The sequence below is a fragment of the Mycobacterium sp. IDUB_17 genome, from assembly GCF_055419465.1.
On record NZ_JBVAXS010000002.1, the window covers coordinates 254,712 to 480,846 of the forward strand.

General features: G+C 65.7%; 216 protein-coding genes, 2 tRNA genes and 4 pseudogenes (1 of these 222 running past the window's edge). 117 read left to right on the plus strand and 105 right to left on the minus strand.

What is annotated here, in order from left to right; all coding sequences use genetic code 11:
* The coding region (locus tag ACZYZ7_RS08370) for a hypothetical protein (RefSeq protein WP_463740640.1) at positions 1-447 on the plus strand (447 nt) is incomplete at its 5' end.
* Between the two features lie 176 nt (positions 448-623).
* Here the strand turns inward: ACZYZ7_RS08370 and ACZYZ7_RS08375 are convergent.
* A complete protein-coding gene (locus tag ACZYZ7_RS08375) occupies positions 624-2,921 on the minus strand; it encodes a hypothetical protein (protein ID WP_463740641.1) in 2,298 nt (765 codons plus the stop codon).
* 1,105 nt (positions 2,922-4,026) lie between these two features.
* Here ACZYZ7_RS08375 and ACZYZ7_RS08380 point away from each other — a divergent pair.
* From ACZYZ7_RS08380 to ACZYZ7_RS08395, 4 genes are all read left to right on the plus strand, one after another.
* Positions 4,027-5,511, plus strand: coding sequence for an amino acid permease (locus tag ACZYZ7_RS08380; protein ID WP_450069562.1), 1,485 nt, complete (start codon positions 4,027-4,029; stop codon positions 5,509-5,511).
* Between the two features lie 203 nt (positions 5,512-5,714).
* Positions 5,715-7,136, plus strand: a complete 1,422-nt coding sequence (locus ACZYZ7_RS08385; protein WP_450069561.1) for an APC family permease — start codon at positions 5,715-5,717, stop codon at positions 7,134-7,136.
* Positions 7,133-8,455, plus strand: a complete 1,323-nt coding sequence (locus ACZYZ7_RS08390) for a metal-dependent hydrolase family protein (protein ID WP_450069560.1) — start codon at positions 7,133-7,135, stop codon at positions 8,453-8,455. Before ACZYZ7_RS08385 ends, ACZYZ7_RS08390 begins: the two co-directional genes overlap by 4 nt.
* 86 nt (positions 8,456-8,541) lie before the next feature.
* On the plus strand, positions 8,542-9,909 hold the full coding sequence (locus ACZYZ7_RS08395; RefSeq protein WP_450069559.1) for an AraC family transcriptional regulator: 1,368 nt from the start codon (positions 8,542-8,544) through the stop codon (positions 9,907-9,909).
* Positions 9,910-9,912: 3 nt separating this feature from the next.
* On the opposite strand, the gene ACZYZ7_RS08400 is transcribed toward ACZYZ7_RS08395, so the two are convergent.
* From ACZYZ7_RS08400 to ACZYZ7_RS08410, 3 genes are all read right to left on the minus strand, one after another.
* Complete coding sequence (locus ACZYZ7_RS08400; RefSeq protein WP_450069558.1) at positions 9,913-11,106, minus strand: polyamine ABC transporter substrate-binding protein; 1,194 nt, start codon at positions 11,104-11,106, stop codon at positions 9,913-9,915.
* A 595-nt stretch (positions 11,107-11,701) separates the two neighbouring features.
* Entirely contained in the window at positions 11,702-13,171 is a 1,470-nt protein-coding gene (locus ACZYZ7_RS08405; RefSeq protein WP_135451767.1) for a glyceraldehyde-3-phosphate dehydrogenase, read from the minus strand.
* Between the two features lie 166 nt (positions 13,172-13,337).
* Entirely contained in the window at positions 13,338-14,366 is a 1,029-nt protein-coding gene (locus tag ACZYZ7_RS08410) for a L,D-transpeptidase (protein WP_450069557.1), read from the minus strand.
* Between the two features lie 90 nt (positions 14,367-14,456).
* On the opposite strand from ACZYZ7_RS08410, the gene ACZYZ7_RS08415 reads away from it, so the two are divergent.
* The 4 genes from ACZYZ7_RS08415 to ACZYZ7_RS08430 all read left to right on the plus strand — a co-directional run bounded on the left by ACZYZ7_RS08415 (position 14,457) and on the right by ACZYZ7_RS08430 (position 17,488).
* Positions 14,457-15,200 (plus strand): DsbA family protein, encoded by a 744-nt coding sequence (locus ACZYZ7_RS08415; RefSeq protein WP_450069556.1) that lies wholly within the window; start codon positions 14,457-14,459, stop codon positions 15,198-15,200.
* A complete protein-coding gene (locus ACZYZ7_RS08420; protein WP_450069555.1) occupies positions 15,197-16,093 on the plus strand; it encodes a cytochrome c biogenesis CcdA family protein in 897 nt (298 codons plus the stop codon). Before ACZYZ7_RS08415 ends, ACZYZ7_RS08420 begins: the two co-directional genes overlap by 4 nt.
* An 85-nt stretch (positions 16,094-16,178) precedes the next feature.
* Positions 16,179-16,553 (plus strand): BlaI/MecI/CopY family transcriptional regulator, encoded by a 375-nt coding sequence (locus ACZYZ7_RS08425; RefSeq protein WP_135451770.1) that lies wholly within the window; start codon positions 16,179-16,181, stop codon positions 16,551-16,553.
* Entirely contained in the window at positions 16,550-17,488 is a 939-nt protein-coding gene (locus tag ACZYZ7_RS08430; RefSeq protein ID WP_450069554.1) for a M56 family metallopeptidase, read from the plus strand. Before ACZYZ7_RS08425 ends, ACZYZ7_RS08430 begins: the two co-directional genes overlap by 4 nt.
* A 35-nt stretch (positions 17,489-17,523) precedes the next feature.
* Here ACZYZ7_RS08430 and ACZYZ7_RS08435 read toward each other — a convergent pair whose 3' ends face one another.
* Positions 17,524-17,943, minus strand: coding sequence for a DUF5313 domain-containing protein (locus ACZYZ7_RS08435; RefSeq protein WP_135451772.1), 420 nt, complete (start codon positions 17,941-17,943; stop codon positions 17,524-17,526).
* A 67-nt stretch (positions 17,944-18,010) separates the two neighbouring features.
* Between ACZYZ7_RS08435 and ACZYZ7_RS08440 the strand changes: the two genes are divergently transcribed.
* Positions 18,011-18,388 carry an ArsR/SmtB family transcription factor gene (locus ACZYZ7_RS08440; protein ID WP_135459766.1) on the plus strand — a complete coding sequence of 126 codons (378 nt, stop codon included), beginning with the start codon at positions 18,011-18,013 and terminating at the stop codon, positions 18,386-18,388.
* On the opposite strand, the gene ACZYZ7_RS08445 is transcribed toward ACZYZ7_RS08440, so the two are convergent.
* Both ACZYZ7_RS08445 and ACZYZ7_RS08450 read right to left on the minus strand, forming a co-directional pair.
* A complete protein-coding gene (locus ACZYZ7_RS08445) occupies positions 18,389-19,027 on the minus strand; it encodes a DsbA family protein (RefSeq protein ID WP_450069750.1) in 639 nt (212 codons plus the stop codon).
* Positions 19,028-19,098: 71 nt separating this feature from the next.
* The gene (locus ACZYZ7_RS08450) at positions 19,099-19,698 is read right to left on the minus strand and encodes a TetR/AcrR family transcriptional regulator (protein ID WP_450069553.1); all 600 of its coding nucleotides are present in this window, start codon (positions 19,696-19,698) and stop codon (positions 19,099-19,101) included.
* A 93-nt stretch (positions 19,699-19,791) separates the two neighbouring features.
* Between ACZYZ7_RS08450 and ACZYZ7_RS08455 the strand changes: the two genes are divergently transcribed.
* Together ACZYZ7_RS08455 and ACZYZ7_RS08460 are read left to right on the plus strand one after the other, a co-directional pair.
* Entirely contained in the window at positions 19,792-21,396 is a 1,605-nt protein-coding gene (locus tag ACZYZ7_RS08455) for an FAD-binding protein (protein WP_450069552.1), read from the plus strand.
* Between the two features lie 154 nt (positions 21,397-21,550).
* Positions 21,551-22,207, plus strand: a complete 657-nt coding sequence (locus ACZYZ7_RS08460) for a hypothetical protein (RefSeq protein WP_463740642.1) — start codon at positions 21,551-21,553, stop codon at positions 22,205-22,207.
* A 73-nt stretch (positions 22,208-22,280) separates the two neighbouring features.
* Here the strand turns inward: ACZYZ7_RS08460 and ACZYZ7_RS08465 are convergent, their stop codons facing one another.
* Positions 22,281-22,925, minus strand: coding sequence for a TetR/AcrR family transcriptional regulator (locus ACZYZ7_RS08465; RefSeq protein WP_463740643.1), 645 nt, complete (start codon positions 22,923-22,925; stop codon positions 22,281-22,283).
* Between the two features lie 69 nt (positions 22,926-22,994).
* Here ACZYZ7_RS08465 and ACZYZ7_RS08470 point away from each other — a divergent pair, with 69 nt between their 5' ends.
* From ACZYZ7_RS08470 to ACZYZ7_RS08485, 4 genes are all read left to right on the plus strand, one after another.
* On the plus strand, positions 22,995-24,104 hold the full coding sequence (locus ACZYZ7_RS08470) for a DUF1214 domain-containing protein (protein WP_463740644.1): 1,110 nt from the start codon (positions 22,995-22,997) through the stop codon (positions 24,102-24,104).
* Positions 24,101-25,366, plus strand: a complete 1,266-nt coding sequence (locus ACZYZ7_RS08475) for a sulfotransferase family protein (protein ID WP_463740645.1) — start codon at positions 24,101-24,103, stop codon at positions 25,364-25,366. The genes ACZYZ7_RS08470 and ACZYZ7_RS08475 overlap by 4 nt, the downstream gene beginning before the upstream one ends.
* A gap of 63 nt (positions 25,367-25,429) precedes the next feature.
* Positions 25,430-26,407, plus strand: coding sequence for a glycoside hydrolase family 6 protein (locus tag ACZYZ7_RS08480; protein WP_463740646.1), 978 nt, complete (start codon positions 25,430-25,432; stop codon positions 26,405-26,407).
* Positions 26,408-26,628: 221 nt separating this feature from the next.
* Positions 26,629-27,924, plus strand: coding sequence for a metallopeptidase domain-containing protein (locus ACZYZ7_RS08485; protein ID WP_463740647.1), 1,296 nt, complete (start codon positions 26,629-26,631; stop codon positions 27,922-27,924).
* 52 nt (positions 27,925-27,976) lie between these two features.
* Here the strand turns inward: ACZYZ7_RS08485 and ACZYZ7_RS08490 are convergent, their stop codons facing one another.
* Both ACZYZ7_RS08490 and ACZYZ7_RS08495 read right to left on the minus strand, forming a co-directional pair.
* A complete protein-coding gene (locus ACZYZ7_RS08490; RefSeq protein WP_463740648.1) occupies positions 27,977-28,612 on the minus strand; it encodes a hypothetical protein in 636 nt (211 codons plus the stop codon).
* Between the two features lie 82 nt (positions 28,613-28,694).
* Complete coding sequence (locus ACZYZ7_RS08495) at positions 28,695-29,474, minus strand: SDR family NAD(P)-dependent oxidoreductase (RefSeq protein ID WP_463740649.1); 780 nt, start codon at positions 29,472-29,474, stop codon at positions 28,695-28,697.
* 79 nt (positions 29,475-29,553) lie between these two features.
* Between ACZYZ7_RS08495 and ACZYZ7_RS08500 the strand changes: the two genes are divergently transcribed.
* The gene (locus ACZYZ7_RS08500; protein ID WP_463740650.1) at positions 29,554-30,036 is read left to right on the plus strand and encodes a VOC family protein; all 483 of its coding nucleotides are present in this window, start codon (positions 29,554-29,556) and stop codon (positions 30,034-30,036) included.
* On the opposite strand, the gene ACZYZ7_RS08505 is transcribed toward ACZYZ7_RS08500, so the two are convergent.
* On the minus strand, positions 30,020-30,682 hold the full coding sequence (locus tag ACZYZ7_RS08505) for a nitroreductase (protein WP_463740651.1): 663 nt from the start codon (positions 30,680-30,682) through the stop codon (positions 30,020-30,022). The genes ACZYZ7_RS08500 and ACZYZ7_RS08505 overlap by 17 nt on opposite strands.
* A gap of 35 nt (positions 30,683-30,717) precedes the next feature.
* On the opposite strand from ACZYZ7_RS08505, the gene ACZYZ7_RS08510 reads away from it, so the two are divergent.
* Positions 30,718-31,119, plus strand: coding sequence for a RidA family protein (locus ACZYZ7_RS08510; protein WP_463740652.1), 402 nt, complete (start codon positions 30,718-30,720; stop codon positions 31,117-31,119).
* 122 nt (positions 31,120-31,241) lie between these two features.
* Positions 31,242-31,526 carry a hypothetical protein gene (locus ACZYZ7_RS08515; RefSeq protein ID WP_450069542.1) on the plus strand — a complete coding sequence of 95 codons (285 nt, stop codon included), beginning with the start codon at positions 31,242-31,244 and terminating at the stop codon, positions 31,524-31,526.
* 88 nt (positions 31,527-31,614) lie between these two features.
* Here ACZYZ7_RS08515 and thiD read toward each other — a convergent pair whose 3' ends face one another.
* Positions 31,615-32,427 carry a bifunctional hydroxymethylpyrimidine kinase/phosphomethylpyrimidine kinase gene (gene thiD / locus ACZYZ7_RS08520; RefSeq protein WP_463740653.1) on the minus strand — a complete coding sequence of 271 codons (813 nt, stop codon included), beginning with the start codon at positions 32,425-32,427 and terminating at the stop codon, positions 31,615-31,617.
* Between the two features lie 91 nt (positions 32,428-32,518).
* Here thiD and ACZYZ7_RS08525 point away from each other — a divergent pair, with 91 nt between their 5' ends.
* Together ACZYZ7_RS08525 and ACZYZ7_RS08530 are read left to right on the plus strand one after the other, a co-directional pair.
* The gene (locus ACZYZ7_RS08525; protein WP_463740654.1) at positions 32,519-33,361 is read left to right on the plus strand and encodes a PhzF family phenazine biosynthesis protein; all 843 of its coding nucleotides are present in this window, start codon (positions 32,519-32,521) and stop codon (positions 33,359-33,361) included.
* A 288-nt stretch (positions 33,362-33,649) separates the two neighbouring features.
* Positions 33,650-34,129, plus strand: coding sequence for a hypothetical protein (locus ACZYZ7_RS08530; RefSeq protein ID WP_463741052.1), 480 nt, complete (start codon positions 33,650-33,652; stop codon positions 34,127-34,129).
* Here ACZYZ7_RS08530 and ACZYZ7_RS08535 read toward each other — a convergent pair.
* A complete protein-coding gene (locus ACZYZ7_RS08535; protein WP_463740655.1) occupies positions 34,105-34,725 on the minus strand; it encodes a TetR/AcrR family transcriptional regulator in 621 nt (206 codons plus the stop codon). The genes ACZYZ7_RS08530 and ACZYZ7_RS08535 overlap by 25 nt on opposite strands.
* Positions 34,726-34,794: 69 nt before the next feature.
* On the opposite strand from ACZYZ7_RS08535, the gene ACZYZ7_RS08540 reads away from it, so the two are divergent.
* The 3 genes from ACZYZ7_RS08540 (at position 34,795) to ACZYZ7_RS08550 (ending at position 37,458) form a co-directional block, all read left to right on the plus strand.
* The gene (locus ACZYZ7_RS08540) at positions 34,795-35,958 is read left to right on the plus strand and encodes an aromatic ring-hydroxylating oxygenase subunit alpha (protein WP_463740656.1); all 1,164 of its coding nucleotides are present in this window, start codon (positions 34,795-34,797) and stop codon (positions 35,956-35,958) included.
* A gap of 94 nt (positions 35,959-36,052) precedes the next feature.
* The gene (locus ACZYZ7_RS08545; protein WP_463740657.1) at positions 36,053-36,670 is read left to right on the plus strand and encodes a TetR/AcrR family transcriptional regulator; all 618 of its coding nucleotides are present in this window, start codon (positions 36,053-36,055) and stop codon (positions 36,668-36,670) included.
* A complete protein-coding gene (locus ACZYZ7_RS08550) occupies positions 36,667-37,458 on the plus strand; it encodes a hypothetical protein (RefSeq protein ID WP_463740658.1) in 792 nt (263 codons plus the stop codon). Before ACZYZ7_RS08545 ends, ACZYZ7_RS08550 begins: the two co-directional genes overlap by 4 nt.
* Here ACZYZ7_RS08550 and ACZYZ7_RS08555 read toward each other — a convergent pair.
* A pseudogene (locus tag ACZYZ7_RS08555) lies at positions 37,424-37,972 on the minus strand (VOC family protein). The gene ACZYZ7_RS08550 and the pseudogene ACZYZ7_RS08555 sit on opposite strands and share 35 nt — an antisense overlap.
* A 39-nt stretch (positions 37,973-38,011) precedes the next feature.
* The gene (locus ACZYZ7_RS08560; RefSeq protein WP_450069536.1) at positions 38,012-38,494 is read right to left on the minus strand and encodes a DUF6194 family protein; all 483 of its coding nucleotides are present in this window, start codon (positions 38,492-38,494) and stop codon (positions 38,012-38,014) included.
* A gap of 45 nt (positions 38,495-38,539) precedes the next feature.
* Between ACZYZ7_RS08560 and ACZYZ7_RS08565 the strand changes: the two genes are divergently transcribed.
* A complete protein-coding gene (locus ACZYZ7_RS08565; RefSeq protein WP_450069535.1) occupies positions 38,540-39,244 on the plus strand; it encodes a MerR family transcriptional regulator in 705 nt (234 codons plus the stop codon).
* Here the strand turns inward: ACZYZ7_RS08565 and ACZYZ7_RS08570 are convergent.
* Both ACZYZ7_RS08570 and ACZYZ7_RS08575 read right to left on the minus strand, forming a co-directional pair.
* Entirely contained in the window at positions 39,241-40,404 is a 1,164-nt protein-coding gene (locus ACZYZ7_RS08570) for an LLM class flavin-dependent oxidoreductase (RefSeq protein ID WP_463740659.1), read from the minus strand. The two genes, ACZYZ7_RS08565 and ACZYZ7_RS08570, sit on opposite strands and share 4 nt — an antisense overlap.
* A 97-nt stretch (positions 40,405-40,501) precedes the next feature.
* A complete protein-coding gene (locus ACZYZ7_RS08575; protein WP_463740660.1) occupies positions 40,502-41,167 on the minus strand; it encodes a TetR/AcrR family transcriptional regulator in 666 nt (221 codons plus the stop codon).
* A gap of 291 nt (positions 41,168-41,458) precedes the next feature.
* Between ACZYZ7_RS08575 and ACZYZ7_RS08580 the strand changes: the two genes are divergently transcribed.
* From ACZYZ7_RS08580 to ACZYZ7_RS08595, 4 genes are all read left to right on the plus strand, one after another.
* The gene (locus ACZYZ7_RS08580) at positions 41,459-41,896 is read left to right on the plus strand and encodes an MmpS family transport accessory protein (protein ID WP_463740661.1); all 438 of its coding nucleotides are present in this window, start codon (positions 41,459-41,461) and stop codon (positions 41,894-41,896) included.
* Positions 41,893-44,805: an MMPL/RND family transporter gene (locus tag ACZYZ7_RS08585; protein WP_463740662.1), complete on the plus strand. Its 2,913-nt coding sequence runs from the start codon at positions 41,893-41,895 to the stop codon at positions 44,803-44,805. The genes ACZYZ7_RS08580 and ACZYZ7_RS08585 overlap by 4 nt, the downstream gene beginning before the upstream one ends.
* Positions 44,802-45,656: a thioesterase family protein gene (locus ACZYZ7_RS08590; protein ID WP_463740663.1), complete on the plus strand. Its 855-nt coding sequence runs from the start codon at positions 44,802-44,804 to the stop codon at positions 45,654-45,656. Before ACZYZ7_RS08585 ends, ACZYZ7_RS08590 begins: the two co-directional genes overlap by 4 nt.
* Positions 45,657-45,836: 180 nt before the next feature.
* The gene (locus tag ACZYZ7_RS08595) at positions 45,837-46,004 is read left to right on the plus strand and encodes a hypothetical protein (protein ID WP_450069530.1); all 168 of its coding nucleotides are present in this window, start codon (positions 45,837-45,839) and stop codon (positions 46,002-46,004) included.
* A gap of 73 nt (positions 46,005-46,077) precedes the next feature.
* On the opposite strand, the gene ACZYZ7_RS08600 is transcribed toward ACZYZ7_RS08595, so the two are convergent.
* Complete coding sequence (locus ACZYZ7_RS08600; RefSeq protein ID WP_450069529.1) at positions 46,078-46,746, minus strand: SDR family oxidoreductase; 669 nt, start codon at positions 46,744-46,746, stop codon at positions 46,078-46,080.
* Positions 46,747-46,944: 198 nt separating this feature from the next.
* On the opposite strand from ACZYZ7_RS08600, the pseudogene ACZYZ7_RS08605 reads away from it, so the two are divergent.
* A pseudogene (locus ACZYZ7_RS08605) lies at positions 46,945-47,212 on the plus strand (YdeI/OmpD-associated family protein).
* 11 nt (positions 47,213-47,223) lie between these two features.
* Here ACZYZ7_RS08605 and ACZYZ7_RS08610 read toward each other — a convergent pair.
* A complete protein-coding gene (locus ACZYZ7_RS08610; protein WP_463740664.1) occupies positions 47,224-48,435 on the minus strand; it encodes an acyl-CoA dehydrogenase family protein in 1,212 nt (403 codons plus the stop codon).
* 26 nt (positions 48,436-48,461) lie between these two features.
* Positions 48,462-49,067 (minus strand): TetR/AcrR family transcriptional regulator, encoded by a 606-nt coding sequence (locus ACZYZ7_RS08615; RefSeq protein WP_450069526.1) that lies wholly within the window; start codon positions 49,065-49,067, stop codon positions 48,462-48,464.
* 105 nt (positions 49,068-49,172) lie between these two features.
* Here ACZYZ7_RS08615 and ACZYZ7_RS08620 point away from each other — a divergent pair, with 105 nt between their 5' ends.
* Positions 49,173-49,541 carry a DUF2834 domain-containing protein gene (locus ACZYZ7_RS08620; RefSeq protein WP_463740665.1) on the plus strand — a complete coding sequence of 123 codons (369 nt, stop codon included), beginning with the start codon at positions 49,173-49,175 and terminating at the stop codon, positions 49,539-49,541.
* A gap of 217 nt (positions 49,542-49,758) precedes the next feature.
* On the opposite strand, the gene ACZYZ7_RS08625 is transcribed toward ACZYZ7_RS08620, so the two are convergent.
* Positions 49,759-50,277: a hypothetical protein gene (locus ACZYZ7_RS08625; protein WP_463740666.1), complete on the minus strand. Its 519-nt coding sequence runs from the start codon at positions 50,275-50,277 to the stop codon at positions 49,759-49,761.
* Positions 50,278-50,633: 356 nt separating this feature from the next.
* Complete coding sequence (locus ACZYZ7_RS08630; RefSeq protein ID WP_450069747.1) at positions 50,634-51,152, minus strand: TetR/AcrR family transcriptional regulator; 519 nt, start codon at positions 51,150-51,152, stop codon at positions 50,634-50,636.
* A 165-nt stretch (positions 51,153-51,317) separates the two neighbouring features.
* Here ACZYZ7_RS08630 and ACZYZ7_RS08635 point away from each other — a divergent pair, with 165 nt between their 5' ends.
* The 4 genes from ACZYZ7_RS08635 to ACZYZ7_RS08650 are packed head-to-tail and all read left to right on the plus strand — an operon-like array spanning position 51,318 to position 53,691.
* Entirely contained in the window at positions 51,318-52,025 is a 708-nt protein-coding gene (locus ACZYZ7_RS08635; RefSeq protein ID WP_450069524.1) for a hypothetical protein, read from the plus strand.
* A complete protein-coding gene (locus ACZYZ7_RS08640; RefSeq protein WP_450069523.1) occupies positions 52,022-52,819 on the plus strand; it encodes a hypothetical protein in 798 nt (265 codons plus the stop codon). Before ACZYZ7_RS08635 ends, ACZYZ7_RS08640 begins: the two co-directional genes overlap by 4 nt.
* Complete coding sequence (locus tag ACZYZ7_RS08645; RefSeq protein ID WP_463740667.1) at positions 52,816-53,391, plus strand: cytochrome c oxidase subunit 3; 576 nt, start codon at positions 52,816-52,818, stop codon at positions 53,389-53,391. The genes ACZYZ7_RS08640 and ACZYZ7_RS08645 overlap by 4 nt, the downstream gene beginning before the upstream one ends.
* A gap of 3 nt (positions 53,392-53,394) precedes the next feature.
* Positions 53,395-53,691 (plus strand): cytochrome C oxidase subunit IV family protein, encoded by a 297-nt coding sequence (locus tag ACZYZ7_RS08650; RefSeq protein WP_463740668.1) that lies wholly within the window; start codon positions 53,395-53,397, stop codon positions 53,689-53,691.
* On the opposite strand, the gene ACZYZ7_RS08655 is transcribed toward ACZYZ7_RS08650, so the two are convergent.
* Positions 53,688-55,214: a serine hydrolase domain-containing protein gene (locus ACZYZ7_RS08655; protein WP_463741053.1), complete on the minus strand. Its 1,527-nt coding sequence runs from the start codon at positions 55,212-55,214 to the stop codon at positions 53,688-53,690. The genes ACZYZ7_RS08650 and ACZYZ7_RS08655 overlap by 4 nt on opposite strands.
* On the opposite strand from ACZYZ7_RS08655, the gene ACZYZ7_RS08660 reads away from it, so the two are divergent.
* Entirely contained in the window at positions 55,096-55,767 is a 672-nt protein-coding gene (locus ACZYZ7_RS08660; RefSeq protein ID WP_463740669.1) for a DUF4262 domain-containing protein, read from the plus strand. The genes ACZYZ7_RS08655 and ACZYZ7_RS08660 overlap by 119 nt on opposite strands.
* Before the next feature lie 187 nt (positions 55,768-55,954).
* Here the strand turns inward: ACZYZ7_RS08660 and ACZYZ7_RS08665 are convergent, their stop codons facing one another.
* The 6 genes from ACZYZ7_RS08665 to ACZYZ7_RS08690 form a co-directional block, all read right to left on the minus strand.
* On the minus strand, positions 55,955-57,214 hold the full coding sequence (locus ACZYZ7_RS08665; RefSeq protein WP_463740670.1) for an MFS transporter: 1,260 nt from the start codon (positions 57,212-57,214) through the stop codon (positions 55,955-55,957).
* Positions 57,211-57,858, minus strand: coding sequence for a GntR family transcriptional regulator (locus tag ACZYZ7_RS08670; RefSeq protein WP_463740671.1), 648 nt, complete (start codon positions 57,856-57,858; stop codon positions 57,211-57,213). Before ACZYZ7_RS08670 ends, ACZYZ7_RS08665 begins: the two co-directional genes overlap by 4 nt.
* Positions 57,859-57,920: 62 nt before the next feature.
* Positions 57,921-58,337 carry a DUF5313 domain-containing protein gene (locus tag ACZYZ7_RS08675; RefSeq protein ID WP_135451812.1) on the minus strand — a complete coding sequence of 139 codons (417 nt, stop codon included), beginning with the start codon at positions 58,335-58,337 and terminating at the stop codon, positions 57,921-57,923.
* A 14-nt stretch (positions 58,338-58,351) separates the two neighbouring features.
* Entirely contained in the window at positions 58,352-58,852 is a 501-nt protein-coding gene (locus tag ACZYZ7_RS08680) for a MarR family winged helix-turn-helix transcriptional regulator (protein WP_463740672.1), read from the minus strand.
* A gap of 61 nt (positions 58,853-58,913) precedes the next feature.
* Entirely contained in the window at positions 58,914-59,588 is a 675-nt protein-coding gene (gene crp / locus ACZYZ7_RS08685) for a cAMP-activated global transcriptional regulator CRP (protein WP_135451814.1), read from the minus strand.
* A gap of 175 nt (positions 59,589-59,763) precedes the next feature.
* Positions 59,764-61,263: a bifunctional aminoglycoside phosphotransferase/ATP-binding protein gene (locus tag ACZYZ7_RS08690; RefSeq protein WP_463740673.1), complete on the minus strand. Its 1,500-nt coding sequence runs from the start codon at positions 61,261-61,263 to the stop codon at positions 59,764-59,766.
* 256 nt (positions 61,264-61,519) lie between these two features.
* On the opposite strand from ACZYZ7_RS08690, the gene ctaD reads away from it, so the two are divergent.
* Positions 61,520-63,241, plus strand: coding sequence for an aa3-type cytochrome oxidase subunit I (gene ctaD, locus ACZYZ7_RS08695; protein ID WP_463740674.1), 1,722 nt, complete (start codon positions 61,520-61,522; stop codon positions 63,239-63,241).
* A gap of 122 nt (positions 63,242-63,363) precedes the next feature.
* Positions 63,364-63,612 carry a WhiB family transcriptional regulator gene (locus tag ACZYZ7_RS08700; protein ID WP_353653701.1) on the plus strand — a complete coding sequence of 83 codons (249 nt, stop codon included), beginning with the start codon at positions 63,364-63,366 and terminating at the stop codon, positions 63,610-63,612.
* Between the two features lie 27 nt (positions 63,613-63,639).
* Here the strand turns inward: ACZYZ7_RS08700 and ACZYZ7_RS08705 are convergent, their stop codons facing one another.
* The 3 genes from ACZYZ7_RS08705 to ACZYZ7_RS08715 all read right to left on the minus strand — a co-directional run bounded on the left by ACZYZ7_RS08705 (position 63,640) and on the right by ACZYZ7_RS08715 (position 65,780).
* Positions 63,640-64,302: a response regulator transcription factor gene (locus tag ACZYZ7_RS08705; RefSeq protein WP_135451817.1), complete on the minus strand. Its 663-nt coding sequence runs from the start codon at positions 64,300-64,302 to the stop codon at positions 63,640-63,642.
* A complete protein-coding gene (locus ACZYZ7_RS08710) occupies positions 64,299-65,516 on the minus strand; it encodes a sensor histidine kinase (protein ID WP_135451818.1) in 1,218 nt (405 codons plus the stop codon). Before ACZYZ7_RS08710 ends, ACZYZ7_RS08705 begins: the two co-directional genes overlap by 4 nt.
* Before the next feature lie 75 nt (positions 65,517-65,591).
* Positions 65,592-65,780, minus strand: coding sequence for a hypothetical protein (locus ACZYZ7_RS08715; RefSeq protein ID WP_463740675.1), 189 nt, complete (start codon positions 65,778-65,780; stop codon positions 65,592-65,594).
* 225 nt (positions 65,781-66,005) lie between these two features.
* Between ACZYZ7_RS08715 and ACZYZ7_RS08720 the strand changes: the two genes are divergently transcribed.
* Genes ACZYZ7_RS08720 through ACZYZ7_RS08730 form a run of 3 tightly spaced genes read left to right on the plus strand, consistent with a single transcriptional unit; the run spans position 66,006 to position 68,061 of the window.
* On the plus strand, positions 66,006-66,671 hold the full coding sequence (locus ACZYZ7_RS08720; protein WP_463740676.1) for a TetR/AcrR family transcriptional regulator: 666 nt from the start codon (positions 66,006-66,008) through the stop codon (positions 66,669-66,671).
* Positions 66,672-66,680: 9 nt separating this feature from the next.
* Entirely contained in the window at positions 66,681-67,547 is an 867-nt protein-coding gene (locus ACZYZ7_RS08725; protein ID WP_463740677.1) for a LysR family transcriptional regulator ArgP, read from the plus strand.
* Positions 67,548-67,581: 34 nt separating this feature from the next.
* Entirely contained in the window at positions 67,582-68,061 is a 480-nt protein-coding gene (locus ACZYZ7_RS08730; RefSeq protein ID WP_463740678.1) for an OsmC family protein, read from the plus strand.
* Positions 68,062-68,068: 7 nt separating this feature from the next.
* Here the strand turns inward: ACZYZ7_RS08730 and ACZYZ7_RS08735 are convergent, their stop codons facing one another.
* A complete protein-coding gene (locus ACZYZ7_RS08735; RefSeq protein ID WP_463741054.1) occupies positions 68,069-71,350 on the minus strand; it encodes an NAD-glutamate dehydrogenase domain-containing protein in 3,282 nt (1,093 codons plus the stop codon).
* 295 nt (positions 71,351-71,645) lie between these two features.
* Positions 71,646-72,716: an NAD(P)H-dependent amine dehydrogenase family protein gene (locus tag ACZYZ7_RS08740; RefSeq protein ID WP_463740679.1), complete on the minus strand. Its 1,071-nt coding sequence runs from the start codon at positions 72,714-72,716 to the stop codon at positions 71,646-71,648.
* A 101-nt stretch (positions 72,717-72,817) separates the two neighbouring features.
* Here ACZYZ7_RS08740 and ACZYZ7_RS08745 point away from each other — a divergent pair, with 101 nt between their 5' ends.
* The 5 genes from ACZYZ7_RS08745 to ACZYZ7_RS08765 all read left to right on the plus strand — a co-directional run bounded on the left by ACZYZ7_RS08745 (position 72,818) and on the right by ACZYZ7_RS08765 (position 78,378).
* A complete protein-coding gene (locus ACZYZ7_RS08745; RefSeq protein ID WP_463740680.1) occupies positions 72,818-73,486 on the plus strand; it encodes a TetR/AcrR family transcriptional regulator in 669 nt (222 codons plus the stop codon).
* Between the two features lie 107 nt (positions 73,487-73,593).
* Positions 73,594-74,022, plus strand: a complete 429-nt coding sequence (locus ACZYZ7_RS08750; RefSeq protein ID WP_450069506.1) for an MmpS family transport accessory protein — start codon at positions 73,594-73,596, stop codon at positions 74,020-74,022.
* Positions 74,019-76,910 carry an MMPL/RND family transporter gene (locus tag ACZYZ7_RS08755; protein WP_463740681.1) on the plus strand — a complete coding sequence of 964 codons (2,892 nt, stop codon included), beginning with the start codon at positions 74,019-74,021 and terminating at the stop codon, positions 76,908-76,910. Before ACZYZ7_RS08750 ends, ACZYZ7_RS08755 begins: the two co-directional genes overlap by 4 nt.
* Before the next feature lie 14 nt (positions 76,911-76,924).
* Positions 76,925-77,551 (plus strand): TetR/AcrR family transcriptional regulator, encoded by a 627-nt coding sequence (locus ACZYZ7_RS08760; RefSeq protein WP_450069504.1) that lies wholly within the window; start codon positions 76,925-76,927, stop codon positions 77,549-77,551.
* A 335-nt stretch (positions 77,552-77,886) separates the two neighbouring features.
* Positions 77,887-78,378, plus strand: coding sequence for a DUF5994 family protein (locus ACZYZ7_RS08765; protein ID WP_135451827.1), 492 nt, complete (start codon positions 77,887-77,889; stop codon positions 78,376-78,378).
* Between the two features lie 63 nt (positions 78,379-78,441).
* Here the strand turns inward: ACZYZ7_RS08765 and ACZYZ7_RS08770 are convergent, their stop codons facing one another.
* The 3 genes from ACZYZ7_RS08770 to ACZYZ7_RS08780 form a co-directional block, all read right to left on the minus strand.
* Complete coding sequence (locus ACZYZ7_RS08770) at positions 78,442-78,645, minus strand: cold-shock protein (protein WP_029106149.1); 204 nt, start codon at positions 78,643-78,645, stop codon at positions 78,442-78,444.
* Between the two features lie 315 nt (positions 78,646-78,960).
* On the minus strand, positions 78,961-79,923 hold the full coding sequence (locus tag ACZYZ7_RS08775; RefSeq protein WP_463740682.1) for a DUF808 domain-containing protein: 963 nt from the start codon (positions 79,921-79,923) through the stop codon (positions 78,961-78,963).
* Between the two features lie 68 nt (positions 79,924-79,991).
* Positions 79,992-81,404, minus strand: a complete 1,413-nt coding sequence (locus ACZYZ7_RS08780) for an NCS2 family permease (protein WP_135451829.1) — start codon at positions 81,402-81,404, stop codon at positions 79,992-79,994.
* Positions 81,405-81,453: 49 nt separating this feature from the next.
* Here ACZYZ7_RS08780 and ACZYZ7_RS08785 point away from each other — a divergent pair, with 49 nt between their 5' ends.
* A complete protein-coding gene (locus ACZYZ7_RS08785; protein WP_167857689.1) occupies positions 81,454-81,624 on the plus strand; it encodes a hypothetical protein in 171 nt (56 codons plus the stop codon).
* 162 nt (positions 81,625-81,786) lie between these two features.
* A complete protein-coding gene (locus ACZYZ7_RS08790; RefSeq protein ID WP_463740683.1) occupies positions 81,787-82,401 on the plus strand; it encodes a sigma-70 family RNA polymerase sigma factor in 615 nt (204 codons plus the stop codon).
* Positions 82,402-82,425: 24 nt separating this feature from the next.
* On the opposite strand, the gene ACZYZ7_RS08795 is transcribed toward ACZYZ7_RS08790, so the two are convergent.
* Positions 82,426-83,052 carry a sigma-70 family RNA polymerase sigma factor gene (locus ACZYZ7_RS08795; protein ID WP_463740684.1) on the minus strand — a complete coding sequence of 209 codons (627 nt, stop codon included), beginning with the start codon at positions 83,050-83,052 and terminating at the stop codon, positions 82,426-82,428.
* 322 nt (positions 83,053-83,374) lie between these two features.
* On the opposite strand from ACZYZ7_RS08795, the gene ACZYZ7_RS08800 reads away from it, so the two are divergent.
* Complete coding sequence (locus ACZYZ7_RS08800) at positions 83,375-83,791, plus strand: MmpS family transport accessory protein (RefSeq protein ID WP_463740685.1); 417 nt, start codon at positions 83,375-83,377, stop codon at positions 83,789-83,791.
* Positions 83,788-86,697: an MMPL/RND family transporter gene (locus ACZYZ7_RS08805; protein WP_463740686.1), complete on the plus strand. Its 2,910-nt coding sequence runs from the start codon at positions 83,788-83,790 to the stop codon at positions 86,695-86,697. Before ACZYZ7_RS08800 ends, ACZYZ7_RS08805 begins: the two co-directional genes overlap by 4 nt.
* Here ACZYZ7_RS08805 and ACZYZ7_RS08810 read toward each other — a convergent pair.
* The 4 genes from ACZYZ7_RS08810 to ACZYZ7_RS08825 are packed head-to-tail and all read right to left on the minus strand — an operon-like array spanning position 86,687 to position 88,824.
* Positions 86,687-86,950, minus strand: coding sequence for an Ada metal-binding domain-containing protein (locus ACZYZ7_RS08810; RefSeq protein ID WP_135451831.1), 264 nt, complete (start codon positions 86,948-86,950; stop codon positions 86,687-86,689). The two genes, ACZYZ7_RS08805 and ACZYZ7_RS08810, sit on opposite strands and share 11 nt — an antisense overlap.
* A complete protein-coding gene (locus ACZYZ7_RS08815; protein ID WP_463740687.1) occupies positions 86,947-87,666 on the minus strand; it encodes a 2OG-Fe(II) oxygenase in 720 nt (239 codons plus the stop codon). Before ACZYZ7_RS08815 ends, ACZYZ7_RS08810 begins: the two co-directional genes overlap by 4 nt.
* Positions 87,663-88,277 carry a methylated-DNA--[protein]-cysteine S-methyltransferase gene (locus ACZYZ7_RS08820; RefSeq protein WP_450069498.1) on the minus strand — a complete coding sequence of 205 codons (615 nt, stop codon included), beginning with the start codon at positions 88,275-88,277 and terminating at the stop codon, positions 87,663-87,665. The genes ACZYZ7_RS08815 and ACZYZ7_RS08820 overlap by 4 nt, the downstream gene beginning before the upstream one ends.
* Entirely contained in the window at positions 88,270-88,824 is a 555-nt protein-coding gene (locus tag ACZYZ7_RS08825; RefSeq protein ID WP_135451834.1) for an RNA polymerase sigma factor, read from the minus strand. The genes ACZYZ7_RS08820 and ACZYZ7_RS08825 overlap by 8 nt, the downstream gene beginning before the upstream one ends.
* Positions 88,825-88,902: 78 nt before the next feature.
* On the opposite strand from ACZYZ7_RS08825, the pseudogene ACZYZ7_RS08830 reads away from it, so the two are divergent.
* Both ACZYZ7_RS08830 and ACZYZ7_RS08835 read left to right on the plus strand, forming a co-directional pair.
* A pseudogene (locus tag ACZYZ7_RS08830) lies at positions 88,903-90,059 on the plus strand (acyl-CoA dehydrogenase family protein).
* Positions 90,060-90,193: 134 nt separating this feature from the next.
* Complete coding sequence (locus tag ACZYZ7_RS08835; protein WP_135451836.1) at positions 90,194-91,000, plus strand: acyl-CoA thioesterase; 807 nt, start codon at positions 90,194-90,196, stop codon at positions 90,998-91,000.
* Here ACZYZ7_RS08835 and ACZYZ7_RS08840 read toward each other — a convergent pair.
* Positions 90,990-92,468, minus strand: coding sequence for a PucR family transcriptional regulator (locus ACZYZ7_RS08840; protein ID WP_463740688.1), 1,479 nt, complete (start codon positions 92,466-92,468; stop codon positions 90,990-90,992). The genes ACZYZ7_RS08835 and ACZYZ7_RS08840 overlap by 11 nt on opposite strands.
* A gap of 112 nt (positions 92,469-92,580) precedes the next feature.
* Between ACZYZ7_RS08840 and gabT the strand changes: the two genes are divergently transcribed.
* Together gabT and ACZYZ7_RS08850 are read left to right on the plus strand one after the other, a co-directional pair.
* Entirely contained in the window at positions 92,581-93,927 is a 1,347-nt protein-coding gene (gabT, locus tag ACZYZ7_RS08845; RefSeq protein WP_463740689.1) for a 4-aminobutyrate--2-oxoglutarate transaminase, read from the plus strand.
* 34 nt (positions 93,928-93,961) lie between these two features.
* Positions 93,962-95,416, plus strand: coding sequence for an NAD-dependent succinate-semialdehyde dehydrogenase (locus ACZYZ7_RS08850; RefSeq protein WP_450069493.1), 1,455 nt, complete (start codon positions 93,962-93,964; stop codon positions 95,414-95,416).
* Positions 95,417-95,425: 9 nt separating this feature from the next.
* On the opposite strand, the gene ACZYZ7_RS08855 is transcribed toward ACZYZ7_RS08850, so the two are convergent.
* Both ACZYZ7_RS08855 and ACZYZ7_RS08860 read right to left on the minus strand, forming a co-directional pair.
* Complete coding sequence (locus ACZYZ7_RS08855) at positions 95,426-95,806, minus strand: hypothetical protein (RefSeq protein ID WP_463740690.1); 381 nt, start codon at positions 95,804-95,806, stop codon at positions 95,426-95,428.
* Positions 95,807-95,883: 77 nt separating this feature from the next.
* Positions 95,884-97,773 (minus strand): acyl-CoA dehydrogenase family protein, encoded by a 1,890-nt coding sequence (locus ACZYZ7_RS08860; RefSeq protein ID WP_450069491.1) that lies wholly within the window; start codon positions 97,771-97,773, stop codon positions 95,884-95,886.
* 208 nt (positions 97,774-97,981) lie between these two features.
* Between ACZYZ7_RS08860 and ACZYZ7_RS08865 the strand changes: the two genes are divergently transcribed.
* Positions 97,982-99,196, plus strand: a complete 1,215-nt coding sequence (locus tag ACZYZ7_RS08865) for a CaiB/BaiF CoA transferase family protein (RefSeq protein WP_450069745.1) — start codon at positions 97,982-97,984, stop codon at positions 99,194-99,196.
* A 95-nt stretch (positions 99,197-99,291) separates the two neighbouring features.
* On the opposite strand, the gene ACZYZ7_RS08870 is transcribed toward ACZYZ7_RS08865, so the two are convergent.
* From ACZYZ7_RS08870 to ACZYZ7_RS08880, 3 genes are all read right to left on the minus strand, one after another.
* Complete coding sequence (locus ACZYZ7_RS08870; protein ID WP_135451842.1) at positions 99,292-99,603, minus strand: hypothetical protein; 312 nt, start codon at positions 99,601-99,603, stop codon at positions 99,292-99,294.
* Positions 99,603-99,971: a heme-binding protein gene (locus ACZYZ7_RS08875; protein ID WP_450069744.1), complete on the minus strand. Its 369-nt coding sequence runs from the start codon at positions 99,969-99,971 to the stop codon at positions 99,603-99,605. Before ACZYZ7_RS08875 ends, ACZYZ7_RS08870 begins: the two co-directional genes overlap by 1 nt.
* A gap of 154 nt (positions 99,972-100,125) precedes the next feature.
* The gene (locus tag ACZYZ7_RS08880) at positions 100,126-101,142 is read right to left on the minus strand and encodes an AraC family transcriptional regulator (protein ID WP_463740691.1); all 1,017 of its coding nucleotides are present in this window, start codon (positions 101,140-101,142) and stop codon (positions 100,126-100,128) included.
* A 135-nt stretch (positions 101,143-101,277) separates the two neighbouring features.
* On the opposite strand from ACZYZ7_RS08880, the gene ACZYZ7_RS08885 reads away from it, so the two are divergent.
* Entirely contained in the window at positions 101,278-103,635 is a 2,358-nt protein-coding gene (locus tag ACZYZ7_RS08885; protein WP_463740692.1) for an arylsulfatase, read from the plus strand.
* 90 nt (positions 103,636-103,725) lie between these two features.
* The gene (locus tag ACZYZ7_RS08890) at positions 103,726-105,114 is read left to right on the plus strand and encodes a DUF1254 domain-containing protein (RefSeq protein WP_463741055.1); all 1,389 of its coding nucleotides are present in this window, start codon (positions 103,726-103,728) and stop codon (positions 105,112-105,114) included.
* 162 nt (positions 105,115-105,276) lie between these two features.
* Here ACZYZ7_RS08890 and ACZYZ7_RS08895 read toward each other — a convergent pair whose 3' ends face one another.
* The 5 genes from ACZYZ7_RS08895 to ligD all read right to left on the minus strand — a co-directional run bounded on the left by ACZYZ7_RS08895 (position 105,277) and on the right by ligD (position 109,939).
* Positions 105,277-105,726: an STAS domain-containing protein gene (locus tag ACZYZ7_RS08895; RefSeq protein ID WP_135451844.1), complete on the minus strand. Its 450-nt coding sequence runs from the start codon at positions 105,724-105,726 to the stop codon at positions 105,277-105,279.
* A 147-nt stretch (positions 105,727-105,873) separates the two neighbouring features.
* Positions 105,874-106,494, minus strand: coding sequence for a LutC/YkgG family protein (locus ACZYZ7_RS08900; RefSeq protein ID WP_463740693.1), 621 nt, complete (start codon positions 106,492-106,494; stop codon positions 105,874-105,876).
* Complete coding sequence (locus ACZYZ7_RS08905) at positions 106,491-107,957, minus strand: LutB/LldF family L-lactate oxidation iron-sulfur protein (RefSeq protein WP_463740694.1); 1,467 nt, start codon at positions 107,955-107,957, stop codon at positions 106,491-106,493. Before ACZYZ7_RS08905 ends, ACZYZ7_RS08900 begins: the two co-directional genes overlap by 4 nt.
* Complete coding sequence (locus tag ACZYZ7_RS08910; RefSeq protein ID WP_463740695.1) at positions 107,954-108,688, minus strand: (Fe-S)-binding protein; 735 nt, start codon at positions 108,686-108,688, stop codon at positions 107,954-107,956. Before ACZYZ7_RS08910 ends, ACZYZ7_RS08905 begins: the two co-directional genes overlap by 4 nt.
* 15 nt (positions 108,689-108,703) lie before the next feature.
* A complete protein-coding gene (gene ligD, locus ACZYZ7_RS08915; protein ID WP_463740696.1) occupies positions 108,704-109,939 on the minus strand; it encodes a non-homologous end-joining DNA ligase in 1,236 nt (411 codons plus the stop codon).
* Positions 109,940-109,993: 54 nt separating this feature from the next.
* Here ligD and fadD2 point away from each other — a divergent pair, with 54 nt between their 5' ends.
* The 3 genes from fadD2 to ACZYZ7_RS08930 are packed head-to-tail and all read left to right on the plus strand — an operon-like array spanning position 109,994 to position 113,384.
* The gene (gene fadD2 / locus ACZYZ7_RS08920) at positions 109,994-111,667 is read left to right on the plus strand and encodes a long-chain-fatty-acid--CoA ligase FadD2 (RefSeq protein ID WP_463740697.1); all 1,674 of its coding nucleotides are present in this window, start codon (positions 109,994-109,996) and stop codon (positions 111,665-111,667) included.
* Between the two features lie 29 nt (positions 111,668-111,696).
* Positions 111,697-112,479: an SDR family NAD(P)-dependent oxidoreductase gene (locus tag ACZYZ7_RS08925; protein ID WP_450069481.1), complete on the plus strand. Its 783-nt coding sequence runs from the start codon at positions 111,697-111,699 to the stop codon at positions 112,477-112,479.
* A 47-nt stretch (positions 112,480-112,526) separates the two neighbouring features.
* The gene (locus ACZYZ7_RS08930; protein WP_463740698.1) at positions 112,527-113,384 is read left to right on the plus strand and encodes an SDR family NAD(P)-dependent oxidoreductase; all 858 of its coding nucleotides are present in this window, start codon (positions 112,527-112,529) and stop codon (positions 113,382-113,384) included.
* On the opposite strand, the gene ACZYZ7_RS08935 is transcribed toward ACZYZ7_RS08930, so the two are convergent.
* A complete protein-coding gene (locus ACZYZ7_RS08935; RefSeq protein ID WP_463740699.1) occupies positions 113,381-113,692 on the minus strand; it encodes a hypothetical protein in 312 nt (103 codons plus the stop codon). The two genes, ACZYZ7_RS08930 and ACZYZ7_RS08935, sit on opposite strands and share 4 nt — an antisense overlap.
* A 17-nt stretch (positions 113,693-113,709) precedes the next feature.
* Positions 113,710-113,997, minus strand: coding sequence for a hypothetical protein (locus tag ACZYZ7_RS08940; RefSeq protein ID WP_463740700.1), 288 nt, complete (start codon positions 113,995-113,997; stop codon positions 113,710-113,712).
* Positions 113,998-114,291: 294 nt separating this feature from the next.
* Between ACZYZ7_RS08940 and ACZYZ7_RS08945 the strand changes: the two genes are divergently transcribed.
* The 15 genes from ACZYZ7_RS08945 to ACZYZ7_RS09015 all read left to right on the plus strand — a co-directional run bounded on the left by ACZYZ7_RS08945 (position 114,292) and on the right by ACZYZ7_RS09015 (position 131,224).
* Positions 114,292-115,863, plus strand: coding sequence for an ABC transporter substrate-binding protein (locus tag ACZYZ7_RS08945; protein ID WP_463740701.1), 1,572 nt, complete (start codon positions 114,292-114,294; stop codon positions 115,861-115,863).
* A 13-nt stretch (positions 115,864-115,876) separates the two neighbouring features.
* A complete protein-coding gene (locus ACZYZ7_RS08950; RefSeq protein ID WP_450069476.1) occupies positions 115,877-116,962 on the plus strand; it encodes an ABC transporter permease in 1,086 nt (361 codons plus the stop codon).
* Positions 116,959-117,870, plus strand: coding sequence for an ABC transporter permease (locus tag ACZYZ7_RS08955; RefSeq protein ID WP_463740702.1), 912 nt, complete (start codon positions 116,959-116,961; stop codon positions 117,868-117,870). Before ACZYZ7_RS08950 ends, ACZYZ7_RS08955 begins: the two co-directional genes overlap by 4 nt.
* Positions 117,867-118,862 (plus strand): ABC transporter ATP-binding protein, encoded by a 996-nt coding sequence (locus ACZYZ7_RS08960; RefSeq protein ID WP_463740703.1) that lies wholly within the window; start codon positions 117,867-117,869, stop codon positions 118,860-118,862. The genes ACZYZ7_RS08955 and ACZYZ7_RS08960 overlap by 4 nt, the downstream gene beginning before the upstream one ends.
* Positions 118,859-119,818 (plus strand): ABC transporter ATP-binding protein, encoded by a 960-nt coding sequence (locus ACZYZ7_RS08965; RefSeq protein ID WP_463740704.1) that lies wholly within the window; start codon positions 118,859-118,861, stop codon positions 119,816-119,818. Before ACZYZ7_RS08960 ends, ACZYZ7_RS08965 begins: the two co-directional genes overlap by 4 nt.
* A gap of 103 nt (positions 119,819-119,921) precedes the next feature.
* Positions 119,922-121,286: an aromatic ring-hydroxylating oxygenase subunit alpha gene (locus tag ACZYZ7_RS08970; RefSeq protein ID WP_463740705.1), complete on the plus strand. Its 1,365-nt coding sequence runs from the start codon at positions 119,922-119,924 to the stop codon at positions 121,284-121,286.
* Positions 121,283-121,825, plus strand: coding sequence for a 3-phenylpropionate/cinnamic acid dioxygenase subunit beta (locus tag ACZYZ7_RS08975; RefSeq protein WP_463740706.1), 543 nt, complete (start codon positions 121,283-121,285; stop codon positions 121,823-121,825). The genes ACZYZ7_RS08970 and ACZYZ7_RS08975 overlap by 4 nt, the downstream gene beginning before the upstream one ends.
* On the plus strand, positions 121,822-122,154 hold the full coding sequence (locus ACZYZ7_RS08980) for a 2Fe-2S iron-sulfur cluster-binding protein (protein ID WP_463740707.1): 333 nt from the start codon (positions 121,822-121,824) through the stop codon (positions 122,152-122,154). Before ACZYZ7_RS08975 ends, ACZYZ7_RS08980 begins: the two co-directional genes overlap by 4 nt.
* 30 nt (positions 122,155-122,184) lie before the next feature.
* The gene (locus ACZYZ7_RS08985; protein WP_463740708.1) at positions 122,185-123,135 is read left to right on the plus strand and encodes a 2-hydroxyacid dehydrogenase; all 951 of its coding nucleotides are present in this window, start codon (positions 122,185-122,187) and stop codon (positions 123,133-123,135) included.
* A gap of 35 nt (positions 123,136-123,170) precedes the next feature.
* A complete protein-coding gene (locus tag ACZYZ7_RS08990) occupies positions 123,171-124,742 on the plus strand; it encodes a PucR family transcriptional regulator (RefSeq protein WP_463740709.1) in 1,572 nt (523 codons plus the stop codon).
* Positions 124,743-124,875: 133 nt separating this feature from the next.
* A complete protein-coding gene (locus tag ACZYZ7_RS08995; protein WP_450069467.1) occupies positions 124,876-126,345 on the plus strand; it encodes an NAD-dependent succinate-semialdehyde dehydrogenase in 1,470 nt (489 codons plus the stop codon).
* A gap of 53 nt (positions 126,346-126,398) precedes the next feature.
* The gene (locus ACZYZ7_RS09000) at positions 126,399-127,559 is read left to right on the plus strand and encodes an NAD(P)/FAD-dependent oxidoreductase (protein WP_463740710.1); all 1,161 of its coding nucleotides are present in this window, start codon (positions 126,399-126,401) and stop codon (positions 127,557-127,559) included.
* A 9-nt stretch (positions 127,560-127,568) separates the two neighbouring features.
* The gene (locus ACZYZ7_RS09005; protein WP_463740711.1) at positions 127,569-129,269 is read left to right on the plus strand and encodes a dihydroxy-acid dehydratase; all 1,701 of its coding nucleotides are present in this window, start codon (positions 127,569-127,571) and stop codon (positions 129,267-129,269) included.
* A gap of 1 nt (position 129,270) precedes the next feature.
* Positions 129,271-129,861 (plus strand): UbiX family flavin prenyltransferase, encoded by a 591-nt coding sequence (locus ACZYZ7_RS09010; protein WP_463740712.1) that lies wholly within the window; start codon positions 129,271-129,273, stop codon positions 129,859-129,861.
* Positions 129,854-131,224: a UbiD family decarboxylase gene (locus tag ACZYZ7_RS09015; protein ID WP_463740713.1), complete on the plus strand. Its 1,371-nt coding sequence runs from the start codon at positions 129,854-129,856 to the stop codon at positions 131,222-131,224. The genes ACZYZ7_RS09010 and ACZYZ7_RS09015 overlap by 8 nt, the downstream gene beginning before the upstream one ends.
* Before the next feature lie 87 nt (positions 131,225-131,311).
* Here the strand turns inward: ACZYZ7_RS09015 and ACZYZ7_RS09020 are convergent, their stop codons facing one another.
* The 4 genes from ACZYZ7_RS09020 to ACZYZ7_RS09035 form a co-directional block, all read right to left on the minus strand.
* Positions 131,312-133,507 (minus strand): acyl-CoA dehydrogenase, encoded by a 2,196-nt coding sequence (locus ACZYZ7_RS09020; RefSeq protein ID WP_463740714.1) that lies wholly within the window; start codon positions 133,505-133,507, stop codon positions 131,312-131,314.
* Positions 133,508-133,591: 84 nt separating this feature from the next.
* Positions 133,592-134,581, minus strand: coding sequence for a 2-hydroxyacid dehydrogenase (locus ACZYZ7_RS09025; RefSeq protein ID WP_463740715.1), 990 nt, complete (start codon positions 134,579-134,581; stop codon positions 133,592-133,594).
* Positions 134,557-135,684 carry an alpha/beta hydrolase family protein gene (locus ACZYZ7_RS09030; RefSeq protein WP_463740716.1) on the minus strand — a complete coding sequence of 376 codons (1,128 nt, stop codon included), beginning with the start codon at positions 135,682-135,684 and terminating at the stop codon, positions 134,557-134,559. Before ACZYZ7_RS09030 ends, ACZYZ7_RS09025 begins: the two co-directional genes overlap by 25 nt.
* Complete coding sequence (locus ACZYZ7_RS09035; protein WP_450069457.1) at positions 135,681-136,310, minus strand: TetR/AcrR family transcriptional regulator; 630 nt, start codon at positions 136,308-136,310, stop codon at positions 135,681-135,683. The genes ACZYZ7_RS09030 and ACZYZ7_RS09035 overlap by 4 nt, the downstream gene beginning before the upstream one ends.
* A gap of 121 nt (positions 136,311-136,431) precedes the next feature.
* Between ACZYZ7_RS09035 and ACZYZ7_RS09040 the strand changes: the two genes are divergently transcribed.
* Positions 136,432-137,010: a VOC family protein gene (locus ACZYZ7_RS09040; protein ID WP_463740717.1), complete on the plus strand. Its 579-nt coding sequence runs from the start codon at positions 136,432-136,434 to the stop codon at positions 137,008-137,010.
* 10 nt (positions 137,011-137,020) lie between these two features.
* On the opposite strand, the gene ACZYZ7_RS09045 is transcribed toward ACZYZ7_RS09040, so the two are convergent.
* The 4 genes from ACZYZ7_RS09045 to ACZYZ7_RS09060 are packed head-to-tail and all read right to left on the minus strand — an operon-like array spanning position 137,021 to position 140,013.
* The gene (locus ACZYZ7_RS09045; RefSeq protein WP_463740718.1) at positions 137,021-137,854 is read right to left on the minus strand and encodes an SAM-dependent methyltransferase; all 834 of its coding nucleotides are present in this window, start codon (positions 137,852-137,854) and stop codon (positions 137,021-137,023) included.
* Positions 137,855-137,861: 7 nt separating this feature from the next.
* Complete coding sequence (locus ACZYZ7_RS09050; protein WP_463740719.1) at positions 137,862-138,704, minus strand: helix-turn-helix domain-containing protein; 843 nt, start codon at positions 138,702-138,704, stop codon at positions 137,862-137,864.
* Between the two features lies 1 nt (position 138,705).
* Positions 138,706-139,320 carry a TetR/AcrR family transcriptional regulator gene (locus ACZYZ7_RS09055; RefSeq protein ID WP_463740720.1) on the minus strand — a complete coding sequence of 205 codons (615 nt, stop codon included), beginning with the start codon at positions 139,318-139,320 and terminating at the stop codon, positions 138,706-138,708.
* Between the two features lie 42 nt (positions 139,321-139,362).
* A complete protein-coding gene (locus tag ACZYZ7_RS09060) occupies positions 139,363-140,013 on the minus strand; it encodes a TetR/AcrR family transcriptional regulator (protein WP_463740721.1) in 651 nt (216 codons plus the stop codon).
* 205 nt (positions 140,014-140,218) lie between these two features.
* Between ACZYZ7_RS09060 and ACZYZ7_RS09065 the strand changes: the two genes are divergently transcribed.
* The 15 genes from ACZYZ7_RS09065 (at position 140,219) to eccE (ending at position 159,858) form a co-directional block, all read left to right on the plus strand.
* Entirely contained in the window at positions 140,219-141,841 is a 1,623-nt protein-coding gene (locus ACZYZ7_RS09065; RefSeq protein WP_463740722.1) for an amidohydrolase, read from the plus strand.
* A gap of 7 nt (positions 141,842-141,848) precedes the next feature.
* On the plus strand, positions 141,849-143,216 hold the full coding sequence (locus ACZYZ7_RS09070; RefSeq protein WP_463741056.1) for an APC family permease: 1,368 nt from the start codon (positions 141,849-141,851) through the stop codon (positions 143,214-143,216).
* A 136-nt stretch (positions 143,217-143,352) separates the two neighbouring features.
* The gene (locus ACZYZ7_RS09075) at positions 143,353-144,255 is read left to right on the plus strand and encodes an oxygenase MpaB family protein (protein WP_463740723.1); all 903 of its coding nucleotides are present in this window, start codon (positions 143,353-143,355) and stop codon (positions 144,253-144,255) included.
* A 30-nt stretch (positions 144,256-144,285) separates the two neighbouring features.
* Positions 144,286-145,179 carry a class I SAM-dependent methyltransferase gene (locus ACZYZ7_RS09080; protein ID WP_463740724.1) on the plus strand — a complete coding sequence of 298 codons (894 nt, stop codon included), beginning with the start codon at positions 144,286-144,288 and terminating at the stop codon, positions 145,177-145,179.
* A gap of 183 nt (positions 145,180-145,362) precedes the next feature.
* A complete protein-coding gene (gene eccA, locus ACZYZ7_RS09085) occupies positions 145,363-147,132 on the plus strand; it encodes a type VII secretion AAA-ATPase EccA (RefSeq protein WP_463740725.1) in 1,770 nt (589 codons plus the stop codon).
* Positions 147,129-148,685 (plus strand): type VII secretion protein EccB, encoded by a 1,557-nt coding sequence (eccB, locus tag ACZYZ7_RS09090; protein WP_463740726.1) that lies wholly within the window; start codon positions 147,129-147,131, stop codon positions 148,683-148,685. Before eccA ends, eccB begins: the two co-directional genes overlap by 4 nt.
* Positions 148,682-152,662, plus strand: coding sequence for a type VII secretion protein EccCa (gene eccCa, locus ACZYZ7_RS09095; RefSeq protein ID WP_463740727.1), 3,981 nt, complete (start codon positions 148,682-148,684; stop codon positions 152,660-152,662). The genes eccB and eccCa overlap by 4 nt, the downstream gene beginning before the upstream one ends.
* Positions 152,662-152,973, plus strand: coding sequence for a PE family protein (locus ACZYZ7_RS09100; RefSeq protein WP_463740728.1), 312 nt, complete (start codon positions 152,662-152,664; stop codon positions 152,971-152,973). The genes eccCa and ACZYZ7_RS09100 overlap by 1 nt, the downstream gene beginning before the upstream one ends.
* 1 nt (position 152,974) lies before the next feature.
* Positions 152,975-154,552, plus strand: coding sequence for a PPE domain-containing protein (locus ACZYZ7_RS09105; protein WP_463740729.1), 1,578 nt, complete (start codon positions 152,975-152,977; stop codon positions 154,550-154,552).
* A gap of 61 nt (positions 154,553-154,613) precedes the next feature.
* Positions 154,614-154,907, plus strand: a complete 294-nt coding sequence (gene esxG, locus ACZYZ7_RS09110) for a type VII secretion system protein EsxG (protein WP_067765159.1) — start codon at positions 154,614-154,616, stop codon at positions 154,905-154,907.
* Between the two features lie 29 nt (positions 154,908-154,936).
* Positions 154,937-155,224 (plus strand): WXG100 family type VII secretion target, encoded by a 288-nt coding sequence (locus ACZYZ7_RS09115; RefSeq protein WP_135451874.1) that lies wholly within the window; start codon positions 154,937-154,939, stop codon positions 155,222-155,224.
* A gap of 12 nt (positions 155,225-155,236) precedes the next feature.
* Complete coding sequence (locus ACZYZ7_RS09120; protein WP_463740730.1) at positions 155,237-156,130, plus strand: ESX secretion-associated protein EspG; 894 nt, start codon at positions 155,237-155,239, stop codon at positions 156,128-156,130.
* A 2-nt stretch (positions 156,131-156,132) separates the two neighbouring features.
* Positions 156,133-157,560: a type VII secretion integral membrane protein EccD gene (eccD, locus tag ACZYZ7_RS09125; protein WP_463740731.1), complete on the plus strand. Its 1,428-nt coding sequence runs from the start codon at positions 156,133-156,135 to the stop codon at positions 157,558-157,560.
* A gap of 7 nt (positions 157,561-157,567) precedes the next feature.
* Complete coding sequence (gene mycP, locus ACZYZ7_RS09130) at positions 157,568-158,947, plus strand: type VII secretion-associated serine protease mycosin (RefSeq protein WP_463740732.1); 1,380 nt, start codon at positions 157,568-157,570, stop codon at positions 158,945-158,947.
* Positions 158,944-159,858: a type VII secretion protein EccE gene (gene eccE / locus ACZYZ7_RS09135; protein ID WP_463740733.1), complete on the plus strand. Its 915-nt coding sequence runs from the start codon at positions 158,944-158,946 to the stop codon at positions 159,856-159,858. The genes mycP and eccE overlap by 4 nt, the downstream gene beginning before the upstream one ends.
* Here eccE and ACZYZ7_RS09140 read toward each other — a convergent pair.
* Entirely contained in the window at positions 159,814-161,004 is a 1,191-nt protein-coding gene (locus tag ACZYZ7_RS09140; protein ID WP_463740734.1) for an alpha/beta hydrolase family protein, read from the minus strand. The two genes, eccE and ACZYZ7_RS09140, sit on opposite strands and share 45 nt — an antisense overlap.
* 23 nt (positions 161,005-161,027) lie before the next feature.
* A complete protein-coding gene (locus ACZYZ7_RS09145; RefSeq protein ID WP_463740735.1) occupies positions 161,028-161,906 on the minus strand; it encodes an amidohydrolase family protein in 879 nt (292 codons plus the stop codon).
* 47 nt (positions 161,907-161,953) lie between these two features.
* Here ACZYZ7_RS09145 and ACZYZ7_RS09150 point away from each other — a divergent pair, with 47 nt between their 5' ends.
* Together ACZYZ7_RS09150 and ACZYZ7_RS09155 are read left to right on the plus strand one after the other, a co-directional pair.
* Positions 161,954-162,718 carry a trans-aconitate 2-methyltransferase gene (locus ACZYZ7_RS09150; protein WP_463741057.1) on the plus strand — a complete coding sequence of 255 codons (765 nt, stop codon included), beginning with the start codon at positions 161,954-161,956 and terminating at the stop codon, positions 162,716-162,718.
* A gap of 53 nt (positions 162,719-162,771) precedes the next feature.
* Positions 162,772-163,614 (plus strand): alpha/beta fold hydrolase, encoded by an 843-nt coding sequence (locus ACZYZ7_RS09155; protein ID WP_450069437.1) that lies wholly within the window; start codon positions 162,772-162,774, stop codon positions 163,612-163,614.
* A gap of 59 nt (positions 163,615-163,673) precedes the next feature.
* Here ACZYZ7_RS09155 and cysC read toward each other — a convergent pair whose 3' ends face one another.
* The 4 genes from cysC to ACZYZ7_RS09175 form a co-directional block, all read right to left on the minus strand.
* Positions 163,674-165,533, minus strand: a complete 1,860-nt coding sequence (cysC, locus tag ACZYZ7_RS09160; protein WP_450069436.1) for an adenylyl-sulfate kinase — start codon at positions 165,531-165,533, stop codon at positions 163,674-163,676.
* Positions 165,533-166,447: a sulfate adenylyltransferase subunit CysD gene (gene cysD / locus ACZYZ7_RS09165; RefSeq protein WP_450069435.1), complete on the minus strand. Its 915-nt coding sequence runs from the start codon at positions 166,445-166,447 to the stop codon at positions 165,533-165,535. The genes cysC and cysD overlap by 1 nt, the downstream gene beginning before the upstream one ends.
* Positions 166,444-167,247: a trehalose 2-sulfotransferase gene (gene stf0 / locus ACZYZ7_RS09170; RefSeq protein WP_450069434.1), complete on the minus strand. Its 804-nt coding sequence runs from the start codon at positions 167,245-167,247 to the stop codon at positions 166,444-166,446. Before stf0 ends, cysD begins: the two co-directional genes overlap by 4 nt.
* Positions 167,248-167,325: 78 nt before the next feature.
* Positions 167,326-168,696: a sulfatase family protein gene (locus ACZYZ7_RS09175; RefSeq protein WP_450069433.1), complete on the minus strand. Its 1,371-nt coding sequence runs from the start codon at positions 168,694-168,696 to the stop codon at positions 167,326-167,328.
* A 113-nt stretch (positions 168,697-168,809) separates the two neighbouring features.
* Here ACZYZ7_RS09175 and ACZYZ7_RS09180 point away from each other — a divergent pair, with 113 nt between their 5' ends.
* The gene (locus tag ACZYZ7_RS09180) at positions 168,810-169,529 is read left to right on the plus strand and encodes a TetR/AcrR family transcriptional regulator (RefSeq protein WP_450069432.1); all 720 of its coding nucleotides are present in this window, start codon (positions 168,810-168,812) and stop codon (positions 169,527-169,529) included.
* On the opposite strand, the gene ACZYZ7_RS09185 is transcribed toward ACZYZ7_RS09180, so the two are convergent.
* Positions 169,526-170,008, minus strand: a complete 483-nt coding sequence (locus ACZYZ7_RS09185; protein ID WP_450069431.1) for a hypothetical protein — start codon at positions 170,006-170,008, stop codon at positions 169,526-169,528. The two genes, ACZYZ7_RS09180 and ACZYZ7_RS09185, sit on opposite strands and share 4 nt — an antisense overlap.
* Positions 170,009-170,093: 85 nt before the next feature.
* On the opposite strand from ACZYZ7_RS09185, the gene ACZYZ7_RS09190 reads away from it, so the two are divergent.
* Complete coding sequence (locus ACZYZ7_RS09190; RefSeq protein WP_450069430.1) at positions 170,094-170,741, plus strand: phosphatase PAP2 family protein; 648 nt, start codon at positions 170,094-170,096, stop codon at positions 170,739-170,741.
* Here the strand turns inward: ACZYZ7_RS09190 and ACZYZ7_RS09195 are convergent.
* Positions 170,695-172,158 (minus strand): bifunctional phosphatase PAP2/diacylglycerol kinase family protein, encoded by a 1,464-nt coding sequence (locus tag ACZYZ7_RS09195; RefSeq protein ID WP_450069429.1) that lies wholly within the window; start codon positions 172,156-172,158, stop codon positions 170,695-170,697. The genes ACZYZ7_RS09190 and ACZYZ7_RS09195 overlap by 47 nt on opposite strands.
* Positions 172,159-172,236: 78 nt before the next feature.
* Between ACZYZ7_RS09195 and ACZYZ7_RS09200 the strand changes: the two genes are divergently transcribed.
* On the plus strand, positions 172,237-172,890 hold the full coding sequence (locus ACZYZ7_RS09200; protein WP_450069428.1) for a L,D-transpeptidase family protein: 654 nt from the start codon (positions 172,237-172,239) through the stop codon (positions 172,888-172,890).
* A gap of 4 nt (positions 172,891-172,894) precedes the next feature.
* On the opposite strand, the gene ACZYZ7_RS09205 is transcribed toward ACZYZ7_RS09200, so the two are convergent.
* Positions 172,895-173,353, minus strand: coding sequence for a nuclear transport factor 2 family protein (locus tag ACZYZ7_RS09205; protein WP_210115458.1), 459 nt, complete (start codon positions 173,351-173,353; stop codon positions 172,895-172,897).
* A 302-nt stretch (positions 173,354-173,655) separates the two neighbouring features.
* Here ACZYZ7_RS09205 and ACZYZ7_RS09210 point away from each other — a divergent pair, with 302 nt between their 5' ends.
* The 3 genes from ACZYZ7_RS09210 (at position 173,656) to ACZYZ7_RS09220 (ending at position 176,968) form a co-directional block, all read left to right on the plus strand.
* Positions 173,656-175,509 (plus strand): Hsp70 family protein, encoded by a 1,854-nt coding sequence (locus ACZYZ7_RS09210; RefSeq protein WP_463740736.1) that lies wholly within the window; start codon positions 173,656-173,658, stop codon positions 175,507-175,509.
* Positions 175,510-175,558: 49 nt separating this feature from the next.
* Entirely contained in the window at positions 175,559-176,002 is a 444-nt protein-coding gene (locus ACZYZ7_RS09215) for a cupin domain-containing protein (RefSeq protein WP_463740737.1), read from the plus strand.
* A gap of 87 nt (positions 176,003-176,089) precedes the next feature.
* A complete protein-coding gene (locus ACZYZ7_RS09220; protein WP_463741058.1) occupies positions 176,090-176,968 on the plus strand; it encodes a glycoside hydrolase family 16 protein in 879 nt (292 codons plus the stop codon).
* A gap of 136 nt (positions 176,969-177,104) precedes the next feature.
* Here ACZYZ7_RS09220 and ACZYZ7_RS09225 read toward each other — a convergent pair.
* Both ACZYZ7_RS09225 and gjpA read right to left on the minus strand, forming a co-directional pair.
* Positions 177,105-177,383 (minus strand): annotated as a pseudogene (locus ACZYZ7_RS09225) (dehydrogenase); the annotation flags it as partial.
* Positions 177,384-177,504: 121 nt separating this feature from the next.
* On the minus strand, positions 177,505-178,941 hold the full coding sequence (gene gjpA / locus ACZYZ7_RS09230; protein ID WP_463741059.1) for an outer membrane porin GjpA: 1,437 nt from the start codon (positions 178,939-178,941) through the stop codon (positions 177,505-177,507).
* An 84-nt stretch (positions 178,942-179,025) separates the two neighbouring features.
* Here gjpA and ACZYZ7_RS09235 point away from each other — a divergent pair, with 84 nt between their 5' ends.
* Positions 179,026-179,424 carry a hypothetical protein gene (locus ACZYZ7_RS09235; RefSeq protein ID WP_463740738.1) on the plus strand — a complete coding sequence of 133 codons (399 nt, stop codon included), beginning with the start codon at positions 179,026-179,028 and terminating at the stop codon, positions 179,422-179,424.
* 31 nt (positions 179,425-179,455) lie between these two features.
* Here the strand turns inward: ACZYZ7_RS09235 and ACZYZ7_RS09240 are convergent, their stop codons facing one another.
* The 3 genes from ACZYZ7_RS09240 to ACZYZ7_RS09250 form a co-directional block, all read right to left on the minus strand.
* Positions 179,456-180,316: a helix-turn-helix domain-containing protein gene (locus ACZYZ7_RS09240; RefSeq protein WP_463740739.1), complete on the minus strand. Its 861-nt coding sequence runs from the start codon at positions 180,314-180,316 to the stop codon at positions 179,456-179,458.
* Positions 180,317-180,414: 98 nt separating this feature from the next.
* Positions 180,415-181,512, minus strand: coding sequence for a hypothetical protein (locus tag ACZYZ7_RS09245; protein WP_463740740.1), 1,098 nt, complete (start codon positions 181,510-181,512; stop codon positions 180,415-180,417).
* Between the two features lie 592 nt (positions 181,513-182,104).
* The gene (locus ACZYZ7_RS09250) at positions 182,105-183,616 is read right to left on the minus strand and encodes a hypothetical protein (RefSeq protein WP_463740741.1); all 1,512 of its coding nucleotides are present in this window, start codon (positions 183,614-183,616) and stop codon (positions 182,105-182,107) included.
* Positions 183,617-183,831: 215 nt separating this feature from the next.
* On the opposite strand from ACZYZ7_RS09250, the gene ACZYZ7_RS09255 reads away from it, so the two are divergent.
* Positions 183,832-184,686 (plus strand): helix-turn-helix domain-containing protein, encoded by an 855-nt coding sequence (locus ACZYZ7_RS09255; RefSeq protein WP_463740742.1) that lies wholly within the window; start codon positions 183,832-183,834, stop codon positions 184,684-184,686.
* A 51-nt stretch (positions 184,687-184,737) separates the two neighbouring features.
* On the opposite strand, the gene ACZYZ7_RS09260 is transcribed toward ACZYZ7_RS09255, so the two are convergent.
* The 3 genes from ACZYZ7_RS09260 to ACZYZ7_RS09270 form a co-directional block, all read right to left on the minus strand.
* Positions 184,738-186,000 carry a hypothetical protein gene (locus ACZYZ7_RS09260; protein WP_463740743.1) on the minus strand — a complete coding sequence of 421 codons (1,263 nt, stop codon included), beginning with the start codon at positions 185,998-186,000 and terminating at the stop codon, positions 184,738-184,740.
* Between the two features lie 128 nt (positions 186,001-186,128).
* Complete coding sequence (locus ACZYZ7_RS09265; RefSeq protein ID WP_463740744.1) at positions 186,129-187,091, minus strand: hypothetical protein; 963 nt, start codon at positions 187,089-187,091, stop codon at positions 186,129-186,131.
* 316 nt (positions 187,092-187,407) lie between these two features.
* The gene (locus ACZYZ7_RS09270; protein WP_463740745.1) at positions 187,408-188,262 is read right to left on the minus strand and encodes a helix-turn-helix transcriptional regulator; all 855 of its coding nucleotides are present in this window, start codon (positions 188,260-188,262) and stop codon (positions 187,408-187,410) included.
* A 271-nt stretch (positions 188,263-188,533) separates the two neighbouring features.
* On the opposite strand from ACZYZ7_RS09270, the gene ACZYZ7_RS09275 reads away from it, so the two are divergent.
* The 3 genes from ACZYZ7_RS09275 to ACZYZ7_RS09285 all read left to right on the plus strand — a co-directional run bounded on the left by ACZYZ7_RS09275 (position 188,534) and on the right by ACZYZ7_RS09285 (position 192,044).
* Positions 188,534-189,217, plus strand: coding sequence for a hypothetical protein (locus ACZYZ7_RS09275; RefSeq protein ID WP_463740746.1), 684 nt, complete (start codon positions 188,534-188,536; stop codon positions 189,215-189,217).
* Between the two features lie 63 nt (positions 189,218-189,280).
* The gene (locus ACZYZ7_RS09280) at positions 189,281-190,183 is read left to right on the plus strand and encodes a hypothetical protein (protein ID WP_463741060.1); all 903 of its coding nucleotides are present in this window, start codon (positions 189,281-189,283) and stop codon (positions 190,181-190,183) included.
* Positions 190,184-190,220: 37 nt separating this feature from the next.
* The gene (locus ACZYZ7_RS09285; RefSeq protein WP_463740747.1) at positions 190,221-192,044 is read left to right on the plus strand and encodes an ABC transporter ATP-binding protein; all 1,824 of its coding nucleotides are present in this window, start codon (positions 190,221-190,223) and stop codon (positions 192,042-192,044) included.
* On the opposite strand, the gene ACZYZ7_RS09290 is transcribed toward ACZYZ7_RS09285, so the two are convergent.
* The 4 genes from ACZYZ7_RS09290 to ACZYZ7_RS09305 form a co-directional block, all read right to left on the minus strand.
* Positions 192,041-192,664 carry a maleylpyruvate isomerase family mycothiol-dependent enzyme gene (locus tag ACZYZ7_RS09290; protein WP_463740748.1) on the minus strand — a complete coding sequence of 208 codons (624 nt, stop codon included), beginning with the start codon at positions 192,662-192,664 and terminating at the stop codon, positions 192,041-192,043. The genes ACZYZ7_RS09285 and ACZYZ7_RS09290 overlap by 4 nt on opposite strands.
* 108 nt (positions 192,665-192,772) lie before the next feature.
* Positions 192,773-193,495, minus strand: coding sequence for a helix-turn-helix transcriptional regulator (locus ACZYZ7_RS09295; RefSeq protein ID WP_463740749.1), 723 nt, complete (start codon positions 193,493-193,495; stop codon positions 192,773-192,775).
* A 237-nt stretch (positions 193,496-193,732) separates the two neighbouring features.
* Positions 193,733-196,249, minus strand: coding sequence for an arylsulfatase (locus ACZYZ7_RS09300; RefSeq protein ID WP_463740750.1), 2,517 nt, complete (start codon positions 196,247-196,249; stop codon positions 193,733-193,735).
* A 136-nt stretch (positions 196,250-196,385) separates the two neighbouring features.
* Positions 196,386-196,871, minus strand: coding sequence for a MarR family winged helix-turn-helix transcriptional regulator (locus ACZYZ7_RS09305; protein WP_463740751.1), 486 nt, complete (start codon positions 196,869-196,871; stop codon positions 196,386-196,388).
* 230 nt (positions 196,872-197,101) lie between these two features.
* Between ACZYZ7_RS09305 and ACZYZ7_RS09310 the strand changes: the two genes are divergently transcribed.
* On the plus strand, positions 197,102-197,767 hold the full coding sequence (locus ACZYZ7_RS09310; RefSeq protein ID WP_463741061.1) for a rhomboid-like protein: 666 nt from the start codon (positions 197,102-197,104) through the stop codon (positions 197,765-197,767).
* 52 nt (positions 197,768-197,819) lie between these two features.
* Here the strand turns inward: ACZYZ7_RS09310 and ACZYZ7_RS09315 are convergent, their stop codons facing one another.
* The 3 genes from ACZYZ7_RS09315 to ACZYZ7_RS09325 form a co-directional block, all read right to left on the minus strand.
* On the minus strand, positions 197,820-198,341 hold the full coding sequence (locus ACZYZ7_RS09315) for a TetR/AcrR family transcriptional regulator (protein ID WP_463740752.1): 522 nt from the start codon (positions 198,339-198,341) through the stop codon (positions 197,820-197,822).
* Between the two features lie 173 nt (positions 198,342-198,514).
* On the minus strand, positions 198,515-199,615 hold the full coding sequence (locus ACZYZ7_RS09320) for a TIGR03857 family LLM class F420-dependent oxidoreductase (protein ID WP_463740753.1): 1,101 nt from the start codon (positions 199,613-199,615) through the stop codon (positions 198,515-198,517).
* 258 nt (positions 199,616-199,873) lie between these two features.
* Positions 199,874-200,122, minus strand: a complete 249-nt coding sequence (locus ACZYZ7_RS09325; protein ID WP_463740754.1) for a hypothetical protein — start codon at positions 200,120-200,122, stop codon at positions 199,874-199,876.
* 612 nt (positions 200,123-200,734) lie between these two features.
* Between ACZYZ7_RS09325 and ACZYZ7_RS09330 the strand changes: the two genes are divergently transcribed.
* Complete coding sequence (locus ACZYZ7_RS09330) at positions 200,735-200,956, plus strand: hypothetical protein (RefSeq protein ID WP_463740755.1); 222 nt, start codon at positions 200,735-200,737, stop codon at positions 200,954-200,956.
* On the opposite strand, the gene ACZYZ7_RS09335 is transcribed toward ACZYZ7_RS09330, so the two are convergent.
* The 3 genes from ACZYZ7_RS09335 to ACZYZ7_RS09345 all read right to left on the minus strand — a co-directional run bounded on the left by ACZYZ7_RS09335 (position 200,957) and on the right by ACZYZ7_RS09345 (position 201,827).
* Positions 200,957-201,044 (minus strand) — tRNA-Ile (locus ACZYZ7_RS09335).
* Between the two features lie 143 nt (positions 201,045-201,187).
* A complete protein-coding gene (locus tag ACZYZ7_RS09340; RefSeq protein WP_463740756.1) occupies positions 201,188-201,487 on the minus strand; it encodes a ribbon-helix-helix domain-containing protein in 300 nt (99 codons plus the stop codon).
* 37 nt (positions 201,488-201,524) lie between these two features.
* Positions 201,525-201,827, minus strand: a complete 303-nt coding sequence (locus tag ACZYZ7_RS09345; protein ID WP_463740757.1) for a hypothetical protein — start codon at positions 201,825-201,827, stop codon at positions 201,525-201,527.
* Positions 201,828-201,903: 76 nt separating this feature from the next.
* Here ACZYZ7_RS09345 and ACZYZ7_RS09350 point away from each other — a divergent pair, with 76 nt between their 5' ends.
* A complete protein-coding gene (locus ACZYZ7_RS09350; RefSeq protein ID WP_463740758.1) occupies positions 201,904-202,602 on the plus strand; it encodes a hypothetical protein in 699 nt (232 codons plus the stop codon).
* Positions 202,603-202,782: 180 nt separating this feature from the next.
* Here the strand turns inward: ACZYZ7_RS09350 and ACZYZ7_RS09355 are convergent, their stop codons facing one another.
* The 13 genes from ACZYZ7_RS09355 to ACZYZ7_RS09415 form a co-directional block, all read right to left on the minus strand.
* Positions 202,783-203,034 (minus strand): hypothetical protein, encoded by a 252-nt coding sequence (locus ACZYZ7_RS09355; RefSeq protein ID WP_463740759.1) that lies wholly within the window; start codon positions 203,032-203,034, stop codon positions 202,783-202,785.
* Between the two features lie 183 nt (positions 203,035-203,217).
* Positions 203,218-206,736 (minus strand): phage tail tape measure protein, encoded by a 3,519-nt coding sequence (locus tag ACZYZ7_RS09360; RefSeq protein WP_463740760.1) that lies wholly within the window; start codon positions 206,734-206,736, stop codon positions 203,218-203,220.
* Between the two features lie 5 nt (positions 206,737-206,741).
* Entirely contained in the window at positions 206,742-206,954 is a 213-nt protein-coding gene (locus tag ACZYZ7_RS09365) for a hypothetical protein (RefSeq protein WP_463740761.1), read from the minus strand.
* Positions 206,955-207,031: 77 nt separating this feature from the next.
* Positions 207,032-208,507 carry a phage major capsid protein gene (locus ACZYZ7_RS09370; protein ID WP_463740762.1) on the minus strand — a complete coding sequence of 492 codons (1,476 nt, stop codon included), beginning with the start codon at positions 208,505-208,507 and terminating at the stop codon, positions 207,032-207,034.
* 6 nt (positions 208,508-208,513) lie between these two features.
* On the minus strand, positions 208,514-209,059 hold the full coding sequence (locus ACZYZ7_RS09375) for an HK97 family phage prohead protease (protein ID WP_463740763.1): 546 nt from the start codon (positions 209,057-209,059) through the stop codon (positions 208,514-208,516).
* Positions 209,060-209,198: 139 nt separating this feature from the next.
* Positions 209,199-209,489, minus strand: a complete 291-nt coding sequence (locus ACZYZ7_RS09380; RefSeq protein ID WP_463740764.1) for a hypothetical protein — start codon at positions 209,487-209,489, stop codon at positions 209,199-209,201.
* On the minus strand, positions 209,486-209,773 hold the full coding sequence (locus tag ACZYZ7_RS09385) for a hypothetical protein (protein WP_463740765.1): 288 nt from the start codon (positions 209,771-209,773) through the stop codon (positions 209,486-209,488). The genes ACZYZ7_RS09380 and ACZYZ7_RS09385 overlap by 4 nt, the downstream gene beginning before the upstream one ends.
* A gap of 204 nt (positions 209,774-209,977) precedes the next feature.
* Positions 209,978-210,703, minus strand: coding sequence for a hypothetical protein (locus ACZYZ7_RS09390; protein ID WP_463740766.1), 726 nt, complete (start codon positions 210,701-210,703; stop codon positions 209,978-209,980).
* The gene (locus tag ACZYZ7_RS09395; RefSeq protein ID WP_463740767.1) at positions 210,700-212,343 is read right to left on the minus strand and encodes a hypothetical protein; all 1,644 of its coding nucleotides are present in this window, start codon (positions 212,341-212,343) and stop codon (positions 210,700-210,702) included. The genes ACZYZ7_RS09390 and ACZYZ7_RS09395 overlap by 4 nt, the downstream gene beginning before the upstream one ends.
* A gap of 131 nt (positions 212,344-212,474) precedes the next feature.
* Positions 212,475-212,837: a DUF2742 domain-containing protein gene (locus ACZYZ7_RS09400; RefSeq protein WP_463740768.1), complete on the minus strand. Its 363-nt coding sequence runs from the start codon at positions 212,835-212,837 to the stop codon at positions 212,475-212,477.
* A complete protein-coding gene (locus ACZYZ7_RS09405) occupies positions 212,837-213,529 on the minus strand; it encodes a hypothetical protein (protein WP_463740769.1) in 693 nt (230 codons plus the stop codon). Before ACZYZ7_RS09405 ends, ACZYZ7_RS09400 begins: the two co-directional genes overlap by 1 nt.
* On the minus strand, positions 213,526-213,777 hold the full coding sequence (locus ACZYZ7_RS09410; RefSeq protein WP_463740770.1) for a hypothetical protein: 252 nt from the start codon (positions 213,775-213,777) through the stop codon (positions 213,526-213,528). The genes ACZYZ7_RS09405 and ACZYZ7_RS09410 overlap by 4 nt, the downstream gene beginning before the upstream one ends.
* 139 nt (positions 213,778-213,916) lie before the next feature.
* Positions 213,917-214,084 carry a hypothetical protein gene (locus ACZYZ7_RS09415; RefSeq protein ID WP_463740771.1) on the minus strand — a complete coding sequence of 56 codons (168 nt, stop codon included), beginning with the start codon at positions 214,082-214,084 and terminating at the stop codon, positions 213,917-213,919.
* Between the two features lie 116 nt (positions 214,085-214,200).
* Here ACZYZ7_RS09415 and ACZYZ7_RS09420 point away from each other — a divergent pair, with 116 nt between their 5' ends.
* Entirely contained in the window at positions 214,201-214,749 is a 549-nt protein-coding gene (locus ACZYZ7_RS09420) for a helix-turn-helix domain-containing protein (protein WP_463740772.1), read from the plus strand.
* A 9-nt stretch (positions 214,750-214,758) separates the two neighbouring features.
* Positions 214,759-215,928, plus strand: coding sequence for a tyrosine-type recombinase/integrase (locus ACZYZ7_RS09425; RefSeq protein ID WP_463740773.1), 1,170 nt, complete (start codon positions 214,759-214,761; stop codon positions 215,926-215,928).
* A gap of 82 nt (positions 215,929-216,010) precedes the next feature.
* Here the strand turns inward: ACZYZ7_RS09425 and ACZYZ7_RS09430 are convergent.
* Positions 216,011-216,084, minus strand: a tRNA-Gly gene (locus tag ACZYZ7_RS09430).
* Between the two features lie 357 nt (positions 216,085-216,441).
* Between ACZYZ7_RS09430 and ACZYZ7_RS09435 the strand changes: the two genes are divergently transcribed.
* The 8 genes from ACZYZ7_RS09435 (at position 216,442) to ACZYZ7_RS09470 (ending at position 225,495) form a co-directional block, all read left to right on the plus strand.
* Positions 216,442-217,431, plus strand: coding sequence for a DUF7159 family protein (locus ACZYZ7_RS09435; protein ID WP_450069405.1), 990 nt, complete (start codon positions 216,442-216,444; stop codon positions 217,429-217,431).
* 16 nt (positions 217,432-217,447) lie between these two features.
* Positions 217,448-218,017 (plus strand): dCTP deaminase, encoded by a 570-nt coding sequence (gene dcd, locus ACZYZ7_RS09440; protein WP_039313451.1) that lies wholly within the window; start codon positions 217,448-217,450, stop codon positions 218,015-218,017.
* A 358-nt stretch (positions 218,018-218,375) separates the two neighbouring features.
* Entirely contained in the window at positions 218,376-219,728 is a 1,353-nt protein-coding gene (locus ACZYZ7_RS09445) for an ammonium transporter (protein WP_450069404.1), read from the plus strand.
* 221 nt (positions 219,729-219,949) lie between these two features.
* The gene (locus ACZYZ7_RS09450; RefSeq protein WP_463740774.1) at positions 219,950-221,578 is read left to right on the plus strand and encodes a DUF7159 family protein; all 1,629 of its coding nucleotides are present in this window, start codon (positions 219,950-219,952) and stop codon (positions 221,576-221,578) included.
* Between the two features lie 92 nt (positions 221,579-221,670).
* Positions 221,671-223,002, plus strand: a complete 1,332-nt coding sequence (locus tag ACZYZ7_RS09455; protein ID WP_463740775.1) for a UDP-glucose dehydrogenase family protein — start codon at positions 221,671-221,673, stop codon at positions 223,000-223,002.
* Between the two features lie 38 nt (positions 223,003-223,040).
* A complete protein-coding gene (locus ACZYZ7_RS09460; protein WP_463740776.1) occupies positions 223,041-224,354 on the plus strand; it encodes a cytochrome P450 in 1,314 nt (437 codons plus the stop codon).
* Position 224,355: 1 nt separating this feature from the next.
* Positions 224,356-225,108, plus strand: a complete 753-nt coding sequence (locus tag ACZYZ7_RS09465; RefSeq protein ID WP_463740777.1) for a maleylpyruvate isomerase family mycothiol-dependent enzyme — start codon at positions 224,356-224,358, stop codon at positions 225,106-225,108.
* Between the two features lie 18 nt (positions 225,109-225,126).
* Complete coding sequence (locus tag ACZYZ7_RS09470; RefSeq protein WP_135451932.1) at positions 225,127-225,495, plus strand: nuclear transport factor 2 family protein; 369 nt, start codon at positions 225,127-225,129, stop codon at positions 225,493-225,495.
* Between the two features lie 2 nt (positions 225,496-225,497).
* Here the strand turns inward: ACZYZ7_RS09470 and ACZYZ7_RS09475 are convergent, their stop codons facing one another.
* On the minus strand, positions 225,498-226,135 hold the 3' portion of the coding sequence (locus ACZYZ7_RS09475; protein ID WP_463740778.1) for a YibE/F family protein. The gene runs 583 nt beyond the window's last position; the window shows 638 of its 1,221 coding nt (coding positions 584-1,221); its start codon lies beyond the right edge, outside the window; its stop codon occupies positions 225,498-225,500.

Here is a 226,135-nt window from a genome sequence, read left to right on the forward strand (position 1 = left end):
GCCGAGGACACCAAGAAGGACGACAGCGCCAAGCCCCGTATTGCCAAGTCCGACAGCGCAACCAAGCCGGACGGCGCCGAGGACACCAAGAAGGACGACAGCGCCAAGCCCCGTATTGCCAAGTCCGACAGCGCAACCAAGCCGGACGGCGCCAAGCCCGGCAGCACCGTCAAGGACGACAGAACTGGGGAGAAGGGCCGCCCTGCAACCAGCACCAAGACCGACGGCACAACCAAATCGGACGTCACCGCCAAACCTGCCAAGACCGTCAAGCGCGACCAAACCGGTCAGAAGGACCACAGCGCAACCGGTACTAGCTCGGGAGGCGCCAGCGAGCCTGGCAGCAGCGTCGGACAGGACACATCCACCAAGTCCGACGGTCCTAGCCAAAAGAGCGGCGGCACTAACACCAGCAAGCCGGACAAGACCAGGCACGAAGCGGCCTAGCGGGCAGGCCCGTGTGGCTCGCCGTTGATGTTCACGGTCGGACTACATTCGTTCGTGCCGTACAGATTTCGACCGAAACACGGAATGGCCCCGTTTCCTGTGGCTGCGTTGGGGCGCCACTGGAAACGGGGCCGGTACCGGGTGCGTTAGGGGGAGTTACCCGGTACGTCTATCTCCTATTCGGAGCTACCGCTATTGGAGCCGCCGTTGCCGGAGCCGTTGTGCTGCTGGCGTTGCGTCTTCCTTTCCTGCTTGTCGGCCTGCCGTTGCTGTTTGCGCTCGGCAGCCTGGGTCTTGCGCTCGGTGGTGCGCTCGGCCCGGGTGGATTGCTGGTTGTCCGCCCGGTCGGCCTTCTGCTCCTGGCGGGTCGTCTTGCGGTCCTGGCTCTGCTGGTTGCGGAGTTGCTTGCGCTCAGCCCGCTTCGTGGGTGCAGGCGTGTCGTTGTCGCCGCCCGTAGCGCCCCCGGCCTCGGTGCCGCTATCGGTCGAGCCACTGCCACTGCCACTGCCACTGCCACTGCTGTTGTCGGTGCCTGACCCGGGGGTTTGGCCGCCGCTGCCGTTCTCGGTTTCCTTGACTTCCTTGACGGTGTCATCTTTCACCGTGACCGTTGTGGTCTCGGTGCCCCCATCGGTGACCTTGACGGCCCCTTCGTTCACGACCTTGACGGCGCCATCCACACCCTTGACAGTCACCTCCTTGACAGCTCCGGTGCTCTCCACCGCGACTTCGGTGGCTACCTGCTTGACATCGACGACATCGTCCTTGGCGACCTCAGCCTTCGGCACCGAAACATTCACCAACGTCTTGGCCTGCGGAAGTGATGCCGGCCCAACCGATTCTGGTGCTTTCGGTTGGGGGACCTGGAAGCCGATGGCAGTCAGGAATCCGGCGGTGAGCGCGGTGGCGGCGGTTTGTCCGGTCAGGGCCAGGGAGGCGGCGATGTCCGAGAATGCCACGGCGCCAATGTCGGCGACGTCGGCGAGCCCGGCCAGGCTGGCATTGAACGCCGCCAGACCACCCAGCGTCAGGTTGCCCACCGCGTCGCGGATGCTGCCCGGGCCGACCAAGGCTGCGGCTGTCGCAGTGGCTTGCGACACCGGCGGTTGGAAGCCGATCGCGTTCAGGAACCCGGCAGTCAGTGCGGTGGCGGCGGTCTGTCCGGTCAGGGCCAGGGAGGCGGCGATGTCCGAGAATGCCACGGCGCCAATGTCGGCCACGTCGGCCAGCCCGGCCAGGCCGGCATTGAACGCCGCCAGACCGCCCAGCGTCAGGTTGCCGACGGCGTCGCGGATGCCGCTCGGGCTGACCATCGCTGCGGCCGCCAGTCGGCTGGTCTGCTCTTCGGTCGGGACCTGGAAGCCGATGGCGGCCAGGAACCCGGCAGTCAGCGCGGTGGCGGCGGTCTGTCCGGTCAGGGCCAGGGAGGCGGCGATGTCCGAGAATGCCACGGCGCCAATGTCGGCCACGTCGGCCAGCCCGCCAAGGCCCGCGTTGAAGGCGCCGAGGAAACCCAGCGTCAGGTTGCCGACGGCATCACGGATACCGCCGGGGCTGACCATTGCCGCTGCGGCCGTTGTCGCCGAGTGCGGGAGCTGGAAGCCGATGGCGGCCAGGAACCCATTCGTCAGCGCGGTCGCGGCCGTCTGCCCGGTGACGGCCAGGGACGTCACGGCGTCCGAGAACGCCACGGCGCCAATGTCGGCCACATCGGCCAGCCCGCCCAGGGTGGCGTTGACCGCCGTCAGGAAGCCCATGGTCAGGTTGCCCACGGCGTCGCGGAGATCGTTGGTGCTGACCATGGTTCTCGCCGCCGCTGCGGTGGCCGCACCTCCCTCGGCCGGCATCTCGAAACCGATGGCGGCAAGGAACCCTGCGGTCAGCGCAGTCGCGACGGTCTGTCCGGTCAGCGCCAGGGAGGCGGCGATGTCCGAGAACGCCACCGCGCCGATGTCGGCCACATCGGCCAGCCCACCGAGGCCGGCGTTGACCGCCGTCAGGAAGCCGAGTGTCAGGTTCCCGATGGCGTCGCGGATGTCTGCCGTGCTGACCAGTGTGGTCGCCGCTGCCGAGGCATTCTGACCGGCTGGGATCTCGAAACCGATGGCGGCGAGGAATCCCGCCACCAACGCGGTGTTCATCGTCTGTCCCGTCAACGCCATCGATGACGCAATGTCCGAGAACGCCGTCGCGCCGATGCCGGCGACGTCAGCCGCGCCGGCCAAGCCGATGTTGAATGCCCCGAGCCCACCAAGGGTGAGGTTTCCGATCGCGTCACGGATGGCGGCCGCGCTCGGCAGCCCCAGCAGCGCCGAGCTCAGCGCCGTCGGCGTGTAATCGGAAAACACCGCCGACAGGTCGTCTGCCCGGACTGTGATGTCCGGCGGCGTAGGGGCGATCGGACTAGCAATCAATGCTGTCGCTCCGACCGCCGCGATTCCGGCGGTGAGATATGACCGTGCAGCAACTTCCATGGCTTCCCCTTGGGTGGTGTGGATCTTGGACGAGCAAACCGTACCTGAGAGCCAGATAAGTAGCCGACCAATTCTTTGAATTTGGTTTTCTCGGCTTTCTTCGCCTTTGCTGCGTATTTGCCCACCATCTGTAGCGGCAGATGTGCGATCGTGGCGTATCGCCATCTTTCGGCAAACAATTGTTGGAACTTTGCCGGCGGTTGGCACTGGCTCCGTGGGCCGGTGTCGCGGCCAGGAACTCGGAATAGCTGAATCTGGGGCTTCGTGCGGATGCGCGACGAAATATGTGCCAGGGCGGCAGGCGTGAGAATTTGCATGAATTGCACGTGGCGCCTCTCTGTCGGGCGTTGCCGTCAGCGTGTCGGGTGCGACGTCGACGATTCAGCAATCCGCGTGTGAACATCCGGTTGAAGCGTGGAGGCTTAACTGAATCTGCAGGTAGAGCTGATTTTGTCGGTCGGGTATCGCCGTGTGTTTCGGGGAGGTACCGGAGTGTCGTCGTCGTGTCGGACCGCGTGTTGCTCCGGTCGGCCCGGCTTCGAGGTCGGTTGCGGGACCGGGGATCGCCACCCGGCCGAGTTGCGGGTCTGCTTGTTGCCGCCGTTCTGGGCGGGTGCGGAGTCGGCCGCCGGTTGGTTTCGGGCGGCTGGTTCGCCAGTCGCGGTCGGGCACTGTCGCTGTGCCGACTCCGTTAATGATTATTTGAGGGTGGCCTGGCCACTCATGCGCTGGCTACGGGGTGCCTCTATTGTGTTGCTAAAGGGATCGTTCGCCCTTGCTAAAGGGTTCGATGCGCATCATTCGGCCCCATCATGACTCTCGGATCAGGGATGCACTCCAGTTGTCAGCAAAGGTTGTATAGGTAGTCTTCGCTAATCTGCTCCGTGCGGCTGATCGAGCGCCGAAACCGTTCGTTTCGCAAACTATCTAGGTCGCCTGAATGTGGCCTCCGGCTGCGGCAGCCCTACCAAGGCGTCTGGCCACCATCTCGGCGCGATGTTAGACATTCGCACAAAATTGCGGATTCAGGATGTGCCTCAATGCGGCTTTTGGGGAGTCTTGGCGCTCGTCAAGATTGGGCCACTTCAGCCTCAAGGAGGAAATAGTGGTACTTGGCAGCCCGGAGCGTATTGCCGACAGTGCGGGCACCCCGACCGGCACGAACGGTCACGATGTCCTCAACCGTGGCTTCAGCTTCCGGGCTGCGCTGTCACTGGCGTTCGCCGACATCTCGCCGATCGTGGCCCTGTACGCGATCTTCGCGCTCGGCCTGTTCGCCGCCGGCCCCCGATTCTTCTGGGCCTTCCCGATCGTGCTGTGCGGCCAGTTGCTCGTCGCGCTGGTGTTCGGTGAGTTGGCGTCACGGTTCCCCTACGCGGGCAGTGTCTACCAGTGGGCACGGCACGCCAAAGGTACGACCTGGGGCTGGACGGCAGCGTGGGCCTACATCTGGGGTCTGACCCTGACACTCTCCACAATGGCCTACGCCGCAGCGGGGTTCATTCTCGAGGTGTTCGGTGTCAGCTCGCCCGACCGGTGGGTGCTCAGCGCGGTGGCGATCGGCGTCATCAGCTTCACGACGGCGGCCAACATGATCGGCCGGCAGGTCCTCAAGGTCATGATCGTCGCGAGCATCATCTGCGAGATCGTCGGCTCTGTCGTGCTGGGCACCGTGCTGTTGCTCTTCCACCGCGTCAACCCGGTCTCGGTTCTCTTCGAGGGCCTCCCGGGAGATCACGGCAGCATGCTGAGCACGATGCTCGTCGCGGTCGCCTTCGTGGGATGGGCGTTCCTGGGCTTCGAGTCCGCGGGTTCGATCGCCGAGGAGGTGGAGAATCCGGAGCGCAATGTCCCGAAGGCGATTGTCTTCGCGCTGCTGCTGGTCGGCGTCATCGTGATGTACTCCGCAGTCGCGGTCATCCTCGCGATCCCGGACATGTCGGCGGTACTCACCGAGCAGAGCGGTGACCCGGTGTCGGCGACGCTGACGGCGCAGCTCGGTTCCTCGATCGCCAAGCCGCTGCTGCTGATGTTCGTCATCGGCTTCATGTCCGCCTGTCTGGCGGTCCAGTCGGCGGTCTCCCGTGCCGTCTACGGGATGGCACGCGACCGCGCCCTCCCGGGGGCCGCAGTGCTGTCGAAGCTCGCCGGCCCCGAGCGGATGCCGATCTTTGCGATCGGTCTGACGGCGGTGGTCGCCGGCACCTTCCTGCTGTTCGCCGGCTCGGATCTGTACAACGTCCTGGTCAACTTCTCCGTGATGGGTCCCTACATCGCCTTCGCCGTGCCCGTCTTCGCCGCCGCCCTGACCCGGCTCGCCGGGCGCTGGGTTCCCGGCGTCTTCACCCTGGGACGCTGGGGTGCCCCGGTGACCTACGCGGCGGCCGCATGGCTGGCCTTCGAGGTCGTCAACGTGCTGTGGCCGCGCACGCAGCCCGGGCAGCCGTGGTTCGTCAACTGGAGCATGGTCATCTCACTGGTGAGCCTCGGCATCCTGGGGGCCGCCGTGTATGCGAAGTGCAAGGACCGGATCACCGTGCCGGTCGGTGAACGGGTCGGTGCCGAAGCAGCTGAGAATCGGGAGCCGTAAACCGGACTGGGTAACTGCTTGACGACGCCCTGGCGGGCCCACCGCCAGGGCGTCGTCGGCGTTCCGAAGGCGACGCGCCCGCGACGGACAGCGAGCGCAATCGTCATGTCGATCCAGCGTCGTAGCCATGTCCCGACGGCATGGAAGTCCCATAGATTTCCAGCCTGAACTCGGGGAAACAGGTTCGCCGACGCGGAGGTGACATGGCGATCGAAGACCAGCAGGGGCACGACGTAACGCTCAAGCGAGTGCTCACTCTGCGGTATCTGGTGGTCTTCGGACTGGCCTATCTGGCGCCCACGGTGGTCTTCAACTACTACGGCATCATCACCAGCCTGACCGGCGGAATGATGGCGCTGGCATACGTAATCACCACTGTCGTCATGTGTTTCACCGCCTACAGCTACGCCAACATGGTCAAGGCGTTCCCGGTGGCCGGCTCGGCGTATACCTACGTGCAGAAAGCAGTCAACCCGTGGCTCGGGTTCTTCACCGGCTGGGTGATGCTGGTGGATTATCTGCTGCTGCCGATGATCTGCTACCTGCTCGTCGGCATCTACCTGAACGAGTTCGTGCCCGCCGTGCCGGTCGCGGTCTGGGTTGTCGCAGCCGCCACCCTCGGAGCGTGGACGAACATCGTCGGGGTCAAAGCCACCGGGCGGATCAACACCGTGATCATCGCCGCCCAGGTGCTGTTCTCGGTGGCGCTGATCGGCCTGATCGGTTTCTATGTGGCGCGCGGCGGCGGCAGCGGGACGCTGTTCTCGTCCACCGCGCTGTTCAACCCGCAGACCTTCGACTCGGGCAATGTGCTGCTGGCGGCATCCATTCTCGCGGTGTCGTTCCTCGGATTCGATGCCGTGTCCACCATGGCGGAAGAGACCGTCGAGCCGGCCAAGACGGTGCCTAGAGCCATCATGATCGTCCCGATCGCCGCGGGCATCGGGTTCGCCATCATCTCGTACTTCACCCAGATCGCCTGGCCGAGCGCCAATACAGAGATCTCGAACCCGGACGCCGGGATCTTCGAACTCCTGACCAGGGTCGGCGGAAACGCGTTGTCCACCGTCTTCCTGGTGACCGACAACCTCGCCAGCCTCATCTGCGCCATGGCCGGGTTGGCTGCCGCGTCGCGCATCCTCTACGGGATGGGCCGTGACGGCGCGCTGCCACGGCGTTTCTTCGGTTCGCTCAACCCACGCTTCCGCACGCCCGTCAACAACATCGTGCTGACCTCGCTGATCGCGCTGAGTGCCGTGTTCTACGCAGACAACCTCACTGGCGCAGCATCTTTGATGAGCTTCGGTGCCCTTACCGGATTCGTCCTCGTCAACTACTCGGTGATCAATCACTACTTCGTCCGCAATCGGCGGCGGCATGGTGCGGACCTGCTGCGCTTCCTGATCCTGCCGGGCATCGGTGTCGTCGTGAGCCTGCTGCTCTGGATCAACGTCGACTCCTCGGCCAAATTGCTCGGGTTGAGCTGGTTAGCGCTCGGCGTCGTATATATCGCCTTCACCACCAAGGGGTTTCGGAATCCTCCGGTCACGCTCCGTCTGGAGGACGCCACCGGTGAAGACCCCGAAGACAACCGCACATCACTACCGGAGGCCATTACATCGTGAATGTCGAGAACAACTTTGCTCTGCTGTCCGTGACCGTCGTCGACGGACGCGGCGGAGATCCCGTTCCGGATCAGGCCGTGGTCGTCCGGGACAGACGTATCCACTCGATCGTCCCGATGACGGAGTATCGGCGCTGCGACGAGATCACCGAACTGGACCTCGACGGCCACTACGTCATGCCGGGCTTGATCGATGCCCACGTCCACCTGTCCGGCGGCCGCGCGCAGATCGACGATCAAGAACTCGGGGTGATCGCCGAGCCGAAGTTGATGCGGGCGGTGCGCTCGGTTTACGAGGCGCAGCAGCTGCTCAAGCGCGGGTTCACCACCGTCCGCGACATCTCCTGGAACGGGCTGTACCTCAAGAGGTTGTTCTTCGAGCAGCAGATCCCGGGCCCCAAGGTCATCGCCTGCGGGCCGGGTCTGACCCGCACCGGCGGCCACGCCGACCTGTTCCAGTTCACCCCCGAGTACGTGCGGGAGAACGGTGTGTGGGGCCTGGTCGCCGACGGCCACGACGAGATAGTCAAGGCCGTGCGCTTCCTGCTCCGCGAAGGCGCCGACGCGATCAAGATCTGGGCGAGCGGTGGGGACAACTGGCCGCACGACCGCAACGCCGACGTGCACTACTCCCTGGATGAGATGCGGGCAGCCGTTGAGGAGGCACACCGCCAGAAGGGCACGATCGTGCTGTGCCACGCCGAGAACCGCGAGGCGATCCAGATGGCGGTCGACGCCGGCTGCGACACCATCGAGCACGGCGAGGACATCGATGAACAACTCGCCCGCCAGATGGCCAGGCAGGGCACGATTCTGGTGCCCACGCTGCAGTTGATCGTGAACTGGTACCGCGACTTCATCCCGGTCGGCGAGGCCGCCGAGCCCAAGGTTCGCCCCGACGCGTTTCTCTACCGCGACCATTACCACCACCACGACGAGGAGTTCGGCGAGGAGTACAGCAAGCGCGCGGTCGAGAGTTTCCAGACCGCCAAGGCCGCCGGAGTCAAGATCGCGCTGGGTTCCGACACCGTCTACGAGCCTCTGACCAAGTACGGCGAATACAGCGCGCTCGAATTCCGTGCCCTGGTCCAACACGGGCTGACGACCAGCGAGGCCATCACCGCGGCAACGCAGACCGGGTCGGAGGCCGTTGGAATGTCGCACGTGCTCGGCACCGTCGAGCCGGGCAAGCTCGCGGATCTGCTGGTGCTGCGGCGCGACCCGACTGAGGACCCCATGGTCATCTACGACGCCTCGAACATCTACCTGACCTTCTGTGACGGCAAGCTGACGGTGGAGAACGGTCAGTTCGTTTGGTAGCGGTTTGTCCGGGCGTTACGCTGGGCGCTCCGGTCGTCCTGACCGGAGAAGCCCGGCACCTGGCCGGGGCAATGGAGGCGCCCCGCGTGGGCGGCACGGTGATGTTCGAGTCGGTCGTCAACTTCGCTGCAGGCACAGCGGTGCGCACCGGCGTGCATTCGATCCGGCGTACCAGCCTGCACCGGCACCCCGGTGTGGTCGAAATCGCCTACGCGCTGCAGGGCGGGCTACGCGTCCAGGTCAGCTGCGAGACGTTCGAACTGGAACCCGGCGACTTTGCGGTCATCAATGCAGGCGATCCGCATCTCCTCAGCGGATCCGCCGACAATGTCACCGCACTCGTCCACATCGACCTCGAGCAGTTCCAGTCCGTGGATCCCTTTGTCCAACAGATCATCTTCGCCTGCGAGTCGTTCGACCTCCCGCGCTACCGCCGTCAAGAGGCGTTGATGCGGGGCATGCTGCTCGACCTCATCAGCGGCGGAATGGAATCCGCGGATCTCGGCGCGGGGCGGACAGACGCGGTGTGCGAAGAATTGGTGCGTCTGCTGTGCACCGGTTACTCATTGGAGAATTACTACAACCGTGAGGCTGCTCCCCGGGCGGGGCAGCGTGAAAAGTTCCTCACCATTCTCGGTTTCGTACGTGAGCATCTGGACCGGCGCGATGTCCTGGAACTGACAGCCGCGGCACTGCACTACTCGAAATCCTATGTGTCGCATCTGGTCAAGGACGTCGCGGCGGTCAGCTTCAGTGATCTGCTCGGATTTCTGCGGGTGTCGCGAGCCGAGTTGCTACTGCTCACCACTGACGACACCATGCTGGAGATCGCCGCGGCCTGTGGCTTCTCCGACGTGAAGTACTTCACCCGGACATTTGTGGACTGGTTCCACCAGTCTCCGATGGAATACCGAAGGCGCTGTACGCCAGAGATCCTGCGGGACAGCGATATCGGCGACGTGCCCGCTGCCGCGGCGGCGGCGCTCGTCCACGACCACCGACGGCAGGTCGCCTCGCCGGCGGAACGCCCGCGGTTGAGCGTCACGCCGCTGCTGCTGAAGAACATCGGCTCGCGGATGGATCTGTTCGATGCCGTCCGTTCACACCGCCAAGACCTGATTCCCAGCCGTCCACTGCCCGCTGATCCGCCGACCGGTCGGCCTCACCTGGTGCCGATCAGAGTCGAAATGTCGGATCTGGACGATGGCCGTCTGGTCAACGGTCTTCCCTCCTTCGAACAGATCCATGCCACCGCATGCCTGGTGTTGGGATTCTCGACCAAGGTCGCCACGCTGGCCCTCGTCGACGCATTGGCACAGCGATTACCTGACACAGGACCGGTCCCGATCTGGCTGACCTACAGCGCCATGCATGACCGGGGCAGCGTCGACGAGGTCGTCGCCCATGCGGACGCGGTGCACGGCCTGCAGATCCAGGCGATCTTCATCCCCTGAATCTCAGCCCCCGGTGATCGCCGCGTAAGCGCTCGCGAACTCCTTGGTCTGCTCGTCGCTGAGCGCGGGCCACTGCTTCACGCGGTCGAGCGTCGATTGCGGCGGGTTGATCAGCGGGTTGGCGGCGGCGCTGGGGTCGAGCTTGTTGAGGTCGTCGGTCATGTCCGTGAGAACCGGGATATAGCGGGTGAAGACAACGAGTTTCGCGTAGTTGGGCCTGTCGTACACGTAGTCGATCCACGCCTCGGCCGCCTTCTGGTTCTCCGCGGTATACGGGATCACCATGCTCTGCAGGGTCAGCGTCCCGCCCGAATCCGGGATGACGAACTTCAAGTCCGGGTTGTCCTTCTGCAACTGCACGATATCGCCCGAATAGGCTTGTGCGACAGCGATGTTGCCAGCGGCAAGATCGCTGGCGTAGTCGTTCCCGGTGAACCGCCGGATCTGTCCCTTTTCTGTCTGTTCACGAACGACATCGGCGGCCTTCTGAACGGATTCACTACTGGGATTCTCGGGGGAGTTGCCCTGGGACAGCATGACCATTCCCAATCCGTCCTGGACATCGGACAACATGCTGACCTTGCCCTTGAATGTGGGATCCCACAAGTCGTCGATCTTGGTGATGTCCCGGCCGGTCGCGGCCCGGTTGTAGGCGATCCCGACCATGCCGGACATGTACGGCGCGGTGAACTTACGGCCGGGGTCGATACTCGCGTTGAGCAGACCGGGCTGGAGATTCTTCTTGTTGGACCAGCGCGACTCCCGGATGTCGTTGAGCCATCCGAGTCGGTGCAGGCGCGCGGCGATGGTCTCCGAAGGGATCACCAGATCGCAGCCGATGGACTGGCGCCGCGACAGCGGTTCGCGGAATTTGGAGAACCATTCCTCGTCGTCGTTGTAGTCCTCGCGGTAATCGACGGTCAGGCCGGAGGCCTTCTGGAATCCCGCGACGAAGCCGTCGGCGATGTAGAGCGGCCAATTGGACACCCGCAGAACACCGGTAGCCGGGGTGCCGTCATCTGCGGGAACGGTGGCCGGTGTGGACCCTGGGCCCGCGTCCGACCCGCACGCAGCCAGCAGCGCCGGACCCACTACGGCTGCCGCGGCTGCGGCCGCACCGCCGCCGAGGAAGCGTCGGCGATTGAAACCGCCGGTCGAAACCTGTGCCGAGAGTCCCTGGCTGCCGTCGTTGAACATGGCATTGGACGCTAAGCGAGATCGCATCACCTCCGACATGCCGATGCCGCTGAGCTGACATGACGATTACGCCGAGACTGATGAACCGAAGCGGGCATTGCAGATCCGACCTGTTGGCAGAGTGTCAACGAGTTCACCGGATCCGTTACATTGCGTCACCCAGACCCGACCGGCGAGCGGCCTAAGGTCTGCGTTGTGCGCGATGACCGATCACGGGACCGCACCGCCAGAGTGTCAGTACGTCTGTAGAGGTTGCTTCATGAGTGGTGTTTTAGAGCGGCTGGCAACTGCCATGTACATAGCGATGACGGCAGCGTTCTTAGGGCTGGCATTCTCGGCTCTCATCGCGGTCTATATCGCTGCCGCCCCTCTCAAGCTCTTGAGCTCTTGGCGTTGATCGGCAGGCGAGCCTGATCTGTAACTGGTCGCGTCCCCATTTGTAGAAGACGCTCCAGTTTTCTCGGCACGTTGATGAAATGACCGCGCGGGCGGTAAGTCCGATTCCTATCGAGACCTTTCACGCATCGGGTGGATGCCCACCCGATGCCACTGCCGGACCACCGCTTTCACCGAGATCCCGAGATATCGTCGCCTGTTACGGAGTGCCCACGGCCGTCTGCTCCGCGCCCGCCCGCATCTGCGGATACGTCTGGTATTCGATACCGGACAGGTACTGCACCGTGCGCACGACCTGAGACGAGTAGCCGAATTCGTTGTCGTACCAGACATAGAGGATCACGTTGTCGTCGTCGACGATCGTGGCGTTCGCATCGATGATGCACGCCGCGCGTGAGCCGATGAAGTCGCTGGACACGGCGTCGGTCGCCGCGGTGTAGTCGAGGTTGCGGCTCAACGGACCCGACAGCGACGCCTGGCGCAGGTACTCCAGGGCCTCTTCCTTGGTGGTCGCACGGTGCAGTTGCAAGTTCAGGATCGCCACCGAGACATCCGGCGTGGGAACGCGGATCGAGCTCCCGCTGATCTTGGCCTTCAGGTCCGGCATCGCCTTCGCGACCGCGGAGGCGGCACCGGTTTCGGTGAGCACCAGGTTGAACGGCGCGGACCGGCCGCGACGGTCGGCGTTGTGGTAGTTGTCCAGCAGATTCTGGTCGTTGGTGAACGAGTGCACCGTCTCCACGTGGCAGCGCGCGATGCCGTACTCGTCGTCCATCGCCTTGAGCGGCGGAACGATCGCGTTGGTGGTGCAGGAAGCACACGAGAAGATCTGCTGCTCAAGATCGAGCGTTCGGTGGTTGACCCCGTGCACGATGTTCGGCACGTCGCCCTTGCCGGGGGCGGTCAGCAAGACCTTCGCGATCCCGGGGCGCAGGTGCTTGGACAGGCCGTCGCGGTCACGCCATTTGCCGGTGTTGTCGATCAGGATCGCGTTGTCGATGCCGTACTCGGTGTAATCGACGTTCGACGGGTCATCGCTGTGGATGAACTTGATGACATTGCCGTTGGCGATGAGGCAGTTGTTCTCGGTGTCGACCTTGATCGAGCCGTTGAACTGGCCGTGGACCGAGTCGCGGCGCAGCAATGACGCCCGCTTGGCCAGGTCGCCCTCCCCGTTGCTGCGGATCACGACGGCCCGCAGGTTCAGGCCGTTGCCGGATCCGGCTTTCTCGATGAGCAGGCGTGCGACGAGCCGGCCGATACGGCCGAACCCGTAGAGCACCACGTCCCGCGGCCCTTGCGGTTCGATCTTGTTTTCACCGGTCACGTCGCTGAGCACCTGCGCGGTGAACTCGGGCACGGACAGTCCGGCATCGCTGGCGCGATAGGCCATGACCAGCAGACCGAGGTCGATCTTCGACGGGCCCAGGTCCAGGTCGGCCAGCGCCTGCAGGAAGGGGAAAGTCTCTTCGACCGACAGTTCGTCGCCGCCCACCTGTCGTGCGAAGCGGTGCGTCCGCAGGATGCTGATGACGGATTTGTTCACCAGCGACCGGCTGTGCAGCAGAACCGTCACGCCCTTCGCCCGGTGCAGGGTGCCGATGATCGGGATCATCGCCTCCGCGAGTGCTTCTTGGGCATTCCAGTGGGCGAGTTCTGGCGAGTTCAAATCAATCGTCCTGTGGGTCGTGTGGGCTGGTCCCTCGGATGAGTAGCGCTTCGATGGTAGCGATTGGCCGATCTCACAAAACGCCATGGTCGGGCGGTGAGATCAGCAGTGGCCCAGGTCACAGGCGGAATATCGGGTCCGGAGGGGTCGCGGACCCGACGGGCCGTCACCGTAGAGCGCTGCCGCCGAGCCATTTGTCCCACGGCACGCCCCAGTCGCCGTTCTGCCAAACGGGCAGAGGCTCGCCGCCGGTGTTGCGCACTTCGAACACATCTCCGGGTTGTGAGAATTCGTAGAACCACCGCCCGTTGTCGGCGTTGACATTCAGGCATCCGTGCGACGTGTTGGTCTTGCCCTGCGCCCAGACCGTGCTGTCGAGTTGGTGGACATAGATCCCGTTGTTGGTGAGTCGAACCGCATTGTTGACGGTCACCTTGTAGCCCAGCCGTGAATCGACGGGCAGCCCGTAGGTGGAGGAGTCCATGACGACGGAGTTGGCCTTGTCCATCACGGTATAGACGCCCGGCTGGGTCCAGAACGAAATTGTCTTGCCGGCAACGGTCTCGGATCCGCCCATGCCCATCGAGGTCGGGATCGTGCGGACCAGCTCATCATTGCGGTAGACGCGGATCTGCTTGGTGGCGTCGTCGGCGATGGATACGTGAGATTCTCCGATGCGGAACGAAACTCGACTGCCTCCTTGGCCGGGGGCGCCGTCAATGCCCTGGCCGTTCGCGATCGCGACGACCTCGGTGCCCGGGCTGTAGTAGCTCTGCGGCCGCCAGTGGGCACGCTGGTTGTTCATCCAATACCAGGAACCTTCAACAGGCGGAACGGTCTTGACCGAGAGCTGCTTCTCTGCGGCCCCGCGGTCGGCAACCGGTCCGTCGAAGTTGGCCACGACGACCGTGCCGACACCGTATGTCCCACCGTCGACCAGCGTGGCGCCCGACGTTGTGGTGAAGCTCACCTGAGGCTCGCCGGGCGTCAGTTTTGTGAACATCGGCGTCTGCTGGGACAGCGCCCCGGCGGGGCCGCTGGACGTGGCCATTGTGTAGGCGGGGCCGTAGCCGAATGGGGCATCGGCCCGCCAGAAAGCCACGCCGATGGTCGCGACCAGGATCAGCGCGAATGCCGACAGGATTGGTACTGGCCGCTTTTGGGGTGAACCCACCGACATCCCGGCGTCTCCCATCTGTCCCTGCGTCCCGGCGACGCGGTGTGCTAGAACGGAATACGTAGCTACGGCGTAGCTACGTAGGCGAGGTTAGCATGGAGGTGCGCAGTGACCGGACGGCGAGAAAGCGTCAACAAGGACCTGATCTTCATCGGGGGGCTTGTTGTCATCGCGGCTGCCCTGATCGCCTACCTGCTGATACGTCCCGACAATGACGCGGTCTCCGCCGCGCCCGCCGCAGGGCCGTCGGCGACGTCCCTGGCAACCGGTGCCGAATCGTCCGGCGGCGCCGACGGGGGCCGCCCTCCGGTGGAGCGCCGTCAGGCGGGGGACCCGCTCGCGTTGGGTTCTCCCGACGCGCCCGTGGCATTGGTGGTGTTCTCCGACTATCGATGTCCGTTCTGCGCCAAGTTCAGCCGCAACATCGAGCCGGAACTCGTCAAGCGCTACGTCGATGCGGGCCAGCTCCGCATCGAGTGGCGTGACTTCGCGATCTTCGGCCCGCAGTCGATGTCAGCAGCACGGGCCGGACGCGCAGCGGCTGAGCAAGGCAAGTTCTGGGAGTTCAACAGGGCCGTCTACGCGGCCGCGCCGGAGCGGTCGAAGGCAGACCTGACCGACGAGGTATTGATCGGCTTCGCCAGGCAGGCCGGTGTCCCCGATATCGACAGATTCGCCACCGCGATGCGCGGAGACACGTTCGACGCCGCCATCAATGCCGATCTGGCGCAGGGCACCGGGATCGGCGTCCCCAGCACTCCGGCATTCCTGATCAACGACGTGCCGATGCTCGGTGCGCAGCCCACCGAGGACTTCGTGCGCGCCATCGACGGGGCGTTGGCCGGCCGGTGAGTGGCGTCGGACTGCTCGGAGCCTTCCTGGGCGGGTTGGCCTCCCTGCTCAGTCCCTGCTCGGCTCTGCTCCTACCGTCGTTCTTCGCCTACGCCTTCGATCGGGCGCACCTGTTGATCGGCCGCACCTTCGCGTTCTGGGTGGGGCTCTGCGTGGTGCTGGTGCCATTGGGCGCCGGCGTTGGGGCGCTGGGCAGCGTCGTCACGCGTTATCGCAGTGAAATGACCACGGCCGGTGGGCTGGTGTTGATCGGGTTCGGTCTTATTACGTTGCTGGGCAAGGGGTTCAGCCTGTCCTCCATGCAACGGATGACGGCACGGATCAACATCTCCGGCACCGCCTCGGTGCTCGCGTTGGGCGCTGTCTACGGACTGGCCGGCTTCTGCGCGGGCCCACTGCTGGGCGCGGTCCTGACCATGTCGGCGATGGGGGCCGACCCGGCCTACGGGGCCCTGCTGATGGCGGTCTACGCCCTCGGGATGGCCGCGCCGCTGTTCCTGCTCGCCTGGTTGTGGGACCGCTTCAACCTGTCGAAGCGGACCTGGCTGCGGGGGCGACCGGTACGTCTGGGCCCGCTGGAGACCCACACCACCTCGCTGCTCACCGGGGCGGTATTCATCGTTCTCGGTGGGGTGTTCCTGTTCACCGACGGCACCGCGAATCTCGGCGGCTTGATGTCCGTCGACGCACAGTATGACCTGCAGGTTTGGCTGGGTCGACTGTCATCGGGCGTCAGTGATCCCTGGCTGATCCTGGGCGTGGTGGTGGTCCTCATCCTGTGGCGGTCAATTCGGTTGTGGCGGCGGCGTGCCCGTTCGCGAACCCCTGTCGCAGAATCTTCCGCTATGGACGCCGATTCCCGTGGCGGCGAGATCGGGAGCGTGGCGAAATGAGGCGAGCGGCTACTATCGCGCTACATAGGTTTGGCGTGCGAGGCCGGGAAATGCTGACGGCGCATCTTGGCGGGCGGTAATGGGTATGGGAATAAAGGGATTTGGCGATCTCGAAGCTGTGGTGATGGAAGTGCTCTGGTCGCGTGCGGAGGCCTCCACAGTGCGCAGCGTGCACGATGAGCTCGTCGCCAAGCGTCAGATCGCCTACACCACGGTCATGTCGACGATGGACAACCTGTTTCGAAAGGGATGGCTGCAGCGGGAGAAGGTCGGTCTGGCCTACAGCTATCGGCCGGTGATGAGCCGCGAGGAACACTCCGCGCAGCTCATGCGCACCGTGTTCGAATCCGGCGGTGACAGCGAGCTGATCCTCAACTTCTTCCTCGAGCAGATCGTCGACGACGACTCGACAAAGCTCCGGCAGGCGCTCAAGCGGTTCACCGAGGGGCAGCCACGATGAACGCTGTCACCTTTCTCCTCGGCTACGCCATGGCTTTGAGCTGGCTGGCGCCGGTGCTGTTCACCGGCCCGATCTCGACCAACATTCATCCCCGGCTCTCGGTGGCGGGCTGGCTGGTGGTCGTCGCAACCGCATCATTCGCCTGGGTGGCGGCGTTGGTGATCCTGATCGCGGGTGCCGCCCACAGCCTGATCACTCGCAGCGCACCGACGTTCTGCGTCGAAACACTGGGGATCGCCAGCGCGGTGACGTTACCGCCCACCGTGGCGACGGTATTGGTTGTCGCCCTGCTTGCGGTCACTGCCGCGGTGGCGACCAACACCACGCGTCGGGTGATCGTCGCGTTGTACCGGGTGCGGCGCGCCAATGGCCGACACGCGGAAGCGGTCCGGATCATCGGCTCGCCTACCGACCACGATGGCGTCGTCGCCATCACAGCTGATCAACCAACGGCATACTGCGTATCCGGCGGCCGGCAGCGCGCCATTGTCGTCACCACCGCCGCCCTGGACTTACTGGATCCGCCGGCCTTGGCCGCGGTTCTGGCCCACGAGCGGGCACACCTCCGTGGACGCCATCACCACATCATCGCGACGCTCAACACGCTCGCGGTGGCGCTGCCGCGGCTTCCGCTGATGCGGGCGGCGGCGCGGGCTGTACCGGCATTACTGGAGATGTGCGCCGACGATGCGGCCACCCGCAGGCACGGGCGTGGGCCGCTGGTGGCCGGGCTCGTCACGTTGAGCACCCGGCTCCGCCTCCCCGACGGCGTGCTGGCCGCGGCCGGTACCGCGGTGACCGACCGTCTTGCCCGTCTCATGCAGCCCCGGCGTTCGATGTGGTGGCACCCGCAGTCGCTGACGATGTTGCTCATCGTCATCGGGACCGCCGCGGCGCCGGCCTTCGCCCTCACGTTGTGCACCCTCCAGCCCTGACCGATCAGCGACGTGATGGTTGCAGCGGTGCGCGGTCAGATATCGCCGCTGCTGCTCGGCCCCGTGCGCGGTCCGTAGCGTTCGGCATAGGCCTGATGGATGTGCGCATTCTTCTTGCGTGACAGCTGGTCGATGAGGGCCGGGTTCAGGCCGTGTTTGACGAGCATGTGACGTCGCCACACCTTGTTCAGTGCGTGGGAGAAGTACACGAACGGGATGAAGATGGGCACCGTCATGCTGGCGTGCAGGTAGAGCGACATGGGGATGAACCAGATCGGCGCCAGGACGAGGACAGCGGGGATCGCGACGCGAACCATCATCCGGATCGTGGCTCCGGGGCCTGCCAGGTCGTTGGCCACCCAGTCGCGCATCGAGTCGGGTAGCCGCTTGCCGTAGCAGTACCCGATGTACTGCAGCGGGCCCGGTTTGGTGCGTGGGGCTTGGCCGGTGGGCATTGCTGAAGGGTAACGGTCGCTATGATGGATTGCGAATTTCATCAATCCATCAATCATTGGGGCAGTGGTGGTCGACAGCGTCCTGGATGGCCCCGAGCGGCCGTTGTACGAGATCAAGGCCAACCTGTTCAAGGCGTTGGCGCACCCGGCGCGGATCCGGGTGCTGGAGATCCTGTCCATGAATGAGGAGCCAACCCCGGTCAGCACGATCCTGGCTGCCACCGATATCGAACCGACTCTGCTGTCCCAGCATCTCGCGGTCCTCAAACGCCATCATGTGGTCAGCGGGCATCGCGTCGGCAACGCGGTGTACTACACCCTCGCGCATCCGAAGATCGCCGAACTGCTGCTCATCGCCCGGACGTTCCTCGCCGATACCCTCGCTGCCCAGCACGATCAGCTCGAGGCCGTCGGCTCGCTGCCGCCGATCGGAACCCCTCGATAGTCAGCGCGGCAGGCGGTCGAGCCAATCAGAGTTTCCGTCGACCGATTCGCCGTCGATGACCGCCATCGGCACTCCGGAGTCGGGGAGTTCCCGTAGGAGCGGCAGGTTGTTGGCGGCGATGGCGTGTCCGTCGAAGGGGATGGGAAGGCCCAGCTTGATCATGTCCTGAGCCGACGGCGGCGCGCCGGCGCGGTCGGCCAGGCCGGCGAGCTGATCGTTGCTCAGATCGGTCTGGCCTTTCTCCTTCGGCTGCTGATCGGCGGCGAAGATCTGCTCGATGAACTTCCAGGTGACGTCGCTCGATTGCGAGTGATCGGCGACGATGAAGGCCGCGTAGATCGCCCGGCTGTCGTAAGTGCCGCTGGCCGAGTACTTTTCGAGAAAATTGACGAGCCGCAGATTGATGTGGAGCTTGCCGGCTTCGATGCGCCGGCCGATCTCCGTGCCCTGCTCGCGCACCATCTTCCCGCTGTAGGGGCACAGCGGATCCAGATAGAGGTCGATCTGGCCCGGCGCGGCAGGGTCGCCGATGGACAGCGCGTCCCCGGCCGGTGACGCTTCCGCCGCGTACGCCCGCCCGGCACCCGGACCCCACACCAGAGCCGCTGCCAGCAGACCCAGCACCATCGCGATGGCCATCGATGTGGCTGCCGGCCGGTTTGCAGACTGGGTTCGCGTGTGGCTCATGGGCTCCATCATGTCTGAACCGATCAGCGTGACGGCGCGAGCCCGTTCTCGATGAGGTGCATGACCTCGTCGGCGACTTCGTCCTGCGTCTTCTCGGAGTTGATGACGTTGTGCAGCATCGCGGTCATCATGATGGCGCCGAAGATGCTGATCGCGGTGCCCTGCGGGTCGGCGAGGTTCCGCAGTGAGCCATCGGCGGCCCCGGCCTCGAGCACTCGGGCGATGGGTTCGTAGAAAGCCTCTTGAACGGCCGACGCGAGTTCGGGCAGTCGGATTGCGCGGCCCAGATCACCGACCAGTGCCTGGGCAGTGCCCGGTCGGTGCATGGTGTGCGCAACCTGGACCTGGATCACGGCGGCCAATCGGTCTCGGCCCGGCCCGGGGGCGTCGGCCGCCGAGGCGACGTCGCGGGCGAGTGCATCGAGCGAATCCCGGAAGAGGAAGGCCAGGATGTCGTCCTTGCCTTTGAAGTAGTAGTACAGCGTTGCCTTCGGGACGCCTGATGCTTTGGCGATGTCCTCGATCTTGGTTTTCTCCAGCCCGCGGGCGGCAATGAGGTCCGTCGCGGTGTACAGCTTCTCGGCAACGGCGGGGGGCACTGTCCGCCCGGTCTGTTCAGCCACGAGCGCAGTCTACGAGCGTCCTTGCGCCTAGTTTGTACTGTGAGTACAAACTAGGAGTTTAAGAGCGGTCGTCGATCACTTTCAGGGAGAGCCATGCCAGACGCACGCACAGTCGATGTCCTCGTGGTCGGATACGGAGCGGCTGGGGTCTGTGCCGCCCTGGAAGCACGGTCGAGAGGCGCCGACGTGCTGGCCATCGACCGCTTCAACGGCGGCGGCGCCACTCAGGTGTCCGGCGGGATCATCTACGCCGGTGGTGGTACCTGGGTGCAGCAGCAAGCCGGTGTCGACGACAACGCCGATGCGATGTACGCATACCTGCAGGCCGAGATCGGCGATGCCGTGCGTCCCGAAACACTTCGCCGTTTCGTCGACACCAGCCCGGCGATGATCGACTGGCTCACCGAACATGGCGTGCCGTTCGAAGCGTCGGTGTGCCCGTACAAGACGTCCTACCCGAACAACAAGTACTACCTGTACTACTCGGGCAGCGAGAACTCCGGGCGATTCCGGGCGGTCACGCCGCCCGCGCAACGTGGTCACCGGGCCAAAGGACCGGGAGCCTCGGGCAAGAAGATCTATCAACCGCTGGCCGAATCAGCCGCGGCCCTGGGGGTACGCACGCAGTTCCACACCCGCGCTGTCGCGCTGTTGACCAACTCGGACGGCCGGGTGGTCGGCGTGCGGGCCAGCACGCTCGCCGATGCGCCGGCCTGGGTTCAGCGCCGCTATCGCGCATACGCCGAGCTCGCGATCAAACCGGGCATCTACTACCCGCCACTGCGGGCCGCGATGGAAAAGCTCCTGAACCGTCTGGAGCGCAGGTATGCCCGCACCGTCGATATTCATGTGCGCCAGGCGGTCATCCTCAGCGCGGGCGGTTACATCGCCAATCGCGAATGGATCGCCGAGCATGCACCGGAGTACCGCGACGGCCTTCAGCTCGGCACCAGCGCCGACGACGGCAGCGGAATCACTCTCGCCGCCGATGTCGGTGCCGCCGTCGATCGCCTCGACAATGTATCGGCCTGGCGATTCATCACCCCACCGAGCGCGTTCCTGGGCGCCCTCGTCGTCGATCAAGCCGGACAACGATTCATCGACGAGACCCGCTACGGCGCGGCCGTCGGGCACGCCATGATTCAAGACCACGGCGGCCGCGGCTGGATTCTGGCCGATCGGCGTCTGCTCGACGAGGCGCGAGCGCAACTTCCCAAGCAGGCCATCTGGTTTCAGCGCCTGCAGATGGAAGCCATGCTGCGCACCGACCGGGTCGTCGGGGACACGCTGGAGGAAGTGGCCGCCAAGGCCGGTGTCGATCCGGTGGGCTTGCGGGCTACCGTCGAGGCCCACAATGCCGCGGCCGCAGGCGGGTTGCCGGACCCGATGGGAAAGCCCGCCGAATTCGTGCAACCTGTCGAGCGGGGACCGTTCTCGCTGATCGCGATATCCATCAAGCGCAGCTTGATCAATCCGTGCCCCATGTTCACCCTCGGCGGCCTGATTGTCGACGAGGTCACCGGAGCGGTGAAAACGCCTGAAGGCCAGGCAATTCCGGGTCTCTATGCGGCGGGGCGCACGGCGATCGGAATCTGTGCGAACTCGTACGTCAGTGGATTGTCGATAGCCGACTGCGTGTTCTCGGGACGCCGAGCCGCCGAACACGCCGTCGAACTGGAACCCGTGCCGTCACTGTGAGGACTTGAGGGGTGTGCCCTTGGGCACCACCCCGCGCAACTGGGTGTCCCCGCCAGTGTGGTCTGCTCATCGGGCGTTTGCTCGTCAATGCAGGCCGTGGGGATCACCGCGTGCCGCGACGCTCGCGGCAGCAGGACGGACTCAAAGGAACTCGGTGACGAAGACCAGCACGACAAGAGGGATCCAGGTCGACGGCGGATGGAGTGTTGACTCCAATGCGTTCATCGACGAGCGCTACAACGCACAGGACGTGCCGTTCGATGACACCGTACTGTTCGCCGCGGTGAACGGCATCACCGGCGTGACGGTCTCCATCTCATACGAGAACGCGGCCATCGGCTATTCACTCGAGCAGATTCTGCTGTCGAGAGCGTCAGGCAGATGGACGTACGACGAGACAAGAAGCGTCCACACAACGATCGCAACCGGCCACGACATCGAGGCGATCTTCGGCATGCTTCCCCGGTTCCTCAATCCGCTCGGCAAGGACCTGATCCCTCTCCGGCTCTCCAGTTGGACAGTCGTGGTCAACAATCTGACCGAAGCAGAGGCTGAGCACCGCGACGTGGAACTGATCTTCTCGGCGACGCGAGGGAAGCTCTTCGTTGACGTCACCTACACCCGGGAACAAGCTCTGCCGTACTGCGTCCACATGGGGATGTCGAAGCATCCATACACCGAACTCACCTACAAGCTCGACAAGCCGACGACCACGCAGAAGGTGATCCACCTGAAGGAGATGGACGCTGTTGCTGCGTTGATCGATGATCTGCTGACGGGACTCGAGCCCTTTTACGCCAGCGTCGACTGACATCCGGATGCGCCGAGCCACCCCGTCGTACCGCCGCTTCGGTCGTCGGTGCGGGTTCCGATGTGGCTCAGCTTCATGGTCTCAACCATGTCTGAGCGGCAGTCGGGTGGCTCTGATGGTCGGTCACCAGCGGTGACGACAGCAGCATCGTCGTCACATGATCGACGAATGCCTCCTGGTCGGCACCGAGGTTGCCCTCGGTCCATTCGATGAACAGCGAGATGATGGCGCCGAATACGGTGGCGTACTGCATCTTGACCGGTGCCGATGCGGCGTCGGCCCCGGCAATGGGCGCGGTCAGTGTGCCCAGCGTCATCGTGCCGATGGTGTCGCGGACGAACTGTCGCAGCCTCAGGTCGGCGATGGGCTCCACCAACAGGATCCGGCAGAGGCGGGGATCGTCCTTGACGAGTCGCGCCGCCGCCCCCACCCCCGCGCGAGTGCGCGCGTGCAGATCGGCATCCGGGTCGCCGGCGGACCGAATGACGTGACGTGCTCGCTCGAACGTGCTGCGGTAGACCTCGCGCAGCAGATCGTCGGTGTCGGTGAAGCTTTCGTAGAAGAACCTCTGGCTGAGCTCGGCTTCACGGCACACGGCTCGCATGGTCATCGCCGCTACCCCGTGGGTACCGACCAGATCGACGCCTGCCTGAAGCAGTCGGGCGCGGCGATCGGCCGACCGTGCGTCGGCGGCCTGGCCGCGGTACGGCCTTGACATGTCGCGAGCATAGCGGGCAGCATCCAATTCCGGAAGCATGCGCTTCCGGAATTGGAGGGGGGCTGCATCGTGACCGCGTCCGACGAAGGCGTCGCAGACGAACCCCGGGCCGAAGTTGCGGCCTGGAATGCACTCGTCGACGGATTGCGAACGGCGGGTGAGCAACTCGCGATCGACACCGCGGACCTTCCGGATTCCGAACGTGCGGATGGATTCCGGGCTCTGCTGCGGGCGCTGTCAAACCAGTTGGGACGCTTCGAAGTCGATCGCGACAAGCCCGAGTTCGTCGCGTTCAACGGGTGGCGCCAGAAGTTCCTGATGGACAATCCCGACTTCCGGTACTGGGTCGCCGATATTCGCTCCGACGGCCGATACCGGATCCGCGGGAATCGAGGAGACGCGGCGTACGTATCGATCACTGTTTACGGCGCCGGCGGGAGCGGTGCCCAGGTAACCGCCCGTATCGACAGTGATGCAATCACTTTCGACGCCGACGGGGCCTACGAGGTGACGGTCGGCGGAGATCGACCGACGTCCGGCGACTGGCTGGCCCTGCCCGAGCGTGCCACCGTGGTCTGGGTACGGCACTTTCACGATGACGTGCAGACCGAGCAGCCCGGGTGGTGTGCAATCGAGCCGGTCGAGTCGCCCCCGATCCCGGCACCCACCGACCCGGCTCGGTTCGGAAAGCACCTGTCCAAGGCGTCGGCGGCGATACTGCACCTGCCCCGCATCTGGAACGCCGCTGCGGCAGCCGATCACACGGCACCGAACCAGTTGCGGCACTGGACCGAGATGACCGGTGGCGCGGTGTTCACCGAACCGGCCATCCACTATGTGCGCGGCGGCTGGCAGCTGGACCCCGGTGAAGCGCTGCTCATCGAAGGTGAGCTGGTGCCGTGTCGGTACTGGAACATATTGGCGTACAGCAGATTTCTCAACTCACTGGACTACCGCCATCGGCGCGTGTCTTACACCGGCGCTACGGCGAACCTCGACGGCGGGCGCTACCGATTCGTGGTCTCGGCCACCGATCCCGGCCCGGCGGCCGGCGATTGGATCGACAGTGAGGGCCGTTCGTTCGGGATCGTCGTCATGCGGTTCCTGCAGCCCGAGCAGCAGCCGGTCGTGCCCTCGACACGCGTCGTGCGCCTCGCCGACCTGGCAGGGCGCTCATGACCGGCTGGACCGCACCCACCCGCACGCCGGAAGCGCGCAAGGCGTATGCCGCGGCCGAAGAGGATCGGGCTGTCCGCCCTGACCGGTACCGGCTCGGTACCGACGCCGTCGACATCGTCATCGACCGCGGCACCCGTGGTGCAGGCGCCGGCGTGCTCGGCGATCCCGACCAGTGGCGTCCGGGCCTGCAGCAGTACCTCGAGTCCGCCGAGGGGGACGGCCGGCTCAATGCGCTCGGCGCGCTCACCGCGCAGCGAACCGCGGCCGGCCGGCTGGCCGCCCGGGTCGCGATCACCCGCTATCTGCAGGAGCACCCCGCGATCGGACACCGGCCATTGCTGCCGCCGATCATCATCACCGGGGGCTGGCGCACGGGGACGACGTTCCTGTTCCGGCTGCTCGACCGTGACCCGCGGTTGCGCGCGCCGCTGCCCGCCGAACTCGGCGCTCCCTGGCGGCTACCCGGTGACCTCGACCCGGACGAACGCGACCGTCGCCTCGAGGCGGCCGCCGCCGGCCAGTACCTGTTGCACGTCCTCAACCCGGCAATGGCGGCCGTGCACGACTCGGGGCCGCACCTGCCCGAGGAGTGCGTGCTCGGCATGGGCACCTCCCTGCGCAACTGGGGGTTCACCGCAACCACTCGCCTGGACAGCTACGCGACCTGGCTCGCCGGTCAGGACTTCGGGCCCGAATACGACCAGCACCGCCGGATGCTGCAGATCCTCGACGCCGGCGACGGACGCCGCTGGGTCCTCAAGGCACCGGCACACACCGCGGAGCTCCGCCATGTGATCGCGACGTATCCGGGCGCCTGCGTCGTGCAACTGCACCGCGACATCGTGGAGACTGTCGCGTCCGGCGCGAGCCTGTTCGCGACGTACCGATCCACCTACAGTGACCACGTCGACGGGGCCGACGTGGGCCGGTTTCAAACCGAGCAGACCGAGCTGTGGCTGCGGCGCGCCGTCGCCGTCCGAGCCTCGGCAGAACCGACCGCCACCTGGCTCGATATCAAGTACCGCGACCTGGTGTCCGACCCCGAGGCGACGGTGCGCCGGATCTACGCCGCAGCACAGATGGAGCCGCCGGACATCGCCGGAATGCTCGACGAACATCACCGCGCCCAACCGCGCGACGGGAAAGGCAAACATCGCTACCTGCCCGAGGAGTTCGACATCAACCCCGACGAGTTGCGCGAGCGTATGCGCTTCTATACCCAGGCGCTCGACACATTCGAGGCCGGCCGGGCCCAGGTCTGACACGCCACCTCGGCAGCCAGCGACTGGCGCATATCGCGTCGCGCCATTACTTTCCCTGAGGTGATGTCCTCTGCTGCTGGTGCAGTCGCGCGTTGGATCGCCCCCGTTTTGACAGTTGCCTCCGTGGTCGGCGCAGGTCTTGCTGCAGACCCGGCGCCGACGGTGCGCCTGGTCAGTGATTCCAACCCACTCGAGGGGCAGACTTTCTACGTCAATCCCTCGTCGAAGGCCGCGCGCGCCGCGCAGGGCGACCCGAGCCCCGAGCTGCGGGCGATCGCCAACACGCCCACGGCGTACTGGATGGACAACGTCTCCAGCCCCGCAGTGGACGCGAAGTACATTGCCGCGGCCCAGGCCGCCGGCACCATGCCGATCCTGGCGCTGTACGGCATCCCGCATCGCGACTGCGGAAGCTATGCCGCGGGTGGATTCGGGTCGGCCGCTGCCTACAAGGGCTGGATCGACGGTGTCGCCGCCGCCATCGGCGGCGGGCCGGCCGCGGTCATCCTCGAACCCGATGCGCTCGCCATGGCCGACTGTCTGTCAGGTGATCAGCGCGAGGAGCGCTACAACCTGATGAGCTACGCCGTCGACACGCTGACCCGCAATCCCGGCACCGCGCTGTACGTCGACGCGGGCCACTCCCGGTGGACGGCCGCCGGTGAAATGGCAAACCGGCTGAACCGGGTCGGTGTCGCCAAGGCACGCGGTTTCAGCCTCAACACCGCCAACTTCTTCACCACCGAAGAGGAAGTCGGTTACGGCGACGCCATTTCAGGCCAGACGGGCGGTAAGCCCTACGTCATCGACACGTCACGCAACGGCGCCGGACCGGCCGACGGCGAGATGTACTGGTGCAACCCCAGCGGCCGGGCCCTCGGCGCTGCGCCGACCACGGCAACCGGAAACGGAAACGTCGACGCGTTCCTGTGGGTCAAGCGGCCCGGCGAGTCCGACGGCGCCTGCGGCACGGGAGAGGCCTCCGCGGGCACCTTCGTCAACCAGTACGCCATCGACCTGGTCCGCAAGGCGCACGGGTAGCCGACGGGCTGCGGTTCTCCAACCGGCGCCGGCCATGCTCTCCTGTCCGGCGCACGGGCGCTGCCGTGTGTGAATCATGCCTTCACGGTGGCTCGAAAGTGCCATCGGTGCTGTCTCGCTACGAGCGTTTACAGGTAGTGGGCTACTCGTGATCACCGGCCCAGATGGGCGCAGGCTCCTGCTTGGGACGGTCCCACACATGGACGCCAAGGAGGCTGGCGATGGCTGTATCGACACCGTGGCTGATTCTGAGATGCAAGTGGAAGGGCGCTGACGCCGAACCACTATCGGACACGTACTTCGAGAACATGTTCACTGCGGCCGGTGCAGGCACGCACAACATGGTGGAGTTCTTCGATCGGATGTCGCACGGCACCCTAGATCTCACCGGTTCCAAAGTGTCAGCCTGGATCTCGCTCCCGTACGAGCAGGCCGATTATGTCGGCAACGTTCCCACGGCCCCGCAGGGGAAGATCAACCGTACGGGACTCGTGGAAGCGGCCCGCCAGGCCGCCGACGATGCGGGTTACTCGACGGCCGATTTCACCGGCGCGGTGGTCGTGATGAACACGGCGACAGACCTTTACGGGCAACAGAATGGTTGGGCGGCCGTGTGCGACTCGACCAACGTTCACCCGGCCCTGTTGGGGCAGGAGATGGGACATGTCTACGGTCTCGACCATTCACGCCGAGCCGATCAGCCCGACGCGGACTATCTCGACGACTGGGATGTCATGTCCACGTGGGGTTCTTGCCACATCAACACGGTCGGACCCTATGGCGCGTGGGGGCCCGGCTTGAATGCCGCGAACATGCGGGGCCGCGGGTGGCTGGACCGATCGCGTGTCATGTCGATTGGTACCGACGCCTACACGTCGACGCATGTCGAGCTGCGGCCGCTGCATGCACGAGAACTTCCCGGCTACTTGGCGTTGGAAGTCGACGACTTCATCATCGAGTACCGCGACCGCACCGGATGGGATTCGGCAGAACCCGAACCAGTTGTGCTCGTGCACAGCTTCGTTGACAACCACTCAGTCCTACAGCCATCACATCGCGGGACGTATGGGCTGGTCGCTGGTGACGTTTGGTCACCGTGGCCGGATACTCGGGACCTGCCCTACGTCCAGATCCGCGTCGATGCAATCGACCCTGCGGCACGGAAGGCCACGTTGTCGTTTTCTGGCCATGCCGGACGCGACTTGGAGGGCGAGATCCCGGTGGGTGGAAGCCGGGGTATTCCGTGGGTCGACGGCGGTGGCTTCATTGGTGTTGACGGGCACGTCCTGGTCATCAACCGCGGTGACCCGATTGTCACTTCCCTCAGGCAGTTGATGTCGTTGCAGCTCGCGGAGACTGTGGCCGACAGCGGGTTGCGGGCCGACCTCCAGCGACGCTCGCTCACCGAGCTGAGCCGTTTCGTTGATACCCGCCGGCGCATGCTGTTCCCAGGCGCCGCATCGACTATTCGCACGCCGGCCCCCCGGGCGCCCGAACTTCCAGGCAGCCGCCGATAACGACCGATACAGGCAGAGGACCGGTGGCACTCGATGTGGCTGGAACGGCGCCCTACTGGGGCGGCGGAGGCGGGGGCGCCGTTTCGCACTCGGCGAGCATCGGTGTGGAGAAGTTGACCGATCCGACGCCGCCAAGCGTCATCCCGTTGTCGCGCAGCGTCATCGTCGTCGTGTACCGGCAGGTCTGATTCACCGTCAGGCCGGTGAGAAAGTCGACGTCATAGGTGTAGAGGAATGAACGCACCAGCTGGTTGGCGTCCCATGGCACGTCGAGGGCGAACCCCAACGACGACGCGGACAAGGCGTTGAGCAGCCGCGGGCCGACCTCACCGATCCCCGGTGTCAGATAGAACGGGGCGCCGTCGAGCTTCGTGCCGGACACGCTGACGCTGCTGATGCGATAACCGGTGGTGCCGGACGGGATGAGTGGACCCCGTCTGATGTTCGTGCTGAACAGGATTGAGTAGTTTGTGCCGCCTGCGATAGCCGTCGTGCTGAAACTTGTCGAGGTGAACTCCTGCGGCAGTTGAGCCGCGCAATTGCCGACCTTGCCGGACGGATCACCGCATTCCTGTGGTGCCGCCAAGGCAACTGGCGCAACTACGGCAGCGCCGACGACGGGCATCGTCAAGGCGGCACCGCGGATGAACGTGCGGCGGGAGAACGAGCTCCCTGGATGATTCGTCATTGGTCTTCCTCCTTATTGGCTCGTGCTTTCATCGGCAAATTCGAACCTACAAGGGTGACCGACGGTTTGGCGGCGATTGCCGCTAGCGGAACGAACCAGCCCCGCCGTCGACGAGAAGCGTCTGCCCGGTGAGGTAGGCGGAGTCGTCGCCGATCAGGAAGGCGACGACGGCACCGATGTCGGTGGTGGGATCGCCGATTCGCTTGAGTGAGGTGCTCCTGACGACCGCCTCGTACTGCTTGGGCGCCATGTCGCGCAACACTTTCAGGCCGTCGGTTTCGGCGAGTGGGCAGACCACGTTGACCCTAATCCGGTCGACTCCCCATTCCAGGGCGGCGACCTTGGACATGCCGCGAATCGCTTCCTTGGCGCCGGCGTAGGCGCCGAAAGAGTGCGTGCCGACTGTTCCGGCGGCCGAGCCGAGGTTGACGATGGATCCGCCACCGCCTTTGACCATCACCGGGTGAATCGCCTGCATCAGCCGGAACGTTGCGCGTGGCCCGGTGTCGTGGACCCGCTCGTACTCCTCTGCCGGGATGTCGACGAACGGTATCGGTCCGGCGCTGGCCACGGCGTTGTTGACCAATCCGTCCACCGTTCCGAACGCGTCGAGTGTGGCGTCGACGATTCGCTGGGCGCTGTCGCCGTCTCGGAGGTCGGCCACCACGGATGCGACGTCGAATCCGGCTTCGACGAATTCCGCTGTGGTGTTTGCCAGTACGTCGTCGAGGATGTCGGTCACGAGCACCCGCGCCCCGCGGGAGAGTAGGGCAGTGGCGATGCCTTTGCCGACACCACGGGCGGCCCCGGTGACGATCGTGACGTGGCCGTCCAGCGAGAGCGGATGGCTGTAGGTGGACATGGGGTTGCCTTTCGAAGTCGGCCAGATTTGGCACGCTAACTCATATGATCAAGCGCTGACGAGGAAGTCGAGGAACCCCATGCTGAGTGATCTACGTTTCTGCCATCTGGTTGTCGGCGTGACCGACATGGATCGGGCCCTGGACTTCTACCGTGGCCTGCTGGGCATGGATGTGGTGTTCGACCAGTTGATTTCCGGTGAGCCGTTCGACGCGGTCCTGCACGCGTCCCGCCAGCAGGAGGGACGAGTTGTCGGGGGAGCGGTGGGCGGAGTCATGCTCGAACTTGTCAGCTTCGGGACGTCGACCCCGCCTGGATCGGGGAAGCGGGGCTTCGTGGGCAACCAGAACATCGCGTTGTCGGTCACCGACCTCGACGCGACGTATCGCGCCGTGATCGACGCCGGCTTCCAGCCCGTTCAAGAGCCGTTCCCCATCGACCGGGTCCGGATGTTCTTCGTCAACGACCCCGACGGCACCGCCGTCGAGTTCGTCGAGTTTCCCGGTGGCGCCCGCAGCAGCTATGAAATGCATCGCGGCGCAGAACTCACCGCAGAAAGGTAACCGTCTCCGACAACGGTGCACGCGGTATGGACGGTTGCGGCGGTGTCGGGTCTGGGTATCCAATTGACATACCGCAGTACAAGATTCGTTGTGACGGCGGTGCAATGACCTCGTCAACGGTGCGATGGTATTCCGCCCAGGCGATCTGCGGGCAGCTGTGCAGTCCTTCCGACCGCAGCAAGAGCATCACCGTCTGCAGGTACATGCCGGCATCGCCCCATTGCGGCGGTGGCATGTCGCGGTCCAGGTAGCAGAACAGCGCGGTGGAGGCGCCGAAGCAGTCCCAGTTGCCGGCACGGACCCGGGCTCGCGCCGCGTGGTCGTCGTGGCTGATACCCAGAGCGCCGTAACGCCGTTGTCCGAATTCCTTGAGGCGCTCCTGGTACGGATTGCTCAGCGGTGTCGGATACGTCGCGACCTCCAACGGATCTCCGCGGTCTCCTGCCGCTACCCGTAACGCGATCCGTTCCTTGAGGTGAGCCAGGCGCTCACCGCCGAGCACGTAGATGTGCCATGGCTGAAGATTGCCTCCCGACGGCGCCCGCGAGGCTGCCGTCAGCACCCGTGACAAGACGTCCCAATCCACCGGGCGATCCGCAAAAGCCCGCACTGAGCGCCGTGACGCCACCGCTTCGTACACATCCACCCCGCCCAGCGTATGTCAGCCTGCGACACTTGATCATGGCCATCGAGTTGGTGCACAGTGCCCGGCTATTCGCAGGTGTGCCCTATGCCTACGCCGCGATCGCGCGTGGACCGGGCCTGATCTTCACCGCAGGCGCCTGTCCGCTCGACGATCAGGGCCGGGTCGTCGCTCCGGGCGATATTGCGGCTCAAGCCCGTCAGGCGCTGGATAATCTCCGGATCACGTTGCAGGAGTGCGGTGCCGAGCTGCATGACGTGGTGAAGACGACGATCTATGTCGTCAGCAGCGACCGCGACGATCTCACCGCGGCGTGGAATGAAGTGTCCCGTGGCTTCGAGGATCACCGCGCGCCGAGCACGTTGCTGGGTGTTGCCGTCCTCGGATATCCCGATCAACTCGTCGAGGTCGAGGCGATCGCTGTGGCGCCGACGCCCTGACGGGCTTGGTCCGAAGCGCGACGGCAAGCTCACACCTCGGTCGATGTCAGTGTGAACAGCTCCTTACCGGACGGATACGGCCGGGAAACTGGATCGCCGAGGGACGCTGCCACCGTAAGGCGATGACGGCAGACCCTGTTGATCCACTCTGGCTCCGGCCGGTGGCCGTGCCTGCTCCGGTGGTGAACATGGCTCCGCGGGCCAGCGCCGATGTACGCCAGGCGCAGGCATTCATCGTGCTTCTCGAGGCTGAAATGGCCGACCTTCAATCACAATTAGCCCGGATTGACGACCGTGTCAGGGCCGGCCGACCGGGAGCACAGCATCACCAGATGGCGGTGCGTACGCGACTCAACGAGGTGAGGCGCCTCCTCGACGCGCTCATCTTCCGGTTTCCGTCCGCCTGAGCTTCCGGTCGCCGATCGCGGCCTTTGCTGACGGCAATCTCCGTGACTACCCCCGCTGGGATCGCTGGATGAGGCCGGCTGGTAGCCCTCAGCTGCGCGCGAGGGAGTGTCCGGCTCCCTGCCACACGGTGTCGAACGGTGCGTTTCCACCAATCCGATCGATGATGCCGGCGGTGGTGAAGTCCTTGGCCAGGCGCACCGCCTCCGGGGCGCTCGCCCCCTTGGCCAGTGCGGCGGTGATCGCCGCTGCCAGCGTGCATCCCGCGCCGGCGACGCGGGCCTGTCCGACCTTCGGCGCGCGCAGGACCTCAGCCTCGTTGCCGTCGAAGAGGACGTCGACGGCGTCGTCACCGGGGAACTCGACCCCGCCCTTTACGACAACGTAGGCCGGGCCCAGGTCGGCGATGCGTCGGGCCGCCTCGACGAGGTCATCGATCGAGGAGATGGCGTCCATCCCGGCGAGGGTGCGGGCCTCGAAGAGGTTCGGGGTGACGACGGTCGCCAGCGGCAGGATCTGACGGCGCAGTGCGGTGTCGGTGTCGAGTGCGGCGCCGGGCTCCTGCCCTTTGCAGATCAGGACGGGGTCCACGACGATGTGCCGCCAGGATTGGCGGGCCAGGGCCTCTGCGACGACGTCGATCGTTGCGGGAGTGCCGAGCATGCCGATCTTGACGACGTCGAGGTCGTACGCCGACGTCGCCGCCTCGATCTGATCTGCGATGACTTGCGGGTCGACCGGCACGAACCGGTGGCCCCAGTTCGCCTTGGGGTCGAACGACACGATGCACGTCACGGTGCCCACGCCGTAGGTACCGAACTCCTGAAAAGTGCGCAGGTCAGCTTGCAAACCGGCGCCGCCGGTGGCTTCGGATCCGGCGATGACATACGAGAGGTCGATCACGTGGGTGAGCGTACGCCAGGGCTACGAGCGTCCCACTGCAACTCGGCGGATACTGGCGTAGGTTGCTGCGCTCTTCGGAGGTGGGAGGACTATGCCGCGTCATCGTGCATTTGCCCAGGTCGATGTGTTCTCGCGAACCCCGTACCTCGGTAACCCGGTCGCGGTCGTGCTCGATAGCGAGGGGCTCGACGACGTTGCGATGCAACGGCTTGCACGCTGGACCAATCTGTCGGAGACGACCTTCGTGCTGCCCCCGACGAACCCCGAGGCCGACTACCGTCTGCGCATCTTCACGCCGGGCAGTGAACTGCCGTTCGCCGGGCACCCCACGCTCGGTTCCGCACACGCCTGGCTCGGACACGGCGGACAACCCCGGCGTGCGGGACGTGTCGTGCAGGAATGCGGTGCCGGACTCGTCGAGGTGCGGCAACGTGACGCCGAGCTGTACTTCCAGGCGCCACCGACCCTGCGGTCCGGACTTCTCGACGACGAGTATCTGGATCAGATCATCGACGCCTTCGGGCTGGCACGCACAGACGTCCTCGCGCACCAGTGGGCTGACAACGGTCCAGGCTGGGCCGTCCTCGTGCTGGACAGCGCGCAACGTGTGCTCGAACTGGAACCTGACTTGGCCCGGATTCCCGCGGCCATGGTCGGTGTCATCGGCGCATATCCGGCGGGATCCGCGCACGACTACGAGATGCGGACGTTCGCACCGGGCGTCGGCGTTCCCGAAGATCCGGTGTGCGGCAGCATGAATGCCTCGGTGGGGCAGTGGCTTACGAGTACCGGTGCGGCTCCGGCGGAATACCGGGTCTCTCAGGGGGCGCGGCTCGGCCGGGCCGGCGAGATCAGCGTGCGCTCTGATTCCGACGGGTCGGTCTGGGTCGGCGGTGCCACCACCACCTGCATCGAAGGTGTCGTGACCCTCTGATCTGTCAGTCACCGACGGGCGTTCGGCCACGAATGTTTTTGACAATTCAATAGTTTTTCGAAAGCGTGGCAGGTGACCGCTTGTTATGTTGCGGTGCGGCAGCCCAGATCCTCGTGGGGATCTCATCGATTGCTGGGTATGGCGCTGTCGCGGTGTGGATTCGTCGATGGAGACGCGAATTATGGCGTATTCCTACAGTTTCGAACCCTAGTGCGGAAGTTCTCTGGCAACCGCCAACACTACTTGAAGTTAGCTGATACCGTCGCGCTCATGAAGCTCGTGCAATGCATGGCCGCAGCCGCGGCTGCACTGGCGGTCTTTGGGGCCGCCGCATGCAGCAGTGCGTCCACTGATCAGGATCCGTCGACCACGCCCGTCCCGGGCACCTCGTCGCCCACCAATCCGGCCAGGTCACCAGGAGTCACCCATCCGGCTGCGCCTGGCGCGCCGAGTCAGCCGATGATGCCCAATCCGAACGGCGACGGTTCGATGGTGCCGTGCGAGGGGACCATCTGCACCAACCCGAACCATGGGGCCGGCGATAATCCGGAGGAAAATGGCGGGGCGGTGATGCCGAACCCTAATGGCGACGGCTCGGATGTGCCGTGTGAAGGCACTATCTGCACCAACCCGAACCATGGGGCCGGTGACAATCCGGAGGAAAATGGCGGGGCGGTGATGCCGAACCCTAATGGCGACGGCTCGGATGTGCCGTGTGAAGGCACCATCTGCACCAACCCCAATCACGGGGCCGGCGACGACGGGTAGGTCGTGCGCGCCGACACAGCCGGCGCCACCCAATCGCGCAGATAGGTACGCAGTTCGGAGTCTCGGCGTGACGGTCCGCCGGGGTCGATGATGAACGACTGCAGTGTCCGCAGCATGAACTCGACCAGCTGATCGAGCGCATCGCCGTCGAATCCGACTGCGGACCAATCGATGTCGAAACGCCGCAGGATCGACTTGCCGAATTCGATGGCGAGGTCCGATGTCACGCCCGCCGTGAACGCACTGGCCTTGCCGGGCTGCAGGACCAGGCTGAGGTAGCGGTCGTGCGGGATCTGCTCGGTCGTGTAGGCGATGCCCTCGACGACGGCTTCGCTGGGGTCGGTGATCGAACCCAGTTCGGTGGCCAGTCGATCGAGGAAGCCGTCCACCGAGGACACGGCGGTGGCGACCATGAGGCTCTCCAGCGTGGGGAAGTAGCGGTACACCGTTTGCCGCGTCACCCCTAGGGCCTGGGCCACCTCGGACACGCTCACCGTGCCGCGTGTATCGATCGCCGCCCGTGCCGCGTCGATGATGCGGCGGACGGCTTCGTCGTCGTCGGCGGGAATGTCTCCCGACCAGCCGTGCCTGCGCATCCGTCGATCGTCGCATGATTGACGATCCGATCTTGACAATACAGTCGATAGTCATTGTATGGTCAGGTCATGATCGCCAGCCCAGTGAGCAGCACTGATGAGGAACTGACCCGCCGCGCACTGCGGCATGCCGTTGAGGGAACGACGGACATGGCCGACCGGGTGCTGAAGGTGCCGTTGCACTACTACCGGGACCCGAAGATCACCGAGATCGAGGAATCCCAGATCCTGCGCCGGGTCCCGCTGGCCATCGTGCCGTCGGCCCAGATCGCGGAGCAGAACGACTTCGTCGTCCGCTCGGTGCTCGGGGACTCGCTGCTGGTCACTCGCGACCGCACCGGCGCCAGCCACGTGTTCCTCAACTACTGCCGCCACCGCGGCGCCATGCCGGCCTGCGGGTCCGGCAATGCGTCACGCTTCGTCTGCCCGTATCACGCGTGGACCTACCGCAACACCGGTGAGCTGTTCATGGTCCCGGGCAAGGCCGGCTTCGACACGATGGACCCGGCGGATTATGGCCTGGTGGAACTGCCGTCGGAGGAGCGCCACGGCTTCGTCTGGGCGGTCCTGACCGCGGACGCGACGATTGACCTGGACGGTCACCTCGGAGCGCTCGGACCTGAACTGGCGCAGTGGAATTACGAGTCCTACGGCTACCACACCGACCGCGAGTTCTCCTCGGAGGTGTCGTGGAAGGGCGCGCTCGAGGCATTCGCAGAGGGCTACCACTTCCCGTTTGTCCACGGCGAGAGCCTCATTGGGCAGAACACCCTGCCGAACACCGCGATCTATGACGAATTCGGCAAACATCACCGGATCGGGTTCCCGTTCAACTGGATCAAGAATCTCGCAGAGGATCCGAGCGCCTCATTCGACCCGTCGGCCAACATGGGCGTCATCTACTGGGTCTACCCGAACCTCATTCTCGCGAACAGCCCCGTCGGCGTGGAGATCATCGACATGTTGCCGGAGGGTGAACCGACCCGCTGCACGGTGCGGCACAGCTGGATGGGTCGTATCCCGGCGACGAATGACGACATGCGGGCGGCGTATGACGCCGTCTACGAAGGGGTTCACGCCGCCGTGCGCGACGAGGACTTCGCGATGCTCCCGCAGTGCGGTGCAGGAGTCCGGCACGGTCAGCACGACCATATGATCATCGGCCGCAACGAAATCGCCGTTCAGCACATGATCAAGGTGTTCGCCCAGGAGCTCGGGGTGGCGCTGGCCTAGCCTTGACGGAACCCACCCTAATGCTAGTAGGACTTGCGTTAAGCTGTCGCGGCGACGATACTTAACGCATGTTGAACTAGCGTTAGGGGTGATCATGGCTGACGAAGTTCGACGGCGGCCAGGCGGCCGTTCCGAGCGCGTCCGCCAGGCTGTGGCCGAGGCGACGTTGGAGGTGATGGCCGAGAAGGGCATCGCCGACTTCACGGTCAGCGATGTCGCGGCACGATCCGGGGTTCACGAAACCTCGATCTACCGGCGGTGGGGCAGTCGCGAGAGCCTGATCGCCGAGACTCTGCTGGGCTATAGCGAACGGGTCATCCCGGTGCCCGATACCGGGTCGATCGGCACTGACCTGCATGGATTGCTGAGCGGTATCGCCGCTTACCTCACCAGCCCGGTCGGACGGGCGCTGGCGCAAGCGTTGGCCTTCAGCGGTGAGGAATCGCGTTGGGCCGCAGTGCGGCAGGAGTTCTGGTCTGGGCGACTGGAGTTGGCCCGCACCATCATCGATCGCGCGATCGACCGCGGGGAACTGCCGGCCGGCACTGACCCTCGATTGGTCTTGGAGGCCCTTGTCGCTCCATTGAGCTTTCGGACCCTCGTCACGCGCGAGCCGATCGACGACAGTCTGTGCACACGTCTCGTCGATCTCGTGCTCGCCGGCATTCTGCCGCGCGAACCGATTACCAGCGAAGTGGGTGGAAACCGATGACAGGTGATGTCGTGATTCGGACCTTCATCGACGGGCATGAAGTCAGCCGCTCCGATGTTCAACGCTGGGAAGCGCGGCGCGCCAAGGCGGTTCTGGCCAAGCTGGATTCACGGCTGGGTCGCCGGGCTGTCGCCGAGATTCTTCCTGGCGTCGACCTCGACACGGTAACCGGCGCGGACTTGGATGCGCAGCGGGAAGTGCTGTGCGCGCTGAAGTTCGGACTCGGGCATGCGGGTATCTACGCGATGCTGCGCCACGAGCTGGCGATGTCCGAACGGGTGGCCCGGATCGCGGTGGCCGGCAGTCGTGGCAGAAAGGCCTACAGCACAACCAGACTCGTCGTCGACGGGGTGTCCGCCGCGCAGTTCGGTGCGTGGTTCGACGGCCTCACCGCGACGAACGACGAGGCGGCCATGGTCCGGGCCTGCCCTGACCACTACCTGCTGCGGGCGCTGCCGGACGGGCGGCAGGAAGTCGTCGAGACCACCGGGGGATCGCCGACCCCGACCCGGTTCCTCGTCGACTATGCCGCGGCCGGTTCGGTCTCGGTGCCGGTGAAACCTGAGTACCCGGTGCGGATCGCCGGTCGGGCAGTCCTCGACGACGGGCTGGTCATCGGAGGGGTCCGCCACCAGTTCCGGGACCACGACGGCGCGATGGAGGCGCTCCTGGCGGTCGAGTTTCCCGGGCTGTTTCCCGCCCGCGTGGTCGCCGCGCACCGCTGGCACCTGGCCGTCGAGTTCGGCAACTGGATCATCGCTGCAGGGGCCGCATCGCCTGCCGGGTGATGCCGGGCACCGAGTTCGCCAGGTCCGGGCGCTGCTTGCCGAAGGCCCGCATCGTTCGATAGAACGACCAGATCTGCGGTGGGGTCGGAACTTTCGGTACCCAGGCCAGTTCCCAGTGGATTCCGTTGATCGGGTCATCGAAGAACACCGCGTAGTAGCCGGGCCAGTACTCGGGGTAGTCCTTGGGTGCATCGGTGACCGGGAGATTCCTGGCGAGCAGGAATTCGCGATGAAAGCGGTCTACTTCCTTGCGATTTCGAGCCCACAGTGCGATGTGGTTGATCCCGACGGCCGGGTCGGGGTGGGTGAGTTTCTCCCCGGTGCGGGCCGGTTGGATTCCAATGTAGCTGTGCGGGTTGATGAATCGAGTCATGTAGTAGACCGACTGGTACTCCATGTTCAGCGACGAGAAGCTGTGGTACCCGAGCTAGCCGAGCATCGCGTCGTAGAACGCGATCGATTCGTCGTAGTCCAAGACCGCGAACTCGACATGACTTACTCCGCGCCACCGCATCCTGCCCCCCGGAGGGTTGACTACTACCGAATGTAGTACTCATGGGGCGTGCTGGGAAGTGCTGGACGCGCGGCGGATTGCTCGCCGGCGCGCCGCGTCGTGCGCCCCGCCGAGCAGGTTGACCGCCAACGCTTGAGTGTGTGCCCCCGGGTTGATGATCGAGATCCAGCCTTGGGCGCGATGGACCGGATGAGGGAGGACGGTGTCGACGGCGGTGAAGTCGACGGCGGTCGGGTCGACCCGAGGATCAGCGCCGACGACTTCGATGAAGGCGCTCCGGCCGACGTGGATGTTCAGCCGCCATCGGTCGGGTTGGTCGAGGTCACACGAAGTATCGTCGGGATAGTTCTTCGTGACAATGGTGGCGTAAGGCTGTTCTCGTTGCGGTACTTGACCGTTGGGTGCGAAGTAGAAGAAGTGGTCGCCCCAGGCGATCTGCGGGAACGGGCTGCCCGCTGTCGGTGCCAGTTCAAAGACGCCGTCGAAGCGTCGGATCATCTCCAGTAGCTGGTCCATACTCATGGTTGAAGTGTGCGGTTGAAGTGCTTATGGAGGGTTTGGAGCATCATGCTGACCGTCTCGGCGGTAGCGGCGGCGACCGGGTACTCGGTCCAGCAGATTCGTGACCTGGAGCGTCTCGGCGTCATCTCATCGGCGGTACGAGCGGACAACGGGTACCGGCAGTTCTCGACAACCGAGATTCGTGACCTACGTGCGTATCGCGATCTGGCCAACGCCGTGGGGCCGGCCGAGGCCCGTCGGTCGATGCGCGCAATCCGAACGGTGTCGCCAGGCGAAGCCGTAAACCTGGTGTGCTCGTTGCACATCGGGCTCAACAGGGAGCACGAACAGGCACTGGTTGCGCGTCAAGCGCTGGAGGCGATCCAGGGCGAGGCCGAGACTGAAGCTGCCCCGGTGGAAGCCGACGCGATGACCATCACCGAACTGTCACGGGCGCTCGGCGTTCGTGCCTCCACGCTCCGCTTCTGGGAGAAGGAGGGGCTGGTGAAGCCAGAGCGGATCACGAATCGGAGTGGATCGACCAGGCGCTATCAGCTTGAGGCCATCCGCGAGGCGCGCATCACGGCAGCTCTGCGGGCTGCCGGTTACCGCATCCCCGATGTTCAACGGGCGGTCGCGGCGATCCGGGACCTCGACGATGTGAATCGCTCACTCGAAGCGCTCGACAAGCGGTTGAAGTCGATCACTGAACGCACCCTTTCGCTCTTTCGCGCGGCATCGACTTTGGCTGAGATCATCCAATCCGCTTAGGTATCGGCCTTTTCGGCCTCGTACTTCTGCGCCATGTGGGTGATCGCATCGATCTGTGTCTGGGCCAGCTCGTCGCGCACTTGCCCGGCGCGCGCCGCGGCGTCCAGGGTCGGCTGGGCCTGCCCCTGGAAATGCGGCATGACTTCCTCGGCGAACAGCTCCGCCGAGCGTCGGGTGGCGGCGGGATTGGCCCAGTCCGCGGCCATCTGGAGCATGGATCCGAACCCGCCGGACTGGTCACACAGTCGCTGCACCTGGGCGCGCGCCCGCTCCGGAGTTCCGATCACACCGGCGCCGCGATCGTTGATCATGTCGATCATCTCGTCGATATGGCCGCCCGGCATGGTCATCTGCGGGAATGCCGCAATCTTCTGGAAGTAGTTGAACCACGCCTCGATGCCGTAGCGGACCTCGGCGCGGGCCTGCGCGTCAGTCTCGGCGACGTGGAACGGGCCGACTAGCGACCAATTGCTCCGATCGATCGTGGTGCCGAACGCCGCGGCGCGCTCCTCGGCGATGTTCCAGTGATGGCCCAGCGCATCGAAGCCGGCCTCGCTCAGCGTGGCGCCGACCGACAGCAGGCCGATGCCATGCTTGCCGGCCAACCGGGCACCGGTGGGGGAGGCCACGGCGGCCACCGACAACGGGATCCCACCTTCTGAGTACGGGGCCAGTTGCAGTTTCGCGTCGAACAGTTCGTGGGTGGGCGTCTTGGCGCTGACCGTTTCCCCGGCGAGCAGACGCACCAGGATGTCGAGGTTGGTTTCCAACAATTCGCGGGTATCGGTCGGGTTGAGCCCGATCATGGCCGAGTCGGTGGGCAGGGAACCGGGTCCGACGCCGCCGATGATGCGGCCGTGGGTGAGGTGGTCGAGCAGCATCAGCCGGTCGGCCGCCCACAGCGGGTTGTGATACGACAGCGAGATCACGCCGGTGCCGAACTTGATCCGCTTGGCTCGTGCGGCCGCCGCGGCGATGAACACCTCCGGCGAGCTGATGATCTCGCTGCCGGCGGAGTGATGCTCGCCGATCCAGACCTCGTCGTACCCGAGCGCGTCGAGGTGCTCGATGAACTCCAGGTCCCGGTGCAGGGCCAACGTCGGATTGATGCCCGCGCGATGGAACGGGGCGATGAAGAAGCCGAAGCGGAGTCGGGACACAGGGCCTCCTTGGCGCGAAGTGTGTTCGTCAGAAAGCTAGCTTCGCGCTGACGGTGCCGATGGTGCACGAAAGTGGACAAATTGACCGAAGGCTCGGTCAAGAAGTACGTGAGCCGCGCCTTGAAGTCGATTGACGACGTGGCCCGGGGGAGACGGCGGCCTGGTCGAGTTGCAGGATGGCGGCGTCGATCAGGCTGCGGAGGATCTCGTCGGTGCTGAACGAGCTCAGCCACAGGTGTGGGGTATCGGTGCGGTGCAGCATCGCCACACCATGCACCGCGACCGAGAGGGCCGCGGCGATCCGATCGGATTCGGGCGTCGGGGGCGCCTGCGGGTCGTCGCCGCGGCAGGCGAGCAGGCCCCGGGTGACGATCGCCAATGCCTGCCGGGCGGCCGGCGAGGTGTCGGTGATCTGGCTCATCAGCGCATAGCGCAGCGGGTGGCGCTCGGCGAAGGACACGTAGGTCTGGCAGCCGAGAAACAGCCGCTCGCGCGGGGGCTTGCTGTCGGTGCGGTGTTCCGCGATCTCCTCGGACACCTGCGTCCAACTCGCTTCGGCCACCGCATCGAGCACGCTGTCACGGTCTTCGAAGTGCGCGTAGACCGAAGGGGCCGCGATACCGGCCTCGCGGGCGATGCTGCGCAGCGATACCTCGGCCTCATTCTGGGCGGCATCGATGACGCGGATGGCCGCGGAAAGGATCTCGTCGCGAAGGAGGGCGCCCTGACCACGCATATTGCGTCGACGAGGGGCTGGAACCATGCCCTTATGCTAACACGTGTTAGGTTAACGCCGGGTCGGTTTCTCGTGCGCCCACTATATGTGGACCGGCCTTGCTCCTGTCGCATCTTTGCGCCTCGGGCGTTTTCGGCGACGGTCCTTGTCTGATTGCCGATCAAAACTATTGCTGCTCAGCGGATTACGCGATTCCAACGTCTCGGCGAACGCCTGGCTTACCGGTCGATTGCCTCAACTTTACATGTGTTTGCTTATGGCTGTAAGGTCAGCGTCCATGTTGGGTGCGGTAACGCGGAATGCGTCTGGATACAGGCGATGAAGACAGTGATGACCGCACTGGCGCGGATGTGGATTGTGCTGGTGATCGTCGTGGTGGTCGGCGCCGGCGCGTTCATCATCAACCGGTTCCACGGGGTGTTCGGCACGCAGCGACTGGCTGGCGGTGACGCCCGGGTCGAGAACATCGTCTCGACCGTGCCCAAGTACGTGACCTACGAGGTGTACGGACCGGCCGGCACCTCCGGGATGGTCAGCTACATCGACGAACACGCGCAAGCGCAGGAGACTCAGTTCAGCGCCCTGCCCTGGACGCTGACCCTGACCACCACCGTGCCCAGCGTGTTCGCCAACGTCATCGCGCAGGGCGACAGCGGGGCGCTGGGCTGCCGCATCACCGTCAACGGCGAAGTTCGCGACGAGCGGTCCGCCGACGGACACACCGCCACGACAAGCTGTTTGGTGAAGGCGGCATGAGCGGCCACCGTAACGTCGAGGGCGCCCGGCCGCCCCTGTATCCCCGGCTGATCCGCACCCTGTCGGTGCCGATCATCTTGTTCTGGTTGGCAGCCACCATCGCGGTGAGCGTGCTGGTGCCGACGTTGGAGATCGTCGGCAAGAACAACGCCGTCTCACTGTCCCCGCAGGACGCACCGTCGGTGATCGCGATGAAGCACATCGGCGAGAAGTTCGGCGAGTTCAACTCGGACAGCGCCCTGATGGTGGTGCTGGAAGGCGACGAACCGCTCGGCGACGACGCTCGCCGCTTCTACGGCGAGCTGGTGGCCAACCTGGAACGCGACACCGAGCACGTCCAGCATGTGCAGGATTTCTGGGGTGATCGCATCACCTCGGCCGGCTCGCAGAGCGAGGACGGCAAGGCCGCCTATGTCCAGGTGAACCTGGCGGGCAACCAGGGCTCCACCCAGGGCGTCGAATCCGTCGATGCGGTCCGCGAGATCGTCGAGCAGACCGAAGCGCCGCCGGGCATCCGGGCCCACGTCACCGGGCAGGCCGCCCTGGTCGCCGACACCAACGAGGCCGGCGACGAGAGCATGGTGAAGATGACCGCCGTGACGCTCGCCGTCATCGCGATCATGCTGCTGGTGGTCTACCGCTCGTTCGGTGCCACGCTGATCGCGCTGTCGGTGGTTCTTGCCGAGATGAGCATGGCGCGCGGGCTGATCGCGGTGCTCGGGTCCGTGCATGTCTTCGGCTTGTCGACATTCGTCGTCAGCATTCTCACCGCGCTGGCCATCGCGGCGGGCACCGACTACTGGATCTTCCTGGTCGGCCGCTACCACGAGGCCAGAAACGCCGGCGAAGAGCGTGAAACCGCGTACTACACCACGATTTCCGGCGTCACCCACGTCATCGTCGGATCCGGGCTGACCATCTCGGGCGCGATGCTGTGCCTGCACTTCACCCGGTTGAACTACTTCAACACGCTGGCCATCCCGTGTGCGCTGGGCATGCTGGTGATCCTGGTGATGGCACTGACCTTCGCCCCAGCGGTGCTGGCGGTGTGTGTCAGGTTCGGCTGGTTGGACCCCAAGCGGGCGACCAAGACCCGCGGCTGGCGCCGGCTGGGCACGGCTATCGTGCGCTGGCCGTTGCCGATCCTGGTTGCCGCCACGTCCATCGCGCTCATCGGGGTGCTGGCCCTGCCGGGCTATCGGACCAACTACGACAACCGTCACTACGTTCCGGCCGATGTGCCGTCCAATATCGGGCACGCCGCGGCCGAGAAGCATTTCTCTTCGGCCAGAATGAATCCCGACATGCTCATGGTCGAGGTGGACCACGACATGCGCAACGCGCGCGACATGCTGGTGCTGGACCGTATCGCCAAGAACATCTTCCGGGTGCCGGGCATCGCGCGGGTGCAGAGCATCACCCGTCCGCTCGGACCGCCGATGGAACACGGCTCGGTTCCGTTCCAGGTCAGCGCCCAGGGCGTGGCCATGCGGGAGAACCTGCAGTTCATCAGGGCCCGCCTGGACGACACGTTGAAGATGACCGACCACCTCAGCTCGATGATCGCGATCATGGAGCACCTGCACGATCTGAGCGTGCAACTGTCCGACGCGACCCACAGCGCGGTCGGTGCCACGCACGACATGGAAGCCACCATGGCCGAACTGCGCGATCAGGTCGCCGATTTCGACGACTTCTTCCGGCCGGTGCGCAACTACTTCTACTGGGAACCGCACTGCTTCAACATCCCGGTGTGTCACGCCCTGCGGTCGGTGTTCGATGCGACGGACGGTTTCGACAAGCTGGCCGACAACACCAAGGCCCTGGCCACCGAGATGGACAAGGTCGACGGGCTGACCCCACAGATCGCCGCGCAGATCCCGCCGATGATCGGGATCTCCACCCAGGTGCGGGATTTGATGCTGACGCTGCACAGCACGTTCAGCGGGATGCTCATCCAGATGGAGCAGATGACCGACACCGCGTCGGCCATGGGCCAGACTTTCGACGACGCCAAGAACGACGACATGTTCTATCTGCCGCCCGAGGCGTTCACCAGCCCGGACTTCCTGCGCGGTATGGAGCTGATGCTCTCACCGGACGGGAAGGCGGCGCGGATCCTCATCACCCACGACGTGGATCCGGCCACGCTGGAAGGTATTTCGCATGTGGACGCCGAGCTGCTGGCGGCCAAGGAAGCCGTCAAGGGCACGCCGTTGGCCAACGCCAAGTTCTATCTCGGCGGTACCGCGGCCACCTACAAGGACATCCAGGAAGGCGCGCATTACGACCTGTTCATCGCGGCGCTCGCGGCGATCATCCTGATCTTCGTGGTGATGTTGTTGATCACCCGGGCCCTGGTGGCCTCGCTGGTCATCGTGGGAACGGTGGTGCTCTCGCTGGCCGCTTCGTTCGGCATGTCGGTGCTGATCTGGCAGCACATCCTGGGCATCGAACTGCAATGGCTGGTGATCGCGATGTCGGTGATCATCCTGCTCGCGGTCGGCTCGGACTACAACCTGCTGGTGGTCTCCCGGATGAAGGAGGAACTCGGCGGCGGTATCAAGACCGGGCTGATCCGGGCCATGGGCGCCACCGGCGGGGTGGTCACCGCGGCCGGCATGGTGTTCGCCTTCACCATGATCTCGATGATCGCCAGCGACCTGCGTTCGGTCGGTCAGATCGGCACGACCATCGGCCTGGGGCTGCTGTTCGACACCTTCATCGTCCGCTCACTGATCACTCCTTCGATCGCGGCGCTCCTCGGGCGTTGGTTCTGGTGGCCGCTCAAGGTTCGAAGCCGCCCGGCGCGTCCCACTCCGGCTGCACCGCAACCGGTTCCCGCTCTTGCCGCCGCCGGCCCTTCGAACGACGAGCCGACCGTGGAGATCCCGAAAGGAACCCCATGACCGAGATCCTCACCCGCACCAGCCCATTCGCTGAGCTCACCGCGCTGCGCGAGTTCGGGCCGGACCGCTTCGGTGCGACCGTTGATCCGATGTGGACCATCGGGCCCAAGGTGCACGGCGGCTGCATGATGGCGATCTGCGCGGCCGCCGCGCGCCGGTCCGTCCTCGCCGCCGGCGGCAGCGCCGAGCTGCAGCCGGTCGCGGTGAGTGCCAACTATCTGGCCGCACCGGATCCGGGTGAGGTGCAGGTGAGCACGACCCTGCGCAAGCTGGGCCGACAGGTGTGCGCGGTGGATGTGCAGCTGTCGCAGGGGGATCGGGTCGCGGTGACGGCGGCGGTCACCCTCGGCATGCTCGACGACGGCGACCCGCGGCATCAGGAACCGCTGGCGCTGACCCAGATGCCGGCCGAACCGTCGGCCGATGCCGTGCACGTGACACCGGACCATCCGATGGGACAGATCGTGCACGTCGCGCAGGGTTGCGATCTGCGGGTCGACCCCTCGGCCGCACTGTTCCTGACCGGCCGGCAGGGTGACCCGATCAACCGGATGTGGTTGCGGCCCTTCGCCGCCGACGAGGCAGACACCGACACGGCGCTGCTGTTCGCGCTGATGGCCGGCGACATCAGTGCGCCGGTGACGATGAACCGGGGAATGTTCGGCTGGGCGCCGACGGTCCAGCTCACGACCTATCTGCGCCGGCGACCGTCGCCGGGTTGGCTGCGGGTGATGGCGAATTCGACGGTCATGGGCACGACCTGGTTCGAAGAGGACCACCTGATCCTCGATGCGACCGGGGCGGTCGTTGTGCAGAGCCGTCAGCTGGCGATGATCCCGAAGGGCGCCTGAAGGCAGCGGAGTCGCGTGATTGCTGCCAACGGCCGGTCAATTTCTGCCAGCGGAATTAACCGCCTTGAGCAGCGTGTTGTGGAAGTCAGACCGGGTAGGAATCCCCCGAACCGGTGGACAAGACGTCCGAACCGCGACTCACACGCCACGGCTCGAACGCCCCGAGCGAAGGGCTTCGACATGAAGAAGTTTGGTTTTGCGAGCATGATCGCCACCGGTTTCGCCGCCGCCATCGTCGGCCTGGCCGCCCCGGCGCAAGCTGATATCTCCCATCACCAGTGGGTGCACGACATCCAGCAGCAGGCGAGCACCGGCGTCGTCACATCGACATTCGGCAACGGCCGCTGACACGCGACGCAAGCAAAGCGAGGGGCGCCCATACCGGGCGCCCCTCGCTTTGTCTCGAGCTATTCGCTGTACGTCAGGCCGACATCCGGCTCAGGCGATCAGGCCCGCCGACGTACACGATCCCCGACGGGTACGGTGCGGACGCGGCGCGGGCGATCGTCGTCGCCAACTCCCGGTCCGACATCATCTCGCCGGACACCACGGTGAAATCGATTCCCCGCCGGTCGAACTCGGAACGCATCGCGTATAGCGCGGTCTCGCCGGCCCGCTTGCTCGCGGCGATCGGTCCGTAACCCTTCGGCACGGCCTTGTTCGGGAAGAAGTGCGCCTGATGGCTGGTGACGAACACGATCTGACCGCCCACCGGCATCAGCGGTAAGGCCAGCTTGGCCAGCCGGCGCTGTGCATCGCGGTTCAGCCGCATCGCGTAGCCGGGATCGGTTCCCAGCTCCAGCCCGGTCGAAGCGTTGAGCACCAGGACATCCAGGCGGCCGAACTCACGGCCCACCCGCTCGATCATCGCGGCGGCGGCCGCTTCATCGGAAATGTCGGCGCCGAGCGTGGAGGCGCGTCCGCCCGCGCGGCGGATGGCGTCGACGACCGTGTTGGCGCGTTTGGCCTTCTCGCGGTAGTTGACGACGACGTGGGTCTCCGGACTGGCGAGCTGCTGGGCGACGTCGGCGCCGATACCCCGCGACGCGCCGGTGACAAGTGCGATCCGGGTGGCTGCTGCAGGCTGCATGTCGGGTTCCTTCCGTCCTGCCGAGGCGGCCGGCCCTACGTGTGGCCTGCGGTAACACGGTGATGTGCCCGTGCTCACAACCGCCCTGAGCACCCACCGTACACCAACTCTAAGAAAAATAAGACCCTTCTAAGGTCACGGTAAGGGCAATGTCGAGTCGCAAGTGGGTTGCTGCGGTAGGCGGCTTAACCTGGCTACATGACTGGCCTGCGCGTGCCCGGCGGAGTGGTGCACAAGTTTGCCGGCGGACCTGCACGAAGCCTTGATCGGCAATGTCTCGGCGCTGGCTGCCTGGCGCGACATCACGCCGCTCGCGCGCAACGAGTTCATCTGCTGGGTCGAAGATGCCAAGCAACAGGTGACGCGCGAGCGGCGGATACGCCGCACGCAGGAGGAGTTGGAGGAAGGCCAGCGGCGGCCGTGCTGCTGGCCCGGGTGCAAGCACCGCGAGCGCACCGGCAAGTAGCCGCTCGGCCCCTACCGGATCGACAGGCCGGTGATGGCCCGGGAGATCACCAGTCGCTGGATCTCGCTGGTGCCCTCGAAGATCGTGAAGATCTTGGCGTCACGGTGCATCCGCTCGACCGGGTAGTCGCGGGTGTAGCCGTTGCCGCCGAGAATCTGGATGGCCTCGTCGGTCACGTACACCGCGGTCTCACTGGCCACGAGCTTGGCCATCGAGCCCTCGGCGTTGTCGAACGCCTTGTTGTTGCGCGCCATCCAGCCGGCTCGCCACACCAGCAACCGGGCGGCGTCGATACGGCTCTTCATGTCGGCGAGCTTGAACGCGACGGCCTGGAACTCGCCGATCTTGCGGCCGAATTGCTCACGCTGGCAGGCATAGTCGAGGGCGTACTCGTAGGCTGCGCGGGCCACGCCGACCGCCATCGCCCCGACGGTGGGCCGGGTGCGCTCGAAGGTCTTCATCGCGGCCTGGCCGCCGGCCGATGCGCCGGACTTCACGCGCGCGATGCGGGCCTCGAACTTCTCCCGACCGCCCAGGATCAGATCCTCGGACAGCCGGACGTTGTCGAGCACCACCTCGGCGGTGTGCGAGGCGCGGATACCGTGCTTCTTGAACTTCTGGCCCTGGGTGAAGCCGTGAGTGTTCGGCGGGATGATGAACGTGGCCTGCCCGCGCGAGCCGAGTTCGGGGTAGACCGAGGCGACCACGATGTGGACGTTGGCGATCCCGCCATTGGTGGCCCAGGTCTTGGTGCCGTTGAGCACCCACTCGCGGGTCGCCTCGTCGAAGCGGGCGCGGGTGCGGATGGCGCCGACGTCAGAGCCGGCGTCGGGCTCCGAGGAGCAGAACGCGCCGAGCTTGGGTTCGTCGGCCGTACCGAACATCTCCGGCAGCCAGAGGCCCAACTGTTCGGGAGTTCCGTTGCCCGCCAACGCCGCTGCGGCCAGGCCGGTGCCCAGGATCGACAGCGCGATGCCGGCGTCACCCCAGAACAATTCCTCGAACACGGTCAGCATGCCCAGCCCGGTGGGTTCGGCGGCCTGCTGGGCGAACAACTCGGGGGAGTACAGCCCCACCTTCGCGGCCTCCTGGATGACCGGCCACGGGGTTTCCTCCCGCTCATCCCATTCCGCGGCCGCGGGGCGCACCACCTCGGCGGCGAACTGGTGGACCCAGTCGCGGACCTCGATCACGTCGTCGCTCAGTTGCAGGGAGAACGTCACGGTTTCCTCCTGAAATAGGTTGGGAATCAGTTGGTTTGAGTGCGGTGTTGTTTGATCACGCTGACGGTCTGGGTGACCCAGGCCTCGAAGAAGCGTTCGTGGTCGACGTTGCCCGGCAAGCGCCCGGTCAGCGCCTGCAGGGTCGCGGCGTAGGACAGCCCGGCGATGGCGACCGCCGCGGTGGCCTCGGGATCGGGGATCTGGGTGCGGCCCGAGCGATTGGATGCGGCCAGCTCATCGGCGAACCGCTGATAGGCGTTGTCGGTGATGACCTGCCACGTCTTCTCGTCGAGCTCGCCGAGCTCATCGGGTTCACGCAGCATGACCCGCAGCAGTTCCTCGCTCTGGGTGAGGTTGGTCCAGATCAATTGACCGGCACTGCGAACCGCCTCCTCGACGGATTTCGGATTGCCGGCGTCGTACTGCTCACGGGCGCTCACGATGGCGTCGATGCGGTGCGAGACCGCGGCCTCGAGTAGTTCCCGTTTCGAGCCGAAGTGTTTGTAGAGCGCACCCGACCCCGGTGCCAGGCCGGCCGCCTGCTGGATGTGGGCCACCGACGTCGCGGCATACCCCTTGGCGGCGAACAGCTTGAGTGCCGTGGCCAAGAGCCGGTCCCGTCCGGATGACATGGTGAGAGAGTACTCACTCACCTGATTGGCGCCAAACGGGCCCCTCACGTCTGCCGGATCGATAGGTTGACCTGGACTGTGTCGGTCTGACGGGGAGGCATGACGATGGCAGAGCTGAGTCGAAACGACAAGATCTTGTGCGGCGTCTACGCCGTGATCGCCGTGGTGGCGCTCGTCGGGACCTGGTGGAACAACATCGGCTACATCACCACTGAAAGCACGAGCCTGATCGACTTCTTCAAGAGTGGCTACACCAACTACGCGACGTCCTCACTCACCAACGACCTGCTGCTGTTCGGGTTGGCGGCGTTCGTGTTCATGGTCGTCGAGGCCCGCCGGATCGGTATCCCGAAGGTGTGGATCTACATCGTGCTCAGTGCGGTCATTGCCGTGAGTGTGGCGTTCCCGCTGTTTCTGATCCGACGGCAATTGGTGCTGGCTGAGCAGCGGGTGTCGGGAGGCATCGCAAGTTAGCGAAACGCCTTTCGTTGTTTAACTGGACACATTAGTTTAGTTCGCTAGCCAATCCAGATGGGGTGTCGACCTCCATCGAGGGTCTTTCAGGTCGAGACCGACGGCCGCCGAAGCTGCGTTTCGCTTCGATTTGCGTAGAACGACACCTAGGAGCTACGAGGTGGGTCTGCGCGTTCCAATCGGGCGCTGAGCACGGCCACGCAAATGCGTAGAGACGCTAATGGCCGCTCGGGGCGGAATGCCCTCCGGTCCAGGAAAACTCGGCGGCAGACGGGTCGTCTATCTCATTCCACCTAACGGTGACCAATACGCCGTAGGCGGGGTGGTTATTCACGGTAAAGAAACCGTCGCTTTTTGGTCCGATCTTTCCTAGTTCACGCTCGAAATTCGAGTCACCAACGACTACGTTGTACGCCGTGCGTGAGCCGGTATTGCGGAGCAAGAAGTCGAAAACGCTCGCGGTATTCGCGCTTCGGATTTCCCAGGTCGTGGGCTCGACGAGCGCAACGGGTTCACTCGCGGTCCGCTGGCCCGGGACTCGCCATCCTCGCGTCAGGCCCAGGACGGGAATGACAAGGAGCACGCCGAGACCATAGATGATCGCCATGGGAATTGCGTTCCAATGAAAGTGCTCCGGGGCCGCGAGCGGAATGTAAATCGCCGCGACTACCGCGGCGATGCCGAGGATGATCGCTATTAGAGCAGTCCAAACGTCCTTTGATTCGGGCGCGGCCATGCCCGATACTGTACGTTGTGATCACGGCGCATATTGGCTGTTCAACACGTTTCAGCCATTCGTGATGCTGGCATCGATCCCGTCACGCTGTATTCATTCACCGAGCCACCGGTGGGCCAGGCGAAAATGCAATCCCTCGCCAAGCTCGTCCTGTCACGACTGTAACCCTGGCGTCCGACCAACGGGAACTCTTGCCTTCTGCACGCGCGTGTGCAGAAAAGCGACACGCGACCGAGACCGGCCGATCCACCGGCCGGCGGGTACCACCTCCGGCTAGCCGAGGGTGAGGGTCCTCGTGCGCGCTTTTTACCGAGAGGTTATGCAGATCGTGCGATCTGAGCTGGATTGTTGTCCCGCTAATCAGCGAGCCCGAGCATCCGCCGGGTCATCTGGTTCAGCTGGACCCGGAGGGTCTCGCCGTCGATGTCGGCGAGCAGCGGATGCATGACCGCGACGCTGATCGCACTTGAGAGCATCGCCGCGTGAAGCCGGGCCTCGACGCCGGCTTCGGTGCCCAGGAGTGCGGCATAGAGGCGTTCGATGAACCGCTGAAACGGCTCGTACTCGGCCTGCAGGCGAATGATCACGGGGTCGAACATCGGAATGCTGAAGGCGCCGCGGCGGTCGATGGCCTGCTCGATCATCCGGTCCAGCAGCTCCTCACGGGCCTGCCGGGGAGACCCCTGCGCCTCGACCGCCTCGAGTGCCTCTTCGAGTCGGCTCATCTCCCGTTCGGTGATCGCGATGACGATCTCTTCCTTGGTCTTGAACTGCCGATACACGGCGGCCTTCGTGACACCCATTTCGTCGGCGATCATCTGCAGTGACGTCCCGCTGACCCCGTGATTGGCAATGAGTTTCAGTGCCGCGTCCATTACCCGCGTTTGAGCGGCGGTACGCGTGATCGCACCGAAAGTCCGGGCCTCCTGTGTGGACGTCACAGCGTCAACGGTAACCGACGATTGACCGTCGAGTAGCCGATCGGCTACCGTCCAAGTTGCCGATCGGCAACTAACGTCACGCATGAAGAGAGTCCGACGATGAGACGACCTGACGGCGAGTTGATCCTCCTGGGGACGTTGCCCGTAGTGGCAATCATCTGGATCTCCGCGTTCTTCCTGTTCCCCGGGTTCGTACATCCGATGTCCCCCAACATGTCTGCCGAGCAGGTCGCGAGTTTCTATCAGGACGAAACCGCGCGGATCCGGTACAGCATGATCCTGTTCAACTGGTTCGGCGTCGGCCTCATCCCCATCGTGATCCTGTTGGCGATGCAGGTCCGGCGGATGGCCCACCGCACGCCGATCTTGTCCTACAGCCTGATCGCGGCGGCCGGAGGTCCACCGGCGCTGTTCCTCATCGCCAACATGTTCTGGCTGCTCGGCTCATTCCGGCCGGACCGCGCCCCGGAGTTGACCCAGGTTCTCAACGATCTCGCCTGGCTGACCTTCACACTGCTGGTGCCGTATCTGATCGCGCAGTGCCTGCTGCTGGCGTTGGCGATCTACTGGGATCAGCAGGAACGGCCGGTGTTCAAACCGTGGGTGGCGTACTTCAACCTTGCCGTCGCCGCGGCGCTGGTCCCCGCCACATTCACCGCGTTGTCTTTCGACGGACCTTTTGCGTGGGACGGGATGTTATCCTTCTGGCTCAAGAACATTGCCATCGCTGTCTGGATCCTGGTGATGGGAGTCGTTCTCGCCCAGGCGATCAAACAGCAGCGCGCGATGGACAAGGTGTCCGCATGAGCGGCACACGGTTGAGCAGACTCGTGTGGAACCTGCGCTATCACCCCAAGCGTGAGCTGTGGTTCGCGTGGTATGTGATGGTGTTCTTCTACCAGCTCTACGGTGTGCTGTTCTTCTTCGTCACCCGCGTGCAGCCTCCGCCGAGCCCGGCCTGGGACACCCCGACGGTCGTGCACTGGGTGACCGACCACCGGTTCGGTGTTCTCGCCGGCTTCGGTGTCGTCTTCCTCATCACCGGCATGTGTGCGCCGATGAACGCCCTTCTCGCCTACTCGATGCGACGGATGTCGGTCAGCCCCGTCTTCGCGTACTCGTATCTGATCATGTACTCGCTGAGCGCAATTCCGGGCATGCTCGTCATGGCCATCGCAATGACCACCGCGGCGCTACGGCCCGACCGCGACCCCGAGATCATCCACTGGCTCTATGAATTCGCCTTCTTGTCGTTCAGCGGGACCATGGGTGTGTTCCTGATCGGCTCGCTGGTGTGGATGGCCGCGATCCTGCTGGACAAGAACCGCGTGTTTCCGAAGTGGTTCGGCTATCTCAATCTCTGCAACGCCCTGACCGAAGTGGTCGTCGCCCCGGCCTGGATCTTCCACCGCGGCGCGTTCGCCTGGAACGGCGCGATCGCCTGGTGGGTCAACATGGTCGTGTTCGTCACGTACACCGGTGTTTTCATCGTGCTGCTGCGCAGGATGATAGAACGTGAGGACTTCGGCACCGGTCCGCTCCCGGACCTTCCGGGCAAACAGGCCGGCGAGCTGCAGGTGGCAGCGGAGGCGGTGCGATGACCGAACAAGTCGACGGGGCCCGCACACGGTCGGTGCCCGGGCAGCCCGACATGTGGATGTTCGTGCTGTTCGAATCGCTGCTGTTCACCGCGTACTTCTCGGTGTACCTGGTGTCACGCACCGAGAATCCAGAGCTCTTCCTGCAGTCGCAATCCCATCTGGACCTGCGGATCGGAGTGGTCAATACCATTGCGCTGCTGCTGAGTTCGTGGTCCATCGCCCGGTGCGTCCAGGCCTCCCGCGGGGGCAACTACCGATCCGCGTTGACGAACGTGTTTCTGACGATCACGTTCGGCGTCATCTTCCTGGCAGGCAAGATCGTCGAGTGGGTCACCCAGGTTCGCATGGGGAATACGTTCACCAGCGATGAGTTCTTTCAGCACTACTTCTTCCTGACGTCGATCCACTGCATCCACGTCCTGATCGGCTTCGTGGTGCTCGGTGTCGTCGTCTACCAGTTGTGGAGCCCGCAGCGGCGATCCCAGCAGCTCGTCGAAACCGGCGCCACCTACTGGCACACCGTCGATTTCCTCTGGGTCCTGATTTTCGCGTTGATCTACGTCGTGAGGTGAGTGGTGCGCACCAAGAGCAACACAAGACTGCTGATCGTCTGGGCGATCCTGACGGCGATGACACTCGTCTACGTGTGGCTCGACGAAGCCGTCGACCAGGACGGGACGCTGCGGGCCAGCACCATCGTCACTGTCAGCGCGATCGCCATCGCACTGATCAAGGTGCGCATCATCTTCCGGGAATTCATGGAGGTGCGCCACGCTCCGGCATTGCTCTGCCGCCTCACCGACGGATGGGTTGTCCTCATCGGAATCTGCCTGCTGGGCAGCTACTTTGTCGGGTCAGCGGTCGCCGGCTAGGTGCCGTACAGATGGAGCGCCCGGGCGGTTTCGGTGGCGACGTCGCCACTCAGCTTCGTGATCGGCGGACCGCCGCGTTGATGGATGACGTTCGCCAGGACAGCGACGTAGGTGTCTGATCCGGGATCCATCCAGAGCGTCACGCCGGTGAATCCGGTGTGGCCGAAGCTGCCGACGGGAAAGATCAGCCCGCGCGGTCGGGAGTGGGCGGTATCGACATCCCAGCCGAAGCCGCGGAGGTCTTGCCCGTCGATTGCCGGATAGTGCGGCGCCAGCAGGGGATCGGTTGTGTTGGGGGTGTTTTCGATGGCTTGCCGGGTGGCGGTGTTGGCCGCTTCGACCTGTTCGGCGGTGTGTCCGGGTTGCTGCGGAGTCGTCATCAACTCCACGGTCGATTGCTTCAGCGGAAAGGTGCTCGGGCGGCCGGCGAGACGATCGAGCAGGGCCTGCGCGAATCGGCCGACGTCGTTCACGGTCGAGAACACCCCGGCGCTGCCGGCCACTCCACCCATGCGGCGTGCCGTCGGGTCGTGCACGGTCCCGCGCAACGGGTGGCCGTAGTCGGGGTTGATGCCCGGGGTGTCTTCGTCTAGCGCTGTCGGTGCGATGCGGGGCAGGAGGTCGGTACTCCACGTACCCTCCGGGCAATCGTTCACTTTGGGTGCGCTTGGATCGAAGGCGACTGCGGTGCCCCGGACCTGGTGCGGACCACAGGCTTTGGTGGCCGGAAGGTAGTGAGTTTCTGACAACCCAAGCGGTGCAAAGACATTGTCCTGCACATACGTATCCAAGGGCTGGCCGGTGATCCGCTCGACGATCGTGCCCACCAGAATGAAGTTGATGTCGGAGTAGTGAAAGAGCGCGCCGGGTTCGTACACCACCCACGCGCCGAGCGCACGGTGAGTGCCTTCTGCTTTGTCGGCCTTGTCGAGCCCCCACGGACCGTCCAGGCTCAGATCGCCGGCGATGCCCGACGTGTGGGTGAGCAGCATGCGAACGGTCACCTGCGCGCGGCGTGGGTCGTTGGTGGGGTTGAAGTCCGGCAGGTAGGTCTGTACCTGGTCGTCGAACTTGACCTTGCCCTGTTCGTAGAGCTGCATGAAGGCCGTCGTCGTCGCGATGCTCTTCGACAACGAGGCGAGGTCGAAGATCGTGTCCTCGGTCATCGGCTCGGCGGGGGCAGGTACTCCGTCCAGTCCCGGTTCGCCGTCGAGCTTGCGCGAGCCGTACGCCTGGCGGAAGACGACGTTGCCGCCGTGCCCGACCTGCACCACGGCTCCGGGCAGGCGATGGGCCGTGATGTTGTCGTTGACGAGTTTCGAGACCGGGGTGAAGTCACCTGTAGGAACGACGGCGGCCAAGGTGGGCGTTGGCGCGGTGGTCGTTGGTGCGGTCGTGGTCGACGTGGAACTGGCTGGCGGTGGGGGTGTCGGACGTCCGCACGAAGTGGTTGCGGCGATCGTGAACATGATGGTGCCGACGGCGAAGAGCTGGGTAAGACGCGATCGCGACACCGTCACCAGATCGACGGTAGTCGTGCCCCGCGAGCGTTGTCGGTGGACGGGAGCACAGTGGCTCCTATCGACCACGGAAGGGGCGGCCATGTGCTGGCAGTGCGACAATCCCAACGGCACTACCGATGACTACTTGGACATCCTGCGGGACATCATCAAGGACCACGGGTGGGCAGTCCAGTTTGTTGAGAACGACAAACGCCCATATGCCTACACCGTAGGCCTGCACGACATGGGCTTGCCGGAGCTATTGATCACGGGCATGCCCGCGCAGGCTTCTGCGCGCGTGCTGAACTCACTTGCCCATCAGATCACCGAGGACGGCACGTTCCTGCAACCGGCGATGCACATCGATTATCAGGACGAGTTTCTCTTCGAGGTGGTTGAGGTTGAGCATCCGGATGTCCATCTCAAATTCGCCGTCGAGCTCTGCAGTCCGCGTATTCGTGCGTTCCAACTCGTGTGGACGGACGATCGTGGTCGTTGGCCATGGGACCGTGGATGGAGTCACGGTCGATGTCGGCAACCGGTACTAGGCGTTCGTAAGCTGTTGCCGGAATAGGGTGCGATCTGTCCACACGGCAGCGAGGTGCACCGAGCATGACAGTGCGCCGAAGTGAACAAGGTCCACATGAACTTCGACGCGTTGTACCTAGGATTGCGGTCAATATCGAGCAGTAATCCTAGGTGTAGTGGTCGCGCGCAATGAGTTTCGCCATTCCGCACGGCAAACGTGAAATCCTTCTATGTCAACGATTGACAGCCGGTGTACGCGGCTCTAGATGCTTCGCCCACCCTGACGCGCACACTGCAGTGCAGACAATCGCCAACAACCCCACCGCACTGAGCATCACCGGATAGCTGAACCAGTGCGCCAGCGCGGCCAGCACCGCGGGCAGCAGGAACCCGAGATAGGCCAGTGAGTAGTAGACCCCGGAGATCCCGGCGAGCTCGTCAGGCGGCGCAATGCGTTGGATCTCAAGGAGACCCGACACGATCGCGATTCCGTACGCGCTGCCGAGCAGCATCGCGACCAGCGGAGCGACGAGCGCCGAGCGTGTGACGGCAGTGGCCACGGCGGCGAAGATACCCAACGCCATCAATGCCATCGACACCACCACGGCACGGGAGCTGGACACGTCGTCGAGTCGACGCGCGACCGGCTGGATCGCCACACCGCAGCCCAGCGTCAGCACGGTCAACCCCACGGTATAGAGCAGGGCCCATGATCCGAGTTGGTCGGCGACGAGCGCCGGCACCACCGCGTACGCGATGGCTGCCGAACCAAAGATCCACGGCGCCATGGGAACAACGACATGAAGGAACCGGCGGTGTCCGGCGGCGGGCACCTTCAATCCGTCCAGGAAGGGCCGCGAGGCCATGCGCTCACGGGTCTCGACGGTGCGATTCCACACCGCCCACAGCACCGGCACGCACAGGGCCACATGGACCAGGTACGTCAACACCAGCGGCAGCGGAGCGTAGACGGTGAGCAGCCCGGCGAACAAGGGCCCGACCCCGAAGCCCAATGACAGGCAGATCGAGGCACGTCGCGCACCGGCCCCGGCCGGGGCGTCGTCGAACGGCGGCCCGGACAGCTCAGCGATCCAGGCTGATCCGACCGCCATCGCGATACCGACCGCCACTCCGCTGAACAGTCGGCCGACGAACAGGGCCGGGAAGCCCCAGTAGTCGCCGATGGCCAGCACGAGGCTGCCGAGCGCCGCACTGATGACACCGGCGGCCATCACGTTGCGTCGACCGTGGCGGTCCGACAACGTCGAGGCGATCAGCAGGCCCGGGATCAGGCCGAGCACGTAGGCGCCCAACAGGATGTCCACGTCCACCCGGGTGTAGCCGGAGTGCTGGGCATACGCGATCAGCAGCGGGGTGAATTGGTTTCCGCCCCAACCGATGCAGAAGATCGCGATGGCCACGGCGAGCCAGGGCTGAAGGCGATGCCGGATCTGATCCGGTGCCTCACGGGAGTCGAAAGCGACAGCGGTCATGCCAGCACCACCCGGTAGGTAGCCTCCAGATGCGCCAGCAATGCGCCCTCGAAACCGGCTACATCGCGCCGCCCGATGGCGTCGGCCAAGTCCGCGTGCTCGCCGATCAACTCGGTCAGTCGGGCCGAGTCCGAACGGGCCGCGTCGGCCATCATGCGACGCTGCCGGTCGCTGAGCGACCCGTAGAAGCGGTCGGCGATCGTGTTCCCGGCGACCTCCACGATCCGCCGGTGAAACGCGTCGTCGGCGGCCGCGAACTGATCGGCGTCGCCGATCGCCGCGCCGTGGCGCTGCCGCTCCACCAACTCGGTCAGCTCACCGAACAATGTGTCGATGGACTCCGGTGACCGGCACAACCGACGCACCGCTGCGGTCTCGAGCGCCAGGCGCATCTCCAGCAGATCGGTGGCCTCCTGCGCGGACACCGGTACGACGACGGCGCCGCGCCGCGGCACGAGATCCAGGAAATCCTCGGCGGCCAGGCGCAGAAACGCCTCGTGCACGGGTGTGCGGCTGACGCCGAGCTGCGTCGCCACCTCTACCTCGCTGAGCAGCTGCCCGCCTCGAAACTCACCGGAGAGGATCTGGTCCTTGGTCATCCGGTAGACGCGTTGGCTGTTGCTCGACTTCTCGTCCGGGTCCACGAAAGACCAGGGTACCCCTTGCATGCACCCTTGCATGCAAGGGGTCTATCCAGGGGAAACGCTTAGAAGGGGCTGCTGTTGGCCTGGTACTTGGACGATTCCGGACGCGGTCCGAACCGGCGGATGTACTCCTCGTGCTTCCGCTGGTCCTTCTTGTACTGGATCTCGTCGACCAGGTTGGGGTCGAGGCCATGCTGCGCCAGCCGGTGCCGGCGCCAGATCTTGTTGAGCGCGAGCGCCATCAAGATGGCCCAGATGTAGATCGGCACGGTCATCTCGATGTGCACGTACAGCGAGGCGGGCAGGAGCCACAGCGGCGCCAGTACGAACAGCGGCGGGATCGCCATCCGGATCAGATGCCGGCGCACCGCGCCATGGTCGGCCAGGTCATGGGCCACCCATTCGCGCATGGAATCGGGCAGTCGCTTGCCGTAGCAGTAGGCGATGTACTGAAAGAAGTTGGGACGGTCCTTGGCCATGGGGGCTCCTGGTGTCAATCGGTGAGTGAATTGGCCGCCAGTGCAGCCACGTTGATGCGGGTCAACACCCGATGCAGCTCTTCGAGTTCGGCGATGTCGACGCCCAGGCGCTCCACCACCGCGGGTGGGATGGCCAGGGCCCGCTCACGCAGGGCGATCCCGGCCTCGGTCAGCTCGACGTCGGTCGCGCGCTCATCGCCGGCCCGGCGGCTGCGGGTCAGCAGGCCCAGGGCTTCCAGTCGCTTGAGCATGGGCGAGAGCGTCGCCGAATCGAGTTGCAGCGCGGAGGCGATCTCCTTGACCGAGAGCGGGGGTGTGCCGCCCGAGACGGACCGTTGGTGATCCCACAGCGCCAGCATCACGAGGTACTGCGGGTGGGTCAGACCCAGCGGCTCGAGCAGCGGGCGATACACGGCGAGCACGGCGCGGTTGCTGACGGCCAGCGCGAAACAGACCTGCCGTTCGAGGGCCAACGGATCGGAGCTGAGCTCCGGCGCTTCGGATACTACGGACACAAACTGAAAGTACCCTAATAGTTAGGGCACTAACAATGTCTGGGTGATCACACGCTCACGTTCAGTGCGCGCGTTTGGCCAATCGCTCGGCGTTGTCGATCAGGATGCTCCGGCCCTGCACGCGGATCCAGCCGCGTTGCGCGAAGTCCGACAGCGCCTTGTTGACCGTCTCCCGCGAGGACCCCACGAGCTGGGCGATCTCTTCCTGAGTCAGCTCGTGGTCGACGCGCAGCGCGGTGCCGTCGCGGCTGCCGAACCGTTGCGCCAGGTAGAGCAGCTGCTTGGCCACCCGGCCCGGCACATCGGTGAAGATCAGGTCGGACAGATTGTCGTTGGTGCGGCGCAGCCGGCGGGCCAGCACGCGCAGGAGTTGTTCGGCGATCTCAGGCCGATCGGCAATCCAGCTCCGCAACACACTGCGGCTCATCACGACCGTTTTCACCTCGGTCAGCGCGGTCACCGTCGAGGTTCGCGGACCCGGATCGAAGATGGCGAGCTCGCCGAACATGTCCGACGGGCCCATCAGCGTGATCAGGCTATCGCGCCCGTCCACCGACTTGCGACCGATCTTCACCTTGCCGGCGGTGATGATGTACAGCGTGTCGCCGGGCTCGCCCTCGGCGAAAACCACCTCGCCGCGGCGGAAGGTCACCGGCTCCAGATGCTGGACCAGCGCAGCCACAGCATCGGGTGACACACCCTGGAAGATGCCGGCGCGTGCCAGCACTTCGTTCATGTTTACCCCTCGATAAGTGCCGAAATCGGCTGCTCGCAACGTTTACGCAGGTCACGCTGAAAATGCGACCGCGATTCCACCTTACAAGGAATGTGCGCTACGTCATGTGGGGCCTGTGCGGACTCCGGGTACCGGGATCGGCGTGGGTTCGGCCATCCCGTTGATTCGATCGACATCAGATGGCCGAGCAGCAGATCCGCTGGGCTTCGCTGACAGAGTCGGCCAGGGTCTGGCGCGTGTTGATCACGTGGGCGTCGGGCCATTCGGCGCCGCCGGCGGCCAGCCCGTCCGCGATCTGTGGTGTGGCATCTGAGTTGGTGACCTGCCGTTGCACGATGCGTTCCTTGGCTTCGTCGATGGGCACCGTGCAGGCTAATTCCACTGTGGGGCAGTGCTGTTCGGCCGCTACCTGCCGCGCGCGTCGCCGGAGATCCGGATCGCGCCAGGTGCCGTCGAGGATCACCGATCTGCCCCCGGCCAGAGCCTGCTGGGCCCGCTGAAGTACGGCGTCGTAGACGGCGGCGACGTTGTCGCTGCTGTAGAGGCCCTCGTTCAAGATGCCCGCAGCGCCGCCGAGCAGGCCATCCGCCTGCAATTGGCGGCGCACATCGTCGGTGGAGATGACCTGCGCGGACAGCTGTTGAGCGAGCGCGTGCGCGAGTGTCGTCTTTCCGGTGCCCGGACCGCCGCCGACGAGGATCAGTCGCACCGCCCCCTTACGGAGGTGATCGAGAGCAATGTCGAGATGATGCCGCGCGTCGGTGGCGGCGCTCTCGGTGCCCTGATCGATTCTGATGCAGTCGACCTTGGCGCGGACCCCGGCGCGGTAGGCGATGTAGAAGTCCACCAGCGCGGTCGGCGCGGTGTCCCCGGAGATCCGTCGGTACTCAGCGATGAAGAAGTCGGCCAGGTCTTTGCGACCCAGGAATTCCAGGTCCATCGCCAGGAATGCCACGTCGTCCGTGCAATCGACGTGGCGCAGCCCGTCATCGAACTCAAGGCAGTCAAGGATCGCCGGACCGTCCGGCATGCAGAATATGTCGCCGGTCAGCAGGTCGCCGTGGCCGTCGATGATTCGGCGATCGCTGATCCGGTCGGCGAACAGCGCGTCGCGGCCGTCGATGAACTGCTCAACCAGCCGGCTGACCTCGGCCAGCGATTCCGCGGGCAGTGTGGTTCCTTCGTATCGGCGCAGTTCGGCGAGGTTGTCCCGCCAACGGCGGGTAATCGCGGGAATCTTGGCAGCGGTATCGATGTCTTCTGACCGATCAGCCTTGGCATGGAAGCGCGCTATGACTTCGGCGATCGCCGACAGATGCTGTAGCGCGGGCTCGCCACCGACAACGATCGACGTCAGCCGGCGCGCGTCGGGGTATCTCCGCATCACGATCACCGGCTCAGGTGGGCCGCCCTGTGGGTCGGTGAAGTGGGCAACCCCGAGGTAACTGTCAGGCGCCAATCGCTGGTTCAGAAAAACCTCACGGAGGCACACCTCATCGCGGCGCTCGACCGAGCGGAAATCGAGAAAGTCCGTGACGACGGGCTTTTTGACTTTGTAAGCCCTGTCGCCGACCAAGGCGACGATCCCGGTGTGTGTCTCGTGAATCTCCGCTGCGACGCTGCCGGCCGCGGACTCAGCGGTCTGCGACGAAGTCGGCAAAGCTGATGTGTCCATAACCCATGTTCACTCAACGCGGGCATGTCTCGGTAGTGCCGTTCGACCCTATCCGGCGTCCGGGAACGGTGGCACGGCGCACGCTGTCCAATGCATGCCATGTGAGTCACATTGCAGCACAGCTGATCTTGGGAGATTCCAGACAACTCGGCGCGTCTGAGATTGAGGACTAATGGCCCTTCTCCTGACTGCGTGAACACACCAGTGTTCTCGGAGCGAACATGCTCACGCAGGGGGATAGAAATGGAGAGCTGTGGTGACTGCCGAAGCACCGCCAATCGGAGAACTCGAGGCACGTCGACCATTTCCGGAACGGATGGGCCCCAAGGGCAACCTGATCTACAAGCTCATCACGACGACCGATCACAAGCTGATCGGCATCATGTACTGCGTCACCTGCTTCACGTTCTTCGGCATCGGCGGCCTGATGGCGCTGTTCATGCGTACCGAACTGGCCGAACCCGGCTTGCAGTTCCTGTCCAATGAGCAGTTCAACCAGCTGTTCACCATGCACGGCACGGTGATGCTGCTGTTCTACGCGACCCCGATCGTGTTCGGGTTCGCCAACCTGGTGCTGCCGCTGCAGATCGGTGCGCCCGACGTGGCGTTCCCGCGACTGAACGCGCTCTCGTTCTGGCTGTTCCTGTTCGGCGCGCTGATCGCCCTGGGCGGCTTCATCACCCCGGGCGGTGCCGCCGACTTCGGTTGGACCGCCTACTCGCCGCTGACCGATGCCATCCACTCACCGGGCGCGGGCGCTGACCTGTGGATCCTGGGTCTGGCCGTCGGTGGTCTGGGCACCATCCTCGGTGGCGTCAACATGATCACCACCGTGGTCTGCATGCGTGCGCCGGGCATGACGATGTTCCGGATGCCGATCTTCACCTGGAACATCCTGGTGACCTCGATGTTGGTAGTCATGGTGTTCCCGCTGCTGACCGCCGCGCTGTTGGGCCTGGCGGCCGACCGGCATCTGGGCGCGCACATCTACGACCCGGCCAACGGCGGTGTGCTGCTGTTCCAGCACCTGTTCTGGTTCTTCGGTCACCCCGAGGTCTATGTTCTCGCGCTGCCGTTCTTCGGTGTGGTTTCGGAGATCATTCCCGTTTTCAGCCGCAAGCCGATCTTCGGATACACCACGCTGGTGTACGCGACCATCAGCATCGCGGCCCTGTCGGTCGCGGTGTGGGCGCATCACATGTACGCGACGGGTGCCGTCCTGCTGCCGTTCTTCTCCTTCATGACGTTCCTGATCGCGGTCCCGACCGGCATCAAGTTCTTCAACTGGATCGGCACGATGTGGAAGGGCCAGTTGACGTTCGAGACGCCGATGCTGTTCTCGGTCGGCTTCCTGATCACCTTCCTGCTGGGTGGGTTGTCGGGCGTGCTGCTGGCCAGCCCGCCGATCGACTTCCACGTCACCGACAGCTACTTCGTCGTCGCGCACTTCCACTACACGCTGTTCGGCACCATCGTGTTCGCCACCTATGCGGGCGTCTACTTCTGGTTCCCGAAGATGACCGGACGTCTGCTCGACGAGCGTCTGGGCAAGCTGCACTTCTGGCTGACCTTCATCGGTTTCCATCTCACCTTCCTGGTGCAGCACTGGGCTGGTGACGAGGGCATGCCGCGCCGCTACGCCGACTACCTGCCCAGCGACGGCTTCACCACGCTCAACGTGATCTCCACGATCGGATCGTTCATCCTGGGTGTCTCGCTCCTGCCGTTCGTGTGGAACGTGTTCAAGAGCTGGCGCTACGGCGAGCCGGTGACCGTTGATGACCCCTGGGGTTACGGCAACTCGCTGGAGTGGGCGACCTCTTGCCCGCCGCCGCGGCACAACTTCACCGAGCTGCCCCGGATCCGTTCGGAGCGACCGGCGTTCGAGCTGCATTACCCGCACATGGTCGAGCGGATGCGCGCCGAGGCACATGTCGGTCGCAGCCATGCCAGAGAACTGGAGGACAGCACGCGATGACGAGAGTCTTCCGATGAGTTCACCGAAAAGCCGCGTGCCCCGCCTCCTCCCATCCCCCTGAGGCGGGGCACGCCCCAGACCGTCGGACACCACTGCGAGCGGGGGTACTCGAGTTGTCATCCTTGGAATGGCGAGCACTTGGAAACTGCCGCGACGTCGACCCGTTGGTGTTCTTCGGCCCCGACCGCGAAAGGGCGAAGGCGCGAGAACAGCGTGTATTCAGGGCCAAGGCGATATGCCGTACCTGCCCTGTGAAACGCGCGTGCCGCGAGCAATCCCTGAGATTCCCTGAACAACACGGGATCTGGGGCGGGCTGACAGCCGATGAGCGCAGTGACGCGATGCAGTCACCCGAAAGGACAGAACCGTGAACGACGGCGTCGCAGGCAAACCCCGGATCACTGGGGAGAGACCAGCCCGGTGTCGTATGCGTGGATGATCGCGGCGGCGCGGTCACGCAGGTCGAGCTTGATGAAGATGTGGCCGATGTGGCTCTTGACGGTGAGTCCGGAAATGCTGAGTTCATCGGCGATCTCGGCGTTGGAATGCCCTTTGGCGATCAGCGTCAGCACATCGAGCTCTCGGGCCGTGAGGTCACCGACGGCGACTGCACGACGCGGCGCTGCCGACTTGCGGTAGGTGGTGAGCACCCGTGAGGTCACCGCCGGGTCGAGATAGCTGTCGCCCTGCGCCACCGCGCGCACGGCCCGGATCAGCTCCTCGGCCGAGGAATCCTTGAGCACGAACCCGCTGGCGCCCGCGCGCAGCGCACCCGAGAGCAACTCGTCGTCGTTGAATGTGGTCAGTGCCAGCACCGGAGGCCCGTCCACCGCAGTTACCTGACGGGTGGCCTCGATCCCGTCGACCCGCTTCATTCGGAGGTCCATCACCACCACATCGGGGCGGTACCGGGTGACGGCGTCGGGCACCTCATCGCCGTCGGCGCATTCGGCGACGATCGTGAAGCCGTCCTTGCGTCGCAGAATCCGTCGCAGCCCGGAACGCACCAGATCCTGATCGTCGACCAGGAGGACGGCGACCTCGGCTATGGCGTTGGTCATGACACCACGGGGCACCATCGGGGTGCCCGGTCGGTGTCTTCCAGCGGAATATTCGTGCGGACCGACCATCGGTCGTCGGCCGGGCCGACGCTGATGATCCCGCCGAGCAGTTCGACGCGTTGCCGCATGCCGCTCACGCCGCGGCCCTCGGCGCGCCGGCCGCTCCGGCCCGCCAGCGCGGCGACCGGAAGTCGGTTGTCGATCGTCAATGTCGCCGATGTCCTGGAAATCCTCAGTAACACAGTTGATTCTGCGTCGGGCGCGTGTTTGGCGATGTTCGCCAAGGACTCCTGGGCGATGCGGTACAGCGCCAAACCCACCGCCGCTGAGACGACATCGGTGCGGCCACTGGCATCGAAGTGCACGTTCAGCCCGGCGCGGACGAAATCGTCCACCAGGCAACTGATGTCGTCGACTCCTGGTTCGGGAGCCGTGCTCATCGGGGCGCCGTCGAGTAGTCCGACCGTGCGCCGGATGTCGGCCATGGCCTGACGGCCCAGCCGTTCGGCCTGCTCCAGTGCCTCGACGGCGTCGTCGACGTCGCGGTCCTGCTGCAGTCCGCGGCGCGCCCCGGTCACGTGCAGCAGGGTCACGCTCAGCGAATGCGCGATCACGTCGTGCACCTCGCGGGCGATACGCCGCCGCTCATCGGCTGCGGCGTGGAGTGCCTGCGCGGCCTGTGCCTCCTGTTGCTGACGCATGAGTTGCTGCTGGGTGTGCACGAGATAGCCCACCAGCCAACCCATCCCGAGGATCCCCACATACAACGGCAGGGCGTCGAGCCGGTGTTGCGAGGCGGCGGTCAGCAGCAGTGCGGCCGCGGTCAGCGACGCCAGGAATCCACCCCACACCCCGGCCAGCGAGGCGACCTCGCCGACCATCAGCACCGCGATCAGCGGGGCGAAATCATTGGCGATGGGTGTGGCCGTCGCGAACAGCAACACCGCGGTCGCGGTGGTCCAGGTCGCCCAGACGATCGGAGCCTTGAAATCGACGCCGGACAGGTAGAACAACGCGAAGGGGGCAACGCAGACGACGAGCGCGAGCAGGCCCGCCGGAAGGTCGGCCGTGGGGCGCTGCAACACGGCCACCGCGCCGGCACCGATCACCGTGGCGTCGAACGCCAACACGAAGGCCCAGTTGTAGCCCACCGGGAGGGCGTACCCCCGCCGGCGCACGTGCGCACGGATGCCGCGCGCGATGGTGCCGAGCATGTTCCGATCGTAGAAGGTGAGCATGTCGCCGCGCCTCCTACTGGGGTCGGATTTTCTGGGGCCGGATTTCAGCACTCAGAGTCGCCACATTTCGCGTGACATCGCGGCGTCTTCGACGAAGCCTTCCCGCAGCGGCGGGTAGTACGGCTGCTGCAGGTCGGGTCGGGGCACGGCGGCCAGTGCCGCTCGCACCGCGGCCAGGGCACGCCGCCAGCGGCCGCCTTCCCGGCGATCCGGGCCGACCGGGATCGCTGGGGTTGTCACCGGCGGGGCGAAAACGGCGTCTTTCGCCGTCCATCCACGGGCGACACCTGTCATGGAATTCGCTATCGAGATAGCTGGGGAACGCTGTGCTCGTGTCATGGCTCGACGCTATGAAGAATGCAGGTCAGCCCACATCGCGCTGCCGGCCGATCTTGACCTACGACCGTAGTAGGAGATCTGCACCGACCACAGGACGATCAGGCCGCAAGTGATTACGCTCGTGCTGTGGTCCCGAGTTCGACCCGCAGACGTGGTCCGCGGCGTGACGTCGACACCCGCGCACTGATCATCGACACCGCCGAGCGAATGTTCGCTGAGACGTCGATCGGTGCGGTGGCGTCGCGCGCTGTGGCCCGCGAGGCCGGCGTAGCCAGCCGCGCAGTGGCCTACCATTTCCCCGCCAAGCGGGACCTGGTGCTGGAGGTGGCGCGGCGGCGCGCCCCGATCGTGTTCGATGCTGTCGTCCAGGAACTCGTGCGGGTGGCTCAGTCGGGGAACCAGATTGGTGTCTACGACGTCGTGGAGGCGCTGATCGCGCCCTACGTCCGGCTGCTCGACGAGGATCCGGTCGGCGGATTGCGCTGGCTCAAGGTGATGAATCAGCTGGCCTTGGATGAAGACCAGATCTGGCTCGACCAGTTGGCGGGGGCGCCGAGTCTGCCGGAGTTGTTCTTTGCCGCGGCAGGTCGTGCGGTGCCGGACATTCAGACCAGAGAAGGTCAGCAGCGCAGCACAATTGCCATCTTTTCGATGATCGGTGCGCTCGCCAGTTCTGATCTGGCCCTCTACGGACGCCCCCTCGGGCCCGGCGGCCTCGACCGGGGTTGGGTCGCCCAGCTCGTCCGGTTCACGGGCGGCGGTTTGCGCGGCGACGAGGCCCTGCCCGACTAGGATCGTTGCGTGCAGATCGACGGCCAGCAGCTCGCTGCCTTCGCCGCGGTGGTCGAGCTGGGGAGCTTCGACGCGGCCGCGCAGCGTCTGCATGTGACCCCGTCGGCGATCAGCCAGCGCATCAAGGCGCTGGAGCAACGTGTCGGCCAGGTGCTCGTGGTCCGCGAAAAACCCTGCACAGCAACAGCTGCCGGTGTTCCACTGCTGAGGCTGGCGGCTCAGACGGCACTGTTGGAATCCGAGACGCTTGCGGAGATGGGTGGCGGCTCAGCGCACCGCACCAGGATCGCGCTGGCGGTCAATGCCGATTCGATGGCGACCTGGTTCACCGGCGTATTCGCCCAGGCCGCTGAGTTCTTGTTCGACATCAGGATCGAGGATCAAGACCTCTCGGCGCGGCTGCTGCGTGAAGGCGTGGTGATGGGAGCGGTGACCACCGAGCGGCGCCCGGTCCCGGGTTGCCGAGTGCACCCGTTGGGGGCGATGCGCTACGTGCCGGTGGCCAGCGCGGAGTACGTGCAGAACTACCTGCCCGACGGATTCACCTGCGACGCCGCGGAGGCGGCGCCCTCGCTGTCCTGGAACCGCGATGACGCGCTGCAGGATCAATTGGTGCGCAAGGCGTTCCGCAAGGATGTCCTCAGGCCTATCCATTACATCCCGACCGCCGAGGGATTCGGCGCCGCGGTGCGGGCCGGGTTGGGCTGGGGGATGTACCCCGAGGAACTGGTCGACGACGACTTCGTCCGCATCACCGAGCAACACCTGGACGTGCCGTTGTACTGGCAGTGCTGGAAGCTCGACAGCCGCACCGTCGAGACCATCACGGCTGCGGTTCGCGGTGCGGCGGGGGCCCTGCGCGGACGGGCCGGTTGAGGTTGGCGCGAATTCAACGGAGTGAGAGGTGGCGATGAGTAGGACACACCGATACGAGGTCGAGGTGACGTGGACCGGCAACACCGGTTCGGGCACCAGCGGCTACCGCGACTACGCCCGCGATCACGACGTGTCCGGTGTCGAGACGCCCGGCAAACCGGTGATCCCGGGCAGCGCCGATCCCGCCTTCCGGGGGGACCCGCAGCGCTGGAACCCCGAAGAGCTGCTCGTGGTCAGCTTGTCCCAGTGCCACATGCTCTGGTATCTCGCCCTGTGCGCCAAAGCGGGCATCATCGTCACCGCCTACAGCGATCGGCCGGCGGGCACCATGAGTGAGAACGCCGAGGGCAGCGGCGTTTTCACCGACGTCACGCTACGGCCGCAGGTGACCATCACCGACCCGGAGCGGGCCGGTGATGCCACCGAACTACATCACGAAGCCCACCGGATGTGCTTCATCGCCAACTCGGTCAACTTTCCCGTGACTGCCGATCCCATCGTCAAAGTGAGCTGAGCCCAGTTCATCGATGGAGCCGGCGCAACTGGGCCGAGGCCACCGACAACACCGCCAGATCGGGCGCGTCGGAATCGAGGAACTCGTCCAGCGTGCGCTTGGCCCGGTCCAGCCGCGGCCGGTTGTAGGCCTCGAAGTCGCGGATGCTGCTCGCGACCTGGTCCCCCTCGACCCCGTGCTTGGTGACGTCGATGGTGAGATCACGCAATGAGCGGTACAGGTCCTCCCGAAGGGCAAGCCGCGCCTGTGCATGCCAGCGGCCACCTCGGGGAAGCGACGACACCGCCAGCAACAGCCGGTCCACGCCCAGCCGGTCCGACAGTTCGAAGTAGATCCTGGCCAGTTGAGCCGAGTCCTCACCGTGGACATGGGCGACCTCGATGATGTCCAGAAGGCTGAACGCATAGAGGGATTCGCTGATCCGACGGGCGATGTCGGCCGGGACGTCGCGGGCCACCAGGTCGTCGTGCGCCGCCAGGACGGCATCGCGCTCCTGGCCCCGCAGCATCGATCCGAGTTGCCCGCGCAGCATCGCCACCTGGTTGCTGAATCGGGTGATCTCGGCGTCGACGTCGAGCGGTTGCGGCCGGTTGAGCACAATCCATCGGGCGGCCCGGTCGAGGAGGCGACGGCCTTCGATGATCATGGCATTCGTCAGTGCGGGCGAGAGATCGGCGGCATAGATATCCGACCAGAGTGTGTCGAGGTCGAAAACCTCGGACGCCACGGCGTGAGCCCGCACGATATCGGCTGGGGCAGCGCCGGTTTCCTCGGAGAGCCGGAACGCGAAGGTCAGCCCCGAGGTGGCCAGTACGCGGTTGACGATCGAGGTGGTGATGATCTCCCGGCGCAGCGGATGCTCGGGCAGTGGCTCACCGAGTTGGCGCCGCAACGTCGGCGGGAAGTACCGGTTCAGCAGCGCGACGAAATATGGGTCGTCGAACATCTCGCCACTGAGCAGTTCGGCCTTGAGGTCGAGCTTGACGTGCGCCATCAAGGTGGCCAGTTGCGGAGCGGTGAGGCCCCGACCATCCTTGGCCAGGTCAGCGAATTGCGCTGGGCTGGGCATGTTCTCGCGGGAACGGTGCAACCCGCGCCGCGTCTCGAGATCTGCCGTTATCCGGGCGTGCACGTCGACCATCTGGGCCGCGTTCGAGCGGGCGTCGCTGAGCAGACGATTGTGCGCCTGGTTGTTGGCCAGGACGAGCTGTGCCACTTCGTCGGTCATGTCGACCAGCAGTCGGTTGCGGGCGCTGCCGTTGATCAGGCCGGACCGCGCGGCGGCGTCCAGCAGGATCTTGATGTTGACCTCGTGGTCGGAGCAGTCCACTCCGGCCGCGTTGTCGATGGCATCGGTGTTGACCAAGCCGCCGCGACGGGCGTACTCGATGCGGGCGCGCTGGGAGAGCCCGAGGTTTCCGCCCTCGACGATCACCCGGGCCCGGACGTCCCCGGCGTCCACCCGCACCGAATCATTCACCTTGTCGGCGATGTCGGAGTGCTGTTCGTCGCCGGCCTTGATGTAGGTGCCGATTCCGCCGTTGAACCACAGGTCCACCGGCGCGCGCAGGATATGGCTGATCAATTGGGTGGGAGACAGGCGGGTCTCATCGTCGGCGATGCCGAGTGCCGCACGCATTTCCGGTGTGGTGGCGATGGTCTTGGCGGTCCGCGGCCACACCCCGCCGCCCGGGCTGATCGCGGCGCGGTCGTAGTCGTCCCACGATGATTGGGGCAGTTCGAACAGTCGTTGCCGTTCCTTGCGGGCTCGCGCGGTGTCAGGCTGCGGGTCGACGAAGATGTGCCGGTGGTCGAATGCGGCCACCAGTCGCAGACCCGGGCGCAACAGCATGCCGTTGCCGAAGACGTCACCGCTCATGTCGCCGACGCCGACGGCGGTGAACTCGTCGGCCTCGGAGTCGATGCCGAGTTCGGCGAGGTGGGTGTCGCCACTGACCCAGGCGCCACGGGCGGTGATCCCCATGGCCTTGTGGTCGTAGCCGGCTGAGCCGCCGGAGGCGAAGGCGTCGCCCATCCAGTAACCGCGGTCGAGTGCCACCGCGTTGGCGGAATCCGAGAACGAGGCGGTGCCCTTGTCCGCGGCCACCACCAGGTACGGGTCGGGTCCGTCGTGGCACACCACGCCGCCGAAACGGGGCCGCTGATCGCTGCCCGAGCCGGAGTCGGCGTTCTTGTCGACTACGTCGAGCAATGCGGCGATGAACTGTCGGTAGCTCCGCAGGCCCTGCACACGGGGTGATTCACCCGCGACGGGCCGGGCCTTGACGACGAACACGCCCTTGGCGCCGGCCGGCACGATCATCGCGTTCTTGACCGCCTGTGCCTTTACCAGTCCCAGGACCTCGGTGCGGTAGTCGTCGTGGCGGTCCGACCAGCGCAGGCCGCCACGGGCGACCAGCCCGAAGCGAAGATGCAGACCTTCGAATTCCGGTGAGTAGACGAAGATCTCGGATAGCGGACGCGGCTGTGGCAGCTCGTCGATGGACTGGGCGTCGAGCTTGTGGACCAGATAGGGTGCCCAGACCGTGAGGGCGTCGGGCGCGAACGCGTTGGTGCGCACGGTGGCGCCCATCAGGTTGTGGTACGCGCGCAGGATCCGGTCGGCATCGATGTGCAGCACCTGGTCGATCTCGGCGGCCACGTGCTGCTCGGCCTCGGTGATGCGGGCGGCGCGGTGGGGGCTGTCGGCTGGTTGCTCGGTCTGGCCGAACCGCGCCTCGAACAGCGCCAGCAGGGCGCGGGCAGCGTCCGGGTTGTCCAGGAGCACCCGCTGGATGCGGGCCTGACCGTATGGCAACGGCAGCTGCCTCAGGTAGCGGCTGTAGCTGCGCAGGACACTGACCTGACGCCAGTTCAATGAGGCTCGCAGGATCAGCGCGTTGAATCCGTCCGATTCGACCCGGCCGGCCCACATCGCCTGGAAGGTCTCGCGGATGCGCTCGGTGATGCCGTCCTGTGGCTTGGCCAGCGCGTCGACGGCATCCGGACCGGGGTGCAACACCAGCTGATACACGTGGCAGACCCGGCCGTCCGCGCGGGTCCAGGTGCCGGACTGTTCCTCGAGAACCTCCAGGTCCATGCTCTGCAGCGCGGGCAGCATCCGCCGCAGCGGAACCGGCTCGAGGGCGGCGAGCGCGAAGTTCAGCCGCCCGTCATCGGTGCCGGCCCAGTCGAGGTTCACCGTGACCGCATCGCCCATCAGATCGTTGAGCGCCGTGACCTCCAGTAGCCGGTCGGGTACCACAACCCCGGCCTGCTGATCTTGCATGTCGGGCGCAATGTGATTGGCGCGCAACGAGTCCACGGTTGGCTCTCCTCAATCGTCGTTGATCGATGCCGTCGGTTGCGTTCTCGACGGATGGGCCAATCCTGTGGTGTCTCGGAGTGCAGAGGAGGCTGCAAAGTGTCAGCGATATCGGGGGCGTGCTTACATTGTGTAGGCCGGGTTCACTGCCGGCTTCTGGTTTAGTATTACAAAACGACTCGGGCTGGCCAGCGGTAATCTGCCGGATGCCCGACGGCTACCTTGTAGAGGTCGGCTGCCGGGCATCGGCTCGGGCGCGTCAGCCCTGACTCGCCGGCACCACTCCGCGCGGAAGGATCAACGGGAGATCGTTGTAGGTGACGATGCCGGGTGCGGCGTTGACCACGGCGGGAATCGCGTTGATCGGGGGAGTGGCGGTCATGATGTGCCCCAGCACCATGAACTCCTCCAGCGTGGTCGCCTCGAAGTCCGGCGGCGGTAGGAAGCCGACCTTCATCGTCACAGTCGGGCGACCGGCCACCTCGATCACCCAGCCGTCCTGATCGATCTGCCAATCCGGTTGCAGCGTCTGTCCTTTGCGCCACCGCAGGGTCAGCTCGACGCGCGTGGTGTCGCCGACGATCCCCTTCCAGCTGACGAAGACGCCCGCCACACCCCCTGCCGGAATCGTCCACGAGCCGAGGTCGAGATCCTCTGTGGTCTGGGCATATTCGGCATCGCAGCGGACCTCGTCGAATTCGATACCGAGTGCATCACCGATCATCCGGACCGCCTCGCCGAAGACTCCGGTGCCGTGAGCGGTCATGGCCTGTAGATCGGGATGATCGATGGGCAGGCCGAACCCGACCGGCTTCTCGGTTTCCGGCGAATCGTAGAACGTGGTGTCGGCGGCCTCGTTGACGGTGATCTTGTCCACACGGTCGCAGATGCCGGCAGCCACGATCGCCAGCTGGTTGACGTAGCCCGGGCTGATGCCCGATCCGAACATGGTCGCGCCGCCCTTGCGGCAGGCCTCGGCGATCCGGTCCCGGCCCTGGCCCTGATTGTGCCCGGTGATGAATGAGGCGGTCGCAACGACATTGACCCCGGCGGAAAGGATTTCGACGAGTTCGTCGACGTCGATCCACATCGGGTTGTAGACCACGACATCCGGTTTCAGGGCGAGTAGCGCCTGCACGTCATTCGTGGCGGCCACCCCGAGGGGCTCGATGCCGACGAGCTCTCCGACGTCCTTGCCGGCCTTGTCCGCCGACCATGCGTAGCAGCCGACCAGTTCCAGGGTCTGGTTGCGGGCGATGGCCGCCACCGAACTCTTGCCGACGTTTCCCGTCGTCCACTGGACAACCCGGTATGGAGAAGTTTGTGACATCGCAGCGGCTTCCTTCCTCGGTTTCGGGCAGTTTTCCACTACCGTGAGAAAAAAGGAAGAGTGGTCCGAACACGGGCGGCGAAACAACTAGAATTCGGGGTGTGACCATCGGAAACGCGCCGCGCCGGGGGCGGGGCCGTCCACCCCGTATCGATCAGCAGCAGATCGTGGCCGCGGCGCGCGCCATTACGCCGGGCGCGTTGACGATGCAGGCGGTGGCCGATGCGCTCGGGGTGGACCGCACCACGCTGCACTACTACGTCGGTGACCGTGACGGCCTGCTCGAGTTGGTGGTGGCCGATCTGTTCGAGACCGAGTTGCGCTCGATCAAGTTGCCCGAGGGCGCGAGCTGGCAGGAGGTCCTGCGGGCCTACGGCAATGCCATCCGCCAGGGCGTGCTCAAACTCGGTGTGACGGCGACGAGTTTCCGGCTGCGGGGGCCGAGTGGGGCGGCCAGTCTCGCGCTGGCCGAGCAGGTGCTGCGGGCCCTGGCCGACGGTGGATTCGGTACCGACGACGCCGGGCGCGTGCTCACTCTGGTGTCCGGGCTCGCGATGTCAGCCGCGCACGACGTGCTGGGCTCCGCGGAGTCGCGGCTGCACCACCAGACGCCCGAGGTGGTTCGCGCACTGAAAGATCTGCCGTCCAGTGACTTCCCGCTGCTCAGTGGTGTGGTGGCCGATCGTGGCGTCGACGCGACTGCCGCCGGGGACTTCGACTTCAACCTCGACATCGTGATCGCCGGGCTCGAGCAGTTCCTGGCCAGGTAGGCACCGGTCGTTCACGGGGCCTGGCTCGAGTACAGTACTCAGCATCCTCTTAGGCGGAACTTGAGTTCCGTCTAATCTCGGCAATTGTCACAGCAGGAGGCGCAGCGGTGTACCGGTTGCTCAAGAAGGCGTGGATGCCGTTGCTTTTGGTGGTGGTCGTCGCGCTGGGCACGTACGCGATCCTGCGGATTCGCGATTCCGGCAACCGGGTACCGAGGACGGCCGAGGGTTCCGCCATCACGGAGAACTTCAACCCCAAGCACATCATGTACGAGGTGACCGGGTCGGGTGGGACGGCGAACCTCAACTATCTCGACGAGAACGGCCAACCACATCTCATCGAAAATGCACCGTTGCCTTGGTCTTTCACGATCGTGACGACACTGCCGTCGATGTCGGCCAACATCATGGTCCAGGGTGACCGCGACGTCAGTGATCTTCGATGCCGAGTGACGGTCGACGGAGAAGTGCGCGACGACCGCGCAAGTACCGACACAGTCAAACCGTTCATCTACTGCTTGGTGAAATCCGTATGAGCAACGCGCCCTCGAAGTCGCATCGTCCGTTCCTGGGCCACATGGTCCGGATCTTCTCGCTGCCGATCATCCTGTTCTGGCTGGTCGTTGCGGTCGGACTGGCAGTGGTGACTCCGTCACTCGACGATGTCGCGGCCACCCGGTCGGTGCCGATCAGTCCCACCGGCGCACCGTCGTATCAGGCGATGCTGAACATCGGCAAGGTCTTTCAGCAGTACGACTCGGACTCGTCGGCGATGGTTGTGCTGGAGGGCGACGAGAAGCTCGGCGATGCCGCGCACAAGTATTACGACGAGATCGTCGCCAAGCTGAACGCCGATAAAGAGCACGTGCAGAACGTTCAGGACTTCTGGAGCGATCCGCTGACCGCCGCGGGCTCGCAGAGCGTCGACGGCAAGTCGGCCTATGTGCAGATCTTCCTTGACGGGTCTCAGGGCACCAGTGCCAGCCACGAGTCGGTGGCCGCGGTGCGCGACATTGTTGCCTCGGTGCCCGCGCCGCCCGGTATCAAGGCGCACGTCGCCGGTAATACCGTGCTCAACGCCGATACCAGCGTGGCCGGGCACGAGAGCATGGCCACGATGGCGCTGCTGTCCATCGGCGTCATCATCTTGATGCTGCTGTTCATCTACCGCTCGCTGGTGACGATGTTCATCGCATTGTTCATCGTCATACTCGAACTGTTTGCGGCACAGGGTGTTACGGCCACGGCGGGCTACCTGAACATCATCGGTCTGACGCCGTATGCGGTGAGCATGGTGACGATGCTGTCCATCGCTGCGGGCACCGACTATGTGATCTTCCTGCTGGGGAGGTATCACGAGGAACGCGCCAGGGGTGTGGACCGCGAGGACGCGTTCTATATCGCGTATCACGGTGTCTCGCACGTCATCCTGGGCTCCGGGTTGACCATCGCCGGTGCGTGTATGTGCCTCACGATGACCACGCTGCCCTATTTCCAGACCATGGGCCTGCCCTGCGCCATCGCGATTCTGGTGATCATCGCTACGGCGCTGACCCTGGCGCCTGCGGTCCTGACGGTGGCCTCGAAGTTCGGGTTGCTCGACCCCAAGCGTGACCTCTCGGCCAAGGGATGGCGCAAAGTCGGTACCTCGGTGGTCCGTTGGCCCATCCCGATCATCCTGGTGACCAGCATTGTTGCCGTCATCGGCTTCGTCGCGCTGCTGAGCTACGTGCCGCAGTACAACGATCAGAAGTACACCCCCGCCGATATGCCGGCCAACCTCGCCATGGGCGTCGCGGACCGACACTTCTCCCAGGCACGCATGAACCCCGAGCTGCTGATGCTCGAAGCCGATCATGATCTGCGCAACTCCGCTGACATGCTGGTGATCGACCGGGTCGCCAAGGGCGTGGTTCACATGCGTGGCATCGATCGGGTGCAGACCATCACCCGTCCGTTGGGGTCGCCGATCGAGCACAGTTCCATCCCGTTCCTGCTCGGTGCGCAGAACGCCGGAACTCTGCAGGGCGCAAAGTTCAACAACGACAACTCGGCTCAGATGCTCGAGCAGGCCGACGAGATGGGCCGGACCGTCGCCAGCATGGAGCGCATGTACGCGATCACCTCCGAGCTCACGGCGACCACGCACAGCATGGTCGGCAAGACGCACGAGATGTTGGCAGCGACCCAGGAGATGCGCGACAACCTGGCCAATTTCGACGATTTCTTCCGGCCGATGCGCAACTACCTGTACTGGGAGCCGCACTGCTTCGACATCCCGATCTGTCAGTCGATGCGGTCGATCTTCGACACCTTGGACGGCATCGACAAGCTCACGGATCAAATGCAGGGTCTGACCGCCGATATGGATCGGATGGATCAGCTGATGCCGCAGATGCTTCCGGTGCTGAGGACCACCATCGACTCGATGGCACGGATGCGCGACTTCATGATCGCGACCCACAGCACGATGGCCGGCATGCAGGCCCAGCAACAGGAACTGGCCAAGGGCGCCACGGAGATCGGTCTGTACTTCGATCAGGCCAAGAACGACGACTTCTTCTACCTGCCGCCGGACGTGTTCACCAACCCCGACTTCCAACGTGGCCTGAAGATGTTCGTCTCGCCGGACGGTAAGTCGGTCCGATACATCATCACCCACCAAGGGGATCCCGCCTCTGTCGAGGGCATCGACCATGTCCGTGACCTCAGAGATGTTGTGGCCGACGCGGTTAAAGGCACCCCGCTGGCCAATGCGAAGGTCTCGATTGCCGGTACCGCGTCGCTGTACGCCGATATGCAGGACGGTGTCAAAACCGACCTGGCGATCGCGATCATCGCGTCGATGATCCTGATCTTCGCGATCATGTTGTTGATCACCCGCAGTGTGGTGGCCGCCCTGGTGATCGTCGGTACCGTGGCGGCATCCCTGGGCACCGCGTGTGGTTTGTCGGTGCTGCTTTGGCAGGACATCCTCGGACTGGGTGTGCAGTGGATCGTGATCCCGCTGTCGATGGTGATCCTGCTGGCGGTGGGTTCGGATTACAACCTGCTCCTGGTCTCGCGTCTGAGAGAGGAGATCCACGCCGGACTCAACACGGGCATCATCCGCGCCATGGGAGCGACCGGGCGAGTTGTCACCGCGGCGGGTCTGGTGTTCGCCTTCACTATGATGTCGATGATCGTCAGTGATCTGCGCGTGGTCGGTCAGCTCGGTATGACGATCGGTATCGGCTTGATCGTCGACACCCTGATTGTTCGTTCGTTCATGACACCGTCGATCGCCGCAGCGCTGGGGCGTTGGTTCTGGTGGCCGCTCAACACCTTTGAGATCACCAGGCAGGGCCGCAGCGCCGCCGAACCGAAGCCGGCGGGCGACCCCGACGACGACAAGACCGCTGCGATCCCGGTAACCACGATGTGAGGGAGGTGAGTGTCGTGGGTGACACGGACAGCGCGCCCGATGCGGAGTCGAAACTGCGCCGGCGCACCGATGGTCGGCTCGACCGATCGCGTGATCCCGCGATTCTCAATGCCGCATTGGCCGCCTTGGCCGAGAACGGCTACGTCAACACCAACATGAACGACATCGCCGCGCGAGCCGGTGTCGGCAAGGCGGCGATCTACCGTCGCTGGTCATCGAAGGCCGCATTGATCACCGATGCGCTCGTGTACTGGCGGCCCGACCTGATGAGCAACGATGCGCCCGACACCGGCAGTCTGGAAGGTGATTTCGACGAGATCGTGCGCCGTGCGGTGCGCAACGACGAGGAGCACTTCTCCTACGATCTGGTGCTGCGGGCCGCGGTTGAGGCCAGCCATGATCCGCACCTCGCCTCGGCCCTCGACGATCTGATGCTGCTCAAAGGCCGGCGCGTGGTGACGGCCATCCTGCAGCAGGCCGCTGCCCGCGGTGAGGTGGCACCCGACCGGGACTGGTCTCTGGTTGCCGACGTGATGACCGGCATGTGCCTGATGCGGGTGATCAGCGGTCAGAGCATCGACGCGAAGTTCATCCGGGACGTCATCGACACCCTGATCCTGCCCGCCGTACGCGACCGGTAGCGGTGGCATCCGGGCACTGGGCAGCGAGGACATCACTCCTCGGGTGTAGGTTGTGATTAGGCCGGATACATCAGTTGGTCAGCCGTGGCGAATGACAGTCACGACTTCGATGTTGAACCGTCAGCCGGTGATTAACCATCGCTTGCTATCCAATACCAGTGCGGTCGTCCCGCACCTTTCAAGGACACTCTTATGGAATCGTCCGCACTGTTTTCGCACCCGGAGCAGCAACAACCGATGCCGGATGTCGAGGGCGCGGTTGAACCGCCGCCCGAGTTGGTTTTCTCGGACCAGCCCTCGGATCGGCCCATGCCCCGTGCAGATGCGCAGTCATCGTGAACGGCCTGAACGGGACACGGCGACTGGCCAGTCCCGTCCGGCTTGCCCTCGCCAGGCAATTGGGCGCCGACATTGACGGAGCGTGGTGGCCGCACACCGCCTCCGTTGCCGCTGAATTGCCCGAACTTGTTGGCGCCCTTCATCGATCGATCGGGGAAGTCGTCGACATCCGCATCAACTGGTCAGCCGCTGAGGGGCAGTTGGACCTCAACACGATCGTCACCGGCAATCGGTGGGCGCAAGGGATGACGCTGAGTCGTCCCCGGTTGATGTTGGTGACAGGCCGGAGCGAATGCGTGAAACTCCTTGTCGTCCCGTGCAAGACGTCGGCTGCGCTCGGAGCGCTGGTGATGCGCTGTGCAGCGGCGATGTCTGTGGAGGAAACGGTGAGGCGCACGCCGTTGTTCGAGACCGCGGATTGCGTACTGCGCGCGGCCCAGACCGAATCTGCCAGTTGGTTGGGGCGGATCCAGGACGCACCGGTGTGAAATGCAAAATGAGCTGGTACGGAAATTAATCCGTACCAGCCCATAGTCAGGTCTTAGAGCGGTTTAGACCGCAGTAACTCCCACTGCCTGGGGGCCCTTGGCTCCCTGAGTGATCTCGAACTCAACGCGCTGGTTCTCTTCGAGCGACCGGAAACCACCGCCGGTGATCTCGGAGTAGTGGACGAAGACATCGGGTGCGCCGCCGTCAGGAGCGATGAAGCCGAAGCCCTTTTCGCCGTTGAACCATTTCACAGTTCCCTGTGCCATATTTTTGCTTCTCTCATTGTTCAAACTGGACGTACGTTGCACGTCCGTGTCCAGTATGGCACGTCGAAACGCATTGACCCAAAAAATATTTGTCCGGTGAATCTTCTCCGCGAAGCGGTCACCGGATGGCCGGCGAACCGCAGCCGCCGCCCGGCAACCCAGTGGAACTGCCAAATCGGCTCTGCGGCAGTCATTTTCATGTTCTGCGGTCATGCGATGCGCTGACTTTCGCACCTGCGCGGCGTCCTTCTATACGCCACGGCTGCCGGACTCACTTGGATAGCCGTCCTGCGGTAGAAATCGACGCGTAGAGCATCACGCAGAAGCGTCGTGCTTGTCCTTCTTGCCGAACGGCAGCACGTGCATGATCCCCACGACCACGGAGCCGACCACCAGGCCGATCACGGCCGACGCGGCGGTGTTGGTCAGCCAGGCCAGCAGACCGCCGAAGGTACTGCCGGTCGCATGCCGCACCGCTTCCTCGGCATGGTGGACCAGGCCGTAGATCGTGTGCCAGCCCAGGGTGTCGGTGCCGGCCAGGAGGATGTGTCCACCGACCCAGAGCATCGCGACTGTGCCGATCGTCGACAGGGCCGACAGCAGCTTGGGCATCCCGGCGACCAGGCCGCGCCCGATCTTCTGCGCTATCCGCGACGAGCGTTGAGCCAGGAGCAGGCCGATGTCGTCCATCTTGACGATGCCGGCCACCACGCCATAGACCGCGGCGGTGATCACCAGCGCGACGATCACCAGAATGATCAGTCGAGGCCAGAAGGTCTGATCGGCGACCTCGTTGAGTGCGATCACCATGATCTCGGCGGACAGGATGAAGTCGGTGCGGATCGCGCCGGTGATCATGTACTTCTCGGCGTCGCCACCGACCGCCGTGGCGGGCTGGCCGTCGGCGTCGTGTCCGCCGTGGCCGATGAACCGTCCCCAGACCTTCTCGGCGCCTTCGAAACAGAGGTACGTCGCGCCCAGCATCAGGATCGGCGTCAGCAAAAACGGCGCGAACTGGCTGAGCAGCAGCGCCGCGGGCAGGATGAACAGGATTTTGTTGCGCAGCGAGCCGATCGCGATGCGCTTGATTACCGGCAGCTCACGGTCAGCGGAGATGCCGTGTACGTACTGCGGCGTCACCGCGGTGTCGTCGATCACCACGCCGGCGGCCTTGGCGGTCGCCTTGCCCGTGGCCGCACCGATGTCGTCGATCGAAGCCGCCGCCAGCCGGGCCAGCGCGGCAATGTCGTCGAGCAATCCGAACAAGCCGGCGCTCACTGCTGACTCTCTTCGCGCAAGCGACTGATCGGCGAGGTCATCCCCATGACCGTGAAGGCTACCGGCCCCTACATGCCGATGAGCGACTCGATCCAGCCGCGGGCGAAGTAGAGGATGAAGCCGGCCGCCACGATCCACAGCAGCGGGCTGACCTCGCGGGCCTTGCCCGCGGCTGACCGCAATACCGCCCAGGCCACGAAGCCGACACCGATGCCGTTGGCGATCGAATAACTGAACGCCATGGTGGCCACGGTGAGCACCACTGGCAGGGCCACCGAGAACTCCGACAGATCGATGTGACGCAGCTGCGACACCATCATGGCGCCGACGATCACCAGGGCCGCGGCGGCGACCTCGGTGGGCACGATCGAGGCCAGCGGGGCGACGAACATGGCCGCAAGGAACAGCGCACCGGTGATGAGGTTGGCGAACCCGGTGCGGGAGCCCTCCTCGATGCCCGCGCCGGATTCGATGAAGACGGTGTTCGACGATGCCGATGAGGAGCCGCCGACGACGGCGCCGGCGCCTTCGACGATCAGGGCTGATTTCAGCCGCGGGAAATTGCCCTGGGCGTCGGACAGGCCGGCCTCCCGGGACAGCCCCGTCATGGTTCCCATGGCGTCGAAGAAATTGGCGAACACCAGCGTGAACACGAGCATGATCGCGGCCAGTGCGCCGATCCGACTGAAGGCACCGAGGCTGACGTCGCCGACGAGAGACAAGTCGGGCAGTGCGAACGGTGAGCCGGACAGGCTCGGTACCGACAGACCCCAACCGCCGGTCTTGTCCTGTGCCGAGCCGAGGTGCCAGATCGCCTCGACGATCACGGCCACCACGGTGCCGGTGACGAGGCCGATCAGGATGCCGCCGCGAACTTTCCGGGCCACCAGGATGCCGGTGACCAGCAGGGTGAATACGAACACGACCGTGGGCACGGTGTTGATGGAGCCGACGCCACCGGTGCCGAGCCCGACCGGGGGAGAGGGCAGGCCGGTCGAGCCGACGAATCCGGCGTCGACCAGTCCGATGAACAAGATGAACAGGCCGATGCCCGCGGTGATCGCGAGTTTGAGCTGCATCGGGACGGCGTCGAACACCAGACGGCGGAACCCGCTGGCCGCCAGCGCCACGATGATCAGGCCGTCGATGACCACCAGGCCCATTGCTTCGGGCCAGGTGACCGTGCCCACCACGGTCGTGGCGAGAAATGAGTTGATGCCCAGTCCCGCGGCGAACGCGAACGGCAGCCGCGCGATGATCCCGAACAGGATGGTCATCACGCCCGCCGCCAGGCAGGTGGTGGCCGAGACTTGTGCGAACTGCAGCTTGTTGCCCGCGACGTCGGCGGAGCCGGAGAGGACGACCGGGTTCAGCACGATGATGTAGGCCATCGCGATGAAGGTGACCAGGCCTCCGCGGATCTCGGAAAGGACCGTTGAACCACGGCTTGAGATCTCGAAGAAGCGATCGACTCGATTCATAAGCGATGAGCCTAAAGCGGGAGCCGCCGGGTTTCCCGGCGTATCGCCGATGAACGACGTGGACGCGTGCGTGACGGCCGGTTCGATCCCGCCGGGCAGGAAACCTGCTGAGCACACCGCCGTCGGAACAATCTGCCGTGGAGTCAATATCGGGGCGCTGAAGTGCAACAGCCGCAAAGAGATTGGCGACGAAAAATCGTTTGACCTCAACTTGGGTTGAGGTGTCATGCTGCGTGCATGAGAGTTCGGCACGACCGCTGGGGTGTGGAAAACCGCCCCGAACCTGGGGGTAATCCCCCTGGGGGTCGGCTGCGGCGCCGAATAGTTTCGAGTGGCGAAGTGTTTGAGGCCAGCGATATGAGCAGTGGCAGGAGCGGGGGCCATGCCGATGAGCACGGGCGTGCACATGAGTGTTGACGATTGTCGTGCGGAGCGGTTTGAGCGCGATGCACTGCCGTTGGTGGACCAGCTTTTCGCGGCCGCGCGTCGTTACACGCGCAACGTGCCCGATGCCGAAGACCTGGTTCAGGAGACGATGGTCAAGGCGTACAGCAGTTTTCACACGTACCGGGACGGCACCAACATCCGCGCCTGGCTGTTCCGGATTCTGACGAACACGTGGATCAACTCGTACCGGACTGCGCAGCGGCGACCGCAGGAGGTCTTCGCCGACGAGCTCTCGGATGCGCAACTCGCGGAGGTGGCCTTACGGTCCCCATTGGGCGTGGTCTCGGCCGAACTGGCGGCGCTGGAATCGCTGGGCGATGACGACGTGCGTGAGGCCATGCGGGCGTTGCCGGAATCGCAGGGCATCGTCGTCTACTACGCCGACGTTGCAGGATTCCGGTACAAGGAGATCGCCGAGATCCTGCAGATTCCGGTGGGGACGGTGATGTCGCGATTGCATCGGGGGCGGCGAAATCTCCGTGCCCGGCTCATTGACGCCGGCGTGGCCGGCGGGTTCGACTGCGATCGACTGCCCTGCACCGCAGCCTGATTCGCGTACAGAGCTTGGCCTTGGCTATAGGGTCGATTGCGGCAACGGGCCAGCGCCGTTTGCTGGGAGACGGATGATGCCCCGGTCCTTGGCGACGTCACTGAGTAGCTCGCGCAGTCGGCGGCGGCCACGTGCTAGCCGCGACATCACGGTTCCGATGGGAGTTCCCATCAGAGAGGCGATTTCGCGGTAGGGATAGCCTTCCACATCGGCGAGGTATACCGTCACGCGGTTGACTGCCGGTATGGCGCAAAGCGCATCGGCGACCTCGTCGTCGCGTATGGACTCGAGGGCTTCCACTTCGGCTGACCGCAGGCCTGAAGAGGTGTGGCGGGCCTCGGCGGACATCTGCCAATCGGTGAAATCCTCACAGAGCTGCTCGGCCACGCCCCGTTGACGCGTGCGGTAAGCGTTGACCCAGTTGTTGTACATGATCCGGAAGAGCCAGGCGCGGGCGTTCGACTCCGGCTGAAAGGTGTGAAATCCGCTGTAGGCCTTGAGCATTGTCTCTTGTATCAGGTCCTCGGCGTCAAACGTGTTGTGGGTCAGTCGCCGCGCACGACCCCGGATCTGCTCGATGCAGGGCAGTACCGTGTTGACGAACCGAGTGGCGTCCTGACTGTCGGACCGTGGGTCCGTGTCGTTGTCCAACCTCAGACAACCTCCCAACTAATGCATAGAATATCTATGAATAATAATAGTTGATCTAGGTAGCTGATGCCAAATGGCCGGCGGGCAGGGATGCCGACAAATGTTGGGCCGCATGGCCAAAGCTGGTGCACCAAGCTTTCTTTCAGCAAGTTCACAGGAAATAGGTCACTGCTGCGACGGGTTGTGGACCGGTGTAACGTTTGTCTCCGCTGTACATAGTTATTCGAACTAATTCGCCGATCGCCGGGGCGGGTCATCGCCGTCGGCGGGTTCGGGTAATCGTCGGGAGGTATCGGTGAGTCCTGGTCGGGGAGCTCGTCGTGTGTTGAAACACGCGTGGATTCCGTTGGTTCTGATTGTCGTACTGGCTGTATCGGGCCTCGTGGTCTCACGATTGCACCGGATGTTCGGTTCCGAGGATCTCAACGCGAACGCCGGCGCCGGCATCGAGATCGTTCAGTTCAATCCGAAGGTCCTGGTGTACGACGTGTATGGGCCGCCCGGGTCGACCGCTCAGATCAGCTATTTCGACCCGGACGCCAAGGTGCATTCCGTGACTACGTCGCTGCCGTGGTCGGTGACCTTGTCGACCACGTTGCCCACCGTGAGTGCCAACCTCATGGCCCTGGGCGACGGTAGCGAAATCGGATGCCGCGTCACCGTGAACGGCGCTGTCCGCGAGGAGCAATCAGCCAATGGGATCAAACCCCAGACCTACTGCCTGGTGAAGTCCGCATGACGTCTTCCACAGCTGCCCACGCCAAGAACGATCGGGGTCACCGCCCCTACTTCGCCCACATGCTGCGAATCCTGTCCATTCCGGTGGTGCTGTTCTGGATCGCCTTCGCCGTCGTCGTGAACGTCATCGCGCCGCAGCTCGAGGTGGTCGGCGAACTCCACTCGGCGCCGATGGCGCCCGAGGATGCGCCGTCGATGATCGCCATGAAGCGCATGGGCGCGAACTTCGGTGAGTTCGATTCCAACAGCACGGTCATGATCGTGGTGGAGGGCGACCGGGCGCTGGGCCCCGACGCGCACAAGTACTACGACGAGATCATCCGCAAGCTGCGTGAGGATCCCGAGCACATCCAACACATCCAAGACTTCTGGGGTGACACACTCACCGCGGCCGGGGCGCAGAGCGCCGATGGCAAAGCGTCCTACGTGATGTTGAACCTCGCAGGCGAGCAGGGGCAGACCCTCGCCAACGAAGGCGTGGAGAAGGTCCGCGAGGTCATCAAGGAAACCCCGGCCCCGCCGGGCGTGCAGGCTTACGTCGCGGGTCCGGCGGCGCTGACCGATGATCTGCACGTCATCGGCAACGCGAGCTTGGCCACGATTACCCTCTACACGCTGATCGCTATCGCGGTGATGCTGCTGATCGTCTACCGGTCGATCCGTACCACGTTGGTGCAGTTGCTGTTGACCGGTGTGGGGCTGTTGTCGTCGCGCGGCTTGGTCTCGGTTCTGGCCAGCCATGACGTGTTCGGGCTGACAACCTTCGCCGGCAACATCCTCACGATGCTGGCCATCGCCGCCGCGACCGACTACGGCATCTTCATCTTCGGCCGCTACCGTGAGGACCGTAGCCAGGGGCTGGACCGAGAAGACGCCTACTACGCCACGTTCAAGTCCGTCGCCCCGGTCATCATCGGGTCGGGCCTGACTATCGCCGGGGCCACCTACTGCCTCAGCTTCGCGCGGCTTCCCTACTTCAGCACCATGGGCGCCCCCGTCGCCATCGGCATGATCGTCGTCGTGGCGTCCGCTGTGACGATGGGTCCCGCGGTCCTGTACCTGGGGAGCAAAGTTGGCCTGTACGAGCCGAAAAAGGAGGCCAAGGGCCGGTTCTGGTACAGGGTCGGCACCACGGTGGTCCGTTGGCCCGCACCGGTCCTGGTGGCCAGCGCGTTCGTGGTGCTGATCGGTGTGGTGGCCGTCCCCGGCTACAAACCCGCCTACAACGACCGCTGGTATCTGCCGGCCGATGCGCCGGCGAACGTTGGATTCACTGCTGCCGACCGGCATTTCAGCCAGGCCCGGATGAATCCTGACATCCTGATGGTCGAATCGACGCATGACATGCGGAATCCCGCCGACATGCTGGTGCTGGACCGCGTCGCGAAGAACGTGCTGCGTACCGAGGGCATCGCGATGGTGCAGAGCATCACCCGCCCCCTGGGTATCCCGATCCAGCACAGCTCGATTCCGTTCCAGACCGCCATCCAGGGCCAGACCAGCAATTTGAACCTGCCGTTCCAGCGGGATCAATTGGACAACCAGCTCAAGATGATCGACGCGACGAACGTCTCGATCTCGATTCTGGAGCAGCAGTACCAGCTGTCCCTTCAACAGACCAAGCTCACGCAGGACTCGGCGGCCAAGTCGCAGGAGCTACTCGAGGTCACCAAGAAGATGCGGGACAACATCGCGAATTTCGATGACCAGTTCCGGCCCATGCGTAACTACTTCTACTGGGAACCGCACTGCTTCGACATCCCGATGTGCTCGGCGGCACGGTCGGTCTTCGATGCCCTCGACGGGATCGATGAGCTGACCGACAAGACCTCGTCGGTGCAGCTCAACACCGATCAACTGGCGGACCTCGCTCCGAAACTGACTGCGCTGCTTCCTCAGACGATCGCGTCGATGAAAACCAGCAGGGACCTGTCGCTGGCGTCGTACAACTCGCAGAAAGCGCTGCTGGACCAGATGCAGGCGATGAACGACACCGCGCTGGCGATGGGTGAGAGCTTCGATCAGGCCAAGAACGACGACCTGTTCTATCTGCCGCCGGAGGCGTTCACGAACCCGGACTTCGAGCGTGGCCTGAAGATGTTCCTCTCGCCCGACGGCAAGTCGGCGCGGATGTTCATCACTCACCAGACCGACCCGGCGACGCCGGAGGGTATCGCGCGGGTCAATGCCGAGCGCACCGCTGCGCAGGAGGGCCTGAAGATGTCCTCGCTGTCGGACGCCAAGATCTACCTCGGCGGCGTCGCGGCCACCTACAAGGACATGAGCGACGGAGCCCGCTACGACCTGATGATCGCCGTGGTGTCGGCGTTGACGCTGATCTTCATCATCATGCTCATCCTGACCCGCAGCGCCGTGGCGGCCCTGGTGATCGTGGGAACGGCGGCCAGTTCGATCGCGGCGTCGTTCGGCATCTCAGTGTTGTTGTGGCAGTACCTGTTCGGGATCCATGTCCACTGGCTGGTCATGTTGATGTCGGTGATCATCCTGTTGGCGGTCGGATCGGACTACAACCTGCTGCTCGTCTCCAGGTTCAAGGAGGAGATCCACGCGGGGCTCAAGACCGGCATCATCCGCTCGATGGGCGGCACCGGCGGCGTGGTGACCTCGGCGGGTATGGTGTTCGCGGCGACCATGGCGGCCATGCTGGGCAGTGACCTCGTCGTGCTGGCCCAGATGGGGTCGACGATCGCGATCGGCCTGCTGCTGGACACGTTGATCGTGCGGTCGCTGCTGATGCCGTCGATCGCCACGTTGCTGGGCCGCTGGTTCTGGTGGCCGCAGGTGGTGTATCCCCGCGGGGACAACCACTTCCGCAAGCCGGCGCCGCGACAGGTGCCCCGCGCAGATGATGACGACACGGCGGCGATCCCGGTGCCTACGAGCTAGACCCCGCGGCCTTCCACTGCCGGTAGGCGTCGGGCAGGCACACGGCGCACGGGCGGTACCCCGCCGATACAGCGGCCTGCGCGTCGGCGAAGAACACCCGGTGTCTGACGTAGCCGCCGGCAGCGATGGCGCGCAGGGCCGACGGGCAGTCGAGGCAGCCGTAGATCTTGCTACCGCGGTGTCCCCCAACGGTTCCCGGTGTGTTGCTGCGATGGGGATGACCGTCGGCGCCGATCAGGGTGTACAGACTCATGCCGCGTCATGGAAGACCAGGCCCAGGGTGAACCTGGTCCCGGAACGGACCGTCGAGACGCCGTGCCGGATGGGTGCCGCCGACCAGCCCCGTACCGACTTGGCCGGTCGGTCGCGGGTGGTGAATACCAAGCCGTGCCCATGGGGGATGACAGTGGCGGTGCCGCGCGATTGTGCGCGGGGTCGTTGTTCGTAAAGCAGGAACTCGCCGCCGGTGTAGTCGACGTCCGGGTCGGTCAGATTGACCACGACCTGTAGCGGGAAGATCAACTCGCCGTAGAGGTCGCGGTGCAGCGCATTCCAGTCCCCGGCACCGTATTTCAGCAGGATCGCCGTCGTCTTGGTCTGACCGGCATCATGACACATCCGCAGCCAGTCGTCGAAGTCATCCGGCCATGGTGCCTCGCGGCCGAGCCGAGCCCACCACGTGCGGGCGATCGGCAGCAGGTGGGGATACAGCGCCTTCTTCAGTGCTGTCACGGCCGGCGGATAGGGCTGCCGGAAATAGCGGTACTGGCCCTCGCCGAACCGGTAGCGGACCATGTCGATCGTCGATCGGAACCGGGCCACCTCGGGGTAGAGCGCGACGATGTCGGCGGCATCCGCCGGAGTCAGCAGTGACCCGGTCAGCGCACATCCCGTGTTGTCGAGTTCATCGCCGACACGGCTCCAGTCGATGAGATCTACCCGCTGCTGCCAGGCATTCGTGCCGTTCATGCCGCCGCCTCCAAGTCGAGCAGCAGGCGCTTGGCCTCCGGACCGCCGAGGTAGCCGCCCATCGCGCCGTCGCTGCGGACGACGCGATGGCAGGGGATGACAACGGGCAGTGGGTTTTTCGCGCAGGCCGTCCCGACAGCACGAACCGCTTTGGGGCTGCCGGCCAGGGCCGCGACGGCGGCGTAGCTGGCGGTCTGCCCGTAGTCGATCTCGGGCAGGTGATGCAGCACTGTGCTGCGGAATCCGGCGGCGAGCCGCCAGTCCAGCGGCAGGTCGAAGGTGCGTCGCGTGCGGGCGAAGTACTCGTCGAGTTCGCGGGCCGCCGTGTCGAGGCGGGCGGGTGCTTGCAGGATGCGCGGGCTCACCTCGTCGGCGAGGTGCTGCAGCACGGTGTCGTGGTCTTCGCGGGCATAGGCGACGCGGACCAGGCCCTGCTCGGTGGCCGCCAGCAGCAGCGGCCCGACGGGGGTATCGACTGTGCGGTAGGCGATGTCGAGGAGACCGTCGCGCTGGGCGGCGGCCGCGAGTCGGTGGTGAAACTCGGCCAGCTTGCCGGGGCCGGGTTGGGTGATTCGGGCCAGCTCGCGAACGATGCCGTCGTCGTTACTCATTGGTCTCTCCTTTCCTGGGCGCGTCGACCTCGGTGAGTTCGGTGAGGTAGGTGCGTCGTAGCGTGGCGATCCCGTCGCTGGAGGCGCGGCGTGCGGCCGCAGCGCTGCCGCCGAGGATTTCGGCGATTTCGTCATACGGCAGGCCGGCCAGGTAGTGGTAGGCGACCGCGTGTTTCTGTTTGTGGGGAAGCCTGTCGACCGCGGCGGCCAGGTCGTCGAAGTTCTCGGCCGTGCGGGGGCTCGATGTTTCGGGGACGACGTCGGTCGGGATGGGTTGGCGCGTCCGGGTCCGGGTGATGTCGATGGCTTTGTGGTGCGCGACGGTGACCAGCCAGGCCTCGAAATTGGCATCGGCGGGGAGGTCGGGGTAGGCCTTCAACGCCGCCAGGAACGTTTCCGACCAGGCGTCGTCGGCGTCGTGCGCGCCGACGATGGCGCAGCACACCCGATAGACGGTGGGGCCGTGGTCGCGAACCACGGTCTCGAAAGGCGGTTTGGCTGTCACACCCTGTAGACGCTCCCTGGCCGAGATTTGTGAGGTCTCCATCGTGAATGATTTCTGCCGGCGGCGTCGAAGTGGCGAGACCTCATTTACAAATGAGCCTAGAAGTGTCACGGTGTGCTGGTGGATTTCTCCCATGTCGAGCTGTCCGAGGAGGACCTGGCCTTCCGCGATGAGCTGCGGGCGTTTCTGGCCCGGGTCGTCACCGACGAGGTGATCGAGCGTGACCGCGAGACAGGTGAGAACTTCGACGAGACAGTGCATCTGGCCCTCGGTGCGGCCGGGTACCTGGCCGGTGATTACCAGGCCGAGGCCGACGGCGGGTTCAGCGCGGTCCGGCGCCGGATCTGGGAACTGGAGATCGGCCGGGCCCACACCCCGTGGTTCCACTGGGGAACCACCGCGATGGTCGCCCACACGGTGGAGAAGTTCGCCTCGGCCGAGCTTTTGGACGAGGTGCTGCCGGGTGTCCTCGACGGGAGCTTGCGGCTGTGCCTGGGCTACACCGAACCCGAGGGCGGGTCTGACGTCGCGACCTGCAAGACCCGGGCGGTGCGGGATGGCGAGAGCTGGATTATCAACGGCGGCTGTTCACCTCGAACGCGCACAACGCCCAGTACGTGTTCCTGTTGACCAACACCGACCCGGCCGCGGCGAAGCACAAGAGCCTCACGATGTTCCTGGTGCCGCTGGAATCCGCCGGCGTCGAGATCCAGCCGCTGCGCACCGTCGACGGAGACCGCACCAACATCACCTACTACAGCGACGTCCGGGTCAGCGACCGGTACCGCGTCGGTGAGGTGAACGGCGGCTGGACGGTGCTGCGCGGCGCCCTCGAGCTCGAGCACGGCACGTTCGAACGCGAGACCCGCGGCCTGCAGAAGCTCGCAACCATGACCGAGCACATCAACCTCATGGCCGAGGCGGTCGATCGCGTGGCCGCCGTGGCCCCTGACGACGCGGCGTCGCGCTATCGGCTGGGCCGGGGCATCGCCCGGCTGGAAGCCGCGCTGAGCAGCCCCGACATGTACGGGCGCGTCGCGATCGCCCAGACCATGCGCGAGGTATCCCCGGATCTCATGGACATCGTCGGATCGGCGGGCGCATTGCCCGTGGGGACGCGGGGCGCGGCCGCCGACGGCGCCGCCGAGTACATCTTCCGGCTGGCCGGTCCGACCGGTATCTACGGCGGCACCCTTGAAGTGTTCCGCAACATGATCGCGCAGCAGGCACTCGGGCTGGGGCGGCCGAATTATGCGCCGGCCAAGCGAACTGGCTGACCGTCAGGGTCTTCCTGGCCATACCTGGCCAGGCTGCCGTCAAATTTCTTGACGGTGTTCCTCCGGGTGGTGCGGTCTGCAAGGTGGCATCGGCGGCGCCGAGCAACGCGAGGCGGCCTGGGTACTGTGGCCGGGTGCATCCCTTGGACAAGGCCCTTGAACTCTCGCCGTCCGGTGACGGTCGGTGGCGCGGGCGGACGGTGCCGGAGTGGGCCAACATGGTCGGCCCGTTCGGCGGTATCACGGCTGCGACCCTGGTGCGGGCCGTCGAGTTGCACCCGAAACGGCACGGTCAGCCCATCGCCTTGACGGTGAACTATGCGGCGCCGATCGTCGACGGCGAGTTCGACATCGTGACCAGGGCCGTCAAGACCAACCGATCCAATCAGCACTGGATCGTCGAACTCAGCCAGGACGGCGAGGTCAAGACCACCGCCACCGCGGTGTTCGGATTGCGACGCCAAGGGTGGTCGGACACCGAGATCACCGCGCCGCAGGCCCCGGCGCCCGAGGGCATCGTGCCGTCGGTCCCGCCGTTCGGTGTGGCGTGGTTCGACAACTACGACATGCGGTTCGTCGACGGAGGGATGCCCGACATCGGCGGGGAACCGACCGAGTCGGCAAGTTCCACCACGACCCTGTGGGTGCGCAACAAACCTTCCAGGCCGATGGATTTCGCCGCGTTGACCTCGGTGAGCGACATCTTCTATCCGCGGGTCTTCCTGCGTCACGGCCAGTTCGTGCCGGCCGGCACGGTATCGATCTCCGTGTATTTCCACGCCGACGAGGAGCAGCTCGCGACTCAGGGCGACGACTTCGTGCTGGGAACGGCGCGGGCACACCGGTATTCCGGCGGATACTTCGATCAGAGCGCGCATCTGTTCGGCCGCACCGGCGCACTGCTGGCGACCAGTCACCAGTTCGTCTACTTCAAGGCCTGAGGTCGTCGGGAGCCGACTGCAGGGCGATCCACGCGCTCACCCGGGTCTGCGGATCATCGAGCTTGCCGGGCAGCGCCGCCTCGATGGCAGCGAGACGGTTACGCACGGTGTTGCGGTGCAGGCCGAGTTCCTCGGCGACCTTCAGGCGCGATCCGTGATGGCGCAGGAAGCAACGCAGGATCTCCAACTGCTCGGAATCGAGCCCGTGCAACCAGGATTCGGCGAACGCCGCGGCTTTCTCGGGATCGATCAGACTCAGGGGGCCATTGTCGATTACTTTGTCCCACAGCACCACGCCGGACACCTCGGTGGCCTGGGCGAGTGCCAGTCCGGCCGTGCGATAACCGGTCGCGCCGTCGCCGGGTGCCACCGCATTCCCGACGCCGACGTGGAGTCCACCCTCGGCCAATTGTGAACCGGTTGCTTTTGCCTGTGCGGGTGCGACGACGGCGCACAGCTCGCCGGCATATACCCCGGCGAGGATGCCCCGCCGCTCCAGGGACGCCACGGCGTTCTCGATCGAGGATTCGTCCCCCGTGGCCCGTAGGAAGCGGATGTGTCTCGGCAGTTCGGCCGCCGGCTGGTCCACCTCCAACACCAATTGCGCGGTGCGGTCATCGCTTTCGGCGAGCAGCTCCAGCGCTCGGCTGCGCAGGTGCTGCCGGGTCGTGGCGCGGCTACGGACCTGTTCGTCGATGAGTCCCAGCAGGGCCACCGCGGTCGTCACCGCCTGGCGCTGTCCCTCCGATGCCCTGGCCGGCGCCAATGCCGCCAGGTAGGCCGACGCCCGGCCGCGTAGCCCGATGGGATGGACCGACACGGAGAGCGTCGGATTGGACTGTGCTGCAGCCGAACGCAATCCGTGGGCCTGCAACCGTTTGACGTCGTGGGCGACCTCGTCGAGCGGGAACTCGTTGCGGCGGGCGCCAACCGGGCCTGTCACGACCCGGCCGTCGGGGTTCATCAGACATGTCGCGCCGTCGAGCGCTGCGGCCAGCGCGGTGATGACCGCAACGGCAGGATCCGGTTTGGCCGCAGCCGAGATGAGCTTGCGCTGTGTCTGGAGGGACTCGCGTGTCGCGGTGGACTCCTGTTCCTCCAGCAGATGCGCGACGTGTCGGCTGATCGCGACGAAGGTGGTGCGGCGTGGCACCTCGAACAGATTCACTTGGTGCCGTCGGCAGGCAGTCGCGAGTTCTGCCGGAGTCTCGGCGTGGGTGAGGCCGACGGCGAACCCCACCGCGGCCACACCGGCGTCGGCAAGCCTGCGCACGTAGCCGTCCCACTGGTCGTGCCAGTCACCGGTTTCCAGGCCGGTGGTCAGCAGGATCTCCCCGCCCTCCAGGAACGGCCCCGGATCGGTGAGTTCGCTCGTGGCCACCCAGCGGACCGGTGCGTCGCGGCGGCAGACCTCGACGGCGACCAACCCGAGCGGCCGCACATCCAGGACATCGCCGACCAGAACCATGGGTGCCAGTTTCGCACAATTCAAGCAACATATTTGTGCATTTCTGACCTGCCGACGATGCCCGCGGTTCCCTAGCGTTACGACAAACAACCGCCAGCAGCAGGAGGAACACGTGACCATCGCTGAGATCGCGGGTACGGCCATCGCCCAGGAACGCCGGCTCGTCACCGCCATTCCCGGCCCGATCTCGCAGGAGATTCAGGCACGGAAGACCGCTGCGGTGGCCGGCGGCGTCGGGACCACACTGCCCGTCTACGTGGTCGCGGCAGGCGGCGGAATCCTCGTGGACGCCGACGGCAACCAGCTCATCGACTTCGGCTCCGGCATCGCCGTGACCACCGTGGGCAACAGCGCACCGGCTGTCGTCGAGGCCGTTACCGAGCAGGTCGCCGCGTTCACCCACACGTGCTTCATGGTCACCCCGTACGAGGGCTATGTGCGGGTGGCCGAGGAGCTCAACCGGCTCACTCCCGGTGATCACGAGAAGCGCAGCGTGCTGTTCAACTCCGGCGCGGAAGCCGTCGAGAACGCCGTCAAGATCGCCCGCGCTCACACCCGCAGGCAGGCCGTCGTGGTTTTCGACCACGCCTACCACGGCCGCACCAACCTCACCATGGCCATGACCGCCAAGAACCAGCCGTACAAGAACGGGTTCGGGCCGTTCGCCGGCGAGGTGTACCGGGTGCCGACCTCGTTCCCGTTCCGTGACGGCGAGACCGACGGTGCGGCTTCGGCCGCCCGCGCCCTCGATCTGATCGACAAGCAGGTCGGTGCCGACAACGTCGCCGCCGTGGTGATCGAACCCATTCAGGGCGAGGGCGGGTTCATCGTCCCCGCACCGGGATTCCTGCGCGCGCTGCAGAACTGGTGTACCGACAACGGTGCGGTGTTCGTCGCCGACGAGGTGCAGTCGGGCTTCGCCCGCACCGGAGCGATGTTCGCGATCGAGCACGACGACGTCGTGCCCGATCTCATCGTCACCGCCAAGGGCATCGCGGGTGGCCTGCCGCTGTCGGCGGTCACCGGCCGCGCCGAGATCATGGACGCGCCGCACGCCGGCGGCCTCGGTGGCACATACGGCGGCAACCCGATCGCCTGCGCCGCCGCGCTCGCGGTCATCGACACCATCGAGCGTGAGGGACTGCTGGCCCGCGCCGTGGAGATCGAGAAGACGATGGTCGGCCGCCTGAACGCGATCGCTGCCGAGGATTCCCGGATCGGCGAGGTCCGCGGCCGCGGCGCCATGATCGCCATCGAACTGGTCAAGGCGGGCACCAGCGAGCCCGACGCCGACCTGGCCAAGCAGGTCTCGGCCGCTGCACATGCCCAGGGCCTGGTGGTGCTGACCTGCGGGACCTACGGCAACGTGCTGCGGTTCCTGCCGCCGCTGTCGATGCCTGATCACCTGCTCGAGGAGGGGCTGGACATCCTGGCCGCCATCTTCGCCGAGACCCGCTGACCGCCGAACCGCCTAGATCCCTGGGAGACGTTGAGTGAACACGCAGAATGCGATCGCCGAACTGGACGCCAAGCACGGCATCCTCATCGACGGGCAAGCCCGCGGTGGCGCCTCGACGTTCGAGGTGCACGACCCGGCTACCGGCCTGACCATCGCCGAGGTCGCCGATGGCACGGTGGCTGACGCCCGCTCGGCCGTCGATGCCGCGCACCGGGCCTTCGGTGGCTGGGCCAGGACCAGCCCCCGGCAGCGCAGCGACATCCTGCGCCGGGTGTTCGACCTGATGGTCGCCGACACCGAGCGGCTGGCGGCCCTGATCTGTGCGGAGAACGGCAAGTCGCAGGCCGATGCCCGGGCCGAGGTGGGCTATGCCGCCGAGTTCTTCCGCTGGTTCTCCGAGGAGGCGGTGCGCACCGACGGCGCCTACGGTGTCAGCCCTGCCGGTGGCACCCGGACGGTGGTCACGCACAAGCCGGTCGGGGTCGCTGCACTGGTGACGCCGTGGAACTTCCCGGCCGCGATGGCGACCCGCAAGATTGCGCCGGCGCTGGCCGCGGGCTGCACCGTGGTCCTCAAGCCGGCGGCCGAGACGCCGCTGACCGCCCTGGCGATCGCCGGAATCCTTTCGGCCGCAGGCGTTCCTGATGGTGTGGTCAACATGGTGCCCACCACCGATGCCGCCGCCGTGGTCGAGAACTGGTTGAGCGACGACCGGGTCCGCAAGGTGTCGTTCACGGGCTCCACCGGTGTCGGCCGGGTGCTGCTCAAGCAGGCTGCCGCCCGGATCGTCAACGCCAGCATGGAACTGGGCGGCAACGCTCCGTTCGTCGTCACCGCCGACGCCGATGTCGAGGCGGCCATCGCCGGCGCGATGGTGGCGAAGTTCCGCGGTGGGGGCCAGGCCTGCACCGCGGCCAACCGGTTCTATGTGCACGCTTCGGTCGCCGATCAGTTCGTCGCCGGTTTGGGCGCCGAGGTCGCGGCACTGCGCGTGGGGCCTGCGTCGGATCCGGCGTCCCAGATCGGTCCGCTGGTGAGCGAGCGCGCAGCGCAGCGAGTGGCTGCCGCGGTCGATGCCGCGGTGGCCGACGGTGCCGTGATCGCCGCGCAGGCGCAGGCGCCCGCCGAGGGCTGGTTCGTCGCTCCCACGGTGCTGACGGGTGTCGCCCCGGATGCCGAGATCCTGGCCGACGAGATCTTCGGGCCCGTCGCCCCGGTCGTGGTGTGGGAGGACGAGGACGACCTTCTGCGTTGGGTCAACGACACCGAATATGGTTTGGCGGCTTACGTTTACGCCGGTCGGCTGCAGGATGCGCTACGGCTCGCCGAGTCCTTCGACGCCGGCATGGTCGGCATCAACCGGGGCATCGTCTCCGACCCGTCGACCCCGTTCGGTGGGATGAAGCAGAGCGGGCTCGGTCGCGAAGGTGCCCGGGAAGGTCTGCACGAGTTCCAGGAGACGCAGTACTTCAGCGTGGCGTTCGACTGAGCGGTCCGCTCAGAACGGCGCCGAGTGCTGCATCAGGCTCAACATCAGCACGACCATGCACAACAGCGAGCTGAACATGATCAGCCCCATGACGACGACTACGAACCATGACGCGCAGCGCTGCTTGCTGCGCGCCAGTTTCGCGATCCGCTCGTCGTGCATGAGTTCATCTGCGACGACCGCGAATTCGACACGTTCCAATTCAGCGTCGGCGGCGGGTGCGCCGCAGGATATTTCGCGAAGGCGCGCGGCGGCGATGCCGACGCCGACCCCGGCGAATCGCCGACTCATCTGACGTGCCTGTCTTCGGGAGAGGCGGTGATCGAGCGCATCCAACGAATGCGGCCGCTGTCCCCATCCGCGGCCGTGCGCGTTCGACGGGGTCGTCATAACCTATTGAGTCTACGAGCGTCCCTGGTCGTGAGGAAGCCTGCGCCCGTGGATTGTTCACGTCTGCAAGTACTTGTTCACCGGATGACCCGGTGCACGTCCTCCGTCACGTCGCCGCCCTCCTGGGCGATCCACGGCCCTTCGATCGACGGATCGATGATTCCGTCCTCCAGCCACGTGTAGCTGCCGGCGAGCACCTCGTGCGCCAGCGTGCGGTCAGAGTCGTCGCTGTTGTCCCAGAGTTCGGTGAACAGCCGCTCGGCCCGTGCTCGGGATTGGCGACAGAACGCGTCGGCGAGGTCGACAGCGGAGTCCGGTGCGCCGCTGCGGGCCCGGACGCAGGCCGCCGTCATCGCGAACAGTTCTGCCCCGATGTCGACGATCCGGCCGAGGAAGCGTTGCTTGTGCTCCAACCTGCCCTGCCACCGTGACATCGCGTAGAAGGTGCTGCGGGCGAGCTTGCGGCTGGCCCGTTCGACATACCGCAGGTGCTCGGCCAGCGGCCCGAACTCGGTGAATGATGTTGGCAGCTGGCCTTTTCCGGTGACCAGGGTGGGCAGCCAGCGCGCGTAGAACCTGCCGGCCTGCGCGGCAGCCTTCGCCTTGTGCCTGAGGTCGGCCTCGGGGTCGATGATGTCGCCCGCCACCGAGAGGTGCGCGTCCACCGCCTCGCGGGCCAGCATCAGATGCATGATCTCGGTGGAACCTTCGAAGATCCGGTTGATCCGCATATCGCGCAGGACCTGCTCGACGGGCACGCCGCGTTCCCCGCGGGCGGCCAGCGACTCGGCGGTCTCGAAGCCGCGGCCGCCACGAATCTGCACCAGCTCGTCGGCGATCAGCCATGCCATCTCGGAGCCGTAGAGCTTGGCCAGCGCGGCCTCGATCCGGATGTCGGTGCGCCCGGCGTCGGCCAGTTCGCCGGCGAGCTCGACCATCGACTCGATGCCGTAGGCGGTGGCCGCGATGAACGCCACCTTGCCGGCCACCGCGTCGTGCTCACCGACCGGCCGGCCCCACTGCACGCGTTCCTTCGACCATTCCCTGGCGATCTTCAGACTCCACTTCGCCGATCCGGTACACACCGCCGGCAGCGACAGGCGGCCGACGTTGAGCGTGGTCAGGGCGATCTTGAGGCCTTCTCCCTCGCGGCCGATGCGGTTCGCGGCCGGCACCCGCACGTCGGTCAGCTTGGTCAGACCGTTCTCGATTCCGCGTAACCCCATGAATGCGTTGCGGTTCGTGACAACGATGCCGGGCGTATCCGCCTCGACGACGAATGCGGTGATACCGCCGCGATGCCCGTCACTTGGCGGCACCTGGGCCATCACCACGAGCAGGTCGGCGATGACACCGTTGGTGGTCCACAGTTTGACGCCGTTGAGCAGGTAATCGTCGCCGTCAGGCGTGGCGGTGGCGTGCAGTCGGGCCGGGTCGCTGCCGACATCCGGCTCGGTCAGCAGGAACGCGCTGATCTCCCGCGTGCACCGGGGCAGCCAGGTGCGCTTCTGCTCGGCTGTCCCGAACATCGACACCGGCTGCGGTACCCCGATCGACTGGTGTGCCGACAGCAAGGCCCCGAGCGCGGGGTGCACCGAACCCACCAGGGTGAGCGCCTTGTTGTAGTACACCTGCGACAGGCCGAGCCCGTCGTACTCGGCGGAGATCTTCATGCCGAACGCGCCGAGTTCCTTCAAACCCCGGATCACCTTGTCTGGGATCTGCGCGTCGCGTTCGATGACCGTGGCGTCGATCTGCGTCTCGCAGAACGCCCGCAACTTGGCCAGGAATGCCTCTCCCCGCTCCGTCGCCTCGGCCGAACCCCGTGGGTACGGATGGACCAGATCCAATCGCAATCTGCCGAGGAACAGTTCCTTACCGAAGCTGGGCTGGCGCCACTGCGCTTCCCGCGCCTGCTCGGCGACCTGCCTGGCCTGTCGTTCGTTGACTTCTCCGGTAGCGGTCATCACCGGCCTCCATACGTCGGGCCCTACTCGACGGTAACCCCATTCGGTGGTGGCATACCCCGCAATACTTCGGCGAAACGGTATTCCAGCAGGCCGGCTCTCGAACTTCTTCTGCCGGAATGCGGTTTCGGCGGGGATCGGTGAGCCGGAAACGGTCTCGCTACACTTACCGTAAGTACAACGGTTAGGGGCCGCGTTGATCAAGGTAATGCAGGGTATCCGGGTGCTGGAGGTCGCACAGTTCACGTTCGTGCCCGCGGCCGGCGCCATCCTCGCCGACTGGGGTGCCGACGTCATCAAGGTGGAGCACCCGGTGCGCGGCGATACCCAGCGCGGCTTCATCAACATGGGCGGATTCGAACTCGACCCGAACCGGCATCCGCTCATCGAGCATCCCAACCGCGGAAAGCGCAGCGTCGGCATCGACGTCTCGACCCCTGGTGGCCAGGAGATCCTGTACGAGATCGCCAAGACGGCCGACGTGTTCCTGACCAACTACATGCCCCAGGCCCGGCAGAAGAACAAGTTCGATGTCGAGCACATCCGCGCGGTGAACCCGAACATCATCTACGCCCGCGGTAGCGCCTACGGCGACAAGGGGCCCGAGCGGTTGGTCGGCGGTTTCGACGGCACCGCGTTCTGGACACGCAGCGGGGTCGGACATGCCCTCACCCCCGAGGAGTTGGGCGGGGCACTGTCCCAGGGCATTCCGGCGTTCGGCGATTCGATCGGCGGGATGAACATCGCCGGCGGTATCTCGGCGGCATTGTTCCACCGCGACCGGACCGGCGAAGCGCTCGAGGTCGACGTGTCACTGCTGAGCACCGCGTGGTGGGCGGCCGGAGCCAGTGTCACCCAGGGCATGGAGACCGGGGAGACGATGCGTTCGGTGATGCCCGATTCCATCGGCCCCACGGTGAACCCGTTCCTCGGTAACTACCTCACCTCCGACGGCGGCACCATCAATCTGTGCATCGTCAGCCCGACGGGATACATCCGCGACGCCTTTGAGCACCTCGGCCTACCCGAGCTGGCCGATGACCCGAGGTTCTCCGATGTCCTTCCGCTGATCGAAAATGCCGAAGCGGCAGCCGAACTGATTTCCGAATCGATCCGCAGCAAGCCGTTCGAGTATTGGCGTCAGCACCTCAAGACCATGAAGGGCCAGTGGGCGCCGTTCCAGAGCCTGGTTGAGCTCGCCAGTGACGACCAGGCTGTCGCCAACGACATGATCGTCGAGGTGGAGGCCACCGACGGCGGCAAGCCGTTCAAGGTGGTGCGCGGGCCCGTGCAGTTCAATCACGAACCGCTGGAGACCACGCGCGCACCCCAGGCCTCCGAGCACACCGAGATCGTGCTGATGGAACTCGGCATCGACTGGGACCGGATCAGCGAGCTCAAGGACTCAGGCGCGATCGCCTGAGCTAGTTGCGGGCACCGTTTTCTACGCCAGGGCTTTTGACCGGCCGCGGTCACGGCCCCCGCGTAGAAAAGCGGTGGCGGTGGTGTGTTCCTGAGCTAGTTGCAGCCGCTCGCGTTGACCCACCGGCCGTTCCAGCCGATGCAGCCGTTGATGTTCGATCCGGGCGGCGGCGGTGGCGGATCCTCCGGCAGCGGGGCGTAGTACGTGGGCGGGGGAACGTAAGGGGCGACCGCGTCGGCGATGTTGACGCAACCGCCGACAGAGATCCGGCGTCCGGCACTCGCGCACACGTCGGCGTTGGCCGTCCCGGCCGGGGCGGCCAGGACGATGGCGCCGGGCAGCGCCGTGAATGAGAGCACCACCGTGGCCGCGCGAAGCCAGGATGATCGCGACGTTGTCTTGTGCATCATTGTCCTAACGGCTGGTCGGGCTGCTTGATTCCGCAACGATTGCGGAAATCGGTCAGCGGTTGACGGATCCCGGCGAGGTCAGCGTGGGCCTGGGGATTGCCGTCGAAGTAAGCCCGTGTGGCGTCCGGCACCTCTTCCTCCGGACGGCCCCGCAGGCTCGTATAGAAGTCGTTCACGTCCGGGTGGGTGAACAGGTACGTCGACGTCGACGCGGCGACGCCCGACGCAATGTTGGCGAGGTCGGCAGCCGTGCAGTCGGGCGGGCGCGGCGGCGGCGGATCGGCCGCCGCGGTCACGGGGCTGAACAGACCGACGGCAACCCCGACGGCACCGGCGGCGAAAGCCGGGACCAATCCGTAGCGCATGTTGGACAGTGTGCGGGACACAGCGGGACTCCTTCCCGAGGCGGGCAGGTGCCGATTGCATCGCCCGGCGGGCCGAACTGTAGCAGGTGGGGCGGGGTATGGGCGACGAATCCTTCGCTCGGCAAGGACGTGGCTTGGCTTGGTAGCCCGGCGTTTATGGCCGCGGCGGCGACCCGACCCGTGCGTTGCGGTAGGCCGTGGGAGTCGCGCCGAACCAGCGTTTGCAGGAGCGGGTGAGGACGCTCTGCTCGGCATAGCCGAGTTGGCGGCAGAGTTGGTCGAGGCCGACATCGGTGTCGAGCAGCAGGCGTTGAGCGACGTCGCGGCGTGTCTGGTCGACCAGGTCGGCGAACGTGGCGTTCTCGGCGCGCAGTCGCCGTTGCAGCGCCTTCGGGTGCAGGCCGATGTGACCGGCGATGTCGGACAGGCCGATGGCCCCGGTGGGCAGGAGTTGGCGCACCAGGCTGCGCACCCGTTGGCTGGTCGCTGGGTCGAAGTCGCCCATGAGCTGGGCGAGGTAGTCGACCGCGGTCTGTTGGGCGAGTTGATCGGCGGGCAGTGGCCGTTGCAGATCGGTGGTGCGCAGGGTGAAGCCTGCGACCGGTTCGAAAAAACTGGGCGGGCAGCCGAAATAGCTCTGATAGTCGTCGGTGGGGGTCAACGCGGGGTGGGGTAGGTGCACCGCGATGGGCCGGTAAGCGGCGCCGAGAAACAGCCGCAGTACCCGCAGCGTGACTCCCAGTGACAGTTCGATCGCCTGGGCTTGCGGGGGTGACGGGTCGAGGTGGAATTCGAATTCGAAGCGCGGTACTTCCGGGTCGAGATGTGTGGTGACCCGTGCGGTGATCGAAGGGCTGTAGGCCGCCATGAATTTCTCGAAGATCGCGAAGGCTTCGGCAACGGTGTTGGCATTGCGGCCCGCAAGGCCGACCGGGCCCAGGATGTCGATGCCTTGACGAAGTGCCAAACGCCGTCCGAAATCGGGGGTTCCAAGTGTGGTGGCGGTGTCTTCGAGCATCCGGGCGCCGTTGGGCAGGGAGATGAACCGGTCGTGACGACCGACATCGTCGTAGGGAATGTGGGCGGCCGCGATCAGAGCGCGACTATCTCCGCCGAGTTCGGTGACGAGTTGGTGAAAATTGGTGAGTGCCGTCCCTCGAATCACGGCCATGTCCCAGACTGTCAAAGATTTGTCCTGGAATGTCAAGACATCGGCTCTCGGTTTGCTGCACAGTAGATGACCGGGTCGGGGTGAATCGGCTGCGCGGCTTGCCCCACAGTGGCCCGCTGCACAGACCGAGTTCCTATGGAGGAGAGGGGCGCGGTGTCTGACGTGCAGGGTGACCAGTTGGTGGCGGCGGTTCTACCGGACGGAGGTGTTTTGCCGTTCCCGGCGGTTCCGTCGGGCAGTATCGCGGGCCGCACGTTGCAGGAGTCGACGTACCAACCTCGTCAAGTCCCGAAGCGACTACACGATGACTCGCCGAACATCGTCATCGTGCTCATCGACGACGCGGGGCCCGGCTTGCCCTCGACCTTCGGCGGTGAGATCACCACGTCGACGCTCGACCGCATCTGCGCTGAAGGCGTGTCCTACAACCGCTTTCACACCACCGCCATGTGCTCGCCGACCCGGGCGTCGCTGCTCACCGGCCGCAACCACCACGAGATCGGCAACGGCCAGATCGCTGAGCTCGCCAACGACTGGGACGGATACGCCGGCAAGATCCCGCGGTCGAGCGCCACCGTGGCCGAAGTGCTCAAGCAGTACGGCTACGCGACATCGGCCTTCGGGAAGTGGCACAACACCCCCGCGGAAGAGACCACTGCCGCCGGACCGTTCGAGAACTGGCCCACCGGTTTGGGTTTCGAGTACTTCTACGGATTCCTGGCTGGTGAAGCCTCGCAGTACGAGCCAAACCTGGTGCGCAACACCACCGTCGTCGCCCCGCCGAAGACTCCCGAAGAGGGTTACCACCTGTCCGAGGATCTGGCCGACGACGCCATCTCCTGGCTGCGCCGGCACAAGGCGTTCAACGCCGACAAGCCGTTCATGATGTATTGGGCCAGCGGTTGCCTGCACGGTCCGCACCACATCATGAAGGAGTGGGCCGACAAGTACGCGGGCAAGTTCGACGACGGTTGGGATGCCTACCGGCAGCGGGTGTTCGAGCGCGCCAAGGACAAGGGCTGGATTCCCGAGGACTGTGTCCTGACCGAACGCGATGAAGCGATGGCGGCCTGGGATGAAATCCCCGAGGACGAGAAGCCGTTCCAGCGCCGTCTGATGGAGGTCGCCGCCGGCTACGCCGAGCACGTCGACGTCCAGGTCGGCCGCCTCGCCGATGAGCTCGAATCACTCGGTTACGCCGACAACACCCTGTTCGTCTATATCTGGGGTGACAACGGCTCGTCGGGCGAAGGCCAGAACGGCACGATCGCCGAACTCTTGGCGCAGAACGGGATTCCCACCACGGTGCGCCAGCACATCGACGCCCTCGAGGAGCTCGGCGGCCTCGACGTCCTGGGTTCCCCGCTGGTTGACAACCAGTACCACGCGGCCTGGGCGTGGGCGGGCAGTACGCCCTACAAGGGGATGAAGCTGCTCGCCTCCCACCTGGGCGGCACCCGTAATCCGATGGCGGTGCGCTGGCCTGCCCGGATCAACGCGGATGCCGCTCCCCGCGATGTGTTCCTGCACTGCAACGACATCGTGCCGACCATCTACGACATCGTCGGTATCGCGCCGCCGCAGATGGTCAACGGCGAACCCCAGATGCCGCTGGCGGGAGCGAGTTTCGCCCGCACGCTGGGAGATCGAAATGCACCCGGCGGCAAAAAGACCCAGTACTTCGAGGTCATGGGCAGCCGCGGTATCTACCACGACGGCTGGATGGCCTCGGCGCGTGGGCCCCGGCTGCCGTGGGTGCCGGGCCTGCCGCCGGGTATCGCCACGTGGACCCCCGACAACGACACATGGGAGCTGTACCACCTCGACGAAGACTGGTCGCAGGCCCACGATCTCGCCGCTGAACAGCCCGAGAAGCTTGCCCAGATGCGGGAGATGTTCATGGTCGAAGCCGCCCGCAATGCGGTGTTGCCGATCGGCGGCGGCCTGTGGGTTCCGGTCTATCACCCTGAGTTGCGTATCGCCCCGCCCTACAAGGAGTGGGAGTTCTCGGGTGACACCATCCGGATGCCGGAATTCTGTGCCCCGGCGCTGGGCAACAAGAACAACGTTGTCACCATCGACGTCGACATCCCCGCCAATGCCAACGGGGTGCTGTACGCGCTCGGAGCGGCGGCCGGTGGGCTGACGGTCTACCTCGACGAGGGCCAGCTCTGCTACGAGTACAACCTGTTCATCTTGTCGCGCACCAAGATCCGCAGTGAGGGCAAGGTGCCGCCGGGGCGCGCCACCATCACCGTGACCACCCAGTACGCGGACCCGCGCCCGGGCGGTCCGCTCGACATCACCGTCGCGCGCAACGGCGAGACGATTGCCAGTGGCCAGGTCCCGATCAGCGTGTCGTTGCTGTTCACCGCCAACGACTGCCTCGACATCGGCACCTGCCTCGGCTCACCTGTATCGCTCGACTACCGCGAACGCGCGCCCTTCCCCTTCGACGGCCAGATTCACCGCGTCCACGTCGCCTATACCTAGTCGGCGGAAACCCTCAGAAAGGAACGACTTTTCGTGAAGAAGGATCGGCGCGTGGCCAAGAGGCTCGTCGCGCTCGGCACCGCGATCTTGATGATGGGCACCCTGGCGTGTTCGCCTTCGTCTGACCACAGCCAGCAGTCTGGGCCCGGCCAGTTGACGCCCGATGAGGCCAAAGCCATCGCCCTGGATGCCTACGTCTACGGGTATCCCCTTGTCACCGTTGAGATGACGCGACGTGTGATGACCAATGTCGCCCAGGTTGAGACGCCGCGGGCGCCGATGGGGCAGTTGATGCGGATGCGTGAGTACCCGAACGCCCAGTTCCGCGACGTCACCGCACCCAACGCCGACACGCTGTACACAAACGGATTCATCGACGTCAAGAACGAGCCGTGGGTGCTGACCTTGCCGGACGCCCGCGACCGCTACTACCTGTTCCCCATGCTCGACGGCTACACCAATGTCTTCGAGGTTCCAGGGAAGCGCACGACCGGGACGGGCCCGCAGACCTACGCCATCACCGGTCCGGGCTGGAAGGGCACGCTGCCCGCCGGCGTGAAGGAGTACAAGTCACCCACCTCGACCGTGTGGCTGCTCGGCCGCATCTACTGCGACGGCACGCCAGAGGACTACGCGGCCGTGCACAAGCTGCAGGACGAGATCTCGCTGGTGCCTCTGAGCTCGTACGGTAAGCCGTACACCCCGCCGGCCGGCAAGGTCGATCCGACCATCGACATGAAGACGCCGGTCCGCGACCAGGTCAACAATCTGAGTGCCGAAGCGTACTTCGATCTGTTGGCCTCGTTGATGAAGGACAACCCGCCGACCGAGGCCGACCGCCCGATCGTGGACAAGATGGCTGAACTCGGCATCGTCGCCGGGGAGAAGTTCGACATCAACAAGCTCGGTCCCGACGTGGCCGCAGCTTTGCAGTCGGTCCCCAAGGACGGCGTCGACAAGATCATGGCCCGCTTCAAAGACCTGGACGACGTCAACGGTTGGCGGTTCACCACACAGACTGGTCAGTACGGCACCGACTATCTGCAGCGCGCGTTGATCACCGCCATCGGCCTGGGCGCCAACTTGCCCCAGGACGCGGTCTACCCGACGTCGGAAGCCGATGCCGACGGTCACTCCTACGACGGCGCCAACAAGTACACGCTGCATTTCGACAAGGGCCAGTTCCCGCCCGTCAACGGATTCTGGTCACTGACCATGTACGACGAGGGCTACTTCTTCGTCGACAATCCGCTCAACCGCTACACGCTGAGCCAACGGAACCCCTTCGCCAGCAACCCCGACGGATCGGTCGATCTCTATCTGCAGCACGAGAACCCCGGCCCGGGCAAGGAAGCCAACTGGCTGCCCGCACCCGCCGGCAAGTTCAACCTCATGTTGCGCCTGTACTGGCCGACGGAAACCTCACCGTCGATCATCGACGGCACGTGGAAGCCACCCTCCGTCACGAAGGTTCAGTAAGACGATTTGCCATAAATAAGCGAAATGGCTGCCAGACCGGGTCTGGCAGCCATTTCGACGTTTGTCTGATGTGCGATGAACTACGTGTGCACCGCCCGGTGACGATGGCGAAGCAGGCGGGTCAACCAGCGAACATCGATCAACATTGCGTTGGCCTTTCTCTCAGGCGCTCTTGATAAGCAGGGGCAGCAACCGGCGGCGTGCCGTGTTGCCTTCGGCGAAGTGATGCAGGGCTTCGGGCACCGACGAACTGACCGGTACGTCCACCTCCTGGTGGTGGATCTCGGCGATGACCGGCTGGCTGGCGACCACCGTCCAGTCCACACCGATTGCGCCGCACCGTTCATCGATGTCGTAGAACAGTGAGATCGCTTGCGGTGCAAAGCTGTTCACGCCACTCAAATCGAGTGCCAACGGCTTCTCCGCGAGGATGAACCGATTCACATACGATGCGATCTGGTCGATGTTGTTGGTGTCGACATCTCCCTTGACGGTCACCACTGTTGCCAGCTGGCGGCATTGCGCACGCATCGATGCGCCCTCGCAGATAACCGCCGAGTTCCCGTACCGAAAGTGTCGATCCAATGCCGGGGTGTTGTTCGTGAATGCCATGATCAGCCTCCCGCCGTCTTTCCTGAGCTCTGGGCTGAGCTCCTTCGCGTCAACCTGTCCATGACGTTATGCGGGCAATCTAAGGCGGCTGGGAGCCAGCGTTAATACTTTGCTAAGAACCCTCCGGGTCCTACTCGTCGGTAAGGTTCACACCACCAGCACGTCGAGCGTTCGGGGTCCGTGGACGCCTTCTACACGTTGTAGTTCGATGTCGCTGGTGGCGCTGGGTCCGGAGATGAAGGTCAGGGGCCGCGTCGGCGCCAGCTCGCTGAATGCCTGCGGGACGGTGTCGACGATCTGATCAGCCCGCACCACACAGATGTGATGGTCGGGTACCAGGGTCAGCGCGCGCCGTCCTTGTGTGGGGCCGGCATCCAGCACGATCGTCCCAGTCGCTGCGATCCCCAGCGCGCATCCGGTCAGCACCGCATCGGCTCTGTCGAGTTGCTCGACACCGAGCTCGGGCGCATCGGCGACCGTCGTCAGCCCCGCCACCCATTCGGGCGGCAGGTCGGCCGGGATGACCACGGTGGCGCTCGGTCCGACCAGTTCCAGAACGGTCGACGCGATCGCGTCGACCTCGATGCGATGTACCCGGGCTTGGTACTCGGCGACCGTCTCGGCGAACCCCGCGACATTCCCGGCGCCGGTCAGCGGCTCGCGGTGATAGTCCCGCGGCACCACGACGGCCTGCGGCGGCGCGGACGCCAGAGCGCCGCGAACCCGGCCTAGCACCGCCGCCCTGGCCTCCGGCGTCGGGCCGGTCATCCCCGCCCTCCCTGATGAGTCCGGTTCCACCACTGCCGAAACGTCTCGGCCGGCGGCTCGGGAATGTCCCGGCTGGCCGTCCACTTGGAGGCCGGCCAGGGCAGCGAAGAGATGCGGTGATCGCGCTCCGCGATCAACCGACCGGCGCCCAGAGCCTTCTCGGCCAGCGAGAACCGGCCCGCGCCGGCCATTGCCCAGCCCGCGGCCTTCATCGCCAGATCCTGCCCGGACGGCAGCCCTCCTCTTTCCTGGTCGACCTGCTCGGCGCGCAGGTGGACGAGGATCGACGGGATGTCGATGCGTACCGGACACGCTTCGAAACACGCCCCGCACAGCGACGAGGCATACGGCAGGCTGGCGTTGGGGTCATCGTGACCGGTGGTGCCGGTGAGCAGGGGGCTCAGGATCGCCCCGATTGGTCCCGGGTACACCGAGCCGTACGCGTGGCCGCCGGTGCGTTCGTAGACCGGGCAGACGTTGAGGCATGCGCTGCATCGGATGCAGTGCAGCGCGGCGCGTCCCACCTCGTCGGCCAGCACCCGGGTACGGCCGTTGTCGAGCAGGACCAGGTGGAAGTCCTGTGGACCGTCGCCGGGGTGCACGCCGGTCCACATCGAGGTGTACGGGTTCATTCGTTCGGCCGTCGACGAGCGTGGCAGCAACTGCATGAAGACTTCGAGGTCGGCGAACGTCGGCACGATCTTCTCGATGCCCATCACGGTGATCAGCGTCTGCGGCAGCGTCAGGCACATCCGCCCGTTGCCCTCGGATTCCACCACCGCGAGCGTGCCGGTTTCGGCGATGCCGAAGTTCGCGCCGCTGATCGCGACCTTCGCGGTGAGGAACTTGCGCCGCAGATGGGCCCTGGCCGCCATCGCCAGTACCCGGGGATCGTCGGTGAGCTCACCCGCGTCGGGCATCTCGCGGGTGAAGATCTCACGGATCTCGGCGCGGTTGCGGTGGATCGCCGGCACCAGGATGTGGCTGGGTTTGTCGTGGCCGAGTTGCACGATGAGCTCGGCCAGATCGGTTTCGAACGCGGCGATGCCCTGGGCTTCCAGATATTCGTTGAGCCCGATCTCCTGCGTGGCCATCGACTTGACCTTGACCACCTCGTCGGAGCCCGTGGCGCGGATCAGACCGGCGACGATGCGGTTGGCCTCATCGCCGTCGCGGGCCCAGTGCACCACGCCGCCGCGCTGGGTGACGTTGTCCTCGAGCTGCTCGAGCAACTCGGGAAGCCGGGCCATGACGTCCTGCTTGAGGGCGCTGCCGGCGGCGCGCAGCTGCTCCCAGTCGTCGCACTCGCGTATTGCGTTGAGCCGCTTGGTGCGAATGGTGTGGGTGGCATGGCCGATGTTGCGGCGCAACTGGGAGTCGGCGAGCGCGGTGCGGGCGGCGGCGGGGAACGGCTCGTCGCCGCGCAGGTTGCCGACGCCGGGGGTGCCCAGAAATGTGGTCATGCCTCGGCCGCCAGGATCTCGGCCAGGTGCGCGGTGCGCACTCCGGATCGCAGCCGGCTCAGCCCGCCACCGATGTGCATCAGGCAGGAGGAGTCCCCGGCGCTGCACACCTCGGCGCCGGTCTCCAGGATGTGGGCCATCTTGTCGGTCAGCATGGCCGTGGACGTGTCGGAGTTCTTGATCGCGAACGTTCCGCCGAAGCCGCAACACGATTCGGCCTCCGGCAGCTCCACCAGTGTCAGCCCCCGCACGTTGCGCAGCAGTCGCAGCGGTTTGTCACCCACGCCGAGCATGCGCAGCGAGTGGCAGGTCGGGTGATAGGTGACGCGGTGCGGATAGTAGGCGCCGACATCGTCGACCCCGAGCACGTCGATCAGCAGTTCCGACAACTCGTAGGTCTTGGCCGCCAGGCTCTCGGCGCGGGTGGCCAGGGCTTCGTCACCGGCGCGACGGGCCACCATCGCGTGCTGGTGACGTGCCGAACCCACACACGAGCCCGACGGGGCCACCACCGCGTCGCAGTTCGCGGATTCGAAAGCCTCGACGTGATTGCGCACCAGCGCGGTGGCTTCCTTGAGATAGCCGGTATTGATATGCATTTGGCCGCAACAGGTTTGGCCTTGCGGGAACTCCACCTGATGGCCGAGGCGCTCGAGCAACTGCACCGTGGCGATCGCCGCGGGTGGGAACATCGCATCCGCCAGGCAGGTCGCGAACAGGGCGATTCGCATACGCACTCCTAGTTTTCAGCGCTTCCACTGAGCCCCGCGGTAGTTCTCCCACGGGTTGTAGTCGGCGAGCAGCTCCTCCTGGGGTGGGCGCTCGGCCTCAGGTACGTGCTGGAGGTTGACCCGCACCCGGTACCAGATCGAGCTCGGGCCGCGCATCCCGTCGAGCAGGATGTCGACGGGTTCCAGACGCGCGGCCACCGCGGGATGGCGATCGCGCCACACGTCCAGTGCCGCCATGGCCTCGTCCTTGGTCTTGGTCTTGGCGATCTCGATCAGCGGCATCGAAGAAACGCGCCTGCCGGCACCGCTTCGTCCGGCGCCTTTCGGCGCCTTCTCGGCCGGGCCCAGCTCCTTGGCGAGCGCAAGCAACGCGTCCAACCCGCCGACCGTGATGTCCATGCCCTCCCACGGGTCGCCGATATCGGCGAACCGCTCGGGCACTGTGGCGACCGTGAACGCCTCGGGACGGCACCCGTCGACCTCGTCCCAGCGCAGCGGGGTGGATACCCGGGCATCGGGGGTGGCTCGCACGGAGTAGGCCGAGGCCACCGTGCGGTCCTTGGCGTTCTGGTTGAAGTCGACGAAGACCCGGGCGCCACGTTCCTCCTTCCACCAGCGCGCCGTCGCGAGATCGGGAACGCGCCGCTCGACCTCACGCGCCACTGTCTCGGCGGCCAGTCGCACCTTGGTGAACGGCCACCTCGGGTGGATGCGGGCATAGATGTGGAAGCCGCGCGAGCCCGACGTCTTGGGCCACGCGGTCAGACCATGATCTTCGAGCACCGCGCGGGCGACTTGGGCGACGTCGACGATCTGCGACCAGTCGACCCCGGGCATCGGGTCCAGGTCGACCCGCAGTTCGTCGGGATGGTCGAGGTCCTCGGCCCGCACGGCATGGGGGTTCAAATCGACGCACCCGAGATTCACCGCCCATGCCAGACCCGCGGTGTCGCGCAGCACGGCTTCCTTGGCGGATGTGCCGGACCGGTACTTGAGCTCGGCCACGTCCACATAGTCGGGCCGCTTCTCCGGTGCCCGTTTCTGGAAGATGGCCTCGGCGGCAATGCCCTTGACGAACCGTTTGAGGATCATCGGACGTCCGTACACTCCGCGCAGTGCGCCGTCGGCCACTGATCGGTAGTAGTTGATCAGGTCCAGCTTGGTCACGTGCGCGTCAGGGAAAACCACCTTGTCAGGGTTGGTGACGGCCACCTCGAGGCCGTCGATCTCCAGCGATACTGCACCGGCCATGACCACATGGTAGTTAAGGCCCGAAGTGCGATAGATGTCACTTATTGTGGCGACATGCCAAGTCTGTCTGATCTGCCGGCGAACCTGACTGCGAAGGCCAAGCAGTACGCGGAGCGGGGCGCGGCGGAATTGCACTACGCGCGCAAGATGTTCGAGGCGGGTGCGCTGCGGCTGGAACCGCCACAGAACATCCTGGCCATGCTGGGTGACATCCGCACCTGGGGTGAGATCGGAATGATCCCGGCGCTGAACGCGCGTCGGCATCCCAACCGGGTCGCGGTCATCGACGACGAGGGCGAATTCACGTTCGGTGAGCTCGACTCGGCGGCGCACGCGGTGGCCCACGAACTGCTCACCATGGGCGTCAGGGGCGGTGACGGGGTGGGGATACTGGCCCGCAACCACCGCTGGTTCCTGGTCGCGCTGTACGGTGCGGCCCGGGTGGGAGCCCGGATCATCCTGCTCAACTCCGAGTTCTCGGGGCCGCAGATCAAGGAGGTCTCCGAGCGCGAGGGCGCCAAGGTGATCATCTACGACGACGAATACACCGCCGCGGTGGCCCACGCCGAACCGGAACTGGGCAGACTACGGGCGCTGGGCGTCAACCCGGATTCGGACAAACCCTCCGGCAGCACCGATGAGACGCTGGCCGACGTCATCGCACGGGGCAATGGGCGTCCGGCACCGAAGGCCAGTAAGCATCCCGCGATCATCATCCTGACCAGCGGCACCACCGGGACGCCCAAGGGCGCCAACCGTGCCGCCCCGCCGTCGCTGGCCCCGATAGGGGGAGTGTTGTCGCACGTCCCGTTCCGGGGCGGCGAGGTGACCGCGCTTCCCGCGCCGATGTTCCATGCGCTCGGGTTCCTGCACGCCACCCTCGCGATGATGTTGGGCACGACCCTGGTGCTGCGTCGCCGGTTCAAGCCCGCCACGGTGTTCGAAGATGTTGAGAAACATCAGGTCACCGCCATGGTGGTGGTGCCGGTCATGCTCTCGCGGATGCTCGACTACCTCGAGCAGGTGACGCCCAAGCCCAATCTGTCCTCGCTGCGGATCGTCTTCGTCTCCGGATCCCAGCTGGGTGCCGAGCTGGCCGCCCGCGCCCTCAAGGAGCTCGGGCCGGTCATCTACAACCTCTACGGCTCGACCGAGATCGCCTTCGCGAGCATCGCCCGGCCCAAGGATCTGTCGATCAACCCGGCCACGGTCGGGCCGGTGGTCAAGGGCATCACCGTCAAGATCATCGATGACAACGGCAACGAGCTTCCCCCGGGGCAGGTGGGCCGCATCTTCGTGCGAAACACGTTCCCGTTCAAGGGTTATACGGGTGGCGGGGGCAAGGAGATCATCAACGGCATGCTGTCCTCCGGCGATGTCGGATACTTCGACGAGCACGGTCTCCTCTACGTCAGCGGCCGAGACGACGAGATGATCGTGTCCGGTGGGGAGAACGTGTTCCCAGCCGAGGTGGAGGATCTGATCAGCGGCCATCCCGACGTCATCGAGGCGACGGCACTCGGTGTCGAGGACAAGGAATGGGGTGCCAGGCTCAAGGCCTTCGTGGTGAAGGCCGAGGGCGCCAGCCTCGACGAGGACGCGATCAAGACCTACGTCAAAGAACACCTGGCCCGGTACAAAGTGCCACGTGAGGTGGTCTTCCTCGATGAGCTGCCCCGCAACCCGACCGGCAAGATCCTCAAGCGCGAACTCCGCAACCTGGAATAGTTCGCCCGCATCGGTGGTAGTACAGCCTTGTGAACATCGACCTCACCGGAAAGACCGCACTCGTCACTGGCTCGACCCAGGGCATCGGGTTGGCCATCGCCGAGCAACTGGCGCGCAGCGGTGCCCGTGTCGCCGTCAACGGTCGCACGCCGGCCCGGGTCGATGAAGCCGTCGCGAAGCTGGGCGAGTTCGACGTCCTTGGTGTCGCCGCCGATGTCTCCACCGAGGAGGGAACAGCGGACCTGCTACGTGAGTTGCCCGAGGTCGACATCCTGGTGAACAACCTCGGCATCTTCGGTGCCGTACCGCCGCTGGAGATCACCGATGAGCAGTGGCGCACTTACTTCGACGTGAATGTCCTTGCCGCAGTCCGACTTATCCGCAGCTACCTGCCCGGGATGACCGAGCGGGGCTGGGGCCGGGCCATCCAGATCGCCAGTGACTCCGCCATTGTCACGCCGGCGGAGATGATCCACTACGGCGTCTCCAAGACAGCACTGCTAGCGGTGTCGCGCGGTTTCGCCAAGGAGGCCGCCGGCTCCGGCGTGACCGTGAACTCGGTGATCGCCGGGCCGACCCACACCGCGGGCGTCGAAGACTTCGTCTACCAACTGGTCGACAAATCGCTGCCGTGGGATGAAGCGCAACGCGAATTCATGATCAAGCACCGGCCGCAGTCGTTGATCCAGCGCCTGATCGAGCCTGAGGAGATCGCAAACATGGTGGCCTACTTGGCGTCTCCGTTGGCCTCGGCAACCACAGGTGGAGCGCTGCGGGTCGACGGCGGGTACGTCGACTCGATCCTGCCCTAAATCCACAACCCCCGGCGGGTCCGCGAGTTCGAACGTATTCTGCGGCCATGGGTGCGAGTCCGTCGGGCAAGGTCGCCGTCATCACCGGTGGTGCGTCCGGTATCGGTGCGGCGCTGGCAGCCAGACTGGCAGGCGAAGGCGCCGAAGTCTGGATAGCCGACCGGCAGATCGATGCCGCACAGGACCTTGCCCGCCGCCTCGGTGCGAGCGGCGGCACAGCACACGCGATCGAACTCGACGTGCGTGACCCTGCATCGTTCGAGCGGGTGGCCACCGAGATCGCGGAGCAGTCGGGGCGCATCGACTACCTGTTCAACAATGCGGGTATCGGGGTCGCCGGCGAGGTCGATTCGTACACGCTCGATGACTGGAACGACGTCTTCGATGTGAACCTGCGCGGTGTCGTGCACGGCATCCAGGCGGTGTATCCGATCATGATCCGGCAGCGCAGCGGTCACATCGTGAACACCGCGTCGATGGCGGGGCTCATGACCGGCGCGGGCACGGCGAGCTATTCGGCCGCCAAACACGCCGTCGTGGCCATCTCGCGGACCTTGAGGGTCGAAGCCGAGCGACACAACGTGTTGGTCTCGGCGCTCTGCCCGGGCGTGGTGCGGACCCCGATCCTCACCGGCGGCAAGTACGGGCGACTCAACGTCCTGGGCATCAGTGACGAGGAGTTCGTCAAGAAGTTCTGGGAACCGTTGCGGCCCATGGCCCCTGCGGCATTTGCCGAGCGGGTGGTGCGTGCGGTGATGCGTGGTGACGCGATGATCATCGTTCCGGCGTGGTGGAAGATGCTCTGGTACCTGGAGCGGTTGTCGCCCCGGTTGTCATTGCGCTTGGCGAAGGTGGCGCTCAATCGCAGCCGCGCCGTGAAGGCCGCCGGCATCGCGGGGTCCTAGTCGAGCATCGCTGAGCCCGGCACGGCCAGGCACATCAGCGACAACGCCAGCAGGAACCAGCCTGCGCCCTGCCAGATCGGCCAGGTGCCCTCGGCTTTCCATACCTGGTAGGTACGGACGAATGCGCCGACGCCGCCGACGAAGAGAATCGTCGGGACCAGCGACGCGGAGAGGGTGGAATGGTCAAAGGCGTAGAACGTCAGGGCGACCCCGGCGACAGCGACCACGGCCAGCACGTAACCCACCGCGGATCGGAACATCTCCGGATCGTGCCAACGCTTTTCGACGTCGTCCTCGTTGCTGCCCATGACGCCCACTCAGATCGTCACGGCGGCCCGTTGACGTACCAGGCCAGGCATCCCGGCTTGCCCCGGCACGCGATGATGGCGCCGGCGTCGGGAGCGGACCCGCGCACCCGGGGCGGCCTGGGTTGCAGGTTGCAGTTCACCACGTAGGGATTCCACGGAATGACGCCGTTCACGCATGGGTCGGCCTGGATTTCGGCGGCCCCCGGGGCGACCTGACCCCACACGGCGGTCGGCGCGATGACGACCGACAGCGCAGCTGCGCCCAGCAGTACCGGGCGCAGAATGCGTAGTCGTGACGTGCTCATCGTTGAGAGTCAACCGTTTCTGCTAGCTGCCTATTTCGACGGTACGCCTGAGACCGGCGAGCAGACGTAAATGTCCCCCAAAACCGGTGTTTTGGGGGACATTTACGTCTGCTCGCGCCAGGGGGAGCAGGGCTGTAGCGCGCACTGTGCGCGCCGACGACTTGTGGCGCAATCGCGGTGCGGTCGCACATGGTGACCCAGCTCACGACAGCGTTGGCTGGTCTGCACCACGACGTGAGGGCTCCGGTCTGCCCTCACCGGAGACAGGAAGCGGTGGTTATGGGTATTACTCGGATGAGACGCCGAGCTGGTGCGCTGCTCTCGTTGAGCCTCGTCGGACTGGTGGCGGCCTGTGGAGGATCAAGCCAAAATGCTGCGGCCGCCGACACGCTCGTCATCGACGAGGTGCTCAACATCAGCACGCTCGACCCCGCGCAGGTATTCGACTTCACCGGCGCCAACGCGCTGTTGCACACCTACGACACCCTGGTGACCTTCGACGGCGAATCTGTCGAGAAGGTGGTGCCAAGTCTCGCTGAGAGCTTCGAGGGCTCACCTGACGCCAAGACATTCACGTTCCGGTTGCGGCCGGACGTCGAATTCTCCGACGGCACTCCGATGACGGCCGACGACGTGGTGTTCTCCTTCAACCGACTCAAGAACTACAAGGGCAGCCCGTCGTATCTGATGGACGGTTTGGCGGTGACCGCGCCGAACGCATCGACCATCGTGGTGTCGTCGGAGACGCCGCGTCCGGAACTGCCGGTGATGTTGACCTCCGGCAACTTCAGCGTGATCAACTCGGCCGAGGCCAAGAAGCACGGCGCCACCGATGCGCCCAACGCCGCGGCCGCAGACAGCGCGGGCTCCAAGTTCGACAAGATGTCGATGGGCACCGGGCAGTACGTGTTGGAGAGCTACGAACCGAACTCGAAGCTGGTGCTCAAGGCGAACGACAACTATCGCGGTGACAAACCCACATTCACCCGGTTGGTCTTCCGTAGCACCTCCAGCCCGCAACAGCAGTCGCTGAACGTCCAGAACGGCGATGCCGATGTCGCGCTGAACCTGTCGTCGCCGATGCTGGCCGAGCTGGACGCCGCGAAGGTGTCGGTGCACAGCGGCCTGCCGCCGGAGGTCGTCTATCTGGCGCTCACCAACGCAGCCGACTCACCGACCGCCAACGCCGATTTCCGCAAAGCGGTTGCGCTCGGCGTGGACTACGACGGGCTTGTGCAGTTGGCCGGGCCCGGCGCGGTGCAGGGCACCGGCCTGATCCCACGCAGTGTCAAGGCCGCGCTGCCCGAGCAGTTCGCCACCAAGCGCGACGTCGGCGCGGCGAAGAACTCGCTGGCCGCCAGCGGCAAGGGAGGTGCCGAGATCGTGTTGGAGTACGGCAGTGACTACAAGGTCGGCGGCCTCGACATGGGTACGTTCGCGCAACGTATCGCCTCGAGTCTCGGTGAGGTCGGTGTCAAGGTGAGTTTGAAGCCCGGCCCGACACAGGTCACGCGCACCCGCTACCAGGAGGGCAAGACGCAGGCGGCGATGTACCCCTACCCGCCGGACTATCCCGATCCCAGCCAGTTCCTGATCTACAACCCCGGCGGTGTGCTAGGCGAGCGGATTCACTGGCCATCGGAGCAGGACCCGCAACTGATCGAGTTGGCGGACAAGGCCAGTGTCACGCTGGACGACGCCCAGCGAGTGGCGGCGTTCCAGGAATGGGACCAAACCCTCAAAGCGACAAACCATTTCATTCCGATCGTGACGGTGGCCTCGAACGTCGTCGCGGACAAGAACCTGACCGGGCTGAACTACAACCCAGCGCTCGGAACGAATTTCGGCAAGGTCGGCCGGGGCTGACGAAGGGTATCCGATGGTCATCGACAGCCTCGCGAACCCGGAGGTGCGCGCTGAGCCCAGCGCGCCCGCCCGGCGTCGCCGCCCTCTCGTCCGTTACGCCTTGCGCCGACTGGGCTTGACCGCCATCCTCGCGGTCGGTATCACGGTGGTGAGTTTTCTGCTCACCACCGTGGTGCCGATCAACGCGGCAGCCGCCAACCTCGGTGACCGCGCGGCCAGTGACCCTGAGGTCGTGGCGGCGTACGAGGCCCGGTACGGACTGGACCGGCCCCCCGTCGTCCAATACTTCATCTATCTCAAGAACCTCCTGCAGGGTGACCTGGGAATGTCACAACTGACCCACCGTCCCGTCGTCGAGGATCTGGGGGCCTACGCGCCGGCGACGCTCGAACTCGTGATGGCCGCCGTGCTGTTCGTGGTCGTAGTGGGGGTCGCTCTGGGCACCTGGGCTGCGCTACGGCGCAACAGGTTTCCTGATCAGCTCGCCAGGATCATCGCAATGCTCGGCGTGAGCACTCCGATCTTCTGGCTCGGGTTGGTGGCCTCGTTCGTATTCTTCGCCAAGTTGGGCTGGCTGCCGAGTGGTGGTCGACTTGACTCGACATTCGTTGCCCCGCCGAAGATCACGGGATTCCTCACCATCGACAGTCTGCTGGCCGGGGACCTGCCCGCATTCGCTTCGGCAGCCTCGCATTTGGTTTTGCCGTCGGTGGTGCTGGGTGTCTACACGTTGGGCTTGATCATCCGGTTCACCCGCACCTCGGTTCTGGAGGTACTCGGGCAGGACTACGTGCGCGCGGCAGAAGCCAAGGGGCTCAGCGGAACCGAGACGACGTTCCGGTACATCCTGCGCGCTGCCGCCGGACCCATCATCACCGTGACCGGCGTTGCTTTCGGCACCCTGCTGGCCGGCACCGTACTGATCGAGACGGTGTTCAACTGGCCCGGTCTCGGGCAGTACGCCTACCACGCGGCGACGGCGGGCGATCTGAGCGCGATCATGGGAGTGAGCCTGTTTGTCTCACTCTCCTACATCCTGATCAACCTCGTCGTCGACCTGCTCTATATGGCCCTTGACCCGCGAGTGAGGCTGACATGACGACCACCCTGCCGGCATTCGATGATGTCATCGATCAGGCGCAGCCCCGGCATCGGCGATGGCGCCGAATGAGATTGGGCAAGTATCGCAACACCGCATTTCTGACCGGCGCCGTGATGCTCTCGCTGTGGGCGCTGGTGCTGCTCTTCGCACCGCACATCGCGCCGTACGATCCGTTGGCCCAGGCGTTTCCGCCGCTGTCCGGGCCGTCGGCGCAGCACTGGTTCGGTACCGACGAGCTCGGGCGCGACGTGCTCAGCCGGGTGCTGTACGGCAGCCGGATCTCGGTGGTGTTCGGCCTCGTCCTGGTGGTCTGCGCCGCCGTCATCGGCGGGGTTGTCGGTTTGGTGGCCGGCTTCTTCGGCGGCTGGGTCGACGAGGCACTGATGCGACTGGTCGACCTGGTGTTCGCGTTCCCGGTGATCATCCTGGCGATGGCGATCGCCGCGTCACTCGGTGCGAACCTGCACAACTCGGTGCTCGCCGGCGTGATCGTGTCGTGGCCGATCTATGCCCGCACCGTGCGCGGGCTCGTGGTCAGTCTGCGGGAATCGGACTTCGTGCTGGCCAGTCGGCTGGCCGGCACGTCGTCGCTGCGGTCGATCCGGATGGACGTCATCCCCAGCGTGGCCGGACCCGTCCTGGTACTGGCCACCCAGGAGGTGGGCGGCGCGATTCTGCTGCTCGCCGGGCTGTCGTTCCTCGGTCTCGGCGCCCAGCCGCCCACCCCGGAATGGGGGTCGATGATCGCGGCGGGTGCCAACCAATTCTCGTCGTGGTGGATCGCGGTGTTCCCGGGCTTGGCCATTCTGACCGTCGCGTTGGCGTTCAACCTGATCGGGGACAGCCTGCGCGACATCCTCGACCCCCGCACCAAGCGGCTGGCCGAAGCGGGGAGGGCGTCGTGACGCTACTGCGCATCGACCATCTGAATGTCAGTCTGCCGGTGGCGGGTACGTACCAGCCGGTCCTGGTCGACGTGAATCTGACCTTGGCAGAAGGCCAGATCCTGGGTGTCGCGGGTGAGAGCGGCAGCGGCAAGACCATGACCGGCCTGTCCGTGCTGCAACTGTTGCCCACGGGCGCGCGTCGCACCGGGTCCATCGCGCTGAACGGACGGGAGCTGCTGGAGTTGAGCCCCCGCCGGATGCGGGAGGTGCGTGGCCGTGACGTCGCGATGGTGTTCCAGGATCCGATGAGCAGTCTGCACCCGATGCTGCCCGTGGGTCGCCAGTTGACCGACCATCTGATCAAGCATCGCAAGGTGTCCCGTGCCGTCGCGAAGGCGCGGGCGGTCGAACTGCTCGAGCAGGTGCGGCTGCCCAGCCCCGAGCGCACGCTCAAGGCATATCCGCATCAGCTCAGTGGCGGTATGCGGCAGCGGGTCGCGATCGCGATCGCGCTGGCTTGCGAGCCCAAGGTGCTGATCGCCGACGAGCCGACGACCGCCCTCGATGTCACCGTTCAGGCCGGCATCCTGCAGTTGCTCGACACCCTGAGGAATGAGACCGGAATCGGCATCATGGTCATCACGCACGATCTGGGAGTGCTTTCCAGCGTCGCAGATGATCTCGCGGTGTTCTACGCCGGGCGGATCATCGAGCAGGCGCCGGCTGCCGACGTGTTTCGGCGACCTACGCATCCGTATACGTCTGCGCTGCTGGCTGCACTGCCCCACGTGGAGGACGCGAACGGTGAGTTCGGGCTGCGGCCGCTCCGGGGAGCCCCGCCGGGGATCGGGGAATGGCCGCAGGGCTGCGCCTTTGCCCCCAGATGTGAACGGGCAGTGCAGGAGTGTCAGACGCGCATCCCGGATCTCGATGACGTGACCGACGGCCACAGTGTCGCGTGTTTCGTTGCCGAGCGGGAAAGCGAGATCGCGGAGCAGGTGGTGTCATGAGCGACTCGGTGCTCTCTGTTCGGGACGCGGTGGTGCAGTACCGACGTGCGGATCACACCGTCGTGCGGGCCGTGAACGGCGTGTCCCTGGACCTGGCCGCGGGGGAGATCCTGGGCGTTGTCGGGGAAAGTGGTTGCGGTAAATCGACTTTGGCGCGGGCCCTGGTGGGCCTGGCGCCGTTGACGTCAGGTTCGATCACCTATCGTGGGCGCGATGTGGTACCGCTCGGCCGGCGCACCAGGCCGGCCGAGCAGTGTCACGTGCAGATGATCTTCCAGGACTCTGCCGCATCGCTGAACCCCCGCCGCACAGTGGGAGACCAACTCGCCGAGGTGATCCGGGCTCGGAAGCTCCGCGGCGGCAGCGGTGGTGTCGAGTTGGGGCATCTGCTGGACCGGGTCGGGCTACCTGCGACGGCTGCCCGGAAATACCCGCACGAGTTCTCGGGTGGGCAACGGCAACGGATCGCGCTGGCGCGCGCATTGGCCACCGAACCCGAGGTGATCGTGGCCGACGAGCCGATCTCCGCACTCGACGCGTCCGCTCAGGCATATGCGGCCCAGTTGATCGTGGATGTCTGTTCCGAAGAAGGTATTTCACTCATCTTCATCTCGCATGATCTGGCCGTGGTGCGCGCCATCGCAGACCGTGTGGCGGTGATGTACCTGGGCCGGGTCGCCGAACTCGGGGCAACCGCCGCCGTCTGGCGTGCGCCGCGGCATCCGTACGCCCGCGCGTTGATCGACGCCGTACCCGTTCCGGACGGTCGGCGACGCCAGCTCCGGGTTCTTCCCGGGGATGTGCCCGATCCCGCGCAGGCACCGTCGGGATGCCCGTTCCATCCCCGCTGCCCGGAGGCGGTTGACATCTGCGCCACCGAACTGCCGCCACTCCTGGAGATGGGTGAAGGGCGCACTGCTGCTTGTCATCTGGCCGATGCGGCGGCGTTGTACTGACGCACCAACCGGTCCCGGTAGGCCATGCACGCGCACATACCGGAGCGCCGGGCAGCTCCATAACCTCAATCCTGAACATCAACAGTTAACTGGAGGCGGATCCGTGAAGGAACGCATCGACGAGTTGGTCGTCCGCGAGCGCGGCCTCGTCAGCCGCGAGGTTTTCGTCGACGACGACATCTTCAAACGCGAGCTCAAGCACATCTTCACTCGCGCATGGTTGTTCGTCGCGCACGAGGACCAGATCCGCAACAAGGGCGATTACGTGGTGTCCCGGATGGGCACCGACTCGGTGATCGTGTCCCGGGACATGGAAGACGACGTACACGTACTGCTCAACACCTGCACGCACCGCGGGATGAAGCTGTGCCGCTACGACATGGGCAACACCCGCAACTTCACCTGCCCGTACCACGGCTGGAGCTACTCCATCGACGGCCGGCTGGTGGAGCGCCCGGGAGACCTGGTGGGCGTTCCGGGGTTCAGCACCTACTATCACGGCGAACTGGACAAGAAGGCCTGGGGTTTGGTGCCGGTGCCGCGCGTCGCGGTGTACAAGGGCACGGTGTGGGCCTCGTGGGACCCGCAGGCGCCCGACCTCTTGGATTATCTCGGCGACATGCGCCTGTATCTCGACTACGCGCTCGACGGGCGCGACGGCACCGAGGGCAATAACGAGATGATCGGCGGCATCCTGAAGTGGCGGGTGCCGTGCAACTGGAAGTTCGCCCCGGAGAACTTCATCGGCGACAACTATCACGATGTCAGCCACCGCTCGGTGGACCTCGTCGGCATTGGGCCCAGCGGTGGGCGCGGCCGGCGCGACGACGAACCTGAGAACGTCACCACGCTCGGCTTCCCGGGCCTGGGCCACGGCGTGATCGGTGAGCCGCCGTACTACTCCGAACCCGAGTACACCGGCGGCTGGGACAACGATCCGGAGGTCGCCGAGTACTACCGGCGCTGCCATGACCGGCGCGTCGAGCGGTTCGGTGACAGCCCTCGGGTCAGCATGACCGTCGGCACGATCTTTCCCAACATGTCGTTTCATGGCCGCCAACCCCGCACCATCGCGGTGTTCCATCCGATTTCGCCCACCGAAATGGAGATGTGGCGCATCTTCCTGGTGGACCGGGACGCCCCGCAGAAAGTGAAGGACACGGCCCGTCACTACTACCTGCGGTACTCCGGTCCGGGCGGGCTGACCGAATCCGATGACATGGAGAACTGGACCTACGCCTCGCAGTCCAGTCTCGGGACTGTCTCGCGCACTCTGTACTTCAACTACGAGATGGGACTCGGCCACGCCAAGCCCATCGACGGGCTCGACGGCGCGGTCGACAACGGTGAGTTCACCGAGGAGAACGCGCGGATCTTCTACAACCGCTGGGCCGATTTCATGAAGGCCGACAGCTGGGAAGAACTGGCACCGGTCGCCGAGCTCGATCAGGAGGTGTTGCTTCGATGACCACCGCACCCATCGCGCCGGGTGCCGACCTGCAGTTGGCATTCTCGGTGCAGCAGTTTCTGTTTCACGAGGCCGATCTGCTCGACGACCGCGACTACGACCAGTGGCTCATGCTGCTGCACCCCGATGTGCGCTACGTGGTACCGCTGGCGCGCAACGTACCTCGGACCGCGGCAACGGAATTCACCGTCGAGCAGAACGACCTGTGCTGGATGGACGAGGGTCTGCACACCATCACCCAGCGGATCCGTCAGATCCAGACCAACATCCACTGGGCCGAGGAACCGCCGTCGCGGGTTTCGCACCTGGTGACCAACACCAGGATCAGCGACGTCGCCGAGCGGGAACAAGGCCGCCAGGTGGTGGCCAGATCGCGAATCCTGGTGTACCAGAACCGCGGTGAGGACGAAGTGAATATGTTCGTCGGCAAGCGCAGCGACACCTTGGCGGAGGGGCCCGATGGCTGGCGGCTGTTGCATCGGACGGTGCACCTGGACCAGAACGTACTGCTGGCCAAAGCATTGACGGTGTTCCTGTGAGCGACATCAAGGCGACATTCATTCTGCCGTCCGGCGAGCAGGTAACCCTCGATGTCTACGACGGGTGGTCCCTCATGGAGGCCGCCCGCCAGGAGGGCGTCGAAGGGATCGTTGCCGAATGCGGTGGCGGCGCGATCTGCGGAACCTGTCATGTACGGGTGCGTGCCCCATGGGCCGACAGGCTGGACACACCGGGACCCACTGAGCAGGCCCTGTTGGGTGTCGTCCCGGAATCGTGTGAGACCAGCCGGCTGAGCTGCCAGGTGGTCGCCACAGCCGAACTGGACGGCATCGAGGTCGAAGTGCCCTCGCAGCAACTGGATTTGTGACCGATTACAAGTATCAAAAGGACTGATTTGATGACGACGATCTTCAACTCCACCGACGTGCCCGCGGATCTGCTGCAGGCGCTGAACGCCGACTTCGACGTGGTCGACGTGCCGCCGGGCACGGAGAGCGGGCTGGCGGCCTACGGAGCACCGACGGCGTGGATCCTCGACGGCGACACGAAGATCGACGCGGGGGTGCTGTCCCAGCTCCCATCGCTGCGGCTGGTGTCGAACTACGGCGTGGGCTACGACAACATCATCGTCGACGACGCCACGGCTGCCGGCGTGATCATCACCAACACCCCCGGCGTCCTGGACAACGCGGTGGCCGAGGTGACGCTGGGCCTGATCCTGGGTATCGCGCGCGGGATCGTGTGGTCGGATCGCTGGATCCGCAACGGCAACTGGGGACCCGACTGGGCGCCACTGACCGGCGACGCACACGGCGCCACATTGGGCATCGTCGGCATGGGCCGGATCGGGCGTCGCGTCGCCGAACTCGTCGCGCCGTTGGGCATGCGGGTGCTCTACCACAATCGGAAGCCGAACCCGGAGATCGACAACAGCGGTCTGGCGCATTATGCGGAGTGGGACACAATGCTGGCCGAGTCCGACTTCGTTTCGCTGCACACCCCGTTGACCGAGCGCACCCGCGGCTTTTTCACGGCCGAGGATTTCGCGTTGATGAAGCCGAGCGCCTACCTGATCAACACCGCGCGCGGCGCGGTGGTCGACGAGGCGGCGTTGCTGGACGCGTTGACCAATAACCGCATCGCCGGTGCGGCGCTGGATGTGTTCGTCGATGAGCCGCTGCGCAAGGACAGCCCGCTGCTGCAGCTGGACAACGTGGTGCTGACACCGCACATCGGCAGCGCCACAGTGCATACCCGCCGGGCGATGATCGAGCTCGCGGTCGGCAATGTCAGGGCAGGCGCGCGCGGCGAGGCGCCGCAGACACCTGTCAACAGCATCGTCGGCTGAACAAAATCGGCGGGTGGGCTATCTTGCAGGGCACCATGCAGTTCGGTTCAGGCCCACTCGGTGGCGGCGTCGCCGGCATAGGTCCGGTCAGCCTGCGGACCCTACTCGACGCCGAGCAGTTCGGCATCCGCGCGATCTACCTGCCGGAAGGCGCCGAACAGCGGGAGATCCGTTGGGTCACGGTGACCGAGATGGTCGACCCGGCGCCGTACCTGTTGGGGGACGAGCTGATCCTCACCCTGGGGATCTCCTGGCCGGAACCGACCAGCCCCGAGATCACGACGTTCATGGAACGCGTCGCGTCGGCAGGTGTCAGTGCTGTCGGCACAAGCGTGGCCCCGGCACTCCAGCACACTGAGATTCCGGTGGCCCTCGTGGAGGCCGCCCGCCGGTTCAACCTGCCACTGATCGAGATTCCGTTGCGGACGACGTTCCGGTCGGTCGCGGAGTACGTGGTGGACCGGCAGGTGGCCGACCGGTACGCGGTGGCCCGGCGCACCCTCGAAGTGCATGAGGCGCTGACCGACGCGTTGCTGTCCCGGCAGGGGCTGGACGGCCTGATCGCACGGCTGCGCACGATGCTCGACGCGCCGGTGGCCCTGGTCGACTTCCACGGCAACGTGCTGGCGGCGACGCCGACCAATGAGGCCTGGCCCACCGGGGAGATTCTGGCCGGGCGCAGCCGGCTGCAGTTCGGATCCGTGGTGGCGGGCGTGACGTGCTACCCGGTGAGCGTCGCCAACCACAACGTGGCGTTCGTCTGTACCAAGGGCAGCACGGAGACGCAGGACGTGGTGCGCTTCGCGCTCGGGCTGGTGGCCTTGGAATTCTCCCGGCTGCAAGCCGAGCGCAACGGCAGGCGTGAACTCGTCGGCGAGGTCATCGAAGATCTGGTGCACGGCGACGTCTCCGACACCGCGGGGGCGAACCGGCTCGCGAGATGGGGAGTGGACACCCAGGCTGGCAACCGCGTGGTGCTCGCCCGGGTGGCATGTCCACCGGAACGCCTGCACGACGTGCCCTGGAACGGGGACCGCTTTCTGCCCGGCAGCGTCGGTCAGTATGTGGTGGCCCTGGTCGGCGAGGTGATCGCACTCGTGGTCTCGGAGCGAGTGGACACCGAGCGGCTGACCTGCGGGATGCGCGAACACCTGGGCCGGCTGGGCCCGGTCAGCATCGGGCTGGGCGGCGTGTATCCGGGCGTCACGGGGCTGCGGATGTCGTGGTACGAGGCGCAGGAGGCGCTGAGCCACGGGCCGGGCGTCAACCAGCCCGCACCGGTCAGCATGTCGCGATTGTTGCTGGCCAACCTGAAGGTGCCGCTGGGCTCGCTCGGCGAGGAGATGCTGCGGCCGCTGCTGGAATACGACCGCGAACACGACTCGTGCCTGGTGGAGACCCTGCGAGCCTTCGTGGAACACGACTGCCAGGTATCGCTGGCCTCCGAGGCCATGTACGTCCACCGCAATACGTTTCGCTACCGCATGCAGTTGATCGAGAAGCTGACCGACCGTGAGCTGACGTCGTTCGCCGACCTCGTCAATCTCTACCTGGCAATCCTGGCTCTCGACATCGAGCGCAACCGCCACGGCTCTGCCGTCGATTAGTGCACGGCGACGGTAGTCGGCCGGATCCTCGTACATCTGACTATCGGCTCGACCCTCGCGCCGCTCTTACGATCGGTGGGCACACGGCGGCTGCCTCGGATTCCTCAACCGCCATGGACCGAAAGGGGTTTCGGTGCAGACAGATTCACCGCGTTTGACGGACGTCGACCAGACTTGGCAGGCCTACATCGACGGCCGCTGGGCGGACTCGGCCGATGGTGCCACGTTTCCCGTGGAGAACCCGGCTACCGGTGAGGTGATCGCCCGCGTGCCGGCGATGACCGAAACCGATGCGGCCGACGCGATCGCCGCCGCTCGCCGTGCCTACCCGGGCTGGCGCAGGCGTCCGGCACAAGAACGTTGCCGCATCCTGCGCGCGTGGTACGAAGCGGTTTTGGCGCACCGCGACGAACTCGCCGCGCTGCTGACCCGCGAACAGGGCAAACCGTTGAGCGAGGCCCGCTCCGAGATCGCCCAGGCCGCGTCCTTCCTGGAATGGTTCGCCGAGGAGGGGCGGCGTGCCTACGGCGACGCCATCCCGGCCAACACCGGTGACCGCAGGCTGCTGGTGCTGCGTGAGCCGGTCGGTGTCGTCGGGGTCATCACGCCGTGGAACTTCCCGGCCGCGATGATCACGCGGAAGGTCGCCGCCGCTCTCGCCGCCGGCTGCACCGTGGTGGTCAAACCCGCTGAGGAGACGCCGCTGACGGCGTTGGCGCTCGCCGAGATCGGGGCGCGGGCCGGTGTGCCCGACGGGGTGGTCAACGTCATCACCGGTTCGGGCCCGCGTCTCGGGAAGGTGCTCACCGCGAGCCCGGATGTCCGGAAAATCTCGTTCACCGGGTCGACCCAGGTGGGCAAGATCCTGGCGCGGGATTCGGCTGCCACCCTGAAACGGATGTCGCTGGAACTGGGCGGCAATGCGCCGCTGATCGTGTTCGACGACGCCGATCTGGACCTCGCGGTGCGCGGCGCCGTGGCCAGCAAGTTCCGCAACTGCGGTCAGGCGTGTGTGGCCACCAACCGCATCTACGTCGCGCGTCCGGTAGCCGAAGAGTTCTTGCGCCGGTTCGCCGCGGCGGTTGCCGATCTGCGGGTGGGTCCCGGTGACGACGGCTCGACCGACGTGGGGCCGCTGATCAACCGGGACGCCCTGGACGCGATGGAACTGGCCGTCAAAGAAGCCGAGGCCGACGGCGCCCGCGTGGTGCTGGGCGGCCGCGCGACAGGCGGACTGTTCTTCGAGCCGACCATTCTGGGCGACGTCGCCGATAACGCGGCGATCACCCGCGCGGAGATCTTCGGCCCGATCGCGCCGGTGTCCGTCTTCGACACCGTCGACGAGGTGATCGAACGGGCCAACAACACCGCCTACGGCCTGGCCGCGTACTTCTACACCCGCGATTACGCCCGGGTCATCCACGTCAGCGAGGCGCTCGAGTACGGGATGGTCGGTGTGAACGAGAGCCTGGTGGCGACCGAGGTGGCGCCGTTCGGCGGGGTCAAGGAATCCGGATACGGCCGTGAGGGTTCCCATCTCGGCCTCGACGAGTACCTCTCGGTGAAGTACGTGTGCCTGGGCGGTCTGGGGGACCGATCGTGACGAATTCGGTGTCGGCACACTCTGTCCCGAGTCTGCCGGCGGACGGTAAGGACGTGACCGACGTCCTGGTCCTCGGTGCCGGACAGGCCGGCGCCGAGGTGGTTCACGGGCTGCGGCGCGGCGGCCACGAGGGCAGCATCCGGTTGGTGGGGGACGAGCCGCTGCTGCCCTACGAGCGGCCCCCGCTGTCCAAGGCCGTGCTGGCAGCCGGGGTGGCCGCCGAGCGGTTGTCACTGCGTGCCCCGCACGTGTACGCCGATCTACGGGTCGACGTCGACACCGAACATCGTGCGGTGCAGCTGGATTCGCGTGCGCATCGAGTCACGTTCGATGACGGCACGGTGGTCCGGTACAACACCTGCGTTCTTGCCACCGGAGCGCGGGCCGTGCCGCCGCCCTGGCCGCACCACCACCGGATACACGCGGTGCGCACGCTGCCGGATGCACAGCGACTGCAGGCGGCGGTACGGACCGGCGCGCGTTCCTGCTTGATCGTGGGTGGCGGATTCCTCGGCCTGGAGATCGCGAGCTCGTTGATCGGGCTCGGTCTCGACGTGACGCTGGTGGAGGCCGGGACGAGCATGCTGCCGGGGAAGGTCTCACCGTTCACGGCGAAATGGTTGCGGCGCCGACACGAACAGAGTGGCCTGCGGGTGCACCTCGATTGTCTGGTTACCGAACTGACGGGCCACGAGGACGGCGTCGTGGTGGTACTCCGCGACGGAACCCGGCTCACCGTCGACCTGGTGGTGTACGCGACCGGCGCGGTGCCCAATGTCGAGCTGGCCGCCGCGGACGGCGCGGAGTGCGGTCGCGGTGTCTTCGTCGACCAGGCCGGGCGGACAACGCTGCCAGATGTCTATGCCGCAGGGGACGCCGCGTCGCTGCGCACAGCCGGCGGCCTGGAAGCCCGTATCGAATCGGTGCACAACGCGGTGTCTCAGGCCAAGGCCGTGGTCGCCAGCCTGCTCGGCCAGCCCGAGGTGTCGACGTCGGTTCCGACGTTCTGGTCCGAGCAGACCGGTATCCGGCTGCAGCAGGCCGGTTGGCTGCCGGCCGACTTGGATACGCACGACGTGGTGAGCGCCACCGACGACGAGTTGACCGTGGAGCGTTATCTGGCCGGTGCCCTGGTGGGCGTGGAGACCGTAGGGCGGCCGGTGGACTTTCTGCGTCTGGTGAAGTCGCTGACCGACCTGCGGTTCCGGATGTAGGGAGAAGAAATGGGACTGGGAGACGGCCTTACCGACTACGGCGACAAGGGATTCGCCCGCTTTCTGCGCACCGCGTTCGCGTCTTCGATGGGTTACACCGAAGAGCTTCTCGATCGCCCGATCGTCGGTATCACCTGGACAGCAAGTGATTTCAACAACTGCCACCGGTTGGTGCCCAGCCTTGTGGAGGCTGTCAAGCGCGGCGTGCTGACGTCGGGGGCGTTGCCGATGGTGTTTCCCACGGCTTCGTTGGGCGAGGCGTTCCTGTCGCCGACCTCGATGTACTTCCGCAACCTTGCGGCGATGGAGACCGAGGAACTGGTCCGGGGCCAGCCGATGGACGCCGTGGTGTTGATCGGGGGGTGCGACAAGACATTGCCGGCGCAGCTGATGGCCGCGCTGTCGGTGGACAAGCCGGCCATCATGCTGCCCGTCGGGCCGATGAGCACCGGCTCCTTCGAAGGCGAGGCGCTCGGCGCCTGCACGGACTGCCGCCGCTACTGGGCCAAATACCGGGCCGGTGACGTCGACACCGAGCGGTTGACATCGGTGCGACGCAACCTGGCCGCCACCGCGGGTACCTGTCCGGTGATGGGAACGGCCTCGACGATGGCGGCGCTGATCGAGACGATGGGTCTGAGCCTGCCCGGCGCCGCGACCGTACCTGCCGTTCACGCCGACCGGTTGCGGGTCGCCGAACGCACCGGGGCCGTCGCTGCGCGGCTTGCCGTCGACGGCAAGCCCACGCCGCGCCAGCTGGTCACCGAACAGGCGCTCGACAATGCCGTGCGGATGCTGCTCGCCCTGGGCGGGTCCACCAATGCCGTGGTGCACCTGGCCGCCATCGCCGGGCGGGCCGGGCTGCGGCTCGATATGCAGCGATTCAACGAACTCAGCGACACCACACCGGTTCTCGTGGATCTGAAACCCACCGGATCGCACTACATGTCGGATCTGCACGCGGCCGGGGGCATACCTCAGGTGCTGCGCCAGCTCGACGGCCGGTGCGACCTGTCCGCGCCGACAGTATGGGGCGGCACGTTGCGGGACGGCGTAGAGGCGGCCGGCCAGTGGCATGACAGCGCGGTGATCGCCGCGCCCGACACTCCTGTCGATCCGCACGGCGGGCTGGTGGCGCTTTTCGGCAGCCTGGCCCCGGACGGTGCGTTGCTCAAACGTTCGGCTGCGACCCCGGCGTTGTTCGAAAAGACAGCTCGCGCAGTGGTGTTCACGTCGCTTCAGGACATGGCCGAGCGGATCGACGATCCGGATCTCGATGTGTCCGAGGATGACGCACTGGTGCTGCAGAATGCCGGCCCGTTGGCCGCGGGAATGCCCGAGGCCGGCTACCTGCCGATTCCTCGCAAGCTCGCTAAGCGCGGAGTCACCGACATGCTGCGCATCTCCGACGCGCGGATGAGCGGCACCGCCTACGGCACGATCGTGCTGCACGTGGCGCCCGAAGCCGCCGCCGGCGGTCCACTCGGCCTGGTCCGCACCGATGACCGCATCCGGATTTCGGTGGCCGAGCGCAGCCTGGACCTGCTGGTCTCACCCGAGCAGCTGGCCCAGCGGGCTCGTGATGCGGAGCCCCGACCGAGCACCGACTTCCGGACGGGGCTCAGCGGCTACGGTCGGCTTTACCAAAGCCACGTGACGCAGGCGCCGGACGGCTGCGACTTCGATTTGTGGGCCGGCGAGCGCAGCTGACGTGACCCGACTGATCATCGGCATCACCGGTGCTTCCGGTAGCGCACTGGGCATCCGGGCGCTCGAACTGGCCGCCGGGATCGATGATGTGCACACCGATCTGATCGTCACCCGGGCCGGCCGCGATTCCATCCACCAGGAGACCGACTGGACGGTGCGCGACGTGCTGGCGCTGGCCGACACGGTTCACGACGACCTTGACCTGGCCTCGACGCTGGCCAGTGGGTCATCAACCGCCGATGCCATGCTGATCGCCCCCTGCAGTGTGAAAACCCTTTCCGCGGTGGCGAATTGTTTCGATGCGACACTGCTGGTGCGGGCCGCCGACGTGATGATGAAGGAACGCCGACGGTTGGTGCTGTTGCTGCGTGAAACCCCGCTGCATGCGGGGCATCTCAGGTTGATGACCCAGGTGACCGAATCCGGCGGCATCATCATGCCGCCGGTGCCGGCGTATTACCTCAGACCTGTCGACATCGACGAGATGATCACGCACACCGTGATGAGAGCTTTCGATGTGCTCGGCCTGGCCGCACCGGGTTCGGTTCGCTGGCAGGGGCGTCGTGGGCGGAACGGAATCGCCGATGGCTGAACCGCGGCGGGCCACGGCTGCCCATAATCTGCGCGAAGAGCTGGCGCTGCTGGATCGCGCAGGACTGCTCGCGCGGGTGCGCCGCGAGGCCGATCCGCGATTCCAGATCGCGGCACTGGCCCGCGCCTGCGAGACCGGCCCGGCGCTGGCGTTCGACTCGGTGCTGGGCTCGCGCCACCCCGTGGTGATCAACACCCAAGCTTCACGCGAGATGATCGCGACGTCCTTCCGCGTCGGGACCGATCAGGTTGCGCAGCGCTACGCCAACGCATTACGCAACCCGGTGGCGCCGGTGATTGTGCCCGGCGGACCGGTACAGGAGGAGGTGCTGGTGGGCGAGGAGCTCGACCTCGGCGCCGAACTGCCGGTACTCACCCATCACGAACGTGACAACGGGCCCTACATCACCACCGGGGTGGTGATCGCCGAGGATCGCGAACTGGGCGTACGAAACCTGTCGTATCACCGGATGCAATTGCGCGGCGGAAACGAGACGGGCATCGTGATCGTGCAGCGCCATCTGCACCGGCTGCTGCAACGGGCCGAGTCCGCCGGCCGGGCGCTACCGGTCGCGGTGGTGCTCGGTCTGGACGCCGCCACCCGGCTGGCTGCCGCGACCTCGGGAAGTGCCGCCCCGTTTGGCTTTGACGAGCTGGGAATCGTTGGGGCACTGCAGAATCGCCAGCTTCCGCTGGTGGCATGCCGCACCGTGCTGGTGCATGTCCCGGCCGAGGCCGAGATCGTGCTCGAAGGTGAGATCGTGCAGGGCCGGTGGGAGGACGAAGGACCGTTCGCCGAATTCGACGGCGAATACGAGAGTGAACCCGCGCGGGTGTTCCGGGCCACCGCGCTGACCCGGCGTCGGGATGCGATCTACCAGGGCCTGACATCGGGGTCGCGCGAGCAGCTCAACATCATGGGACTGCCCAACGAGGGGGTGCTGTTCGGTGCGATCCGGGCGGTGCTGCCCGGGTTGCGCGATGTGCGGGTAACCCTTGGCGGGCTGCGCAAGTTCCACGCGATCGTGAGTATCGACAAGCAGCATGACGGCGACGGCATGGACGCGATCGTCGCTGCGTTCGCCGGGCATCGCGACCTCAAACACGTCGTGGTGGTGGATGCCGATGTCTCCCCGCATGACAGTGCGGCGGTCGAGAGGGCCATCGCCACGCGGGTGCAGGGCTCTCGCGATCTGGTGGTCATCCCGGGCGGTCGGGGCAACCCCGTCGACCGCAGCCTGCGGGAAGGCGGGGTGACCGATCGGGTCGGCGTCGACGCGACGAGGCCGTTGGATGGCGCCGGCGGGCGGCCGCGCGCCGTGGTCCCTGGCGCCGACGAGATCCGGCCGGCCGACTGGCTGTGATTCACCATGAGCCTGACCCCGGCGACCAGCCTGGCAAAGAGGGTTTTCCAGCGAAAAGGGGCAGTTTTGCGTCTGCTCGGGCAAGGGTTACGGATCGCGGGGCAGGCCCAGCAGTCGTTCGGCGATGATGTTGAGTTGCACCTCGCTGGTGCCGCCGTAGATCGTCGTGGCGCGGCTGGCCAACAAGTACTCGGCCCAGCGCCCGAATTCCTGCTGGGGATCGCCGACGGCCCCGTCGGTGCCGAAGGAGGCCACCGCGAACTCCGCGTAGCCCTGGCCGGTCTTCATCGACAGCAGCTTGGAGATCGCCGCGGCGGGCATGGGATCGCCGCCGGCCAACGTCAGCAGGGTCGACCGCAGGTTCAGCACCTTGGCGGCGTGGCCCTCGGCGATCAGCCGGCCGGCGTGGTTCTGCTCGATCTGGTCGAACTGCCCGTCGCGAAGGAACGCCACGAACTGTTCCAGGTTGGCCAGGAACGGCGGCTCGCTGCTGCCGATCGACACCCGCTCGTTTGTCAGCGTGTTGCGGCTGACCTCCCAGCCGCGGTTGACCTCACCGAGCACCATGTCGTCGGGCACGAACACGTCGTCGATGAACACGGTGTTGAACATCGCGTTGCCGGTCAGTTCCCGCAGGGGCTTCACCTCGACGCCCGGAGCCGTCATGTCGAGCAGGAAGTACGTGATGCCATTGTGCTTCGGAGCGTGCGAGTCCGTCCGCGCCAGCAGGGCACCCCACGCCGAGTACTGCGCACCCGTCGTCCAGATCTTCTGCCCGGTGATGCGCCAGCCGCCGTCGACCTTGGTGGCCTTTGTGGTCAGGCTGGCCAGGTCCGAACCCGCGCCCGGTTCGGAAAACAGCTGGCACCAGATCATCTCGCCGCGGAACGTCGGCGGCAGGAAGCGTTGCTTCTGCTCGTCGGTGCCGAACGCCACGATCGACGGGATGATCCACGAGGCGATGCCCATCTGCGGGCGCCGTACCCGGCCGGTGCTGAACTCCTGGGCGATGATGATCTGCTCGATCGGTTCGGACGCCCGCCCCCACGGCCTGGGCAGGTGCGGCTGAACCCATCCGCCCTCGGCGATCGCGGTATTGCGCTCGGCGCCACTCGGAATTGCCTTCAGCCCAGCGACTTCCGTACGGATCTCGTCACGCAGCTTCTCGGTGTCGGGATCCAGGTCGATGTCGACCGGGCGCATTCCGGTTGCGGTCGCGGTATCGACCACCGATTGGGGGTAGTCCGAGGTCCGGCCGAAGCACGCGGCCAGCACGAGTGCGCGCCGGTAGTAGACGTTGGCGTCGTGCTCCCAGGTGAATCCGATACCGCCGTGGACTTGGATGCAGTCCTGGGTGGTGTGCTGCGCAGCGGCAGGTGCCAGGGTGGCGGCGACCGCGGCGGCGAACTCGAAATGGGTCTGCGCAGAAGGGTCTTCCTGCATCTCGTCCAATGCGCGGGCAGCGTCCCAGACCGCGGCGGTCGCCCGCTCGGTCTCGGCGATCATCCCGGCGCACTTGTGTTTGATGGCCTGGAACTGGCCGATCGGCCTGCCGAACTGTTCGCGGATCTTGGCGTACGCGGTGGCGGTGTCGGTGGCCCAGCGGGCGACACCGATCGCCTCGGCCGACAGCAGGGTCGTGATCAGGGCACGGGCGTGGGCGCGGTCCAGGCTGGACAGCACCCGATCGCCGGCCACCTCGGTGGCGTTGGCCCGCACATGGGCCAGCGGGCGCAACGGGTCGACGCTGCGCACCGGCTCGATCTCCAGTTGGGCGGCGTCCAGCACCACCCACTGGACACCGGACTCGATGGCGACCGGCAGCACCAGCACCGAGGCCTGCGCCGCGGCGGGCACCGCGCGTGCCTCGCCGCGGATGACCAGGCTGTCGCCGTGCCGGGTGGCGGTCAGGCCGGAGTCGATGGCGTAGGCAGCGATGGTCTCACCTGAGGCCAGGCCGCCCAGCACCTTGGCCTCGGAATTGTCGGCCGAGATCAGCGCGCCGGCGATCGCGGACGGGACGAAGGGCCCCGGCACCGCGCCGTACCCGAACTCGGCCAATGTGATGGCCAGCTCAAGTATTCCGAAGCCCTGCCCGCCAACGGATTCCGAGAGATGGACGCCCTGTAGGCCCTGCTCGGCCGCGGCTTTCCAGTACGGAGGGGGGGTGGGGATGGGCGTTTCGAGAGCTTCGTGGAGCACCTCTGACGGCGCCACCCGCGCTACCAGGGACCGAACAGAATCGGCCAGATCGCTGTGCTCAGACGTGATCGCAATGGGCATGCGGCACCTCCATCCCGGGCATATCGGTTAGCCGGTCGGTTGGGGCCGAGGGTACCCCGGCGTGACGCGCGCCACTCCGGCGGCCTATCTAACCCCGTTTACTACGTGGGCCATGTGTTCGCCGTCGCGGATGCGCCGGCAATTGTCGACCGCCATGGTCAGGTAGCGCCGCATCGTGTCGACGGTGTACCAGGTGACGTGCGGGGTGAGCACCACATTGGGCAGCTCCAGCAGGGGATTGCCGGGCGGTACGGGCTCCTCGGCGAAGACGTCCAGGCCGGCCGCGGCCAACTGCCCGCTGCGCAGCGCCTCGACGAGGGCCGGCTCGTCGATGATCGGACCGCGCGCGGTGTTGACGACGACGGCGCCTGGTTTCATCGAAGCCAGGGCCTTGCTGTCGAGTAGCCCACGGGTGGCCTCGGTCAGCGGGAGATGCAGCGAGACGATATCGCTGGCGGCCAACAGGTCTGGCAGGCTGCGCCACCCGGGATGGCCGGTGTCGCGGGTGCTGGTGTGGATCACCTGGGAGGGATCGGCGCCCATCGCGACGACGATCTTCTCGACCCGCTTGGCGACGTTGCCGTACCCGAGCAGGCCCACCGTGCACCCGCTGATATCGCGCACGGTTTCACCCAGGCTGTGATCGGAGGGCCAACCCGTGCCGTCCCGGGTGGCGCGGTCGAGTTCGGGCAACCGGCGCAGTGCCGCCAGCATCAGCAGCACGGTGCCCTCGGCCACCGACGGAGCATTGGCCCCGGGCATGTTGGCCACCAGGATGCCCAGCTGGGTAGCCGTGTCGACGTCGATGGTGTTCACCCCGGCGCCCAACTTGTGCACCAAACGCAGTCGCAGCCCGCGCTCCAGGTCATCGCCGGACACCGGCCGCAACACATGCCAGAGCACCTCGGCCGACGGCAGTTCCCGGTAGAAGGTGGCGTCGTCGTCTTCGGCGCAGAACGTGACATCGAGCCAGTCCTGCTGAGGTGCAAGAAAATCCATCACCTTGTCACCGGGGGTGAAATGCGCCAGGACCTTGATCCGGCCTGGGTTCACCGCCACCGCTTCGCGATCCATCGGGCGATGGTATCGGCCTGCTCGCCGCGCGCGCCCGGAGTCGTGAAGTAATGGTCGGTGTCGATCGAGCACTGGGACTTGTCCGTGCTCGCCAGCGCGTCGTAGATGCGTTTGGCATCGGACGGATACACCCCGGTGTCCTGGTCGGCATTGATCACCAGGGCCGGGCAGGTGATCCGGGCCAGGTGCGGCTCAGCCCGGGTCTGGGCGTGCCGCAGGCTCCACATGCCGATCCAGTTGCGGACGGTGGTGGCCGCGGCGATGCCGCGGGCCGACCGGTTGGCCTTGATCGGCACCCCCGCGTAACACAGGTTGGGCTGCCTGCGGGTCGGCTCGACCGTCGGATCGACCATTCTCGGGTCGGCCCAGGTCCGCATGACGGTGAACGGGCGGTCCGAATATCCTGCCGCCTGAATCCTTTTGAGTTCGTCCTCAGCCCAGTCGGTGATCTTCTCGTTGCGTGCGACCTGGGCCGCGCGGTAGCGCGCCACGAATTCTGCCGATAAGGGTGCCGCGTTGCGCTCGTCGAACAGGTCCAGGTCGGGGTCGCTGGCGATGGCGTCGTTCTCGTCGACGACCGCCCCGTCCATCCAGGCGGTTAGCACATCTGGGCGGCCCGGATGGGCCGCGCTGGCCACATACCCGTCGGCGGGCAGTAGTTCGGTCAGGCCCGCGGCGGGCCGCATGCCTTCGAGTGGCCGTACGTTCGGATCGACGGCTTGGGACTGGTAGGCCGCCATCAAGGAACCTCCACCGGAATTGCCCAGTAGAACAACGGTTTCGATGCCCTGTACCTCACGGAGCCAGCGCACGCCCACCCCGATGTCGACCAGTGCGTGGTCCAGCAGGAAGCTGCTCTCGACTCCGCGGAAGCGGGTGTTCCAGCCGAGGAAGCCGATGCGCCTGGTGGCCAGGTAGTCGGCGATGTAGTGCTCGGAGAAGTCGATCTGGTAGTGCGTGGCGATCACCGCGACCGTGGGCTTGTGGTCCGCGCTTCGGTAATACAGGCCCTGGCAGGGGTATCCGCCCGCACCGGCGCGCTGGGCCGTCGGCGATTCCAGGCCGATGAACTCGCGAACCACTTCCGGTGACGCATTGTTCATGAGCGGGAGGTCTCCTCGTGGTAGATGGTCCGGTAGAACACGTTGGCCAGGGTGGTGATGCAGGCGGAGTCGTCGGCGGTGGCGTCGCGCCCGCCGGACAACTGGGTGTAGCAGAACTGGTTGAGCATCGACACCAATGCGACGGCGGTCAGGTGGGCGTCGTCGTCGGGGCAGAACCCTTGCTGCTGAGCATGTTTGATCATCTCGGTGATCATGGCGATCGGCAGCTGGCAGATCTCGTCCCAGTATTCGGCGAAGTCGTCGTCGATCATCGCCATCTGGGAGACGCTGATGATCTCGGCCAGGCGGTGCCGGTAGGTCATCCAGTGGGCGGAGGCCGCCTGGTGGCAGCGCTCCCAGTTGGTCAGATTCGGGCCGGTCGCGGGAAGTGCGCGTTCGCGGGCTTCGTTGCGGAATCGCAGGGCCCATTCGCGGACCATGGCTTCTTTTGAGGCGTAGTAGTTGTAAAACGATGCGGCCGACCGGCCCGCCTCGGAGGCGATGTCGGAGATCGTGGTGGCCAGGATGCCCTTGCGGGCGATCACCGCACGGGCCGCGGTGTCGATCGCCGCCTGGGTCTGGCGGCCACGCGCGGTCGGCAACGGGGTACGGGGGCTGACGGTCACGGACTTCCTCACTCCCGGCGGGCCGGGAATCGTGCACGGCCATTGATCACTTCTGAATCTGATGTTAGATTCAGATTCGCAGTTGCGCCAGTGTTTGGTGTCCACCCCGGAGGTGTATGACGTGATCAAGCCCAACAACCCCAACCCGGAGTTCGAGTTCGGCGGTATCAACCATGTGGCGCTGGTCTGCGCGGACATGGCACGCACAGTCGACTTCTACACCAATGTGCTCGGCATGCCCCTGATCAAATCGCTCGACCTGCCCGGCGGCATGGGGCAGCACTTCTTCTTCGACGCGGGCAACGGGGACTGCATCGCGTTCTTCTGGTTCCGTGAGGCCCCCGACGGCGTGCCCGGGATCTCCGCGCCGGCCGCGATCCCCGGCATCGGCGAATTCGTCAGCGCCACCGGATCGCTGAACCACATCGCCCTGCATGTGCCCGCCGAGAAGTTCGACGAGTACCGGCAGAAGCTCAAGGCCAAGGGCGTGCGGGTCGGCCCGGTTCTCAACCACGACGACAGCCCGATGCAGGCGTCGGCCACGGTGCACCCAGGTGTCTACGTGCGGTCGTTCTACTTCCTCGACCCGGACGGGATCACTCTGGAATTCGCCTGCTGGACCAAGGAATTCACCGACGGTGACGCGCAGGCGGCGCCGAAGACGGCCGCCGATCGCCGTCCGCCGGTGGCGGCGGGGTAGTACCCGGTCCCTACTTGGTGGCGGTGACGAAATACCCGCGCGGCACGCCGGGGACATCCAGCGGAACCGCAGGGGCGAACCACCGGTTCCACTTGTTGCCCGGCTCGGCCACATCGGTGACGACCGCCGACCAGCCCAGGCGCTCACACAGCTGCTCCGGGGCATCGGTGCCGAACAGCCACGGCGCTCCGTTGCGGGACATCCGTTCGCGGACCGCGGCCAGCATGACGCTGTCCAGCAGTACCTTGCCGACGATGTCGTAGAGCAATACCGAACCGGGCGCCGAGAGCGCGTCGACCCGCTCGAACAGCGTGCGCACGGCGCCCTCGTCCAGATATTGCAGCAGCCCTTCCATCAGCCAGACGGCCGGCAGCTCCGGATCAAAGCCGTTGGTCCGCAAGGTGTCAGTCCAGTCCTGCGTCAGGTCGACGCCGATGGCCACCCGCCTGCAGCGTGGTTCGTCGCCGGCCAGCGAGTCAGCCTTGGCCGCGATCACCGCGGGCTGATCGAGTTCGAACACCGTGGTGCCGTCGGGCCAGGGCAGCCGGTAGGCCCGGGCGTCCAGGCCTGCGGCGAGGATCACCACCTGCCGGACCGGTGGCACGGCGTTCAGCAGCGCCTCGTCCCAGAATCGGGTGCGCACCACGATCTGCAGCGTGGACTTGTCACCGCTGGCGGCGACGGCTTCAGCGAGCATCCGCTGACCGGACTCACCGGCCAGGCGCTCTGCGAACGGATCATCGAAAAGCCGGTCGGGGCGGCGGGTTTCCTCGGCGCGGATTGCCGCGACCAAGACGCCGGTGTCGGCCACTGCCTGACCTGGAGTCTGTCTGGAGTTGGTCATATCGCCATCATGCGCGCCCGGCAGTCGTCGGGTCTTGGATATTTATGCTGACGCCGACATGGCTGGGCAGCCACGTGCGGCGCTGGGTGTACTGCGTCGGTGTCATGGCGGTGAACGACCGGAACTCCCGGACGAAGTGTGCTTGGTCGAAGTAGCCCAGATCGGCCGCGATCCGGGCACCGCGGACGTCTCCGGCGTCGAGCATCCGCATCGCAGCCTGGAACCGGCGCACCCGCAGATAGGTCTTGGGAGTCAGGCCCACCTCGGAACGGAACGACGCGATCAGCCGGCGGGCCGACCACCCGGTCAGGGCGCAGGCATCGGCGACCCGCAGCGAGGGCCGGCGTTCGGCCGCGTGTAGGACCGCCTCGACCGAAGGATCGCGTGACCGTATGCGCGCCAGGAGAAATGACTCGACCAGTGCGATCCGCACAGGCACCGAGGGCGCGTCGATCAGGCGGTCGCGCAGGGTCGACCCGGCCCGGCCCCAGATCGCTTCCAGCCCGACGCAGCTGTCCTCCAGGTCGTGCAGCGGAGCCGGCAGGAACGCCGCGGCGCCGCCGGGACGGAAATGGATGGTCAGCACGGTCTGTGCCGGGTCGATCCGGGTGATGTAGGAGGTGACCCCAGCCCCGGCGATGAAGGCCGCGCCGACGTCGAGGCGGGTGGTGGCGTCGGCGGTGTAGAAATCGATCTGCTCACGGGCGTCGAGATCGATGATCACGGTCGCGGCGCCGCGGGGGAGCGCCCGGCTGCGATGCGTCGAGGCCTCGGTGTTCTGCCAGTATCCGAAGAACTGGATGTGGGTGGCCAGCGCCGCGCCGGGACGCAGCAACACCGGGCCCGGCACGTCAACTCCCCGGTTGCTGCATGCCGGCCACTGCGTCGAGCATCGAGCGCAACTGGTTGATGAGCTGTTCGGGAGACAGCGCGACCTCACCGGACAGCCATGCGCTGATCGTCTGGGTCACCCCGCCGACCGCGAAATATGAGATGGCCCTGAGGTAGTCGTTCTCCTGCAGGTGCAGTGCGTCGCCGGCGTGCTGACCGAGCAGAGTGGCGAAGAGCGCCGTGGATTCGACCCGTTTGCGGGCCAGTACCTCGTTGGACAGTTTGACGCTGAACAGCAGCCGGCCGATCCGCCGGTCCTGGGCGATCAGGTGCACGATGTTGGCCATCCCGGCCATGGTCTGATCGGCCAGCGGAACGGCGGCGACGGCGGCCTGCGTCGAGGTCGCGATATCGGCGATCACCCAGTCGTAGACCGCGCCGATGAAGTCGTCTTTGTCGCCGAAACTCTCGTAGAAATACCGTGCGGCCAGCCCGGCGGTGCGGCACACGGCGCGCACCGTCACCTCGGCGTCCTCGGCCCCCAAAAGATCCAGCCCCGCCTCAAGCAGCTGGCTGCGCCGCTGCGCGAGGCGGTCGGCAGCCTCGACGCCGCGGTACGGGCGGACCTGTTTCACTCCAACATCTTGACACTTGTCAGGCATGGCTCACCCGACATGTCAATTGCATTCCGCGGTGAGCGCACGCGCCAGTCCGTCTAGAAGACTCGACAACCCGAGCTGGAAAGCGGCGTGGGCGTTCCAGGACTCCGAGATAGCGGGATCCAAGTTCGAATAGAGTTCGACTCGATCCTTCGGCACCGTCGCGCGACTCAGCAGCGTGTCTGATGCGATGAGATCGAGGGCGGATCCCAGCACGAAGGCCTCGACTGTTCGCATTACCGCTACTGCCCGGCCGCGGGGCCAGCCGCCCGCCACGAGGCTGGATACGACCTTCTCGTATGTAGCCAGGGTTATCGGGTCGGAGATCGCCGTTGTCGCCAGTACGACCACCAACTTGGAGTGTTTGCTGAACACGCGCAGGTAATTCCGGGCCCAGGCCTCCATCGCGGGACGCCAATCCAGTTCGTCGAACGCACTCGCATCGATTTGCTCGTCAATGAGCGCGCGCATCGCCTCAATAAGATCCTGCTTGCCAGAAATGTGGTTGTACAGCGACGCCGGCTTGCGATCCAGTTCCTGCGCCAGCCGCTTCATCGTCAGCGATTCGAGACCCTCTCGCTCGACCAGGCCGATTGCGGCCGATGCGATCCGGCGTCGGTTCATCGGTATCGGTGGCGAGGTCGTCCGGTCGGTCCGGTTTGTGGCCATTGACACACCTTATCGGCAGAGGTAAATTCGCCCCCTGCCTTACGAACGACGTTCGTTCGTAAGGTCTCTGAGCCGAAGTATGCGGAGTAGTGCTGCGGGTGTTCGGGGTGCCGACGATGCGATCCGGCGTCGCGGACATGTTGGGACTTGGCCCAGCTAGAGGGGCCGATCGGAAAGGGTAATGCACTTGACAGCTTCACGTTCGATGCCGACGCTGCTGCACTCGGGAGTCTTCTGGCTCGGGATGGATAAGGGTGATTCCCACGCCCTCCTGATCGAAGACGGCATCATTGTCGCTGTCGGCGACGAGGCCATCGATCGGGCCCAGAAGGCGGAGCACCACGCCGTCGACATTGCCGGAGGATTCGTCATGTCCGGCATCGGCGAAGGCCATTCCCACCCCATCTTGGGCGGAATGGAGCAGCGCGGACCGTTGATCACCGGTCTCGAATCAGTCGAAGCGATCGTCGATGAAGTGCGCAGATTCGCAGACGAGCACCCCGACCTCGAATGGATCCGCGGGGCGTCTTACAACAGCTCGCTCGTGCCCGGCGGCCTGTTCGACGCCCGTTGGCTCGATCGCGCAGTTTCGGATCGGCCGGTAGTGCTGCAAGGCTGGGACTACCACACTCTATGGTGCAACTCCGAAGCGCTTCGTCGAGCCGGAATCACCTCTGACACAACCGAACCCGAGATGGGGGAGATTCCCAGACGCGACGACGGTCAGCCCCTCGGAGTTCTCCGGGAGTGGGGGGCGATGGATCTGCTGGAGGCCGTCGCCCCTACACCAGACATCGAGGAACGGCTCGCGGCGCTCACCGACGCACTCGCGTTGTTCACGTCCTGCGGAATCACCTGGGCGCAGGACTCCCTGGTAGAGCCGATCGACGTCGAGGTGTATCTCGAAGCTTCGCGGCGGGGCCTCCTGAAGGTTCGCATGAACCTCGCTCAGCTGGCCGACCCGCGCCGGTTTCCAGAATGTCTGCCGGCGATGGTGGCGGCTCGCGAGAGGATCGAGGCGCTGGGTGACCCGTTGCTGAGCGCCAATACGATCAAGTTCTTCGCAGACGGCGTGATCGAGAGCGAGACTGCCTCCCTTCTGGAGCCATACTGCACGGCGTCCCATCGCGGCATGCGGGTCTGGGAGCCAGATCAGCTCATTGATGCCGTGACTCGTGTGCGCGAGGCCGGTTTCCAGCCATACGTCCATGCGATCGGCGACGATGCAGTTCGATCCGCGCTCGATGCCATGGAAGCCTCGTCGCATGCGACGACAGGCGCTGCCTCGCGGCCGGTCATCACCCATGTGCAGCTCGCTGCGACGACCGATTTGGCGAGGTTCGCACAGCTCGGGGTCATCGCGAACCTCCAACCCTATTGGGCGCAACTCGATCCGCTGATGACGGTGCTCACGATTCCACGGCTTGGCGACGAGCGGGCGGCGCGTCAGTATCAGACCCGTACGCTCATCGAATCCGGAGCCCATGTCTCCTTCGGATCGGACTGGCCATGCTCGACGGTCGATCCGCGGCAGGGGATCGCGATCGCGGTCTCGCGAACCACGGCAGAGGGTGACCCGAGCGGCGGTTGGGTGCCTGAGCAGATCATCGACATCGAAACCGCGCTCGATACCTACACGCGCGGAACCGCCTACCAGTCATTCGCCGACTCGGAAGCGATTCCCGGTGGTTGCCTCGGATCGGGGTTTCGTGCAGACCTTGTCTGGTTCGACCGTGATCCACGTGACTGCAGCCCTGATCAGATTCGCGACCTGACGGTTGTGTCAACGTTCGTCGCCGGTCAGCTGCGATACGCGGCCGGAGGGTAGTGCCGCCATGGCCTCTCAATCCGCTCCCGTGACGCTCTCAGCAGACCCGAACGAGCCCACACAACTCCGGCGAGTGCTCGGCGTGCCCGGGCTGGTGCTCTTCGGCCTGGTCTACATGGTCCCGCTGACCGTGTTCACCACCTACGGCATCGTCACGCAGGTGACCGGTGGACGGCTGCCGGTCGCTTACCTCATCACCCTCTGCGTGATGGTGTTCACCGCCCGATCCTATGGGCTGATGTCACGCGCGTTCCCGTACGCAGGATCGGCCTACACATACACGCAACGCACGTTCGGATCTGCAACCGGCTTGATGGTCGGATGGTCGCTGATGCTCGACTACCTGTTTCTCCCGATGCTCGACTATCTGGTCACCGGGATCTACTTGCATGCTGCCTTCCCGGCGGTTCCGACTTGGGTGTTCATCGTGGCGACGATCGCCATCGTCACGGCGCTCAACGTCGTCGGCATCGTCTCCGTTACCCGGGCGAACCTCGTGATCATCGCGGTGCAGGCTGTCTTCATCGTGGTCTTCATTGCCTTGGCGATCGCTTCCCTCTACGGGAATGCCACTCTTAGCCTCACGCAACCCTTCACCGGGGACGGCACAGCGGACGGGTTCGTACCGCTGATGTCCGGCGCGGCCATCCTGTGCCTGTCATTCCTCGGGTTCGACTCGGTCTCCACGCTGGCAGAGGAAACCAAGAACCCTCGGAGGTCCCTGCCGATCGCGATCACCATCGTGACCCTGGGGGCCGGTGTTCTGTTCGTACTCCTCGCGTACCTCGCACACGCGGTCTTCCCCAGCAATGCGTTCACCGATGTGGATGCGGCCTCGCTGGATGTGATGCAGGCCGTCGGCGGAAAGTTCTTCACCGCCTTGTTTACCGCCGCCTTCATCGCGGGCGGCATCGGCGCCGCGGTTGCTGCCCAGGCGTCTGCCGCACGCATCCTCTTCGCCATGGGGCGAGATGGGGTGCTGCCGAAGAAGTTCTTCGGGCGCCTCAACGCGCGCTTCAGGACGCCTACATTCGCCATTCTGTCTGTCGCGGCCGTGGCCTTGGGTGCGGTGTTCGTGGAGCTGCAACTGATTTCCGAGACCGTGAGCTTCGGTGCACTGGTGGCGTTCTCGGCTGTCAATCTCTCGGTGATCAAGCATTACTACGTTGGTCGAGAGGATCGATCAGTCTCCGCCGTCGTCCGGTTCCTTGTACTCCCTCTCATGGGCCTCGGTCTGACGATCTGGTTGTGGACCAGCCTGTCAAGCACCGCTCTGACAATCGGATTCATCTGGCTCGGAATCGGATTCATGTGGTTGCTGGTTATCACTCGCGGCTTCCGTCGTCCGACCCCGAGCCTGGACATGACGGCATAAGGGGGTAAAGGAGTCGACGCGGAGGGGTCTGCGAGCGCCGACCCCAAATGGGAATCGCACCAAACATCTTGACACCTGTCAGACGTGCAGCCAGTATCAGGAAACACACGTTCTCAACTTTGTGACAGGGGTGGCCATGACGGTCAGCGAACCGATCCCGCATGTCGAACGGGCGATGAGTGACCCGTCGCGCCCGGGGGCTGCGCCCAGGCGCCGCCGGCGGACCGCCAGTTTCGACGACGGGCTGATGGGTGTGGCGCTGCTGGCCGGTCCGGCGAACGTGATCATGCAGCTGGCGAACCCCGGCGTGGGCTACGGCGTCGTCGAGAGTCGCGTCGACAGCGGCCGCACCGATCTGCACCCGGTCAAGCGGGCCAGGACCACCTTCACCTACCTGGCGGTGGCCACCCGTGGCACCGATGCCCAGAAGGCGGCCTACCGGCGCGCGGTCAACAAGGCCCACGCGCAGGTGTACTCCACCGAGGACAGCCCGGTGAAGTACAACGCGTTCGACAAGAATCTGCAGCTGTGGGTGGCGGCGTGCCTCTACAAGGGCGGGGTCGACGTGTTCCGGATGTTCATCGGTGAGCTGGACGACGAGACCGCCGACCGTCACTACCGCGACAGCGTGACGATGGGCACCACCCTGCAGGTGCCCGAGGAGATGTGGCCGGCCGACCGCGCTGCCTTCGATCGCTTCTGGGAAGAGTCGCTGGAGAAACTGCACATCGACGACACCGTGCGCGGCTACCTGTATCCGATCGCCGCGGGCCGGCCGAAGAATCCGAGGTTGCCCCGCGCGGTGCAGCGCCGGCTCGACGCGGTGGCACTGCTGATCACCACGGGCTTTCTGCCGCAGCGGTTCCGCGACGAGATGCGGTTGCCGTGGGATGCCAAGAGTCAGAAGCGGTTCGACCGGTTGATCGCGGTGCTGCGCACGATCAACGATCTGCTGCCGTCGTTCCTGCGGCAGTTCCCGTTCAACGTGCTGCTCAAAGACCTCGACTGGCGGATCCGGACCGGTCGACCACTGGTGTAGCTGTCAGATTCGCGGCGTACCCTCGCGTCGGTGCGTACCGATGATGACAACTGGGATATCACCACGAGCGTTGGGCAGACAGCGTTATTCGTAGCTGCCTCAAGGGCATTGGAGGCGCAGAAGGACGATCCTCTCGCCGTCGACCAATATGCCGAGGTGTTCTGCCGCGCGGTCGGGGGCGAGTGGACGACCGCGGTCGAGGGCACGGACCCCGAGCATCCGCTGCAGACCGAATTCGGCGAGAACTTCGTCAATTTCCAGGGCGCCCGCACGAAGTACTTCGACGAGTACTTCGTGCGGGCCATCGAAGCCGGGGTGCAACAGGTGGTGCTGTTGGCGGCCGGCCTGGACTCGCGGGCCTACCGCCTACCGTGGGCCGACGGCACCGTGGTGTACGAGTTGGACCAGCCCCGGGTGCTCGAATTCAAGCGCGACACCGTGGATCAGTTGGGCGAGGCGCCGACGGCCGAGCGTCGCGAGGTCGCGATCGATCTGCGCGACGACTGGCCGCGAGCCCTTCGAGAGAGCGGCTTCGACCCGTCGCGGCCGTCAGCGTGGATCGCCGAGGGATTGTTGATCTATCTGCCCGCCACAGCACAGGAACAGCTGTTTGCTGGAATCGACGCGCTGGCCGCGCCGGGTAGCTTTGTCGGCATCGAGGAGGCGGTGCCGATGCCGGACGAGGCCTTCGAGGTCAAGCGCGCCGAAGCGGTGTCTTCCGGCGAAGAGAACGCCTTTTTCACGCTCGTGTACAACCAGCAACACGAGCCGGCGGATCGGTGGTTCGGCTCGCGGGGCTGGGACGCGGTGGCGACACCGTTGCATGAATATCTGGCCGAAGTAGGTCGGCCCGTGCCCGATCCTGACACCGAATCCGGCGGGATGACGGGAACTATCAGCCTCGTGTCTGCGACTAAAAGGTGAGGCAGTTCACGACCTAGCTCGAGTACGTGCCTCTCGACACTTAAGTTATGCAATGCTAACTTCAGCAAAAGTTAGCTTAGCCATACATAAGGGAGAGAATCGGGGGCTTCGCTCCCGTGCACGCATATGGGTAGTGACACGCTTGCGGCTCCAACACAGGGAGCGCCCCGGCTCGATCGCGATGTGATCAGCCGCTTCGCCACATGTTGTCGTGCGCTGGGCTTGACGGTGAACGACCGGCAACGGCCGGCCGATCTCGACGCAGCCCGCGCCGGCTTTGCTGGTCTGACGCGGACCGCGCATGACCACTGTGATGCCTGGACCGGCCTGGCCGCCGCGGGCGATGTGTCCGGACCGGTCATCGACGCCGTGTGGCGCACCCGGGGCAGCGCCGGTCTGCTGCAACGGGAGATCGATCTGGCTGCCGGCGACCTCGGGTTCACCTATGACAGTGGGCTGTACCTGCAGTTCCGGGCCGTCGATGTCGACGACTTCCAGCTCGCCTACGCCGCGGGGCGCTATGCCTCGGGTGCACGGGCCGAGGCCGACGCGCTGGTGGCCGAACTGCTGGCCCGTCGCCCCGGGTGGCTGAACGCCACCTGGCTCCGGGTGGCGTTCAACCACCACGCCGAGCGCTGGTCCGATGTGGTGCGTCTGCTCACCCCGGTCGTCACCAACCCGTCGCTCGACGAGGTCACCGCGCACGCCGCACGTGTCACCCTCGGCATCGCGCTGGCGCGCCTCGGCATGCTGGCACCCGCGCTGTCGTACTTGGAGGACCCGTCCGGCCCGATCGCGGTGGCGGCGCTCGACGGCGCGCTGGCCAAGGGGCTGACCTTGCGCTCGCAGGGCGAGGACGAGGACGCCAACGAAGTACTACAGGACCTCTTCGCGGCCCACCCGGAGAACAAGCAGGTCGAAGAGGCCCTTTTGGATTCGTCTTTCGGGCTGCTCATCACCACCGCCGCACGCATCGACGCCCGAACCGATCCGTGGGACCCGGATACCGAACCGACCGAGTCGGACTTCGTCGACCCGGGTGCCAAGGAGCGCAAGGCGCACCTGCTCGTCGAGGCCGAAGCCGAGCTGGCCGAGTTCATCGGTCTGGAAGAAGTGAAGTTCCAGGTGGCGCGGCTCAAGAGTTCGGTCGCCATGTCGATCCGTCGCCAGGAACGCGGACTGGCCGTGGCCCAGCGCACCAACCACCTGGTGTTCGCGGGTCCTCCCGGTACGGGTAAGACCACCATCGCCCGCGTCGTCGCCAAGATCTATTGCGGCCTGGGACTTCTCAAGAAGGAGACGGTCCGCGAGGTGCACCGTGCCGATCTGATCGGCCAGCACATCGGTGAGACCGAGGCCAAGACCAACGCGATCATCGACAGCGCGCTCGACGGCGTCCTGTTCCTCGACGAGGCCTACGCGCTGGTGTCCACCGGAGCCAAGAACGACTTCGGTCTGGTCGCCATCGACACACTGCTGGCCCGGATGGAGAACGACCGCGACCGGCTCGTCGTGATCGTCGCGGGGTACCGCAAGGACCTCGACATGTTCCTCGACACCAACGAAGGTCTGCGCTCGCGCTTCACCCGCAGCATCGACTTCCCGTCGTACTCCTCGTCCGAACTCGTCGAGATCGCCGAGCGGATGGCCGAGAAGCGCGACAGCACATTCGAGAAGGCCGCCCACGACGACATGGAGAAGCTGTTCGGCTATCTGGCCGCAGCCACCATGCCGGACACCAACGGTGTGCCGCGGCGCAGCCTCGACATCGCCGGTAACGGCCGCTTCGTCCGCAACCTGGTCGAGCGTTCCGAGGAGGAGCGCGAGTACCGCCTCGATCATTCCGACCACGACGACTTCACCGACGAAGAGATGATGACGATCACCGCCGGTGACGTGAACAACTCGGCTGCCCCGCTGCTGCGTGGCCTGGGCCTGACGGTGCCCGCATGACCACCCAGGGACCTGACGAGCGCCGCTCCTTCTCCTCCCGCACACCGTCCAACGACAACCCCGATCAGGTCGCCTACCGGCGCGGCTTCGTCACGCGTCATCAGGTCTCGGGCTGGCGATTCGTCATGCGCCGCATCGCTTCCGGCGTGGCGCTGCACGACACCCGCATGCTGGTCGACCCGTTGCGTACGCAGAGCCGGGCGGTGCTGACCGGCGCGCTGATCCTGGTCACCGGCCTCGTCGGCTGCTTCATCTTCTCGTTGATCCGCCCCGGCGGGACGGCCGGTAACGACACCGTGCTGGCCGACCGGTCCACCGCGGCGCTGTATGTGCGCGTGGGTGAACAGCTGCATCCGGTGCTCAACCTGACCTCGGCCCGGCTGATCACCGGCAAGGCGGACAACCCGACCACCGTCAAGACCAGTGAGATCGACAAGTACCCGCGAGGCAACCTGCTCGGTATCCCCGGTGCGCCCGAACGGATGGTGCAGAGCGCCAGTGCCGACGCGGATTGGACTGTGTGCGACAGCAATACGGGAACGACGGCCGGAGTTACCCTGATCGCCGGAACGCTCGGATCCGGTGAGGAGCGGGCCCTGCCGCTGACGGCGGGCCAGGCCGTGCTCGTGCACCACAGCGGCGGCCCCACCCCAGGTGACTGGCTGCTGTGGGACGGCAAGCGCAGCCCGATCGACCTGAACAACCGTGCCGTCACCGATGCACTCGGTTTCGGCTCCGACATCCCGGCCCCGCGGCCGATCGCGGCGGGCCTGTTCAACGCGATCCCCGAGGCGCCCGCACTGACCGCGCCGGCGATCGCCGGCGCGGGTGCGCCCGCACAGTTCGAACTGTCGGTGCCGGCGCCGGTGGGCGCGGTGGTCTCGGCCGCCGAGGCCGACAACACCGTCCGCTACTACGCGGTGCTGTCCGACGGCCTGCAGCCGATCTCCCCGGTGCTCGCCGCGATCATGCGCAACACCGATTCCATTGGGCTGCAACAGCCGCCGCGACTCGGAGCCGACGAGGTGGCCCGCACCCCGGCGGTCCACAGCATCGACACCGCTGCCTACCCGGACCGGGTTCTCGAGCTGATGTCCGCTTCGGCGGCCCCGGTGACCTGCGCTCAGTGGAGCAAGCCGGCGGGTGCCACCGAGAGCCGACTGAGCCTGCTGTCCGGTGCTGCCGTGCCGGCTCCTGCCGGACAGCGCAGCGTCGACCTGGTCGGGGCGGGCGCCAACGGTGCCGCCAGCCGCGTCGCTCTGGCACCCGGAACCGGGTACCTGGTGCAGACCGTGGGTGCCGAGCCCGGATCGCCGACCGCCGGATCACAGTTCTGGGTCAGCGACACCGGTGTGCGCTACGGCATCGACACCACCGGTGACCACGACAAAACCCTTGCCGCGCTTGGCCTCACCGCGCCGGCCCTACCCATCCCGTGGTCGATCCTGACGCAGTTCGCGGCCGGTCCGACCCTGTCCCGTGGCGACGCCCTGACCGCTCATGATGCGCTGTCGTCCAACGCAAATGCTGCCCGCCTGGAGGGAACTCGATGAGCCGGCTGATTTTCGAGCACCAGCGCAGGCTGGCTCCGCCTACCACCCGCAAGGGCACCATCACCATCGAGCCGCCACCGCAGCTGCCGCGGTTGGTTCCGCCGTCGCTGCTGCGTCGCGTGCTGCCGTTCCTGATCGTCATCCTGATCGTCGGAATGATCGTGGCGTTGGTGGCCACCGGTATGCGGATGATCTCACCGACGACGCTGTTCTTCCCGTTCGTGCTGCTGCTGGCGGCCACCGCGATGTACCGCGGGTCGGACAACAAGATGCGCACCGAGGAGGTCGACGCCGAGCGCGCCGACTACCTGCGCTACCTGTCGGTGGTACGGGACAACGTCCGTGCTCATGCCGCCGAGCAGCGTGCGGCGCTGGAGTGGTCGCACCCGGAACCCGAGGCGCTGGCCATCATTCCGGGCACCCGTCGGCAGTGGGAGCGCGATCCGCGCGACCGTGACTTCCTGGTGCTGCGCGCCGGGCTGCACGATGTGCCGCTGGATGCGGCGCTGAAGGTCAAGGACACCGCCGACGAGATCGACCTGGAACCGGTGTCGCACAGCACCCTTCGCGGTCTGCTCGACGTGCAGCGCACCGTGCGCGACGCCCCCTCCGGCATCGACGTCACCAAGCTCGCCCGGGTCACCGTGATCGGTGAGGCCGAGGAAGTCCGCGACGCGCTGCGGGCCTGGATCGCCCAGGCCGTCACCTGGCACGACCCGACCATGCTCGGGGTGGCGCTGGCCTCGCCCGATGTGGACGCCGATGACTGGTCGTGGCTGAAATGGCTGCCGCACGTGGATATTCCGTCCCAGGCCGACGGCGTCGGCCCGGCCCGGTACCTGACCACCGGTGTGACGGAGCTTCGCGGACAACTCGATTCGGCCCTGGCCGGGCGGCCGGCATTCCCCGCCGAGGCGGATCAGGCGCTGAAGCACCTGCTGGTCGTGCTCGACGACCCCGAGGCCGACCCCGACGACATCGCGCGGAAGCCGGGCCTGACCGGGGTGACCGTGATCCACCGCAGCGACAAGCTGCCCAACCGCGAGCAGTACCCCGACCCCGAGCGGCCCATCCTGCGGGTCACGGAGGGCCGGATCGAGCGGTGGCAGAGCAGCGGATGGCAGCCCTACGTCGACAAGGCCGACGCGATGTCGGCCGCCGCGGCCGCCCACATCGCGCGGCGGTTGTCGCGCTGGGACTCCAACCCCGGCTACGTGCGGTCGACCGCTACCGGCGGCGCCACCTTCACCACGCTGCTCGACATCCCGGATGCCGCGGCGCTGGATGTCGCCGACCTGTGGGCTCCGCGCAACCGCGACGACGAACTACGGGTGCCGATCGGCGTCACCGCCACCGGCGAGCCGCTGTACTTCGACCTCAAGGACGAGGCCGAGGGCGGCATGGGTCCGCACGGTCTGATGATCGGTATGACCGGCTCGGGCAAGTCCCAGACGCTGATGTCGATCCTGTTGTCGCTGTTGACCACTCACTCCGCCGAGCGGCTCATCGTGATCTACGCCGACTTCAAGGGCGAGGCCGGCGCCGACATCTTCCGCAACTTCCCGCAGGTCGTCGCGGTCATCTCGAACATGGCCGAGAAGCGGTCGCTGGCCGACCGGTTCGCCGATACCCTGCGCGGTGAGGTGGCCCGCCGTGAGCAGATGCTCAAGGAGGCCGGCCGGCGGGTTCAGGGCAGCGCCTTCAACTCGGTCACCGAGTACGAGGCCGCCATCGCAGCCGGACATGATCTGCCCCCGATGCCGACGCTGTTCGTGGTCGCCGACGAGTTCACCCTGATGCTCGCCGAGCATCCCGAGTACGCGGATCTGTTCGATTACGTTGCGCGCAAAGGCCGCTCGTTCCGGATTCACATCCTGTTCGCGTCGCAGACCCTGGACATCGGCCGGATCAAGGACATCGACAAGAACACGTCGTACCGGATCGGCCTGAAGGTGTCGAGCCCCAGCATCTCCCGTCAGATCATCGGGGTCGAGGACGCCTATCACATCGAATCGGGCCGCGAACACAAAGGCGAGGGCTTCCTGGTGCCCGCGCCGGGTGCGGTGCCGGTCAAGTTCCGCAGCACCTATGTCGACGGCATCTACGATCCGCCGCGCGCGGAGAAGTCGATCGTGGTGCGGGCCCTGCCGCAGCCGCAGCTGTTCACCGCCTCGCGCGTCGAGCCTGAGCCCGACACTGTGATCGTCACCAACGAGCCGGAATTCGACGCCGCGCCGCCGCGCAAGCTGATCGCCACCATCGGCGACCAGCTGGCCGCCTACGGCCCGCAGGCACCCAAGCTGTGGCTGCCGCCGCTGGACGACGCGATCGCCCTGGACGACGTTCTGGCCCGTACCGAGGTGGAGCCCGGTCAACTGCGTTGGCCGCTGGGCGAAATCGACAAGCCGTTCGAGATGCGCCGGGAAGCTTTGGTGTTCGACGCGAACTCGTCGGCAGCCAACGTGCTGATCCACGGTGGTCCGCGATCGGGCAAGTCGACCGCACTGCAGACGTTCGTCTTGTCGGCCGCGGCGCTGCACTCGCCGAGCGAAGTGAGCTTCTACTGCCTGGATTACGGCGGCGGACAGCTCGCCGGCCTGGAGGACCTGGCCCACGTCGGCAGTGTGGCCACCCCGCTGGAGCCCGAGCGGATCCGCCGTACCTTCGGCGAGCTCGAGCAGCTGCTGCAGGCCCGTCAGCGGCAGGGCGCAGTGAGCCGGGTGGGCAGCTATGCCGGAGGAAACGGAGAAGTCTACCCGGATGTCTTCTTAGTCATCGACAACCTGTACGCGTTCAGCCGGGACAACACGGATACGTTCAACACCCGTAACCCGTTGCTGGCCAGGGTGACCGAGCTGGCCAACACCGGGCTGGCCTACGGCATCCACGTCGTGATCACCACGCCGAACTGGCTGGAGGTGCCGCTGGCAATGCGTGACGGCCTGGGCCTGCGCCTGGAGCTCAAGCTGCACGACAGCCACGACAGCATCGTGCGCGTGGTGGGTGCGCTGCGTCGGCCGGCCGATTCGGTACCCGCCGATCAGCCGGGCCGCGGCCTGACGATGGCCGCCGAGCACTTCCTGTTCGCCGAGCCGCAGTTGAGCGACATCGCCGTCATCAACGCCCGCTACTCGGGACAGAGCGCACCGCCGGTGCGCCTGCTGCCCACCGCCCTGGCCCCGGCCGCGCTGGCGCCGCTATACCCGGCGCCCGAGCAGGTGGTCATCGGGCAGCGTGAAGAGGATCTGGCACCGGTGTTGCTCGACTTCAAGAACAACCCGCTGCTGGCCGTGTTCGGCGATACCAGGTCGGGCAAGACCACGCTGCTGCGTCACATCATCCGGACCATCCGCGAGAACTCGCGGCCGGACGAGGTGGCCTTCACGGTGATCGACCGGCGGCTGCATCTGGTGGAGGAGCCGTTGTTCCCGGACAACGAGTACACCGCCAACATCGACCGCGTGCTGCCGGCGATGCTGGGTCTGTCGGCCCTCATCGAAAAGCGCCGTCCGCCGGCCGGTTTGAGCCCGCAGGAGCTCAGCGCCTGGCGTCAGCGGACGGCTCCGGATGGCCACATCCACTACCTGATCATCGACGACGTGGACCAGATCCCCGACGGACCCGCGGTCAGCGGGCCGTTCGCGGGGCAGCGCCCGTGGACCAACATCGTGGGTCTGCTGGCCGAGGCCTCCGATCTGGGTCTGCGCGTGATCGTGACGGCCCGGGCCACCGGATCGGCGCACGCCGTGATGACCGCGGCGCTGCTGCGTCGCCTCAACGATCTGCAAGCGACCACGTTGATGCTGTCGGGCAATCCCGCCGACAGCGGCAAGCTCCGCGGGCACCGGTTCGCCCGGTTCCCCGCGGGACGCGGCATGTTGCTCGGCGACGGCGACGCGCCCGAGTTCGTCCAGCTCGTCAACCCACTCATCGATGACGCGGCACTGTCCGTGAACAACGGGAGAAAGGAATTCTGATGACATTGCGGGTAGTTCCGGAAGGATTGACCGCCGCGAGTGCGGCCGTCGAGGCGCTCACTGCGCGTCTGGCCGCCGCTCACGCCGCGGCCGCCCCCCTGGTCTCGGCGGTGATCCCGCCTGCCGCGGATGCGGTGTCGTTGCAGACCGCGACCGGGTTCAGCGTGCACGGCGCCCAGCACTCGGCGCTGGCCGCCCAGGGCGTCGAGGAGCTCGGCCGCTCGGGTGCCGGCGTCGCGGAGTCCGGTGCCAGCTACGTCACCGGTGACGCGATGGCCGCCTCGTCCTACATGATTGCGCGCGGCCTCTGACATGACCGCCCCCATCTGGATGGCCTTACCACCCGAGGTGCACTCGACGCTGCTCTCCAGCGGTCCGGGCGCCGGGTCGTTGCTGGCCGCAGCGGGGGCCTGGCATTCGCTGAGCACTGAATATGCCTCGGCGGCAGCAGAACTCACCAGCGTGTTGGGCGGGGTGCAAGCCGGGTCGTGGGAGGGCCCGAGTTCGGAGCAGTACGTCGCCGCCCACGGGCCGTACCTGACCTGGCTGGCGCAGCAGAGTGCGAACAGCGCGGCGGTGGCCGTGCAGCATGAATCGGCGGCCGCGGCCTACACCACGGCGGTGGCCACCATGCCGACGCTGCCCGAGCTCGCGCTGAACCACGTCGTGCACGGCGTCCTGATCGCCACGAACTTCTTCGGCATCAACATGATTCCGATCGCGGTCAATGAGGCCGACTACGTCCGGATGTGGATCCAGGCGGCCACCACCATGGCCACCTACCAGGCCGTGTCGGGAGCCGCGGTCATGGCGGCCCCGGCCGGCACGCCGTCGCCGATGCTTCTCAAACCCGGTGTGGGGGAGGCAGGTACCGCCTCGGCCAACGCGCGGCAGATGATGGCGCAGGCCACCGCGACGGATTCCGGTTCAGCGTTGACCAGCGCCGACGCGACGGCAGACAGCGAGTACCCGAATCTGCCGCAATGGCTGATCGATTACGTCAAGACGTTGCCCAGCAGCGATCAGCTGCTGAAGTTCCTGAATGATCCGCTCGGCAGCATCCGGGGGATGATCGAGACGCTGCTGACCAATCCGAGTGCCTTCCTCACCGAGTGGGGTCCGATGCTCGGCGCCGTGCTCTATCAGGCGATCTTCCAGCCCGTGGGTTGGGGCACCTGGATCGGTGCTGCGTTGTCGCCCTTCCTGGTACCTCTCCTCGGGATCGGCCTTGCCTTCTTGGGATTGCTCGACCTGCTCCCCACCGACGCCCCGGCAGATGTTCCCGCCGAGGCCGATGCACCGCCGGTGCCGATGCGGGCTGATCAGGGGTTGCCGATGGCGGGCCTGGGCCCGGCAGGGATCGGCGCCGGGGTACCGGCCGCTCCGGCGGGCGCACCCGCTGCCGGTGCGGGTGGGGTCGCGGCGCCGGCTCCGGTCGCGGCCGCGGCGTTCGCACCATATGCGGTGATGGGCAACGACCCCGATGAAGGTTTCAGCCCGACGGTGGGCGGCAAGTCCAGTGCCTCGGCACCGGCCGCCGGAATTCCCGCGGCGGCCTCGGGTGTGGCGGCGTCGCTGGCGGCCCGGCGGAAGCGCCGGCGCAAGCGGGGCGCGGCACTGGAGGACCACGCCTACGCGGATGCCTACATGGACTACGAGGAGCCGGATCCGGAGCCCGCGCCTCGGCCGGAACCACGGGTCCGCGCATCTGAAAGCGGCTCAGGAACCATGGGATTCACCGGCACCGAGACGAAATCCGATGCGGCCGCAGCCGGCTTGACCACCTTGGCCGGCGAGAGATTCGACGAGAGCCCCGTCTCGCCGATGCTGCCCGGTTCCTGGGACCCCGATGAGGCCCCGGGTGTTCCGGAAGGGGGTTCGCGCAGCTGACCAGACCCGTATTGCATTTCTGGATGCATTACCCACCACCAACGATCCGAAAGGAAACACCATGAGTCTGTTGGACGCTCACATCCCCCAGCTGATCGCCTCCGAGGCCGCGTTCGGCGCCAAGGCCGCCCTGATGCGCAGCACCATCGCGCAGGCCGAGCAGGCGGCCATGTCGTCGCAGGCCTACCACATGGGTGAGGCCTCCGCCGCGTTCCAGGCCGCACACGCCCGGTTCGTCGAGGTGTCGGCCAAGGTCAACGCGCTGCTCGACATCGCGCAGCTCAACCTCGGCGACGCCGCGGGCACCTACGTCGCCCAGGATGCCGCCGCCGCCAGCACCTACACCTCGGTCTAGCCGAACACTCAACGGATACAGGAGTTTTCATGTCTCAGATCATGTACAACTACCCGGCCATGCTGGCTCACGCCGGGGAGATGAACACCTACTCGGGCGCTCTGCACGCCGTCGGCGCCGACATCGCCGCCGAGCAGGCCGCGCTGAGCAGTGCCTGGCAGGGTGACACCGCCATGACCTACCAGGCCTGGCAGGCGCAGTGGAACCAGGCCATGGAAGAGCTGACCCGGGCCTACCGCGCGATGGCGTCCACTCACGAGATGAACACCATGTCGATGAGCGCACGCGACGCTGCCGAAGGGGCCAAGTGGGGCTGATGCCGGGCACAAGTGGGAGCTAACGCGGTCGAGCTGACCACCGATCAGGCCTGGTACCTCGCCGAGGTACTCGGCGCCGGGGCGTACCCGTGGGTGTTGGCCATCACGCCGCCCTACAGCGAACCGGCGCAGCGGTTCGGCTTCGCCGCCGAGCAGACCGCTGAACTGACCAGGATGGGTGTGCTCGACGCCAGTGGTGAGGTCAATCCGCGCGTGGCGCAATGGGTTCGGCTGGCCTGCCGGGCAACCCAGTGGCTCGACCTGCGGTTTGTCTCCGGTCCGGGGGATCTGCTGCGCGGGATTGTTGCGCGGTCAGGTGACCAGACCGTCGTCGTGTTGCGCAACGCGCAGCTGGTGACCTTCACCGAGATGGACATCCACCACCCCCACGCGCTGGTCCCGGTGCTCACCGCCGGTCTGTCGCAACGCAGGCCGGCGCGGTTCGGGGAGTTCGCGCTGCCGGCCGCGGCCGGTGCCCGCGCCGACGACCAGATCCGCAACGGCACCCCGCTGATCGAAGTGCTGGGATTCCTCGGTGTCCCGGCCTCGGCCCGCCCGATCGTGGAATCGGTGTTCGACGGACGGCGTACCTACGTCGAGATCGTCGCCGGAGAACACCGTGACGGTCACCGGGTCACCACCCAGGTGGGGGTCAGCATCATCGACACCCCCGAGGGACGGATTCTGGCCTCCCCGTCAAAAGCCTTTGACGGGGAATGGATTTCGACCTTCACGGCAGGCACGTCCGAAGCGATCGCGATGGCGGTCGAACGGCTCACCGCCTCGCTGCCGAGCGGCTCCTGGTTCCCCGACCAGCCGCTCATCCGCGACTTCGACGAAGTTGCGGCAACCGAAGACCACGCCCACCGAGATTCACGCTCCATGAGAAGAACCCAGAAAGCATAGGAATGTCCGACAACACTGTGATGCCGATCGTCCGGGTGGCCGTGCTGGCCGCTGGAGACGACGGCGGCCGGCTGACCGAGATGGCCCTGCCGTCCGAGCTGCCGTTGCGTGAGATCCTGCCCGCGGTCCAGCGCATCGTGCTCCCCTCCGGGGGCGACGGTGCCGATAGCGGCGACAACGGCGCCGGCGACCCGGTACGGCTGAGCCTGGCCCCGGTCGGGGGTGCGCCGTACAGCCTGGATGCCACGCTCGACACCGTCGGTGTGGTGGACGGTGATCTGCTTGCGCTGCAAGCCGTTCCCGCCGGGCCGGCTGCCCCGCGCATCGTCGAGGACATCGCCGACGCCGCCGTGATCTTCTCCGCGGCCCGCGAGCGCCCGTGGGGCCCTGCGAACATCGCGCGGTACGCGTCGCTGGCCCTGATCGGGCTGATCCTGGTGGGCACCGGCCTGGCCGTCGCCCACCGCGTGGTGACCGGTGAACTGCTCGGACTGTTCGTCGTCGGCGGCATCGCCATCGCCACCGTGCTGGCCGCGCTGTCGACCAGGGGCCGCTCCCCGGTACTGGCCACCGCGCTGGCCGTCACCGCGCTGGTTCCTGTCGCGGCGGTGTTCGCGCTCGGTGTGCCAGGCGATTTCGGTGCGCCCAGCATTCTGCTGGCGGCGGCCGGAGTCGCCGCATGGTCCTTGATCAGCATGGCGAGCTCGCCCGATGACCGGGGCATCGCGGTGTTCACCGCGACCGCGGTGGCCGGAGCCGGCGTCTTGCTGGTCGCCGGAGCGGCCTCGCTGTGGGAGATCAACTCGACGGTCATCGGGTGCGCGCTGATCGTCATCGCCCTGGTGGTCACCGTTCAGGCCGCCCAGCTGTCCGCGATGTGGGCCCGCTTCCCGCTGCCGGTCATCCCGGCGCCGGGCGATCCGTCCCCGTCGGCGCAGCCGCTGTCGGTGCTGGCCGACCTGCCGCGCCGGGTCCGGGCGAGCCAGTCGCATCAGACCGGTGTGATCGCCGCGGGCGTGCTGCTCGGTGTGGCCGGGTCACTGGCGCTGGTCGGTTCGCCGACCGCGTCGCCGTGGGCCTGGTACGTCGTGGTGGCCGGTGCGCTCGGTGCCGCCCTGCGGGCCCGGGTCTGGGACTCGGCCTCGTGCAAGGCATGGCTGCTGGGGCATCCCTACCTGCTGACCGTTGTCTTGTTGGTGGCCTTCGCGATCGACAGCCGCTATCAGGCCGCGTGGTGGGCGCTGGCCGTGCTGGCCGCCCTGGTGGTGGTGTGGGTTGTCGCGGCGCTGAATCCGCGGGCCGCGTCGCCGGACACGTACTCGCTGCCGATGCGGCGCCTGGTCGGCTTCCTGGCCACCGGCCTCGACGCCTCGCTGATTCCGGTGATGGCTTTCCTCATCGGGCTGTTCAGCCTCGTCCTCGACAGGTGATGAATCGGTGATCCACAAGAGCCTGGGTGTTCTGGCCACAGCCGGTCTGGTGCTGTTGGTCGGCTCCCCGTCGGCGGGTGCCGTCAGCCCGCCCGAGGTCGACCCACAGGTCGCCCCGCCGGCCGGCAGTGCCGGCCCGGTGGAGGCGATGGCGCAGCGTTCGGCGTGCGCCACCACCGGCGTGCTGCCGGGTACCGATCCCGGCGCGGTCAACCCGAATCAGTTGGCGCTCAACCTGTCCGGTGCGTGGAAGCAGAGCCGCGGACAGGGCCAGACCGTCGCGGTCATCGACACCGGGGTGCAGCCGGGACCCCGGCTGCCTCATGTCGAAGGCGGCGGCGACTTCATCGAGTCCACCGATGGGCTGACCGACTGTGACGGCCACGGCACCTCGGTGGCCGGTCTCATCGCCGGGCAGCCCGGACCCGACGGCTTCTCCGGTGTGGCGCCGGAAGCCCGGCTGATCTCGATCCGGCAGAACTCGCCACGATTCGCCCCGCGCGCAACCGGCACCGATATCGCCGAGGCCCGCGCCGCGGCCGACGTGGCCAGCCTGGCCCGGGCCGTGGTGCGCGCGGCCGACATGGGTGCGCGCGTCATCAACATCTCCGTGGTGACCTGCATACCGGCCGACAAACACATCGATCAGACCGAACTCGGTGCGGCACTGCGTTATGCGGCGGTCGAGAAGGACGCGGTGATCGTCGCGGCCGCGGGCAATACCCAGGGCGGGGTCACCACCGGATCGGCGTGCGGATCCAATCCGCTTGGCGACGCCGGCGTTCGGGGCGATCCGCGTAACTGGGGCGGCGTCTCCTCGGTTTCCATCCCCTCGTGGTGGCAGCCCTACGTGTTGTCGGTCGGGTCGCTGAACGCAACCGGTCAGCCTTCCGGGTTCACCATGGCCGGGCCATGGGTGGGCATCGCGGCGCCGGGGGAGAACATCTCGTCGGTGAGCAACGCGCCCGGCGGAGGATTGTCCAACGCCATGCCCACCGATCAGGACAAGCTGGTCCCGCTCAACGGCACCAGCTATGCCGCGGCGTACGTATCCGGCGTTGCGGCCTTGGTGCGCAGCAAGTTTCCCGACCTCAACGCGCGGCAGGTGGTGCACCGGCTGACCACGACCGCCCAGGGCGCCGCCCGCTCGCCGTCGAACGTGATCGGTGCCGGAGGTGTCGATCCGGTGGCGGCGCTCACCTGGGACGTCGCCGATATGCCGCTGGACGGTCCGGCGGATCCCGCAGGCAAACCCATTGCCGCACCGGCTGAACCGGCCCCGCGTGACAACACCGGGCGAATCGTCGCTTTCGCCGGTACCGGAGCACTTGCGCTGGCGGCCATCGCCGTTGCGTTCAGCGCATACAGACGGAAGGACCATTCATGACCGCCCGACTTGCGTTGGCGTCCCTGTTCATCGTCGCGGCGGTACTGGCCCGGCCGTGGCAGACCGACACCGAACGGTGGGTGCTCGGCGTCTCGGTCGCCGCGGTGGTGCTGCTGCTGGCGTGGTGGGGTGGGTTGTTCCTGACGACGCGCATCGCCCGGTGCATCGGGGTGTGGCGGCGCAACCTCGCCAAGAAACAGCCTGCGGAGGCGGTCGATTCGGAGACCGTCGTGCTGCGCGTCGATCCCGCCGACCCGGCCCAGCTTCCGGTCGTGGTCAGCTACCTGGACCGGTACGGCATCCGCTGTGACAAGGTCCGCGTGACCCACCGCGATGCCGGTGGTGCGCGACGTAGCTGGATCAGCCTGACCGTGGCCGCCACCGACAACCTCGATGCGTTGCGTGCCCGGTCGTCACGAATCCCGTTGCGGGACACCACGGAAATCGTCGGGCGTCGGCTCGCCGATCATCTGCGGGAACAAGGCTGGACGGTCACGCTGGTCGACGGGGTGGATTCGCCGCTTCCCGACCCGGGCAAGGAAACCTGGCGCGGCGTCAAGGATGAATCCGGATATGTTGCGGCATACCGTGTCAGCGTCAGCGACAAGTTGAAGACCGTGCTGGCCGAGATGGGCGCGGTGCCGGCCCAGGAGACCTGGACCGCACTGGAGTTCACCGGATCTCCGGCGCAACCGCAGTTGACGGTGGGAGCGGCATTCCGCACCGAGGAGCGGCCGGCACGCAAGGCTCCGCTGGCCGGCCTGAAATCGGCCGCCGGTCGGCATCGCCCGGCGTTGGCAGCGCTGAACCCGTTGTCCGCGGACCGTCTGGACGGCACCCCGGTCGCGGTGCCGAAGGCGGCGGCGTCAGTCGAACATGAAGTCCTGCAGGAAGCGGGTCATCCGGCGTAGGTAGTCCGGCTGGCTCACATGCAGCAGGTGGTTGCCGGGGAACCAGTGGAACGCGCAGCGATCCCAGTGTTCCCACAGCATCTCGGCCTGCTGCGGCGGGGCCAGCCGGTCACCGAGGCCGGTGATGATCAGCCGTCGTTCCTTGGGGACCAGGGGCCGGTAGTTGAGCGGTGAGGCGTACCGCGCCGCCGCTTCCGTCAACGCCGGGTCGGTTCCGGACATGCGCCGTTGCAGGGCCACCAGCTTGTTGGCCGGGAACCACTCGTCGACCGTGCGATCCGGCGTCACCACCGGGACATTCGGGACCACGGCCTGAATCCGGTCGTCCACACTGGCCAGCAGTGCCGAGGTGAAGCCACCCAGGGAGATGCCCGTCAGGGCCACCCGATCGACACCGGTGGACTCCAGATAGTCGATCACCGACCGGAAGTCGTGCACGGCCTGGGCCATGGCCTCGGAGAAACCGGCGAATCCGTGGGAGAAGTATCCGTAACCGCTGAACGGTGAGAACCGTTCGGCGCGGCGACCGTGAAACGGCAGGGTGTACAACAACACGTCGTACCCGGAGCGGTAGAACCACGGCAACGACAGGAACACGCCGTTCGCCAGATACGGCGACCCCATGAACCCGTGGATCACACACAACGTGGGATGCGGTCCGTCATTGTGGCGCCAATGCTGGGCCCGCACAACGTTGTTGCGGGTGAACCCGCTCCAGAGGTCGCGTAGCCCGGGGTTGACCGCGGTGAAGCTACTGTCGAACCGGATGTTCTCCACCTGGCCGTGGGCGATCATCTCGGCGATCGGATTGGCCGGGCGGGTGGATACCCGGGGTGGCCGGGTGGGCGCCGGGAACGACACCGCCGGATCTTGAGCGGCGGCCAGATCGGCGTAGAAGCGCATGTGGTCGTGCTCGGTCCGCGACGCCGACGGATGCAGCATCGACGCCAGCGTGGTCGGCACCATCGACGTCGCCACGACGGAGGCGACCCCGGTGCGCAACGCGATGTCGGCGATCGCGGAGGCGTCGACGATGGCCCGCTGCCGCAAGGTCAGGTCGGAACGCCGTGGCAGGCCGCGTGCACCGGCTTCGCCGCCGGGGACGTCGGGAACAGGGATCGGGGGTTCCACCGGGTCCGGGTCCACGATTCCCGATGCTAGCTAACTGCTCAGCTCAGCCCGAACAACTTCGCGGCGTTGTCGTGCAGAACATTGCGGCGCCAGGTGTCGTCGACACCCGGCAGGTCGATCAGGTGGTGCACGGCCTCGGCGTACCCGTAGGGGATGTTCGGGAAGTCGCTGCCGAACAGGATGTGCTCACTCAGGTCTTTCAGCCGGCCTATCTCCGAGGTGGGGAACGGCATCATCTCTTCGACGAACGGGGTGAACGCCATCGTGGTGTCCAGCCGCACGTTGTCGTAGCGCTCGGCGAGATCCAGGAACGCGGAGTACTCGGGCATGCCCATGTGCGCGATGATCAGCGGCAGGCGCGGGTAGCGGCTCAACAGCCGGGCGATCGGCTCCGGGCCGGTGAAGTCTCCGGGCGCCGGGCCCGAGCCGCAATGAATGACGACGGGGATACCGGCGTCTTCGATCTGCCCCCAGACCTCGTCGAGCAGGGGATCGTTCGGCTCGTAGTTGCCCACCTGGATGTGCGCCTTGAACACCTGGGTGCCTGCGGCGATGGCGTCAGCGACGTAGCTCGCGGCCTGTTCTTCGGGGTAGAACGTGGCGGTGGCCAGGCAATCCGGGGTGTCCTGCGCAAAGCCTCGCGCCCACTGGTTCAGCCAGGCCGCCATATCGGGCTTGTGCGCGTAGATCAGCGAGGAGAACCGGAGGATGCCGAATTCCCGCAGGGTGGCGACCCGCTGCGCCTCGTCGGCGCGGTAGGTGATGGGCCACTCCCGGCCGATCAGCGGGCCCTGGCTGTCGAAGTACTGCCACACCTTGTCCATCACGTTCTTGGGCATGAAGTGGGTGTGTACGTCGACGATGCCGGGCAGGCCCAGCTCGGTCCAGATCTTCCGCACTTTTTTCGATTCATCCATCGCCGACGATCATGCACCGGCCGCCGAGGGCGGGGATGATCGGGTGGGTGTGGAACCCCGAGACGTATCTGACCTTTGCCGACCACCGCGGGCGGCCGTTCTACGACCTGCTCTCGCGGGTTGCGGCAAAGACGCCGCGGCGCGTGGTCGACCTGGGGTGTGGGCCGGGCAACCTGACCGAGACCTTGTTGCAGCGTTGGCCCGGGGCCACGCTGGAGGCCTGGGACAGCTCACCGGAGATGGTCGAGGCCGCGCAGAGCCGTGGGCTCAAGGCACACGCCGGGGCGATCGAGGACTGGAACCCGCGACCCGACACCGACGTGGTGGTCTCCAACGCGGCGTTGCAGTGGGTGCCGTCGCATCGCGAACTCGTGGTGCGCTGGGCCGGTCAGCTGCCGGCCGGGGCGTGGATCGCCTTCCAGGTGCCGGGCAACTTCGATGCGCCCTCCCACCACGCGGTGCGTGCGCTGGCCCGGCGCGAGCCGTTCATCGAGCCGCTGCGTGACATGCCATGGCGTGACGTGGGCCAGGTGGACACGCCCGTTCAATACGCCGGACTGCTGACCGATGCGGGCTGCGTGGTCGATGCCTGGGAGACCACCTATGTGCACCAATTATCCGGTGAGACACCGGTTCTGGACTGGATCACCGGGACGGCTCTGACTCAGGTCAAAGGCCGGCTCAGCGACGAGCTGTGGGAGCAGTACCGCCAGGCGATCATCCCGATGCTGGCCGAGGCGTACCCGAAGCGGGACGACGGCATCACGTTCTTCCCGTTCCGTCGCGTGTTCGTGGTCGCTCAGGTTCGGTAGTCATTACCTACGACGTAATCGATTTTCGGATGGCCGGCGGTGAGCATTGACGCATGCCGACATTCAAGACCGCAGACCGCACCGACATCCACTACACCGACACCGGGTCCGGACCGGTCCGGGTCTTCACCCACTCGTGGGGACTCAATGCGGGCCAGTGGGATCAGATCATCGAACATCTGGTGGACAAGGGTTTTCGGTGTGTCAGCTACGACCGGCGCGGCCACGGAAGTTCTGGTGCCTACGAGGGCGAGTGGACGGTGGATCTGCTTGCCGACGACCTGGCCGCGCTGTTCGATCACCTGGATCTCGACGACGTCACGTTGGTCGGGCACTCCCTGGGATGCGGTGAGATCGTGCGCTACCTCAGTCGACACGGGGTGGACCGGGTGGATCACGCGGTGCTCGTGGCACCTCAGCTCCCGATGGTGGTGAAGGCGGAGGACAACCCGGACGGTGTCGATGAGGCCATCCTCGACGCGGTAACCGCCGAGCTGGAACGCGATGTGCGGCAATGGTGTGTCGACAACGCCGCCCCCTTCTTCGGAGACCACGAGGTGTCGCCCGAGGTGGTCGAGTGGACCGTGGACCAGGTCGCCGACCTGCCCGTTGAGACTCTGGTCGGCACCCAGCAGATGGGCGCCCACGCCGACTACCGTGCCGAGCTTGCCGACCTCGATCTTCCGGTTCGGGTGATCCAGGGCGATGCCGATGTGTCGACGCCCATCGAGCTCTCCGGGCGTCCCACGGTCGCGCTGCTGCCGAACGCGGAGCTCATCGAGATCCCCGGCGCCGCCCACGGGCTGTATGTCACCCACCTCGACCACGTCATCGCCGCGATTTGTGGAGTTTCAGCCGTGCTCGATACGGCCAAGACTCCACAAATCACGAGTTAGTCCGCGATTTCGGTGCATTCAACGGCGCTGACCGCCGCTGAATGCACCCAAATCGCTGGTTAGCGGCGGGTGTTGAGCAAGTCGATGACCTGCTGGACCAGGTCGTCGATGACGGCGCCGGTGGTGTCGAGCACCAGGTCGGGATTCTCGGGCGCCTCGTAGGGAGCGTCGACACCGGTGAGCCCGCTGAGCTCACCGGCCCGGGCCCGCGCATAGAGCCCCTTGGGATCGCGGCGCTCGCACTCGGCCAGTGACGTCGCCACGTGTACTTCGATGAACGGCAGCTTGGCGGCGTCGTTGAGGGCCCGCGCGGTGTCCCGGTCGGACTTCAGTGGCGACACCAACGACGCCAGCGCCACCACGCCCGCATCGGCCAGCAGCCGGGTCAAATGTCCGACGCGGCGGATGTTCTCGGTCCGGTCACCGGCCGAGAAGCCGAGATCATCGGACAGGCCGTGACGCAGGTTGTCCCCGTCGAGCAGGTAGGCCACCTGGCCCGATTCGACCAGGGCCCGCTCGACGGCCACCGCCAGCGTGGATTTACCGGAGGCGGGCAGGCCGGTGAACCAGATGGTGGCGCCGCGCTGGCCCGTGCTGTTCCAGCGGTAGTCGCGGTCCAGTGACGACGGATGCCATTTGATGTCGGACCGGTTGTGCCCGCTCGGCTTGAGTTCACGCGCATGCAGGATGATCCCGGCACCGACGGTGTCGTTGGACACCTCGTCGATCAGGATGAACGCACCGTTGTCGCGGTTGTCGGCGTAGTTGTCGGCCACCAGCACCGAGCTGGTCCGCAACGTGACGGAGCCGATGTCGTTGAGCGCCAGCTCAACCGGGGACTCGACCTCGTCGAGGGTCTCCGGATCGAGCTTGGTGTGCAACTCCTGGACCGTGGCCCGTACCGTGCGGGTGCCCTGCTTGAGGGCCAGCCGGTCGCCGGCGCGCAGCGGGTTGTCGAAGAACCAGCACACCGTCGCGTCGATCTCGCGGGCCAGCACCGGCACCACGGCCTCCGAGGAGCCGCTGACGAAGACGTCGCCGCGCCCGACGTCGATGTCGTCGGCCAGCTCGATCGAAACCGAGAGCGGTGCAACGCCTATCGATCGGTCATCGTCCAGGGTATCCAGGGCTGTCACGATGGAGCGGGTGCCGGCCGGCAGGCTGACGACGGGGTCACCGACCTGAAGCGTGCCCGCGGACAGCCTGCCGGTGTAGCGGCGACGCTGTTCGGTAGTCGGCCGGGACACCCACTGCACGGCCAGCCGCAGGCTCGCCGGGTCGGCATGCGGCGCTGCCAGTTCGATGCCTTCGAGGTATTCGAGCAGGGTGGGCCCGTCGTACCAGGGGGTGTTCTGGGAGCGGTGGACCACGTTGTCACCGAGCTTGGCGGCGATCGGGATGACGGTGAGATCGAGCCCGCCGAGCCGGTCGGCGACCTGTTGCAGCTCCTGCTCGACCTCGGCGAACCGGCCCTTGTCGAAGTCGACCAGGTCGATCTTGTTGACCGTGGCGACGAAGTGCTTGATGCCCAACAGTTTTGCGATGCGGGCATGGCGCCGGGTCTGGCGCAGCACCCCGGCCCGGGCATCCACCAGCAGGATGGCCACGTGCGCATTGGAGGCGCCGGTGAACATGTTGCGGGTGTAGCGCTCGTGCCCGGGAGTGTCGGCCAGGATGTAACTGCGGGTGGCGGTCGAGAAGAACCGGTAGGCCACGTCGATGGTGATGCCCTGCTCCCGTTCGGCCCGCAAGCCGTCCGACAGCGCCGCCAGATCGGCGACGCCGTCCGAACCGGTCACGGCCTCAAGATGATCCAGCGGCAGGCTGTCGGTGTCGTGCAGCAGGCGGCCGATCAGGGTGCTCTTGCCGTCATCGACCGAACCGGCGGTGGTGATGCGCAGCAGCTGACGGGTAGACATCAGAAATAGCCCTCTCGTTTGCGGTCTTCCATCGCGGCGACGGACGTGCGGTCATCGGCGCGGGTCTCACCGCGTTCGGAGACGGTGGCCGCCGAGATCTCGGTGATCACCCGGTCGATGGTGGTGGCCTCCGACCGCACGGCTCCCGTGATGGTGAGATCGCCGACCGTGCGGTAGCGCACCCACTCCACCGCCGCGCGCTCGGCACCGACCGGCTGGGCGTACTCCGAGACTGCGAGCAGGATGCCGTCGCGTTCGAAGACCTCGCGTTCGTGGGCGAAGTAGATCGACGGCAGCTCAAGGTTTTCCAGCTCGATGTAGCGCCAGATGTCCAGCTCGGTCCAGTTCGACAGTGGGAACACCCGGACCTGCTCACCCTTGCGGATCCGGCCGTTGTACAGCGACCACGGTTCGGGGCGCTGGGCCCGCGGATCCCACTGACCGAACTCGTCGCGGAAACTCAGGATGCGTTCCTTGGCACGTGCCCGCTCCTCGTCACGGCGGGCGCCGCCGAACGCCGCGTCGAATCCGCCGGCCTCCAGCGCGTCCAGCAGCGTGCGGGTCTGCTGCCGGTTGCGGGAGGCTCCCGGCCCCGGATCGGCGACCCGGCCGCTGTCGATGGTCTCCTGCACCGAGGCCACGACCAGCTTGTGCCCGACGCCGGTGGTGCGGCGGTCGCGGAATTCGATGACCTCGCCGAAGTTGTGCCCGGTGTCCACGTGCAGCACCGGGAACGGCAACGGCGAAGGGCGGAAAGCCTTCTCGGCCAGGCGCAGCAGGACGATGGAATCCTTGCCGGCGGAGAACAGCAGCACCGGGCGCTGCAACTCGGCAACCACCTCGCGGATGATGTGCACCGCTTCGGCTTCCAGCAGCCGCAATTCGTCGACATGCAAAAGATCAGTGGCCGTCATACCGGCAACCCCTCCTTCTCGGCATCGCGGCGGTAGCGATCCACCCATTCGTCGGACCGCTGGTCGGCCTGGCGTTCCAGCACCGGATGCGGGGCCAGTCGCGGGTCCAGGCCGAGTGCCTCGAGCACCGTGGCCACCACGGTCGTGAGGTTGCGCCACAGAAAGGGATACGACACCTCGATGGGGGAGATGTTCTCCTCGACGAACCAGGAGCGCCAGCCCTCCTCCTGGGCCTGCAGCAGCTTGATCACATGGGCGATGGCGCCGGCGTGGTACTCGGCGCGGGCATCGCGCATCGGATCGGCCCGGCCGCGCCAGACCCTGGTCTGCACCGCCCGCCAGAACGAAACCGCCTGTGACACAACATCGGGGCGGTAGACGTGGATCAGCACCGGGTCGCTGCCGATGACGTCGCGGATCGCGGCGAGCAGACCGGGCCCGGAGCGCTCGGGCAGGCCCTCGGCGCGTTCCAGCAGCAACGGGGTCTGGTTCCACATCAGCTTGCCGCCCCACACCCCGTTGGGGGTTCGGCCGACGGTGCGGACGTAGTCGCGCCAGATCTCCGACGGGGCCAGATCCGGCTTGCCCTCGACCAGCGGATCGAGCAGGCGCAGGATCGACTCGTCCTCGACGCCGGCGAACCATTCCCGGGGCTGCGGCGACATGCTGGTGGTCGGCAGGTACTGGAAGAACTCCTGGGGCTCACCGGCCATGCCGGTGGCGCGCAGGGATTCCACCAGCAAGGTGCTCCCGCTGCGCTGGGAAGCGAGCACCAGGTAGGCAGTCGGATGATCTGACATGGGCGAGACTCTAACCATCATTGATTTGCGGCGCCTATTCGAAGAAGCGTCAAGAGTTTTTATTCACCGAGATGAAAACTATTGATGGGTATCGGTGATGCCACGGTCGGTGGCGATGGCAGATCGGCTGGTGGCGGGACGGCCGTGAATGCTCAGATATGTCTGGGTATAACGCTCCGAAATGCGGGTGCCCGCGAATTCGGAGGGTATGACGTCGAGGGTCTTCTGGCGCCAGTCGTTCAACAACAGTGCGAGGTTCTCCGCGATCGCCTCGTCCTTGTCGGTGGCATCGGGTCCGAGCAGGTTGTTGCGTTCGGTCGGGTCCGCGACGAGGTCGTACAGTTCGCGACCGGGCCGGGGGCTCAGGACCGTGTCGCCGAGCACCCGTCCGGGTGGGCTGTCGGCGATATCCCACGGCAGGTCCAACAATGGCCGTGCCGCGTAATTCTCGATATAGCTGTATTCCTTTGTGCGGATGGCTCGAATGGGGTCGAAAGAATCGTGATAGGTCTTTGTGGTGTACACCTCGGATCGGATCTCGCCGGTTTCCGTGGAGGTTGCCCGGAGGTTGCTGGCGTGTGACAGCCCTTCGACGTCGCCGGGGATATCGACGCCGAGCAACTCCAGCAGGGTGGGCAGCAGATCGACCCCGCTGAACAACTCGTCGTAGCGGCGCGGCGCAACGGCAGAACCCCGCGGCGGACGCACGATGAGTGCGATGCCGGTGCCTGCGTCGTACAGCGTCGACTTGGCCCGCGGCAGCGCCGGCCCGTGGTCGGTCATGAAGACCACCCACGTGCTCTCGTCGAGGCCGGCCGCGGCCAGGGCATCGAGCAGTTCGCCCACCTTCGCGTCGGCTACCGCGATCGATCCATAGAACTCGGCGAGATCGTCGCGCACGTCGCCGGTGTCGGGCAGATAGTCGGGCACCTCGACGGTCGCCGATTCGGCCGGTTCATACCGGTCTCGGGGATATGGGCGGTGCGTCTCGAAGAATCCGGCGGTCAACAGGAACGGCTGTTGCGGAGCATCGGCCAGCCAAGCGGTGGCCTGCTCGACGACATACTCGCAGAACGAATTCGACACGTCGAACTCGTCGTAGCCCAGGTTGGCCGGGTACGAGGTCTCGTGTTGCATGCCGAACAGTGCGGTGTGCCAACCTGATTCGGCGAGAAGGTGGGGCAGGGTGCGTACCCCGGCGCGGTACTCCCAGCCATGGTGCGCCAGGCCCACCAGGCCGTTGCTCTGCGGGTACCGGCCGGTGAACAGCGATCCTCGCGACGGTGAGCACAACGGCGCGGTGGCGTGTGCGCGGGTGAACAGGATTCCCTCGGCGGCGAGCTGGTCGAGGTGTGGGCTGGCCACGTCGGGGCGGCCGTATGCGCCGAGATAGCGCCCGAGGTCATGCCAGTGCACGACCAGCAGGTTCTGGTGTAGCGGCTCGGTCACGTCACATCCTTTCCGTCCACCCTACGACCGAACAGGCTGAACCTTTGGCCCGCAACCGTTTGGCTCACCGAGAGCCACTTATTCGACGGGGCGTCGTCGGTAGGGTGGAGGCCATGCCGACTGCCACCGAACCTGCTGTGGTCAGCGGCTACGACGCCCGCTGGGAGCAGCACAACACCGAGCGGCGCGCCCAGATCCTGCAGGCGGCGGTCGCCTTGATCGAGGAGAATCCACCGGGCGCCGAGATCTCCATGCTGCGTATCGCGGACCGCGCCGGGGTGGCGAAGTCGGTGGTGTACCGCCAATTCGCCGGCAAGGACGAGCTCGAGCGACGGGTCCGCTCCTATGTGTTCGACGATTTCGCGGCGGTGCTCGACCCCAACCTCGATATCTCCTACGGCTCGCTGCGCGAGATCCTGACCCGCACCGTGGCGGCGGTGGCCGATTGGATGCTCGATCACCCGCGCCTCGACGAGTTCGTCCGGCGCGGGCCGACATTCGACGGCGACGGCTCGCTGGACGCGATGAGCGAGCTCAAGCTCCGCATGACCGGGCAGTCCGAGGGGATCATCGCCACGATCGCCCAGACCATCGGGGTGGATGACACCGCGTTCAAAACGGTCCCGTTCGCGGTGGTGACGATGGTGGAAGCCACCGTGTCGGCGTGGATCCGCGGTGCGGCGCCGGAGCGGTCACGCGAAGAGATCGTGACGCACCTGGCCGATTTCGCCTGGTACGTCCTGGACGGCGCGGCCCGCGCGAGCGGGCTGGAGATCAACCGCGACGACGAGTTCACCGCGGTGATCGCCGCGCTGATGAACCGTCAGAACTAAGGGTGGTACGGCACCCCGACAGCGCGGAAAACGTATTCGGGCCCGACGTCGAAGGCCAGGGACCGGCGGGGCAGCTGCGTCAGGATCTCGTCCGGTATCGCGGTCTTGTAGTGCAGCGACAATCGGCCGCGGCAGCGCCGGTCGATCTCGGCCACATCGGCCGTCAGGGTGAGCCCGGTCGGGTCGAGTTCGGCGTGCATCGCACCGACCTGCGGCGCTGACCACGGTTGGTCGATGCTGCGGCCGGCAAGCTTGGGCAGGGTGGACATGGTGGCCAGCGCGCGGTAGTTGGTCAGAGCCAGCGCACCGGCATAACTGGCGACGCTGCCCGCCGACCGCAGGCCCGGGATCGTTCCGGTGAACCGCCTGGTCACCGGGACGTATTCGGCCAGAAAGAGGATGCCTTCGGCTTCGGCTTCGGCCCGCAGACCCTCCGGCAGTGCGCCGATGTGCATCAGCTTTCGCAGGATCAGTGCCATGTGTTCGACGGTAGCGCGCAAACATGGCAAATCGGTTGGAGCTGGTAGAGATGATCTGGTGAAAACCGGGGCCAGGTGGCTGATCGTGAGCGCGGTAGTGGCCGTCGCGGTGTACGCGGCGCTGTGGGTCGGCTACGCGATGCAGTGGACTTGGCTGGCCGACCTGGACGACGCCGGGCTGGCCGGCCCGTACCGGTACGGCGCGGCGCACCCGGGCTGGGTGACGGCCTGGAACGTGTTCTGCACGGTGCTCGGGCCCTTCGCGTTCCGGTTGCTGGCGCTGGTGATGATCGTCGTTGCGCTGCGGCGACGACAACGGCGTATCGCGCTATTCCTGCTCTTGACCGTTGAGCTCAGCGCGGTGACGACCGAGGTGGCCAAATTTCTGGCAGATCGTCCGCGCCCGGCCACCGCACTGGTCCACGCGCTCTCGACCTCGTTCCCGTCCGGGCACGCGCTGGGCGTGATGGTCTCGGCGCTGGCCCTGTCGGTTCTTGCCTGGCCGACGCTTCGCCCGCGGCAGCGGGGCTGGTGGGTGGCGGCCGGGGTGCTCGTGGTCGTCGCCATCGGGGTGGGGCGGGTCGTGCTCAACGTCCACCACCCCTCCGACGTGATGGCCGGCTGGGCACTGGGCTACTCCTGGTTCGTGGCGGTCTACCTGCTGTGCCCGCCGTATCCGGCAGTCGTCACGGCAGCGGACGAAACACCGGCAGCGCCCGGTACCGCACCGTGAAACTGGCCTCGCTGAGCGCCTCGCCGACCTCGCCGTCGTGGGCCACGGTGGTGGGGCCGTCGACCGCGGTGAACCGGAACTGCGGCACCTGCAGCTCGTGATACAGCGGGCTGCGTTCCAGCCGGCCGAGTGCCACGGCCGTCGCGATGCGCAGCCGGCTGAAGCGCCGCCCGGTCTCCAGGATGCGCACGTCGATCAGCCCATCGTCCAGGCGCGGGCGTTGTGACGGGGCGAATCCGGACGGGAAGTACGTCGAGTTGCCCAGGAAGAACAACTCGGTCTCAAGGGTCTTGTTGTCATAGCTGATCCGGACCGGGGCTTCCCGGCGCAGCGTGAGGTACAGCGCGTACATCCCGGCCAAGCGCTTGCCCATCCGGTGCTCCAGCCTCTCCCGGGTGCGCACGTACTTCGGGTAGGCGCCGATGCTGGCGGTGTTGATCACCATGCGTTCCTCATTGAGGCAGACCAGGTCGACGTAGGCGGCCGAGCCTTCGGCGATCGCCTTGACGGTCTGGGCCACCGAATCGCAGCCGATGTCCTTGGCGAAGTGGTTGAACGTCCCGCCGGGGAACACCGCAAGCGGAACACCCGCGTCGACGGCGATGCCTGCCGCACCCGCCACCGTGCCGTCGCCGCCACCCACGGCGAGCACGTCGGTACGGGCGGCCGTCTCCCGCAGCACCGCCTCGATGTCGTCGTCATCGCCGAGTTCGATGATCTCGGTGCGCGGCAGGGCTTTTCGGACGTCATCGATGATTCGCGCGCCGGTTCCGTCGCCGGAGGCCGGGTTGATCACCAGGGCGACGCCGGCGCCGTCCGGCCGCGGCTCGGTGGGGAACCGCAGCGGATCGGACTTCGGCAGGGTGGCGGCGGGGATGGTGGGGACGACGCGGGCGCCGAGGACCGCGATCGCGGCGCCGATGCCGAATCCGGCGAACACGTCGCCGGGATAGTGCGCGCCGGTGGCGACCCGGGACAACCCGACCAGGCCGGCCAGCAGCGCCAGCGGCAGGCCGGCGGCCGGGGACTCCAGGCCGACACCCACGGCGAAGGCCGCGGCGCTCGCGGAGTGACCTGACGGCAGCGAGTGCGATGTCGGCATGCGTCGGATCCGCCGCGCCACCGGGATCAGGCGGTGATCCGGCCGGGGCCGTTTCCAGATCCGCTTGGCCACCTGATTGGTCACCAGGCTGGTGACGGCCAGGCTGACCACGCCGCGCGCAGCGCCGCGCCGTACCGCCGTGCTGCCCAGCGCACCCATCGCCGCCGCGATGGCGAACCACAGCTTGGAATGGTCTGCCGCCCTGGTCAGCCCGGGCATCACGGAGTCCAGTAGCGGGCTCGGTGACTCGGCGACCGCCTCAAAGACCTCGCGGTCCAAGGTGCCCAGTCCCTTGCCGATCGCACGCACGTCCATGGCGCCAACGTAACCGTCGCGACCGGATCGTGCTCCAAGCTTTATCCGGCCGAGAGGGACAGCAACGACGATGGACAGATGCGCCGACTGCTCGCCCTGCTGTGTGCCGGGGTGCTGGCACTGGCATGCGCGCCCACCGCGGGTGCCGTCGACCCACCCTGGTTCGCCCCCTCGGTCGGCAACGCCACCCAGGTGATTTCGGTTGTCGGCGTGGGTGGCTCGAAGGCCAAGATGGATGTCTGGCAACGGGGGCCGGCCGGATGGCAGCCGATCGGTGCGGGGATTCCGGCCAACATCGGCGCCAACGGAATGGCGCCGCAGACCCACGACGGTGAGATGAAGACGCCGATGGGTGTGTTCAGTCTCGACTTCGCCTTCGGCACCGCACCCAATCCCGGCGGGGGCCTGCAGTATGTCCAGGTCACCCCGGACCATTGGTGGGACGGCGACATGAAGAGCCCGACCTACAACACCATGCAGGTGTGCCAGAAGGCGCAGTGCCCGTTCAACACCGACCCGAGCAGCGGGACCGAGAACCTGGACATCACGGCCTACAAGCACGCCGTGGTGATGGGCGTCAACAAGGCCAGGGTGCCCGGCAACGGTGGCGCGTTCTTCGTACACACCACCGATGGCGGGCCCACGGCCGGCTGCGTCGCGATCGACGACGCCACCTTGGTGAAGATCATGCAGTGGCTACGGCCCGGCGCCGTGATCGCCGTCGCGAAATAGCGCGTCAAATGTTAAGGGCGGTACCGGGTTCCAGCTTGAAGTTGAGGCCCTCCAGCGACAGCGTGGCGTCGTAGGTGCGGTCGTAGCCGGTGGCGCTGATCTTCCAGCCGTCGGCCGTACGGCGGTAGCGGTCGTGATAGAACGCCGAGCCGAACAACATGAAGTTCACGCTGGGGACGATCACGCGGTCCTGCAGGTACCAGGTGGCGGTGGCTTCGTCGCCGTTCACCTCGATCTCCGGGTGCGCGACGCGATGCTCGGTGATGACCTCCGGGCCCAGCGAGCTCTTCATGTATTCGACCAGCGAGTCGCGGTCGGTGAAGTGCAGCGTCTTGCCCATGGACTGCCCGTAGTCGCCGGCGATGTCCTCGGTGAGGGTGTCGGCGAACTCGTCCCAGTGCTTGGTATCGAGGGCCCTCAGGTACCGGTATTTGACTTGCTTGATGTCGTCGATGTCACCCATGCCCGACATTGGAGCACACCGTGGGCAGCTGGAATAGCCTCTGTGTCCACTGTGGTGAACGTGCATTCTCTTGCGGCGGAGCCACGGCGTTCGGCGCGAGAAGCCGTACATTCGCCACAGGGGCTGAAACCGTTTGCCGACGTGGCGATTTGATCTTCGTCCAGGGTGACCATTGCTGTTCCTGTGTGCGGCATTAGCGTTGCTGACGTAGTCAAAAGCGCACCGGCCGAACATGCTTGGCCGCGCAGGCGCGGAGTGTCGGAAGGCTCCGGGGCTGCACTGCGGCTATCGTGGCGTGCGTTATGAGCGGCCCGTTGGGGTTGTCGATCGGGACCACCAACTTGGTTGCGGCGCGTGTCGGCAATCAACCTGTCAGCCGGCGTTCGGTGTTGACCTTGTCGACAGACCGGACGCCGCAAGTCGGCATGCCTGAATCCGGCTCCGGTGTCACGTTGAGTGGCTTTGTCGAGCGGGTCGGCGATCCGGTGCCCCTCGTGGCGCCCGACGGTGCGTCCTATCCCGCCGACACCCTGCTGGTCGAAGCCCTCGACGCGATGGTGGACCTGGCGGGCGGACCATCCGATCAGTTGGCCATCGCCGTACCCGCGCACTGGGGAGCGCCCACTATGCGTGCCCTGCGCAATGCGCTGCGCACCAACCCCAGCTTCTCCCGTGACGGCAGGCCGCCCCGGCTCGTCCCCGACGCCGTCGCCTCACTGGCCGCACTGCGGGCCAACCCGGGCCTGCCGCCCAACGGCGTGGTGGCACTGCTGGATTTCGGTGGCGGGGGTACCAGCATCACGCTGGCCGACGCCGCGTCGGCGTTCGAGCCGATCGACGAGACCACCCGCTATCCCGATTTCTCCGGGGATCAGATCGACCAGGCGTTGCTGACGCACGTGCTTGACGGGGTTGCTCAGGCCGGCGGCATCGATCCGGCAGGCACCGCGGCGGTCGGGTCATTGGCTCGGCTGCGTGAGGAATGCCGTCAGGCCAAAGAACGGCTGTCGGCCGACACCGCGACCGATCTGGTGGTGGAACTGCCCGGCTATTCCGCCACCGTGCGGGTGACCCGCACCGAACTCGAGTCGTTGATGCAAGCTCCGCTTGCCGGCGTGTTGGACGCGCTCGAAAAAGCGTTGGAGCGCAACGGGATCAGTTGGCCGGCTGTCTCAGCGGTGGTGACCATCGGCGGCGGTGCCAGCATTCCGCTGGTCACTCAACAACTTTCGGAACATTCGCAGGCGGTGGTGGTGACCACTCCGCAGCCCGCGCTGGATGCTGCGATCGGTGCTGCCTTGTCCGCCGCCTACCTCGCCGAGGCCGATGCGCAAACCGGTATGGCGCCGACCCTGGGGGTGGCGGCCGCGGTGCCGACGGCTGGAATCGCTTCCGCCGCACAGGGTTCTGAGGGTTCATCGACGTTCCGGGCGCTGGCGTGGTCTGAAGATGATGCGGGCGACGACGTGGTGCCCTACACCGGACCCGACCTGGTGGATTCCTACGGCAGCGAGACCGCGGCGCGGCCGGCCGTGCAGTACGTCCCGCCGACCGGTCCGATCGAGCAGCCGCGCGGCGGATGGGAGCGGTTGCCGCTGACGGTTTTCGCCGTGGCCGCCGCTCTGGTCCTCGTCGCTATCGGCGGGGTGACGTATGCATTGACCAGTTCGACGGGCAGCGCCCCGAGTTCAGAGGTCAAGCCGCCCGAGCCCAAGCCGTTGCCTCCGCAGGAGGTCGCCCCCAGCCCGGTCGAGGCCCCACCGCCGGCCCCGGTCGAGCCGCCACCCGCGCCTGAGCCGGTCATCGAGGCGCCTCCGCCGGTCACGGTGACCCAAGCACCGCCGCCGCCGGTGACCGAGACGCGTGTCGTCACGCAAACGACCACGCCGCCTCCCGTCACGACCACCACCACGACGACCACCACAACAACCACAACGCCGCCGACGACTACAACGACGACGCCGACCACGACCACCACGACGACGAACCCGATGACGACGACATACGTCACCGTGCCGTTCGTCCCGGTGCCGATTCCGATCCAGGTGCCGAACCGGGGTGAGACGCAGCAGCCCCAGCCTCAATACCCGTATCAGCAGCAACCCCAGTACCCGTACCAGCAGCAGCCGCAGTATCCGTTCCAGCCTTTCCAGTGACGAAATACGCTTGAGCGGGCTACCTTTCGATCAACAATCGGGAGGCACTGTGAACCGCATCTATGCCGTCGTCGTCGGAGCCGTCATCGCCACGGGTGTGTCGGCCGCCCCCGCCGCTGCCACGCCCGCTGAGGGCGACGTGGTGCGCACCGATCTGGGCAAAGGCACCACCACCGCACCGATCTGGGTGGTCACCGCGGGCCAGCCCATCACGTTGCACGTGCAGGGCCTGCTGCTCAAACCCGGGGCCGGCAGCGGTTGGCACAGCCATCCCGGATGGGAGCAGTCGGTGGTCAACGAGGGGGCCGTGGTGGTGCAGACCGCGGCTGACTGCGCACCGGTGGAGTACACCGCCGGCCAGGCGGTCGTCATTCCCGCCGGGGTGGCGCACCAGGTGACCAATGAGGGCGCCGCCGATGCCGATGTCGTGGTGACCTACACCCTGCCCGCCGACGTTCCGGTGCGTGACGACGCGCCTGCCGTATGTCCCTAGCTGCGGAAACGGGTGTGGCCCTACGAAACTTTGGGCAGGGGTCGGATATCTGCGTAAGAGTTCGGTTAAAGTTCTGCTGTGCCTGAGATGGATCGTCGCAGTGTGATGTTCATGATGGGTCTGGGGGTGGCAGCGGCTGCATTGCCTGCCGGGATGGCGAACGCCGACCCGGCTGTTGGTGATAACCCGCCGGCGCCTGCCCCCGGAGCTCCCACCCCGCCCGCTGCCGCCTCGGCGCAGCCGACCTTCCTGTTCCAGGATGAGTTCAACGGCCCGGCCGGCTCTCCGCCGGATCCGGCGTGGTGGCACCTCGTGCCGGAGCGCGAGATGATCAAGAACCCGGTCGAGTGGGACAAGCCGTTCAACATGGGCCGCTACGTCACCGACACCGACCACGCGTTCCAGGACGGCAAGGGCAACCTGGTGATCCGCGCGACGCGCGGCCCGGGCACCACGATCCAGGAGAAGTACGCGAGCGCCAAAGTCGTCGGAAATTGGCGCGGCGGCATCGGCACCACCTGGGAGGCCCGGGTCAAGCTCAACTGCCTGACCGACGGCGCCTGGCCCGCGTTCTGGCTCCTCAATGACGATCCTGTCCGCGGCGGCGAGGTCGACCTCGTCGAGTGGTACGGCAACCGGGATTGGCCGTCGGGCAGCACCGTGCACGCCCGCCTGGACGGTGAATCGTTCGCCACCGACCCGCACCCCATCGACAGCGGATGGCACACCTGGCGGATGTCGTGGACGCCGACGGGCATGTACTTCTGGAAGGACTATGCCCCGGGCATGGAACCCTTCTTCACGGTTCCGGCGAACTCGTTGGATGACTGGCCCTTCAACGATCCGGGCTACACCCTGGTGCCGGTGTTCAACATCGCCATCGGCGGCTCGGGTGGCCGCGATCCGAGTGGCGGCAACTACCCGGCCGAGATGCTGGTCGACTGGATCCGCGTCTTCCAGGGCTGATTTTTCTTGCGACGAAACTACGGATTCTGACGTATTTCACGTCAGAGCCCGTAGTTTCGGCGTTTGTGGCGCGCGGCTAGAAGCTCTCTTGAGAGTGTGTTGCGCCAGAGTCCGTCAAAATTTTTGACGGCGCCGGTCAGGGACAGATGGCAGTCCGGAGCTTGCCGGCAGGCGGAGGGCGTAGCGCCGACGCGATGTCGCTCAGTGCCACCGGAGGCGTGACCAGGCACTCCCACGGATAGCGCTCGCGGGTGCGGTCGAGGAATTCGACGGCCTGGTGCAGGTGCCGGGGCTCATAGTTGTGCACACCGGTGATGGTCAGCCATTGCCGTACAACGGTTTCCGGATTCACCGCCAACGGCGGCCCAGGGGTGACCGAGCCGGCCAGCACCAGGGTGCCGCCGATGTCGAGACGGCGTTCCCTGTACCGGGGCGACCGGATGACGTTCACCGCGGTGATGACCGCGCCATAACAGCAGCTTCACACGGCAATCGACCCCCGCCCGGCCGCCAGGCGAGGGTCGATTGGGTCTGTGTTACTTGGCATCCCCCGAGTTTCCGTCACCTGCGCGGTGTTTGGCCGAACCACTGCCACCAGCATCGGATTTGGCTGTGTCAGCCTTGGCCGGCTTGGCGGGCTTGCTGAAGACCTTCTTTACGCCTTCGCCAATCTTGTTGACGGCGTCCGCGATTCCGTCGCGGACATCCGAGGCCACCTTGGCGCTGGCCTTGCCGGGTGTGGCGGCGAGGCTCTGCCGGGTAAGCGGGACCGTTGCTCGTTTTGCGGGTGCGGGCGGAACGGCGGCCATCGTGTCTTCATTCGTGTCGACCGTATCGCTCGTCGTCGGAGCGACGGACGCACTGTTGTCACCGGTAGCCGTAGCCGTGTCCGCGGTGTCAGCGGGTTCAAGCTGGGGCCTTTCAGGCATACCAGTAGCTGATGTAACAGCATGTGGCGCCGGGTCGACGGTTGCGTTAGTCGCTGTGCCCTGGTTGATTTCGGGAAACTTCAGGTTGGTGAGCGGGTTACCTTTGCCATCCCACCCGAGTTCCTTCGCAATGACTTGCGACAGCTTGGCCAGCGCTCCTAGCGGGCCCACTGCGTTGCCGGCAATCACCATCGTCGACGGGTTTCCGGCGCCGTCGGGTCGCGTGATGGACAAGCCAATCGAGTTCAGGATCGATCCGCCCATATGACCGGGGCCGAACGTAACGAGCTCGCCTGCTGGATTCCACGCTGTGTTACCCGCAGTCAGCAGCCCGCCGAATGCGACGCTGAGTGCGTCGATCGAGGTGCCCTCGGGCATGCTCCCGTTGATCAGCGGCAGCACCGCGGAGAGGTCGAGGGTGGCGCCATTGAAGAATGCGCCGACGACGTTGGCCGGGGTTGCCATTAGCGTCTGGAGAGCGGCTGCCGGATCAGTACCCAGCTCTCCGGCGATGGCCTGCACACTGTTGAGCAATGCCACCGCCGGGCTGACGATCGGACCCGCAAAACCGATGAGCACGCCGGACAGAGGTGTGCCCAGGGCCTTGACGACTTCAATGGCGATCTGCACGGTCTGAGGATCCATGTCGGCCGGCAGGTACAGCGGCAGGTACTGGGCCATCACCGTGTGGAGGTAGTCGTTGTTCATCAACAGGCGGCGCCCGAGCGGAAAGGTTCCACTCTCCAGGCCGATATAGGTCAGCCCTTCCAGTACCTTCTGCGCGTTGGCGCCGATGCTCTGGATAACCGTCCCGATGCTGGCTGGGTCGTTGAGGAGGGTGTTGAGATAGCCCACCTGGTTGACGACGGCTTGCTGCACGTCCGGGCCGGGGGCCAGGAAGTACTCGTGCGCGAGTTGAGTCATGTTGGCCGAGGCTGCGTTGAACTGTGTGATCCACGGGTCAACGACGCTATTGGTGAGCGCGGCGAGTTCGACTGACGTACTCGCGGTGCGTGATTGGATATGGGGCGCGGTATCGATGATTGGTGTCGCAGGGCTGAAGCACTCGTTGACTTTTTCTCAGGCTTGGCGAGTCCCTTCTTCACGTCTTCGCCAATCTTGTTGACTGTGGTGGAGATTCCGTCGCGTACCTCCGAGACGAACTTGGCGGCGGATTTCTTGGTCGTGCTCGTTATCCCGGGCTTCCCAGGCACGGCGACGAGGCTGTCGCGAACGAGCGACCTGGTCTCAGTCGTCGGCGTCTCCTCTGCCGGCGTCGCTTCGCCGGGAGCGTCGACTCCGGTCGCCACGTCCTCAGTCGTCGGCTCCGCCAGCGGTACCTCGACCGACGGGGCGGGGGTGGCCGGCAGCGATACCGACGAGGGCGACGCCGGCGGTCACATAGGGGCGTACAGCGAGGGGCAACTCGGTCTCCTTCGATACGGGGTGAGGGTGTCAGCCATCACTGACCGCGCGAAGCTATCTGGAAAGCCGCAGAACGGCATTCACATTCCGTGGCACGTTTGAATTGTCACCTCGTCGGGCGCCCCGACGGCGTTCAGCAGCCGTCGCGGTAGACCCGTGGTGACACCCCGACGCGGCGCCGGAAGGCGGTGGAGAAGTGGCTCGGCCTCGAAAAACCCACCATCGCACTGATTTCGGCGATGGTTCGCGAAGACTTGCGGAGCAGTGACTTGGCGTGTTCGAACCGTAGGTCGAGCAGGTATTGATACGGGGTGGTGTGGAACGCGGCGCGGAATGCCGTGATGAAACCGGGTACCGACATGTCTGCCTGCCGCGCAAGGGTTTCGAGGGTTATCGTCGAGTCGATGCTGTCTTCTAGAGACTTGATGACCTTTGCGCGGGTGGCCGCGTCCAGGGTGCTGGACCGGCGTGCGGCCTGGGGAGGCGGGGTCACCGCGCAGGTTTTGGCGATCACCAAGCGCAGGGTTTCGGCGAGCGAGTCGGTGAGGAGTCGGGTGGCTGTGTCGTCGCGGTCGGCGACGGCGTAGATGCGCTCCACCATCTGATGGATCAGTGGGTTGCGGTGTTTGACACGAGGAACCAGCGTCGGTGGGTCAAGAGCTTGATCGGCGATGGCGATCTCGCAGTATTCGACGGTGTCGCCTTCGATCAGGGACGCGCATTTGTCGCCGGCCGGCACCACCCAGATGTCGCCGACCTTGGGCAGGACCCGGCCCGAGGGGCCCCAATCCAAGTCGGTCTCCATCGAGCGCAGTTTCCCGGCCCGGTGCAGGAACAGCAGATGGCGGGTTTCGTCTAGGCAGCACCATTCGGAGGTGGTGTGGATCTGCTCAGTCGCGAACCTCATGGACATGCCGCGGGACTCGATGTGTCTCTCGCCCAACACGATACGGTTCGCCTGGGGCCGATCGTCGTTCCACGGTTTCAGTGCCACACGCAGACTCCCTGAGTAATCAACGGCTGACTCAACCTGGGCGGCTGCGACCTGGCCGCGATCGAGTGACGATCCCGGCCAGGTCGACTGCGTCGGTGTTACTTGGCATCTCCCGAACTGCCGGAACCGGAACTCTTGTCGGCACCGGTGGAGGCGGTAGCTGACTTCTTCTCGGGCTTGGCGAATGCCTTCTTGACGCTTTCGCCGATCTTGTTGACGGTGGCCGAGATTCCGTCGCGGACATCCGAGGCCACCTTTTCGGCCGGCTTGCTGGTGGCGCCGAGAGACCCGGTCTTGCCGGGGGTTGCGGCCAAGCTCTGGCGGACGAGCGAAGTTGCCGCCTGCTTGGCAGGTTTGGGCGTAACACCCTCTGTCGCAGCTGATTCCGGAGAAGCAGTATCGGTCTCAGGCGCGGCTGGTGCCGGATCTATTGCCAATGCCACCGTCGGCGCCACGGCAGCCTCTGGAACTCTGGACACCTCAGCCGACTGCAATGTGAATGTGATCGGCGGCTTTGGCTTCCCGATTGCTTCGGCGGCACGCTCTTGCCAGTCCACAAAGGCTCTGATCGGGCCATCCACGCCGAGCAGTCCGCTGTGATCGAACGGGGCATATCCGTTCAGCGCGGCTCCGGCGAGAACGGCAGGTGCGTTGAGTGCAATACTCGCCGCCGTTTCGACATCACCGGTCTTGACCGCATCGACAAACCCTTGAGCGCTGTCCTGAAGCGCGGCCTTGACGCTTCCTAGCGTGCCGAAGGCGAGATTCATGCCGACCGCGAAAACAAGGTTCGGAACCATTGCGACAAACTTCTCGAAGTTCTTCACCGTCGCGTTCACCACGTCAAATGCGCCCATTAGCGGAAATCCGAGCTGGAAGGCGGGGTTCACGATGAGTGCGCTGTAAACGCTGTCGATGGCGTCCGCGACATCACCTGCCGCGGCTTGGCTGACTGCCTGCTGCAACAAGCTGACCGAACTGTACGGGCTACTAGGATCTAGCAGACCTCCGATGGCGGTGGCCACCGTCTGCCCGATACCGGCCAGCTTGGTGGCATTCGCCGTCTGATTGGCGATGACCTGGCGCAGGATCGGTGCCGGGTTCTCGGCGATGGCCTGGCCGAGTGCTCCGACGTCGGTAATGGTCGCCGTCAGCACGGAGGCCCAGGTGTCGAGCGGGTTGGTGAATGCCGACAATTCAACTGCCGCATGCGACGGCAGTGTGGGTAGGTGGACGTCGGGTGCGGGTGGAGCGAGGGGTGTTGCGGCGATGACGCTGGCGCCGACGAGGGCGACGCCTGCGGTTACGTAGGGTCGTAGAGCGAGACTCAACTCGGTCTCCTTCGGTTCAGATGAGGGCGTCAGTTATCACTGACTGGCCGAAAAGTACGGTCTGAACCGCGGACGCGCATTCACATTCTTTTCGACTATTCAAAAATTCCGGTCAAGGGCATCGGGATGGGGCGACTCGGGTCAATCGGTCGGTTTCGGGCCGTCGGGGGCGTAGCCTGGCGCCGATCGAGATTGTTGTGCGTGGGGGTTGTTCGGATGGGATTGAAGCCGTGGGATGGTGGTCGGCTACTGACTCCGCGCGTTGTGCTGGAGTCCACGGATTGGTGCAGCTTCAGCGACACGCATCATCTGGAGTACGTAAACCACTGCAGAGCAATGCATTCGGTGCAGACCGCGTTCGATCACCGCGGTGATAACCGCGCTGTAGAAGCGGCTTCACACGGCAGTCGACCCCCGTCCGGCCGTTAGGCGAAGGCGAGGGTCGACTGCGTCTGTGCTACTTGGCATCTCCCGAATTGCCGGAAGCGGAACCCTTATCGTTGCCGGTCGACGTGCTCGCTGACTTCTTCTCGGGCTTGGCGAATGCCTTCTTGACGCCCTCGCCGATCTTGTTGACGGTGGCCGAGATTCCGTCACGGACGTCAGACGCCACTTTCGCGGCAGGCTTGTTCGCCGCGGCAGTGGTGCCAGTCTTGCCTGGCACGGCGACGAGGCTATCCCGGACAGTGGGTTTCGTGGTCTCCGCCGCGGTGACGCTGGGCGTTCCGACCGTCTTTGCGTGGTCGACAAGCTGCGATTCTGGTGTCGAGGTGTTGTCGGTGGTAGCAGTGTCAGACTCGATCGCACCTGCGGTCAGGGGCCGGTCTCCTGCCGGATCGGCTGAATCGGCCACCGTCGTCTTTGGGGTGAGCGCTGGTGTCGTTCCCGTCGCGGCGGCCTTTCCGACGTCACTCAGAAGCTGCTGCGTAGCGGCAGCTTCCTCGGCTCCGTTGGCTCCGAGCGCACCGGCGACGGTGTCCCGGAACTTCAGCAGATTGGTCACCAGGCCGTGCGGACCGATGAGCCCTCCACCGAAGCCCATCCATCCGTTCACGACTGTTTGGGTGATGTTGCCGGGAGCGGCGAGCAATGCGCCGACGACCGCGACCGGGTCACCCGCCTTGACCGCGTCCGCGATTGCTTGCCCGGATGGCCCAATTGTGTTGATAGCGGTGCCTATGAGTGAGACCGCACCCAGCCCCGCGGTGAACGCAAAAGCAGGCAGTTGCTCAACGACATTGGCGAAGTTCCTCGCCATCGAAATCGGTATCTGCAGGGTCGGCAGCATGGGAATTCCAAGCTGGTAAACCAGGCTTATCATCGTGCTCTGGATGGTGCTGAATCCACCCTGGATGTTCCCGGCGGCGAACTGCTCAGCCATCCGCTGCAGATTCGTGAAAACGCCGCCGGGTGCACCGGGCGTGAATAGCGTGATCGCATTCTTGCCAACGGTTTCAAGCGCGGCTAAGTAGGTCCCTCCATAGCCGAGCAGATTCTGGACAATCTGTTGGAGGATGGGTGCTGGGTTGCTCGCGATCAGCTGCCCAATCAGAGTGAGGTTGGTGATCGCTTCGGTGATGATCCCGGACCATTGCTCGAGCGGGTTGGGGAAGGCTGCCGTCCCGGCGCCTGCTGCCTGAGCGGACGCCACCGCCGGGTCGTTGGCCAACGAATCCCGAAGTGCTCCTGCTCGAACCTGGGTGCGAGTGAATTGTTCTAGGACTGCCGCGGGACTGCTGGTCGCGAAAGATTCCTCGACCAGCTGGACGAAAGCGTTCATCGTCCCGGGCGCCCAGGCGGCATCCTGGGGTGCCACGGCATCTGGTGTCGACAGCTTTTGCACTGCCGAGGACAGCCGTGCGTCAAGGTATTCGGTATTCGCCGGTGGGGCGAGGGGTGTTGCGGCGATGACGCTGGCGCCGACGAGGGCGACGCCTGCGGTTACGTAGGGTCGTAGAGCGAGACTCAACTCGGTCTCCTTCGGTTCAAGTGAGGCGTCAGCTATCACTGACTGGCCGAAAAGTACGGACTGAACCGCAGACGCGCATTCACATTCTTTTCGACTATTCAAAAATTCCGGTCAAGGGCATCGGGATGGGGCGACTCGGGTCAATCGGTCGGTTTCGGGCCGTCGGGGGCGTAGCCTGGCGCCGATCGAGATTGTTGTGCGTGGGGGTTGTTCGGATGGGATTGAAGCCGTGGGATGGTGGCCGGCCGCTGACTCCGCGCGTCGTGCTGGAGCAGAAGGATGTCGCGGCACGGGGCCTGTCGTTCACATTCGGGACTGAGCGGATAACGGAGCCCACGGATTGGTGCAGCTTCAGCGACACCCATCATCTGGTGTACGTATACCGCGGCGGCGCAATGCATTCGATGCAGACCGCGCTCGATTGGGGGCCGTCCGGGCAAGTGCCGCCGACATCGGGGGACGTGTGGTGGAAGCCCGCCGGTATTCCGTGCGCGGCGTTGGTGCAGGGCGATGTCGCGGGATACTGCGAGATCGCCATCCCGCGTCGGGTGATCGGCGACACCGCGTTGCTACCCCGCATCAAGTACCGGGATCTGCTGATGCAGCACCTGGTCGAGGAGATCTACACCGTCGCCGATCGCGATGATGCAATCGCGCGGTTGCTCACCGACTCCGTCGCCGAGACCATGCGCCTGTTGATCAGGGACAAGTATGCCGAGGCGCCGCCGAAGGCACGCGAACACCGGGCCTTCGACACTGCCACGCGCAAGATGCTGGTCGAGCATCTCAACGACGGCCTGGATTCGGAGATCCATCTGGACGCTCTAGCGCAGCTGATCGGGATGCCTGTTCAGGGATTCATCGGTGCTTTCCGTCGCGCTTTTCACACCACGCCGTACCAGTTCCTGCTGGACCTGCGGATCGAACGCGCGAAGACATTGCTGCTGACCACCTCGCAGACCGTCGCGGAAATCGCGTCATCAGTGGGGTTTTCCACGCCGAGTCACTTCGCGAACGCATTCCGGCGGCGCGTGGGAATCTCGCCCAGTGGTTACCGTCAGCGTTCGTGATCGCCGGACGTGCGCCGACCCCTCCGCCTAGGAGGGGTCGGCGCGTCGGTGTCAGCCGGCGTCGCCCGCCTTGTCGGCATGGGCTGAAGCACTCGTCGACTTTTTCTCAGGCTTGGCGAGTGTCTTCTTCACGTCTTCGCCAATCTTGTTGACCGTGGCGGAGATTCCGTCGCGTACCTCCGAGACGAACTTGGCGGCGGGTTTCTTGGTCGTGCTCGTTATCCCGGGCTTCCCGGGTACGGCGACGAGGCTCTCGCGCACGGCGGGTCTGACTGTTTCTGCTGAAGTGTCCGCGGCGGCCGCGGCGGGACCTGCTTCAGTTGCGTCTGTCGCCGATGACGCTGCCGCGTCGTTCACTGTTGTGCCGCTTGTGGTTTCGCTTACGTGTTCTGTGACGGGCGCCTCGGTTGCCGGAGCCGCGGCAGCGGGCAGTGACAGCGCCGTCACCTTCGAGGTGACCGCAGTGGTGAGCTCTTCGGGGTCAGGCGGCGGCGGGTTCAGGATGTCGCGGAACTTTTGACGTGTGTCGTCGAGGGACCACCTCCACAGGTCGGCAGCGCCGAGGACCGCGGTTGCGACATTCGCGGCACCGTGTTGGATGACGTTGACGATCTTGCCGGGATCGCCTGTGGGCACTGCCTTTACGAACTCGCCGAGAGTGTTCGTTACCGCGCCGATAACGCCGTAGATCGACAGCAGCTGGCCCGGGCCGAGGGACCATGCGGACAGGATCGCGGCGCCGGTCAAATCCCTCGCGACATCGAACTGGGTCTTCACGAAGCTCTGCAAGTTCATAACCTGCATGAACGTGGTAATGAACGGTCCCATGGCGATAGGCATGAACGCACCGATCGCCCCGGTGAAATCGCCGGCCGCCAGTTTCTGCGCGTAGGTGGTCAATGCCCCCGGGAGGCCGGCCACCAGCCCGGCGTAGGACTGGCCGAGCGTACTGGCGATGTCACCAAGCGTTTTGCCGTCCGCGGCGAGTTTGCCGGCCAGCCCGACGATGATGGGGAACGGATCGTCTATCTCGGCTTGGATCGCATTCTGAATCACGGTGCTTGCCTGGGTGAATACCGGGGAGAAGACCTCGATGGGGTCATCGATCGCCGCGCTGAGTTGTATCGAGTGGGATTGCATTTCAGGCGGGGGCGCGGCCACCGGGGTGACTGCGATGACGCCGGCGCCGACCAAGGCGACACCGGCCGTCATATACGGCCGTAGAGCGAGGTTCAAGAAGGTCTCCTTCGCAACAGCGGGGATGTCAGCTGTTGCTGACCGCGCGAAGGTATCTGGAAAGTCGCCGAACGACATTCGCATTCTTTTGCACGTTCGAATTATTGACGTGGATCGCCGGCTGCCGTGCTCTCAGCGACAGCCGCGGTAGGTGCTCGGTGACACTACGCCGGCCCCTCCGCCTAGGAGGGGCCGGCGCGTCGGTGTTACCCGGCGTCGCCCGCCTTGTCGGTATGGCCTGGCGCACTCGTTGACTTCTTCTCAGGCTTGGCGAGTGCCTTCTTCACGTCTTCGCCAATCTTGTTGACCGTGGCGGAGATTCCGTCGCGTACCTCCGAGACGAACTTGGCGGCGGGTTTCTTGGTTGTGCCCGCTGTCCCGGCCTTCCCGGGCACGGCGACGAGGCTGTCGCGAACAAGCGGCCTGGTCTCACTCGTCGGCGTCTCCTCCGCCGGCGTGGCTTCGGCAGGGGCGTCGACCTCGGTCGCCACTTCCTCGCTCGTCGGCTCGGCCGCCGGTGCCTCGATCGACGGGGCGAGGGCGGCCGGCATCGAGACCGGCGCGATCTGGCGCTCCGTGGTCGCGGTCCGGAACTCTTCCTCGGGGTCGGGCGGCGGGTTGATGGCCGTTGCGAGGGCAGGGCGGGGATCGAGCACGAATTTCAGAAGGTCGGCCTGGCTGATCGCCGACGATGCGACGTTGGCGACGCCGTGTTGCACGGCATTGACCACGTTTGTCGGATCGCCCGTCGCAATGGATTTGCCGATGGCTTCGATGCTGCCGGCAACCGTATAGGCAAAGCTGAAGCCCGCCGACGCGACGCTGATCAGGTTCCACGCGTAATACATCGCCGCCGACGCGACGCGCTTGGCGACCTCGAACTTGTCCTCGACCATCCCGACGAACTTCGTGTATTGCATGAAGCCGCCCCAGACCGGCCCGAAGAACAATCCGACGTAGGTACCGAGAGCGCCGTCAAGATCCCCTGCGGCCAACTTCTTCATGGCGGCTTCTGCCGTCGCGGGAAAGTACTTCACCACGTTCTGGACCAAGGGTGCGATGGCAGTCGCGATGTCGCCCAGTGTCTTCCCATCCGCGAGGGCCTTGTCGATGACCGCCCTGGTTACGGGGAAGGGGTTGTTCAACTCGGCTTGGATGGCGTTCTGCACGACGGTGCTCGCTTGGTTGAACACCGGGGCGAAGACGTCGATGGGGTTGTCGATCGCTGCGCTGAGTTGAACTGCGTGGGTTTGGACCGCGGGTGGGGGTGCGGCTATCGGTGTGACGCCGATGACGCCGGCGCCGACGAGCGCGACGCCAGCGGTCACATAGGGGCGTAGAGCGAGGGGCAACTCGGTCTCCTTCGTACGGGTGAGAGTGTCAGCCATCACTGACCGCGCGAAGTTATCGGGAAAGCCGCAGAACGGCATTCACATTCTGTTTCACATTTGAATTGTCACCGCGCCAGGCGCGTCGACCGTGCTCTCAGCGATGGTCGCGGTAGGTGCTGGGCGAGACCCCGACGCGGCGCCGGAACGCGGTGGCGAAATGATTCGGCGTCGAGAACCCCACCATCGCACTGACTTCGGTGACCGTATGCGATGTGTTCCGCAACAGGGACTTGGCGCGTTCGATCCGTCGTTCCAGAAGGAACTGGTACGGGGTGGTGTGAAACGCTGCCCGGAATGCCTTGATGAAGCCGCCCACCGACATTTTCGCCTGTCGCGCAAGTGTTTCCAGAGTGATCTCGGAATCCATGCTGTCTTCGAGGAACGCGATGAGCATCGAACGGGTGGCTGAATCCAGGACGTCGGCCTTGCGCTCGGTCCGGCGCTGGACGGACTCCGTGTAATTGTCGGTGATCAGCAGTCGCAGGGTTTCACCGATCGACTCCGTGAGCAGACGCGCGACCGCGTCTTTGCGATCGGCGACGTCGTGGATGCGCTCCACCATCTGATGAATCAGCGGGTCGTGGTGCTTGACCCGCGGAATCAACGTCGTCTCGCCGAGCAGGTGATCCGGGATGGCGATCTCGCAGTATCCCGCGGTGTCCCCTTCGACCAGTGACGCGCACTTGTCCCCGGCCGGCACCACCCACACGTCGCCCACGCTCGGCAGCGCCCGGCCCGATGGGCCCCAGTCCAGATCGGTCTCCATCGAGCGCAGACGTCCGGCGCGGTGCACGAAGACCAGGTGACGGGAGTCGTCGAAACAGCACCAATCGGTCGTGGTGTCGATCTGCTCGGTGGCGAATCGCAGGGACAGGCCGCGAGTGGCCACGGCCGTCTCGCCCAACACCACGCGACGGGTGAGCGGTCGGTCGTCATTCCAGGGCTTCATCGCCACACGAGACAACCTCCTGGGCGATTTGCGGCTCCGTAAATCTGGACAGGAGCGTAACGACCGGGAGGCAGGACCGAGGTTGTTTTTGCATTGAAATACCTGCCACCACGTGATGGCGGTCCTTAAAAAGGTCCGCGCGCCCGTGACCAATTCGTGACCTTTGACCTGCGTAAACACGCCGCAAATGTCCTTGACAGGTTTCTGAGGAAACTCTCAGAACGGAGGAGTGGTTGCTGCAACGCCGGATAAGTACCCGTATGGTGCCCGTGTGGGCCGACACGTATTAGCCAGCCCCAGTCAGCGCAAACTGCCGGCTGTAGCGGCTGCGATCATCGCGCCGGTCGTTGCGTTCTTCGCCGGCGGCAGTGATGCTCCTTCATCCCCCTTTTCCGACTCTGCCAAACCTGTCGCGGCACCCGCGCCGGCCCAGGAGCCGCCGTGCTGCATGGAGATCGTGACCGCGCCGTCCGCATCCGTGTCGCCTGTCGTCGCGCAGACCGTGGGCCTGAGCGCTGAGCAGGCGCCGCCCGCCACGGCGTCCCGCTGGCGCGTCATCAACATCCCGCAGCTGCTGCCTGTCGGCGATGCCCCGGAGCGCGGCCTGCAGGTCAAAACCATCCTCGCGTCGCGCAGCGTCAGCGCCGACTTCCCCGAGATCCATGACATCGGCGGTGTTCGTCCGGACGCGCTGCGCTGGCACCCCAACGGACTGGCGCTCGACGTGATGATCCCCAACCCCAGCAGCGCCCACGGCATCGAGCTCGGCAACCGGATTGTTGCCTACGCCCTGAAGAACGCCGACCGGTTCGCCCTGCAGGACGCCATCTGGCGGGGTACCTATTACACGCCCGACGGCGGGGCCAAGGCCGGCGGCTACGGCCACTACGACCACGTCCACCTCACCACCAAGGGTGGTGGCTACCCGAGCGGCGGCGAGCTCTACCTGCGCTGAGCGTGGCGTGTCCCCAAGGCCAGGGAGCGATGCGCCGTTTAGATTCCCCTCGTGGCGCGCAGAATGTCGTTCCGCCGGGCGCGATCTGTGATGAGCGCCGAGATCGCCGCGATCCGCCGCACCGATCCTGACCTCGATGCCGGTGACATCGCCGGATTCACCCTGCCGATCCTGGTGCGCGCCCTGGGCGTGGTGGCCATCGGTTTGGTGCCCCTGCTCGTGGTCCGCAACGGGGAGACCGCGAACGAGCAACTGGTTCCGGTCATCGGATCGCTGGCGCTGGTGATCATCTGCGCGGCGGTGGTGGCCTGGCTGATCGCGATCGTCATCTCCGGCCTGGTGGTGATGATCCTGTACCGCACCCGGCCGTCGTCCTCGTCGCGCCTGGTGATGCGCATCCTGACCGACTCGTTCATGCGCATCGACGACTCCACGTCGGCGCTGATGCTGCTGGCGCTGCTGGCCGGCCTGTTGTCGCTGGCGTTCGGCCTGCCGACGCGCAGCGGCGACGAGTTGGCCAACTCGGTGCTCGACGACCTGCTGGCCGCGCAGATCGGTGTGCTGCTGGTGGCGCTCGGGTTCTCGTTCATCGCCGAATCGATCCGCTCGGCCGCCGACATCGTCGACGACCAGTCGCTGCTGCTGGCCTGGCCGTGGGCGCTGATCATCGCGTGCCTGAGTTGGGTGCTGGCCACCATCGCCGGACCGTTCGAGGCGACGCGCATGCTGACCATCCTGTTGCACGAATGGTTGCCTGCCGTCGTCGACGATCAGTCCAGCGCCCAGGTGATCGCCGAGCTGGTCCCACCGTCGGCGCGGTGGTGGGTGGCGTTCGGCCCGCTGCCGATCATCGCCGCAATCTGGGCCTACGAGGCATCCCGGCACGGGGGATTCGCCGCGATCCGGCAGTTCTTCGACGACGAAGCGCCCGCCACGTCGCCGGATGCTCCGCGCGACAGCGACTGAACCCGCACGATAGCCTTCGCGGGAAAAGGGGGTGCCGGTGGCCACAGTGGCGTCGTTGCTGCATATGGTGTGGCGCAGTCTGAGCATGCTCCGCGCGGTCCGGGGAGTGCTGGCCCTGCTGCTGGTGATCGGCGGGATCGCCTCGGCGCTGCCCTATATCACCGTGGCCGCCTTCGGGCCGATGGTCCAGGTCATCGCCGACGCCGGGAACAGCGGAAACCTCAGCAGCGTATGGGATTTGCGCGGTCCGCTGGTGGCCCGCCAGGACGGGGTGCTGCATTCTCTGGCCGTGACGGTGCCGTTCGCAGTGCTTTTGGCTGTCTGGGCGTCCTCGCTGGTGCTGACCCAGCTCATGTACTTCGTCAACGCCTGGATCGGCGCCCACGTCGAGCGGGTGCTGGTGGTCGATATCCGGCAGCGCGTCCACGACCACCTGCAGTCGCTGTCCCTGGACTTCTTCCTGACCTCACGCAGCGGCGAGCTGATGCACCGGGTGATGACGGAATCCACTGGTGTGCAACGGCTTCTGACCGACTGTCTGCTGCCGCCGCTGATCGATGCGGCAGTGCTGGTGGTGGTGATCAGCTACCTGCTGGCCATCTCGTGGCAGATGACGGTGGCCGCACTGGTACTCACGCCGCTGGCGCTGATCACCCTCAGATTCGCCGGCCGCCACGTCCAGGCGGTGATGCACCGGGTGATGAATGCCGAGCGGGCGATGGCCGCCGAGGTCGAGCAGACGATCAGCGGGATCGCCGAGATCCAGACGTTCAACGCGCAACCGCTGCGGAGCAAGCGATTTCATGCCGTCTCGGAGGAGGCCGCGAAGGGATCGGCGGCCTCGGTGGTGTGGATGCAGGCCACCGTCAACGGCTCACAGATCTTCGTCGCGCTCAGCACCGTGGTCGTGCTCCTGGTCGGCGTCGGGCTCAGCGGACACTTCGGACTGACATTCGCGGGCCTTTTGGTCTTCGCGGGTGTGGTTCCGGTGATGTTCAGTGCCGCACAACGGGTTCTCGGGGCCTACACCACATACAAGGCCCTGGCGCCGAATGTGACGTCCACCTACGAACTGCTGGACACGAAGCCCTCCGTGCACGAAGCCGAGGATGCCGTAGCGCTGGGCGAGGTACACGGCAACGTGGTTTTCGAGGACGTGACCTTCGCCTACACGCCCGGTCGGAACATCGTCGAAGGGCTGTCGTTCTCGATCGCCGAGGGGGAGACGGTAGGACTGGTCGGCGGTATCGGGTCGGGCAAGTCGACGGTGTTCAACCTGCTGCTGCGGTTCCGGGATCCCCAACATGGACGAATTCTGTTGGACGGCAATGATATTTCGACAGTAACCATAGAGTCGCTACGCGATCAGGTGTCCAAACTCGCCCAGTTCCCGTTCTTCACCAAGGACACCATCCGGGAGAACATTCGGCTGGCGCGGCCGGACGCCACCGACTCCGACATCGAGGAAGCCTGCACCGAAGCCCACATCCACTCGATCATCACGACCCAGATGCACGACGGCTACGACACGGTGGTGGACGTCCAGATCCCCTCGGGTGGGCAGAAACGCCTGATCGCCCTGGCGCGCTGTCTGTTGCGCCGGCCCGAGGTACTGCTGCTCGACGAGCCGACCGAGAACCTCGACGCCGACGAGCGGGCCCGGATGATCGGGGTGATCCGTGGCTATGCCAAGGACCGCACCTGCGTGGTGGTCAGCCATGACCTGGATTTCATTGCCGCGGTGGCCGACCGGATTCTGGTGCTCGAAGACGGGCGTATTTCACAGAGCGGCGATCATCAGACCTTGATGGGCCAGGACGGCCTGTACAAACGGCTGCACGAGGTGCAGAACGGCCGCTAGTCCACTTCGGACTCGCCGTCGGCCTCGCGTTCGGCGTCGGGCACATCGCGTCGCCGCGAGAGCATCAGCACGATGTCACGAATCGGTGCCTCGCGGCGCCCACCCCACTCCGGCCCCACGGCGAAATCAGCATCGGTGGCCACGAAGCGATAGCCCGGTAGATCGCGCTGCGGCGCGAACGGGAACTTCATGTGCCACAACCGTTCCGCGACAGCCACGGCCGCGTCGGTGGGCATCGGACGGTCGATGCCCAGCGGGATGCAGATGTCCTGGGTATGGATCAGCACATCCAACAGCGGATCGACTTCCTTGGTCATCGGCGGCCGCTTCCGCGAACCCGCCATGGCGCGCAGCCGCGCCGTGATGGCAGCCGGGTCGGCGGGATCGTCCTGGGCGGCCCGGCGGACCATGGCGTCGAACCGGAAGCCCGACTTGAGCGCGGCCGGCAACATCTCGCCGATGCTGGCGTGGGACTGCGTGATGTGGATCGCGACCTCACGCACCGTCCAGCCCGCACACAGTGACGGTGTCGACCACTGGTCGGGTTGGAAGGTGTCGAGAAGATCGGCGAGCTGTCCACGCTGCTCATCGACATTGCGCCAGATCGTGTCGGAGTCCACGGCCGTTCCTATCGTCAGGGTTCCCTGACCAAAGTAGTCGCGTCCGCGTCCGGTATCGGCGGATCGGGTGGTCAGTGAGATTGGCGGGCCGCTGCTCGTCGATTCCAATCACGGCAAGGTGCGGTAGTCGCGGGGCGACACACCGACACGGCGCCGGAACGCGGTGGTGAACTGGTTCTGTGCCGCGAAGCCCACCATCGTGCTGATCTCGGTGATGGTGTAGCTGGTCGTCAGCAGCAGGGTCTTGGCGCGGCCGATGCGGCGGTCCAGCAGGTATTGATAGGGCGATCTGTGAAACGCCGTGCGGAACGCATTGAGGAAGGTGTTCACCGGCATTTTTGCCAGCGCAGCAAGCGATTCCAGCGTGATCTCGGTGTCGAGACCGTCCTCCAGATACTCGACGAGCAATGAGCAGGTTTCGTCGTCCAGGTGATGGGGTCCGTACTGGCGGCGGGTGCGCACCGGCGTGTACGAATCGGACAGCATCAACCGCAGCGTCTCGATCGCCGAGTCTCTGAGTAACCGCGCGACGACATCATCGCGGTCGGCGACGTTGTAGACCGTCTCGACCAGATCCTGCAGCAGCGGGTCGCGATGGTTGATTCGGGGTTCAAGGGCTACATCGCCGAACATGCCCACGGGCATGGCGATCTCGCAGTAACTTGCCGTGTCGCCATAGACCAGCGATGAGCACCGGTGCCCGGCGGGGATCACCCAGATGTCGCCCTTGCGCAGGACAGCCCGACCGGACGGCCCCCAGTCGACGTCGAATTCCATCGAGCGCAACTGGCCGACCCGGTGCACATAGATCAGGTGGTGACTCGTGTCCAAACAACACCAATCCGTCTCGGTATCGACCTGTTCGGTCGGGAACCGGAAGGATAGATCGTGATTCGCCGCGACCCTCTGCCCCAGCACTATTCGTGGGGACAGAGGTCGCTTGCCATCCCATCGCTGCATCGGCACGTTGCGGACCCCCTACGGTTGACGCACCACGTTTCCTCCCTCAACCGCAGGGGAGCCTATCGAGCGGGAGTGCTCGATGTTCGAAAAACCTCCCGTTTGGACTCAGTCCGTCGCGAACGCGGCCTGGGCTTCCTTGTCGAGGTCGACGTAGGACTCCTCGCTGACGTCGACCGCGACGCCTCTGATGGTGCCGCCGGTGAACCGACCCGGATTCTGGTACAGCGACGACACGTTGTCGCCACTGTCGAACCCGACGCACAACCCGTCGCCGGCGAGCGCGAACTTGCCGATCTGTGCCCGCATCGGACCCCTGGCCGCTTCCTTGCCGTCCACGTAAAGGATTGTGGTGCCGGTGGATTCGCCGTTCGGGCCCTTTCCTTCCCGTTTGAACTCCATGCCCAGTGCGTGCTTGCCCTCCGGCAGCGGACCGGAGACGAAGACCTGCTCGGGTTGAATGCCCAGGAAGTTGTAGACGTAGTGCAGCTTGTTGTCCTTGATGAACAGGGCATGCCCGCCGAAGCGTGAACCGTGCGCGAACAGCACGCCCTGAGCGTCCTTGGTCATGTCGACGTCGGCGATGATCTTGTAGGACCGGCCGCGGATGTTGGCCGCCACGCCCTCAGGCACCGGCGCGGTGTCCGGGTAATAGAGGTAACGAGTGCGGGACGGTTCGAACTGCGGCCGCTCGATGGTGATCAGCTCGACCGCGGTGCGGTCGTCGAGGGGAAGTACGTAGTTGTTCTTGGCCTCCTCGTTCCACGCGTCGATCAGCTCCTTGAGCTTGGCCGGATTCTGATCGGCCACGTTCTTCGACTCGGAACGATCCTCGTCGACGTGGAACAGCTCCCACTTGTCCTGATCGAAATGGCCCTTGCCGCTGATCGGTGCGTGCAGCGCCGCCGCCTTCCAGCCGTCCTGCCAGATCCCACGGGTGCCCAGCATCGCGTAGTACTGACGCTTCTTGGTGGTGGGCGCATCGGCACCGTCGAACGTGTACCGCATCGACACCCCATTTATCGGGTACTGCTTGATGCCGCGGTACTCCTCCGGCATCTCTATACCCGCGACGTCGAGAATGGTTGGCATAACGTCAGTTGCGTGGTGGTACTGATGGCGCACCTCACCCCTGGCCTTGATGCCCTTGGGCCAGTGGATCACCATCGGGTCGCAGGTTCCGCCGGAGAACTGCGAATAGCGCTTGAACATCTGGAACGGTGTGGAGAACGCCACCGCCCAGCCCGTCGGATAGTGGTTGTAGGTGTCGGGAGTGCCGAGCTTGTCGATCATCTTCATGTTCTCGGCCAAGTCGTCGGGGTACCCGTTGAAGAATTTGTTCTCATTGACCGAGCCGTTGGGCGACCCCTCACCTGATGCGCCGTTGTCGGCGCAGTAGAAGATGAGGGTGTTGTCCAGCTGTCCGGTCTGCTCCAGGTAGTCGACCACGCGGCCGACCTGGGCATCGGTGTACTCGGAGAAGCCGGCGAACACCTCCGCCATCCGGGAGAACAGCTTCTTCTCGTCTGCGTTCAGGGAATCCCATGGGCGTACCGCGTCCGCCTCCACGGCCACGTCTTCTGGCAGTGGATTGATCGGGGTCAGCTCAGTGCCTTTGGGCATGATGCCCTTGTCGATCATTCGGTTGAGCACCCATTCGCGGTAGGCCTCGTAGCCGTCGTCGAACTTGCCCTTGTATTTGGCCGAGTACTCCTCGGGGCTGTGGTGTGGCGCGTGGTTCGCGCCGGGGCAGAACCACATGTACCAGGGCTTGGAGGGGTTACTGGACCGTTGATCGCGCAACATTCGGAGCGCTTGATCGGCAAGGTCTTTCGACAAGTGGTAACCCTGTTCAGGGGTATACGGCTGGTCTATGAACCGATTGTCTTCGGTCAGGCCGGGATACCACTGGTTGGTTTCCCCACCGAGGAATCCGTAGAAGCGGTCAAATCCCTTCTGCAGCGGCCACTCTGATTTGCTGCCGCCGCTGGAGACGTCCTCTTCGGGCACATTGTGGTTCTTGCCGACCCAGAAGGTGCTGTAGCCATTCTCCTGGAGCACCTGGCCGACCGTCGCGCACTGCGCAGGCAGCCGGGCTGCCGCGCCCGGGAAACCTTCGGAACCCTCGGTGATGCTCGCGAACCGATTCACATGGTGATTACGGCCGGTCAAGAGGCAGGACCGGGTGGGCGAGCACAGCGCCGTGGTGTGCCACTGCGAATAGGTGAGTCCGTTGTCGGCCAACTTTTGCAGCGTCGGCATGTTGATCCTGCCGCCATAGGGTGACCATGAGGCCATGCCGGTGTCGTCATAGAGCACCACCAGGACGTTGGGTGCACCCTCGGGCGCGTGCTTGAGCTCGAAGGGCTTCCAATCCGGTTTCGAATCACGAATGTCCAGTTCGATCTTCCCGTTGAAGCCCTCGTTGATGCCCGTGCCGTAGTCGGGCGGGCCGGTGTGTCCGCTGGCAGTCGGCTTTCCGGTGTCGTCGCAGCCGGAGGCCAACGCACCCACGGCGGCCGCACCGACTCCGGCGGCCGCGATGCCCCCCAGCATCGAACGTCTCGATAATTTGCCGCGCTGATTGCGATCGGTTTCGGTCATGTCATCGTTGTTCGATTCCATGTTGGCTGACACTAGGCCCGATCAGGTGCACTGTCCCGGGAAATCGCCGCACCAAATCGCAACAGTCCACAAACGTTGTGTGCCACAACATCTCTTGCGGCACGAGCTTGTCAATCGCCTTTTCGGGGCGATATTTCTACAGCGGTATCGGCCGGTTCAGGTCGTCGTGGTCGTCATCGGTGAGTAGCTCGTGGAAGCTCCGCAACGTCGCGGCGCACGCTGCGCGCTCGGTCGGGTCGAGGCGGTCCAGTACTCGACTCAGTTCGCGCCGGCGTCGGGTGGTGATCTGCCGAACCAGTTTGCGTCCGCGGTCGGTCAGCGACAGCGTGACGACGCTGCGGTTGGTGGGGTCGGAACCGCGAACCAGATGACCGGAGGCATCCAGCCGATCGGCCAGCCGGGTCACCGTCGATCCGACCACGCCGAGCGCCTGGGCGCACTCTGTCGATGTCGACTTCCCGTGCTCCTGCAGCACGAGCAGCAGCCGGAATTGCGGGAGCGAGATCTCCAGTTGCTCCACGCTGCGCAGCGCAACGCCCACCAGATCTCGGGTTGCCACTTCGAATGCCGACAGTTCGTCGACCGGAGTTCGGGTCATATCGTGCCGCGACGCGCCGCCCATCCAGTGAGTATCCCACGGGAAGCCGGAGTAGTGGCTGTGAGTTTCCGGCATGGTGATGGGACGCCGTCAAGCTCCTTGCCGCGCGTCAACGTAGGTTTTTTTGTATGCAAAAACCTGTCATGTCAAGGTGATTCGCGGTGTCCTCGCCCGCCGGGCCGGGCGACATTCCTTGTCTTCGGCACAATCTCGGCGAACGTCCAGCCGCCGTGCCCATACTGGTTACCGTGCGTCTGAAGTCATGGTCGGCGGCGGTGTGGCGATATGTTCGCAGCGCCCCGCTGACCTACGCGTGGTTGGCGATTCTGCTCGTCACCACGATCATCCAGCGGCAGACGCATGGGCGGGAGCTGCATGACCTCCTGGTCCAGAGCTCGACCAACATCCACCATCTGGAGACCGACCCGCTCTACGTGCTATTTACGAGCCTGTTCTGGATCGATGGTCGGTTCTGGACCCCGTACCTGGTGCTCTTCACCCTCATTGTCGCGCCGGCCGAACGCTGGCTCGGCCAAATTCGTTGGCTTGCAGTCGGTTTGATTTCTCATGTACTGGCGACTTACATCAGCGAGGGCTTGCTGTACCTGGCGATCCACGATCACCTCGCGCCTGAACGGCTCGTCCATGTCCGCGACATCGGGGTGAGCTACTTCCTCGCCGGGGTGGGCGCCGTACTGGCGTACCGCATCGCGCGGCCGTGGCGGTGGCTGTACCTGGGTGCGGCGTTCATCTACTGTGGCGCCGCGTTGGTGAGCAATATCAACTTCACCGCGATCGGCCATGTGTCGGCGCTGCTGATCGGGCTGTGTTGTTATCCGCTGACGCGGCGGGCGCGGGCGCGGGCGCGGACCGGGGCTGGGGCCGGGGCCACGTCGTCGCTTTCTACCTCAGAGTCGTGACCGCGGCCGAGCAACAGCCCTGGTGTAGAAATCGGCGCGGCCCCGCTCGCCCTCACGCCCGTGGCTGGGACAGCAATGCCACCACCGCGTCGGTCAACGTCGCACGGGCGATCTCGAGATCCGAGGTGAAACCCACTTGGCGTTCATTACTCAGGCCGCGGATCGCGGCGGGAAGCAGGCACCGTACCCGGTACAGCTGGTCCGGGTCGAGGTCGAGCCCGTCCATCAGATAGTCGAAGCCTTGAATCCAATCGAGTTCGCGTGCCGCGAAAGCCGCTGCTGTCTGCGGGTATTCGGCGGCGATATCGGAACGGCGCGGCGGCAGCGAGGTGCGCAACGCCGTGAGTGCCCGTCCCTCGGTGGTGTCCAGGTACGTCCAGATGGAGTCGATGGCCGTGGTGACCCGCTCCCGCAAGGTGCCGGTGCGGGACGGCCGGGCATCCCCATTGGATGCCCAACTGCGGGAATGGATCTCGGTGATCACCGCCACCCATAGACCGTCCAGGTCGCCGAACTGATGCTGCACCGTGCCCCAGGTGACGCCCGCATCTTTGGCGATGCGGTTCGCCGACACCGGCTCGCCACCGCTGTCGGCCAGACAGCGGATGGCGACGTCGAGCAGACGCGCGCGGGTCTCGAGGCCGCGCTTGTTCAGCCGGGTACCCGCGGCCGACTGGATGACGGCCGACGGAACCGCGGCCTGCCACTGCTCCAGAGCACGGGCGGCCTGCGGGGATTCGCGGGCGCTCAGGCAAACCTGCCCGGGTTCGCCGCGACAGCTCGCCGCAGCGTCGGCCGGTCCGCCCGGTAGGCCTGCACCACGGGCGCGAGCTCGTGCGGGCTCGCGCCATGCATGATGACGGAGTGCACGCCCAGGTCGTACTGCCGGGCAATCGTCTTCGCGCAGTCCTGCGGTGACCCCTTGGCCACCGAATCCAACCATTCGGTGGGAATCAGCTCGGCGATCCGCTGCAGCGTCTCGACTGAGGCACTGGCGTCGATGGGCCCGGCGGTGGCGGCATCGGTGAACAGCTCGGACTGCCTGATCCGGTCCCACACCGCGCGATCCCAGCCGTTGGCCGTAACGAGCACGTCCGGGTAGGCCTGCAGATACGTCGCCAGCCGGCCAACTCCGCGGCGCAACTGGTCCTCCGGTGACAACGCGTCGGGAACTGTTGCCAGGCAGGCCCAGATGCGGACGCTGTCGGGATCCTTGCCCGCACGTTCCGCGCCCCGGCGCACTGCCGCGACCGACGACGTCGTCGCCTCATCGGAGAAGAACGTATGGAGCACAACGAAATCGGCGATCTCACCGGCGAGTTCCATCGTCTTGGGGCCGACCGCCACCAAACCGATGGGAGGTCCGTCGGGCAGGCCGCTGGTGTGGCGCAGGAACGGCCACTTCCCGGCCGGGCCGTCATGGTCCAGGATCATCTCGCCGGCCCAGAGCCGGCGCAGGATGCCGAAGAAGTCACGCAGCCGGGCCTCGGTCACCACCGGGAGACCGATCGCGTTCCAGTACGCCGCCATTCCGCGTCCGAACGCCATGGCGAAGCGACCCTCAGTGAGCGCGTGCATCGTCGATCCCACTGTGGCGGTGACTGTTGGGTGCCGCGTGTGGTAGTTGGTCGACGGCGCGATCCCCAGGGTTGTGCTGCAGCCCGCCACCGCGCCGGAGAGCACCGCCGCGTCCTTCACCGTGAAGCGTTCACCGATGTGGCAGGAACCCAAACCGAGGCCTTCGGCCGTACGGGCTTCGGGCAGGACCACCCGGACATCCGCGGGGTGACGGGTCACCGCGTAATAGCCGAGCTCGTTGAGCTGGTCTTCGGGCTGGTTCGTGCTCAATGACGTGCCTTTCGTTCCGCGGACGTCTAGCACTGTCTGCCACGGCGACGGCGATTGTCAATGAGGGTTCTCAATGAATGGGAGGGTGTGGCGGCGTGAGCCGGGTGCCGGCAAGATCAGGCGCGTGCGTGACGGTGAAGAATGCCGTCCGCCGTGGTTTGTTGAAGTATTGTGCTGCAACCACTCTCGTAGTCGTCTGGTGCTGGAGCAGCTGCCATCACCGACGGTCGGTGACGACTCTCCCGCTACCGGTCCGGCCTACCACCGGGTGCCGTCGAGCCCCGGAATCACGCACCGGCCGTCAGCGGCCACCCGCCCAATCACCATGCCGTCATACCCCGTGCACGATGAGTTGAGCGGCTCGCAGGTGTTGACGGACGTGATCACCTTGTCGGGGCCGCAGGCGGAGCCGGGTGCTGGCGGGTCGGCATTGGCGACGGCGGTGCTGAAGCCCAGCGTCAGTATTGCTGCGGCAGTAACAACGAGTGAGCGGGTCGCGTCGATCATGATCGGTACCTCCGGCCGATGGCCCCCGACAAGTGTTGATGCTACTCGTGTGGTCTAAATCGTTTCCGGTGATCGCGCGCCAGATTTGCTGAGGCGAGCTGGAAAGGATTCCGCCGATTCGAGTTAGCTGGCAATTTGCTATGCGCCGCTGACCTGTATGTATGGAGCCGATGACGGGAATCGAACCCGCGTATTCAGCTTGGCGATTTTGAGGTTATCGACGTTCATATAAGTTCGTTAAAGTATTGTGCTGCAGTCACTCTCGCGGTTACCTGGTACGTATCGATACAGATAAGTTCACCACGATTCACGGGCGTTTATGCGGGGAAAGTACGGAGCGGCTGCAAACGGGTCGAGGGCGTGGCTTGCCAAAATGGCAAAGCGAGTTGCCAGGTTCGATCCCAGTCGACACCTCCAGGGTGTCAGTTGCGGTGGTGATCACCGGCGGTACGGAGCAGCTCGTACCCTTTTTCGCGACGCCGATAAAAAGCCTGGTCAGACCTTTTCAGGTTTGACCTTGAAAAGGCATGGGACGACTGGCCAGCCGAGTACCGCGCCCAGTTCTCCCAGGTCAACACTGACCTGAGGAACGGGACCAATCCGGTGTGGGTCATGACCCGGGCCCAGGAGAAGACGCGATCAGCAACCCCGCTCTTCTGGGACACCTCGGATCGGCCGATCAAGATCTACCAACGTGGCGAGGACTGGGACACCGACAATCCCAGCGACGTTCAGTACGCGCTACGGATGGTCGGCACCGACGTACCGCTAGACGCCTGGGTCTCTCTGGCCAAGGAATTCCTCACCGCATACGACCGGTGGCGAACCGACTGAAGACAGGCGGAGGGATTCGAACCCTCGAATGATTTCAGTCACTAGACACTTATCAGGTGCCCGCATTAGGCCGCTCTGCCACGCCTCCGTCGCTGGCCCCACTCCCGCGGCTGAAACCGACTTTCGGGGACACCAGCACGTCTGCCTTGCGGCAGGACGGAGCGCCAAATTAGCACACGGCCCGGGCGCTGGAAGTTTGATTCTGCAATTTTGCGGACGCCCGCAAGACCCCTAGCCGGCCGGATGCCGCTCGAAGTACTCAACCAGCGCTGCGCGAACCAGCTCAGACTCAGACTTGATGGCGCCGGCATCAACGCGGCGTTTCATCTCCGATCGGATGCCATCCGGCAGCCGCACGGGCAGCGACGGGGTCTTGCCGGCCGCCCGCCCAGCACTCTTGGTGGGGCGACCCATCGGCAGGCGAGCAGGGTTGATCTCAACACTGAGCACCTCTTCTTCTCGCGGCGGCTCAGCCTCATAGCTGGCTGCCATGTCCTCGTAGTCGGCCTCTGTGGCCCGTCGCTTGCTCATGGTGGCCTCCTTCTTGGGTTACAGGGTTGGTGGCGGGCTAGGCCCGTTGGCGGCCGTACTCGGGACGAAAGTAGACACCGAGGCCCAGGGACTCGAAGACGCTGGGGCGCAGCATCATCGCATGAAACACGATGGCCTCCTCGGGGTCGATGAGGTCGGCGATGACCTCGACGTGCGGCTGATCCTCGGCCACGCGCCCGATGTGCAGAACGGGTTGGGTCACGACGTTGATGCGGCGCGGCTTGAGGGTGACACGGAGCACCGGGTAGTGAATGGCAGAGCGGATCTCGGCGGTGGTGATGCCGTGGCGCTTGGCGCTGAGGAGAATCTCGATCCGCATATCTAAAGTGTATTACACATATCGGATAAAATGCAATACACTTATGGCGTGCGTGCCGAGGTCTATGTTTCTCGTCATGTGCAACCGCGTTCGCACCTGCAAAACGACGGTAGAGGCCTGGATCCGCCGACGTAGTCACAAGTTCTGGGCTATCGCGATCGTGATCTCCACAGTCGGCGCGCTCTTCCTAGGAAGCCAGATCGCCCGTGTCCGCGGTCAGGACGTCGACTGGTACACGGGATTCGGGCAATGGCTGGGCGCACTCGCCAGCTTCATCGCAGCCGGCGCTGCACTCTGGATCTCGTTATCGGACCGCCGCTACAACATGGCAGAACGGAAGCGGGCCGAAGAGCAGCAAGACACTGACCTGAATCGGCAAGCCGGCATGGTGCGAGTGACGGCCAAGGAGTATGCCAGAAGGCAGGCCGCCGGCCCGAATTTCAAAAACGCTGCGATCGGCATTCGGAATCGACGTTCCGATCGAATCTTCGACATCGAGTTGGTGAAGTTCGTTCACCACGGCGAAGAGATAGAAACGGCGGATATCGACAGGATCAACGGGTTCGCCGTGTTTCCACGGCGGCCGGAACATGAGAACCGGTTTCCACTGAAGGGCGAACTCGGCGGCATCGCACTCTTAAGCGACGAGATGCTCGTGCTGTACCACTCCGACAGCATGCCCGGCTCACCCGCCGATTACGCAGCCGTGAGGTACACCGACGCTGCTGGTAGGCGATGGGAAGTCGACACCGACGGAGCGGTCACCCGGCTATAGGGGGGTGGGCGGCCATCGTGGCAGGTGCGCGCCACCTGACCCCGCCCCAGTCAGGAAGCGCGATCTGTACGGGTCTGGGGATTCTGGCGATATATCGTTAGCCCGCCAGAGCGATGCCTCCGGGCTCGCTCCGGCGGGCCAACTATGGCTCTGCCTGCAGCATGCGGCGCCCGCATGAATCTACTTTCCGTAGGTCCGCAGCGCGATGTCCTGCAGGTGCGCCTGCATGCTCTCGTCCGTTTTCTCTTCAAGGCGGACAAGGAGGTAACCCGAGAGGCTGACCAGTCCCATGAGGAGCTGAGCTTCGCCGTCCGGCCCGTCGCCGACGTGCTCCAGAACTCGCTGCTGGGAGAACTCCGTGCTGTTGGGGTTGTCGGTCGCCCAGGCGGTCATGACGTCGATGGCCCTGCGCAGACTCTCGTATCGATCCACGCCCGGGAGTGTGCCATGAAAGCCGGTCCAAATGACGACGTTAAGGCTGAGTCGCTAGACGAGCTGGGATCGCCCGAGCATGTCCCGGGACAACGGATGTCCCGGGAGAGAAATGGCGACTGGGCCGGGGTCGACAGTTGGGCCTCCCATGGCGATGCTGACCCGCCCCCCCTGGGTTTGGTGTCAGCGCTTCCAGAATGAGTTTTGCGCTTCCGCGTTGCGGGCAGCGTCGGCACCGCCGCGGTCGTCGTTGACTTGGTTGTGGCTGTGGTACTCGAAGTTCATCGTGCGACTGTTGTCCTGTCCCTGGCTGCCCTGCTGCTGCGCGTTCGGGTTGGTGGGTGCCTGCTGCGCCGCCGTATTCGGCAAAGCGGGACGCGCAGAAGCGATCGCGCCCGCAGCCTTCCCGAACCATGAATTGCCGATGCTGCCCAATGGGGAACCCGACGGTAGGAGCGTCTCCATCAGGCCACTGACACCGATGCCGGCCACCTGACTGCCGAACTGAATTGCCCGGTTGGCCAGCTTCATACCGGTCTGTGCGGCCTGCCCGGCGCCCGGCGCGAGCATGTCCAGGCCGCCAGCGGCCATCATCGCTCCGTCCATCAACCCGCCACCAAGCCCAACGCCACCACCGCCAGGTCCGGCGGGGTATGCGATCCCGCCCGTGGCAGTCGACGCGAACGGCGCCGCCTGCGGTGCACCGATGCCAGGCATCATGCCGCCGGGCATCGCCGGCACGCCCGCCAATGACGGCGCGGTCGAAGGGGCTGCAGGGCTCGTGTACGCGGGGCTGTAGGTATCCGGGCCAGCCATCGGGCCCGGCATCCCGGGAATCGGAATTCCGGCGGACTGGCGAGTATGCACATGGTTCTGGTGTTCGGCCAGGGTGCCCTGGCCGTACAGTCCGGGCCACGGCCTGCCTTCGCCGACCTCGGTTGATCGCCCAGTGTTGGGGTTCTTCCAGATCACCTGCTCCAGCGCGCCGGGAATCTGCGAGAGGTAGTCGGCGAATCGCTGCATGTTGTCCACCGAGCCGGACCAGTCGATACCGCGGTTCTCGTGGTTCGGGTTGGGCGCCACATTGAGGCCGCCTGAAGTGACGCCGTTCGCGCCATCTTCTTGATGCCCCTTGTAGGTGCTGGCCTTGACGCCGAACGCCTGCTCCAGCGCGTGCACCCACGGCGGGAACACGGCGCCGCTACTGCCATAGCCACCTGTGTCTGTGCCGCCCGGCAGCCCGTACGCTGGGCGCCCGCCCGGCGCCAGGGTCGGCTGCAGCGCAGAGGCGGGGTACGCAGTGGGTGAGTTCCCTTGCGGCCCGTATTGAGGCTGGGTGTACTGAGGCCCGAGAACCCCCTGCGCACCGAGGATCCCGGCGATGCCGTGGCCGCCCTGGATCGGGTTGGCCTGGCCGATAGCGGACAACTGGCCCATCAGCGGTGCGGCGGCGAGGCTGGCGACGAACCTCACCAGATTGTCAGCCAGCCCCGGCAGCCCCTTGGAAATGCCAAGGTCGTTGTCCAGCGCGACGCCGATCTGGTCCATGCCTTGTCCGAACGACTTAGCGGCACCCTCCATCTTCTTCCACGTACCCTGCTGCGCCTCAACCAGCTTCATCTGGGCTGAAACGTATTGCCGTTCAGCCATTGTCACTGACTGGCGTGCAGTGTTCAGATCTTGCTCGGTGTGGGTGGTGTCTGCTTGCAGTTCCAGGACGCGGATTCGGGCCTGCTCGACACTGTTACGGGAGGACATCACCGACGTCTCAGCGTCGAACACGCGCGCCGGATCCACCTGATAGGCGCCGGGGCCAGTCGGCGGCCACCCGGCCGCAGGCAGGCTAGTAACCCCCTGAGCACCTGGCAGTGCACCGGCCACCGGGATGGCATCAACGGAGTACTGCGACGGATCGAACGACGGCTTCGCCTTGGCGCCATCAGCTTTCGCGGCGTCCTCGATCTGCTTCTTGGCGTCGCCGTACGGCATGCCCGGGCCAGCGGCCGGCGTATCCGCTCCCCACGAATGTGGCCGGTCAGTCAGGTCCGCCTGCTGGCGAGGCGACAGTCCCGGCTGGAAAGCGATCTGCGGCAGGGGCCCTGTCTGTGGCGGATCGTCAAACAGGTGGCCGCTGACGAACTTCCCGAACTCGTCGGGCAAGTCCTGCATAAACCATTGGCCGAGCCCGGAGTCGGAGATCTTGCGCTGAATCTTGTCGACCTCGTTGCTGATCGTGTTGCCGAGGTTGGTCCACCCGTTCGCATGTTCATTCAGGGTTGCAGTGGCCTGGTCCACCTTGCCCTCGATGTTGGTGAATCCTGTACTGGCAGAGTTGAGGTCCATCGCCATGATGGCGGTGTTGGCTTCTTCCCACCGGGTCTTGAACAGTGCCAAACCGACGTTGGTCCGCTCCTGCGGATCCTCAATGCTGGCCAGGGCCACCATGATCGCACCGAATGCGCTTTTGGCTTGATCTCCGCCGGCCGCGAACTGCTTGCCCATTTCGTCGGCGTTGAACCCGAGCGCCTGGAACGCGGCCTTGGTCGTGGTGGATCCGTCGTTGGCGCTGATGGCGAACTCCCGCAACGAATCTGCCGCGAGGTCGGAGTTACGGATATTCGACTCATACATCTGATCGATCAAGCCCAGCGCTTCGCCGCCGGACAGGCCGAGGTTCTTGAAGTTGATGGCGTATTCGTTGAGGGTGTCCATCATGTCGCCGGTGAGGTTCAGGCCCTTTTCCTGCGCGGCGAGGATCAGATCGAAAGCACCCGTGTAGTTGGCGACCATCCCGCCAGACACCAGTCCACGCGCCCCCAGTGCGAGGCTCTGCTGCGATTCACCAGTGACCCGTGAGACGGTGTCCATCTGTTCGATGAACTTCTGGACCTCGGCGTCGCTGGCGTTCCTGTCCAGTAGCCGGGCTTGAATACCGAGGTCGATCGTGGACAGGTTCGTCTCCCGTGACATCCCGAACCCGTTGGTCCAGGCTGTGCCGGCGGCCAGGCCGAATCGGTTCATGGTGTCGGAGTCGACACCCATCCGTGTCTGGAACACGTCCTGCACTTGCAGTTGTTGCAAGCCTTGGGCGAGACCGTCGGCGAGCTGCTTGCCGGCGACCACACCGAGGGTGGCAACCCCGGCGAGGGCCAGGCCGATCGGCCCGCCGGCGGCGCCTATCCGGGCCAGTGTCGACGCGCCGGCGAATCCGCTCATGAAGTCGTTGGCCGCGCCCTGGCCGGCGGAGCCAGCGCCGTACATCGAGTTGCGGAAGGTGTTCATGAACGACTGGCCGGCGTCGGCGCCACGGCGATCAGCGGCATCACGGGCCCGCTCGTAGTCGCTCAGGGCGCTGGTGGCGTCTCGGATCGAACGCGCCTCAGCACGGCGGGCTTTCTCCACCTTCTCCACTTGGGAGACGATCTGATCGTCTCGGGCGCCGCGCTCCCGCAGGTTCTGCAGCCTGGCCTCTTCCGAGCGCAACCGCCCGGCCGCGTCGGTGGCCTTGTCGTAGGAGTCTTTTGCCTTGTCGCCGAACTTCTTCAGTGACTCTTCGGCATCCTTGGACGCGCCGCTGATGGCATCTGAGAACGTTCTCCCAGCATTGCGGCCAGCATCGGCCATCGCCCGCTCAGCCTTATCGCCAACCTGCTTGAATGACCGCTCATCGGCGGTAGCGGTTACCGGGATTGATATAGCCATCAGCGTTACGCCCCTTGGTTCCTGGCGTCTGCCTCAGCGTTCTTCGGCAACAAAACAAGTCGCTGATCAGCGAGTTGGCCGATAACTGCGGCGATCACGTCGTTGGGTTTGATGGGCGGGCCCGAGTTCTCTACCGCCAGAGCTTCTTTGATGTTTCCGCGTAGGTAGTGAAAAACCCATTCATCGGCCCGCAGCTTCTCGTTGTCACGTGTGCTCATGGTTGGCCCTTCCTGGTGGTGGGACCTGGCCAGGGGTACGAATTGGCTCGTACCCCTGGCGGTCTCGTTCGTCTCGGCTAGGAAGCGCTCACAACATCGAGCATCCGGAACGCGCCATCGTTGACCGAGTCGGCGCCCACGCGGTACCAGGCGACCCAGCCGCGCTGGCCGGTGGGCCGGCGGTTCGCCCCGAACAGATGCTGAATCAGCTCGACGGTCATACCCAGCCGTGTGGCCACGACGTAATTGGAGAAGTCGCCGTAAATCGCCGCGTAGTTGTGCCCAGCGCCCGCCGTGGTGATGGAACCGTCCATCGCCTCAGCCTCGATCGCCGGCCGGCCCAGCAACTGCGGGGGCCGACCATCGTTCAGGTTGGTCCAGAAGCCACCGCCACCGCTGGTGTCGAACTGCCGAATCTTGTTGTAGATCTGGTTGTTGGCCAACCAGGAGGCATTGCGGCGCCACCGCGCCGGCAGAGCTCCCTGCAGCGCGTACACGTCCGACAGTGCGAACGTGTCATCCGCTCCGGCGTTCACCACCGACGACGTACCCGTCAGCGCGGTCACGATGCCGGTCGGCTGGCCCGAACCGGAGCCGGTGACGAACGCTTGCGCTTCCAGATCGGACTGGCCCTCGGCGAACAACGTGCCCACAGCCTCGGTCACGTTCGCGGCGTCCTGCAGCGCTTCCACGCTGATCGGCACGAAGCCCTGCGCCTTGTGGATCGGGATGGTCGGCTGCGCGAACGTCGGCGAGTCGTCGGACACCTCTTCGGCTTCCGCGTCCCACGACCAACTGATGGCCGCTGAACTCACCCCGTGCCACACATCTCCGGTGGCGATCACCTCGCGGGCCACCGAGCGCACTTCGCTGTATGAACCAGCGCTCGTGACGATCAAGGCGGGATCGAGCTGGAAGGGCACCAGGAAGCCACCGGCGCTGTCGGTCAGCGACATGGCACGGAACTGCTCAGCTTCTGCCCAGGCTCGCTTCTCGTCGTCGTCGAGGGCGTACTGCTCGCTACGGGCCATCTTCGACCAGGCGCGAACGTAGGCCGGGTTGGAAGTGATCAGCGCGTGACGGGCGATCTTCGAATCGACCGAATCGTAGCGTTCCAGCATCCGCGTTGCGCCTTCACGAATCTCATCGCTGGCGCCGGGCATCTTCTCCACCGCCGACAGCGCGCGGGCCCGCAGTTCGTTGGCGATCGCAGCCGGTGCTCGGCCGAACGCCTGCACCTCCCGAAGGTCCCAGGGGTTGCGGCCCCGGAACTCGGCCGCGGTGTCACGCGGATCGCCGATCGGATCGCGGTCGTAGTCACCGGCCCCGCCGCGCTCCACCTTTGCCTCACCAGAGGCCACCAGCTCCAGTATCTTCTGGCGGTCCACACCGCGCTGCTGCTCCTGCTCGCGGAGTTGAGTGGCGCGCGCAGACAGCGATTCGAAGCGCTGAGCATCGGCCCCGGTGAGGTCGCCGGTGGTTTTGTCGAGCAGCTCCTGCGCGGCAGCGCGGGTCTGCTCCATGGTCATCGAAGAGATATCGGTATCGGTCATGATGTTTCACCAATCGAGGAGGGACAGCCGCGCTTGCGCGACTGACCGAGGGATAACAAGGGAGGATTGCGAGCGAACGCCAGCGATCTGCGCGCCGGAATAAGCCGGCCAGGTCACCGCCGAAACTTCCCGAAGCCCGGCTTCGAGGTGAACCCGAAGGTCGCCTTCCCACCGATCCCTGACCGACGAGAAACCGACAGAAAAGCTGTCGACAGTGCCTTCGCGGACCAGAGTCAACAGATCGTTGCCTGCAGTGGTGTCGGAGACCTCAAAGGCAGCCATGAGGCCGCTGCTTTCCTCACGGAGGTCAACTGCCCTGCCCACCGGTAGCTTTCGATGGTCGTGGCCCACGAGCAGTTTCACTTTGTGGCCGCGTTCCCGGATGGACCGCTCGAAGCTGCCGAAGGTGAATTTCTCGCGGTAGTTAACCATCCCGCCCCGGTCATCAGGCTCGCTGATATGCGTGATCTGCTCATACGGGACGGCAATGCCGTGAATCGTGCGGCCCTCAATGGAATCGAGAGCAGCCGTTCGAAAGAGGATGTTGCTCATTGGGTTTCACCTATGCCAGGACGTGCGGAATTCGCTTGCGTCGCATGGTGACCGGGATAGCGCGGGTTGGCCTCCCCTGAGGCTCCCGGCGTCTCGCGTGATACCGAGCTAATTGCCATAATAGCAAACCGGCTTGCCATCATGGGTTGTCGCGATCATCGATCGGTTGTCCGCGCTTTGGTTCGCCGGGATTGTTTGCGTGGAACGCCAGCCACTCGCGGGTGACGTGGACCAACGGATTCGCCTCGGCCACGACGTACGCGTCGCTGGCGTCACCTCGGAACTCCAACTTGCCGTCAGCGGCGATCTCATCCAGTGCATCGGCCGCTCTCTCGCGATCACCGCCAGTCTGTTGCGCCACAACCTCAACGGCCAGGTCCCACATCAGCTGCCGCTCGTCGTCGGTCAGGGGTCGGTTGATTTCGGTCATTGCTCGCTCCAGTCGTCAGGAATCGTGTCGGGCACCTCGGCCGGCACGAACTGCGCCACCAAGGCCTCATCGCCATCAAGGTCTTCCGCTCGGACCATCGCCAGGGTGCGGCCACCCCACCGGAAATCAAGCAGGCCGTCATGCTCGCTGGTGTGCATCCGCACCCCGTGCTGATTGTTGGCCTGGCACCACGCGATGCGCTCAGCTCGGTCGTCAGGATCGAGATTGGCGACGGCGCTCCCCAACAGCGCCTGAATCCGGGCAGGCAGATCAGGATTGGTCATGTCGGAAGCCCTTCGGTCGTGGTTGTGGAAAAACTTCGGAGAGAGACTCGCCATAGGAAGCAGAGGGGTCGACCTGGGAACGTCCTGCGCCGGACCCCTACCCCCCGGGGGGCGGTGAACGATCGCGAAGGAACCGTCTGACCTGACCCCGCCCCAGTCAGGAAGCGCGATCTGTACGGAGTCTGGGAAGTTGGCGATATATCGCTAGTCGGGGGCATGAGCAACCGCCTGGTAGTCGAGGATTCGTTGAACGGTGCTGTACCCGACCTTGAGAGTGCGCTGGATAGTGCTTGGCGCGGTGCCTTCGGCGTGTGCGGCGAGCACCTTCGCGACACGTTCGGGCGCGATCCGCACCACGCCTTGCGCGACGATGCGTTCCGCGATGGTCAGGTGCGCACCGTCGTATGCGGGTCGCTCGACAGTGCACGCTGCGGCGTGCGTTTCGGTGTGCACCGTGTTGTGCACTGCCACGTGCACCGCCGCGGTGGCCTCTGCGTCATGGTGTGTAGCCAGCTGCAACTGCTCGGCGCGTTGGGCGTTGGTGAGCGCCAGGATCGCGATGGTGCTCGCAGTCATACCCAGGTCGATGATCAGGGGGACGATCCATGCGATGACGGGTGCGGTGCCGGCCCAGGTGATCACGAGGTCTTGCAGCGCGACGAAGTTGAGCACGAACGCTCCGAGGGCGAGCGTGACGGCGATGGCCAGCGCCGAGCGGTATGCCGCGCCGACGATGCGCGCCTGGACCAACACGTGCACGCCGTAGGTGGCGCACAGCTGGATCACCACGATGACGAATGCGAGCACGGAGGCGATCAGGGGCGAGCGTGCGCTGCCTAGTACAGCGTGGGTGACGACGCCGAGGATGGAGAACGCGGCTGAGCCGATCAGCCAGGACCAGAAGAACCTCCGGGCTCGGTCGGCGCTCACGATGCGTCCTCCCGGTTCGCGTCGACGATCTTCCAGATGCGTTCGGTTTTGGCCTCACCGTGGGCTGGCACCGATTCGATTCGCGACATGCGCCCTGCGGCGCGGCGTACGGATTGCCAGGGGTGGCCGGCGGCTTCACCGGCGATCTTCGCGTCGTCCGGGTCGATGGTGTCGCTGTCCTGTTTGTCGAGCCAGGCATCTAGCCACGCCTCTGCCGACTCGTATCGGGGTGGCTTGTAGTCGGGAGTGATCGACCAGATGGCGCGGCCCCGCTTGCGGTCGACGGTGTGCATCTCGGGGTGGGCGCTGACGGCTTGGTGAACGCTGCCTTTGGTGTAGCCCTGCGCTTGTCCTGCTTCGATTACAGCAAACGATTCGATGGTGGTGTGGCCCGCTGCGCGGAGTTCTTCGACGTGTTGGTTGAGCCATTTCTGGCAGGACAGCTTCGGCTGCTCGGAATCGCGTGACCTGCGCGAATCTAGGTCAGTGATTGTCGCCTCGGGTTCAACCTTGACCCTAGGGGTCAACCCATCTGACCTGCTGTTATCAACCTTGACCCCGGGATCAACGTTGACCCCTTCGCTTAACGAATACCGCTTTCCGCGCTGCGTCTCTTCGTCCACGATTTCGCCGGATGACAGCAAACTGGCGATGACCGCTGGGAACAGTTCTTTGTACTCTCGCTTGCCGATGCGGCTGTGGACGGTTCCGTGGGATGTTGGGCCTTCGGCGAGGATGCGGAGGATGCGCCGGCGCACGACCTCGGCGCGCCGCTCGTCGATAATCTCGTCGAATGCCGCGCGGCCGAGAGCTCGCTGGCGCACCTCTTCCCGCTTGGCGCGTTTGGCCTGCTCGAGGATCCAGTCGCGGGTGCTGTCTGAGACCTCCATGACGGCGTCGGACAGCTGCCAATCCAGCTCGGAGACGACCATTCGGTGGTGCATGACCGCCAGCACCGCGGCCACCTTCAGACGGGTCAACAGCCGATGCCCATCGAGGGCCTCGGAGTCGCCCCGCTGGCGAGCGATGTGGGCGGCGATGACCGTCTGGGCGATGTCCTCGGGGCCGTACTGGATCTCCAGCGGCTCGGCGCTCACGCGTGCCCACGAGGGCAACGCGGTGTTGAGCGGGCCCGGGTCTGCTGCCGGGGTGGCTGGCATGTCCGGGTCCGTGGTGGGGAACCACAGAAACCTCTGGGGCGTACCACCACTGGTGTCGGAGAAGATTACTCCGCAGTGCCCCGGCTGGGCGCCTACCGAGAGGCAGCACCGGTATGTGTGGGCCTGGACGATTCGGGTCGTCGCGTCACTGGCGTTGGACTGTCCGAGCAGTTCGCCCATCGCCATCGATTTGAGCTGAGCCAACAGGATGGAGCCTTGCCGGCCCGCGATGCCGGCCAAGGTGTCGATCTCGGGGACGCTGAAGATCGCCCGCGTAATCGCCTCCTGCCCCTCTTTTTTCGGGGGAATGAACGTGGCGGCGATGCCCTCACCGGATCCAATGGGGCGTTCGATGATCGGGGCTGGCCAGGCCTCGCGTGCCACCTTGTCTGAGATGCCCTTGCCGCCGCCTGATGGGGACACGAACGCGGCCAGCAGGTTCAAGCTCGCCCGGCCGCCGATGATGCCGGGCAACTGCACCTCGGGGCCTGTGGAGGCGGCGACCCGCAGCAGAACGGCGCCGAATACGGCCCAGGGGGCGGCGTAGCGGGCTCGTGCCCACCGGTAGATCGTGTTCAGTTCAGGTGTGGCGTCGAAGAACTCGGAGTCGGTCAAGATGCTCTCCTGGGGATGTAGGCGGGGCCGCGGCCCTGGGCGATGCGCTGGGCGAGGGCGGTCCAGCCGCCGGCTGCGGCGATCTCGCGGGATGCTTCGGCGCGTTTCTCTTGGGCGAGTTCGGTATGCAGCACCCAGTGCTCTCCGGAAGCTGCGAGCGACAAGAGCTTTCGAGGGTCACTGTCGGGTAGCTGGCACCACGCCGGGGTGCCTGCCGCCGGAAGCGGACCGACATTGGCCTTAGCGACCATGGCAGTGATGAACTCGTGGACAGGCCACCACGCGACCTGTTGCGATGCGGGAGCACCCGCCCCGATGGTCTCGGGGCGGGCCTCCGTGTCGACCTTGCGGTCAGCCACTATTGGCCACCAGCATCGAACGCGGCCAACAACTCAGCGACAGCGCGTGCGTCCAGCTGGGATGCCTTGTCCACGATCTTCTGTAGCTTGGCCTGCAACGCTTCGCGCTGCTCTTCGAGGGCGATCGCGTTGGCGCGGCACAGGCAGTCGGTGCAGTCCACCTCGTACCACCAAAGCCCCGTCGTGGGGTCCTCCAGATCGACATCATGGCAACGACCCGGCGCGATGAACTCGTCAATCTCGTATGCCTTGTAGTTGCTCTGTCTGCCCCGCTCGGATTGCTTCTCGAGGACGGGGAGCTCTGCTCTGCAGATCGCAGGGAACGTTGATTGTCCGGCGTCCCATGCCTTCTGCAAGTCACTCCACCACCACAAGTGATGTGCGTGTGGGTTCTGCGGAACACCCTGCCGCCATGCCCGTTGAATCCGTTGGCTGTCAGCCTCGGTGAGGTCCTTGCGGAACCATCCCGTGGCGATCTCCCGCAGCTTCTCGGCGTGGTTGTCGCCGGTGATGATGGCGTGGGTGGTGATTCGGCCACACTCAGCGCACTTGAGGTCACCGGTCTCTCGGTGCCAGTCCCGATCGACGGAGCCTCGGAGCCAGTAGTTTTCGGGCCGGTGATTGCGGGGCCGGCGGCAGGTGCGAACCGTCCCGCAGATGCAGCAGAGCGCTTGGCGCGCCTGATCGCTCACCGCCGCACCTCCTGAGACTGTGCGGCGAGGGTGTCGGCGATCTTGTCGACCAAGACGGACGCGGCCCGCAGATGCCGACCAGCTCGCACCAGGTCGACGTACACCCACAAGGGGGTGTCCTCCGGCAGAGCCTTCATCACCTCGTCCAGGTCGCTGCGGCCAAGCTCGGCCATATTGCTGGCACGGTCGAAGGCCAGGGCGATATCCGGTGGCGGTACCACCGGGGCGGTGGTTGTCGGTACAGTCACTTCTAGAACTCCTGTTCTTGGCTGAGTGGGTTGTTCCTCTGAAGGGCCTCGGCGGCAACCGGGGCCTTTCGCATGTCTGGCGTGTGGTCATCCTCGATGAGACCGAGGTCGGCGTGATCTTCCTGCGGCAGAGACCGCATTAGGCCGCACCTTCGAGGCGGCTGATGTACTCGCTGATCTGCGCGTCAGTCGAAAACCTGCGCCGGCCGATCTTTACCGATGCCAGGGCCCCTGACGCCCAAAGCTGAAACACCAGCGTGCGGCTGATGCCGCCGAGCTTCGTGCTCGTCTGCTCCCAACTGTTCACGGACGCTCCTTTCGTTGACTGCTCCGTAATGCGACATATCTGACGTACTTAGCCGTCATGTCGGAGCATACAACGGATGCTCCCGAACGCAAGCGCATCCGTGCGAGAATGTCGCAATGCCGAACATCGATGAGTCAGCGAAGGCCTGGCAGCTGGATATCGCGCGCAGGGTAGGCGCTGAAGTGCAGAGGTTGAGGAAGAAGCAGGGCTGGACCGCACTGGAGCTAGCCCAGAGAACTAAAGAACTCGGTTATCCGATCAGCCGCGTTGCAATTTCGAAGATCGAAAGCAATACAAGGGCTGGCAAACTCGATCTCGCCGAACTGCTGGTTCTCGCCGCCGCGCTCAACACAACACCAGTGACGCTGATTTTTCCCGGACCCTACGAGGATCATGTTGAATCTCTGCCCGACCGATCAACGTTGCAGTTCTTTGCAGCTCAGTGGTTATCCGGGAGCCTCATGCTCGGATCTCAGGACGCAGACAGGTGGACCGAGAGTACCCGCAGCCTGAAGCTATGGCGACAGCTCCATGATGCGGAACGGATACGGGCTGTTCTCATCAGAGACAAAGCTGATCCGACACAAATTGCGTACTACGACAAGCAGATTCAGCAGCTACGCGATGATCTTGGCATCGACGACTCAGTCTTGAGGATAAGGTAAGGAGCGGCGGTGCCTAGGCAGCGGATGACCCCCGGTGAGCACGGGAAGATCACGGAACGTGCGAGTGACGGAATCTTCTACGCCACAACGTATCTACGGCTCCACAGCGGCAAACTGCGCGAGCGTGAAGCGTCGTCGAGGAAGTCCGCAGAGGATGCGCGGCGTGAGCTGAAACGGCGCATCGCAGCGGAGCTTGAGGCCGGCGAACCAACGGGTGTAATCAACCGGAGCACATCATTGTCCGAACTGTTCCAAGCGTGGATACCAGCCAAGGTCGCAGAGGACAGAATCGGCGACCGAACAGCCACCCTGTACCGGGATACGTGGCGACTGCACGGCGAACAGCAGCTCGGCGAGCTGCGCATCGCGGAACTGTCGACCAGCCGCGCCGACGCGCACCTGAAAGCATTGCCGTCGTCCGCGGCCATCTACATGCGCATCATCCTGTCGGGCATGTACTCGCTGGCCGTCAGATTCGACGTGATCGCCCACAACCCGATGCGTGAGACCAAGACCGCCAAGACCGATCGCAAGCCCGCTAGGGCGCTCACCGCAATGGAATTCGAGGAAGTGCGCCTGGCCGTCAAGGTGTTCTGTGAGCACAAGGGACCGGGTCCTCGGCGTGGCCGGATGCTGGCCGGGTTCGTCGAACTGCTCGCTGCCACCGGTGTGCGGCCGGGGGAGGTTCTGGCGATCGAATGGCCAGACGTCGACCTCCTGGCTGATGTGCCGACCGTCACGGTCAACGGGACCGTCGTCGACAGCGGGAGAGTGGCCGGCAAGCCGCTACATCGGCAGGACGCACGCAAAGGTGGTGCCCCGGCCCACACGGTGACGCTGCCCGCGTTCGGGGTGAAGGTGCTCACCGAGCTGTACGGGGTGACTGGACCGGACGGCACGGTGCTGAAGAACAGAGACGGTGGCCTGGTGAGCCTGTCGAATATCCGCTCGTCGCTGCGGGAAGCTCTTACACCTCACGAACACCTGAAGTGGGTGACGCCGCACAGCTTCCGGCGCACCACCGGGACCGTCGTCAGAGACGGGCTCGGCGTCGAGGCCGCACAGCACCAGCTCGGACACGCGCAGCTCGCGACCACTGAGGGCCATTACGTGCAGCGGGTCACGGCAGGGCCGGATACCCGTGCTGTGCTGGACAAATGGGCCAGCAACGGGAACTGAGAACCGAATTTACGGGGAAAGTACGGGATTTCGCCGATTCGAATTTGCTGGCAAACCTCTGCAAGCTGCTGACCTGCATGTATGGAGCCGATGACGGGAATCGAACCCGCGTATTCAGCTTGGGAAGCTGATGTTCTGCCATTGAACTACATCGGCATGGTGCTGACGAAGGATAGCAACTCGGCCTGCGTTGTGGGTAAGGCGGGCGGACAACGCCGCCGCGAGTCTGAGAAATTGACGCCGGCTGACCCGTGGGGCAGCCCCCGCCTGGCGAAGGTCGTCGACGCGGCCGATCGACCGTTGCCCAGTGCGGACCCGGTGCTTCGGGCCGGGTGGCGAAAGATACGACCCCAGAACATGATTCCTGTTCACGCCCGACCCTGAGAGTCGCATAACAGCTTGGGCTTTCGCTCTCAGGCGCCCTGTCTACCGTCGGTCGTCCTGGGCTCCATCCGGCGCTGAATGGAGCGAGCAGGCCCCCACCACGGGCCGAATCAATCGAGGGGTTTTCCCATGGATGTTGTTATCGGTATCGCCATGACCTCGCGCGATACCCGGCTTCTCCTGGTGGAGGGCACTCGCGGCGACGGCGCGATGATCGACCACGACGGTTTCGACGCGCACACCCGCATCGGCGTCGAGCACCCCGACTTCAGTGAGCACGTCGTCAACGCGGTGCTCGGCACCTGCGCCGCCGCCCCGGCGAACGGATACGTCGTCGACCGCGTCGCCCTGACCTGGACCGACGAGGTGGCCAGCGAGGCCAAGTCGATCCTCGAGGCTCTCAAGGAGCTGGGCATTGCCAACGTCGAGGTGGTCTCCACCAACGACGCGCTCGCAGCCGCCGCCGAATACACCGTTCAGATCGCGGACTGCGACTCGATCGCACTATGCGTCATGGAACCCGACGAGACCATGTTGGCCGCGATCGGCGCCGAGGGCGAGGACGGTACGCGCCGAACACACAGCCGCCGTCTGGTTGGACCTGATGCGGCCACCGCAGTGCTGGCGCTGCGCGGCGTCTGTGACAGCTTCTCCGAACCGATCTCCGCGGTTGCCATCGCGGGTTCGACACCCAATGCGGAAAGTCTTGTCGAGGAAGTGAATTCGGTGATGTCGCGGCCGGTCGTCCTCGGTGACGACGCGGCCTTGCTGCTGGCGCGCGGCGCGTTGCTCGCCAGTGCAGACCGTCGCGACGAGGCCGCGCCGGCAGTCAAGCGTGACCCTCTGGCGCACACCTTGGCGATGGTCGTGGCGACAGCGGTGCTGATCGTGGCGGGTGCGGTGTTCCTGGCGGTGACCATGCGCGGGGGCCCTCGCAACTCGCCGCCGCAGGCGTCGACCCCGGTTGAACATGCCGCGCCGATCTCGCCGCCCGAGCTGCCGATCCACACCGTCGTGCGCAAGGTGGTGCCACTGGTTGGGAGGGCGGCTGGGAAATCCTTGGTGGGGCCCGACGCCGACACCGCCTTGCCGCCGTTGCCGCAGGTGGTCCGTCGGTAACCGATACGCTCGTCGGGTGCTGCTCTCCGATAGGGACATCCGGGCCGAGATCGCCGCGAAACGCCTGGCCATCGAGCCGTTCGACGATGCCCTGGTGCAGCCGTCGAGCGTCGACGTTCGCCTGGACACCCTGTTCCGGGTCTTCAACAACACCCGCTACACCCACATTGACCCGGCCAAACAGCAGGACGAGCTGACCAGCCTGGTCGAACCCGCGGAGGGTGAGCCGTTCGTGTTGCACCCGGGCGAGTTCGTCCTCGGCTCCACGCTCGAGGTGTGCACGCTGCCCGACGACCTCGCCGGGCGCTTGGAAGGCAAGTCCTCGCTGGGGCGTCTCGGATTGTTGACGCACTCGACGGCCGGGTTCATCGATCCGGGGTTCTCCGGGCACATCACCCTGGAGCTCTCCAACGTCGCCAACCTGCCGATCACGTTGTGGCCCGGCATGAAGATCGGCCAGCTGTGCCTGCTGCGGCTGACCAGCCCGGCCGAGCACCCGTATGGCAGCGACAAGGTCGGCTCGAAATATCAAGGTCAGCGCGGGCCGACGCCGTCACGCTCGCATTTGAACTTCATCAAGTCGTAGGCGCTCTCGCCGAGTGGCTAGTTATGACACGTAAACGGGCGATTCGCGTGTCATAAGTGGCCACTCGGCGTGCATCCGGGGCCCGGCCCTCGCCACGTCTGCGCCGTTTTCTACGTGTGAGTCGTGGAATCGCCGATCAACAGCGCTGGTGTAGAAAACGGCGCGGCGACTGCGGGGGCTGGGCGCGGCGACTCCGGGGCCGCCGCGACCGCGAGGCAGGCACGCACGCTCGGCAGGCCAAGCCCACACCCGGTGAACTTTCAGTAACCACACCGCAACACGAAACACGGCTGAAACACGCGCGCCGCGCAGCTGAAACGCGCGCCCGACATTCTCGTCGAGACCAAAGGAGCTCGACGTGCCCGAAATCGATCCGGCCGCCACTGCTTGGCTGCTCGCCAGCACCGCGCTGGTCCTGTTGATGACCCCCGGCCTCGCCATCTTCTACGGCGGCATGGTCCGCACCACCGGCGTGCTCAACATGATCATGATGAGTTTCATCTCGATCCCGCTGGTCACGGTGGCCTGGCTGTTGGTCGGCTACACCCTGGCGTTCTCCGAGGACGCCGGCGGCGGTCTGATCGGTGGCCTGCAGCACTTCGGCATGCTCGGCATCACGCCCAGCACGGCCCACGGCGCGGTACCCGAGCTGTTGTTCGCCACGTTCCAGCTGACCTTCGCGATCATCACCGCCGCCCTGGTCAGCGGGGCCATCGCGGACCGGGCGAAGTTCGCCGCCTGGATGCTGTTCGTCCCGATCTGGGCCGTCGCGGTGTACGCCGTCGTCGCGCACTGGGTCTGGGGGCCGGGTGGCTGGCTGGCCGGCCTAGGCGTGCTCGACTACGCCGGCGGCCTCGTCGTCGAGATCGTCTCCGGTTCCTCGGCCCTGGCACTGGCCTTGGTGCTCGGCCCGCGCATCGGCTTCAAGCAGGACGCGATGCGCCCGCACAACCTGCCCTTCGTGCTGCTCGGCGTCGGCCTGCTGTGGTTCGGCTGGTTCGGCTTCAACGCGGGCTCGGCGCTGGCCGCCAACGGCACCGCCGCCGCGATCTTCCTCAACACCCTGGTCGCCGGCTGCCTGGGCATGCTGGGCTGGCTGACGGTCGAGCAGGTCCGCGACGGCAAGCCGACCACCTTCGGCGCCGCGTCCGGTGTGGTGGCCGGCCTGGTGGCGATCACCCCGTCCTGCGGCACCGTCAACACCCTCGGCGCGGTCGTGGTGGGCCTGGCCGCCGGTGTGGTCTGCTCCTTTGCCATCGGCCTGAAGTTCCGGTTCGGCTACGACGACTCCCTGGACGTGGTGGGTGTGCACTTCGTCGGCGGCGTGGTCGGCGTGCTGCTGATCGGATTCCTGGCCACCGAGGTGATGACCCAGGGCCCGCAGGGCCTTTTCTATGGCGGCGGGCTGACCCAGCTGGGTAAGCAGCTGCTGGCCGCGGTCGTCGTGGCGGTCTACGCGTTCACCGTGTCGTACGGACTCGCCAAGGCGATCGACCGGTTCATGGGATTCCGGCTCAGCCCCGAAGACGAGACCACCGGCGTCGACTTCACCCAGCACGCCGAGTCCGCATACGCCGAGGGTGTGCACGGGCACCTGCCGCAGCGCCGACCGGGATTGTTCGGCGGCACGCTGGGGCAGTTGGGGCATTTTGGCCAGCTCGGAGACCACGAACAGCGTCCCGATCCGGCCGAGGAAGACAGCGCGGGATGAACCGGCCGGCGCTCTTTGTCGTAATGCCGAGTAGGGTCTAACTAACCGGCGCCGGCACGCACAACGCCGCCGCGGTCCGACCGGAGTCCAAGCGCTGTAGCTAACGAGCGCAGGTGTAACGATCGAGCTGGTTACGCCGATGAAGGTTCTAGTTGTCGGTTCGTGCGGAATGTGTGCGCAATGGCGACAAACGCAGTGTAGCAAACACATTGGAGGGCTCGGTGGACATCGTATTGGGTGTGGCGATGGCACCTACAACGGTCCGCATGGTGCTGGTCGAGGGGGAGAAGGCCGACGGAGTTACCGTCGATCACGACGTCTTCGACGTCACCGCCGGTGAAGATTCGGCAACCATTAGCGCGGCCGATCAGGTGGTCGCCGCGATCCTCGGAACCCAGGAGAGCGCGACCGCGGGCGGGCACCATCTGAAGTCGATCGGGGTCACCTGGACCGACCATTCCGACGCCGCCGCACTGCGCGACACCCTGTCCGCGCACGGCATCGACGACGTCATGCTGGTCTCCGAAAGCCATGCCGCCGCCGCGCTGGCCCAGGCGGTGGGCCGCGCGGTCGGTTACGACACCACGGCGCTGCTGTTCATCGACCGTGACGCCGCGACGCTGTCCGTGGTCAAGACCGACGACGGTTCCGTGGTCAAGGTGCTGAGCCGTTCCCTGCACAGCGCCGACGCCATGGCCGTGCTCACCGATATGGCCGCTGCCGTCGACGCCGCCGATTCCGCACCGCAGGGCATGTTCGTTCTCGGCTCAGGCGTCGACGTCGCCTCGGTCAAGGCGCACCTGGAGCCTCTGGTGTCGCTCCCCGTCAGCGCCCCGGACGAGCCCGAGATGGCGCTGGCGCGCGGTGCCGCACTCGCGTCGGCTAATGCTCCGGCGTTCGAGGCCACCACGGTCGGTTTGGCCTATTCGCAAGATCCCGACGGGTCGACCGCGGGCAGCGCCTACGCGCTGGCCGGCCTGGCCACCGAGATGGCCCCGGCCGGTGCCGATGCCATCGACGGGGTGGACCTCGTCGCCGACGAGATGCCGATGGACGAGGAGCGCAAACCCTTCCTCCTGGTGGGTTCGGCGTTGACGTCGGTGTTCGTGGTTGGCGTTGTGGCCCTGGTTATTTCGCTTGCGGTGAGCATCCGGCCGACGGTTGATCAGCGTCCGGCTCCGGCGCAGGGCGCAGTGGCACCCAGCGCCCCGGCCAAGCTGCCGGCCCCCGCGCCGCCGCCAGAAGCTGCCGTACCGCCGCCACCGGCCCCGCCGCCAGAGACCATCAAGGCCCCGATCCCGGTGGTGCAGGAAGCCCCGGCGCCCGCACCGCAGGCTCCGCCGCGCACGGTCTACGTCGAACAGCCCGCCGCGGCCCCGCCGCCCGCGCCTGAGGCGCCTGCTCCGGCACCCGAAGCTCCGCCCGCGCCGCCGCCACCACCGATCTACAACCCGCCGGCGCCGTACATCCCGCCGCTGGTCGTGTTGCCGCCTGCGCCGCGGCTGCCGAACATCTTCCGCCCGCCGTGGGACCCGCCGCAGTCTCCGCGGTGGGACCCGCCGTCGCGCCATGAACCGGAAGCCCCACAGTGGCCTGGTTCAGGCTCCGATGACTGGGGCCCGGGATCGGGTTCGGGTCCGAGTTCGGGCTGGAACCCTGGCCGGGGATCGGGTGACTGGAACCCGGGCCGCGGGTCCGGTGACTGGAACCCCGGACGCTCTGGCGGCTCCGATGACTGGAATCCGGGTGGCTCGGGATCCGGCGACTGGAACCCCGGTCGTTCCGGTGGTTCTCACAAGTCGGGTGGCGACGGCGGATCGCTGTGGCCGTTCCCGTTCGGCGGACACTGAACCGCGGCCCCGCCACCAACCGTCACCTGACGTTGGCCTGCCGCTCAGTGTCGCGTAGCAGCTAGCTCATACTGGCCGCCTATCCAGGCAGTATGCGATGCACCGTTTTCGGTACCGGCTATCTGGGCGCGACACATGCCGCGGGGATGGCCGAGCTCGGCCACGAGGTGATCGGGGTCGACATCGACCCGGGCAAGGTGGCCAAACTCGCCGCCGGTGACATCCCGTTCTACGAACCCGGCCTGCGCAAGGTGTTGAACGACAACCTGTCTGCCGGGCGCCTGCGGTTCACCACCGACTATGACGAGGCCGCCGACTTCGCCGATGTGCACTTCCTCGGCGTCGGCACCCCGCAGAAGAAGGGCGAATACAGCGCCGATCTGCGCCACGTGCACGCCGTCATCGACACCCTGGTGCCACGGCTGCGCCGGTCGGCGGTCATCGTCGGCAAGTCCACCGTCCCGGTCGGTACCGCCGCCGACCTGGCCGAGCGGGCCCGCGGCCTGGCACCCGCTGATGTGGACGTCGAGGTGGCCTGGAATCCGGAGTTCCTCCGCGAGGGGTACGCCGTGCACGACACGCTGCACCCGGATCGCATTGTGGTTGGCGTGCAGCATGATTCGGTGCGGGGCGAGGCGGCCGTGCGTGAGCTCTACGCGCCGCTGATCGCAGACGAGGTGCCGTTCCTGGTCACCGACTTGGAGACCGCCGAGCTGGTCAAGGTTTCCGCCAACGCGTTCCTGGCCACCAAGATCTCGTTCATCAACGCGATCTCCGAGGTGTGTGAAGCCGTCGGCGCCGACGTGACCATGCTGGCCGACGCGCTGGGTTATGACCCGCGTATCGGACGACGATTCCTCAACGCGGGTCTGGGCTTTGGTGGCGGCTGCCTGCCCAAGGACATCCGGGCGTTCATGGCCCGCGCCGGTGAGCTCGGCGCCAACCACGCGCTGACCTTCCTGCGTGAGGTCGACAGCATCAACATGCGCCGCCGCACCGCCATGGTGGAACTGACCACCCGGGCCTGCAGTGGTTCGCTGCTGGGCGCCAACATCGCGGTGCTGGGCGCGGCGTTCAAACCCGAATCCGACGATGTCCGCGATTCACCCGCACTCAACGTCGCCGGCATGCTCCAGCTCAACGGCGCTGCGGTCAACGTGTATGACCCCAAGGCGATGGACAACTCGCAGCGGGTGTTCCCCACGTTGAACTACTCCACCTCGGTCATCGAAGCCTGCGACCGGGCCGATGCGGTGCTGGTGCTCACCGAGTGGGCCGAGTTCGTCGACCTGGACCCGGCCGAGCTGGCCGACACGGTGCGCGTCAAAGTCGTTGTGGACGGCCGCAATTGCCTGGACGCGCAGCGGTGGCGGGACGCCGGATGGCGCGTGTACGCGCTGGGCCGGCCAGTCGCCACTGTTTGACGCTTGTAGAACAAATTCCGCAGTCGTAGGCTCGGGCCATGCGGGAACGAATCCGGTGGATGGCCCTGCACGGGGTGGTTCGAGGCATCTCTGCGTATGGGATGCGTCATGGGGATCCGCAGGCTCGGCTCATCGCCGACCCCGCGGTGCGAGCCGACCCGGCACCCTTCGCCGACGAAATGCGCCGTCGCGGACCGATTGTGCGCGGCCGCGCCATCTTGATGACCTTCAACCACGACGTGGCCACCGAGCTGCTGCGCTCCGATGACTTCCGGGTTTCGCGGCTCGGCGGCAATCTGCCGAAGCCGCTGCGCTGGGTCGCCGACAAGACCGACAACGGGTCGCTGCACCCGTTGCTACCGCCGTCGCTGCTGGCCGTGGAACCGCCCGATCACACCCGCTACCGCAAGCTCGTCTCCTCGGTGTTCACCACCCGCGCCGTCGCCCGGCTGCGCGAACGGGTCCAGGAAACGGCCAACGAACTGCTGGACTCGATGGACGACGACGGCGTGGTCGAGATCGTCGACCGGTACTGCGCACAGCTGCCGGTCGCCGTGATCAGCGACATCCTCGGTGTGCCCGACGCCGACCGGTCACAGATCCTGCGCTTCGGCGAGCTCGGCGCGCCCAGCCTGGACATCGGATTGACCTGGCGGCAGTACCAGGAGGTGAACTCCGGTATCCACGGATTCGAGACCTGGCTGACCGGTCACCTGCGTCAACTGCGGCGCAACCCCGGTGAGGACCTGCTCAGCCAGATCATCCAGGCCTCCGACGCCGGTGCGGCCGGGGAACCTCTCAACGAGTCAGAACTGCGGGCCCTGGCCGGGCTCGTGCTGGCGGCCGGATTCGAGACCACGGTCAACCTGTTGGGCAACGGCATCCGCATGCTGCTCGACCATCCCGAACACCTGCAGACCCTGGCGACGCGGCCCGAGCTGTGGCCGAACACGGTGGAGGAGATCCTGCGACTGGACTCACCGGTGTTGATGAGCGCGCGGGTAGCCCTCCGCGACACCGAAGTGGCCGGAACCCCGGTGCAGGCCGGAGAACTCGTCATCATCCATCTGGCCGGGGCCAATCGAGACCCCGCGGTGTTCACCGAACCGCACCGCTTCGACATCGAACGGGACAACGCCGGACGGCACCTGTCGTTCTCCGGCGGCCGGCACTTCTGCCTCGGCGCGGCCCTCGCCCGGGCCGAAGGTCAGGTCGGCCTGCAGACCTTCTTCGACCGGTTCCCCGATGCCCGGGCGGCCGGCGAAGGCAGCCGTCGCGAGACCCGCATCCTGCGGGGCTGGTCGACTCTGCCGATCGCGCTCGGGAAGGCACGCACAGCGGTAAGTTCGTGACGTGGACTTCCACACAGCACTCCTCGACCAGACCCGGAGCTTCGGGGAGCTGATCGCCTCCAGCGATCCCGATACACCGGTGCCGACGTGCCCGGACTGGACAATCAAGCAACTGTTCCGCCACGTCGGGCGCGGAAACCGTTGGGCGGCACAGATTATCTCCGAGCGCCGGGTGTCGGCCCTCGATCCGCGCGAGGTTCACGAGGGCAGGCCGCCCGATGATCCCGACGCCGCGTTCGAGTGGCTCAATGCGGGTGCGACCCAGATCCTCAAGGCCGTCGACCAGGTCGGCACCGACACCAGGGTGTGGACGTTCCTGGGCCCCAAGCCCGGGGGTTGGTGGATCCGGCGACGCGTACACGAGGTGGCGGTTCACCACGCCGACGCCGCGCTGGCCGTGGGAACCACGTTCGTCCTGCCGGCCGACCTCGCCGCCGACGCGGTCAGCGAGTGGCTCGAGATCTCCACCGGTATGGCCAAAAAGCGGCACGGCGAACCGCTCGCGTTCGGCGCCAGCATCCACCTGCATGCCACCGACGACGGTCTGGGCCCCACCGGCGAATGGACGGTGGAGCACGACGAAGACGGCCTCGGGTGGTCACACAGCCACGGCAAGGGCACCGTCGCGCTGCGCGGGTCGGCCAACGACCTGCTGTTGGCCATCACGCGCCGGCGTACCGCGGCCGAACTCGGGCTCGAGGTGTTCGGCGACACCGCAACTTGGGACGCCTGGCTCGACCGCACACCGTTCTGAGTGGCGTACGTTTCGTTCATGACCACATCCGAGATCGCCACGGTTCTGGCCTGGCACGACGCGCTGAACGACAAGGACATCGACACCCTGACCGCGCTGTCCAGCGATGACATCGAGTTGGGCGATGCCAACGGGGCCACCCAGGGGCATGCCGCACTGAGCGACTGGGCCGCATCTGTCGGCGACACCGTCACGCCTGGACGGATGTTCGTGCACGACGGTGTGGTCGTCGTCGAGCAGACCGTCCGGGCCTCTGACGGGACGGCTCACGCCGGAGCCGCTGCCTTCCGGGTGGTGCACGACCACGTCACCTCGGTGTTCCGCCATGACACCCTGGCTGCTGCTCTGGCCGCCACCGAGCTCACCGAGAAGGACCTCGCCGGCTGACGCTATTTCGTCGGCGTCGCCAGCACCGCGGCGATCGCCGTCGTCAACGGGACCGACAGGGCCAGGGCGATACCGCCTACCGCGGAACGGGCGATCTCGATGGCCACACTCTCACCCGTCAGCACGTCGGCCAATGACCGGTTGGCCACGCTGAACAACAGCAGCAGCGGCAACGCGCTGCCGGCATAGGCCAGCACCAGGGTGTAGACCGTGCTGGCGATGTGGTCGCTGCCCACCCGCATGGCACCGGTGAAGATCGAGCGCCTGGTGCCGCCGTGCTCGGCGAGCTCGAACACCGCCGAGGCCTGGGTGATGGTCACGTCGTTGAGCACGCCCAATGAGCCGATGATGAACCCGGCCAACAGCAGGCCGGTGATCGACACGTTGCCCAGATACGCCGCGACCTCGTTGTTCTGGTCTTCGGACAACCCCGTCAAGTGAGCCAGTTCGATTGCCGCCCAGGACAATATGGCCGCCAATAGCAGCGAGGTCAGGGTGCCCAGCAGGGCCGCGCTGGTACGCAGGCTGACACCGTGGGCCAGATAGATCACCGCGTAGAGAATGGCCGCCGAGGCCACCAGCGACACCGGGACCGCCGGGGCACCGTCGCGCAGCGCGGGCAACAGGAAGAGCATCAGCA

Excerpts from the sequence above, each read along its gene's own strand:
- ACZYZ7_RS08625 (WP_463740666.1), bottom strand. The coding sequence starts at position 50,277 with ATGGCCGCGCCCGAATCAAAGGACGTTTGGACTGCTCTAATAGCGATC.
- ACZYZ7_RS09270 (WP_463740745.1), bottom strand. The coding sequence starts at position 188,262 with ATGAAGCCCTGGAATGACGACCGACCGCTCACCCGTCGCGTGGTGTTG.
- ACZYZ7_RS08950 (WP_450069476.1), top strand. The coding sequence starts at position 115,877 with ATGGTCATCGACAGCCTCGCGAACCCGGAGGTGCGCGCTGAGCCCAGC.
- ACZYZ7_RS08475 (WP_463740645.1), top strand. The coding sequence starts at position 24,101 with ATGACCGGCTGGACCGCACCCACCCGCACGCCGGAAGCGCGCAAGGCG.
- ACZYZ7_RS08400 (WP_450069558.1), bottom strand. The coding sequence starts at position 11,106 with ATGTTCAACGACGGCAGCCAGGGACTCTCGGCACAGGTTTCGACCGGC.
- ACZYZ7_RS08965 (WP_463740704.1), top strand. The coding sequence starts at position 118,859 with ATGAGCGACTCGGTGCTCTCTGTTCGGGACGCGGTGGTGCAGTACCGA.
- ACZYZ7_RS09365 (WP_463740761.1), bottom strand. The coding sequence starts at position 206,954 with ATGAGCACACGTGACAACGAGAAGCTGCGGGCCGATGAATGGGTTTTT.
- ACZYZ7_RS09360 (WP_463740760.1), bottom strand. The coding sequence starts at position 206,736 with ATGGCTATATCAATCCCGGTAACCGCTACCGCCGATGAGCGGTCATTC.
- stf0 (WP_450069434.1), bottom strand. The coding sequence starts at position 167,247 with ATGTCAGATCATCCGACTGCCTACCTGGTGCTCGCTTCCCAGCGCAGC.
- ACZYZ7_RS08665 (WP_463740670.1), bottom strand. The coding sequence starts at position 57,214 with ATGACCGCTGTCGCTTTCGACTCCCGTGAGGCACCGGATCAGATCCGG.
- ACZYZ7_RS09385 (WP_463740765.1), bottom strand. The coding sequence starts at position 209,773 with ATGACCAATCCTGATCTGCCTGCCCGGATTCAGGCGCTGTTGGGGAGC.
- ACZYZ7_RS09455 (WP_463740775.1), top strand. The coding sequence starts at position 221,671 with ATGCGATGCACCGTTTTCGGTACCGGCTATCTGGGCGCGACACATGCC.
- ACZYZ7_RS09260 (WP_463740743.1), bottom strand. The coding sequence starts at position 186,000 with ATGTCGTTCGGCGACTTTCCAGATACCTTCGCGCGGTCAGCAACAGCT.
- ACZYZ7_RS08675 (WP_135451812.1), bottom strand. The coding sequence starts at position 58,337 with ATGGCCAAGGACCGTCCCAACTTCTTTCAGTACATCGCCTACTGCTAC.
- ACZYZ7_RS09205 (WP_210115458.1), bottom strand. The coding sequence starts at position 173,353 with ATGGGTGACATCGACGACATCAAGCAAGTCAAATACCGGTACCTGAGG.
- ACZYZ7_RS08735 (WP_463741054.1), bottom strand. The coding sequence starts at position 71,350 with ATGCAAGATCAGCAGGCCGGGGTTGTGGTACCCGACCGGCTACTGGAG.
- eccD (WP_463740731.1), top strand. The coding sequence starts at position 156,133 with ATGTCCGACAACACTGTGATGCCGATCGTCCGGGTGGCCGTGCTGGCC.
- ACZYZ7_RS09155 (WP_450069437.1), top strand. The coding sequence starts at position 162,772 with ATGCCGACATTCAAGACCGCAGACCGCACCGACATCCACTACACCGAC.
- ACZYZ7_RS08595 (WP_450069530.1), top strand. The coding sequence starts at position 45,837 with ATGAAGAAGTTTGGTTTTGCGAGCATGATCGCCACCGGTTTCGCCGCC.
- ACZYZ7_RS08585 (WP_463740662.1), top strand. The coding sequence starts at position 41,893 with ATGAGCGGCCACCGTAACGTCGAGGGCGCCCGGCCGCCCCTGTATCCC.
- ACZYZ7_RS08530 (WP_463741052.1), top strand. The coding sequence starts at position 33,650 with ATGGCCGCAGCCGCGGCTGCACTGGCGGTCTTTGGGGCCGCCGCATGC.
- ACZYZ7_RS09255 (WP_463740742.1), top strand. The coding sequence starts at position 183,832 with ATGGGATTGAAGCCGTGGGATGGTGGCCGGCCGCTGACTCCGCGCGTC.
- ACZYZ7_RS08755 (WP_463740681.1), top strand. The coding sequence starts at position 74,019 with ATGAGCAACGCGCCCTCGAAGTCGCATCGTCCGTTCCTGGGCCACATG.
- ACZYZ7_RS08490 (WP_463740648.1), bottom strand. The coding sequence starts at position 28,612 with ATGACGAATCATCCAGGGAGCTCGTTCTCCCGCCGCACGTTCATCCGC.
- ACZYZ7_RS08615 (WP_450069526.1), bottom strand. The coding sequence starts at position 49,067 with ATGTCATCCGGACGGGACCGGCTCTTGGCCACGGCACTCAAGCTGTTC.
- ACZYZ7_RS08635 (WP_450069524.1), top strand. The coding sequence starts at position 51,318 with ATGAGACGACCTGACGGCGAGTTGATCCTCCTGGGGACGTTGCCCGTA.
- ACZYZ7_RS09220 (WP_463741058.1), top strand. The coding sequence starts at position 176,090 with ATGGATCGTCGCAGTGTGATGTTCATGATGGGTCTGGGGGTGGCAGCG.
- ACZYZ7_RS08780 (WP_135451829.1), bottom strand. The coding sequence starts at position 81,404 with ATGAATCGAGTCGATCGCTTCTTCGAGATCTCAAGCCGTGGTTCAACG.
- ACZYZ7_RS09380 (WP_463740764.1), bottom strand. The coding sequence starts at position 209,489 with ATGACCGAAATCAACCGACCCCTGACCGACGACGAGCGGCAGCTGATG.
- ACZYZ7_RS08600 (WP_450069529.1), bottom strand. The coding sequence starts at position 46,746 with ATGCAGCCTGCAGCAGCCACCCGGATCGCACTTGTCACCGGCGCGTCG.
- ACZYZ7_RS08860 (WP_450069491.1), bottom strand. The coding sequence starts at position 97,773 with ATGACCGCTACCGGAGAAGTCAACGAACGACAGGCCAGGCAGGTCGCC.
- ACZYZ7_RS08740 (WP_463740679.1), bottom strand. The coding sequence starts at position 72,716 with ATGTCACAAACTTCTCCATACCGGGTTGTCCAGTGGACGACGGGAAAC.
- ACZYZ7_RS08495 (WP_463740649.1), bottom strand. The coding sequence starts at position 29,474 with ATGTCCACCTACAGCCATCCGCTCTCGCTGGACGGCCACGTCACGATC.
- ACZYZ7_RS09060 (WP_463740721.1), bottom strand. The coding sequence starts at position 140,013 with ATGGCCACAAACCGGACCGACCGGACGACCTCGCCACCGATACCGATG.
- ACZYZ7_RS09305 (WP_463740751.1), bottom strand. The coding sequence starts at position 196,871 with ATGGGCGGCGCGTCGCGGCACGATATGACCCGAACTCCGGTCGACGAA.
- eccE (WP_463740733.1), top strand. The coding sequence starts at position 158,944 with ATGACCGCCCGACTTGCGTTGGCGTCCCTGTTCATCGTCGCGGCGGTA.
- ACZYZ7_RS08445 (WP_450069750.1), bottom strand. The coding sequence starts at position 19,027 with ATGGCCATCGCGATGGTGCTGGGTCTGCTGGCAGCGGCTCTGGTGTGG.
- ACZYZ7_RS09020 (WP_463740714.1), bottom strand. The coding sequence starts at position 133,507 with ATGCCCATTGCGATCACGTCTGAGCACAGCGATCTGGCCGATTCTGTT.
- ACZYZ7_RS09100 (WP_463740728.1), top strand. The coding sequence starts at position 152,662 with ATGACATTGCGGGTAGTTCCGGAAGGATTGACCGCCGCGAGTGCGGCC.
- ACZYZ7_RS09375 (WP_463740763.1), bottom strand. The coding sequence starts at position 209,059 with ATGAGCAACATCCTCTTTCGAACGGCTGCTCTCGATTCCATTGAGGGC.
- ACZYZ7_RS08810 (WP_135451831.1), bottom strand. The coding sequence starts at position 86,950 with ATGAGTCTGTACACCCTGATCGGCGCCGACGGTCATCCCCATCGCAGC.
- ACZYZ7_RS08905 (WP_463740694.1), bottom strand. The coding sequence starts at position 107,957 with ATGACCACATTTCTGGGCACCCCCGGCGTCGGCAACCTGCGCGGCGAC.
- ACZYZ7_RS09420 (WP_463740772.1), top strand. The coding sequence starts at position 214,201 with ATGCCGAACATCGATGAGTCAGCGAAGGCCTGGCAGCTGGATATCGCG.
- ACZYZ7_RS08770 (WP_029106149.1), bottom strand. The coding sequence starts at position 78,645 with ATGGCACAGGGAACTGTGAAATGGTTCAACGGCGAAAAGGGCTTCGGC.
- ACZYZ7_RS08955 (WP_463740702.1), top strand. The coding sequence starts at position 116,959 with ATGACGACCACCCTGCCGGCATTCGATGATGTCATCGATCAGGCGCAG.
- ACZYZ7_RS09435 (WP_450069405.1), top strand. The coding sequence starts at position 216,442 with ATGGATGTTGTTATCGGTATCGCCATGACCTCGCGCGATACCCGGCTT.
- ACZYZ7_RS08485 (WP_463740647.1), top strand. The coding sequence starts at position 26,629 with ATGGCTGTATCGACACCGTGGCTGATTCTGAGATGCAAGTGGAAGGGC.
- ligD (WP_463740696.1), bottom strand. The coding sequence starts at position 109,939 with ATGGCCGGTGCAGTATCGCTGGAGATCGACGGCCTCGAGGTGGCCGTC.
- ACZYZ7_RS09370 (WP_463740762.1), bottom strand. The coding sequence starts at position 208,507 with ATGACCGATACCGATATCTCTTCGATGACCATGGAGCAGACCCGCGCT.
- ACZYZ7_RS08790 (WP_463740683.1), top strand. The coding sequence starts at position 81,787 with ATGCCGATGAGCACGGGCGTGCACATGAGTGTTGACGATTGTCGTGCG.
- ACZYZ7_RS09470 (WP_135451932.1), top strand. The coding sequence starts at position 225,127 with ATGACCACATCCGAGATCGCCACGGTTCTGGCCTGGCACGACGCGCTG.
- eccCa (WP_463740727.1), top strand. The coding sequence starts at position 148,682 with ATGAGCCGGCTGATTTTCGAGCACCAGCGCAGGCTGGCTCCGCCTACC.
- ACZYZ7_RS08500 (WP_463740650.1), top strand. The coding sequence starts at position 29,554 with ATGCTGAGTGATCTACGTTTCTGCCATCTGGTTGTCGGCGTGACCGAC.
- ACZYZ7_RS09030 (WP_463740716.1), bottom strand. The coding sequence starts at position 135,684 with ATGAACAATGCGTCACCGGAAGTGGTTCGCGAGTTCATCGGCCTGGAA.
- ACZYZ7_RS08545 (WP_463740657.1), top strand. The coding sequence starts at position 36,053 with ATGGCTGACGAAGTTCGACGGCGGCCAGGCGGCCGTTCCGAGCGCGTC.
- ACZYZ7_RS09015 (WP_463740713.1), top strand. The coding sequence starts at position 129,854 with ATGGCTGAACCGCGGCGGGCCACGGCTGCCCATAATCTGCGCGAAGAG.
- ACZYZ7_RS09025 (WP_463740715.1), bottom strand. The coding sequence starts at position 134,581 with ATGGATCGCGAAGCGGTGGCGGTGAACCCAGGCCGGATCAAGGTCCTG.
- ACZYZ7_RS08880 (WP_463740691.1), bottom strand. The coding sequence starts at position 101,142 with ATGGCCGTGATTCGAGGGACGGCACTCACCAATTTTCACCAACTCGTC.
- ACZYZ7_RS08945 (WP_463740701.1), top strand. The coding sequence starts at position 114,292 with ATGAGACGCCGAGCTGGTGCGCTGCTCTCGTTGAGCCTCGTCGGACTG.
- ACZYZ7_RS09195 (WP_450069429.1), bottom strand. The coding sequence starts at position 172,158 with ATGGACGTGCGTGCGATCGGCAAGGGACTGGGCACCTTGGACCGCGAG.
- ACZYZ7_RS08710 (WP_135451818.1), bottom strand. The coding sequence starts at position 65,516 with ATGCTCGGCACCATCGCGCGCGGCATCCGTGCGCACGTGCGCCGGCGG.
- ACZYZ7_RS08410 (WP_450069557.1), bottom strand. The coding sequence starts at position 14,366 with ATGGGAGACGCCGGGATGTCGGTGGGTTCACCCCAAAAGCGGCCAGTA.
- ACZYZ7_RS08910 (WP_463740695.1), bottom strand. The coding sequence starts at position 108,688 with ATGCGAATCGCCCTGTTCGCGACCTGCCTGGCGGATGCGATGTTCCCA.
- ACZYZ7_RS08640 (WP_450069523.1), top strand. The coding sequence starts at position 52,022 with ATGAGCGGCACACGGTTGAGCAGACTCGTGTGGAACCTGCGCTATCAC.
- ACZYZ7_RS09115 (WP_135451874.1), top strand. The coding sequence starts at position 154,937 with ATGTCTCAGATCATGTACAACTACCCGGCCATGCTGGCTCACGCCGGG.
- ACZYZ7_RS08575 (WP_463740660.1), bottom strand. The coding sequence starts at position 41,167 with ATGGTTCCAGCCCCTCGTCGACGCAATATGCGTGGTCAGGGCGCCCTC.
- ACZYZ7_RS09345 (WP_463740757.1), bottom strand. The coding sequence starts at position 201,827 with ATGCGGATCGAGATTCTCCTCAGCGCCAAGCGCCACGGCATCACCACC.
- ACZYZ7_RS08525 (WP_463740654.1), top strand. The coding sequence starts at position 32,519 with ATGCCGCGTCATCGTGCATTTGCCCAGGTCGATGTGTTCTCGCGAACC.
- ACZYZ7_RS09280 (WP_463741060.1), top strand. The coding sequence starts at position 189,281 with ATGTCGTTCCGCCGGGCGCGATCTGTGATGAGCGCCGAGATCGCCGCG.
- ACZYZ7_RS08590 (WP_463740663.1), top strand. The coding sequence starts at position 44,802 with ATGACCGAGATCCTCACCCGCACCAGCCCATTCGCTGAGCTCACCGCG.
- ACZYZ7_RS08550 (WP_463740658.1), top strand. The coding sequence starts at position 36,667 with ATGACAGGTGATGTCGTGATTCGGACCTTCATCGACGGGCATGAAGTC.
- ACZYZ7_RS09045 (WP_463740718.1), bottom strand. The coding sequence starts at position 137,854 with ATGACCAACTCCAGACAGACTCCAGGTCAGGCAGTGGCCGACACCGGC.
- ACZYZ7_RS09065 (WP_463740722.1), top strand. The coding sequence starts at position 140,219 with ATGCCGACGCTGCTGCACTCGGGAGTCTTCTGGCTCGGGATGGATAAG.
- esxG (WP_067765159.1), top strand. The coding sequence starts at position 154,614 with ATGAGTCTGTTGGACGCTCACATCCCCCAGCTGATCGCCTCCGAGGCC.
- ACZYZ7_RS09200 (WP_450069428.1), top strand. The coding sequence starts at position 172,237 with ATGCGCCGACTGCTCGCCCTGCTGTGTGCCGGGGTGCTGGCACTGGCA.
- ACZYZ7_RS08630 (WP_450069747.1), bottom strand. The coding sequence starts at position 51,152 with ATGGACGCGGCACTGAAACTCATTGCCAATCACGGGGTCAGCGGGACG.
- ACZYZ7_RS08840 (WP_463740688.1), bottom strand. The coding sequence starts at position 92,468 with ATGGTTCTGGTCGGCGATGTCCTGGATGTGCGGCCGCTCGGGTTGGTC.
- ACZYZ7_RS08540 (WP_463740656.1), top strand. The coding sequence starts at position 34,795 with ATGATCGCCAGCCCAGTGAGCAGCACTGATGAGGAACTGACCCGCCGC.
- ACZYZ7_RS08820 (WP_450069498.1), bottom strand. The coding sequence starts at position 88,277 with ATGAGTAACGACGACGGCATCGTTCGCGAGCTGGCCCGAATCACCCAA.
- ACZYZ7_RS09325 (WP_463740754.1), bottom strand. The coding sequence starts at position 200,122 with ATGATCGACGCGACCCGCTCACTCGTTGTTACTGCCGCAGCAATACTG.
- ACZYZ7_RS08690 (WP_463740673.1), bottom strand. The coding sequence starts at position 61,263 with ATGGACACATCAGCTTTGCCGACTTCGTCGCAGACCGCTGAGTCCGCG.
- ACZYZ7_RS08645 (WP_463740667.1), top strand. The coding sequence starts at position 52,816 with ATGACCGAACAAGTCGACGGGGCCCGCACACGGTCGGTGCCCGGGCAG.
- ACZYZ7_RS08825 (WP_135451834.1), bottom strand. The coding sequence starts at position 88,824 with ATGGAGACCTCACAAATCTCGGCCAGGGAGCGTCTACAGGGTGTGACA.
- ACZYZ7_RS08425 (WP_135451770.1), top strand. The coding sequence starts at position 16,179 with ATGGGAATAAAGGGATTTGGCGATCTCGAAGCTGTGGTGATGGAAGTG.
- ACZYZ7_RS08435 (WP_135451772.1), bottom strand. The coding sequence starts at position 17,943 with ATGCCCACCGGCCAAGCCCCACGCACCAAACCGGGCCCGCTGCAGTAC.
- ACZYZ7_RS08870 (WP_135451842.1), bottom strand. The coding sequence starts at position 99,603 with ATGCACAAGACAACGTCGCGATCATCCTGGCTTCGCGCGGCCACGGTG.
- ACZYZ7_RS08885 (WP_463740692.1), top strand. The coding sequence starts at position 101,278 with ATGGAGGAGAGGGGCGCGGTGTCTGACGTGCAGGGTGACCAGTTGGTG.
- ACZYZ7_RS09210 (WP_463740736.1), top strand. The coding sequence starts at position 173,656 with ATGAGCGGCCCGTTGGGGTTGTCGATCGGGACCACCAACTTGGTTGCG.
- ACZYZ7_RS09460 (WP_463740776.1), top strand. The coding sequence starts at position 223,041 with ATGCGGGAACGAATCCGGTGGATGGCCCTGCACGGGGTGGTTCGAGGC.
- ACZYZ7_RS08565 (WP_450069535.1), top strand. The coding sequence starts at position 38,540 with ATGCTGACCGTCTCGGCGGTAGCGGCGGCGACCGGGTACTCGGTCCAG.
- ACZYZ7_RS08375 (WP_463740641.1), bottom strand. The coding sequence starts at position 2,921 with ATGGAAGTTGCTGCACGGTCATATCTCACCGCCGGAATCGCGGCGGTC.
- ACZYZ7_RS09340 (WP_463740756.1), bottom strand. The coding sequence starts at position 201,487 with ATGAGCAAGCGACGGGCCACAGAGGCCGACTACGAGGACATGGCAGCC.
- ACZYZ7_RS08990 (WP_463740709.1), top strand. The coding sequence starts at position 123,171 with ATGCAGTTCGGTTCAGGCCCACTCGGTGGCGGCGTCGCCGGCATAGGT.
- ACZYZ7_RS08985 (WP_463740708.1), top strand. The coding sequence starts at position 122,185 with ATGACGACGATCTTCAACTCCACCGACGTGCCCGCGGATCTGCTGCAG.
- crp (WP_135451814.1), bottom strand. The coding sequence starts at position 59,588 with ATGAACGAAGTGCTGGCACGCGCCGGCATCTTCCAGGGTGTGTCACCC.
- ACZYZ7_RS09070 (WP_463741056.1), top strand. The coding sequence starts at position 141,849 with ATGGCCTCTCAATCCGCTCCCGTGACGCTCTCAGCAGACCCGAACGAG.
- eccB (WP_463740726.1), top strand. The coding sequence starts at position 147,129 with ATGACCACCCAGGGACCTGACGAGCGCCGCTCCTTCTCCTCCCGCACA.
- ACZYZ7_RS08455 (WP_450069552.1), top strand. The coding sequence starts at position 19,792 with ATGCCAGACGCACGCACAGTCGATGTCCTCGTGGTCGGATACGGAGCG.
- ACZYZ7_RS08480 (WP_463740646.1), top strand. The coding sequence starts at position 25,430 with ATGTCCTCTGCTGCTGGTGCAGTCGCGCGTTGGATCGCCCCCGTTTTG.
- ACZYZ7_RS09005 (WP_463740711.1), top strand. The coding sequence starts at position 127,569 with ATGGGACTGGGAGACGGCCTTACCGACTACGGCGACAAGGGATTCGCC.
- ACZYZ7_RS08930 (WP_463740698.1), top strand. The coding sequence starts at position 112,527 with ATGGGTGCGAGTCCGTCGGGCAAGGTCGCCGTCATCACCGGTGGTGCG.
- ACZYZ7_RS08515 (WP_450069542.1), top strand. The coding sequence starts at position 31,242 with ATGACGGCAGACCCTGTTGATCCACTCTGGCTCCGGCCGGTGGCCGTG.
- ACZYZ7_RS08895 (WP_135451844.1), bottom strand. The coding sequence starts at position 105,726 with ATGGCATTCACGAACAACACCCCGGCATTGGATCGACACTTTCGGTAC.
- ACZYZ7_RS08510 (WP_463740652.1), top strand. The coding sequence starts at position 30,718 with ATGGCCATCGAGTTGGTGCACAGTGCCCGGCTATTCGCAGGTGTGCCC.
- ACZYZ7_RS08935 (WP_463740699.1), bottom strand. The coding sequence starts at position 113,692 with ATGGGCAGCAACGAGGACGACGTCGAAAAGCGTTGGCACGATCCGGAG.
- ACZYZ7_RS08900 (WP_463740693.1), bottom strand. The coding sequence starts at position 106,494 with ATGACCGGCCCGACGCCGGAGGCCAGGGCGGCGGTGCTAGGCCGGGTT.
- ACZYZ7_RS08975 (WP_463740706.1), top strand. The coding sequence starts at position 121,283 with ATGACCACCGCACCCATCGCGCCGGGTGCCGACCTGCAGTTGGCATTC.
- ACZYZ7_RS08560 (WP_450069536.1), bottom strand. The coding sequence starts at position 38,494 with ATGAGTATGGACCAGCTACTGGAGATGATCCGACGCTTCGACGGCGTC.
- ACZYZ7_RS08385 (WP_450069561.1), top strand. The coding sequence starts at position 5,715 with ATGGCGATCGAAGACCAGCAGGGGCACGACGTAACGCTCAAGCGAGTG.
- ACZYZ7_RS09145 (WP_463740735.1), bottom strand. The coding sequence starts at position 161,906 with ATGGATGAATCGAAAAAAGTGCGGAAGATCTGGACCGAGCTGGGCCTG.
- ACZYZ7_RS09180 (WP_450069432.1), top strand. The coding sequence starts at position 168,810 with ATGCCGACTGCCACCGAACCTGCTGTGGTCAGCGGCTACGACGCCCGC.
- fadD2 (WP_463740697.1), top strand. The coding sequence starts at position 109,994 with ATGCCAAGTCTGTCTGATCTGCCGGCGAACCTGACTGCGAAGGCCAAG.
- ACZYZ7_RS09330 (WP_463740755.1), top strand. The coding sequence starts at position 200,735 with ATGACCCGGGCCCAGGAGAAGACGCGATCAGCAACCCCGCTCTTCTGG.
- ACZYZ7_RS09350 (WP_463740758.1), top strand. The coding sequence starts at position 201,904 with ATGTGCAACCGCGTTCGCACCTGCAAAACGACGGTAGAGGCCTGGATC.
- ACZYZ7_RS09300 (WP_463740750.1), bottom strand. The coding sequence starts at position 196,249 with ATGGAATCGAACAACGATGACATGACCGAAACCGATCGCAATCAGCGC.
- ACZYZ7_RS08890 (WP_463741055.1), top strand. The coding sequence starts at position 103,726 with ATGATGGGCACCCTGGCGTGTTCGCCTTCGTCTGACCACAGCCAGCAG.
- ACZYZ7_RS08940 (WP_463740700.1), bottom strand. The coding sequence starts at position 113,997 with ATGAGCACGTCACGACTACGCATTCTGCGCCCGGTACTGCTGGGCGCA.
- ACZYZ7_RS08785 (WP_167857689.1), top strand. The coding sequence starts at position 81,454 with ATGAACGACGTGGACGCGTGCGTGACGGCCGGTTCGATCCCGCCGGGC.
- cysC (WP_450069436.1), bottom strand. The coding sequence starts at position 165,533 with ATGTCTACCCGTCAGCTGCTGCGCATCACCACCGCCGGTTCGGTCGAT.
- ACZYZ7_RS08430 (WP_450069554.1), top strand. The coding sequence starts at position 16,550 with ATGAACGCTGTCACCTTTCTCCTCGGCTACGCCATGGCTTTGAGCTGG.
- ACZYZ7_RS08730 (WP_463740678.1), top strand. The coding sequence starts at position 67,582 with ATGAGTAGGACACACCGATACGAGGTCGAGGTGACGTGGACCGGCAAC.
- ACZYZ7_RS08580 (WP_463740661.1), top strand. The coding sequence starts at position 41,459 with ATGAAGACAGTGATGACCGCACTGGCGCGGATGTGGATTGTGCTGGTG.
- cysD (WP_450069435.1), bottom strand. The coding sequence starts at position 166,447 with ATGACGGCCACTGATCTTTTGCATGTCGACGAATTGCGGCTGCTGGAA.
- ACZYZ7_RS08465 (WP_463740643.1), bottom strand. The coding sequence starts at position 22,925 with ATGTCAAGGCCGTACCGCGGCCAGGCCGCCGACGCACGGTCGGCCGAT.
- ACZYZ7_RS08620 (WP_463740665.1), top strand. The coding sequence starts at position 49,173 with ATGGCAGAGCTGAGTCGAAACGACAAGATCTTGTGCGGCGTCTACGCC.
- ACZYZ7_RS08815 (WP_463740687.1), bottom strand. The coding sequence starts at position 87,666 with ATGAACGGCACGAATGCCTGGCAGCAGCGGGTAGATCTCATCGACTGG.
- ACZYZ7_RS08865 (WP_450069745.1), top strand. The coding sequence starts at position 97,982 with ATGCAGGGTATCCGGGTGCTGGAGGTCGCACAGTTCACGTTCGTGCCC.
- ACZYZ7_RS09105 (WP_463740729.1), top strand. The coding sequence starts at position 152,975 with ATGACCGCCCCCATCTGGATGGCCTTACCACCCGAGGTGCACTCGACG.
- ACZYZ7_RS08805 (WP_463740686.1), top strand. The coding sequence starts at position 83,788 with ATGACGTCTTCCACAGCTGCCCACGCCAAGAACGATCGGGGTCACCGC.
- ACZYZ7_RS08875 (WP_450069744.1), bottom strand. The coding sequence starts at position 99,971 with ATGCGCTACGGATTGGTCCCGGCTTTCGCCGCCGGTGCCGTCGGGGTT.
- ACZYZ7_RS08705 (WP_135451817.1), bottom strand. The coding sequence starts at position 64,302 with ATGACCAACGCCATAGCCGAGGTCGCCGTCCTCCTGGTCGACGATCAG.
- ACZYZ7_RS09185 (WP_450069431.1), bottom strand. The coding sequence starts at position 170,008 with ATGGCACTGATCCTGCGAAAGCTGATGCACATCGGCGCACTGCCGGAG.
- ACZYZ7_RS08855 (WP_463740690.1), bottom strand. The coding sequence starts at position 95,806 with ATGACGACCCCGTCGAACGCGCACGGCCGCGGATGGGGACAGCGGCCG.
- ACZYZ7_RS08535 (WP_463740655.1), bottom strand. The coding sequence starts at position 34,725 with ATGCGCAGGCACGGCTGGTCGGGAGACATTCCCGCCGACGACGACGAA.
- ACZYZ7_RS09075 (WP_463740723.1), top strand. The coding sequence starts at position 143,353 with ATGACGGTCAGCGAACCGATCCCGCATGTCGAACGGGCGATGAGTGAC.